General features: G+C 67.9%; 199 protein-coding genes and 1 pseudogene (2 of these 200 only partly in view). 115 read left to right on the top strand and 85 right to left on the bottom strand.

All coding sequences use genetic code 11. From position 1 onward, the window contains the following. The 6 genes from ACWPKK_RS20185 to ACWPKK_RS20160 form a co-directional block, all read right to left on the bottom strand. Positions 1–821, bottom strand: the 5' portion of a protein-coding gene (locus ACWPKK_RS20185; protein ID WP_452007621.1) for a chemotaxis protein CheB. Its footprint begins 271 nt before the window's first position; only the first 821 of its 1,092 coding nucleotides appear in the window; it begins with the start codon at positions 819–821; its stop codon lies off the left edge, out of view. Between the two features lie 35 nt (positions 822–856). Next, complete coding sequence (locus ACWPKK_RS20180) at positions 857–3,100, bottom strand: hybrid sensor histidine kinase/response regulator (protein ID WP_452007619.1); 2,244 nt, start codon at positions 3,098–3,100, stop codon at positions 857–859. A 268-nt stretch (positions 3,101–3,368) separates the two neighbouring features. Further along, positions 3,369–5,057 (bottom strand): methyl-accepting chemotaxis protein, encoded by a 1,689-nt coding sequence (locus ACWPKK_RS20175; RefSeq protein ID WP_452007617.1) that lies wholly within the window; start codon positions 5,055–5,057, stop codon positions 3,369–3,371. Between the two features lie 59 nt (positions 5,058–5,116). Further along, positions 5,117–5,737: a chemotaxis protein CheW gene (locus tag ACWPKK_RS20170; protein WP_452007615.1), complete on the bottom strand. Its 621-nt coding sequence runs from the start codon at positions 5,735–5,737 to the stop codon at positions 5,117–5,119. Further along, positions 5,737–7,158, bottom strand: a complete 1,422-nt coding sequence (locus ACWPKK_RS20165; RefSeq protein ID WP_452007613.1) for a CheR family methyltransferase — start codon at positions 7,156–7,158, stop codon at positions 5,737–5,739. The genes ACWPKK_RS20170 and ACWPKK_RS20165 overlap by 1 nt, the downstream gene beginning before the upstream one ends. Beyond that, positions 7,155–7,730, bottom strand: coding sequence for a chemotaxis protein CheW (locus ACWPKK_RS20160; protein WP_452008244.1), 576 nt, complete (start codon positions 7,728–7,730; stop codon positions 7,155–7,157). The genes ACWPKK_RS20165 and ACWPKK_RS20160 overlap by 4 nt, the downstream gene beginning before the upstream one ends. A 208-nt stretch (positions 7,731–7,938) precedes the next feature. Here ACWPKK_RS20160 and ACWPKK_RS20155 point away from each other — a divergent pair, with 208 nt between their 5' ends. The 5 genes from ACWPKK_RS20155 to ACWPKK_RS20135 all read left to right on the top strand — a co-directional run bounded on the left by ACWPKK_RS20155 (position 7,939) and on the right by ACWPKK_RS20135 (position 13,038). Continuing rightward, a complete protein-coding gene (locus tag ACWPKK_RS20155; RefSeq protein ID WP_452007611.1) occupies positions 7,939–8,391 on the top strand; it encodes a MaoC family dehydratase in 453 nt (150 codons plus the stop codon). Between the two features lie 332 nt (positions 8,392–8,723). After that, positions 8,724–8,870 carry a hypothetical protein gene (locus ACWPKK_RS20150; RefSeq protein WP_324871877.1) on the top strand — a complete coding sequence of 49 codons (147 nt, stop codon included), beginning with the start codon at positions 8,724–8,726 and terminating at the stop codon, positions 8,868–8,870. A 406-nt stretch (positions 8,871–9,276) separates the two neighbouring features. After that, positions 9,277–10,467, top strand: a complete 1,191-nt coding sequence (locus ACWPKK_RS20145; RefSeq protein ID WP_452005818.1) for a tyrosine-type recombinase/integrase — start codon at positions 9,277–9,279, stop codon at positions 10,465–10,467. Beyond that, the gene (locus tag ACWPKK_RS20140) at positions 10,458–12,647 is read left to right on the top strand and encodes a tyrosine-type recombinase/integrase (RefSeq protein ID WP_452005820.1); all 2,190 of its coding nucleotides are present in this window, start codon (positions 10,458–10,460) and stop codon (positions 12,645–12,647) included. The genes ACWPKK_RS20145 and ACWPKK_RS20140 overlap by 10 nt, the downstream gene beginning before the upstream one ends. Further along, the gene (locus ACWPKK_RS20135) at positions 12,571–13,038 is read left to right on the top strand and encodes a DUF6262 family protein (protein ID WP_452007609.1); all 468 of its coding nucleotides are present in this window, start codon (positions 12,571–12,573) and stop codon (positions 13,036–13,038) included. The genes ACWPKK_RS20140 and ACWPKK_RS20135 overlap by 77 nt, the downstream gene beginning before the upstream one ends. A 258-nt stretch (positions 13,039–13,296) precedes the next feature. On the opposite strand, the gene ACWPKK_RS20130 is transcribed toward ACWPKK_RS20135, so the two are convergent. Then, positions 13,297–14,049 (bottom strand): SDR family NAD(P)-dependent oxidoreductase, encoded by a 753-nt coding sequence (locus ACWPKK_RS20130; RefSeq protein ID WP_452007607.1) that lies wholly within the window; start codon positions 14,047–14,049, stop codon positions 13,297–13,299. Positions 14,050–14,291: 242 nt separating this feature from the next. Between ACWPKK_RS20130 and ACWPKK_RS20125 the strand changes: the two genes are divergently transcribed. Continuing rightward, on the top strand, positions 14,292–15,218 hold the full coding sequence (locus tag ACWPKK_RS20125; protein ID WP_452007605.1) for a LysR substrate-binding domain-containing protein: 927 nt from the start codon (positions 14,292–14,294) through the stop codon (positions 15,216–15,218). 87 nt (positions 15,219–15,305) lie between these two features. Here ACWPKK_RS20125 and ACWPKK_RS20120 read toward each other — a convergent pair whose 3' ends face one another. Beyond that, a complete protein-coding gene (locus ACWPKK_RS20120) occupies positions 15,306–16,535 on the bottom strand; it encodes an MFS transporter (protein WP_452007603.1) in 1,230 nt (409 codons plus the stop codon). Positions 16,536–16,633: 98 nt separating this feature from the next. Here ACWPKK_RS20120 and ACWPKK_RS20115 point away from each other — a divergent pair, with 98 nt between their 5' ends. Further along, positions 16,634–17,572, top strand: a complete 939-nt coding sequence (locus ACWPKK_RS20115) for a LysR family transcriptional regulator (RefSeq protein ID WP_452007601.1) — start codon at positions 16,634–16,636, stop codon at positions 17,570–17,572. A 15-nt stretch (positions 17,573–17,587) separates the two neighbouring features. On the opposite strand, the gene ACWPKK_RS20110 is transcribed toward ACWPKK_RS20115, so the two are convergent. The 6 genes from ACWPKK_RS20110 to ACWPKK_RS20085 form a co-directional block, all read right to left on the bottom strand. Beyond that, the gene (locus ACWPKK_RS20110) at positions 17,588–19,270 is read right to left on the bottom strand and encodes a methyl-accepting chemotaxis protein (protein ID WP_452007599.1); all 1,683 of its coding nucleotides are present in this window, start codon (positions 19,268–19,270) and stop codon (positions 17,588–17,590) included. A gap of 176 nt (positions 19,271–19,446) precedes the next feature. Beyond that, positions 19,447–20,784: an MFS transporter gene (locus ACWPKK_RS20105; RefSeq protein ID WP_452007597.1), complete on the bottom strand. Its 1,338-nt coding sequence runs from the start codon at positions 20,782–20,784 to the stop codon at positions 19,447–19,449. A 314-nt stretch (positions 20,785–21,098) separates the two neighbouring features. Continuing rightward, entirely contained in the window at positions 21,099–21,731 is a 633-nt protein-coding gene (locus ACWPKK_RS20100; protein WP_452007595.1) for an N-carbamoylsarcosine amidohydrolase, read from the bottom strand. Positions 21,732–21,743: 12 nt separating this feature from the next. Further along, positions 21,744–22,496: a maleate cis-trans isomerase family protein gene (locus ACWPKK_RS20095; RefSeq protein ID WP_452007593.1), complete on the bottom strand. Its 753-nt coding sequence runs from the start codon at positions 22,494–22,496 to the stop codon at positions 21,744–21,746. An 18-nt stretch (positions 22,497–22,514) separates the two neighbouring features. Then, positions 22,515–23,354, bottom strand: coding sequence for an alpha/beta fold hydrolase (locus ACWPKK_RS20090; RefSeq protein ID WP_452007591.1), 840 nt, complete (start codon positions 23,352–23,354; stop codon positions 22,515–22,517). Beyond that, on the bottom strand, positions 23,351–24,499 hold the full coding sequence (locus ACWPKK_RS20085; RefSeq protein ID WP_452007589.1) for an FAD-dependent monooxygenase: 1,149 nt from the start codon (positions 24,497–24,499) through the stop codon (positions 23,351–23,353). The genes ACWPKK_RS20090 and ACWPKK_RS20085 overlap by 4 nt, the downstream gene beginning before the upstream one ends. A 468-nt stretch (positions 24,500–24,967) precedes the next feature. On the opposite strand from ACWPKK_RS20085, the gene ACWPKK_RS20080 reads away from it, so the two are divergent. The 5 genes from ACWPKK_RS20080 to ACWPKK_RS20060 all read left to right on the top strand — a co-directional run bounded on the left by ACWPKK_RS20080 (position 24,968) and on the right by ACWPKK_RS20060 (position 32,681). After that, on the top strand, positions 24,968–26,017 hold the full coding sequence (locus ACWPKK_RS20080; RefSeq protein WP_452007587.1) for a 2,5-dihydroxypyridine 5,6-dioxygenase: 1,050 nt from the start codon (positions 24,968–24,970) through the stop codon (positions 26,015–26,017). A gap of 107 nt (positions 26,018–26,124) precedes the next feature. After that, positions 26,125–26,607: a MarR family winged helix-turn-helix transcriptional regulator gene (locus ACWPKK_RS20075; protein ID WP_452007585.1), complete on the top strand. Its 483-nt coding sequence runs from the start codon at positions 26,125–26,127 to the stop codon at positions 26,605–26,607. Between the two features lie 82 nt (positions 26,608–26,689). Beyond that, positions 26,690–27,262, top strand: coding sequence for a (2Fe-2S)-binding protein (locus ACWPKK_RS20070; protein WP_452007583.1), 573 nt, complete (start codon positions 26,690–26,692; stop codon positions 27,260–27,262). Beyond that, positions 27,171–30,773, top strand: a complete 3,603-nt coding sequence (locus ACWPKK_RS20065; protein WP_452007581.1) for a molybdopterin cofactor-binding domain-containing protein — start codon at positions 27,171–27,173, stop codon at positions 30,771–30,773. Before ACWPKK_RS20070 ends, ACWPKK_RS20065 begins: the two co-directional genes overlap by 92 nt. A gap of 216 nt (positions 30,774–30,989) precedes the next feature. After that, complete coding sequence (locus ACWPKK_RS20060) at positions 30,990–32,681, top strand: FAD-dependent oxidoreductase (protein ID WP_452008241.1); 1,692 nt, start codon at positions 30,990–30,992, stop codon at positions 32,679–32,681. 13 nt (positions 32,682–32,694) lie between these two features. On the opposite strand, the gene ACWPKK_RS20055 is transcribed toward ACWPKK_RS20060, so the two are convergent. Next, positions 32,695–34,101 (bottom strand): aminotransferase-like domain-containing protein, encoded by a 1,407-nt coding sequence (locus ACWPKK_RS20055; protein WP_452007579.1) that lies wholly within the window; start codon positions 34,099–34,101, stop codon positions 32,695–32,697. Between the two features lie 145 nt (positions 34,102–34,246). Here ACWPKK_RS20055 and ACWPKK_RS20050 point away from each other — a divergent pair, with 145 nt between their 5' ends. After that, positions 34,247–35,107 carry a DMT family transporter gene (locus ACWPKK_RS20050; protein ID WP_452007577.1) on the top strand — a complete coding sequence of 287 codons (861 nt, stop codon included), beginning with the start codon at positions 34,247–34,249 and terminating at the stop codon, positions 35,105–35,107. Between the two features lie 73 nt (positions 35,108–35,180). Further along, a complete protein-coding gene (locus ACWPKK_RS20045; RefSeq protein ID WP_452007575.1) occupies positions 35,181–35,357 on the top strand; it encodes a small membrane protein YohP in 177 nt (58 codons plus the stop codon). A gap of 4 nt (positions 35,358–35,361) precedes the next feature. On the opposite strand, the gene ACWPKK_RS20040 is transcribed toward ACWPKK_RS20045, so the two are convergent. After that, positions 35,362–36,336, bottom strand: a complete 975-nt coding sequence (locus ACWPKK_RS20040; RefSeq protein ID WP_452007573.1) for an NAD(P)H-dependent flavin oxidoreductase — start codon at positions 36,334–36,336, stop codon at positions 35,362–35,364. A gap of 429 nt (positions 36,337–36,765) precedes the next feature. Here ACWPKK_RS20040 and ACWPKK_RS20035 point away from each other — a divergent pair, with 429 nt between their 5' ends. Genes ACWPKK_RS20035 through ACWPKK_RS20020 form a run of 4 tightly spaced genes read left to right on the top strand, consistent with a single transcriptional unit; the run spans position 36,766 to position 41,330 of the window. Next, positions 36,766–38,997, top strand: coding sequence for an ATP-binding protein (locus tag ACWPKK_RS20035; protein WP_452007571.1), 2,232 nt, complete (start codon positions 36,766–36,768; stop codon positions 38,995–38,997). 4 nt (positions 38,998–39,001) lie between these two features. Beyond that, entirely contained in the window at positions 39,002–39,475 is a 474-nt protein-coding gene (locus tag ACWPKK_RS20030) for a response regulator (protein WP_452007569.1), read from the top strand. Between the two features lie 47 nt (positions 39,476–39,522). Next, entirely contained in the window at positions 39,523–40,965 is a 1,443-nt protein-coding gene (locus tag ACWPKK_RS20025; RefSeq protein WP_452007567.1) for a sensor histidine kinase, read from the top strand. Continuing rightward, a complete protein-coding gene (locus ACWPKK_RS20020; RefSeq protein WP_452007565.1) occupies positions 40,962–41,330 on the top strand; it encodes a response regulator in 369 nt (122 codons plus the stop codon). Before ACWPKK_RS20025 ends, ACWPKK_RS20020 begins: the two co-directional genes overlap by 4 nt. 69 nt (positions 41,331–41,399) lie before the next feature. On the opposite strand, the gene ACWPKK_RS20015 is transcribed toward ACWPKK_RS20020, so the two are convergent. From ACWPKK_RS20015 to ACWPKK_RS19965, 11 genes are all read right to left on the bottom strand, one after another. Then, positions 41,400–41,918: a copper chaperone PCu(A)C gene (locus tag ACWPKK_RS20015; protein WP_452007563.1), complete on the bottom strand. Its 519-nt coding sequence runs from the start codon at positions 41,916–41,918 to the stop codon at positions 41,400–41,402. Positions 41,919–42,024: 106 nt separating this feature from the next. Continuing rightward, positions 42,025–42,432: a DUF2946 family protein gene (locus tag ACWPKK_RS20010; RefSeq protein WP_452008238.1), complete on the bottom strand. Its 408-nt coding sequence runs from the start codon at positions 42,430–42,432 to the stop codon at positions 42,025–42,027. Between the two features lie 163 nt (positions 42,433–42,595). Further along, a complete protein-coding gene (locus ACWPKK_RS20005; protein ID WP_452007561.1) occupies positions 42,596–43,282 on the bottom strand; it encodes an ABC transporter ATP-binding protein in 687 nt (228 codons plus the stop codon). Between the two features lie 25 nt (positions 43,283–43,307). Continuing rightward, the gene (locus ACWPKK_RS20000) at positions 43,308–44,048 is read right to left on the bottom strand and encodes an ABC transporter permease (RefSeq protein WP_452008236.1); all 741 of its coding nucleotides are present in this window, start codon (positions 44,046–44,048) and stop codon (positions 43,308–43,310) included. Positions 44,049–44,066: 18 nt separating this feature from the next. Next, complete coding sequence (locus ACWPKK_RS19995) at positions 44,067–45,062, bottom strand: ABC transporter substrate-binding protein (RefSeq protein WP_452007559.1); 996 nt, start codon at positions 45,060–45,062, stop codon at positions 44,067–44,069. 136 nt (positions 45,063–45,198) lie between these two features. Then, positions 45,199–45,678 (bottom strand): cache domain-containing protein, encoded by a 480-nt coding sequence (locus ACWPKK_RS19990; RefSeq protein ID WP_452007557.1) that lies wholly within the window; start codon positions 45,676–45,678, stop codon positions 45,199–45,201. Positions 45,679–45,745: 67 nt separating this feature from the next. Next, positions 45,746–46,174 (bottom strand): cytochrome c-550 PedF, encoded by a 429-nt coding sequence (gene pedF / locus ACWPKK_RS19985; RefSeq protein ID WP_452007555.1) that lies wholly within the window; start codon positions 46,172–46,174, stop codon positions 45,746–45,748. Between the two features lie 204 nt (positions 46,175–46,378). Further along, positions 46,379–48,133, bottom strand: a complete 1,755-nt coding sequence (locus tag ACWPKK_RS19980) for a PQQ-dependent methanol/ethanol family dehydrogenase (protein WP_452007553.1) — start codon at positions 48,131–48,133, stop codon at positions 46,379–46,381. Between the two features lie 209 nt (positions 48,134–48,342). Next, a complete protein-coding gene (locus tag ACWPKK_RS19975; RefSeq protein WP_452007551.1) occupies positions 48,343–49,293 on the bottom strand; it encodes a quinoprotein relay system zinc metallohydrolase 1 in 951 nt (316 codons plus the stop codon). After that, on the bottom strand, positions 49,290–50,144 hold the full coding sequence (locus tag ACWPKK_RS19970) for a quinoprotein dehydrogenase-associated SoxYZ-like carrier (protein WP_452007549.1): 855 nt from the start codon (positions 50,142–50,144) through the stop codon (positions 49,290–49,292). The genes ACWPKK_RS19975 and ACWPKK_RS19970 overlap by 4 nt, the downstream gene beginning before the upstream one ends. A 61-nt stretch (positions 50,145–50,205) precedes the next feature. Next, positions 50,206–51,060: a substrate-binding periplasmic protein gene (locus ACWPKK_RS19965; protein ID WP_452007547.1), complete on the bottom strand. Its 855-nt coding sequence runs from the start codon at positions 51,058–51,060 to the stop codon at positions 50,206–50,208. A gap of 220 nt (positions 51,061–51,280) precedes the next feature. On the opposite strand from ACWPKK_RS19965, the gene ACWPKK_RS19960 reads away from it, so the two are divergent. The 4 genes from ACWPKK_RS19960 to ACWPKK_RS19945 all read left to right on the top strand — a co-directional run bounded on the left by ACWPKK_RS19960 (position 51,281) and on the right by ACWPKK_RS19945 (position 55,219). Next, complete coding sequence (locus ACWPKK_RS19960; RefSeq protein ID WP_452007545.1) at positions 51,281–52,486, top strand: ABC transporter substrate-binding protein; 1,206 nt, start codon at positions 51,281–51,283, stop codon at positions 52,484–52,486. Beyond that, on the top strand, positions 52,483–53,463 hold the full coding sequence (locus ACWPKK_RS19955; protein WP_452007543.1) for a YVTN family beta-propeller repeat protein: 981 nt from the start codon (positions 52,483–52,485) through the stop codon (positions 53,461–53,463). Before ACWPKK_RS19960 ends, ACWPKK_RS19955 begins: the two co-directional genes overlap by 4 nt. Positions 53,464–53,642: 179 nt before the next feature. Next, entirely contained in the window at positions 53,643–54,419 is a 777-nt protein-coding gene (locus ACWPKK_RS19950; protein WP_452007541.1) for an ABC transporter ATP-binding protein, read from the top strand. After that, a complete protein-coding gene (locus ACWPKK_RS19945) occupies positions 54,416–55,219 on the top strand; it encodes an ABC transporter permease (RefSeq protein WP_452007539.1) in 804 nt (267 codons plus the stop codon). The genes ACWPKK_RS19950 and ACWPKK_RS19945 overlap by 4 nt, the downstream gene beginning before the upstream one ends. Before the next feature lie 4 nt (positions 55,220–55,223). On the opposite strand, the gene ACWPKK_RS19940 is transcribed toward ACWPKK_RS19945, so the two are convergent. From ACWPKK_RS19940 to ACWPKK_RS19880, 13 genes are all read right to left on the bottom strand, one after another. Beyond that, positions 55,224–55,883, bottom strand: coding sequence for a 2OG-Fe(II) oxygenase (locus ACWPKK_RS19940; RefSeq protein ID WP_452008233.1), 660 nt, complete (start codon positions 55,881–55,883; stop codon positions 55,224–55,226). A 35-nt stretch (positions 55,884–55,918) separates the two neighbouring features. After that, a complete protein-coding gene (gene ada, locus ACWPKK_RS19935) occupies positions 55,919–57,034 on the bottom strand; it encodes a bifunctional DNA-binding transcriptional regulator/O6-methylguanine-DNA methyltransferase Ada (protein ID WP_452007537.1) in 1,116 nt (371 codons plus the stop codon). A 93-nt stretch (positions 57,035–57,127) separates the two neighbouring features. Further along, complete coding sequence (locus ACWPKK_RS19930; protein WP_452007535.1) at positions 57,128–60,562, bottom strand: DEAD/DEAH box helicase; 3,435 nt, start codon at positions 60,560–60,562, stop codon at positions 57,128–57,130. A gap of 120 nt (positions 60,563–60,682) precedes the next feature. Next, positions 60,683–61,468 carry a hypothetical protein gene (locus tag ACWPKK_RS19925; protein ID WP_452007533.1) on the bottom strand — a complete coding sequence of 262 codons (786 nt, stop codon included), beginning with the start codon at positions 61,466–61,468 and terminating at the stop codon, positions 60,683–60,685. Positions 61,469–61,651: 183 nt separating this feature from the next. Beyond that, entirely contained in the window at positions 61,652–62,839 is a 1,188-nt protein-coding gene (locus ACWPKK_RS19920) for a polysaccharide pyruvyl transferase family protein (RefSeq protein WP_452007531.1), read from the bottom strand. Between the two features lie 196 nt (positions 62,840–63,035). Beyond that, positions 63,036–64,349, bottom strand: a complete 1,314-nt coding sequence (locus ACWPKK_RS19915) for a glycosyltransferase family 4 protein (protein WP_324870253.1) — start codon at positions 64,347–64,349, stop codon at positions 63,036–63,038. A gap of 153 nt (positions 64,350–64,502) precedes the next feature. After that, positions 64,503–66,689, bottom strand: a complete 2,187-nt coding sequence (locus tag ACWPKK_RS19910; protein ID WP_452007528.1) for a hypothetical protein — start codon at positions 66,687–66,689, stop codon at positions 64,503–64,505. Then, on the bottom strand, positions 66,686–68,074 hold the full coding sequence (locus ACWPKK_RS19905; protein WP_452007526.1) for a glycosyltransferase family 4 protein: 1,389 nt from the start codon (positions 68,072–68,074) through the stop codon (positions 66,686–66,688). Before ACWPKK_RS19905 ends, ACWPKK_RS19910 begins: the two co-directional genes overlap by 4 nt. After that, the gene (locus tag ACWPKK_RS19900; protein WP_452007524.1) at positions 68,071–68,898 is read right to left on the bottom strand and encodes a class I SAM-dependent methyltransferase; all 828 of its coding nucleotides are present in this window, start codon (positions 68,896–68,898) and stop codon (positions 68,071–68,073) included. The genes ACWPKK_RS19905 and ACWPKK_RS19900 overlap by 4 nt, the downstream gene beginning before the upstream one ends. Further along, the gene (locus ACWPKK_RS19895) at positions 68,895–71,186 is read right to left on the bottom strand and encodes a glycosyltransferase (protein WP_452007522.1); all 2,292 of its coding nucleotides are present in this window, start codon (positions 71,184–71,186) and stop codon (positions 68,895–68,897) included. Before ACWPKK_RS19895 ends, ACWPKK_RS19900 begins: the two co-directional genes overlap by 4 nt. A 155-nt stretch (positions 71,187–71,341) precedes the next feature. After that, a complete protein-coding gene (locus ACWPKK_RS19890) occupies positions 71,342–72,163 on the bottom strand; it encodes a calcium-binding protein (protein ID WP_452007520.1) in 822 nt (273 codons plus the stop codon). A 678-nt stretch (positions 72,164–72,841) separates the two neighbouring features. Beyond that, the gene (locus ACWPKK_RS19885) at positions 72,842–74,197 is read right to left on the bottom strand and encodes an HlyD family type I secretion periplasmic adaptor subunit (RefSeq protein WP_452007518.1); all 1,356 of its coding nucleotides are present in this window, start codon (positions 74,195–74,197) and stop codon (positions 72,842–72,844) included. Next, positions 74,194–75,918, bottom strand: a complete 1,725-nt coding sequence (locus ACWPKK_RS19880; protein WP_324870260.1) for a type I secretion system permease/ATPase — start codon at positions 75,916–75,918, stop codon at positions 74,194–74,196. The genes ACWPKK_RS19885 and ACWPKK_RS19880 overlap by 4 nt, the downstream gene beginning before the upstream one ends. Positions 75,919–76,479: 561 nt before the next feature. Here ACWPKK_RS19880 and galE point away from each other — a divergent pair. From galE to ACWPKK_RS19865, 3 genes are read left to right on the top strand one after another with little or no spacing between them, the layout of a single operon-like run. Continuing rightward, positions 76,480–77,493: a UDP-glucose 4-epimerase GalE gene (gene galE / locus ACWPKK_RS19875; protein ID WP_452007516.1), complete on the top strand. Its 1,014-nt coding sequence runs from the start codon at positions 76,480–76,482 to the stop codon at positions 77,491–77,493. A gap of 42 nt (positions 77,494–77,535) precedes the next feature. Continuing rightward, complete coding sequence (locus tag ACWPKK_RS19870) at positions 77,536–78,105, top strand: winged helix DNA-binding protein (protein WP_324870262.1); 570 nt, start codon at positions 77,536–77,538, stop codon at positions 78,103–78,105. A 35-nt stretch (positions 78,106–78,140) separates the two neighbouring features. Further along, entirely contained in the window at positions 78,141–79,358 is a 1,218-nt protein-coding gene (locus ACWPKK_RS19865) for a DUF2336 domain-containing protein (RefSeq protein ID WP_324870263.1), read from the top strand. A 13-nt stretch (positions 79,359–79,371) separates the two neighbouring features. Here ACWPKK_RS19865 and ACWPKK_RS19860 read toward each other — a convergent pair whose 3' ends face one another. After that, on the bottom strand, positions 79,372–80,700 hold the full coding sequence (locus tag ACWPKK_RS19860) for a nitrate- and nitrite sensing domain-containing protein (RefSeq protein ID WP_452007514.1): 1,329 nt from the start codon (positions 80,698–80,700) through the stop codon (positions 79,372–79,374). A gap of 350 nt (positions 80,701–81,050) precedes the next feature. Here ACWPKK_RS19860 and ACWPKK_RS19855 point away from each other — a divergent pair, with 350 nt between their 5' ends. From ACWPKK_RS19855 to ACWPKK_RS19835, 5 genes are all read left to right on the top strand, one after another. Further along, entirely contained in the window at positions 81,051–81,224 is a 174-nt protein-coding gene (locus ACWPKK_RS19855) for a hypothetical protein (protein ID WP_310115869.1), read from the top strand. 129 nt (positions 81,225–81,353) lie between these two features. Continuing rightward, a complete protein-coding gene (locus ACWPKK_RS19850; protein WP_452008230.1) occupies positions 81,354–82,553 on the top strand; it encodes an alpha-hydroxy acid oxidase in 1,200 nt (399 codons plus the stop codon). A 335-nt stretch (positions 82,554–82,888) separates the two neighbouring features. Next, positions 82,889–85,387 carry a PAS domain-containing protein gene (locus ACWPKK_RS19845; RefSeq protein ID WP_452007511.1) on the top strand — a complete coding sequence of 833 codons (2,499 nt, stop codon included), beginning with the start codon at positions 82,889–82,891 and terminating at the stop codon, positions 85,385–85,387. Positions 85,388–85,479: 92 nt separating this feature from the next. Beyond that, the gene (locus ACWPKK_RS19840) at positions 85,480–86,265 is read left to right on the top strand and encodes a hypothetical protein (RefSeq protein WP_452007509.1); all 786 of its coding nucleotides are present in this window, start codon (positions 85,480–85,482) and stop codon (positions 86,263–86,265) included. After that, positions 86,258–86,977: a metallophosphoesterase family protein gene (locus tag ACWPKK_RS19835; protein ID WP_324870268.1), complete on the top strand. Its 720-nt coding sequence runs from the start codon at positions 86,258–86,260 to the stop codon at positions 86,975–86,977. The genes ACWPKK_RS19840 and ACWPKK_RS19835 overlap by 8 nt, the downstream gene beginning before the upstream one ends. Positions 86,978–87,105: 128 nt before the next feature. Here ACWPKK_RS19835 and ACWPKK_RS19830 read toward each other — a convergent pair whose 3' ends face one another. Continuing rightward, the gene (locus ACWPKK_RS19830; protein WP_452007507.1) at positions 87,106–87,741 is read right to left on the bottom strand and encodes an SH3 domain-containing protein; all 636 of its coding nucleotides are present in this window, start codon (positions 87,739–87,741) and stop codon (positions 87,106–87,108) included. Positions 87,742–87,939: 198 nt separating this feature from the next. Here ACWPKK_RS19830 and ACWPKK_RS19825 point away from each other — a divergent pair, with 198 nt between their 5' ends. Both ACWPKK_RS19825 and ACWPKK_RS19820 read left to right on the top strand, forming a co-directional pair. Next, the gene (locus tag ACWPKK_RS19825) at positions 87,940–88,935 is read left to right on the top strand and encodes a PDR/VanB family oxidoreductase (RefSeq protein ID WP_452007505.1); all 996 of its coding nucleotides are present in this window, start codon (positions 87,940–87,942) and stop codon (positions 88,933–88,935) included. Between the two features lie 36 nt (positions 88,936–88,971). Continuing rightward, a complete protein-coding gene (locus ACWPKK_RS19820; protein WP_452007503.1) occupies positions 88,972–89,397 on the top strand; it encodes a PAS domain-containing protein in 426 nt (141 codons plus the stop codon). A 13-nt stretch (positions 89,398–89,410) separates the two neighbouring features. On the opposite strand, the gene ACWPKK_RS19815 is transcribed toward ACWPKK_RS19820, so the two are convergent. Then, positions 89,411–90,931 (bottom strand): AMP-binding protein, encoded by a 1,521-nt coding sequence (locus ACWPKK_RS19815; protein WP_452007501.1) that lies wholly within the window; start codon positions 90,929–90,931, stop codon positions 89,411–89,413. Between the two features lie 123 nt (positions 90,932–91,054). Further along, positions 91,055–91,600 (bottom strand): hypothetical protein, encoded by a 546-nt coding sequence (locus tag ACWPKK_RS19810; RefSeq protein ID WP_452007499.1) that lies wholly within the window; start codon positions 91,598–91,600, stop codon positions 91,055–91,057. 653 nt (positions 91,601–92,253) lie between these two features. On the opposite strand from ACWPKK_RS19810, the gene ACWPKK_RS19805 reads away from it, so the two are divergent. The 9 genes from ACWPKK_RS19805 (at position 92,254) to ACWPKK_RS19765 (ending at position 102,160) form a co-directional block, all read left to right on the top strand. Then, positions 92,254–94,782, top strand: a complete 2,529-nt coding sequence (locus ACWPKK_RS19805) for an ATP-binding protein (RefSeq protein WP_452008228.1) — start codon at positions 92,254–92,256, stop codon at positions 94,780–94,782. Between the two features lie 4 nt (positions 94,783–94,786). Beyond that, positions 94,787–95,191 carry a response regulator gene (locus ACWPKK_RS19800; RefSeq protein WP_452007497.1) on the top strand — a complete coding sequence of 135 codons (405 nt, stop codon included), beginning with the start codon at positions 94,787–94,789 and terminating at the stop codon, positions 95,189–95,191. Between the two features lie 48 nt (positions 95,192–95,239). Further along, entirely contained in the window at positions 95,240–96,193 is a 954-nt protein-coding gene (locus ACWPKK_RS19795; RefSeq protein WP_452007495.1) for a LysR family transcriptional regulator, read from the top strand. 159 nt (positions 96,194–96,352) lie between these two features. Beyond that, positions 96,353–97,390 (top strand): TRAP transporter substrate-binding protein DctP, encoded by a 1,038-nt coding sequence (dctP, locus tag ACWPKK_RS19790; RefSeq protein ID WP_452007493.1) that lies wholly within the window; start codon positions 96,353–96,355, stop codon positions 97,388–97,390. 14 nt (positions 97,391–97,404) lie between these two features. Next, positions 97,405–97,980, top strand: coding sequence for a TRAP transporter small permease (locus tag ACWPKK_RS19785; protein WP_452007491.1), 576 nt, complete (start codon positions 97,405–97,407; stop codon positions 97,978–97,980). Continuing rightward, the gene (locus ACWPKK_RS19780; protein ID WP_324870279.1) at positions 97,980–99,263 is read left to right on the top strand and encodes a TRAP transporter large permease; all 1,284 of its coding nucleotides are present in this window, start codon (positions 97,980–97,982) and stop codon (positions 99,261–99,263) included. Before ACWPKK_RS19785 ends, ACWPKK_RS19780 begins: the two co-directional genes overlap by 1 nt. Positions 99,264–99,370: 107 nt before the next feature. Beyond that, positions 99,371–100,318, top strand: a complete 948-nt coding sequence (locus tag ACWPKK_RS19775; protein WP_452007488.1) for a hydroxymethylglutaryl-CoA lyase — start codon at positions 99,371–99,373, stop codon at positions 100,316–100,318. After that, the gene (locus ACWPKK_RS19770; protein WP_452007486.1) at positions 100,311–101,552 is read left to right on the top strand and encodes a CaiB/BaiF CoA transferase family protein; all 1,242 of its coding nucleotides are present in this window, start codon (positions 100,311–100,313) and stop codon (positions 101,550–101,552) included. The genes ACWPKK_RS19775 and ACWPKK_RS19770 overlap by 8 nt, the downstream gene beginning before the upstream one ends. Positions 101,553–101,575: 23 nt before the next feature. Beyond that, complete coding sequence (locus tag ACWPKK_RS19765; protein ID WP_452007484.1) at positions 101,576–102,160, top strand: gamma carbonic anhydrase family protein; 585 nt, start codon at positions 101,576–101,578, stop codon at positions 102,158–102,160. Positions 102,161–102,207: 47 nt separating this feature from the next. Here the strand turns inward: ACWPKK_RS19765 and ACWPKK_RS19760 are convergent, their stop codons facing one another. The 3 genes from ACWPKK_RS19760 to ACWPKK_RS19750 all read right to left on the bottom strand — a co-directional run bounded on the left by ACWPKK_RS19760 (position 102,208) and on the right by ACWPKK_RS19750 (position 105,130). Then, a complete protein-coding gene (locus tag ACWPKK_RS19760) occupies positions 102,208–102,969 on the bottom strand; it encodes an ABC transporter permease (RefSeq protein WP_452007482.1) in 762 nt (253 codons plus the stop codon). Then, complete coding sequence (locus tag ACWPKK_RS19755; RefSeq protein WP_452007480.1) at positions 102,966–103,892, bottom strand: ABC transporter ATP-binding protein; 927 nt, start codon at positions 103,890–103,892, stop codon at positions 102,966–102,968. The genes ACWPKK_RS19760 and ACWPKK_RS19755 overlap by 4 nt, the downstream gene beginning before the upstream one ends. Before the next feature lie 161 nt (positions 103,893–104,053). After that, positions 104,054–105,130 carry a LacI family DNA-binding transcriptional regulator gene (locus tag ACWPKK_RS19750; RefSeq protein ID WP_452007478.1) on the bottom strand — a complete coding sequence of 359 codons (1,077 nt, stop codon included), beginning with the start codon at positions 105,128–105,130 and terminating at the stop codon, positions 104,054–104,056. A gap of 155 nt (positions 105,131–105,285) precedes the next feature. On the opposite strand from ACWPKK_RS19750, the gene ACWPKK_RS19745 reads away from it, so the two are divergent. The 15 genes and pseudogenes from ACWPKK_RS19745 (at position 105,286) to ACWPKK_RS19675 (ending at position 122,815) form a co-directional block, all read left to right on the top strand. After that, positions 105,286–106,326, top strand: coding sequence for a TRAP transporter substrate-binding protein (locus ACWPKK_RS19745; RefSeq protein WP_452007476.1), 1,041 nt, complete (start codon positions 105,286–105,288; stop codon positions 106,324–106,326). Positions 106,327–106,378: 52 nt separating this feature from the next. Next, positions 106,379–108,277, top strand: coding sequence for a TRAP transporter large permease (locus ACWPKK_RS19740; protein ID WP_452007474.1), 1,899 nt, complete (start codon positions 106,379–106,381; stop codon positions 108,275–108,277). Positions 108,278–108,350: 73 nt separating this feature from the next. Then, the gene (locus ACWPKK_RS19735; RefSeq protein WP_452007472.1) at positions 108,351–108,890 is read left to right on the top strand and encodes a VOC family protein; all 540 of its coding nucleotides are present in this window, start codon (positions 108,351–108,353) and stop codon (positions 108,888–108,890) included. A 176-nt stretch (positions 108,891–109,066) separates the two neighbouring features. Continuing rightward, complete coding sequence (locus tag ACWPKK_RS19730) at positions 109,067–110,485, top strand: ribulose-bisphosphate carboxylase large subunit family protein (protein ID WP_452008225.1); 1,419 nt, start codon at positions 109,067–109,069, stop codon at positions 110,483–110,485. A 5-nt stretch (positions 110,486–110,490) separates the two neighbouring features. Beyond that, positions 110,491–111,792, top strand: a complete 1,302-nt coding sequence (locus ACWPKK_RS19725) for a four-carbon acid sugar kinase family protein (protein WP_452007470.1) — start codon at positions 110,491–110,493, stop codon at positions 111,790–111,792. 203 nt (positions 111,793–111,995) lie between these two features. Further along, a pseudogene (locus ACWPKK_RS19720) lies at positions 111,996–112,163 on the top strand (hypothetical protein); the annotation flags it as partial. Positions 112,164–112,256: 93 nt separating this feature from the next. Next, positions 112,257–113,651 carry a diguanylate cyclase domain-containing protein gene (locus ACWPKK_RS19715; RefSeq protein ID WP_452008223.1) on the top strand — a complete coding sequence of 465 codons (1,395 nt, stop codon included), beginning with the start codon at positions 112,257–112,259 and terminating at the stop codon, positions 113,649–113,651. 274 nt (positions 113,652–113,925) lie between these two features. Next, on the top strand, positions 113,926–114,807 hold the full coding sequence (locus ACWPKK_RS19710; RefSeq protein WP_452007468.1) for a formate/nitrite transporter family protein: 882 nt from the start codon (positions 113,926–113,928) through the stop codon (positions 114,805–114,807). A 207-nt stretch (positions 114,808–115,014) separates the two neighbouring features. Next, on the top strand, positions 115,015–116,292 hold the full coding sequence (eno, locus tag ACWPKK_RS19705) for a phosphopyruvate hydratase (protein WP_452007466.1): 1,278 nt from the start codon (positions 115,015–115,017) through the stop codon (positions 116,290–116,292). Positions 116,293–116,711: 419 nt separating this feature from the next. Next, entirely contained in the window at positions 116,712–118,154 is a 1,443-nt protein-coding gene (locus tag ACWPKK_RS19700; protein ID WP_452007464.1) for a bifunctional enoyl-CoA hydratase/phosphate acetyltransferase, read from the top strand. A 12-nt stretch (positions 118,155–118,166) separates the two neighbouring features. Continuing rightward, on the top strand, positions 118,167–119,393 hold the full coding sequence (locus tag ACWPKK_RS19695) for an acetate/propionate family kinase (protein ID WP_452007462.1): 1,227 nt from the start codon (positions 118,167–118,169) through the stop codon (positions 119,391–119,393). Positions 119,394–119,576: 183 nt separating this feature from the next. Further along, the gene (locus ACWPKK_RS19690) at positions 119,577–120,548 is read left to right on the top strand and encodes a DMT family transporter (protein WP_452007460.1); all 972 of its coding nucleotides are present in this window, start codon (positions 119,577–119,579) and stop codon (positions 120,546–120,548) included. A 107-nt stretch (positions 120,549–120,655) separates the two neighbouring features. Beyond that, positions 120,656–121,399: a phosphoglycerate kinase gene (gene pgk, locus ACWPKK_RS19685; protein WP_452007458.1), complete on the top strand. Its 744-nt coding sequence runs from the start codon at positions 120,656–120,658 to the stop codon at positions 121,397–121,399. A 116-nt stretch (positions 121,400–121,515) separates the two neighbouring features. After that, positions 121,516–122,523 carry a type I glyceraldehyde-3-phosphate dehydrogenase gene (gene gap, locus ACWPKK_RS19680; protein ID WP_452007456.1) on the top strand — a complete coding sequence of 336 codons (1,008 nt, stop codon included), beginning with the start codon at positions 121,516–121,518 and terminating at the stop codon, positions 122,521–122,523. Positions 122,524–122,569: 46 nt separating this feature from the next. Then, entirely contained in the window at positions 122,570–122,815 is a 246-nt protein-coding gene (locus tag ACWPKK_RS19675) for a hypothetical protein (RefSeq protein ID WP_324870465.1), read from the top strand. A 94-nt stretch (positions 122,816–122,909) separates the two neighbouring features. On the opposite strand, the gene ACWPKK_RS19670 is transcribed toward ACWPKK_RS19675, so the two are convergent. The 3 genes from ACWPKK_RS19670 to ACWPKK_RS19660 form a co-directional block, all read right to left on the bottom strand. Further along, the gene (locus ACWPKK_RS19670; RefSeq protein WP_452007453.1) at positions 122,910–124,586 is read right to left on the bottom strand and encodes a caspase family protein; all 1,677 of its coding nucleotides are present in this window, start codon (positions 124,584–124,586) and stop codon (positions 122,910–122,912) included. Positions 124,587–124,680: 94 nt separating this feature from the next. After that, on the bottom strand, positions 124,681–125,184 hold the full coding sequence (locus ACWPKK_RS19665) for a hypothetical protein (RefSeq protein ID WP_452007451.1): 504 nt from the start codon (positions 125,182–125,184) through the stop codon (positions 124,681–124,683). Next, positions 125,184–125,567: a DUF6152 family protein gene (locus tag ACWPKK_RS19660; RefSeq protein ID WP_452007449.1), complete on the bottom strand. Its 384-nt coding sequence runs from the start codon at positions 125,565–125,567 to the stop codon at positions 125,184–125,186. Before ACWPKK_RS19660 ends, ACWPKK_RS19665 begins: the two co-directional genes overlap by 1 nt. A 101-nt stretch (positions 125,568–125,668) precedes the next feature. Here ACWPKK_RS19660 and ACWPKK_RS19655 point away from each other — a divergent pair, with 101 nt between their 5' ends. Then, a complete protein-coding gene (locus tag ACWPKK_RS19655) occupies positions 125,669–126,235 on the top strand; it encodes a histidine phosphatase family protein (protein WP_452007447.1) in 567 nt (188 codons plus the stop codon). A gap of 8 nt (positions 126,236–126,243) precedes the next feature. Here ACWPKK_RS19655 and ACWPKK_RS19650 read toward each other — a convergent pair whose 3' ends face one another. Next, positions 126,244–127,161, bottom strand: a complete 918-nt coding sequence (locus ACWPKK_RS19650) for an alpha/beta hydrolase (RefSeq protein WP_452007445.1) — start codon at positions 127,159–127,161, stop codon at positions 126,244–126,246. Between the two features lie 26 nt (positions 127,162–127,187). Then, positions 127,188–129,701 (bottom strand): TonB-dependent siderophore receptor, encoded by a 2,514-nt coding sequence (locus ACWPKK_RS19645; protein WP_452007443.1) that lies wholly within the window; start codon positions 129,699–129,701, stop codon positions 127,188–127,190. 216 nt (positions 129,702–129,917) lie between these two features. Between ACWPKK_RS19645 and ACWPKK_RS19640 the strand changes: the two genes are divergently transcribed. Then, complete coding sequence (locus ACWPKK_RS19640; RefSeq protein WP_452007441.1) at positions 129,918–130,172, top strand: type II toxin-antitoxin system RelE family toxin; 255 nt, start codon at positions 129,918–129,920, stop codon at positions 130,170–130,172. Next, on the top strand, positions 130,165–130,533 hold the full coding sequence (locus ACWPKK_RS19635) for a helix-turn-helix domain-containing protein (protein ID WP_452007439.1): 369 nt from the start codon (positions 130,165–130,167) through the stop codon (positions 130,531–130,533). Before ACWPKK_RS19640 ends, ACWPKK_RS19635 begins: the two co-directional genes overlap by 8 nt. Positions 130,534–130,545: 12 nt before the next feature. On the opposite strand, the gene ACWPKK_RS19630 is transcribed toward ACWPKK_RS19635, so the two are convergent. Both ACWPKK_RS19630 and ACWPKK_RS19625 read right to left on the bottom strand, forming a co-directional pair. Beyond that, positions 130,546–131,550 carry a FecR family protein gene (locus tag ACWPKK_RS19630; RefSeq protein ID WP_452007437.1) on the bottom strand — a complete coding sequence of 335 codons (1,005 nt, stop codon included), beginning with the start codon at positions 131,548–131,550 and terminating at the stop codon, positions 130,546–130,548. Positions 131,551–131,634: 84 nt separating this feature from the next. Next, positions 131,635–132,174 (bottom strand): sigma-70 family RNA polymerase sigma factor, encoded by a 540-nt coding sequence (locus ACWPKK_RS19625; protein ID WP_452007435.1) that lies wholly within the window; start codon positions 132,172–132,174, stop codon positions 131,635–131,637. Between the two features lie 382 nt (positions 132,175–132,556). Between ACWPKK_RS19625 and ACWPKK_RS19620 the strand changes: the two genes are divergently transcribed. Next, the gene (locus ACWPKK_RS19620) at positions 132,557–133,210 is read left to right on the top strand and encodes a DUF6655 family protein (RefSeq protein ID WP_452007433.1); all 654 of its coding nucleotides are present in this window, start codon (positions 132,557–132,559) and stop codon (positions 133,208–133,210) included. A gap of 1 nt (position 133,211) precedes the next feature. On the opposite strand, the gene ACWPKK_RS19615 is transcribed toward ACWPKK_RS19620, so the two are convergent. Genes ACWPKK_RS19615 through ACWPKK_RS19600 form a run of 4 tightly spaced genes read right to left on the bottom strand, consistent with a single transcriptional unit; the run spans position 133,212 to position 136,803 of the window. Beyond that, positions 133,212–133,970 (bottom strand): iron ABC transporter ATP-binding protein, encoded by a 759-nt coding sequence (locus tag ACWPKK_RS19615; protein WP_452007431.1) that lies wholly within the window; start codon positions 133,968–133,970, stop codon positions 133,212–133,214. After that, complete coding sequence (locus tag ACWPKK_RS19610) at positions 133,967–134,935, bottom strand: iron chelate uptake ABC transporter family permease subunit (RefSeq protein ID WP_452007429.1); 969 nt, start codon at positions 134,933–134,935, stop codon at positions 133,967–133,969. The genes ACWPKK_RS19615 and ACWPKK_RS19610 overlap by 4 nt, the downstream gene beginning before the upstream one ends. Next, on the bottom strand, positions 134,925–135,884 hold the full coding sequence (locus ACWPKK_RS19605) for an ABC transporter permease (protein ID WP_324870479.1): 960 nt from the start codon (positions 135,882–135,884) through the stop codon (positions 134,925–134,927). The genes ACWPKK_RS19610 and ACWPKK_RS19605 overlap by 11 nt, the downstream gene beginning before the upstream one ends. A gap of 43 nt (positions 135,885–135,927) precedes the next feature. Then, positions 135,928–136,803 carry a siderophore ABC transporter substrate-binding protein gene (locus tag ACWPKK_RS19600; RefSeq protein ID WP_452008220.1) on the bottom strand — a complete coding sequence of 292 codons (876 nt, stop codon included), beginning with the start codon at positions 136,801–136,803 and terminating at the stop codon, positions 135,928–135,930. 408 nt (positions 136,804–137,211) lie between these two features. On the opposite strand from ACWPKK_RS19600, the gene ACWPKK_RS19595 reads away from it, so the two are divergent. The 6 genes from ACWPKK_RS19595 to ACWPKK_RS19570 all read left to right on the top strand — a co-directional run bounded on the left by ACWPKK_RS19595 (position 137,212) and on the right by ACWPKK_RS19570 (position 144,455). Beyond that, a complete protein-coding gene (locus tag ACWPKK_RS19595) occupies positions 137,212–137,649 on the top strand; it encodes an EamA family transporter (RefSeq protein WP_324870481.1) in 438 nt (145 codons plus the stop codon). Between the two features lie 149 nt (positions 137,650–137,798). Further along, the gene (locus tag ACWPKK_RS19590; RefSeq protein WP_452007426.1) at positions 137,799–139,238 is read left to right on the top strand and encodes a glycosyl transferase family protein; all 1,440 of its coding nucleotides are present in this window, start codon (positions 137,799–137,801) and stop codon (positions 139,236–139,238) included. A 355-nt stretch (positions 139,239–139,593) separates the two neighbouring features. Next, positions 139,594–141,891, top strand: coding sequence for a TonB-dependent receptor (locus ACWPKK_RS19585; RefSeq protein WP_452007424.1), 2,298 nt, complete (start codon positions 139,594–139,596; stop codon positions 141,889–141,891). 112 nt (positions 141,892–142,003) lie between these two features. Next, positions 142,004–142,690 (top strand): Fe2+-dependent dioxygenase, encoded by a 687-nt coding sequence (locus ACWPKK_RS19580; protein WP_452007422.1) that lies wholly within the window; start codon positions 142,004–142,006, stop codon positions 142,688–142,690. After that, positions 142,690–143,376: a tetratricopeptide repeat protein gene (locus ACWPKK_RS19575; RefSeq protein WP_452007420.1), complete on the top strand. Its 687-nt coding sequence runs from the start codon at positions 142,690–142,692 to the stop codon at positions 143,374–143,376. The genes ACWPKK_RS19580 and ACWPKK_RS19575 overlap by 1 nt, the downstream gene beginning before the upstream one ends. Beyond that, positions 143,373–144,455, top strand: coding sequence for an alpha-hydroxy acid oxidase (locus tag ACWPKK_RS19570; protein ID WP_452007418.1), 1,083 nt, complete (start codon positions 143,373–143,375; stop codon positions 144,453–144,455). The genes ACWPKK_RS19575 and ACWPKK_RS19570 overlap by 4 nt, the downstream gene beginning before the upstream one ends. Before the next feature lie 7 nt (positions 144,456–144,462). On the opposite strand, the gene ACWPKK_RS19565 is transcribed toward ACWPKK_RS19570, so the two are convergent. Beyond that, positions 144,463–146,070, bottom strand: a complete 1,608-nt coding sequence (locus ACWPKK_RS19565; protein WP_452007416.1) for a class I adenylate-forming enzyme family protein — start codon at positions 146,068–146,070, stop codon at positions 144,463–144,465. 390 nt (positions 146,071–146,460) lie between these two features. On the opposite strand from ACWPKK_RS19565, the gene ACWPKK_RS19560 reads away from it, so the two are divergent. After that, positions 146,461–148,074, top strand: a complete 1,614-nt coding sequence (locus tag ACWPKK_RS19560; RefSeq protein WP_452007414.1) for an alpha/beta fold hydrolase — start codon at positions 146,461–146,463, stop codon at positions 148,072–148,074. Between the two features lie 37 nt (positions 148,075–148,111). Here the strand turns inward: ACWPKK_RS19560 and ACWPKK_RS19555 are convergent, their stop codons facing one another. Next, positions 148,112–148,960, bottom strand: coding sequence for an IclR family transcriptional regulator (locus tag ACWPKK_RS19555; protein WP_452007412.1), 849 nt, complete (start codon positions 148,958–148,960; stop codon positions 148,112–148,114). Positions 148,961–149,344: 384 nt separating this feature from the next. Between ACWPKK_RS19555 and ACWPKK_RS19550 the strand changes: the two genes are divergently transcribed. The 11 genes from ACWPKK_RS19550 to ACWPKK_RS19500 all read left to right on the top strand — a co-directional run bounded on the left by ACWPKK_RS19550 (position 149,345) and on the right by ACWPKK_RS19500 (position 160,836). Beyond that, entirely contained in the window at positions 149,345–150,241 is an 897-nt protein-coding gene (locus ACWPKK_RS19550) for an MBL fold metallo-hydrolase (protein WP_452007410.1), read from the top strand. Positions 150,242–150,276: 35 nt separating this feature from the next. Next, on the top strand, positions 150,277–151,866 hold the full coding sequence (locus ACWPKK_RS19545) for an FAD-binding oxidoreductase (protein WP_452007408.1): 1,590 nt from the start codon (positions 150,277–150,279) through the stop codon (positions 151,864–151,866). A 26-nt stretch (positions 151,867–151,892) separates the two neighbouring features. Then, entirely contained in the window at positions 151,893–153,149 is a 1,257-nt protein-coding gene (locus ACWPKK_RS19540) for a 3-isopropylmalate dehydratase large subunit (RefSeq protein WP_324870493.1), read from the top strand. A gap of 8 nt (positions 153,150–153,157) precedes the next feature. Beyond that, positions 153,158–153,721, top strand: a complete 564-nt coding sequence (locus ACWPKK_RS19535) for a 3-isopropylmalate dehydratase (protein ID WP_452007406.1) — start codon at positions 153,158–153,160, stop codon at positions 153,719–153,721. After that, on the top strand, positions 153,705–154,565 hold the full coding sequence (locus ACWPKK_RS19530) for an isocitrate lyase/PEP mutase family protein (RefSeq protein WP_452007404.1): 861 nt from the start codon (positions 153,705–153,707) through the stop codon (positions 154,563–154,565). Before ACWPKK_RS19535 ends, ACWPKK_RS19530 begins: the two co-directional genes overlap by 17 nt. 105 nt (positions 154,566–154,670) lie before the next feature. Continuing rightward, on the top strand, positions 154,671–155,810 hold the full coding sequence (locus ACWPKK_RS19525; RefSeq protein WP_452007402.1) for an ABC transporter substrate-binding protein: 1,140 nt from the start codon (positions 154,671–154,673) through the stop codon (positions 155,808–155,810). Between the two features lie 211 nt (positions 155,811–156,021). Next, positions 156,022–156,900: a branched-chain amino acid ABC transporter permease gene (locus tag ACWPKK_RS19520; RefSeq protein WP_324870497.1), complete on the top strand. Its 879-nt coding sequence runs from the start codon at positions 156,022–156,024 to the stop codon at positions 156,898–156,900. After that, positions 156,897–157,916, top strand: coding sequence for a branched-chain amino acid ABC transporter permease (locus tag ACWPKK_RS19515; protein WP_452007399.1), 1,020 nt, complete (start codon positions 156,897–156,899; stop codon positions 157,914–157,916). The genes ACWPKK_RS19520 and ACWPKK_RS19515 overlap by 4 nt, the downstream gene beginning before the upstream one ends. Further along, a complete protein-coding gene (locus ACWPKK_RS19510; RefSeq protein WP_452007397.1) occupies positions 157,913–158,698 on the top strand; it encodes an ABC transporter ATP-binding protein in 786 nt (261 codons plus the stop codon). Before ACWPKK_RS19515 ends, ACWPKK_RS19510 begins: the two co-directional genes overlap by 4 nt. Beyond that, on the top strand, positions 158,691–159,398 hold the full coding sequence (locus ACWPKK_RS19505; RefSeq protein WP_149224188.1) for an ABC transporter ATP-binding protein: 708 nt from the start codon (positions 158,691–158,693) through the stop codon (positions 159,396–159,398). The genes ACWPKK_RS19510 and ACWPKK_RS19505 overlap by 8 nt, the downstream gene beginning before the upstream one ends. Before the next feature lie 4 nt (positions 159,399–159,402). After that, on the top strand, positions 159,403–160,836 hold the full coding sequence (locus ACWPKK_RS19500) for an FAD-binding oxidoreductase (protein WP_452007395.1): 1,434 nt from the start codon (positions 159,403–159,405) through the stop codon (positions 160,834–160,836). 15 nt (positions 160,837–160,851) lie between these two features. On the opposite strand, the gene ACWPKK_RS19495 is transcribed toward ACWPKK_RS19500, so the two are convergent. Next, entirely contained in the window at positions 160,852–162,870 is a 2,019-nt protein-coding gene (locus tag ACWPKK_RS19495) for a BTAD domain-containing putative transcriptional regulator (protein ID WP_452007393.1), read from the bottom strand. A 228-nt stretch (positions 162,871–163,098) separates the two neighbouring features. Between ACWPKK_RS19495 and ACWPKK_RS19490 the strand changes: the two genes are divergently transcribed. After that, on the top strand, positions 163,099–163,911 hold the full coding sequence (locus ACWPKK_RS19490; protein ID WP_452007391.1) for a class I SAM-dependent methyltransferase: 813 nt from the start codon (positions 163,099–163,101) through the stop codon (positions 163,909–163,911). A 27-nt stretch (positions 163,912–163,938) separates the two neighbouring features. Here ACWPKK_RS19490 and ACWPKK_RS19485 read toward each other — a convergent pair whose 3' ends face one another. Beyond that, on the bottom strand, positions 163,939–164,676 hold the full coding sequence (locus ACWPKK_RS19485; RefSeq protein ID WP_452007389.1) for a siderophore-interacting protein: 738 nt from the start codon (positions 164,674–164,676) through the stop codon (positions 163,939–163,941). A 140-nt stretch (positions 164,677–164,816) separates the two neighbouring features. Here ACWPKK_RS19485 and ACWPKK_RS19480 point away from each other — a divergent pair, with 140 nt between their 5' ends. From ACWPKK_RS19480 to ACWPKK_RS19455, 6 genes are all read left to right on the top strand, one after another. After that, positions 164,817–165,701 carry a helix-turn-helix domain-containing protein gene (locus tag ACWPKK_RS19480; RefSeq protein ID WP_452007387.1) on the top strand — a complete coding sequence of 295 codons (885 nt, stop codon included), beginning with the start codon at positions 164,817–164,819 and terminating at the stop codon, positions 165,699–165,701. Positions 165,702–165,923: 222 nt separating this feature from the next. After that, on the top strand, positions 165,924–168,080 hold the full coding sequence (locus ACWPKK_RS19475; protein WP_452007385.1) for a TonB-dependent siderophore receptor: 2,157 nt from the start codon (positions 165,924–165,926) through the stop codon (positions 168,078–168,080). 4 nt (positions 168,081–168,084) lie between these two features. Then, on the top strand, positions 168,085–168,879 hold the full coding sequence (locus tag ACWPKK_RS19470) for an ABC transporter ATP-binding protein (protein WP_452007383.1): 795 nt from the start codon (positions 168,085–168,087) through the stop codon (positions 168,877–168,879). Continuing rightward, positions 168,879–169,772, top strand: a complete 894-nt coding sequence (locus ACWPKK_RS19465; RefSeq protein WP_452007381.1) for an iron-siderophore ABC transporter substrate-binding protein — start codon at positions 168,879–168,881, stop codon at positions 169,770–169,772. Before ACWPKK_RS19470 ends, ACWPKK_RS19465 begins: the two co-directional genes overlap by 1 nt. Then, positions 169,765–171,759 (top strand): Fe(3+)-hydroxamate ABC transporter permease FhuB, encoded by a 1,995-nt coding sequence (gene fhuB / locus ACWPKK_RS19460; protein WP_452007379.1) that lies wholly within the window; start codon positions 169,765–169,767, stop codon positions 171,757–171,759. The genes ACWPKK_RS19465 and fhuB overlap by 8 nt, the downstream gene beginning before the upstream one ends. A gap of 55 nt (positions 171,760–171,814) precedes the next feature. Next, positions 171,815–173,491, top strand: a complete 1,677-nt coding sequence (locus ACWPKK_RS19455) for an ABC transporter ATP-binding protein (RefSeq protein WP_452007377.1) — start codon at positions 171,815–171,817, stop codon at positions 173,489–173,491. A 34-nt stretch (positions 173,492–173,525) separates the two neighbouring features. On the opposite strand, the gene ACWPKK_RS19450 is transcribed toward ACWPKK_RS19455, so the two are convergent. Then, a complete protein-coding gene (locus tag ACWPKK_RS19450; RefSeq protein ID WP_452007375.1) occupies positions 173,526–174,188 on the bottom strand; it encodes a DUF6766 family protein in 663 nt (220 codons plus the stop codon). Between the two features lie 115 nt (positions 174,189–174,303). Continuing rightward, a complete protein-coding gene (locus ACWPKK_RS19445) occupies positions 174,304–175,980 on the bottom strand; it encodes a methyl-accepting chemotaxis protein (protein ID WP_452007373.1) in 1,677 nt (558 codons plus the stop codon). A 603-nt stretch (positions 175,981–176,583) separates the two neighbouring features. On the opposite strand from ACWPKK_RS19445, the gene ACWPKK_RS19440 reads away from it, so the two are divergent. The 6 genes from ACWPKK_RS19440 to ACWPKK_RS19415 all read left to right on the top strand — a co-directional run bounded on the left by ACWPKK_RS19440 (position 176,584) and on the right by ACWPKK_RS19415 (position 184,784). Further along, positions 176,584–176,673: a K(+)-transporting ATPase subunit F gene (locus ACWPKK_RS19440; protein ID WP_014189053.1), complete on the top strand. Its 90-nt coding sequence runs from the start codon at positions 176,584–176,586 to the stop codon at positions 176,671–176,673. Positions 176,674–176,686: 13 nt separating this feature from the next. Beyond that, positions 176,687–178,396, top strand: coding sequence for a potassium-transporting ATPase subunit KdpA (gene kdpA, locus ACWPKK_RS19435; RefSeq protein ID WP_452007370.1), 1,710 nt, complete (start codon positions 176,687–176,689; stop codon positions 178,394–178,396). A 14-nt stretch (positions 178,397–178,410) separates the two neighbouring features. Continuing rightward, the gene (kdpB, locus tag ACWPKK_RS19430; RefSeq protein ID WP_452007368.1) at positions 178,411–180,531 is read left to right on the top strand and encodes a potassium-transporting ATPase subunit KdpB; all 2,121 of its coding nucleotides are present in this window, start codon (positions 178,411–178,413) and stop codon (positions 180,529–180,531) included. Positions 180,532–180,544: 13 nt separating this feature from the next. Further along, positions 180,545–181,120, top strand: a complete 576-nt coding sequence (gene kdpC, locus ACWPKK_RS19425; protein WP_452007366.1) for a potassium-transporting ATPase subunit KdpC — start codon at positions 180,545–180,547, stop codon at positions 181,118–181,120. 203 nt (positions 181,121–181,323) lie between these two features. Beyond that, positions 181,324–184,074 (top strand): DUF4118 domain-containing protein, encoded by a 2,751-nt coding sequence (locus ACWPKK_RS19420; RefSeq protein ID WP_452007364.1) that lies wholly within the window; start codon positions 181,324–181,326, stop codon positions 184,072–184,074. Further along, the gene (locus tag ACWPKK_RS19415; RefSeq protein WP_452007362.1) at positions 184,071–184,784 is read left to right on the top strand and encodes a response regulator; all 714 of its coding nucleotides are present in this window, start codon (positions 184,071–184,073) and stop codon (positions 184,782–184,784) included. Before ACWPKK_RS19420 ends, ACWPKK_RS19415 begins: the two co-directional genes overlap by 4 nt. 8 nt (positions 184,785–184,792) lie before the next feature. Here the strand turns inward: ACWPKK_RS19415 and ACWPKK_RS19410 are convergent, their stop codons facing one another. Together ACWPKK_RS19410 and rocF are read right to left on the bottom strand one after the other, a co-directional pair. Beyond that, positions 184,793–185,857, bottom strand: a complete 1,065-nt coding sequence (locus ACWPKK_RS19410; RefSeq protein ID WP_452007360.1) for an ornithine cyclodeaminase — start codon at positions 185,855–185,857, stop codon at positions 184,793–184,795. 18 nt (positions 185,858–185,875) lie between these two features. Next, the gene (gene rocF, locus ACWPKK_RS19405; RefSeq protein WP_452007358.1) at positions 185,876–186,826 is read right to left on the bottom strand and encodes an arginase; all 951 of its coding nucleotides are present in this window, start codon (positions 186,824–186,826) and stop codon (positions 185,876–185,878) included. Positions 186,827–186,970: 144 nt separating this feature from the next. Between rocF and ACWPKK_RS19400 the strand changes: the two genes are divergently transcribed. The 3 genes from ACWPKK_RS19400 to ACWPKK_RS19390 all read left to right on the top strand — a co-directional run bounded on the left by ACWPKK_RS19400 (position 186,971) and on the right by ACWPKK_RS19390 (position 189,339). After that, positions 186,971–187,408, top strand: a complete 438-nt coding sequence (locus tag ACWPKK_RS19400; RefSeq protein ID WP_044552592.1) for an Lrp/AsnC family transcriptional regulator — start codon at positions 186,971–186,973, stop codon at positions 187,406–187,408. Between the two features lie 179 nt (positions 187,409–187,587). Next, positions 187,588–188,442 carry a transporter substrate-binding domain-containing protein gene (locus tag ACWPKK_RS19395; RefSeq protein ID WP_452007356.1) on the top strand — a complete coding sequence of 285 codons (855 nt, stop codon included), beginning with the start codon at positions 187,588–187,590 and terminating at the stop codon, positions 188,440–188,442. Positions 188,443–188,535: 93 nt separating this feature from the next. Continuing rightward, positions 188,536–189,339 carry an alpha/beta fold hydrolase gene (locus ACWPKK_RS19390; RefSeq protein ID WP_452008217.1) on the top strand — a complete coding sequence of 268 codons (804 nt, stop codon included), beginning with the start codon at positions 188,536–188,538 and terminating at the stop codon, positions 189,337–189,339. A 94-nt stretch (positions 189,340–189,433) separates the two neighbouring features. Here ACWPKK_RS19390 and ACWPKK_RS19385 read toward each other — a convergent pair whose 3' ends face one another. Beyond that, positions 189,434–189,772, bottom strand: coding sequence for a DUF1289 domain-containing protein (locus ACWPKK_RS19385; protein WP_452007354.1), 339 nt, complete (start codon positions 189,770–189,772; stop codon positions 189,434–189,436). Positions 189,773–190,098: 326 nt separating this feature from the next. Here ACWPKK_RS19385 and ccoG point away from each other — a divergent pair, with 326 nt between their 5' ends. From ccoG to fabG, 15 genes are all read left to right on the top strand, one after another. Beyond that, positions 190,099–191,589 carry a cytochrome c oxidase accessory protein CcoG gene (gene ccoG, locus ACWPKK_RS19380; RefSeq protein ID WP_452007352.1) on the top strand — a complete coding sequence of 497 codons (1,491 nt, stop codon included), beginning with the start codon at positions 190,099–190,101 and terminating at the stop codon, positions 191,587–191,589. A 60-nt stretch (positions 191,590–191,649) separates the two neighbouring features. Next, complete coding sequence (locus ACWPKK_RS19375) at positions 191,650–193,140, top strand: aminotransferase-like domain-containing protein (RefSeq protein WP_452007350.1); 1,491 nt, start codon at positions 191,650–191,652, stop codon at positions 193,138–193,140. Between the two features lie 448 nt (positions 193,141–193,588). After that, entirely contained in the window at positions 193,589–193,864 is a 276-nt protein-coding gene (locus ACWPKK_RS19370) for a phosphopantetheine-binding protein (protein WP_452007348.1), read from the top strand. Continuing rightward, the gene (locus ACWPKK_RS19365) at positions 193,864–194,568 is read left to right on the top strand and encodes a hypothetical protein (protein ID WP_452007346.1); all 705 of its coding nucleotides are present in this window, start codon (positions 193,864–193,866) and stop codon (positions 194,566–194,568) included. Before ACWPKK_RS19370 ends, ACWPKK_RS19365 begins: the two co-directional genes overlap by 1 nt. A 13-nt stretch (positions 194,569–194,581) precedes the next feature. After that, the gene (locus ACWPKK_RS19360) at positions 194,582–195,946 is read left to right on the top strand and encodes an AMP-binding protein (protein ID WP_452007344.1); all 1,365 of its coding nucleotides are present in this window, start codon (positions 194,582–194,584) and stop codon (positions 195,944–195,946) included. A gap of 11 nt (positions 195,947–195,957) precedes the next feature. Beyond that, a complete protein-coding gene (locus ACWPKK_RS19355; RefSeq protein WP_452007342.1) occupies positions 195,958–196,281 on the top strand; it encodes a hypothetical protein in 324 nt (107 codons plus the stop codon). Beyond that, positions 196,278–197,240, top strand: a complete 963-nt coding sequence (locus tag ACWPKK_RS19350; protein ID WP_452007340.1) for an LpxL/LpxP family acyltransferase — start codon at positions 196,278–196,280, stop codon at positions 197,238–197,240. The genes ACWPKK_RS19355 and ACWPKK_RS19350 overlap by 4 nt, the downstream gene beginning before the upstream one ends. A gap of 76 nt (positions 197,241–197,316) precedes the next feature. Then, positions 197,317–197,838 carry a LolA-related protein gene (locus tag ACWPKK_RS19345; protein WP_452007338.1) on the top strand — a complete coding sequence of 174 codons (522 nt, stop codon included), beginning with the start codon at positions 197,317–197,319 and terminating at the stop codon, positions 197,836–197,838. After that, the gene (locus tag ACWPKK_RS19340; RefSeq protein WP_452007336.1) at positions 197,835–200,210 is read left to right on the top strand and encodes an MMPL family transporter; all 2,376 of its coding nucleotides are present in this window, start codon (positions 197,835–197,837) and stop codon (positions 200,208–200,210) included. Before ACWPKK_RS19345 ends, ACWPKK_RS19340 begins: the two co-directional genes overlap by 4 nt. Then, a complete protein-coding gene (locus ACWPKK_RS19335) occupies positions 200,203–201,027 on the top strand; it encodes a polysaccharide deacetylase family protein (RefSeq protein WP_452007334.1) in 825 nt (274 codons plus the stop codon). The genes ACWPKK_RS19340 and ACWPKK_RS19335 overlap by 8 nt, the downstream gene beginning before the upstream one ends. Beyond that, positions 201,020–201,829: a class I SAM-dependent methyltransferase gene (locus tag ACWPKK_RS19330; protein ID WP_452007332.1), complete on the top strand. Its 810-nt coding sequence runs from the start codon at positions 201,020–201,022 to the stop codon at positions 201,827–201,829. Before ACWPKK_RS19335 ends, ACWPKK_RS19330 begins: the two co-directional genes overlap by 8 nt. 10 nt (positions 201,830–201,839) lie before the next feature. After that, positions 201,840–203,033, top strand: a complete 1,194-nt coding sequence (locus ACWPKK_RS19325; protein ID WP_452007330.1) for a beta-ketoacyl-[acyl-carrier-protein] synthase family protein — start codon at positions 201,840–201,842, stop codon at positions 203,031–203,033. Further along, positions 203,033–203,839 (top strand): beta-ketoacyl synthase chain length factor, encoded by an 807-nt coding sequence (locus ACWPKK_RS19320; RefSeq protein ID WP_452007328.1) that lies wholly within the window; start codon positions 203,033–203,035, stop codon positions 203,837–203,839. Before ACWPKK_RS19325 ends, ACWPKK_RS19320 begins: the two co-directional genes overlap by 1 nt. Continuing rightward, on the top strand, positions 203,836–204,285 hold the full coding sequence (locus ACWPKK_RS19315) for a hypothetical protein (protein ID WP_452007326.1): 450 nt from the start codon (positions 203,836–203,838) through the stop codon (positions 204,283–204,285). The genes ACWPKK_RS19320 and ACWPKK_RS19315 overlap by 4 nt, the downstream gene beginning before the upstream one ends. Next, positions 204,282–205,001, top strand: a complete 720-nt coding sequence (fabG, locus tag ACWPKK_RS19310; protein ID WP_452007324.1) for a 3-oxoacyl-ACP reductase FabG — start codon at positions 204,282–204,284, stop codon at positions 204,999–205,001. The genes ACWPKK_RS19315 and fabG overlap by 4 nt, the downstream gene beginning before the upstream one ends. Here fabG and ACWPKK_RS19305 read toward each other — a convergent pair. Genes ACWPKK_RS19305 through ACWPKK_RS19295 form a run of 3 tightly spaced genes read right to left on the bottom strand, consistent with a single transcriptional unit; the run spans position 204,982 to position 207,808 of the window. Continuing rightward, positions 204,982–205,770 carry a glycosyltransferase family 2 protein gene (locus ACWPKK_RS19305; protein ID WP_452008214.1) on the bottom strand — a complete coding sequence of 263 codons (789 nt, stop codon included), beginning with the start codon at positions 205,768–205,770 and terminating at the stop codon, positions 204,982–204,984. The genes fabG and ACWPKK_RS19305 overlap by 20 nt on opposite strands. Further along, positions 205,764–206,546, bottom strand: coding sequence for a lysophospholipid acyltransferase family protein (locus ACWPKK_RS19300; protein ID WP_452007322.1), 783 nt, complete (start codon positions 206,544–206,546; stop codon positions 205,764–205,766). Before ACWPKK_RS19300 ends, ACWPKK_RS19305 begins: the two co-directional genes overlap by 7 nt. Beyond that, a complete protein-coding gene (locus ACWPKK_RS19295; RefSeq protein WP_452007320.1) occupies positions 206,495–207,808 on the bottom strand; it encodes an NAD(P)/FAD-dependent oxidoreductase in 1,314 nt (437 codons plus the stop codon). The genes ACWPKK_RS19300 and ACWPKK_RS19295 overlap by 52 nt, the downstream gene beginning before the upstream one ends. A gap of 421 nt (positions 207,809–208,229) precedes the next feature. Between ACWPKK_RS19295 and ACWPKK_RS19290 the strand changes: the two genes are divergently transcribed. From ACWPKK_RS19290 to ACWPKK_RS19280, 3 genes are all read left to right on the top strand, one after another. Further along, positions 208,230–209,105: a MipA/OmpV family protein gene (locus tag ACWPKK_RS19290; RefSeq protein WP_452007318.1), complete on the top strand. Its 876-nt coding sequence runs from the start codon at positions 208,230–208,232 to the stop codon at positions 209,103–209,105. 31 nt (positions 209,106–209,136) lie between these two features. Continuing rightward, a complete protein-coding gene (locus tag ACWPKK_RS19285; RefSeq protein ID WP_452007316.1) occupies positions 209,137–209,913 on the top strand; it encodes a class I SAM-dependent methyltransferase in 777 nt (258 codons plus the stop codon). A gap of 143 nt (positions 209,914–210,056) precedes the next feature. Beyond that, positions 210,057–210,524, top strand: a complete 468-nt coding sequence (locus ACWPKK_RS19280) for a hypothetical protein (RefSeq protein WP_324870607.1) — start codon at positions 210,057–210,059, stop codon at positions 210,522–210,524. Positions 210,525–210,551: 27 nt separating this feature from the next. Here the strand turns inward: ACWPKK_RS19280 and ACWPKK_RS19275 are convergent, their stop codons facing one another. The 11 genes from ACWPKK_RS19275 to ACWPKK_RS19225 form a co-directional block, all read right to left on the bottom strand. Further along, entirely contained in the window at positions 210,552–211,343 is a 792-nt protein-coding gene (locus tag ACWPKK_RS19275; RefSeq protein WP_452007313.1) for an SDR family NAD(P)-dependent oxidoreductase, read from the bottom strand. A gap of 76 nt (positions 211,344–211,419) precedes the next feature. Continuing rightward, on the bottom strand, positions 211,420–212,499 hold the full coding sequence (locus tag ACWPKK_RS19270; RefSeq protein ID WP_452007311.1) for a hydrogenase large subunit: 1,080 nt from the start codon (positions 212,497–212,499) through the stop codon (positions 211,420–211,422). A gap of 12 nt (positions 212,500–212,511) precedes the next feature. Beyond that, the gene (locus ACWPKK_RS19265) at positions 212,512–213,009 is read right to left on the bottom strand and encodes an NADH-quinone oxidoreductase subunit C (RefSeq protein ID WP_452007309.1); all 498 of its coding nucleotides are present in this window, start codon (positions 213,007–213,009) and stop codon (positions 212,512–212,514) included. After that, on the bottom strand, positions 212,999–213,523 hold the full coding sequence (locus ACWPKK_RS19260; RefSeq protein ID WP_452007307.1) for a 4Fe-4S dicluster domain-containing protein: 525 nt from the start codon (positions 213,521–213,523) through the stop codon (positions 212,999–213,001). The genes ACWPKK_RS19265 and ACWPKK_RS19260 overlap by 11 nt, the downstream gene beginning before the upstream one ends. A gap of 13 nt (positions 213,524–213,536) precedes the next feature. Continuing rightward, positions 213,537–214,445 (bottom strand): respiratory chain complex I subunit 1 family protein, encoded by a 909-nt coding sequence (locus tag ACWPKK_RS19255; RefSeq protein WP_452007305.1) that lies wholly within the window; start codon positions 214,443–214,445, stop codon positions 213,537–213,539. Beyond that, positions 214,442–214,921 (bottom strand): NADH-quinone oxidoreductase subunit B family protein, encoded by a 480-nt coding sequence (locus ACWPKK_RS19250; RefSeq protein ID WP_452007303.1) that lies wholly within the window; start codon positions 214,919–214,921, stop codon positions 214,442–214,444. The genes ACWPKK_RS19255 and ACWPKK_RS19250 overlap by 4 nt, the downstream gene beginning before the upstream one ends. Next, positions 214,918–216,111: a proton-conducting transporter transmembrane domain-containing protein gene (locus ACWPKK_RS19245; protein ID WP_452007301.1), complete on the bottom strand. Its 1,194-nt coding sequence runs from the start codon at positions 216,109–216,111 to the stop codon at positions 214,918–214,920. Before ACWPKK_RS19245 ends, ACWPKK_RS19250 begins: the two co-directional genes overlap by 4 nt. Before the next feature lie 21 nt (positions 216,112–216,132). Next, complete coding sequence (locus tag ACWPKK_RS19240) at positions 216,133–217,983, bottom strand: NADH-quinone oxidoreductase subunit 5 family protein (protein WP_452007299.1); 1,851 nt, start codon at positions 217,981–217,983, stop codon at positions 216,133–216,135. A 14-nt stretch (positions 217,984–217,997) separates the two neighbouring features. After that, positions 217,998–218,270: a MoaD/ThiS family protein gene (locus ACWPKK_RS19235; protein WP_452007297.1), complete on the bottom strand. Its 273-nt coding sequence runs from the start codon at positions 218,268–218,270 to the stop codon at positions 217,998–218,000. Between the two features lie 83 nt (positions 218,271–218,353). Continuing rightward, positions 218,354–220,159 carry an aldehyde ferredoxin oxidoreductase family protein gene (locus ACWPKK_RS19230; protein WP_452007295.1) on the bottom strand — a complete coding sequence of 602 codons (1,806 nt, stop codon included), beginning with the start codon at positions 220,157–220,159 and terminating at the stop codon, positions 218,354–218,356. Positions 220,160–220,161: 2 nt separating this feature from the next. Then, positions 220,162–220,638, bottom strand: coding sequence for a 4Fe-4S dicluster domain-containing protein (locus ACWPKK_RS19225; RefSeq protein ID WP_310116213.1), 477 nt, complete (start codon positions 220,636–220,638; stop codon positions 220,162–220,164). A 540-nt stretch (positions 220,639–221,178) separates the two neighbouring features. Between ACWPKK_RS19225 and hypA the strand changes: the two genes are divergently transcribed. Next, a complete protein-coding gene (gene hypA / locus ACWPKK_RS19220; RefSeq protein WP_452007293.1) occupies positions 221,179–221,520 on the top strand; it encodes a hydrogenase maturation nickel metallochaperone HypA in 342 nt (113 codons plus the stop codon). Between the two features lie 87 nt (positions 221,521–221,607). On the opposite strand, the gene rpoH is transcribed toward hypA, so the two are convergent. Further along, on the bottom strand, positions 221,608–222,471 hold the full coding sequence (rpoH, locus tag ACWPKK_RS19215) for an RNA polymerase sigma factor RpoH (protein WP_452008211.1): 864 nt from the start codon (positions 222,469–222,471) through the stop codon (positions 221,608–221,610). 835 nt (positions 222,472–223,306) lie between these two features. Between rpoH and ACWPKK_RS19210 the strand changes: the two genes are divergently transcribed. Together ACWPKK_RS19210 and ACWPKK_RS19205 are read left to right on the top strand one after the other, a co-directional pair. Continuing rightward, positions 223,307–224,548: a polysaccharide pyruvyl transferase family protein gene (locus tag ACWPKK_RS19210; RefSeq protein ID WP_452007291.1), complete on the top strand. Its 1,242-nt coding sequence runs from the start codon at positions 223,307–223,309 to the stop codon at positions 224,546–224,548. 77 nt (positions 224,549–224,625) lie between these two features. Beyond that, complete coding sequence (locus ACWPKK_RS19205; RefSeq protein WP_452007289.1) at positions 224,626–225,726, top strand: hypothetical protein; 1,101 nt, start codon at positions 224,626–224,628, stop codon at positions 225,724–225,726. A gap of 93 nt (positions 225,727–225,819) precedes the next feature. Here ACWPKK_RS19205 and kduD read toward each other — a convergent pair whose 3' ends face one another. The 3 genes from kduD to kdgT form a co-directional block, all read right to left on the bottom strand. Next, positions 225,820–226,578, bottom strand: coding sequence for a 2-dehydro-3-deoxy-D-gluconate 5-dehydrogenase KduD (gene kduD / locus ACWPKK_RS19200; RefSeq protein ID WP_310116208.1), 759 nt, complete (start codon positions 226,576–226,578; stop codon positions 225,820–225,822). A gap of 14 nt (positions 226,579–226,592) precedes the next feature. After that, a complete protein-coding gene (kduI, locus tag ACWPKK_RS19195; protein ID WP_452007286.1) occupies positions 226,593–227,429 on the bottom strand; it encodes a 5-dehydro-4-deoxy-D-glucuronate isomerase in 837 nt (278 codons plus the stop codon). Between the two features lie 102 nt (positions 227,430–227,531). Further along, positions 227,532–228,461, bottom strand: partial view of a 2-keto-3-deoxygluconate transporter gene (kdgT, locus tag ACWPKK_RS19190; RefSeq protein WP_324870749.1) — the 3' portion only. The gene runs 87 nt beyond the window's last position; 930 of the gene's 1,017 nt are visible here — the last part of the coding sequence; its start codon lies beyond the right edge, outside the window; its stop codon occupies positions 227,532–227,534.

Genomic DNA, 228,461 nt, shown 5'->3' with positions numbered 1-228,461 from the left:
GACGGGCGCTGGCCGCAGACCAGCGAGTCGCCGGACAGGCGGATGGTGCCGCCTTCCACCAGCATGTGGCGGTCGCCGGGCGCCACATAGACGGTGCCGGGCCGCGGGACCAGCCCCGCTTCGCCCAGCCGCACCGGCAGGGGGGAAACGGTGCCCAGCCAGTTGGCGAAGCCGGCCATGAAGGGGGCGCCCATATGCTGGACCACGAAGACCGGCAGGGGAAAACCCGGCGGCAAATCCTTCAGGATGCGCGCCAGCGCCGCCGGGCCGCCGGTGGACGCCACCAGCCCGACGGCGCGGAAGCGCCGCAGGCGTCCGTCGGCCGTCACCGCCGCCTCGGGCAGCCGCCCATAGGCGGATGCATCGGCGGGAACGGCGTCCGGCGCCGCATTCCCGGCAGGGCGGGCGGAGCGCGCGGCGATGCGGTGGCGGATCACCTTCACCTGGCTCATGATGACCAGCTGGGTGCAGAGATGGTGCGCCACCGTCTGGTAATCGGCGCGCGCCATGCTGCCCGGCTTCTCCACCACCGCCAGCGCGCCGGCCTGCAGCGCCCGCATGGGAATGTCGAGGTCGCGCACGTCCGAGGCCACCACCACGATCGGCAGCGGGTTCTGGCGCATGATGCGGCTGGTCACCTCGAATCCGTCGATACCCGGCAGGCGGATGTCGAGCGACACCACGTCGGGCGCCGCCCGCTCGATCATGCGCAACGCCTGTTCGCCGCTGGATGCGATGCCCGCCACTTCCAGCCGCGGGTCGGCGCCGATGACGTGGCTGAGAAGCTGTTGGATGACGGGGCTGTCCTCGACCACCAGCACACGGATGCGTCGGGAACCCGCTTTCTCCGCCCCGCTCACAGCAGCCGCCGGATGCCGGCCAGAAGCTCGTTCTGGTCGAAGCGCGTCTTGACGATGTAGGCGTCGGCGCCCAGCCGCAGGCCGCGTTCGCGGTCCTCGTCGCTGGCGCGCGAGGTGACGAGGATCACCGGGATCTCCGCCAGCCGCTTGTCCGCCTTCACCGCCTGCAACAGGGCGAAACCGTCCATGCGCGGCATCTCGACGTCGCTGATGATCAGGCCAACCTCCATCCCTTCCGACAGGCGTTCCAGGGCCTCTCGCCCGTCAACGCACAGCGTCACCCGATAACCATGGGCTTCGAGGATGCTCTTTTCCAGCGTGCGGGTGGTGATGCTGTCATCGACAACCAGGATATGCGCACGGGCAGGGGTGGCCTCCTCCGCAGGGCGGGCCGGGGCGGGCAGGACGCTGCCGGGCAGCGGCATCAGGCCGGGAATGTTCAGCACCAGCGCCGGGCCGCCATCGTCCATCAGCACGGTGCCGAGATAGCGCCCGGAATCGAGACCGGTCTCTTCCGCCGCGGTCACCACCGTCTCGCGCGTGGCGACGAAGCGGTCGACCGCCAGCGCCAGCCGCCGGTCCGCCGCCCGCACGACGACCAGCGACAAGGACCGTTCGGCGCTCGGCACCACCGGCGCCTCCATGCCCAGCAGCGCCGCCAGCGAGGTGACGGGGATTTCCTCCTCGCCGATGCGGATCATCGGGGTGCCGACGCCGGAGAACAGGGATTCCGCGGTGGTGGTGCGCAGCCGGACCACGTCGGCCGACGGGATCGCCACGATCTGGTCCTGCACGGCGACGAAGACCAGCCGCTGGCTCAACAGGCTCAACGGCACTTCGATGGTGACGGCGGTGCCGCCGTCCGGCCGCTCGGCGATGGTCAGGTTGCCCTGCAGCCGCTCCACCTCCCGCCGGGCAATGGGCAGCCCCATGCCGCGCCCGGCCAATTCGGTGGTGCGGGCGGCGGTGGAGAAGCCGGGATGGAACAGGAATTCGGTCAGCCGTTCGAGCGGCATTTCCTCGCCCGACGACAGCTCGTCTGCGTCGATCAGCCCGCGCTCCGCCGCCTTGCGCAGGATCGCGCCGCGGTCCAGCCCGCGCCCGTCATCCTCGATGCGCAGGCGCAGGCGCGAGCCCTCCACCGACGCGGCGATGGTCACGCGCGCCGCCGGCCGCTTGCCCAGCGCCAGCCGTTCCGCCGGCGTCTCGATGCCGTGGCTGATGGCGTTGCGGGCGATGTGCAGGATCGGGTCCTTCAGCCGTTGCAGGACGGTGCGGTCGGCCTCCACCTCCAGACCACGGACATCGACCTCGACCTCCTTGCCCTCGGCCCGGCTGATGTCGCGCACCATGCGGCCGAGACCGCTCAACTGGTTTTCCGCCGGCAGCATGCGCAGGCGCCGCATGTCCTGCTGGAAGCCGCCGCCCCAGCGCCGCATCGACCACAGCAGCCGGTCATGGCTCCGGTGCGCCGAATCCAGCGCCCCGCCCAGCGCGCGGAAGCGCCGTTCGAACGCCATCAGCGCGGGCAGGGCGCCGCGCCCGTCCAGCCCATCGGCACCCTTGTCCATCTGGGCGCCGCGCCCGATCTGCACCCGCAGATGGCGCCATGCCCGGTCCAGCGCCCGCCATTCCTGGCGCATCGCCCGCAATTCCTCGCCGAGCCCGGCCTGCGCCTCCACCTCCGGCAGCAGGGCCGAGGCGGTTTCCGACAGCCGCTCCAGCCCTTGCGCCGCGATGCGGACCAGCGCCGCGGACTCGGCGTCGACCGCTTCCCCGCGCGGCCGCGGCGTCCGGCGCTCCGCCCGTGCCGGTGCCGCCGAAGCGGCCGTGCTTCGGGCGGGCGGCGGGGTGTCGCCGTTCCGGCCACCGGCCAGACCGTCGAGATCGGCCAGCACGCCGGCGATCTCCACCTCCTCGCCGCCCTGCAGCGACCAGGCGACCAGATCCTCGATGGCGTCGAGCGACCTGCGCACCACGGCGATGGCGGCGGCGTCCAGCGCCGCGTCGCCCTTCTGCACCGCGATGAAGGCGGCCTCCAGCCGGTGGGAGATCGCCTCCACCTCCGGCAGGTCGACGGCGCGGGCGGCGCCCTTCAGGCTGTGGGCGCGCCGGTGGATATCGACGAGGTCCGACGCCTCACCGGTCGCCTCGGCCTCGCGCAGCCCGGCGCGGATCACCGCGAGATGATCCTTGTGCTCAAGCTCGAACGCGGCGAGCAGGCGCTGGCGGATGTCCATCAGGCCGTTCTCCAACCAGGCGCCGGTCCCCTCTCCCCCCCGCTTTCGCGCAAACGAAGTTTGCGCTGTCGCGGCAGGCGGACCAAAGGTCTGCTGAGAGCGGGGAGAGGGTTAGGGTGAGGGGGGAGCGTGGCGAGGAATGGCAAGGATTGCGAGGCGCCGGCATTCCCAGAAACACCACGCAACGCATCCCCCTCACCCCGACCCTCTCCCTGGGGGGGAGAGGGAGAGTCGGGCGTGGGAGAGTGGGAAAGCCACAGCACCCGCATCACACCCGGTAGTTCCGCACCGCCTCGACCAGGCCCTGGCCGAGGTTGTTCAGGTTCCCAGCGGCGCCTTCCAGCTGGCGGGTGCCGGCGGCGGTCTGGCTGCTGGCCTCGCGGATGTTCTGCAGCGCCTGGATCACCTGTTCCAGGCCGATCTGCTGCTGGTTGGTGCCGGCGACGATCTGCTGGAAGGCCAGCACGCTCTCCTGGATGTTTTCCGCCATGGTGCGGATGGTGGACTGGGTGGCGTCGGTCTGGCGCTTGCCGGCGGCAACGCGCTTTACCGCCTCCTCCGTCAGCATGACAGAGGCGTTGATGCCGTGCTGGATTTCCGACAGGTTGGAGCGGACCTGCGCGGTCGCCTCCTTCGACTGGTCGGCCAGGCTCTTGATCTCGCCCGCCACGATGGAGAAGGTGCGGCCATGCTCGCCGGCCGCCGCCGCTTCGATGGCAGCATTCAGCGCCAGCAGGTGGCAGCGCTCGGCGATGTCGTTCACCGTCACGATGATCTCGCCGATCGCCTGGGTGCGTTCCGACAGCATGACGATGTTCTCGGCAACCGCCTCGGCCTGCTCGCGGATGGCGTCCATCGCCTGGATGGTGTCGTCGACCGCCTTCATGCCGGAATGGCTGGAGGTCGCCACCGTCTGGGCGCCGTGGGCGACGTCCTGGGCGCGGCGGTTGATCTGGGCGCCCGATTCCGTGATTTCCGACAGGGTGGCCGTCGTCTGCTCCACCGCCGCCAGCTGTTCGGCGACGCTGGCCGACTGCTGCTGGGTCGAGGCGCGGATCTGGGCGGTGGCGGCGTGGACGCTTTCGGCGGTCTCGCGGGTGGTGCGGGCCATCGACTTCAGCCGGCCGGCCATCTCGTTCAGATGCTGGCCCAGGATGGCCAGTTCGTCCTTGCCGGGGATGGTGATCTCCTGCGTCAGGTCGCCGTGGCCGATCCTGGTGACGAAATCGATGGCGCGGCCCAGCCGGCGGGTGATGGAACTTCCGATCAGATAGGCCACCCCAACCGCGATCAGAAAGACGACGACCAGGGCGATGATCGAGGACTGGATGGCCGAGTTGTAGATCGCCCGGATGTCGCCGCGGCCGGTCTCCGTCAGATGGTCGATGGCGGTCTGGGCGGCGGCGATGCGCGCCTCCATGTTCTTGCGCAACTCATCCACCCGCTGGCGGCGCTGCAGCGCCTCGGGTACCTGATTGCGCTCGAGCATGGTGTAGATGGTCCGCGCCTCCTCGCCCACTGCGGTGATGGCGCGGCTCATCTCGGTGACCGCGGTGTCCAGCTCGACCCAGCCCTTGCGGCGGTTGTCGGTCACGCTGTAGGAGGAGCGTTCCGCCACCAGCGCGCGCAGCCGGCCCAGCGTGTCGCGCAGCTTCGCTCCGACCACGTCATACTGCTGGTGCAGCGGCAGCATGATGTTCGGGATATCGCCGTTCCGACCTTCGGCGTTGGCGATGGACACCGCGTTCAGCGCCGTCTCGCGCGTGCTGCGCAGCTCCGCCTGCAGATTGCTGACGTCCGTCACCAGGCTGGCGGCCTCGGTATCGTAGCTGGACACCGCCATGATGACGGTCAGCGCGTCGGAGAAGCGCGCCATCTGGTACAGCGCCAGCAGCGCGGTCAGGACGCAGACCACGCCGAATCCCAGGACCAGCTTGTGCGCGACTTTGATGTTCATTCTCGGACTCCAGCCCCGGTCGGCTCAAAATGCAGGTGGATCGTTCTTGACGGCAGGATTCAGGTCTTCACGGCGTCGAGCAATGCCGCCATGTCGAGGATTGCCATGCGGTCCGCGGCGATCGCCCTGACCAGCGGCCCGGCCTCCGCCGGGGCAGGGGTGCGTGGCGGGACGATGTCGGCCACCCGCTCCACCTCCCTCAGCCGCAATGCCGCCGGACGGCCGCTGCCGGTGCGCAGGACCACGGCATAGCCGGGCTGTTCCGCCTCGGTCACGGCGCCCGGACCGCTCCCGCACAGCCGGTCGACGTCGAACAGCCGCATCACCCGGCCGGCGACGGCGATCACCCCCAGCACGGCGTGCGGCGCCCCTGGCACGCGGGCCAGCCGCGGCATCGGAACGATCTGGCCGAGATGGCGCAGCTCCAGCCCGTACAGCGTCTCGGCCCCGCGCGCGACCAGCATGGGGATGCCGGCGCTCTCCCGGTCGAAGGCGGGCGGCGGTTCGGCGAGTTCCTCGGCTCGGCGGTCCAGCACGGCGTCGGCCCAGGGGCCGCGGCCGGCGAAGGTCTGCGCCAGGACGGCGTTGCGGCGCGCCAACCTCTCGCGCACCTCCTGCCAGTCGATGGAACTGCCTGGGGAGGCGCCCTGATCCCGTCCTTGGGAAGGATCCCGGTCCATCAGCCCTCCTCACCGGTCAGCCAGAGGTCGAGCATCCCGCGCAGTTCCTGCACGGTCAGTCCGCCGCCCTCCGTCACCGCCACGTCGTCGGCAAGGCTCTCCAGCGCTTCGCGGGCGTTGCGGAAATGGCGCTGCGCGGGGACCAGCCGGCCGCGGCGCCAATAAGCCAGCGCCAGATGATAGTCGGCCAGCACGAAGCGCGGGTCGAGATACAGCGCCCGCTTGAAGGCCGCGACCGGATCGCCGACCCCAAGCTCCTCCTCGACCAGCCCCAGCTGGTAATGGGCCGCGGGGTCCATCCGGTTGGCCTCCACCCGCGCCAGACAGGCTTCCAGCAGGGAGGAGCGCTCGTTGGTTTCCGACTGATCCGGCGGGGTCGGTGCCGCGGGCGGGGTAGCCGCCCTGGACGGCGCCCTGGACGGCGCCTTGGACGCCGCCTTTGTCGCGGGCTTGGCCGCCGCCGCGCGCCGCGGCTTGACGGCCGGCATCGGTGCCGGTGCGACCGGGGAGGGGCCCGGCGTGGCGACGGGCGCCGGGGCGGCCCGGTCGCCCTGCTTGCGATAGAGCGTGGCGCCGGGGACCGATACCGGGATGAACAGTTCGTTCATCTGCGGTCCGGCCTCGGCATGGCCGACCACCAGCCATCCGGCGTCGGAAAGCGCGTCGTGCAGGTTCGCCAGCAGCCGGTGCCGCGTCGCCTCGTCGAAATAGATCATGACGTTGCGGCAGAGGATGATGTCGAAATGCCCGATGCCGTGGGGATAGGACGGGATCGATCCTTCCACCAGATTGAACGGCATGAAGCTGGTCCATTGCCGGTATTTCGGCTTCACCGACCACAACTTGTCCTGGCGGTCGAAGCAGGCCTCCAGCGTCTCCGGCGACAGGCCGCGGACCGCCCAGTCGCCATAGGTGCCGCGGCGGGCCTGTTCCAGGAAGGCGCCATTGATGTCGGTGCCGACGATGTGGACCTGCCAGCCTTCCAACTGTTCGGCGAAATGCTGCTTCAGCAGGATTTCCATCGTGTAGGCTTCCGGCCCGATGGAACAGCCCGCGCTCCAGATCCGCAGCAGCCGCGTCGCCTGGTTGCGGCGGATGCACTCCGGAATGGCAACGGCGCGCAAAGCGTCGAACTGCTCGATGTAGCGGAAGAAGAAGGTCTCCCCCACCGCCAGCTCGTTGATCAGACCCTGGTACTCCGGCCCGCCCGGTCCCTGCGCCTCCAGGGCCGCCAGATAGCCGGCGACGGTCGTGATCCGGCCGAAGGGCAGGCGGCGGTTGATCCGCTCGGCGAAGGCGGAATCCTTGTCGGCGTAATAGGCGAGCCCGGTGGCGTCGATCACCATCGCCTTCAGGCGCGGGAAATGGGGGTCGCGGCGGATCGCCTCGATGGCCGCGGCTGCGGTGGCGGCGGAATTCATGCCGCACCGTCCCAGCGGGCCAGCCGCCGTTCCTCCGTTGCGCGGAAGGCGTCGAGCAGCCGGCCCTCCGCCTCGCTCAGCAGCCGGTCGGGGTCGAGCAGCGTCACGGTGCCGGCACGCCCGGTCGCCCGGTCCGGGAAGGCGCCGGCCGCACAGCCGTTGAAGGACAGCGACGGGTCGGAGGCCAAGCGCTCCTCCGCCGGCAGCGCCACGTCGCCATGGACCTGATCCACCAGCAGCGCGGTCGGACGCCCCTGCCAGGTGATCAGGATCAGCGGGGCGTAAAGCCCCGTCTCCCCGCCGCCCGCCGCCCCACCCGCCGCAAGATCCAGCAGAACGCCCAGGCGCAGGACCGGCACGACCTCTCCATGATAACGGAACACCCCCTCGACCGGCTGCGGTGCGGTGGGAAGGCGGTCGAGCCGCGGCAACGGCAGAAAGCGCCGCACGGATTCCACCGGCAGCGCCAGCGCTTGACCGGCAACCGAGAACACGACGCAACGGAAGGGCGATGGCGCGGAAGGGCCGTGGGAGGTGCTTTGGGAGAGGCTGTGCGTGGGGTGCGGTGACATCCGTCCGTCGATGGTCTGGAATCCGACCGGGAACATGCCCGATCACGACTGGAATGCGAATTACGCCAAAGGTTTACGCCGGACGATCTATGCCCTGGCTGCCGGAATCGGGACCTTTGCCGGATTGCTTCGCCGGTCTACTGTCTTCCGCCATGCCGAAAATCCGGCAACGACCAGCCAAACCAACGACAAAGGGAGAGACGAGACGATGCCCGGCCGCCATTTCGAGGATTTCCGCATCGGCGACGTGATCGAATCGGAAGGGGCGACCCTCACCGACAGCCAGATCATGGATTTCGCCCTGCGCTTCGACCCGCAGCCCTTTCATATGGATGCGGTCGCTGCGGCCGACGGGCCGTTCCAGGGGCTGATCGCCAGCGGATTCCACACCCTGTCGCTGACCTTCCGCCTGATCCGCGACACCGGCATCATCACCGGCACCAGCCTGGGCGGCTCCGGCATGGACGAGTTGCGCTGGCTGCGGCCGGTGCGCCCCGGCGACACCATCCGGGTCCGGGTGGAGGTGGTGGAGACGATCCCGTCGCGCCGCGGTGACCGCGGAACCGTGCGGCTGGCCTACACCACGGTCAACCAGCGGGGGGAACCGGTGATGACCTGCATCATGAACCACATCGTCTCCGGCCGGACGGTCGCCGTCTGAACGCCTCTCCCGAACACTGCCCCGACCGGCCGAAAACCTACCTCCCCGCTCTGCCATGACAATTTTGTTAACCAGAGCTGCGCCGATTTCCGCAGCCCGTCCATTGCCAGTTCGCAGGTGCGGGATTATGTGACCGCTCCGCACAGTCCACGCTGGCAAGATGTTGGAAATAAAGGCAGTCCGCAACGCGGATGATTAAATTTCCTTCATCCCCGCAAAGCTGACGGAAGAAAAGACGGGGTTCTCGCGTCCATTGCGCAGGAGACCGCAAAATAAGGGTCTGGCCACCCCGGTCGGGTGGCCGCAAGAGGTTAGGGAAAGGGTTGGTCACCATGCTTTGCAACATCGTCACGGTCGCCTCGCTTGGCGTCCTTCTGCTGTCCGGGATCGGCTTCAGCATCACCAAGCCGCCGAAGCAGGATCGCGAACAGCGTGTGGACATGCCGCGCCGCTCGCTGGGCGAGAACATTATGGGCTGACGCCCGACCCCGCCGCCTCTGGCGAAGGGGAACGACGGGGGAGGGGGAGGCGCCGCAAACGCGAGTTCAGCAGTGCCGGCCCCCCGATCCTGGCCGCAGCTTAGCTGAGCCTATGGAGTTGCAAGGATTTTTCGTCATCCCCGCGAAGGCCGGGATCCAGAGTTTCCAGTGCATCGGCTTGCAAAGCCTGGATTCCCGCCTTCGCGGGAATGACGGTCGAAGAGGTTCTTCAACGCGTCGCGGAACCTACCCTGTCCCCTATAGAGAGACACATAAGCGGAATTATGGAAATACCTGTAGGAGGATTGCTCATGTCAGGAACGTCAGATACCTAACCACTCTGCGCGTTTGATCCCTGTTGCTGACAGGCTTACCCTGAGGCTGTCAACAACGTGTCAGGTGCGTCATGCACCTTCAGCGTATCGTGATGCCTTCGGGCTTGGTCAGTTGGACAGCTTTCGACGACCACGGTGTGGTGGTTCCGGAAATCCGCGACTTTGTGCTGTTCCTGGAGGCACGCCGCTATGCGCCCAGCACCGTCCGACACTACGCCCGTCATGTCGTGCAGTTGGGAAATCATCTCGGAGCCTTGGGTAAGAGCTTCGCGCAGTTGACGGCTCCAGAATTCGACCGTTTCCTCATGACAGCGGTTCGATATGGTAGCAGCCAGGCTTCCGCCCACGCTCGAATTGTGCCATTGCATCAGGAACGCCATGCCGGCTCCGCCAGCTTGCACAACCAAGTCTTGTTTTCCATCAAGGGCTTCTATCAGTTCCTGGACCAGCGGCAGAGTTCAGCGGTCTTCGCTGAGGCCGAACGCCACCGGGCCTACGATGCCTTGGACAGCTACCGGCCGTTCCTCCACCACATTTCCGGCCGCAAGGCGCAGCGCCGGTCGGAGCGCCGGGCCGACCGGACCGTCAAGGCTGCCGCCGCCAAACGGGCGGCCGATGCCCGGCTGCGGCCCGAACAGGTCTTGCGGATCATCGAGGCGGCCACCTTGGCCCGCGATGCCTTCTTGGTGGTTCTCCTGTACACGACCGGCATGCGGATCGGCGAGGCGCGCGGGCTCCACCACGAAGACATCCGGCTCGACGAGAACGTCATCTGGGTGACGCCACGGACCCTGGAAAACGGTGCCCGGGTCAAGAACGGCAAGCCCCGCCCCATCCCGGTTCCCGGCTTCATCCTGCGCCTGTACGAGGACTACCTGGCCAGCGACGAGTACCTGCCGGCGTTCGAGACCGGCACCGACTACGTGTTCTGCAACGTGCAGGGTGGACGGATCGGCCGCGGCCTCACGGAGGCCAACGCTTACGACATCCAGGACCGTCTGATCGGCAAGTCGGGTATCGCGTTCACTTGGCACATGTTCCGGCACTCGCACGCGAGCGAAGCCATTGCCCAGGGCTATAGCCTGCTCGACGTCGCCGATCGCCTCGGGCACGCCAGTCCGCAAACGACGAACGACATCTACAAGCACCTGTTCAACGTCGAGTATCGCAAGCTTTATCTGCGCAGCCATGAGGAGTTGGCAGACAAGCTGGATCCCCTTCGGCGCCGAGCGCTGACCGAAGGAGCAGTAAAATGGCTCTGACCGCCGTCCACGTCAATCCGCCGGCAGACGCCTACCTCGGCGGTTTGCGGGCTGTGATCGCTTCCATCTCCCCTGCTCTCCTCGACCGGGATCGCTGGGGGTTCCAGACGCTAAAAGAGGCTTATGGCATTGACGAGACATCACACCTTTATAGTAGAAGCGACTCGAGGGCAAAGGGGATTTCCATCCGGCCGAGCGCAGATCAAATCTTATCCGACGTTTTTCTGCGTGGAATTGGTTATGATTTCACCATCGTTCCTGAACCATTTCGGACTGAACTGAAGGCTTTCTTTGCTTGGCGACTAGCCCGGCCCCAGCATCGTTCCCGTGAGCCACACTGCCGTACGGTTCGGCTCATTGCCTTCTGCCATCAGCTTTCTGCCAATCCCACGGCCTTGCCCCGGCTGATTGACTACGGACATCCTATAGAGTTTGGAGCGGGAAATGGAAGCTCTCCGCTTCGGAATAGTATGGAACTTTGGTTGAACGAAGTTGGGTTGAGCACGACAATTGACACTCCGGAAATCATTACACGTGATGAAAGCGGTTCTCGCGTTATCATTCGACATAACTACCGCTGCCAAAACAGCATGCCCGCCAACGAGCTGACCTTTATCTTGGTGCTGCTGCGGGAGCGGATGAAGCTTCTGGAGCGGCGTGATCTTATTCTTATGCGGGATCTCTACCCCGAAGAGGAGATTGCCGAGGCCCCGCGAAGAGAATCCTACATTCATTTTTACGGATTCCGGTTGGATTGGCTACGCCATGCCGCTCGCCATTTCATTCTCAGCAAGATCAATCACCAGGAACTTCGCCCAACATCATTGCCGGGGTTCATTTCACGCCTTCAATTGCTTGAAACCTGCTTACGTGAAGAGCATGCCGATCCTCAAATCGAGCACGTTACCGAGTCCTTTATTAGGGAGCGCTTCCTGAATTGGGGGAATACCCGCAAGTGCGTCGGCAAGAACTGGTACGCCGACGTCTGCAATCTCGTTCGCTACGCCTCCTGTTACTTGGCCGACCGCGGTTGGCCAAACCTCATGCTGGACAAGCGCGATCTCCGCCGTGTCGAAGGCATGTGGCCTGGAGGACGTGGCTATCAGTTGAAGGTGACGGAGCGCACCATACCCGATGATATTATCGAGCAGATGTTCCAGAAGCTCGACAGTCTCGACCCTGTCCTGAAGCGCCTTCTCATTCTTGGCCGCTACACCGGCATGCGGAGTGCAGATCTTCACGCCCTCGACTTCGACTGCCTGAAGGACGATCCTGACGATCCACGCTTTATGATTCTGACGTTCTACCAATCCAAGGTGCAACGCTGGAACACCAAGCCTCTTCTGAGGGAAGACGCCGCCCACGCGCTTGTAATCATGACCATTCGCGAGCAGCAGACCGAGGTGCGCCAGCAGTGGGAGCATGAGACAAAGTATTTGTTTCCGACACGAACCGGCGACGGCGAAACGACCCTGACCGGCGACTATACACGCGATGCCATCAAGAAATGGATGCTTACGGAAGGCATCCGCACCAAGGATGGAGTTTTTTGGGAGTTCGGTTGGCATGGCTTGCGGCACTTTCATGGCACCGAACTGGCGCTGCAAGGCCATGACATTGCGCTGATCCAGATGGAACTGGGCCATGGCTCCGCCGACATGACGATGGTTTACATCAACCGCCGCCTGCACCTGAAAAAGAAGGCCTTGTTGGAGAAGGGCGGCGGCCGATTCATCGACATCAAGGGCCAAGTGGACAACAAGATGGCGGCCCTTGCCGTGCGCCGGGATGCCACGCTGGCCGTGGATGTGCCTGGCGGCCTGTGCTCCCTACCTGGCCAACTGGGCGAATGGTGCGAGCACAACCGCGCCTGCATGACTTGCATCCATTTCCGCGCAGACGTCGATCAACTGGCTTTCTTCGACCAGGAGTACGCGGCCATTACCGACACCATCGCCCGTTTGAAGCAGGAGGTTGCCAAATACCGCGAGCAGGGACGGACTCGCATGGCGGAGATTGGCGAAAAGCGGCTGGCGCACAACCAAGCTCTGTTCATAAACCTCACCACCATCATCGCGACCATCAAGGCAGAAGGCAGCTACCGTGGCGACACCCACAAATACCAGCGGCCTACGGGCAGCAACGGAGGAGAAGCGCATCCGCAAGCGCCGGGCCGTTGAGGCCGCCATCCAGGACATGCGGCACGCCGGCGAGGCGATCACCTTCAAGATCATCGCCGAGAAAGCCGGCGTCAGCCGCGAATACCTTTACCAGAACTTCAAGGCAGACATCGAGCAGCTGCGGACAGCGACGCATAGCCGGCGCATCGAGATGGAGGGCGAACCGGTGCCAATGCGCACCGCCCGCCGCTCGGCCACCATCGAGGCGGCGTTGCGCAACAAGATCACGCGCTTGGAAGAGGAGGCCACGGAACTCCGCAAGCAGAAGACTGCGCTGGAGCGCCGCTACGAAAGAGCCCTGGGCGAGGCCGAGGAATGGCGCCAACGGCATCAGCGCGCCTTGGCAGAACTGCTGGAATTGCGCGGACGGCTGATCCGGAACGACGGCTGATGAGCGCCGAGCCTGGGGCCGCCGTAGCGCACCCCAGGACAGTTTCAAGTTCGGCGGCGGCCATCGGCTCCCCAGCCTGTACCGCAATACGAGGCTAAACCAACTCCTGAAACCCGCTCAAGTACGGCGTTCAAATACCCTCTTTATTGCTAACCATCCTGCTAAGTGGACATGTCAACTGCGTGTTAGACCCTGAATTTCAGCCACATCAGTGCACTTCCTACAGGTAAATGGAAATACCTGTTCTCTGCCCCTGGCTCAGATGTTCTGGCCGCCCGAGACCTCGATGCGCTGGGCGGTGACCCAGCGGTTGTCGGGACCGAGCAGGCTCGCCACGGCCGGGCCGATATCGTCCGGCACACCGACGCGGCCAAGCGCCGTCATGGTGGCGAAGGCCTCGTTGTAGGCCGGAGTGTCGCGCACCGCGCCGCCGAGGAAGTCGGTCTCGATGGCTCCGGGCGCGATCGCATTTGCGGTGATGCCGCGGGCGCCGAGTTCCTTCGCCAGATAGTGGGTGAGGATTTCCACTGCACCCTTGGCCGCCGAATAGGCCGAGAATCCGGGAAAGGACACACGGGTCAGGCCCGAGGAGAAATTCACGATCCGGCCGCCGTCCGCCAGCAGCGGCAACAAGGCCTGGGTCAGGAAGAAGACGCCCTTCACATGGACGTTGAAGATCAGGTCGAACTGCGCTTCGGTCGTTTCGGCGAAACCGGCCATTTCCCCGTGGCCGGCGTTGTTGACCAGATGGTCGAAGCGGTCGCGGTCCCAGGTTCCAAGGGTAGAGCGGACACGCTCGACGAAGGCGGGGAAGCCGGAAATATCGGCGGTGTCGAGTTGCAGCGCGGCTGCCCGACGGCCAAGCGCCTGGATTTCGGACACGACGGCCTGTGCCTCCGCAGCCTGGCTGCGGTAGGTGAGGATCACGTCGCCGCCGCGTCGCGCGATGCTGAGGGCGGTATTGCGGCCGAGCCCGCGGCTGCCGCCGGTCACGATCGAGATGGTGGTCATTGAGTGTTTCCCGTTGCGGAGTGTGGGGCCGCCATCAGCCGGCGGAGAGACATCGTCGAAGGCTGGCGTCGAAGGCCGGTTCCGGCACCGTTTTCCGAATTCCCGGCGATGACGGCCTTCTGTTCTCCGGCGATGCCCAGGCGGCAAAGAGTTCGTGTCTGCAGCGCCTTGATAACGGCCGGCTTGCCGCGTGGGAACGACTTCGTATATGTAGCGTCCATACCTCACAGGCATGGCGTCCGATGGAACTCCGTCATCTCCGGTACTTCGTCGCCGTGGCCGAGGAGGGCAGCCTCACGGTCGCCGCCGAACGGCGCCTGCACACCGCGCAGCCGTCGCTGAGCCGCCAGTTGCGCGATCTTGAGTTGGAGGTCGGTGCACAGCTTTTCCTGCGGAGTTCCCGCGGCGTCGAACTCACGCCGGCCGGTCGTGCCTTCCTGGAGCACGCCCGGCTGTCGTTGCAGGCGGCGGCCGATGCCGTTGCCGCGGCACGGCGGGCCGTCCGGCCGCCCAAGCCCAGCTTCTCGGTCGGTTTCCTGACCGGCCAGGAGGTGGAGTGGCTGTCGCACGTCACCCAGATGCTCCGCGGCCATCTGAAGGATATCGATTTCCGGGTGTCGAGCGACTTCTCGCCCGACATCGGCGAAGCCATCCAGCGGGGGGAGATCGATCTCGGCTTCTGCCGCCTCGAACCGCAGCCGGACGTGTCCTACAAGGTCATCGCGCACGAGGCGATTGTGGTCATCCTGCCGAGGGATCATCCGCTGGCCGCCTGCTCCGCGATCGACGTGCGCGACATCGACCCGGCATCCTTCATCGGCTACACCGAAACACCGCATGTGCTGGGCGGCATCGTGGAGCGCTATCTGCGGGACCGCGGCGTCGTGGTGTCGCCGGCTCATAAGCTTGACGGCATTGCCACGGGAATCTCGCTCGTGGCATCCACCGGCGGAATCACGCTGCTGCCCGCCTATGTCGAGACCCTGCTGCCGCGCTCGCTGGTGAGCCGGCCGCTCGCGGGCAACGCGCCGGTGATCGAGATTGCCGCGGGGTATCGGGCTGACAACCCCTCCCCCATCCTGCGGATCTTCCTGGAGAACATCGACCAGCTCATCGCCATCAAGGCGACCGGCACCGATCGCCTGAGCCGGGAAGCAAGGGAGCTTTGAACAATGAAATGCCCCGGGATCATGCAACGCCGCATGATCCCGGGGAATGTGGAGAGACGAAGCTGAACCTTGGTGACGGACCCCGCCTTAACGCTCGGGCCGGGTGAAGAGCCGAAGGATCAGGGCGCCGAGGGAGGCGATGGTCGCCACCGCGATGACGCCGTTCCAGCCCCAGTTTGCCAGCGCTTGGCTGCCCAGCGTGGCGCCGGCCGCCATGCCGATGAACATGCCCACCATCAGCACCGCGTTCAGGCGGCTGCGGGCGGCCGGGTCAATGCCGTAGACGATGGTCTGATGGGCTATCAGCGACGCCTGGACGCCAAGGTCGAAGCCGACGGCGCTCGCAACCAGCAGCCACAGGCGGCCACCCTCCGGCACCAGCGGCGACAGGAACATGGCGGCAAAGGACAGCGCGGCCAGACCGGCACCCAGCCGGGTCATCAGTTCCGGCCCGCGGCTGTCGGCGATCCGACCGGCGACCGGCGCCACCAGCGCTCCCGCCGCACCGGCCAGACCGAAGGCGCCGGCCGCGGCGGCGCCCAGATGGAACGGCGCGCCATGCAGCATGACCGCCAGGGTCGACCAAAAGGCGCTGAAGCCCACCGACAGCAGAGCTTGGGCGATTGCTGCACGGCGCAACGCCCGATGACGGCCCCACAGGACGGTCAAAGATGCCAGCAGTTCCCCGTATCCAAGGCTGGTCGTCGGTGCGAAGCGCGGCAGGCCGCGCCACAGTGCCACGCCCAGCAGCGCAATGCTGCCGGCCGCCGCCACGAACACGGCGCGCCAGCCGAAATGCTCGGCGATCAGGCCGCTGACCACCCGCGACAGCAGGATGCCCAACAGAAGGCCGGTCATCACCGTGCCGACTACCCGGCCGCGATGTTCCGCCGGGGCCAGCGTCGCGGCGGCGGGCACGATGTCCTGCGCCAGCGTCGCCGACAAGCCGAGGACCAGGCTCGCCGCCAGAAGGCCGGCGATGGACGGTGCGAAGCCCGCCGCGAGCAATGCCGCGACCAGCACCGCCGCCTTGGCCAGGATGATCCGGCGCCGGTCGAAACGGTCGCCCAGCGGCGCCAGCAACAGGATGCCGGCGGCATAGCCGAGCTGGGTCAGCGTCGGCACCCAGCCGACCGACCTGCCATCGGCCTGGATGTCGGGGCCGAGGATGCCCAGCATGGGCTGGCTGTAATAGAGCGATGCCGCCGCCAGACCGGCACCGGCGGCCAGCAGGAATACCAGCGGCCGGCTCAGCCCGGCATCGGAGGACGCCGGCATCGTGGCTGCGGCGCTATGCGCGGTTTGAATGGTCGTCATCGTGAGACCCTCTCAAGAAACTGAACGAGAGGGACTATGGCCGCGGGATAACTGGGACGGTAGCCGGATCAGGTGTAGATTTGCTATACGTTGAGCGTATGAACACAGACCTTCCGTTGGCCGGCAGCGACCGCATCGCCCTGCTGGGAACCTTCGTCCGCATCGTGGAGGCGGGCAGCCTGTCGGCTGCGGCGGCACAGCTCGGCAGCACCCAGCCGACGGTCAGCCGCCGCCTGCAACAGCTAGAGCGGATGCTGGGCGTCCGGCTGCTGCAGCGCTCCACCCACCGGATGGCGCTGACCGACGACGGAGCGCGCTGTTACGAGCGGGCAAAGGACCTGCTCGCCGGCTGGCAGATGCTGGAAAGCGACGTGCGGGGGGCGGACGACCAGCCGTCCGGCCATCTGCGGGTGGTGGCGCCGCATGCGTTCGGACAGCAACAGCTGATCGGGCCGGTGGCCGACTATCTGCAACGCTACCCGCGGATGACGGTGGAATGGCTGCTGCACGACCGCATGCCGGATTTCATCGGCGAAGGCATCGACTGCGCCATCCGCGTCGGCGAGGTCGGCGATCCGTCCGTCATCGCGCTGCGGTTGGCGGAGGTGCCGCGGATCGCCGTCGCCTCCCCTGCCCTGCTCGACGGGCACCCGGTTCCGGTTCATGCGTCGGAGTTGGCGGATTTGCCCTGGCTGGCGCTGCGCACCTTCTATCGCGACGAGGTCACGCTGACTCATGCCGAAAGCGGCGAAGCGGTGACCTTCCCGATCCGCCCGCGGCTGTCCACCGACGGGTTGCAGGCGATCCGCAATGCGGCGCTTCGCGGGCTGGGAGCGGCCATTGGATCGCAATGGGCGCTGGTGGACGATCTGACGGCCGGCCGGCTGGTCCATTTGGCGCCGGACTGGCGGGCGGCGGCGCTGCCGGTGCATCTGGTCTATCCGCCGGCCCGACACCAGCCGACGCGCCTCCGGCGCTTCATCGAGGCGATGCGCGTCGCGGTGCCCATCGCCTTCCGGACGATCCAGGCACCGTGACGGCACACCCCATGCTCAAGCGGCGCGGACGGTGGAGAGGAAGTCCTCGACCTCGCTGCGCAGCTTGACGGTCTCGCGCACCAGACCGCTGGCAGCCTCCAGCACGCCGGACGCGGCGGTGCCGGTCTGCCCGACGGTCTGGGCGACGCCGGCGATGTTGCTGTTGACCTCCGCCGTGTGGCGGGCGGCCTGCTGGATGTTGGCGCCGATGTCCTTGGTGGCGGCACTCTGCTGTTCCACCGCCGAGGCGATGGCGGTTGCGATGTCGCTGACCGAGGTGATGGTGGCGCCGATGCCCTGCACCGCCGTCACCGTGCTGCCGGTGAACTGCTGGATCTCCAGCACCTTGGCCTGGATGTCGTCGGTGGCGCGGGCGGTCTGGTTGGCCAGAGCCTTCACCTCGCTTGCCACGACGGCGAAGCCCTTGCCGTGTTCGCCGGCGCGCGCCGCTTCGATGGTGGCGTTCAGCGCCAGCAGATTGGTCTGGCCGGCGATGGCGTTGATCAGTTCCACCACCTGCCCGATCTCCTGGGCGGCGGATGCAAGGCTCTGGATCATGCCGTCGATCTTCGCCGCCTCGTCCACCGCGCGGCCGGCGACGGAGGTGGACATCGTCACCTGACGGCCGATCTCGGCGATGGAGGCGAACAGCTCCTCCGTCGCGGCGGCGACGGTGTTGACGTTGCTGCTGGCCTGCTCGGACGCCTGCGACACCGCATGCGCCTGGGTGCCCGACCGGTCGGCGGCGCCGGCCATGCCGGTGGCGGTGCTTTCCATCTGATGGGACGCCGCGGCGACGGCGCCCACCACGCCCATCACACGCGCCTCGAACCGGGCGGCCATGTCGAGCAGGGAGGCGCGGCGTTCGGCCTCCATGCGCTCCTTCTGCGCCTCGGCCTCGGCTTGCAGGCGGCGCACCTCCAGGCCGTTGCGCTTGAACTCCTCCAGCGCGCGGGCGAGCGTGCCGACCTCGTCCCCACGGTCCTGGTGGCCGATGGCGACCGACAGATCGCCGGTGGAAATGCGGTTGGTGGCCTTGGTCAGCTGCAGGATGGGCGTGGTGATGCGCCGGCCGATCCAGACGGCGAGGCCGAGACTGATCGCGGCCAACGTTGCGATCACGGCGGCGATGTTCAGCATGGTCTGCAGGCGCGCAGCGGCCACGGTGTCGAGATAAACGCCGGAGCTGACGACCCAGCCCCAGCCCTTGGTCAGCTTGGAATAGGCCGACTTCTCCACCGGATCGCTCGATCCCGGCTTGGGAAAGAAGAAGGAGGAATAGCCGCCGCCGGATTCGGCCGCCGCGATCTCGTCGCGCACGAACAGCCGGCCGGTCTTGTCGGTGCTGTCCCACATGGCCCTGCCTTCGACCTGCGGGTTCAGGTGGGCCAGGATGTTGCCCTTGCGGTCGAGGATCAGCGCATATTCCGTGCCGTCGTAGCGGGCCGACCGCGCGATGTCGAGCGCCAGCTTCTGCGCGTCGGCGACCGACAGCTCGCCGGACGCGGCCCGCTGTTCGAACCGCTCGATGATGGAGGTGACCATCTCAACCGCGACGCGGGCGCGGGCTTGGCGCTCCTCCATCATCACGGTGCCGAGCGACCTTGCGGTCATGGCCCCGGCGCCGACCAGCGCCAGGACGGTGATCAGGGGCAGCAGCAGCAGGCGCCCCCGGATGCCACGCAATGCGGAAATCATGTCTCTGTTGTCCCCGGCGACTGGCTTTTTGCGGCATGCGTCTCGGCCGCGCCGTGGCCGGACCCGCCGGAACGGCCGAACCGGCGCCGCACCCGCAGGGGCAGCACCGGCCGGACCGCTTACACACTCATATCGCGTGATCTTTCACAGATGGTTTACACGCTGCACAAAACCGGTCAGCGATTCACCACCTTGGGCGGGAGGGCGTAGACCAGCAGGGCGCCGAGCAGGAGGCAGCCGGAGAAGAACCACAAGGCGGCGCTGCTGCTGCCGGTCAGGTCGATGACGATACCGATCAGAGAGTTGCTGACCAGACCGGCGATGCTGGCGAGCGAGATCGCCATGGCGAAGCCGGTGGCCGCCGCAGTGCCCTTCAGGAAGGTGGCCGGCAGGCTGAAATAGGCGGGAAGCGGCCCCAGAACGCCGACCGACGCGACGGTGAACAGCGCCACGGTGGCGACGAGGTTGTCGGCGAAGAAGGTGCTGGTCGCCATGGCGGCCGAGGCGGCCAGGAAGGGGATGATGATGTGCCAGCGGCGCTCGCGCATCCGGTCGGAACTGGCGCCGATCAGCAGGATGCCGACCACCGCGACGATGTTGGGAATCATCGTCAGCAGGCCGATGTGGAACGGATCGATCACGCCGGTCTTGCGGATGAAGGTGGGCAGCCAGAAGCCGATGGCGTAGGCGGTCAGCAGGATGGCGAAGTCGATGCCGCCCAGCATCCAGACCTTCAGGTTCAGCAGCCCTTCCTTGAAGCTGTGGCCGGCATGCTTGGCATCGGCATCGTCGCCGTGCAGGTCGGCGGCCAGCCGGGCCTTCTCATCCCCGGACAGCCACTTGGCATCCTTGTAGGAGTTGGGCAGCGCCACGAAGGTCAGGAAGCCCAGGAGCACGCTGGGCAGCGCTTCCAGCAGGAACAGCCACTGCCAGCCGCGCAAGCCCTGGACATTGTCGAAGTGGCTCATGATCCAGCCCGATAGCGGGCCGCCGATCACGCTGGACAGCGGCAGGCCGATGACGAACAGCGCCATGATGCGGCCGCGGCGGTAGGTCGGGAACCACAGCGTCAGGTAATAAAGCACGCCGGGCAGGAAGCCGGCCTCGGCGGCGCCCAGAAGGAAACGGACGATGTAGAACTGCGTCGGCGTGGTGACCAGCATGGTCGCGGCCGACAGCAGGCCCCAGGTGATCATGATGCGGGCGATCCACAGCCGAGCGCCGACCTTGGTCAGCACGAGGTTGCTCGGCACCTCGAACAGGATGTAGCCGACGAAGAACAGGCCGGCGCCCAGACCATAGGCGGCCTCGCTGAACTGCAGGTCGCCCATCATCTGCAGCTTGGCGAAGCCGATGTTGATGCGGTCGAGATAGGCCGCCAGATAGCAGAAGCAGAGGAAGGGAATGAGGCGCCAGGTGATCTTCTTGTAGAGTTGGTCCGCATCGACGGACTGCGCCGCGCCCAAAACTGCATTGGGTGCGGCATTCGCTGTTGTCGTCTGGGCATAGGACATGTCGTCTGTCTCCTTACGCTGATCGCGTTGTGAACCCGTCCTGTTTTTTCATGCCGACGCCGCCTGTCTCGGGTGCGGCGCCGGGTGTTGGCCCCAGTTTTGTTTTTATTGGTCCTGTAGTGCTCTTCCCCCTCTCCCCCCGCTCACGCGCAAACTTCGTTTGCGCTGACGCGACAGGCGGACCTTTGGTCCGCCGAAAGCGGGGAGAGGGTCGGGGTGAGGGGGATGCATGGCATGGATTTTCGGGAAGTCACGCGGTGCGACCCCCTCACCCTAACCCTCTCCCCGGGGGGGAGAGGGGGTATCCCCGCCCTTCATCGATTGAACTGTGCAAGCGCCTCCTGCTTGTTCACCACATCGCCATACTTGCTGTCGATGTCGAACAGGTTGGCCTCGTGCGGGCCGTCATGGCGGTCGCCGACGCACTCGCGCACCACGATGGTGCGGAAGCCGTGCTGGACCGCATCCACGGCGGTGGCGCGGATGCAGCCGCTGGTCGAGCAGCCGGTCAGCACCACCGTGTCCACCCCCATCGCGTGAAGCATCGGCGCGAGGCTGGTGCCGAAGAAGGAACTGGCATACTGCTTGGAGATCACCACCTCATCGGGCCTCGGCATGACCTCCGGGCAGAAGGCGGCGAGCGGGTTGCCCTCCACCATGTCCTTCATCACCGGGGCCTTGCGCACCCACATGCCGCCATCGGCGAAATGGCCGGGATGATAGCGGATGTTGGTGTGGACGACCGGAATGCCATGGCGGCGGGCGGCGTCCAGCAACTCCACCGTCTCCGCCACCGCGCTCACCACGCCGGGGGCGTAGAGCGGCGCGCCTTCGGTGGTGTAGCCCTGCATGAAGTCGATCACCAGCAGGGCCGGCCGCTCGCCGAAGCCGATCCGGTTGCCCCAGACGCCCTTGTAATTGTCGGATGCGCTCTGCCCGTCAGTCATGCGCCTCACTCCTCAGTAAGCGCCGGACAGCAGGGCGCCGGCGCCGGGCACGACCGGCTCCAGCTTCAGCGCCTTCAGCATGGCGTAGGTCGTGGCGATGGCGGCGGTCAGCACCGGCTTGCCGGTCTCCGCCTCCACCCGCGGCACCACCGGCAGCGACGGCATCTGCACGCAGGCGGACAGGACGACCACGTCCACGCCATCCAGGTTCATGCCGCGCACGATGTCCGGCAGGTTGTTGGGGTCGTGGCGGGCGACGTCGAGGTTGTCGGGGATCTCCAGCGCGCGCCAGTCCTGCACCTCGAAGCCTTCGGCGCGGATGTAATCCACCACCAGTTCGGTCAGCGGGCGCATGTAGGGGGCGACGATGGCGATGCGCTTGGCGCCCATCACCTTCAGCCCGTCGACCAGGGCGCCGGCGCTGGTGACGACCGGGGCCGGCGCGTCGTTCTCCAGCGTCTTGCGGGCAAGCCGCGCCTCGGAATCGCGGTGGTAGCCGAGACCCATCGACATGATGGCGACGAGGCAGGCATAGCCCAGCACATCGACGCGGGCGTCCGACAGCTCGACGGCGCAACGGTCGGATTCGGCGTCCATCGCCGCCAGTTCTTCCTTCCTGACCGTCTTCATCCGCATGCGGGCGGAATGGAAGGTGAAGCGTTCCGGACGGATCGCCTGACGCGCGGTCAGCATGGCCGGAATTTCCGTTTCCATGGTGACGTTGGAGCTGGGGACGATCTGGCCGATGCGGTACAGCGAAGACATGCGGGTGGTTCCTATCAATCAGGCGAGCGGGCCGGGGATTTGGGTGCCGAGGCTGTCGCCGAAGGCGGCGAAGAAGCCGTCGAGGTCATCCCAGGGGATCATGTGCCCGGCATTGGGGACGCGGGCGATGCGGATGGCGGGCTGGAGGCGGGCGATCTCCTCCTCGTCCTCCAACTGGATCACGCCGCCGCGGCCGGCGACGATCAGCAGGGCCGGGACCGGCAGCTTCGGCAGGTCCGCGTGGATATCGTCCTGGTGGAAGCCTTCATAGGTCCGGACGATGGCCGGCTCGTAGCAGGTGTGCAGCCATTCCGCGCGCAGCCGCAGTTGCTCCTCCGTCCAGGTCGGGCAGAAGGCGCGCATGGCGTCGGCATCCATGCCCTTCAAAGACTGGCGGATCGAATCGACGTACCAGGGCAGGCCGCTGGGATAGGGCCGGCGGCCGGGGCCGGACACCGGCGGATCGATCAGCACCAGTTGGCGCAGCCCCTTCGCATCGCTGCGCACCGAAGCGCGGATGGCGAAGCGGGCGCCCATCGAATGGCCGACAAGGACGTAGTCGGTCAGGCCCAGCGCAGCGACGAAGGCGTTCACGTCGTCGGCGCAGGCATCGATGCCGTAATCCAGATGCGGCCCGCTTTCCGACAGACCGCGCCCGCGCACGTCCAGCACATAGGTGTCGAACTGCTGCCCGAAGCGCTCGGCGACGAAGCCCCAGGTGACGGCCGGGCTGGTGATGCCCGGGATCAGCACGATGGCCGGGCGGCCGGCATGTCGCTCGCCGCCGTAACGCAGGTAATGCTGGCGGATGCCGTTGGCCTGGACGTTGGCGCCGTAGAGGAAGGTCGAGGCGGTCATGCCGCAATGCCTTCGCGCAGCGGCTGCTCATACACGTCGTAGCCGAAGACCCAAGCCGGATCCTCCTGCGTACGCAGGAAGGTGTTGGCGTTCGACACCGCCTGCACCCGCGTCGCGCGGTCCTTGCGGTTGGCCTCGTAGAGGGCGAAGGCGGCGCGGTAGTCGGTCAGGCCGGTCTCGCTCAAACAGCGGGTCAGCATCGCCGCGTCCTCGATCGCCATGCCGGCGCCCTGGGCCATGTGCGGCTTCATCGGGTGGCAGGCGTCGCCCAACAGGACCAGCCGGCCGCGACTCCACAGCGGCAGCGGGTTGCGGTTGCGCAGCGGCCACTTGGTGACCTCTTCCGTGCACTCGATCAGCGCCTGGACGGTCGGGTGATAGCCCTGGAAGGCCTCGAACATCTCCTCGCGGCTGCTGTCGACGAAGGCCTCCTGGAAGTCCCAGGCCGGATGCGGCACGCCGGTGACGTAGTAATATTCGTCGCGCTTCCCGGTGGTGAAATAGACCATCATGTGACGGTCCTCGGTCCACCACTTGATGCAGTCCTCGAATGTCAGGTCGTATTTGGCGAGCTGATCGCCGCGGATCAGCGCGCGGTGCGCGACCCAGCCGCTGTAGTTCGGCGCCTCGGCGCCCAGCAGGGCCTCGCGGATGCGGGAGTTGATGCCGTCGGCACCGATGACGATGTCGGCGCGCGCCTCGGTCCCGTCGGCGAAGGTCAGATGCACGTCATCGCCGCTGTCGGTAATCGTCTCCAGCCGCTTATCGAAGTGGACGGAGCCGGGGGCCAGCGTGTCCATCTGCAGCAGATGCATGTCGCCGCGGTGGACGGTGACATAGGCGGCGCCGTATTCGCGCTTGGCGAAGTCGCCCAGCGGGATGCGCGACAGGTAATCGCCGGTGAAGCCGTCGCGGCTGAACCAGAAGTCCGGCTTGGAGCCCATCGCCTCCAGCGGCTTTTCGATGCCGAGCCGGCGGAACACCTTCATCACGTTGGGACCGACATGAATCCCCGCGCCAAGCCGGGAGAATTCAGGCGCCTGTTCGTAGACATCCACCTGGAACCCGGCCCGCTGCAGAAGCCCGGCGGCGGCGGCTCCGCCCAGGCCGGCTCCGACAATGGCGATTCTCTGAGTCTTTCCCATGGGTATGGCCCTTTGCTGACGTGGGGGTGTTCGGTCGGCGCCGCCGAAGGGCTCGCGACCGGATGCAAGGGTGCGGGAGGAGTGTCCGGGGGCTTCTCGCCCCGGCTCCGGCCGTCGACCGTTGCATTGAACTCGATATGAAGTGTGTACGCTGTTTCAACTTGCCACGCAACACAATTCGTCATACAACGCTACTCAGGCTTTGCGGGGCTGGCAGGGCCGTTTGCGGCGCGGAGTGACCGCGATTTAGCCTTGCTTAGCCTCATTTTAAATCACGGTTGCCTATTTAACACTCATATCGGCACAGCAACAGCGAAGGGCTTACCCCCACACTGTTCATGGTCGAATTAAGCTTATACGCTCTATATGTCCTGGTCAGCCCGCTGCGATGACAGCGGATGTCCACCCGGAAACACGGCCCGGATCGCGTTTTCAGCGGCTGCGGCCACCAAGGTTGGGAGAGATGAGATGCCGGTGAGCGATCGCGAACTGACGCAGATGTTCGAACGGGTTCTGACCCTGTCCAAGGTGGACAAGACCCAGAGCGTCGCTGTGTTGAAAAGCGACTATTCCAACCCGCGCATCGTGCGTGCGGCGATGGACGCGGCCCAGCGCCTGGGGGCGAACGTCTACGGCGTCGAACTGCCGGCCTTCAACCACCCGCGCGCCATGGGCATGGACATGACCGCCTATTGCGGCGACACGCCCCTGACCGGCAACATCGCCGCCCAGCGCGCGCTGGAGGCGGCCGACCTGATCGTCGACACCATGATGCTTCTGCATTCGCCGGAGCAGGAGCAGATCCTGAAGACCGGCACCCGCATCCTGCTGGCGGTCGAGCCGCCGGAGGTGCTGGCCCGCATCATGCCGACGGAGGAGGACAAGATTCGCGTCAACGCCGCGGCGGAACGGCTGAAACGCGCCCGCTCCATTGCCGTGACCTCCAAGGCCGGCAGCGATTTCCGCGCGACGCTCGGCCAGTATCCGACGGTGACGGAGTACGGCTTCGCCGACGAGCCTGGCCGCTGGGATCATTGGCCGAGCGGTTTCCTGTTCTCCTGGCCGGACGAGGGCAGCGCGGAAGGCACGCTGGTGCTCGACTTCGGCGACATCCTGCTGCCCTTCAAGACCTATGTGCGGGAGAAGGTGACGCTGGAGATCGAGGAGGGCTTCATCCGCCGCATCCATGGCGGGTTCGAGGCGGAATACCTGCGCGACTACATGGCCTATTTCAAGGATCCGGAGGTCTACGGCATCTCCCACATCGGCTGGGGCCTGCAGCCGCGGGCGCAATGGACGGCGATGGGCCTGCACGACAAGAACGACGGCATGTGCATGGACGCCCGCGCCTTCTACGGCAACTTCCTGTTCTCCACCGGCCCGAACACCGAGGTCGGCGGCAGCCGCAAGACCCCCTGCCACATGGACATCCCCTTGCGCGGCTGCGACATCCTGCTGGACGGCGAACCGGTGGTGCTGGCCGGCGACGTGGTGGCGCCGGAGGCCTCCAGGGCATGATCTCCGGCTTGAAGGGTGGCAGGAGGCCGAAAGCCCACCGCCCTTCCCTGCCCCCGCCGCCGCTGCTATCGTTCGCCACACACCCGGTCCACCGCATGTTGTCCCCGATGTCCCAAGACCTGCTGCCCGAAGACGGTCACAAAGCTGGCCCCGGAGAGGCGGATTACGTCTTCTCCGACCAGATCGGCCATCTGCTGCGGCGGGCCTATCAGCGGCACCTCGCCATCTTCCAGCGCAACGCCTGCGATCCGCAGCTGACCTCGGTGCAGTTCGTCACGCTCTGCGCCATCCGCGACAATGGGCCGAGTTCGCTGATCGAGCTGGTGAAGTCCACTGCCATCGATCAGGCGACGATCCGCGGCATCGTCGACCGGCTGAAGGCGCGCGGGCTGATCCGCCAGACCTCCGATGCGCAGGACCGGCGCAAGGTCATCAACTGCCTGACAGACGAGGGGCGGCAGCTGCTGGAGGACATGGTCCCCTGCGCCAAGCGGATCAGCGAGTTGACCATGGGACAGCTGAACCCGGCGGAACGGCTAGCGGTCACCCATGTCCTGCAGAAGATGATCGCGCAGGACGGGGAGGAGTAACCCACCGCTGGATGGCCGACGCGCCATCCCGACCCGCAGATGCCGCGGGGATGCGGGACCTATCGCACCGGACGGACGCTTTATGGAAAAGACCATCGCGCTGCGGGTGAATGGCCGCGCCGTCTCGGTGACGGCGATGGCCGACACGCCGCTGCTCTACATCCTGCGCAACGATCTGGCCCTGAACGGGCCGAAATACGGCTGCGGGCTCGGCGAATGCGGGGCCTGCACCGTCATCCTCGACGGCGTCGCCGCGCGCTCCTGCGTGATCCCGCTGGCGGGAGCGGAGGGGCGCGAGGTGGTGACGCTGGAAGGGCTGGGCAGCAGCGCCGCCCCGCACCCGGTCCAGCAGGCCTTCATCGACGAGCAGGCCGCCCAGTGCGGCTATTGCATGAACGGCATGATCATGACCGCCAAGGCCCTGCTCGACCGCAACCGGAACCCGACCATGGACGAGGTGCGCCGCGCCCTGTCCGGCAACCTGTGCCGCTGCGGCACCCATGTCGAAATCCTGCGCGCCGTCATGCGGGCCGCGCGGCTTCTCTCCTCCCCCGGAGCACATCATGACGATCAACCCAACGCCCGAATTGCAGTCCCAGCCGACGCCGACGCGTGCGGAGCTGATGGCGGCGACCGGCGTCCTGCTGATCGTTGACGAGATCCAGCCACCCTCCGGCCCGGTCGCCAAGGGTGCCACCGCGACGCCGAAGCCGCCGGAAACGGCGCTGTTCCTGGCGGTGCGCGACGACGGGCAGGTCTTCGCCTTCAACGGCCATGTCGATCTCGGCACCGGCATCCAGACGGCGCTGACCCAGATCGTCGCGGAGGAGCTGGATCTGCGGATGGATCAGCTGAGCATGGTGCTGGGCGACACCGGCCGCACGCCCAACCAGGGCGCCACCATCGCCAGTGCCACCATCCAGATTTCGGCGGTCCCCTTGCGCAATGCCGCCGCGGAGGCGCGCCGCCACCTGCTGGACCGCGCCGCTGCCCTGTTTGGCGTGCCGGCGGGAGAGTTGCGCGTCGAAGAAGGCGTGGTGATCGCCCCGGAAAACGGTGGAATCGGCAACCGCCGCATCTCCTACGGCGAACTGGTTCGGGGCGAGCGGGTGGAGTTGCGCATCAGCGGCAACGCCCCGCTGAAGGCACGCGAGCAGTACAAGCTGGTCGGCAAGGGTGCGCCGCGCGTCGACATCCCGGCCAAGGCGACCGGCGAATTCTCGTACGTGCATGACCTGCGGCTGCCGGGCATGCTGCATGGCCGGGTGGTCCGACCGCCCTATGCCGGCATCGACAGCGGCGAGTTCGTCGGCAACAGCCTGGAGAGCATCGACGAATCCTCCATCGCCCACATCCCCGGCGTCATCAAGGTGGTGGTGCTGCGCGACTTCGTCGGCGTGGTGGCGGAGCGGGAGGAGCAGGCGATCAAGGCCACGCGCGAGCTGAAGATCACCTGGAGGCCCTGGACCCGCAAGCTGCCCGACCTGTCGAACCTCGCCCAGGCGCTGCGCGAGAATCCCAGCACGCCGCGCAAGGTGCTGGACAAGGGCGACGTCGATGCCGCGCTTGCCGCCGCCGACCAGCGGATGACGCGCACCTATGTCTGGCCCTATCAGATGCACGGCTCCATCGGGCCGTCCTGCGCTGTGGCCGACTGCAAGGCGGATCACGCGACGGTCTGGTCCGGCACCCAGAATCCGCATCTGCTGCGCGCCGACCTCGCCTGGCTGCTGGAATGGCCGGAGGAGCGGATCGACGTGGTGCGGATGGAGGCGGCCGGCTGCTATGGCCGCAACTGCGCCGACGACGTGGCGGCGGATGCGCTGCTGCTGTCGCAGGCGGTCGGCCGGCCGGTGCGCGTCCAGCTGACCCGCGAGCAGGAGCATCTGTGGGAGCCGAAGGGCACCGCCCAGCTGATGGAGGTCGATGGCGGCATCAGCGCCGACGGCGCCATTGTCGCCTACGACTTCGCCACCAGCTATCCGTCGAACGGCGCGCCGACTCTGGCGCTGCTGCTGACCGGGCGGGTCGATCCGGTGGCCGCCGTGTTCGAGATGGGCGACCGCACCTCCATCCCGCCCTATGATTACGAGAACATGCGGGTGGTCATCAACGACATGGCCCCCATCGTCCGCGCCTCCTGGATGCGCGGCGTATCGGCGATGCCCAACAGCTTCGCCCATGACAGCTACATCGATGAGCTGGCCTTCGCCGCCGGGGTCGATCCGGTGGAGTTCCGCCTGCGCCACCTGCGCGAGGACGAACGCGCCGCCGACCTGATCCGCGCCGTCGCCGGCCGCGCCGGCTGGCAGCCGCGCACCGCCCCGCAGCAGACACCGCCGGAAGGCGACGTGCTGCGTGGCCGCGGCTTCGCCTATGCCCGCTACATCCACAGCAAGTTCCCCGGCTTCGGCGCCGCCTGGGCGGCCTGGGTGGCGGATGTGGCGGTGGACCGCAAGACCGGCGAGATTGCGGTGACCCGCGTGGTCGTCGGTCACGACGCCGGGCAGATGATCAACCCCGACGGCGTGCGCCACCAGATCCACGGCAACGTCATCCAATCGACCAGCCGCGTGCTGAAGGAACAGGTCGAGTTCGAGGACTCGGTGGTCGCCGCCAAGGAATGGGGCGGCTACCCGATCATGACCTTCCCCGAGGTGCCGGACATCGACGTGCTGATGATGCCGCGCGAGAACGAGCCGCCGCTGGGATCGGGCGAATCCGCCTCCGTCCCCAGCGCGGCGGCCATCGCCAACGCCATCTTCGATGCCACCGGCATCCGCTTCCGCGAATTGCCGATCACGGCGGAGCGGGTGCGCGAGGCGCTGAACGGCCCGTCCGAACCGGTCCCGCCCGAAGCGGCCAAGCCGCGCAAGCGCGGCTGGAAGGCGTGGCTCGGCGCATCGCTGACCGGCTTATGCGGTGTGATAATCGGCATGGCGAGCAGCGCCCTGCCCTTCCGCGCCGAAATCGCCCCGGTGTCGCCGCCGTCGGCCGGGCTGTGGTCAAACGCTACCATCGAACGCGGGCGGCAGTTGGCGGCGCTCGGCGACTGCGCGGTCTGCCACACGGTGGAGAACGGTGCGACCAATGCCGGCGGCCGGCCGTTCGAGACGCCGTTCGGCACCGTCTACAGCACCAACATCACGCCGGATCCTGACAACGGGATCGGGCGCTGGTCCTTCGCCGCCTTCGACCGGGCGATGCGCGAGGGGATCAGCCGCGACGGCCGGCATCTCTACCCGGCCTTCCCCTACACCGCCTTCCGCAACATGACCGACGACGACATGCAGGCGCTCTACGCCTACATGATGACGCAGCAGCCGGTGCGCAGCGAAACACCCGCCAACACCATGCGCTTCCCCTTCAACCTGCGCCCGATGATGGCGGGGTGGAACACGCTGTTTCTCAACCGCGAGACCTACAAGCCGGACCCGCAGAAGACTGCTGAGTGGAACCGCGGCAACTATCTGGTCAACGGCCTCGGCCATTGCGCCGCCTGCCACAGCCCTCGCAATGCCTTGGGGGCGGAGAAGCTGGGCGCGGCCTTCCTGGCCGGCGGCACCGTCGATGGCTGGGAAGCGCCGGCCCTGACCGCGCTGTCCAAGGCGCCGAAGCCCTGGACGGAGGATGACCTGTTCACCTACCTGCGTACCGGCTTCTCCCAGCGCCACGGCGTCGCCGCCGGCCCGATGGCCGCGGTGGTGCATGAGCTGTCCACCGTCCCCGAAGCGGATGTGCGGGCGATGGCGGTCTATCTCGCCTCGCTCGGCAGCGATGTGGGCGGCGATGCCGTGGAAACGCCGGCACTCACCCCGGCCCCCGTCAACTCTGCCAATGGAGAGCGCATCTTCAACGGCGCCTGCCAAGCCTGCCACAGCGACGGCAACGGACCGACGCTGTTCGGCGTCAGCCCGTCGATGGCGGTGAACAGCAACGTCCACAGCGACAGCCCCGACAATCTCGCCCGCGTCATTCTGCACGGCATCCAGAACCCGGCGACCCGCGACCTCGGCTATATGCCGGCCTTCCGCGACAGCCTGTCCGACAAACAGGTTGCCGATCTGATGGCGTATCTGCGCGGCCGCTTCGCTCCGGACAAGCCGGCCTGGACGGACATTGCGACCGTGGTGGCGAGGGCGAGGGCCAATCCTGGAACGCACTGACGCGGGCGCATGCGATGTCGCATACCGTGATGGCGCAAAGTCCAGGCGCCCATGATCCTGCGGCATCCGCCGAGATGGCGGTTCGGCGTGCTTTACCCAAACCCCCGTATAGTGTGCGGGACGCTCGGCGCGCCATAGAGTCTGTCCATGGCCGGCTTTGTGGCGCAGTGGCGCTGTCGCGGTGCGGCCTATCTCCGGATCGGCCGCGAGGATGCCATGAGCCTGATCGATACGCGTAAACACCAGATGCTGCCGACGCTGAATGCCGGACAGCTCGAAACCGTCCGCCGGTTCGCGGGCTCCAGCCCGAGACGTTTCAGCCCCGGTGAAGCAGTGTTCAATGTCGGTGACCGCCACCCTCCGGCATGGTTCGTCCTGCGAGGCGACATCGAGGTCATGCATCGCAACGGGCTTGGGCACCAGGGCTTGATCGCGACGATTGAACCCGGCCAGTTCACCGGGGAAATCAGCCAGCTCGGCGGCCGTCCGTCGCTGGCCATGGGGACGGCCGGTCCGGACGGGTGCGAAGCCTTCCCCTGCGATGCCGCCCATCTGCGTGCGCTGCTGGTCGGATCGGCGGATATCGGCGAAATCGTTCTGCGCGCCCTGATCCTGCGGCGGGTCGGTCTGTTGGAGACGGCCGATGCCGGTTCGGTGCTGGTCGGGCGTCACAACGCCCCCGAAACGGTCGAGCTTCAGAACTTCCTGCTCCGCAACGGGCATCCCTGCTCCGTCCTCGATCCCGGGCAGGATGTCGAGGCGCGCGACCTGCTGGACCGGGCGGGAATCGCCGACGATGACATGCCGCTGATGATCTGCCCCGACGGCATGATCCTGCGCCGGCCGAGCAATGCCCAGGCCGGTGCCGCGCTGGGCCTGACGCCCGTTCTCGATCCGGAACGGGTGTATGACGTGGCTGTGGTCGGGGCCGGTCCCGCCGGGCTGGCCGGCGCGGTCTATGCCGCTTCTGAGGGCTTGTCCGTCCTGGTGCTCGACGGCCGGGCCATCGGTGGGCAGGCGGGAGCCTCCGCTCGCATCGAGAACTATTTGGGCTTTCCGACCGGCATCTCCGGCCAGGCTCTTGCCGGCAGGGCCTTCAATCAGGCGCAGAAGTTCGGCGCCGAGATCGCCATCCCGGTTCAGGTGGGCGCTATCGAGCCTGCCGAAGGCGGGCCATTCCGCATCCATGTCGGTGGCGGAACCGCCGAACAGGAGACCATCATGCAGGCTCGGACGGTGGTGATCGCCTCGGGGGCACGATACCGGCGGCCGGACATTCCGGATCTGGAGGCGTTCAAGGGCGCGGGCCTGTCCTTTTGGGCGTCCCCCATCGAAGCGAAGCTGTGCCGCGGGCAGGAAGTGGTGCTGATGGGGGGCGGAAACTCCGCCGGGCAGGCGGTGGTCTTCCTCGCGCCATTCGTCGAGACGCTCCATCTCGTCATACGGGGCGGCGGTCTTGAAGCGTCTATGTCGCGCTATCTGATCGACCGGATCATGGCCTTGCCGAATGTGGAGCTGCATACCGGCAGCGAGATCGTCAAGCTGGAGGGCGATGCCTCGGCCGGGCTCTCCGCCGTCACGCTTCGGCACCGGGCGACCGGCGTGGATCGCCAGTTGGCCGCGCGCCATCTGTTTCTGTTCATCGGAGCGGACCCGAACACAGCATGGCTGGAGGGGCGCGTCGCCCTGGATGCGAAAGGATTCGTACTGACCGGCGACGCTACGAAGCCGGATGGGGCTCGGCGCCTTCCGCTGGAGACGAGTTGCCCCGGCCTGTTCGCCATCGGCGATGTCCGGGCCGGCTCGACCAAGCGGGTGGCCGCCGCGGTGGGGGAAGGCGCCGCCGTGGTCGCGCAAATCCACGGCGTCCTGTCTCGGGTGGCGGAAGCCGAGGCGCTGAAACGATAGACAAGCCCGACGTCTACTCTCCTGCCGCCATCGCACGCGCCAGCACGTCGAACACCCGCGGATCCTCCATCTGGGCGACGTTGAAGCGCAGAAACGCCGAAGCCGACCGGGACACGCTGAACACGTCTCCGGGGGCGAGAACCACGGTCTCGCGCAAGGCCGCCCGGGCGACGTCGGCGGCGTTCCGGCCGTCGGGAAGGCTGCACCAGAGATAGAATCCGCCGCGCGGCATCAGCCATGGCCGCAGGCCGAGCGCGTCCAGTCTGGCCGCAACCTCGCGGCGGGTCCGCGACAGCCGCCGGCGAAGCGCGTCGAGATGCTTGCGATAGCTGCCGTCGCTCAAGGTTGCCAGGACGAGTTCGGCGGCAACGGGACTGGGACCGCCGAAACTCGTCGCAACCTGCAGATCGACCAGCGCCTCCACCCAATCCGGCCGGGCCGCGATGTAGCCGCAGCGGATCGAGGCGGACAGCGTCTTGGAAAAGCTGCCGATGCGGATGACCTGCGCGAACCCGTCGAGGACGGCCAGCCGCGGCGACGGCTCATGCTCGAAGCCGGCGAAGATATCGTCCTCGACGATGGTGAGATCGTGAGCGGCGGCGGCGCCGAGCAGCTTGTGTGCGGTTTGCGGCGACATCGTCGCGCCGGTCGGGTTGTGGAGCGCCGAGTTGGTGATGTAGAGCCTTGGCCGGTGCGCCGTCAGGGCTTCGGTGAACAGGGCCACATCGGGTCCATTCCTCGTATAGGGAACACCGACGATCCGGGCCTGATGGGCGCGAAGCAGCGCCTGGAAATTGAAGTAGCAGGGGTCGTCGACGAGCACCGCGTCGCCGGGGCGCAGCAGAAACCGGCAGATCAGGTCGATGGCCTGGGTTCCGGAGCCGGTCAGAAGGATTTGATCGGCGCCCGCCGATATCCCTTCGTCCGCGAACTGGCGGGCGAGCAGACGGCGCAGGGACAGCGATCCGCGCGTGCCGCTATAGTCCGCCAGCACGGCATCGTCGGCAGTCGCGAGACGGCGTATCGCCCGGCGGATCGCGGCGTTCGGCATCCAGTCGGCCGGCAGCCAGCCGCATCCCGGCTTCGGGACCCCTGCCGCCGCATCGAGCGACTGGCGCGACACCCAGAACGGGTCGATGGTCCGGTCGAGCCGGGGTTCGACCTCGGCCAGGGCGAGCGGCGGCAAGGCGCCGGACACGTAGAATCCCGAACCGGGGCGCGAGCGGATCACGCCTTCGGCGGCGAGCCGGTCGTAAGCCTCCACCACCGTCGACGGCGACACGCCCATGGTGGCGGCGAAGCCGCGGATCGAAGGCAGCTTCTCACCCGGCGACAGCGTACGGCTCGCCATCCTGCGGCGGATCGCATCCATCACCTCGCCAGTCCGAGTGCCGCTCCGCGTGCCGGTCCGGCTGTTCATCGTGCAACCACCGCCATAGGCGCCGTCCCCATGTGTATGGCTTCCGTAGCCAATACAGTTTGGTAGAATTGTATGGGACTGTCGCTGTCTTCGCCAGGGGGCATGACGCTAGCATCGCTGCGAACGGAGTGGATCGGGGGGCAGGATGCGGTGGGCTTCGGCGGGATGGGGCAGCGGGATGCTCGGCGTGGTCATCTTCAGCGGTTCGCTGCCGGCAACGCGTGTCGCGGTCGCCGGCTTCCCGCCGCTGTTCCTGACCTCGGCACGGGCGGTGATCGCCGCCTTGCTGGCAGCCGCCCTGCTGTCGATCCTGCGGCAGACGCGGCCGGCCCGCAGCGACCTGCGCCCGCTGGCCGTCGTGGCGCTCGGGGTCGTCGTCGGCTTTCCCCTGCTGACGGCGCTGGCGCTTCAACAGATCACCTCGGCGCAGTCGATCGTGTTCATCGGGCTGCTGCCGCTCGCCACCGCCTTGTTCGGCGTGCTGCGGTCGAGGGAACGGCCGAAACCCGCCTTCTGGCTGTTCTCGACCCTCGGGGGCTTCGCCGTCGCCGGTTTCGCCCTGGCCCAGGGTGGCGGCGCGTCGCTTGCGGGCGGCCTGCTGATGGTCGCGGCGATTCTGCTCTGCGGGCTCGGCTATGCCGAGGGCGCGGTCCTGTCCCGGCGGCTGGGCGGCTGGCAGGTCATTTCCTGGGCGCTCGTGCTGGCATCGCCGGCGATGGCGGTGGCCGCGGTCCTGACGATGCCGGACGACTGGGCCGGTGTCGGTGCGCCGGCCTGGATCGGGCTTGGTTACGTCTCAGTCTTCAGCATGCTGGTGGGGTTCGTCTTCTGGTATCGCGGTCTGGCGCTCGGCGGCATCGCCGGTGTGGGGCAATTGCAGTTGCTTCAGCCCCTCCTCGGTCTCGCGCTGGCGGGGCTGCTGCTGCACGAGCCGGTCGCCTGGAGCATGGTCGCGGTGACCGGACTGGTGGTGCTGTGCGTCGCGGGCGCCAGGAAATTCGCGTGAGCGACGAGGAGCCCGGCCACCTATCGCGGCGGGTCATCGACCGTAGGCACACGCCTCCCACGGGAACCGAAGCGTGGCTGGCGGGTTGATCCAAGCATGGGCGTGGCGTCACCGCAGAGCGGAGGCGCCACGCGATGAACGAAGCCATACAGGGACCGTCACCATGCTCAAGATCCTCGGCTGGGCCATCCTGATCATCTTCATCATCGGCTTGCTGGTCGTCACCGGCATCCTGAAGCTGATCTTCTGACCGCCTACTCCTCTGCCATCGCCAGCGCCCGGCGCAGGTGGGTCCGGCACTCCGCGACCATGCGGCGGATCAGTTCGTCGCAGGTCGGGATGTCATCGATCAGGCCGATGACCATGCCGGCCGACACCACCCCGGCCTGGACGTCGCCGGACTCCAAAGCCGCCCGGCCGCGCTGGCCGGCGACGAGGGGGCGGACCTCGTCAAAACCGGCGCCGCCGGGACGGCGTTCCAACGCAACCACCTCGTCCGACACGGCATTCTTGAAGACGCGCGCGGTGTTGCGCAGGCTGCGCAGGATCAGGTTGGTGTCGCGCTCGCCGGCCGCGACCAGCGCCTGCTTGACGGCGTCATGCACCGGCGCCTCCCGCGTGCAGAGGAAGCGGGTACCCATATTGACGCCCTGAGCGCCGAGCGCCAGCGCCGCCGCCATGCCGCGGCCGTCCCCGATGCCGCCGGAGGCGATGACGGGGATCTTCAGCGCCCGGACCGCCGCCGGGATCAGGACCAGGCCTGGAATGTCGTCCTCCCCTGGATGGCCGGCGCATTCGAAGCCATCGATGCTGATGACGTCCACCCCGGCCCGCTCGGCGCTCAGCGCATGGCGGACGCTGGTGCATTTGTGCAGGATGCGGATGCCGTGCGCCTTCATGCGCTCGACGAAGGCGCGCGGGCTGTTGCCGGCGGTCTCGACGATGGTGATGCCGCTGTCGATGATGACGTCCAGATAGCGCTCGTAGGGCGGCGGCGTCACCGCCGGCAGCATGGTCAGGTTGACGCCGAAGGGTCGGTCGGTCATGCCGCGGCAGCGCTGGATCTCCCGCGCCAGATCCTCCGGCGTCGGTTGGGTCAGCGCGGTCAGGATGCCGAGCCCGCCAGCGTTGGACACCGCCGATGCCAATTCCGCCAGCCCGACCCACTGCATCCCCCCCTGGACGATCGGAAAATCGATGCCCAGCAGGTGCGTCACCTCGGTCTTCATGCCGTCAATCCCTCCCCTTCACCAGCCTTGTCGTGGCCGCTTTTCCACCGCTCCCGGCTTGCCATCCGGCGCAACGGGAGTACCCGAACTTATAAGCTGATCCATAAGACGAAACGGTATATGATCTTCGATCTATGATTAAAGCGTAGAACAGACAAAATTCTGGGAACAGGTCGAAAACTTGACCTATGATAATGAAAGTATAGGGTCTGATGAATATCCTGCCGTGCCGGTCGCCGCAACGCGACGCATGCGGTCGGAGCGGGGTTTTGCATCGTGGACTGTTCAGACTGCCGTCGAAATCTCGACGGGAATCCGGCAGACTCTGGTGACGAGGGCCTGAGTCAAGCGGACCTGCCGGACTGTGACCGAGACGAGCAAAGGACGATCGTGACGCCTGCAACCGGACCGGAACCGTGGCCCCAGACCATGGCGGGCAGCTTTGACCTCGACGCCTGCGCGCGCGAACCGATTCACATTCCCGGCAGCATCCAGCCGCACGGCCATCTCCTGGCGCTGGAACCCGACGGCCTGCGCCTGGTCCGGGCAAGTGCGGAAGCCGGCGCCGTGCTCAACCGCCCCCTCGCCGAGGCCTTCGGCCAGCCTGTCGATCGGCTGATCGACGCCGACGGCATGGCGTCGCTCGTCCGCCGGCTGCGTAGCGCCCCGGCCGAACCGGTGCAGCTCGACATCCTGCACCTGCGCGGCGGAAGCGACCATCAGGCCATCGCCCACCGGTCCGGCGGGCTGGTGATCCTGGAGTTGGAGGACCTCGAAGCCACCGGCGTCGGCACGCTGGAGGCGCTCTACCCGCAGATGCGCGAAGGCATCCGGCGGATGCAGGCGTCCCATGATTTCGAGACGCTGCTGACCTGCACGGCGGAGGAGGTGCGGTCGCTGACCGGCTTCGACCGTGTCCTGATCTATCGGTTCGGCGAACAGTGGAACGGCACCGTCATCGCCGAGGACGGCAACGGCCGCCTGCCCTCCTACCGTGGCCTGCGCTTTCCCGCCTCCGACATTCCGGAGCAGGCGCGCCGCCTCTACGCGCTGAACCGCCTGCGGCTGATCGCCGATGCCCGCTATCGGCCGGTTCGCATCCTGGCGGTTGATGAGGCGGCGGAGAGGGAACCGGAGCCTCTCGACCTCAGCTTCTCCGTTCTGCGCAGCGTGTCGCCCGTGCATCTGGAATACATGCGCAACATGGGCACGCCGGCTTCGATGTCGATCTCCGTCATGGACGGGGAACGGCTGTGGGGCCTGATTTCCTGCCATCATGCCGAACCGCGGCAGGTGTCCTTCGCCATCCGCACCGCCTGCGACCTGCTGGGACAGGTGCTGTCCAGCCAGATGATCGCGCTGGAGCGGGCGGAGGATGCCGATCACCGCATCCGTTCCAAGAGCATCCAGGCCCGGCTGCTCGCCCACATGGCCGCGGCGGACCACTTCATCGACGGGCTGGCGGAGGATGGCGAGGATCTGCTGTCGCTGGTGAATGCCGACGGCGCCGCCATCCTGTTCGACGGCGATTGCCGCCTGATCGGCCACACCCCGCCGCAGGCGGTGGTGGAGGCCATCGCCGCGGAACTGGCCGGTCAGGGCATCAAGGATCTGTTCGCCAGCCACCAGCTGCCCGTGGAGATGCAGGCCGCCGCCGGGATGGACGCCAGCGCCAGCGGGCTGCTGGCGATCTCCATCTCGCAGCTGCATCCCAGCTACGTCCTGTGGTTCCGGCCGGAGATCGTGCGCTCCATCGAATGGGCCGGCGATCCCAACAAGCCCGTCGACGACAGCGGCAGGCTATCGCCGCGCAACTCCTTCGAGACCTGGAAGGAGACGGTGCGCGGCCAGTCCCTGCCTTGGAGCCATGGCGAGATCGAAGCCGCCGGAGACTTCCGCAACGCCATCGTCAGCATCGTGCTGCGCAAGGCCGAGGAAATGGCCGCGCTGAACGAGGAGCTTCGCCGAAGCAACGGCGAGCTTGCCGCCTTCTCCTACTCCGTCTCGCACGACCTGCGGGCCCCCTTCCGCCACGTCTCCAGCTATGCCGAGCTTCTGCGCTCCCGCGCCGCCGACAAGCTGAGCGATCGGGAGCGCCACTATCTGGACAGCATCATCGAGGCGGCGAGTTCGGCAGGCACGCTGGTCGACGGGCTTCTGCACTTCTCGCAGCTCGGCCGCGCCACGCTGGCGCGGGTGGAGGTCGACGTAGCCCGGCTGGTGGAGGAGGTCCGCAACCTGCTGGAGCCCGACCTGCGGGGGCGCAACGTCCATTGGACGGTGCATCCGCTGCCCAGCGTCACCGGCGATCCGACCATGCTGCGGCTGGTGGTGCAGAATTTGCTGTCCAACGCCATCAAATATTCCCGCGACCGCGCCGAACCGGAGATCGAGATCGGCTGCCGCAGCACGCCCGAGGCGCATGAGTTCTATGTGCGCGATAATGGCCGTGGATTCGATATGGCATATGCCGGTAAACTCTTCGGCGTTTTCCAGCGCCTGCACCGCGAGGAAGAGTTCGAGGGCATCGGCATCGGCCTCGCCAATGTCCGTCGCATCGTGGAACGCCACGGCGGCCGGGTGTGGGCGGAAGGCAAGCTTGACCAAGGTGCAACCTTCCATTTCTCTCTGCCGCGGTCCGCAGCCGCAGAATCGAGGTAGCCCGATGGCCACGCTGAAACCGATCCTGCTGGTCGAGGACAACCCGAAGGACCTGGAGCTGACGCTGGAGGCCTTCGAGGAGGCCCAACTCGCCAACGACATCGTCGTTGCCCGCGACGGGGCGGAAGCGCTGTCCTACCTGTTCCACGAGGATGGTCAGGCGGTGTCCAAGCCGACCGACCCGAAATATCCGGCCGTCATCATCCTCGACATCAAGCTGCCGAAGGTGGACGGGATCGAGGTGCTGCAGCGGATCAAGGCCAACGACAGCACCCGCGCCATCCCCGTGGTCATGCTGACCTCTTCCAAGGAGGAGCAGGATCTGGTCCGCAGCTACCGGCTGGGGGTGAACGCCTTCGTCGTCAAGCCGGTCGGCTTCAAGGAGTTCTTCGACGCCATCCGCGACATCGGCAGCTTCTGGGCGATCCTGAACGAGCCGCCGCCCGGCTGCCATCCCCGACGTCCGCGCGGCACCTGATGACCAGACTGCTCGACCCGCCCGCAGGGACCCTCGCATCGGACGGCATGCCCGCCGGTCGGGGACTGCTGATTCCCTGCCGCGTCCTGCTGCTGGAGGACAACGGCATGGACGCCGATCTGGTGCGCGAGCACCTGCTGATGATCGACGACCATGATTTCGACATCCAGCGCGTCGACACCCGGCAATCCTTCATCGACGCGGTCGCAAATGGCGGCCCGTACGACCTGATCCTGTCGGACTTCGACCTGCCCGACTTCGACGGCATGTCGGCGCTGGCCATCGCGCGGGAGCGGCTGCCGCGGGTGCCCTTCATCTTCGTGTCCGGCATGCTCGGCGAAGAGAACGCCATCGAGGCGCTGAAGAAGGGCGCCACCGACTATGTGGTCAAGCTGCGGATGGAGCGCCTGCAGGTGGTGGTGCGCCGCGCCCTGGTGGAGGCGCGCGACCGCAACGAACTGGCCGACAAGCGCCAAGCCTTGGCGGAGAGCGAGGCGCGGCTGCGCTTCGCGCTTGAGGCCGGGCGGCTCGGCTCGTGGGAATTGACGCTGGCGGACAACCGGCTGCGCGTGTCCTCGATCTGCGCCGCCAACCTGGGCCTGTCAGACCCGGATAAGCTCACCAGCTATGACCAGCTGCTGGCGCATGTCCATCCGGAGGACCGCGACTATCAGCAGGCGATGGTCCAGCAGGCGGTGAACAGCGGCTCCCCGCTGGACATGGAGTACCGCACCATCTGGCCCGACGGCAGCGTCCATTGGGTGCAGGTGCGCGGCCGCGCCGTTTACGACCGGGACGGCACGCCGACCGGACTGGCCGGCGTCTCGCTGAACATCACCGACCGCAAGAAGGCGGAGGAACGGCAGCTTCTCCTGCTGGAAGAGCTGAACCACCGGGTGAAGAACACGCTGGCGATGGTGCAGTCCATCGCCAAGCAGACCTTGCGCGCCGCCCCGTCGGTGGAAGCCTTCCCGGATGCCTTCCAATCCCGTCTGCGCGCGCTGGCCCAGGCGCACGACCTGTTGACCCGCCGCCAATGGCAGGGCGCCTCGCTGAGCGAGATCGCTGCGCTGACGCTGGAACCCCATGTCCATGCCGGCCGGGTCACGGTCGGCGGGCCGCCGGTCAACCTTACGACCGGGGTCGCGGTGTCCCTTCACCTCGCCTTCCACGAGCTTGCCACCAATGCCGCCAAATATGGCGCCCTGTCCGCGGAGAACGGGCGGGTGGAGCTGGATTGGGAGATCGCGAAGCCGGCCCAGCCGCCGGTGCGCGCCGGCAAGGACGGCCACGCGGGCGCGCTGGTGCTGCGCTGGCGCGAGAGCGGCGGGCCGCCGGTGGTGACGCCGACCCGCCGCGGCTTCGGATCGCGCCTGATCGAACGCGGCCTTGCGCATGAGTTGGAGGGCGATGTTGCTCTTGCTTTCGACCCCGCAGGCGTGCGATGCCGGCTGGTGATTCCCCTGTCGTCGCGAGTGAGCCCGCAGTGACCGACGCGAACATTTCCGACCTGACCGTGCTGATCGTCGAAGACGAGCCGCTGATCGCCATGAGCTTGGAGGATGCCCTGCTCGACCAGGGCGTTACCTGCCTCGGCCCGGCCGGCTCGGTGGCGGCGGCGCTGGGAATGATCGAGGCGGGCGGCTTCGACATCGCGCTGCTCGACGTGAACCTGCGCGGCGAGCGGGTGGATGCGGTGGCCGACCGATTGGCTGCGGCCGGCATCCCCTTCATCTTCACCACCGGCCATGGGGCGGAGGGGCTGCCCGACGCCCACCGTACGCGTCCGGTGATCGGCAAGCCCTTCCGCGACGTGGACATCACCGACGCGCTGGCCCGTCACCGTCCGCGCTGACCGGCCGCCACAGGGCCATTTCAAGAAGCCCGCCGACAGGGGATACCCTGCCGGCGGGCTTTTTTTGAGTCACTGCTTCTGAGGCTGGCCATGCGCGGCGCCGGCCGCGGCGCCCATGTGGTTATGGCCGTGGTCGGAACCGCTCTGGCCGGCGGCCTCGACAGCGAGTTCGACCTCGACGGTGCCGGCCTTCTCGAAACGCAGGGTCAGCGGCACGCGCTCGCCCTTCACGAGCGGCTGCTTGAGGCCGAGCAGCATGACGTGCAGCCCGCCCGGCGCCAGCTTCACCGACTCTCCCGGGGCGACGGCGATGAAGGGCACCTCGCGCATCTTCATCACCCCGTTCTCATTCAGATGGGTGTGCAGTTCCGCCTTTTCGGCGGCGGGTGTGGAGGCGGCGACCAGCCGGTCTTCCGCCGCGCCGGTGTTGGTCAGCGACAGATAGGCGCCGCCGTTGGGCGCCGACGGCGCGGTGGCGCGGGCCCAGGGATGGCCGATGTCGATCGGACCGGCCTTGTAGCTATGGGCCAGAGCGGCACCGGCGCCGAACAGAGCGAGAGCGGTGGCGATGCCGAGAATGCGCTTCATTGACTTGTGCTCCTGAACAGGATGTGGGCATGGCATGCGGCCGGCAGGATCCCTCTTCGAGATCGGGCACGCGATGCGCAGCGAATTGAATGGCTGAAGAGAAAGGTCAGGCGCGCGACGGAGGCCCGCGGGCCTGGAGCGTCGACAGGAACCAGCCCGCGGCGATGCGCTCGCCCGGCAGCAGGCGGCTGTCGCTGGCGACGGCCATGGCCGGCTGCACCGTCAACGGCGGCGGAGGCAAGGCAAGCCCGGCAATCAATGGACAAAGCGGACAATGGCCGCTGCCGAAGGGTGTCGGGTCTGAGGTGCCGCCGTGGCTTTCACCGGGGTCGTGATCCGCACCGATCAAGGCGATGCCGTAGTTCCCCGGTCCGAATTCCGCAGGATCGACGTCGATCGTCGCGAAGCCGCCGGCCGAACAGATTTGCAGGGAGGTCGTTTCTCCGGTACGGGCGACGGCGGTCGCGACGGGCATCCAGCCCCAGGCGATGACCTGAAGCAACAGCGCCGCCATCCCGGCCAACAGGCCAAGCCTCCGCACCTGTCGCACTGTCCACCGACCGAACGCCATCCGGCTCCGCCGCCCTTCGACACCGCCGGACCAAGCCGGCACGACAGCACCATAACGCAGCCGGTCCGACCGGACGAGGGGCAAATGCATCGAAAATCGGCAGCACTCACGCCAGCAGGCGGAAGGCCGGTTCCGGGCGGGACAGCAGGTCGCGGCGCAACGCTTCGATGGTGGCATCGTCGCGGGCGGCGCGGGGGATGGACACCGGCACCTCGGCCACCACCCGCCCCGGCGAGGGCGCCAGCAGCAGCAGCCGATCGGCGAGCGCCAGCGCCTCGCGCAGATTGTGTGTCACCAGCAGGACGGTGGTCGGCCGCCGGTCAAGCAATTCCGCCAGCAGCGCGCGCAGCCGGAGCGCCGTCGGCTCGTCCAGCGAAACGAAGGGCTCATCCATCAGCAGCAGGTCCGGTTCCACCACGAAGGCACGGGCCAGCGCCACCCGCCGCGCCATGCCCAGCGACAGCTGGGTTGGGAAGCGGTCGGCGAAGGGCGTCAGCTCCAGCGCGTCCAGCATGGCGCCGACCGCCGGCCCCTTGCGTTGCGCCCTGGGCAGGACCAGGGCCAGATTCTGCCGCACGCTGCGCCAGGGCAGCAGCCGCGGTTCCTGGAACACGTAACCGAGCCGCGCCGGTTCGCCGTCGGGCCGCGCGCCGATGGTGACCTCCCCTTCGAAGGCGCGGTCCAACCCGGCGACGATGCCGAGCGCCGTCGTCTTGCCGCAGCCGCTGGGGCCGACCAGGGCCACGACCTCCCCCGCCGCCGCGGACAGGCTGAGGCCGCGCACGGCCTCCACCGCGCCGAAGCGCTTGGAGCGGATTTCAAGCTTCAGCGGGCAAGCGCCGCCAGCGCTGGCAGCGCCGCTCGACCGGTTGGAGGACGCCGTATTCCAAAAGCTGGACCACGGCGACGAACGCGACGGTGTAAGCCAGGATTCCTGCGACATCGAACGTCTGGAAAAGGAGGTTGATCTGGAATCCGACACCGTCGCTGCGGCCCAGCAGTTCGACCACCAGCACGATCTTCCAGATCAGGGCCAGGCCGGACCGCGCAGCAGCGGCGATGGTGGGGGTGAGTTGCGGCAGCAGCACATGGCGCAGCCGGTCGGCAGGCGACATCCGATAAACATGGGCCATGTCGATCAGCCCCTCGTCGATGGCGCGCGCGCCGGCACGCACCAGGACGACCGTGTTGGGGATCTTGTTGACGGCCACCGCACCGATGGCCGCGGCCTCGGTCAGGCCGAACCAGACATAGGCCAACACGATCACCACCAGCGCCGGCAAATTCAGAAAGAAGACCAGCCACGGCCCGAACAGCCGGTCAATGAACAGGGAGCGGCCCATGGCAACCCCCAGCCCGGTGCCGATGGACATGGCGAGCGCGAAGGCACCCAGCACCCGCAGCAGCGTGGCGCCGAGATGGTGGAACAGCGCCCCGCTCTCCGCCTCGCGCAGCAGGGATTGGGCGACCGGCAGCGGTCCCGGCAGCAGGCGCCCGCCGACCAGCATCGCCGCAGCCTGCCAGCAAGCCAGCAGCAGCAGGATGGACAGCAGCGGCATCAGGGCGCGGCGCACCGGCTATGCCCCGCCGGTCCAGAAGGTGCCGGGCGCGATCGTCGCCGCATCGCCGACCAACTCCCGCCCGCCGAGCCGGGCCAGCAGCGCATAGAGCTGTGCGGCGCCGGCCTGTTCCTCCGCGGTCCAGCGGCGGGGGATGCCCTCGCGGTAGCGGTCGCGCAGGGTGCGGAAGGTGGCGTCGTCCTCCGCCTGCATCAGCGGGGCCAGCCGGTCCCAGGCGGCATCGGATTGCGCCAGCAGCGCCTTCGCCTTGCCGGTGGCCGCCTGGAAGCCGGCCAGCGCGGCCGGGTTGGCGCGCGCCCATTCCTCGCGGAAGACATAGCCGATGGATGGGATGTCCGCCGGCTGGCCCAATGCGGTCAGCATGTCCGACACCGTGACCAGCACCCGCATGCCCCGCGCCTCCAGCCGGGCGGCGAAAGGCCAGTAGGTCAGCACGGCATCAAGGTCGCCGTCGGCGATCTTGCTGTTCAGCAGTGGCGGCGCGCCGTAGAAGGGCTGGGCGTCGCGGTCGAGCGCAAGGCCGTGCCGGTCGCCGGCCAAAGCCTTCAGCAGAAGCCAGCTCTTGTCCAGCGGGCTGCCGGCGACGCCGACGCGTTTGCCGCGCAGGTCGGCGATTCCGGAGATTGCGGAGCCGGCCGGCACCACCAGCGCGCCGACGGCAGTCGAATAGGGGATGAAGGACACCGCCTCCCCCTTCGTGCGCATCCGCGACACCCACAGCCAGTCGGAGACGATGACCTCCACCCCGCCCGCCTGCAGCGCGACCTGCGTGGCCGGATTGCCCGCCAGTTCCACCAACCGCAGGTCGATTCCCGCCTGCTCGTCGAAGCGGTTGGCGCGGACGGTGTCGAGTTCCCAGCTGACCGTTCCGAACTTCAGTACCCCGGCGCGGACCACCGGCCGCTCGGCGGCGAAGCAGGGCCGGAGCGCCGCCGATGCGGCAAGCGCGCCGGCGGCCAGCAGCGTCGCCCGTCTCGTACAGCCTGCCGACATGGTCCGATCCCCGGCGTCTGGTTGAACCCTCAGTCTAGGGGCATTGCGGATGGTTCGTATATTCAACGATAGGAGGATGGGGCGGAGTATGCGGAGGTGCCGGTCCCCGACACCCCCCTTCCCGCTCCCCGCACCGTCACTGATCGTAGGTGCCCGCCCCGACGATGTAGTTGCCGTCGCGGGTGACGTAGGAATGCTTGTGCTCGACCTTGTTGGTCTGGCGGTTCAGCCAGACATAGTCGATGACGGCGCTCGGCTTGTCCTTGGTCTCGGTGATCATCGCCTGGACGATGGGCTTGCCTTCGGCGTCCTTCAGGTCGGCGGCCTCGGAACCGGCAAGGCGCGGGTTGGCGCCGGAGGCAATGTAACGGCCGTTGGCGTCGAAAACGAAGACATACAGCTCGCCACGGCGGAAGCTGCCCTTCGGGTCCTGGAAGGCCTTGGTGGCTTCCTCCGGCCCCTTGGCCTTCAGATAGGCGACGGCGTCGGCGACCAGCGACTTGGCCTGTTCGGGGGTGGCGCGATCGGCGGCAAACGACGTGGCGGCCGGCGCGCCCAGAAGGGCCGCGGCGACGGCGACCAGGGAAGCGGTTCTGCGAATGGTTCTGCGGATCATGGATGACCACCTTCAGGGAAGTAAAACGGGATCGGAAAGCCGGTGCTTGGTGACAGCTGGCGGGGGATCACTCCTCGTGCACGGTTTCCAGCCAGGAGCGGATCGACCAAAGCGCCTCCTGCCCCAGTGCCTCGCCGAAGGCCGGCATATAGGTGACACCGTTGCGGATGGATCCGTTGATCACACGCTCCTTGAACCACTCGTCGCCGGCATCGCCCTTTTCGAGATAGCGCAGGTCGGGTGCGATGCCGCCGGAGACCGCACCCAGCCCATGGCAGCGCGCGCAATTCTGGTTGAAGGCGGAGGAGCCGATCTCGATGGCGCGCTGGTTGCTGCGGTAGGGATTGCTGTCGCGCCACTTGTCGCCCAGCTTCTCCAGCCCGGTGGTATCGACCGCCTGCGGGACGACATCTCCATGGGCATAAACAAGGCCGGGGAGAGCCACGGCGCCGATCAGACCAACGGCGGCTACAATTCGAAGAATCCGTGCATTCATGAGTAAGACGTTCCCTCTGTTTCTCGCCGCCCTGCGGCTTCTGCTTCGCATGAGCCGACGTTATCAGCAGTGGGTCAGGCAAATAATTGGACTATGGTAGGACACAACAGAACAGAGGAACAATTAGACTGGCCGATACTGAATAACGAGCCGAGCGGGCCGGATTGCTCCGGTCCGCTCGGCTCACTGCCGGTCGTGAACCGATCAGGCCTTGGGCAGCTTGAAGACCCAGAGCGAGCCGCCCTGGTTGATGTCCTTCACCAGCTTGGCGACGTCGCCGCCCCACAGCGGCACGGCACCGCCCCAGCCGGAGACGACGGCGACATACTGCTCGCCATCCATCTTCCAGGTGACCGGGCTGCCGACCACGCCGGAGCCGGTCTGGAACTTCCAGACCTCCTTGCCCGACTTGGCGTCGAAGGCCTTCAGGAAGCCCTCCGGCGTGCCGGTGAAGACGAGGTTGCCGGCGGTGGTCAGGACGCCGCCCCACAGCGGGGCCGGGTTCTTGTATTCCCAGACGATCTTGCCGGTCTTCGGATCGACCGCGCGCAGCGCGCCGATGTAGTCGTCATACAGCGGCTTGATGGTGAAGCCGGCGCCGAGATAGGCCGCACCCTTCTTGTAGGTGATCGGCTCGTTCCAGATGTCCATGCCCCACTCGTTGGCCGGGACGTAGAACAGCTCGGTCTGCGGGTTGTAGGCCATCGGCATCCAGTTCTTGGCGCCCAGGAAGGCGGGAGCCGCGAAGACCGACTTGCCCTTGGCATCGCCGCTGCCCTCGGTCGGGGCACCCGGACGGTTTTCGTCGACATAGATCGGACGGCCGGTCTCGATGTCGATGCCCTTGGCCCAGGTGATCTTGGTGACGAAGGGCGTGGCGTTGATCAGTTTGCCGGTGTTGCGGTCGATGACGTAGAAGAAGCCGTTGCGGTCGGCCTTGCCGCCGGCCTTGATCACCTTGCCGTCCTTCTTCAGGTCGAAGGACACGAACTCGTTCACGCCGTCGAAGTCCCAGCCGTCATGCGGCGTGGTCTGGTAGTGCCACTTGATCTCGCCGTTGTCCGGATTGATGGCGAGCGTGGAGGAGGTGTAGAGGTTGTCGCCGGGGCGCAGGTGCGAATTCCACGGCGCCGGGTTGCCGGTGCCGAAGAACAGGCTCTTGGTCTCGGGATCGTAGGTGCCGCCCAGCCAGGTGGCGCCGCCGCCGGTCTTGTACATGTCGCCCGGCCAGCTGGCGTTGGTCTTGCCGGTGACGGTCGACTCCTTCCCGTTCAGCATGCCCATGTTACCTTCGATGGTCGGGCGCTGCCAGACCAGCTCGCCCGTCTCGGCATCGCGGGCCTCGACCATGCCGATGACGCCGAACTCGCCGCCGGAATTGCCGGTGATGATCTTGCCGTCGACGATCATCGGAGCGGCGGTGTTGGAATAGCCTTCCTTGTAGTCCTGCAGCTTCTTGTTCCAGACGACCTTGCCGGTCTCGCGGTTCAGCGCGACGAGGCGGGCGTCCAGCGTGGCGAAGTAGATCTTGTCCTTGTAGATCGCCGCACCGCGGTTCACCACGTCGCAGCAGGGCATGATGCCGTCGGGCAGGCGATGGTTGTATTCCCACTTCTTCTGGCCTGTGCGGGCATCGACCGCATAGAGGCGGGAGTAGGAACCGGTGACGTACATGGTGCCGTCATAGACGATGGGCTGGGCTTCCTGCCCGCGCTGCTTCTCGCCACCGAAGGAGAAGGACCAGACCGGGACCAGCTTCTTGACGGTGTCGGCGTTCAGGTCGGTCAGCGGGCTGAAGCGCTGGGCCTGCGGACCCATGCCATAGGTCAGGACCGCGTCGGTGTTGGTGGCGCTCTTCAGCAGGTCGTCATTGGACGGGCCGTCGGCGGCGAGAACGCCGGTGGCGCTGAACGCGGTCAGCGAGGCTGCCAGGGCGAGACTTGTAACCAGGCGCTTCATGTGCGGTTGCCTCCCAATACTGATGATGACGGCACCGCCCGGGCAAGGTCCGGCCGTTGCCGCAGGACGGGCGGGTCCGGCGGTGCTGGGACGGGATCGGGGCGGCTATCAGGATGTTGGCGGCCGCAAGGGCCGCGTCGCTTCACGATATCGGCAGTGTAGACGGATGATCGGTCGGGTAAATTGTCGGATAGTAGCAGGCGCAAGCGTCAATTGACTTTGGGAAGGCTCTCCTGCTCGATCTTCGGCCAGAGATGGGCGGCGGAGCGGCGATACTCTTCGCGCAGCACATCGAGCACTGCGAAGCGTTCCGGGATCGGCAGTTCCAGCGCTTCCGCCATGTCCATGCCCGACTCCATCGCGTGGCGCAGTGTACCGTCCAGCCAGGTCAGCCAGTCGCGCGTCTGGGCGACGCAGGCCTTGTCGGGACGGATATGGCCGTGGTTGGGCACCAGCAGCCGGATGTCCAGCGCATCCACCGCGTCCAACTCCTTCAGCCAGTCGGCGATTGAGGCATGGGGCGTGGTTGGGGTGCGGTTGCAGAACACGACGCCGCCGGCGAACAGCACGCCCGTCGTTTCGTCCAGGATCATCAAATCGGCGGCGGTGTGGCCGGCGAGCGGGATCAACCGCAGCCGGTGGTCGCCGAACTTGACGGTGGAGCCATAGACCGGCTCGGTCGGAACCGTCACCTCGGTCCCGCGCATCCAGTCGCCGACCAGCCGGTACATGTTGTCGGCGATGCCGCTCCCCTCCTCTTGGATGCCGGCGATGGTGCCGGGCAGCGCCGCGAGCGGCACGTCGGCGAAGGCCTGGGAGCCCAGCCAGTAATCGGGGTGCAGGTTGCTGATGAAGACCTTGCGGATCGGCTTGTCGGTGACCTTGCGGATGGCGGCGCGCATCTCCTCGCCATAGCGGCGGGACGGGCCGGTCTGGATGACGATCACCCCGTCGGCGGTGACGATGAAGCCGGAATTCAGGATGTTGCCGCCGTTGGAGCGGGTGAAATGCTTGGTCGATCCCTCGAACACATAAGTGTCGGGGGCGATGCGCGTCGGTTTCAGGTCGTAGGTGAGAGGGCCGGCGGCCTGTGCGGTGGCTGTCAGACCCATGGCAAGAGCGGCGGCCAGCGCCAGCCGGTGCAGGAGCTTCGTCGTCATTGCCCGACACTCCGCAGCGGGTCGCCCGGGCGCAGCGTCATGGCTGGGCGGGCGCCGGGCGGCGGCATCGGGATGATCGCGTCGATCTCGCCGCCCTGGTTGTCGCGGCCGCGCAGCATCAGCGCCTTGGCATCCGGCGGCGGGCGGAGATCCAGCGAATAGACCGGGTTTTCCGACACCGGCTCCAGGCTGTCGATCCGTGCCAGTTCGGACGGACCGCCGGGAGTCTGCGCCTGCACCGTCAGCGTCTCGACGAAGAAGGCGGGGATGCCGTCGACGAGGCCGGTGTCGTTGGGGTGCCGGATGCGCAGCCGAAGCCGCGCCACCCCGTCCGCATCCGCCGGCCACAGCCGGGCCTGCACCTCGCCGACATGGTCGGCCCAATCCTTCTGCGCGTAGGACACCGGCGGGGCGCTGCAGCCGCCGCCCGCCGCATCGACCAGGACGCCAGACACATGCCACACGCCATCGGCTGTCCGCGCCGCGCCGCGCACGGCGGTCGCCTGCTGGATCTTGATGCGGGTGGCGATGTAGGGCGCGGCGGTGCCGGGGTGATAGCGCAGGATCAGCGGGAAGGGGTTGAGGTCTGCGATCGCCAGCATCTCCACCACCTGCCCCAGGGCCGTGGCGTCGACGGACAACGGCACGGCGCGCGTGTCTTCTGCCGAGGCGGGTGCCGTGACCTTCACCTTGTCATCGAACACCACCGGTGCGCCGGCGAAATACTGCTCGCGCAGGGCCTCCCACATGACGGAGTTCAGCGGATCGGACGGAGAGGCCGCGGCGAATGCCGGGGTGGCTGCCGCCAGCAGCGCGGCGCTGAAGCAGATTCCGATCAAGGCGTGTCGCATGAACGTCTCCCGTACCGCGGGCTGCTCCCTCTCCCCGGGAGGAGAGGGGATCCTGAGAGCTTCACTCCACCAGCGGGGGCGGGGTGTGGGTGACGCCGTAGCTGGCGAAGATCCTCGCCATCGTCCCGTCCTCGGTCAGGGCGGCCACCGCGTCGCCGACGGCATAGACGAGATCGCGGGAGTTCTCCTTGGTCGCCATGCCGACGTTCCAGCTCGACGTCATCATCCCCGGCAGGGTCACCGTGGTGATGGGGAACTGCTCCGCCCGGGCGCCAAGCGCCGCCTGGACCTGGCTGAGCGGCGCCAGCACCGCGGCAGCCTCGCCGGCGGTCAGCTTCTCCACGGCGGCTTCGGGTGTCGGGCAATGGATGATGTGGCTGCGCAGCCGGCCGCCTTGCAGGCCCAGCAGGAAGAAATCGGGGATGCTGTCGATCTCCACCGCGATCGGCTCCTCCGGCAGGGTCGCCAGCATGGCGGAGCGCACCCGCTGCGGATTGCGGGCCAGTGCGAACACCTCGTGATGATAGGGGCCGAACAGCACCGCCTCCGGGTTCATCAGGCCGAACTGCTTGTCATAGGGGATGTGCATCATGAGGTCGGCCAGCTCGCCGCCGAACAGGCTGCCGCGCCAGACCGCGACGCGCAGGTCGTCGGACACGGTCTCCCCGGCGATCTGCTCCACGATGTCGGCCTTCACGCCCAGCTTCCCCGCAATCGCCCTGGCGAGATCCACGTCGATGCCGACCAGGGTTCCGTCCTGCTGGAAGGAGAAGGGGCGGAAATCGCGATAGACGGCGACGCGCAGCCGGCCGCGCTCCATCACCTCGTCCAGCGGACGGGCGGAGGCACCGCGCGGAAGCGCTGCCGCGGATGCGGCAAGCCCGGAGAGAAAGCAGCGGCGGGTCACGGGCGCCATCGGAGGTTCCGGCAGTGGTTTGCTGAACGGCTGGAAATCAGGATAGCGATTGGTCAGCAATGCCAATAATTGGACTTTCGTACAAGGTGTGGCGTGACCGTGACCGGTCGGCGGACGTCCCGCCCCCTCGGATCGCTGTCCATCCTCCCATAGTCGCATTCCGGAGACCGGATACGCCGGATAGGCTGCACTCCAAACTGTTTGCGTTCCGACGGATACGATGACGAAGACCCGCCTGTTCCACAGCCTGTCGCTCGCCGCATTCGGCGCCGTCTTGCTGGCCGGCACACCCGTCGCCGCACAGCAGGATGCCGGCGAGATCCGCATCGGCTTCCTGTCGCAGACGCCGGAACCGCCGCCTTCCGTCGCCAATCCGGACGAGCCGGCGGCGGACAACGGGCTGGCCGGCGCCACGCTCGCCATCGCCGACAACAACACGACCGGCAAGTTCCTCAAGCAGTCGTTCGTGCTGGACAGCGTGGAGGTCCCGCCTGACGGCGACGCGGCGGCAGCCCTGCGCGAACTGGCGGGTCGCGGCGGGCGCTTCATCGTCGTCGACGCGCCGGGTGCGACGGTGGAAGCGCTGACGAAGCTGCCGGAGGCGCGCAACCTGCTGCTTCTGAACGCCAATGCGCCCGACGATGCCCTGCGCGGCGCGGCCTGTGCGCCCAACCTGCTGCATGTGGCGCCCAGCCGGGCGATGCTGGCCGATGCGCTCGGGCAATATCTGGTGAAGAAGCGCTGGCCGCGCTGGTTCCTCGTCACCGGCCGCCGGGCGGAGGACAGGCTCTATGCCGACGCCGTCCGCCGCACCGCCAAGCGTGTCGGCGCCCAGATCGTGGCGGAAAAGGACTGGACCGCCGACAGCGACGTGAACCGCACGGCGGAGGCGGAAATCCCCGTCTTCACCCAGGCCAAGTCCTATGACGTGCTGATCGTCGCCGACGAGGTCGGGGAGTTCGGCGACTACCTGTCCTACCGCACCGCCGATCCACGCCCGGTGGCCGGCACGCAGGGACTGGTTCCCACGGTCTGGCACCGCACCCACGAGCAATGGGGGGCGGCACAGCTGCAGTCCCGCTTCAAATCGGCGGCGAAGCGCCCGATGACCGCCCGCGACCACAATGGCTGGACAGCCGTCCGCGTGGTGGGAGAAGCCGCCGCCCGTGCCCGCACCGCCGATCCGGACCGGCTGATCGCCTTCATCCAATCGCCCGACTTCACCATGTCCGCCTTCCGCGGCGCGCCGCTTACCGTCCGTCCGTGGGACGGGCAGCTGCGCCAGCCGGTGCTGCTCGCCGCCGACCGCTCGGTCGTGTCGGTGTCGCCGCAGGAGGGGTTCCTGCACCCGCGGACCGAACTGGACAGCCTGGGCTACGACCAACCTGAAACGCTCTGCAAGACGCGAGGGAAGAAGACGCCATGACATCCGCCCGCCTGCTTTGGTTGCCTTTAACGGCTTCCCTGCTGACCACCTTCCTGGCGTCCGCCGCGTCGGCCCAGACGATCTACGTGTCGAACGAGAAGGACAACAGCCTGTCGGTGATCGACGGCAAGACGCTGGCGGTCATCGACACCATCAAGGTCGGCAAGCGTCCGCGCGGCATCACCCTGTCGAAGGACGGCACCCAGCTGTTCATCTGCGCCAGCGACGACCATGCGGTGCAGGTTCTCGACCTCGCCAGCAAGAAGGTCGTGCATAACCTGCCCTCCGGCGACGATCCGGAGCAGTTCGCGCTCAGCCCCGACGGCAAGAACCTGTTCATCGCCAACGAGGACAGCAACGTCGTCACCGTGGTCGACGTGCCCGCGCGCAAGGTGGCCTTCCAGGTCGATGTCGGGGTGGAGCCGGAAGGCATGGACGTCAGCCCCGATGGCCGCTGGGCCGTCAACACGTCCGAGACCACCAGCATGGTCCACTGGATCGACGTGGAGAAGCGGCAGGTCGTCGACAACACCCTCGTCGGACCGCGCCCGCGCCATGCGGAGTTCACCAGGGATGGCGCGCAGCTGTGGGTGTCGTCGGAGATCGGCGGGACCGTCAGCGTCATCGACACCGCCACGCGCCAGGTCAAGAAGGCCATCGATTTCCACATCAAGGGCGTCGCCAAGGACCGCATCCAGCCGGTCGGCGTCAAGCTGACCGACGACGGCCGCTATGCCTTCGTGGCGCTGGGGCCGGCCAACCACGTCGCGGTGGTGGACGCGAAGACCTTCGAGGTGAAGGATTACCTGCTGGTCGGCCGCCGCGTCTGGCATCTGGCGCTGACGCCCGACCAGAAGACGCTGTACAGCACCAACGGGGTCAGCGGCGACGTGTCGGTGATCGACGTCGACAGCCTGAAGGTGACGAAGTCGATCAAGGTCGGCCGCTATCCCTGGGGCGTCGTCGTCAAGGGGTGAAGGGTGGAGGGGGCTTCGCATTTGAGGTTGAAGCCCTTCTCCCCTTGCGGGAGAAGGGTTGGGATGAGGGGTTCAGAGCCGGCCGAAGGCCGGTGGAAATCAGGCTTGCAACCCCTCACCCCAACCCCTCTCCCACAAGGGGAGAGGGGCTTCCATCCTCAGGAAACGGGAGCAGCAGGATGACGGTGCCGGCACTGGAGGTGGAGGGGCTGCGCCACAGCTATGGCGGGGAGCGCAATGCGCTGGAGGATGTCGGGTTCCGTGTGATGCCCGGCGCCTTCACCTGCCTGCTCGGCCCCAACGGGGCGGGCAAGAGCACGCTGTTCGCGCTCGCCACCGGGCTTCTGCGGCCCAATCATGGCCGTGTGCGCATCCACGGCCACGACATGGCGCAAGCGCCTGGCGAGGCGCTGGCCCGGATGGGCGTGGTGTTCCAGCAGCCTACCCTCGACCTCGACCTGACGGTGGTGCAGAACCTGCGCTATTTCGCGGCTCTGCACGGCATCGGCCGGCGCGAGGCCGACCGGCGGATCGAGACGGAGCTGACCCGCCTGTTCCTGTTCGAACGGCGGGGGGAAAAGGTTCGCGCCCTGAACGGCGGGCATCGCCGCCGGGTGGAGATCGCCCGCGCCCTGCTGCACCGCCCGTCCCTGCTGCTGCTGGACGAACCGACGGTCGGGCTGGACATCCCCGCCCGCCGCACGCTGATCCGCCATGTCCATGCTCTGTGCGAGGGAGAGGGCATCGCCGTTCTGTGGGCCACCCACCTGATCGACGAGATCGACCCGGCCACCGACCATGTCGTGGTCCTGCACCGCGGCCGGGTGCGGGCCAGCGGCCCGGTTGCCGCGGTGAATGCCGAGACCGGCTGCGCCACCGTGGCCGAGAGCTTCGACCGGCTGACCGCCGCCAGACCAGTCGCCGATATGGGCGCAAATGCGGAGGCCGCGGCATGAGCGGATGGTGGATCGCCTTCCAGGGGATCGTGGCGCGCGAGGTCCTGCGCTTCGTCCATCAGCGCGAACGCTTTCTCGGTGCGCTGGTCCGGCCGCTGGTCTGGCTGTTCGTCTTCGCGGCGGGATTCCGCGCGGCGCTCGGCATCGCCATCATCCCGCCCTACGAGACCTACATTCCCTACGAGACCTACATCGTGCCGGGGCTGATCGGCATGATCCAGCTGTTCAACGGCATGCAGGGCTCCCTGTCGATGGTCTACGACCGCGAGATGGGCAGCATGCGCATCCTGCTGACCAGCCCGCTGCCGCGCGGCTTCCTGCTGCTGGCGCGGCTGCTGGGCGGTGTGGTGGTGTCGGTGCTGCAGGTGGCGGCCTTCCTGCTGATCGTCCGGCTCTACGGCATCGACCTGCCTGCCTGGGCGCCGCTGACCGTGCTGCCGGCGCTGCTGCTGAACGGGCTGATGCTGGGCGCGCTGGGCATGGTGCTGGCCTCCACCATCCGGCAGCTGGAGAATTTCGCCGGGGTGATGAACTTCGTCGTCTTCCCCCTCTTCTTCCTGTCCTCCGCCCTCTATCCGCTCTACCGCATGGAGGAGGCCGGGCCGCTGCTGTGGTGGCTGTGCAGCCTGAACCCCTTCACCCATGGGGTGGAGCTGATCCGTTTCGCGCTCTACGGACAGGTGGATGGGCTGGCTCTGGCCGTGGTTGCCGGCGCCACCCTGCTGTTCGCGGCGCTGGCGGTGCGCGGCTACTCCCCCGCCCGCGGCATGGGATCGCGGGCGCCGTCGGCGGCGGGGTGACGCCTCACGCCGCGTCGTGGAAGATGATGCCCAGCGTGTAGCGTTCACCCGACCTGACCGGGCTGACGCCGTGGCGGTGGCGGACCCGATAGGGTCCGCGGCTGCCCTGGACCGGGCGCTGGTCCACCGCGAAGATCACCCCCTCCCCCAGCGCCAGCGGCACGACGGTGGCGCGCGACTGCATGCGCGGGCGCTGTTCGGTCAGCACGAACTCGCCGCCGGTGAAGCCGCTGCCGGGCTCCGACAGCAGGATGGCGATCTGCAGCGGGAACACCGTCTCGCCATAGAGGTCCTGATGCAGGCAGTTGTAGTCGCCGGGGCCGTATTTCAGCAGAAGCGGCGTCGGGCGCGTCTGCCCCGCGGCGTGGCAGCGCTCCAGGAATTCCGCATGCTCCGCCGGGTAGCGGGTGTCGAGCCCCATCGCCTCCGCCCAGCGGTTGGCGACCGGCGCCAGCCGGCGGTAGAGCGGCGCCCGCAGGGCGGCAATCGGATCCGGCAGCGGGTGGGTGAAGTATTTGTATTCCCCCCTGCCGAAGCCGTGCCGCTCCATCACCACCCGGCTGCGGAACGGCGCGTCCCGCGGATAGAGGCCGGCCAGCGCCGCACAGGTCCGGGCATCCAGAAGCGGTCCCGTCAGGGCATGGCCGGCGGTGTCGAGATCCATCCCGATGCGGGTCCAGTCCAGATCATCCACCGCCGTCATGGGGCCGTCTCCACGCCCTTGGACGCCCGTTCCCTGTCCAGCAGGTCGCGCTTGCGTTCCACGCCCCAGCGGTAGCCGGACAGGCCACCGTCGGACCGCACAACCCGGTGGCAGGGGATCGCGACAGCCAGCGGGTTGGCGCCGCAGGCCCGCGCCACCGCCCGCACCGCCGCCGGCTCGCCGATGGCCCTGGCGATCTCGGCATAGCTGGCGGTCCGCCCGGCGGGAATGGCGCGCAGGGCCTGCCAGACGCGTTGCTGAAAGGCGGTGCCGCCGATGTCCAGTGGCAGGGTCAGCCCGGTTCCCGGCGCCTCCACCAGCCCCACCACCTGCGCCACGGTCGCCTCGAAGCCTGCGTCGCCGCCGATCAGCTCGGCCTTGGGGAAGCGGTCCTGCAGGTCGCGCAGCAAGGCCTCCGGATCGTCGCCCAGCAGGATGGCGCAGACCCCGCGCTCCGTCGCCGCCACCAGGATGGAGCCCAGTGAGCAGGCGCCGACCGCGAAGCGGATCGCCTCCCCCACCCCGCCGCGGCGATAAGCGGTGGGCGTCATGCCCAGCCGCGCCCCCGCCGTCTCGTAGAAACGGCCCGACGAGCCGTAGCCGGCCTCATAGATCGCCTGGGTCACGCTGCCCGCCTCCTGCAGGGTGCCGGCGACGCGGGCGGCGCGGCGGGCCTCGGCATAGGCGCGCGGGGTGACGCCGGTCGCCTGCCGGAAGATGCGGTGGAAGTGGTGCGGGCTCAGTCTGGCCGCGGCGGCAAGCTCGTCCAGCGGCGGGACCTCCTCCGCCTCCTCGATCAGGCGGCAGGCGCGGGCGACGGCATCGGCCCGCCGCTCGGCCTGGCTCGGTCCATCCGGGCGGCAGCGCTTGCAGGGGCGGAAGCCTGCACGTTCGGCATCGGCGTTGGTGTCGTAGAACATGACATTCTCCGGCCGCGCCGGGCGCGCGGCACAGCTGGGACGGCAATAGACGCCGGTGCTGCGGACCGCATAGACGAACCGCCCATCGGCGGCGGAATCGCGGCGGCGCAGAGCATCCCAACGCTCGGATGCGGTGTCGGCAATATCGGGTGCGGCGTTATCGAGTGCGACTGTATCCGGTGCGACGGTCATGGCTCCCTCTCCCTTCCGCGAATCATACAGGCATCACGGCGTGTTGAGGGGGCAATGTGGGCCGGCGGACGGCGTCGCGCACTCCGCCGCTTGCTATCGAATTGCGCTTTCCTTCCTTTTCCTCTGCGCCTTGCGGACGATCGCCTCGATGCAGTCCAGCACCCGTTCGGCATTGGCGAGCCGCCCGTCGGCGTCGGGAGCCTCCAGCGCGGCGGCCAGGCGGTCGTCCTGGGCGCGCAGCAAGCCCTTGGAGCGCTTCGCCAGTGTCGCCGCCCGCGCCGCGGCGCGGTCGCCGCGCAGGGTTGCCGCGACCCCGGCCGGTCCGCAGCCGAGCGAGGCGACGCCCAGCGCCCGGCATCGGCAGCGCAGGGACGCGATGGCGAGGAGGCGCTCCACCGGGTCGGGCAGCGGGCCGAAGCGGTCCTCCATCTCCTCGCGCAGGGCGTCCAGATCGCCGGCCTCGCGGGTGCGGGCGATGCGGCGGTGCAGGCCGATGCGCAGCTCCTCCTCCGGGATGTAGGCGGCGGGGATGCAGTGCGGCACCGCGACCGTCACCTCCGGGTCCCAACGCTCGTCCGGTTGGCGGCGCAGCGACCGCAGGGCGTCGGCCAAAATGCGCTGGTACAGCTCCGTGCCTACCGCGCGCACATGGCCGGTCTGGTCCTCGCCCAGCAGGTCGCCCGCCCCGCGCTGGTCGAGGTCGAGCATGCTCAGAACGAAGCCGCCGCCCAAGCTCTCGATCACTTCCAGCGAGCCGAGCCGCCGGGCCGCCCGCTCCTCCAGCGGATGGTCGGGATCGGTCAGGAGATAGGCGTAGCCCTGGACCGCTCCGCGCCCTACCCGGCCGCGCAGCTGGTGCAGCTGGCCCAGCCCGAACAGGTCGGCGCGGAACAGCAGCAGCGTGTTGGCGCGCGGGATGTCGATGCCGGATTCGATGATCGGCGTCGACAGCAGGATGTCGCTCTCGCCGTCGACGAAGCCCATCACCGCATCGTCCAGCGCAGCCGCCCCCAGCCGGCCATGCGCGGTCGCGATGCGCGCGGCCGGCACAAGCTCCCGGATCCACGCCTCCAACTCGCCCAGGTCGGCGATGCGCGGGGTGACGCAGAAGGCCTGCCCGCCGCGGCCGAGTTCCCGCAGCAGGGCGGCGCGGGCGGTGATGGGATCGCGCGGGGTCACCGCGGTACGGACCGGACGGCGGCGGGCCGGCGGGGTGTCGATGATGCTGAGGCCGCGCAAGCCGGCCAATGCGCCCTGCAGCGTGCGCGGGATCGGGGTGGCGCTCAGCGCCAGGCTGTGCACGCCCTCGGTCCGCCGCTTCAACGCCTGCTTCTGCGCGGCGCCGAAACGCTGCTCCTCGTCCACCACCATCAGGCCCAGGCGCTGGAAGCGGACATCCTTGGACAGCAGGGCATGGGTGCCGATGACGATGTCCACCGACCCGTCGGCCAAACCGGCCCGCACCCGCTCGCTCTCCGCCTTGGTCATGGAACCGGTCAAGGGCTCCACCGTCAGGCCGAAGCCGGCGAAGCGGCGGCGGAACACGTCCAGATGCTGGCGGGCAAGGACGGAGGTCGGGGCCATCACCGCCACCTGATGGCCGGCAAAGGCGACGGCCGCCGCCGCACGCAACGCCACCTCCGTCTTGCCGTATCCGACGTCGGCGCAGACCAGATGGTCCATCGGGTGGCCCCCGCCCATGGCGTCGAGCACGGACCGGATGGCGTGAGTCTGCCCCTCCGTCAGGTCGAAGCCGAACCGGGCGCCGAAGCGGCGCATGCGGTCGGCCGACGGGTCGATGACCGGCGCCGTCTCCCGCGCGCGGCGGCGGGCTTCGCGCAGGATGCCCTTGGCGGTCTCGCCGATCTCCGCCTCCAACACCGCACGGCGCTCCAGCCAATTGGCGTTCTTCAGGCTGTCGAGCCGGGCCCCGGTGTCGGCCGAGCCGTGGCGCCACAACCGGTCGAAGTCGGCTGTCGGAACCAGCAGCCGGTCGTCATGGGCATAGTCCAGCACCAGGAAATCGGCGGTGGACTCCCCGCCGGCGCCATCGTCCGACGCTATGGCCTCAAGCCCGACCAGTTGCCCGATGCCGTAATCCAGATGGACGACGAAGTCGCCGGTCGCCAGTTCCGATGGCGCCAGCGGCGGACGGACCGGCGTTTCCCTGCCTGCGTCGCCGGCACGGCGCGGCGCCACCAGCACGGTCATGCCGTCACAGACGAAGCCACTGCCGGTCCTGAGCGCCAGCACGGCGCAGTCGCCCGGCGCGAGCGGCGGATCCGGCCAGCGGTCCAGCCGGGGCACCGGCTGCCCCAACGCCGCCTCCGTCCGCTCCGCCAACCGGTCCGGCTCGCCTGCGCCGCCACCGGGGTGGGCGGCGAGCAGCACGGCGCCGCCATCCTCGACCAGTGCCGCCGCCCGGCGCAGCAGCGTTCGCTCGGTCCGCACCGCCTCCACCGCCTGCCCGGCCGTCACCTCCACCGGCAGCGCGGTACGGGCGGCGAGCTTCTCGTCCAGGGTTTCGGCATCGATCAGGCGACGTTCCAGCACCGGAACCGGCAGGATGCAGGCGTCGTCGCGGCGGATGCGGCGGTCGGGACCGGACCCGGCCAGATCGTCGGCCCGCGCCTCGATCCGGTCGCGCGCGCCGGCATCCAGCACCACCAGCGCTTCCGGCAGCAGGTCGAGCAGCAGCGGGCAGCCGTCGAAAACGTTGGGAAGCTGAAGGTCGAAGGCATAGGGCCGCCGCCCCTCCACCAGATCCCGCCGCAGTTCCTCCGGCAACGCATAGCCCAGCTTGGAAAGGTTGGCGGTCAGCCGGTCGAGCATCTCCGGCCCGACGATCAGGTCGGTGACCGGGCCGAGCGTGACCTCGTCGATGGAGGCGATGGAACGCTGGGATACCGGATCGAACAGCCGCAATTCGCGCACCATCCCGTCGGCGATGTCGCAGCGGACCGGCCGGTCGCCGTCGCCGGGGAACACCTCCACCACCGCACCGCGGATCGCCGCCTCGCCGGGTTCGTCGACCCGTTCGTCCATCACATAGCCGGCCTTGGCGAACCAACCGCGCCATGCCGCCTCGTCAAAGGCCATACCACGGGTCACGTGGAACCGTGCGCCAGTCCAGGCTTCCGGCGGCGGCAGCCGTTGCAGGGCGAGGTCGGCCGAGGCCACCACCAGCCGGCCGACGGTTGGTGCCGCATCACCGGCAAGCCGCATCAACCCGGCGGCACGGCGACCCAATACGGCACGCGACGGCGCGGCACGGTCCCCGGCGGCCGTTTCGTCGATGGGAAGCAGAACGACGTCGAGATCGGGCGCGATGTCGCCGGCCAAGCGGGCCAGCCGGGCGGCACGCCCATCGCTGCGCGCAAGCAGCAGGACACCACCGGGACGGCGGGCGAGCGCCGCCAGCCGGACGGCCAGTTCGCCCTCGCTTTGGACGGTCAGGCTTGGCGGGGAGGAGGGCGCGGACGACGGCGCCTCGGGAGCGGGATCGGCGACGGGAACTCCGTCAAGCATGATGGGCAGACATGGTGGAGGGCTCCGGTCGGTGACACCGTGCGGCGGGAGGGCCGCAGGGTGTCAACACCGCCAAGCCCCTCCGGTTGCCTACCCTTCAGTCTAGCGGAACCTTCCCGGTCAATGCAGCGTCAACCAACCGGCCAGCACGGCAATGAAGGCGCCGGCCGTCGATCCCAGCACGGTCAGCAGCGGCGACCAGCCTGCCCCGGTGCTCTTTTCGGCTGCGCCCCCATCCAGTCCGCGCAGGGTCTGGTCCATCCGCATCAGGAACACTTCCAGCCCACCGACGCGCTCCGTCAGGTCCTGCAGGGTGGCAGCCATTGCTTCCGTCCGCTCCGCCTGCGTGGTCGCCAGGCGGGTGGCGTCGGTGCGGAGTGCCGCCACTCCTTCGCCGGCATCGCGCAGAAGTCGGCCGATGGTCTGCTGGGCGGCGGCGAGCTGGCGCTGGTCGCGGCGAAGAGCGTCGATCCGCTCGCCGATGCGCTGTAGATGCGGCCCCAGCAGACGGTCGAGCCGCTGATCCTCGGGGTTGGGCTGCGCGAAGGTCGCCGTCTCGCCGGTGGACGGCGACCGGACGACGGCCACCACCCGCGACGGATCGGCCCCGTCGGGCAGGGTCAGTTCGGCTTCGAAGGCATGCGCGCCGTCGCCGATGCCGCCGCCGGCCAGATCGGGCCGCGGCCGGTCGGCCAGCACCCGCGCCAGCGTCACCGGCGGACCGCCGTCCCGCTCCAGCCGCAGTTCCACCTCCAGCCGGTCGCCGGGATGATTGCCGTCCCAGCCCCAGCCGAAAACGCGGCCACCCTGCAAGGCATCGATATGGCCGACGATCGCAGCCCCCTGCGGCGCCTCGACCGCGGGGGCGGGGTCGTGAAGCTCGACGATCTTGGCGGTGGCGGACATCGGACCCGTTCCGGTTGGTTGGAGTGGAGATCCCCCTCTCCCCCCCCGGGGAGAGGGTCGGGGTGAGGGGGGAGCACAGGGCGGATTCTAGGGTGTAAAGGAGCTTCCCACCTGTCGAAGCCACGCGGTGCATCCCCCTCACCCTAACCCTCTCCCCGGGGGGAGAGGGGATGAACAGAGTTCTCACGCCGCCTTGCGGTCGGTCGTGCGGCGCAGGGTGTGGCTCGGCATGCGGTGGGGGACGTAGTTCTCGTCCAGGAATTCCCGCATGTCGCGATAGCGCTGGTAGTAGGTGCGGTTGAACTTCTCGAACAGGCTCTGGTCCCAATATTCCTCGAGGACGAAGGGCTTGTCCGAATAGACGTTGTAGCAGGGGATCGCGAAGGTCTCCGCGAACTCCGCCGTACGGCTGTCATAGCTGAAGTAAATCGACGGCGTGGCGTTCGACAGGGCCATCAGGTTGCCGTGCAGGCGATAGCCCAGCACGAGGTCCTTCGACCGCACCAGGTTCTCGTAGTCGGCGACGACGTCCGAGTACCACAGGCGCTCGCGGTACAGCGCATCCATCTCGTCGTCGAAATACCACTGCTTCAACCACGCGCTGTCATGCAGATGCGTCCAGGCCTCCGCCTTCTGTTCCTCGGTGCCCCACAGCAGCTTCTTCTCCTCGACCTCGCCCTGCATCATCAGGACCGTGTCGAAGCGGCGGGAGATGTCCTTCACGAAATCGCGGTGGCGCTCCAGATACTTCCGCACGTCCGGCGAATAGTGCTTGGACACCTCGCGGCGCATGGTGATGCCGACCTTGCGCACGCTGTCGAGAGCCGGCAGGTCGATGCGCAGTTCCGGATCGCGGTTGCGGAAGGCGGTCGGGCAGCCGACGATGCGGGTGTTCTTGATGCCCAGGTCCCACAGCACTTCGGCGGTATAGGTGCCGCGCACGCCCAGCGTCGTCGACTTGTCGGCGATCATCCGCCAGATGCGCTTGCTTTCCTCGCTCAGCGTCAGCTTGCCGGTGGCCGGCGCCTGGGCGCCGACGCCGAAGGCGATGACGGGGATGCGCAGTTTCGTCAGCACCTGGATGGTCGCCGCCGGCCATTCCATCGAATCGTGGATGTAGTTGCTGCCGCGCAGGAAGACGTAATCATACTCGGCGTTGATCCGGTCGACAGCCTCCTGCCGGAACTCGCGGATTTCCAGCACGTCGAGCTTGTCGTAGGTCAGCAGCTTCAACGAAGAGTCGAAAACGAACGCGTCGCCGATGTTGTGGTAATGGTCGATGCTGCGCTGAATGTCCTGGTAGCTGTACCAACGCACGCAGTCGTGATCATAGACTTCGCCCGACGGAATCATGACGAGGATGTTGGCCACGGCGGCACTCCCTGGGTTGGGCGGCAATAGGGGTGGATGGCACCCGGATCGTCGCCGGGCGAATTCGAATCGGCGCACAGGACCTGAATGGAAGGCCCCGCGGCTTTCATTCCAACCATACCAATTTATTCTGTGAAGGATGGAATGAATTATTCTGCGACTTCGAAAATATCACAGGCTATCCCATTCTTTCCTATCAGGACCGCTGCGCCACCGCCCGTTCGGGAATGGAGGGCGCCGCACCGCCGGCGGCCAGCAGCGCGTCGAACACCTCCGCATGCTGGCGCGCGCATTCGGCGCGGTCGATCGGGCGGCGGATGCGCAGGCGCAGGCGGTCCCACAGGTCGGGCGAGGTCAGCGCCTCGGTCATGCGGTCCACCAGATCCTCGACGCTGCCGTTGCGGAAATGCAGGCCATCGACGCCGTGGGTCACCTTCTCCGCCATGCCGCCGATGTTGCTGGCGATGATCGGACGGCCGTGCAGGAAGGCCTCCTGGATGACGACGGGGGAGTTCTCCCACCAGATCGACGGGATGATCATCCAGTCGACGTCCTTCATCAGGCCCGGCAGTTCGGCCGAGCGGTAGCTGCCGTAGAAGCGCACCCGGTCGCCGGCCTTCTCCACCGCGTCGTTGAAGCGCTTCTGGTAGGCTTCCGGCTGGCGTTCCAGGTTGCCGCCGAAGATCATCAGCGCGCCGTCCTCGCCCCAGGCCTTTTCTGAGATGCGGGACACCGCCTCCACCAGCAGGTGCGCGCCCTTGAATTCGGTCAGCTGGCCGAAGAAGGCGAAGCGGTTGCGCTTGCCGGCGCGGGTGACCGGGCGCGGCGGGGCGATGCCCTCGATGGTCAGGCCGTTCTCGATCATCCGGAACTTCTCGCGCGGCAGCCCCCAGTCGACATAGCGGTCGATCAGGAAGTTCGACGGGCTGACGTAGAAGTCCGCCTGCTCCAGGAAGGTCTTCAGGAACAGCTCGCGCTTGAAGAACTCCGCCTCGCCGATGTGCGGGAAGCAGCCGGCGCAGTCGGCCGGGCTGGCGCGGTAGCACAGCGTGTTGCGGCTGGTCTTCACCATCTGGCCGTGGTGATGGCAGATCGACAGGTATTCATGCAGCGTGACCACGATGGGCACGCGCGGCAGCGCCTGACGCACCGCCTGGATCGTCTCGATGCCCAGCCCCAGGAAATGGTGGAAGTTCACCACGTCCGGCTGAAGGTCGCGGACATAGCGGACGAAGTCCTTCTCCAAACCGGGCAGGTTGCGGTTGGACAGGCGGAAATGGTCGTATTCGTTGGCATAATACAGCACCTCCCGCTCCTTCTGGCGGAGCGCCATCAGGGCGGAACCGCGATGCTGGGCGATGGGCGGCGCCACGCGGGCCAGATAATGGCTTTCCCAGCCCGGCAGGTCGTGCAGGCCGTTGTGCAGGTTGTAGGAGGCGACCTCACCCCCGCCCAGCGAGAAGGAGGGGTGGCCATGGCTGATGATCAGCGCGCGCTTGGTCTTGCTCATCGGGTGACCGTTCGTTCTAAGCGGGGGTGAAGTGGTTGTGTCGCTTGCCCCCACCCCGACCCTCCCCCGCTGGGCGGGGGAGGGAGTTTAGTGCAAGGGCGGCGGAGTCCCCTCCCCTGCGAAGCGGGGGAGGGTTAGGGTGGGGGCAAAGCACTAAGCCGCAATCGACGCCTTCCAGCGCTCGGCGAAGCTCCATTCGTCGACCAGCGCGCTCATGCGTTCCAGCCGGGGGTCGCGGGTGTGGCGGGACTGTTCGTCGACCGCCACCAGCCGGACCTTCGGCAACCACAGGCAGGAGCCGCCGGCCGCCCGCACCCTCAGGCACAGGTCCAGCCCCTTCGGCTCCGGCGCCAGATAGCGGCCGCCGTCGGCCATCGCCCGCACCAGCAGCTCGCGCGGCAGCAGGGCGCAATCGGCCGACGCGGCATCCACCGCCGACGCTTCCTGCTCCTTCAGCCAGTCGCGCGGATAGCCGGCGAAGCGGCGCTCGTAGGTGACCGTGCCGCCCGGCCCTTCGACCGCGACGATGCCGGCGAAGCGGATCGAGTGGTCCTCGTACAGCAGGGTCGGGCTGGCCATCACCGGCGCGAGCGCGGCGGAGCCCACGGCATTCGGCTTGCGGATCGCCCGTTCCAGCGCCGACAGCCAGCCGCGTTCGGTCGGCAGAACCGAGGGGGACAGCAGAAGGACACGGTCGGCACGAACATGCGGCAGGGCCGCCGCCACCGCTTCGAACGGGTCGGATGCCGTGGGTGCGGCGACGAAGCCGACCGCCAGGCGGTAGAAGCCGGCGGCCTGCCGGACCATGCCGGCCAGCCGCTCATGGGTGCCGGCGCCGGCCACCACCAGGATCTCCGCCTCGGCGAAATGCGGGTCGTTCGCCATGCGGGCAAGGTTCAGGTCGACATCCTCGCGCCCGTCGCAGACCGGCAGGATCACCGACACGCGCGGGCTCTTGAGCGCGCGGCCCATCGGGTGCAGGACGGAGGACGGCGCCGCTCGGCCCGACGCCGCGCTGCGCAGCATCGGCCCCAGGTGGGTGGCGACGACGCGGTCGATGGAGGGGCTGTCCGGATTGACCGACCCCAGCATGCGGCGCAGCGCCTCGCCGGTCGGCGGCTGGCAGGGCAGCGGCAGGAAGGCGATGCCGTCGGCGAGAGCCAGTTCCAGATGGAACTCGGCGTCGACTGAGATACCGGCCGGCTCCCGGGCGAAGGCGGTGAAGCCGTGGGCGTCGTTGCCCGGAACCATGCGGCCGGCGAACAGCGGGTCATGGGCGAAGGCGTCGGAAACGTCCTTGCGGCCCAGCCGCGACCAATCCTGGTCCAGCCGCGCCGTCAGGCCGCCGCCCTTGACCGTCACCGCCCGCACCGAGCCGGTGGGGTCGAGCAGCCAGCCGCAGACGAACAGCCCGGCGCCCGGCACCCGCACCGCCATGTCCAGCCCCATGCGGACCGGCAACTGCAGTTGCGACACCGTCTCCACCCCGTTGTAGCGGGCGGCGATGGCGGCGGCGACACCGCGGCGGGCGGCATCGCCCTGCAGATGGCCCAGCATGTCGCGGGCATGGGCGGAGGCGACGCCGTCGGCCAGAAGCTGCCGATGCTGGAAGATCGCCAGATGGCGCCAGCCGTCGGCGGAACGGAAATGAATGCGGCGAATGGTGTCGGGGGATGCCACCGGCCCTTCCAGCACCGTCAGCAGGCCGGCGGCATCGTCGGGCAGGTCCGGACGATGGAAGGGGGCGGCGGCGCTGGCATGGGCGCGCAGATCGTCGGCCTCGACCAGCACATGGGCGGCGCCGGCCGGGAAGCCGTGCGACCAGCCCTGCACCATCAGCGCGCCGTCGCGGAAGCGGCCCAGCACCTCGGCGAAGCCATCGGGACGGGAGGCCTCCTGCGCCAGACCGGCCAGCAGCCGGGTGCGGCGGTCGGCTTCGCCCTCGCCCGTCTCCAACCCGGACAGCAGGGTCACGGCGACATCCAGCGCGGTGTCGAGCGACTGCGGCTGCACCTCGCGCAATGCCGCGACCAGATGGGCGGGGTTGGTGCGGACGTTGGACAGGCGCGGCAGAAGCAGGTGCTTGCCCTGCGCATCCTCGATCTCGATGCGCGACGGGCGCATGTGGGCGAGCCCGGTGACGCGGATGGCGCCCAGGAACCAGCGCTCCCCCGCTTCGTCGGTCCAGCAGCCGCCACGGAAACGCCCGTCGAGCATGCCGTCCAGCATCACCACGCTGTCGGCCGGCAGGGGCTGGTCGATGGCCCCGAACAGCATCAGCGTGTCCTCGTCCAGCAGGACGGCGGCGGTGATGTCGGCCTTGGTGCTGCGGTCCTTCATCGGGTGCGGTTCCCCTGGTTGAGAGCGGCGGGTGCCGGAGACAGAAGTTCGCCGTAGAGGGCGAGGTGGAGCGACGCGGCCTCCTCCGTCGGACGGACGGCGGGGATGTTGGCCGACAGCCGGTCCCACAGATCGGGTTCGGTCATGGCGCGGGTCATGACGCGGGCGAGGTCGGCCGGGTCGTTGGGGCGGACATGCAGGCCGTCGACACCGTCGCGCACCGCCTCCGCCATGCCGCCGATGCCGCTGACGATGACCGGGCGGCGGTGCTGGAAGGCTTCCTGGATCACCAGGGGCGCGTTCTCCCACCAGATCGACGGCATCACCACCCAGTCGGCGGCGGCCATCAGCGCCGGCATCTCCTGCGGCCGGTAGGGGCCGTGGGCGGTGGCGAGGCTGCGCGTCGCGTCGAAACCGTCTGCCACCCGCTGGCGGAACTCCGGCGCCTGATACAGGCTGCCGCCATGGACGGCAAGCGACGGGGACAGGCCCTGGCGCGCCATGCGGGCGACGGCGTCCAGCGCCACGGTGACGCCCTTGAACGGGTTCAAGTTGCCGAAATAGGCGAAGGCGTCGCGCACCGCACCGGGAGCGAGGTCGCGGGCCGGGGCAGGATCCACGGCGGGGCGGCTGTTCGCCATCACCTCGATTCGGTTGGGGTCCAGGCCCCAGGCGACATAGCGGTCGCGCAGGAAGCGGCTGGGCGCCAGGAAACGGTCGACCAGCCCGAACATCGCCTTGATGTGCTTTTCGCGCAGCAGGAACTGGTCGGCCGGCCGGTCGGGGAAGCAGCGGTGGCAGGCATCCGGCGACGCCTTGCTGCAGAGCGCGCGTGCTCCACCCTCGCCACGCGGCGGGGTAACCATCTGCCCGTCATTGGCGCAGATCGGGTAATAGTCGTGCAGCGTGTAGACGATCTTCGCAGCCGGGCAGACGCGGCGGATCAGGAACAGCATCTCCACGCCCAGCAGCAGCGTGTGATGCACGTGCACGATGTCCGGCCGGAAGGCGCGCAGCAGGTTGGACAGGTCGGGGACCAGCCCGTGCAGGTCGATCTGGCTCTGGTGGAAATGGTCGAAATGACCGGCCCACAGCAGCACCTCGTCGGCGCTGCGGCCCAGCGTCTGGAATCCGGTGCCGGGACGCGGCGCACGGTGGGTGTCGTTGGTGCAGGCCAGGAACAGGCACTCCGCCCCCGCTGCCTTCAGGCCGCCGAACAGCTCATGCGCGAAGATCTCGGTGCCGCCGGGATGCAGGCTCGGATGGTTGTGCGCAATCAGCAGCACCCGCGGCGGCCGGGAGGCCACCAGCGGGCGGGACGGCTGGCGCGGGGCTGGACGGGCGGCTTGATTGGCGGGGAGAAGAGGGAGACGGCGCCGGCTCATGGCACAGCCCCCTTCTCCAGAACCACCAGATCCTGGAAATTCTCGGCCTCTCGCTGGCCGCTCCAATGGCCGCGCATCACGGCGCGGGCGGGACGCAAGCCATGGGCGGCGAAGCGGCCGAGCAGGAACTCCTCGTCATAGGCGACGGCGGCGTTGGGATGCTCCGGATCGGCCAGCAGCTCGACTCCCGGCACGTCCCGGAATGGCGGGCGGGCGGTGCCCTTGGCGATGCCGGCGCGCGCGGTGGCGTCGGCCAGGAACAGGCTGAGGAAGCAGCGCCCGCCCGGCTTCAGCACCCGCGCGATCTCCGCCGCATAGCGCTCGGTGTCGGCCGTGCGCAGGTGGGTGATGACCGAGGTCAGGATGACGAAGTCGTAAGCCGCCGCCTTGAAGGGCAGCGTCGCCGTCTCCCCCTCGATCCGGCCGTCGGGATTGTACAGGCCATTGGCGACGTCGAGATGGTGGAAGCGGAACTCCGGATAGGCCGGCGTGATGGTCGACGCGCACCAGCGAATGCCGTCCAGCACGATGTCGATGCCGTCGTAGGACGAATCCAGATACTGGGTCAGCGGCAGCGCCATGCGGCCGACGCCGCAGCCGATCTCCAGCACCTTGTGGTCGGGACGCAGGCCGCCCAGCCGGACGAAATGGCGCAGGAACTCCGCCCCGATGGCGCGGAAATCACCATCACCGATGAAATGCAGCTCGGGCGGCGGCACCGGCAGGAAGCGGTTGCGCGCGATCTGGGCACAGAGCCATTCCAGCCGCGGATCGGTTTGGCGGCGCAGGACGGCAAGCTGCGGGGTCGGCAGAAGCGCATTCATCGGGTCACCTGTGCGGTCTTGCGGGCGCGGCCTGTCTTGGACGGCTGCGCCTCGTCGTCGGCGTACCAGTCGCGCGCCATCAGCTCGGCCATGCGGTCGGCCCAGCGGCGGCCATGGAGCCAGCGGTTGTATTCGGAGGCGACTCCCCGGGTGTAGCCCTGGTGCCGGCCGATTGAGCGGCGTTCCAGATGGTACAGCTCGACCGACGGGGCATAGCGGATGTCGAGACCCTGACCGCGGATGCGCAGGCAGAGGTCCGAATCCTCGAAGTCGCCGATGATGTAGTCTTCGCAAAAGCCGCCGGCGGCGGTGTAGGCGGCGCGCGTGGTCAGCAGGCAGGCGCCGGTGACGCCCGGAACGGAGCGCGGACGGCAGGCGGCGGCGAAGTCGCGCGGCAGGCCCTTGAAGTAATGGTGGTTGTACCAGGCGCCCTGCAGATCGCGGTCGAAATAGAGCCCGGCATGCTGAAGGCTGTCGTCGTCGAACAACAGCTTCGGGCCGACCGCGCCGATGCCCGGACGTTTCTCCAGCGCCGCGACCAGCTGCGGCAGCCAGCCGGCGCGGTCGGGCACCACGTCGGAGTTGAGCAGCAGCAGGCGGTTGGCGCGGGCCACCGCGACGCCGGCATTGTTGGCGGCGGAATAGCCGTAATTGGCGCTCTGCACCAGCAGCAGCATCGGCAGGCCGTAGAGGCCGTGGAAGCCGCGCAGCAGATGCACCACCTCGTCGCGCTGCTCCGGGCTGTCGAGCACGAAGACCAGTTCGGCATCGGCCATCGCCGGATCAGTGGCGAAGCACGCGATCTGGAAGCGCAGGAACTCCAGCGTGCGGTAGAGCGGGATGATGACCGACACCGCGGGCTTGGCCTTGCGCTCGCCATAGACGACCAGTTCCGGCTCGCCGCGGGTGGCGAGATGGGCGGCATGCAGCGGGGCGACGGCCGGACCAATGACGGTCTCCAGCAGCTCCGGCGTGGCGAAGCGGGGCGGCAGGCTGCCCAGCACGGCGGCGCGGGCGTCGGCATCGGCGCGCGGACGCGGCGGCGGGACGAGGCGCAGCGCGCCGCCCGACGCCAGCCGAAACTCCGCCGTCACCTGAAGCGCCTCCGCCGGTTCGGGATTGCCCGGCAGATGCAGGACGAAGCCACTGCGGTCGAGGCCGGTGTTGCCGTAGAGCTTGGCCACATCTTCGCGCGGGAAGCGGTTGGTGAAGCGATCCACCCGGCGTTCGCCGCCGAAGGGGGTGCGTACCACCAGCTCCGCCGCCAGACCATGCGGGTCATGCAGCCAGCCCGCCAGGAACAGCCCGCCGTCGGCCGTGGGAACCGCCAGGTCGAGCGAGGCGCCGATCGGCCGCTTGGCGTCGGCGGCCTGCCGGCGCGGCAGCGGGGCCAGCGCCTGCAACTCGCTGACCGCCGACGCGGCGGACGCATCGTTGCGGCCACGCTTGGCGAGGCAGGAGAGCAGGTAGTGACGGAGGGTTGCTGGCGTGTCAGGACGGGCGTTCAGCCGGTCGGTCAGGGTCGGCAGACCGGCGGGCTCCTCCGGGAAGCGGCGGCAGGCGACGCCGTTGGCGCCCAGCACCACCAGCAGGTTGCCCGGCGCACACAGTTCGCGATCCATCAGCAGGTCGAAGGCGATGCGCCCCCTGCCGGCCGGATCGGGGCCGATGCAGGCATCGAACGGCGCCCGTGCCACCGCTTTCGCGGACAGAACCACCAGACCGGTGATGGCGCCGAAGCGGCCAGACAGAGCACCGGCGCACAGCAGAAGGTCGCCGCCCGCCGTCGCGCGGACCGCCAGCATCGCCGGCTCCGCCGCACGGTCCAGCACCAGGCGGCGGCACAGCGAAGCGAAGGCGGCGTCGCGGCGAAGCGCCGGGGTGGAGCTGGCGAAATCGAACAGGAAACGCAGAACCCGCAAGCGGCCGGCACCATCCAGGCTGCCCAGCAGCCCGGCGGGGTCAAGGTCGGCGGCGCCGGATTCTGTGCGAAGCTCGGCGATCACGCGGTTGTTGGCGATGAAATGGATGGGCATCCGCGGGTCGCGCGGTGCCGGCAGGATCGACAGGACGCGCCGGGCGCCCCAGCCGCTGTCGATGGTCAGCGTGGTGAAGGGCGGACGCACCGGTTCGCCGTCGACGCTCGGCGTGATCGGGCCGACGACATCGGCCGCGCCATCCATCGTCCCATCCATCGTCCAGGAGACGAGGAGGAAGCGGCGGCCCAGCGCCAGACGTTGCGCGGGGGCGATCGACACCGAATTCGGCAGGACGGCGATGACGGTCATGGATTGGATTCCGGCAGCGTCGATGGTTTGAAAGTCAGGGGTTTGAACTTCGGAAGTGCTGATTTCGGGCAAAGGAGGACCGGCGGCGGCTTTGACACCACCGGTCCGTCCCTTTCATTCACTGCTCAAAGAAGCAGCGGACGATCAGTGCCCGGTTAGTGGATGACGAAGAAGTCGTTCGGGTGGTTGTGGATGTCCGCAGCGGAGACACCCTTCAGCGTGATGCTGTCGCCATGGCCGAGGTCGATCACGGCATCGCCATGCTGGTCGGTGACGCGGGCGGCCAGATCGGCGGCGTCGTTCACCTTCAAACCGTTGATGTTGCGGGAGATCTGCAGGACGTCCTCGCCGGCCTTGAAGTCCAGGACCACGTCCTGGCCGCCGCCGCCGGAGAAGATGAAGACGTCGTGGCCGGCGCCGCCGGACAGCAGATCGTCGCCCTTGCCGCCTTCCAGGCGATCGTTGCCTTCGTCGCCGAACAGCATGTCGTCGCCGTCGCCGCCGTTCAGCACGTCGTTGCCGGTGCCGCCGCGCAGGATGTCGTCGCCCTTGCCGCCGTCGAGGATGTCGTCGTGGCCGCCGCCGGTCAGGATGTCGTCACCCTTGCCGCCCGTCAGCACGTCGTTGCCGTCCCCCCCGGACAGCACGTCGTCGCCGGCGCCGCCGTCCAGCACGTCGCGACCGGCACCGCCGATCAGAACGTCGTCACCACCCCCCCCCAGGATGATGTCGTCGCCCGAACCGCCGTCGATGATATCGTTGCCATTACCCCCCAGCAGCATATCCGCCGAAGTGCCGCCATGGATCACGTCCTGCCCGTTCCCCCCGAACAGAGCATCGTGTCCAGCGCCACCGAGCAGGGTGTCCGCGCCGTTGCCCCCCAGCAACAGATCGTTACCCTGCCCGCCATCGAGAAGATCGGCGTGATTGCCGCCGACCTTCACATCGTCGTAGCTGCCCCCAGGAACCGTAGCCATCGTAGGTATCTCCTTGCGATGTGATTGGAATTTTTGGGCCGTCTTTCGGCCTCGCTCGAAAGGCTGAGCTCGCCTTTCGGTGTAACCAAATCTATCGGGGGGATAGTGTGATAAAAGATGGGCTGTGGGAAGAAAAAGTTGAGTCGGAACAGAAGAATCTCACAGAACAACGCATTGTCTATATTTTCAAAAAGAGAGTTAGTCTGAATTGCTTCGAATTTCTAAGCAGTTCCCATTTTAAAAACGTTGGTCAGACTCACTTCCAAACTCCGGATTGCCGCGAACCCTCGGGATCACCATGAAAAGTTTTCTTGGTTAAGAGATAGTTTTTAAAAATCAGTTCACCCACTTAATGCCACAGGGTCGGTGAGCCGGTGGATTCGATGGCCGGTCATCATCCCGGGCGGACGCGGGAGATGCCTTTCCCATCCGAGGATGTCCTCGGCGCAATACTCAAGTATGCAAGTAACGGTGAATTTCGGCACAGTAAAAGCGTCATGGAACTGACCCGGAAGGGCAAAAGGGCCGGCGTGGGGGGCGCCGGCCCTTTCACGGGACCGCTTGCGGGGGATGGACCCACATGCCGGCGGCCCCAGCCCGCACCGGCCCGAACGGGGGAGGGCCGGGGGGACGGGCGTGCCGTCTATTTCACTCGGGCCGTCTATTTCTCTCGGCCGTCTATTTCTCTCGGAAGGCCCGCTGCATCCCATCCGTCAGCGGTGTCATGAAATAGTCGATGGCGCGGCGGGCATGGCCATGGATCATGACTTCGGCCGGCATGCCGGGATGAAGATCGACGTCCGGCAGTGCCTTCAATTCCGCCGCATCCATGCTGATCCGGGCAGCGAAATAGAAGGCGCCGGTGCGCTCGTCCTGCAGTTGGTCGGCAGACAGGGACACCACCTGCCCTGCCACCGGCGGCACCGCACGCTGGCGATAGCCGGTCAGCTTCACCATCGCCTTGCTGCCGACCTCCACATTCTGCACGTCATGGGGGGAGACGCGGGCCTCCACGATCATGGCGTCGTCCTGCGGCACGATGTCGAGGATGCCGGCACCGGCCGGAATGACGCCGCCGGACGTGAAGAAGCGCAGGCCCGTCACGCGCCCCGCCTGCGGCGCGGTGATCGCTTGGCGCAACAGGATGTCGTCTGCACTGCGCAACCGTTCCGACAGGTCGGAAACGCTGGCCTGGGCCGTCTGCAGATCGACCGCCACCTCCGACCGGCGGGTGTTGCCGAGATTGATCATGGTCAGTTCGGCCGCCGCGATGGCTTGTTCGGCCTTGGACTTGTTCGCCATCAGCTCGCCCAGCCGCCCTTCGGAATCGGCGACGTTGCGCTGAAGCTCCAGCATGCGCGGCTTGCGCTCATACCCCTTCGCCAGCAGCCCCTGCACCACCTGCAATTCGTCCCGGGTGTAGCGCAGCCGGTCGGCGGTGGCGACGCGCTGGGATTCCAGCGCCGCGATCTCGTCCCGCAGCTGGGAGATCTGCCGGCGCTGGATGCCCAACTGCGCCTCGTGACTGTCCAGCCTGGAGCGGAACAACCTCTCCTCGACCGACATCGCCTCCGCCGCGACCGGGTTGTCGCGCGCCGCCTTCACCAGCTCCTCGCTGAACAGCGGCTTCAGACCATCGGACTGTTCGGCCCGCAGCCGGCCGAGCCGGGCCAGCGCCGTCCAGTATTGGCCTTGCAGCTGCGACACCACCGCCTGGCTCTGCGTCGAATCCATCCGCAGCAGCACCTGCCCCGCCCGCACGAGGTCGCCGTCCTTGACCAACAGGTCGCGCAGGATGCCGCCTTCCAGATGGGAGACGGTCTTGCGGTGGCTTTCCACCATAACCGTCCCGGCGGCGAGCGCCGCGCTGTCCAGGCTGGCGGTGAAGCCCCAGGTCAGGAAGCCGCCGAAGCCGACCAGCACGGCCAGCGCTCCGGCCAGCGCGGTGTTGCGCAGCGACGGTTCGGCAGGATCCACGTCGATGGTCGCCGTCCAGACCGTCGGGGTCGTCAATGCTGGCGTTTCGCTGGTCATCGTTGCTCTCCGCTGCGGACGAGGCGGGTCACGCCGGCGGGGACGCCGCCCGGCTGCACCAGTTTCAGGACATCGGCGCGGGCGCCGAAATGCTCGACGACGCCCTCCTTCATCACCACCAGCTTGTCGGCCACCGCGACGATGGAGGGGCGGTGGGCGATCATCACCACGGTGGTGCCCTCGGCCTTCACCTTGTGAACGGCGTTCAGCAGGGCCTGCTCGCCCTCATGGTCGAGGTTGGAATTGGGCTCGTCCAGCACAAGCAGCCGCGGCCGGCCGAACAAGGCGCGGGCCAGCGCGATGCGCTGCCGCTGGCCGCCGGACAGGGAAAAGGCGCTCTCACCCACCGGCGTGTCGTAGCCGAAGGGCAGGCGCCCGATCATCTCGTGCACGCCGGCCAGCCGCGCGGCGCGGACGATCTCCGCCGGATCGGCGCTGGCCATGCGGGCGATGTTCTCGCCGATGGTGCCGTCGAGCAGCGCCACCGACTGCGGGACATAGCCGACATATTTGCCGAAGCTCTCGCGCTCCCACAGATAGGTGCTGGTGCCGTCCAGATAGATGCCGCCGGCGGTCGGCTGCCAGACGCCGACGAGCAGGCGGGCCAGCGTCGATTTGCCGGCACCCGACGGGCCGATGATGCCCAGCACCTCCCCCGCCTCGGCGGAGAAGGAGACGTTGCGCAGCACAGGGCGGTTCAGGCCGGCCGGCACATGGCTGACGCGGTCGACCGCCAGCGTCCCCTGCGGCGCCGGCAGCGGCATGGTGGAGCGCGCTGAGGCTCCGTTGTTCAGCAGGTCGCGGATGCGCCGGTGCGCCTCCAGCGCCTTGACCCATTGGCGCCAGCCGTCCACCAGCTGTTCGAAGGGATGCAGCAGCCGACCGGTGATCAGGCCGGCCGCCATCATGCTGCCGGGGGTCACCAGATTGTCGATCACCAGCGTGGCGCCGGCGGCGATCACCCCGACCTGCAGCATCAGCCGCAGCGAACGGGAGGCCGCGGCCAGCCCGCGCGACATGGTGGCGCCGCGGTCGATCATGCCGGCCGATCCGCTCTGCGCCGCCTGCCAGCGCCGCGCCAGCGCCGGCAGCATGCCCATCGCCTCGATGGCTTCGGCATGGCGGACGGTGCCGGCGATGTCGGCGAAGACGCGGGCCGACGCCTCGTTCGCCTCGGCCATCGGCCGCCGGGTCAGCGCGTCGGTCAGAATGCCCATTACCAGCAGGACCAGCGCGGCGCCGATGGCGAGGAAGCCGTAGACCGGATGCAGCAGGAACAGGATCACCAGGAAGATCGGCGCCCAGATGAGCTCCAGCGGTGCGGTCACGGCGCTGCTGGTCATGAAGGCGCGCAGGTCGTTCAGGTCGCGCATGGTCTGCGCCGCATTGCGCGGCCCGCCGGACAGCGCATCGACGATGGACGCCTCCAGCGCCGGCACGTTGAAGCGGTGGGCGATGACGGCGCTCGTCACCAGGAAGGCGCGGGCGCGGATGAAGTCCAGCACGCCGTACAGCGCCAGCGCCCCCACCGCGATGATCGCCAGCATCGTCAGCGTTTCCAGGCTGCGGCTGCTCATCACCCGGTCGTAGACCTGCATGGTGAAGAGCGGAACCACCAGCATCAGGACATTGACGAACAGGCTGAGGATGCCGGCCAGCAGCAGGCCATGCCCGATCTTCCGGTAGGCTTGGGTCAGCAGGGGCCGATCCACGGAACTCATCTTCGATCCTTCCCGATGGAGGATTGGCCGATCAAGACGGCGCTGGAACTCGTGAGGGCGGAGGAAACGGAAAAAGCTGCCGGCGGCGTGACGCTGGACAGGAAGCCGGCTGGGGGGCGCCGGGTGCGGCCGGTCCAATAAAGGAACGGTCGCCTATGCGTGGCGGATCCGGACGCGGGGGGAGCATCTGCGGACTTGGCACGCTCAAGCTTTACACCGGGGACATTTTAGAGACGTGTGACAAGTTTCGGGTCCTACCCCTTTCCAGTTCCCGCAAAAGGGGTGGAAACTGGGCGGCAAATGGTTGATTTTTCTGCGAAATCCGGCGCTTCACCGAAGGTATTAGGCCGTTTTGCGTGGGGTTTCCAGCCATCTGGTCAGAGCGCTCGGTTATCGTGCATGCTGCGTCGCGATGAATTGCGCAGGGCGTCGGACCTCCCCCATCCGGCCCCTGCCCCGCCCCCTGCCCCGCCCCCCTTTCCTTCCACCATGCAGGCCGCCCGTTTCCGGTTGCGGCCCGAAATCCGGTTCCCCGGAGACCGGTTCAAGGAAACCCGATCCATGACGACCCCGAAGACCATCCTCGTCACAGGCGGCGCCGGCTATGTCGGCAGCCATTGCGTGGCGGAGCTTCTCGACCATGGCCATCGTGTCGTGGTGTTCGACAATCTGCGTCAGGGTCACATCGCGGCGGTTCCGCCCGAGGCCGCCTTCGTCCAGGCCGACCTCGCCGACGAGGCGGCGCTGGCCCGCGTCTTCGCTGAGTGGCGTTTCGACGCGGTGTTCCATTTCGCCGCCTTGTCGGTGGTCGGCGAATCGATGCGCGACCCGCACGCCTACCTGCACGGCAACACCGTCACCTCGCTGAACCTGATCCGCGCCGCGGTGAAGGCCGGGGTGATGAAGCTGGTCTTCTCCTCCACCGCCAACCTGTTCGGTTCGCCCAAGCGGATCCCCATCGACGAGGATGAGGCGATCGATCCCGGCAGCCCCTATGGCGAATCGAAGTTCATGATCGAGCGCGCCCTGCATTGGGCCGACCGCTGCCACGGGCTGCGCTCCGCCTGCCTGCGCTACTTCAACGCCGCCGGGGCGCATCCCAACGGAAAGCTGGGCGAGGATCACAGCCCGGAGACGCACCTGATCCCGCTGGTGATGGATGCCGCCACCGGCAAGCGTCCGCACATCGAGATCTTCGGCGACGATTATGACACGCGCGACGGCACCTGCATCCGCGACTATATCCATGTCTGCGATCTGGCCGACGCCCATCTGCGGGTGCTGAACGCGCTGGATGAGCGGTCGGTCCGCTACAACCTCGGCAACGGCACCGGCTACAGCGTGCGCGAAGTGATCTCGTCGGTCGAGCGCATCACCGGGCGCACGGTGCCGGTGAAGATCGGCCCGCGGCGCCCCGGCGACCTGCCGGTGCTGATCGCCTCGTCGGAGCGGATCCGCCGCGATCTAGGCTGGCAGCCACGCTTCCCGGAGCTGGACAGCATCATCGCCGGCGCCTGGGCCTGGCGCAGCGCGCACCCGCATGGTTTCCGCGGCCTCGCCGCCGCGGCGGAATAAGGCAGAAGCGAGAAGGATGGCGGCAATGGCAGAGCCGGGATCATGGACGCGATGAGCAACCTGAACTGGGACGATGACGACGCGCCCGAGCCTGGACCGGACGACAAGCCCGGCGGCGACCCCGCCCGGAAGCCCGGCGAGGACCTCGACCTCGCCGACTTCCACGGCATGGCGCGCCTGATCGAGCGGATGCACCGGCGGTATCTGGACGTCGTGCGCGTCGGCCTGTCCAAGCAGGGCATCGAGGACATCGGCCCGGTCCAGGCGCTGATGGTGATGCTGATCGGCGAGGACGAGCTGTCGGTCCGCGACCTGATGGAACGCGGCTATTACCTGGGCTCCAACGCGTCCTACAGCCTGAAGATCCTGGTCGATGCCGGCTACATCAACCGCGCCGCCAACCAGCGCGACCGCCGCACTGCGCGGCTCCAGCTGACCGACAAGGGACGGGAGCTTTGGGAAGGGCTGCGGCGGATGGAACACGCCCAGGCCGAGGCGCTGGTGCGCAACGAGACCGAGGCGCGCGACCTGAAGGCCAGCTACCGCACGCTCCGCCGGCTGGACCGGCTGTGGGGCGACATGGTCCGCTATTCCTGCCTCGATTTCGACTGATGGGTTTTCGTCCGATGCCGCAGCCGGGTGCCCCTATGCCACATGCCGTCCAACCGCAGACCTCGCAGCCAGATGCACCCAACCCGAACGCCCTGTCGTCGCGGGATGTGGAACGCCTGCTGACCTCGCCCACCGCGGAAACGCGGATCGAGACGATGAACAAGCTGTTCCATGACCTGGAAGCCGGCGCGCTCAGCCCGGCGGAACGGTCGCTGGCCATCGAGGTGGTGCATTGCTTCGCCGGGGACGCCCAGGTGGCGGTGCGCGAGGCGGTGGCCTGGCAGCTGCGCAACAGCCCGCTGCTGACCGAGGACTTGGCCGAACGGCTGGTCCGCGACGTCGGGCGGGTGGCCTTCCCGATCCTGCGCGACGCGGCGGGCCTGACCGACGACCTGCTGCTGGACGTGCTGTCCGATCCGGATTCCGGCAAGCATGTGGCGGTCGCCAGCCGGTCGAAGGTCTCGGCCCGCGTGTCGGGAGCCATCGCGGAGCGCGGCAACGTCGTCGCCGTGACCGCCTTGCTGCGCAACGACGGGGCCGAGGTGCCGGACAGCGCGATGCACCGCGCGCTCGACCGCTTCGGCCGGGTCCGCATGGTCAGCGAGGCGGCGGCGACCCGTCCCGGCCTGTCGCTGGCGATGGTGGAGCGCGTCGTCGCATTCGTGTCGGACAGCATGCGCACCACCCTGATGCAGGCGCACGGCCTGTCGCGCGAACTGGTGGAACGGCTGGTGGAGCGCGGACGGGAGGCGGCGACCATGCGGCTGCTGCGCCCGGTGCTGCGCGGCGCCGAGGACATCGATTCGGTGATCCAGTGGCTGCACGCCAACCGCCGCCTGACGCCGGTGCTGCTGTTCCGGGCGCTGTGCGCCGGCGACCTGTCGCTGTTCGTCGCCGGCATGGCGCTGCGCGCAGGCATTCCGGCGGAGAACGCCCGCCGGTTGGCCTGGGACGATGGCGAGCTGGGCATGGCGGCGCTGATGAAGAAGGCGACCGTCGCCCCCGGCCTGACCCATCCCTTCCAGGTCGCGGTCGGCGTCGCCAAGCGGATGGAGTATGAGGGCGAGGAGAACCGGCGCGAGGACTTCCAGTCGGAGGTCATCAGCGAACTGTTCACCGCCTGCACCCCCACCAACGACTGGATGGTCGACGACCTGCTTCTGCAGCTGTTCGACCAGAAGTCGGAGGAGGTGATCGACCGGGCGCTGGATCAGGCCGGCCTGCCCTTCTCGCCGGTGCGCACGATGCAGTGAGGCGGGGCAGTCGTCAGCTGGCCCCGACCCCGGCCGCCGTCACGCCGCGCAGGATGTCGGACATGCTGAGGATCGCCTCGGCGACCTCGATGATGCGCTTGTTCTGGTTCATCGCCGTCTTGCGGATCAGCTTGTAGGCCTCCTCCTCCGACAGGTTGCGGGTGGACATCAGCAGGCCCTTGGCGCGGTCGATCACCTTGCGCTCGTTCAGCGCCGCCTTGGCGCTCTCCAACTCCAGGCTGACGTCGCGCAGACGCTGCGACTGCGCTTGCACGACGTCGAGCACGGAGCGCATCAGCTTCGGCCGCAACCCGTCCGGGGCGTAGAGCCCGGTGCCGTCCTGTCCGGGCAGGGCGGGATCGGCGTCGACCAGCACCATCGCCACCGGCATCACCGCATCATGTCCGCGCAGGTCGGCCTGTTCAAGATCTGCGCGCGCCTGGGCCAGCTTCGCCTCGCACAGCAGGCGCAGATCCTCGGTCAGCCGGTCCTCCACCGTCTTCAGCAGATCCATGCGGCGGGTGGCCTGTTCGAACCAGGATTCTGGCGTGATTCCCGACAGCTCGCCATGACGGGCGCCGTCGCCGAGCGCCACCGCCCGCATCCGCTCCACTTCCGCCACCGCCGGATCGGAAAGTGCAGCGCGGAAAGCGGCGGTGTGGGCCGGGTCGGCGAATTCCGCGACGATGCGGAAGGCGCGGTTCTGCGCGTCGATCAGCCGGGCCAGCCGGCCATGCTCCGCCCCGTCGAACCGCCCGCGCGAGAAGCCGGCGCTGGCCGTCGCCCGCTCCTGCCCGGCGAATTCCTTGCCCTGCACGATGTTGAACAGCGCCACCAGCGCGCGGGAGATCGCCGGGTCGGCGGCGATATCCGCCGCCTCGAACACCACGGCCAACAGATGGCCGACGATGTCGGTGAAGGACTTCACGGCATCCTGCGGCACCAGTGCCAGCGACGCCACCTGTTCCCGCAGCGCCGGCAGCCCGTCCAGCGCATGCAGGGCGATGGCGACGCGGTTGTAGAATTGCGCGCCCGAACTGAGGCGGTCGAGCTGCCGGTCCACATGGTCGAGCCGGTCGCGCAGGACCGCTTCCAGCGCCTTGGCGTCGGCCTGCCAGCGGGCGCGATCCTCGGCGAAGCGCTTTCCGCTGGAGCCCAGATAGATGGAGGACGCGCCGCGTTCCTTCTGAAGCGCGTGGATCAGCCCGCTCATGTCGCGGACCAGGGAGCTGACGGCCAGTAGCTGTTCGACGTCGCGGATGCGGCACAGCTTGGCGGCGCGCAGGAACCTTGCGGCCGCGGTGCCCGCTCCGCTGTCCTTGGTTTCCTGCTGCGTCACCATCCGGCCCGTTCCCCCATGATCGCGCTGCCCCAGGAGCCGATAAGCAATGGATATGCCAGCGGAAACAGGCCCCTCTCCCCTTGCGGGAGAGGGGTTGGGGTGAGGGGGGGTGGAAGTCCGGGATTCCCCCGTCCTTGCGGTCCGCTGCACCCCTCATCCCAACCCTTCTCCCGCAAGGGGAGAAGGGCTTCTACGCCGCAAGCCGGCCGCTCTGCGTTCATGCGGTTGCCTAAGAATGCAGCGACTTCGCCGAAAATTTACGCACATTTCGGCCGCTTCCGGTGCGGTGCAACAAATGCCCGCTCGCCGCTGTTGAGTCGGCACCCCAACTGTTCCGGAGTCGACCCGCCATGGCCAAGAATCCTTTCATGAGCGCCTGGTTGTCCTGGGCCAACCGGGCCACCGGGATGTGGACTACCGCCGCCATGTCGGCGGCCAAGCGCAACCAGTCGGCGGCGTTGAAATCCATGATGACTCCGCCGAAACCCGCCAAGCCGAAGCGCAAGGCCAAACCGGCGCGCTGACCGGCGGGCGAACGGATTCAGCAGGGATCTGACGAGGGCGTGCTTGACGGTGCGCGGAGGGGATGGCCAAATCCTACCCCCTTCGTTTCACGCGCAACCGTTGAGACACGCCCCATGACCTCCGTTCGCATGCCCTCGTCGCGGCCTCCGTCGCGCTGGGCGAACCTGTTCACCGACCGGCCCGTCACCTGCATCGAGGATCTGCGGCAACTGGCGGAATGGCGCGTGCCGCGGATGTTCTACGATTACGCGGATTCCGGCTCCTACACGGAGTCGACCTATCGCGCCAACGAATCGGACTTCGGCCGGATCAAGCTGCGCCAGCGCGTGGCGGTGGACATGACCAACCGGACGCTGGCCAGCACCATGGTCGGCCAGCCGGTGGCGATGCCGGTGGCGCTGGCCCCGACCGGCCTGACCGGCATGCAGCATGCCGACGGCGAGATCCTGGCCGCCCGCGCCGCCGCCAAGGCCGGCGTTCCCTTCACGCTGTCGACCATGAGCATCTGCTCGATCGAGGATGTGGCGGAGAATACCGACAAGCCCTTCTGGTTCCAGCTGTACGTCATGCGCGACCGCGCCTTCATCGACAAGCTGATCGACCGCGCCAAGGCGGCCGGCTGTTCGGCGCTGGTGCTGACGCTGGACCTGCAGATCCTCGGCCAGCGCCACAAGGACATCAAGAACGGCCTGTCCACCCCGCCGAAGCTGACCGTCGGCAATATTCTGGACATGGCGACCAAGCCGCGCTGGTCCATCAACATGCTGCGCACCCACCGCCGCACCTTCCGCAACATCGTTGGCCACGCCACCGGCGTCAGCAACCTGTCGTCGCTGTCCTCCTGGACGGCGGAGCAGTTCGACCCGACGCTGAACTGGGACGACGTGCGCCGCATCCGCGACCGCTGGGGCGGCAAGCTGATCCTGAAGGGTATTCTCGACGCTGAAGACGCGGTGATGGCCGCCGACACCGGGGCCGACGCGCTCATCGTCTCCAACCATGGCGGGCGGCAGCTGGACGGCGCCATCTCGTCCATCGCGGCGCTGCCGGCCATCGTCGAGGCGGTCGGCGACCGGATCGAGGTGCTGATGGACGGCGGCATCCGCTCCGGCCAGGACGTGGTGAAGGCGCTGGCGCTGGGCGCCAAGGGCACCTTCATTGGCCGCGCCTTCCTCTACGGCCTGGGGGCCGGCGGCGAGGCCGGCGTGGCCCAGTGCCTGGAGATCATCCGCAAGGAGATGGACGTCACCATGGCGATGTGCGGCCTGCGCGACATCAAGCACGTCACCTCCAACATCCTGGCCGGGAAGCCCGATTTCGGGGTCTGACCGGTTCGCTGATGGCCAGGACGGCAGCTTTGGCGGGGTGGAACGGCGTGGAACGGGTTTCCGGCGCTGTTCCTCACCGTCTTCCCGGGCGGGTCCAGGGCTTGCCTGCATGGGTGCTGGTCGAAGAGAAGCCCCAAAATGTTACAATCCCGAAATAATAGTGACCGGTTCGTCAGTCACGCTTCAGCTCGTCAAGAACAATATTGCCATGCTCAAGGCCTGAAAGAAGCTTTGACGAGAAAGATGCACCCACATGGGATAGTGGAAAGTGCAAGCCGCTTCCTCAATCTCATGGCATAGTGATTCTCCATTGGCCCTGACCGACGAGACCGCAGTTGACATCTTCACTCGACCCTGCGGACGGCGAAAGCCAGCCCTCCGGGCATGATCGGGCCACCCTGGCTTTCCTGACCGGCGGCGGCGCCTTCGGTGAATTCATCCTGGCGCAGGACTGGGCGAACACATCCCTGGGGCCGCCGGAGCTTTGGCCACAGCCCCTCAAGACGATCATCGGCGTCATGCTCGGCTCGAACCAGCCGATGTTCGTCGTCTGGGGGGCGGAGCGCACGCTGATCTACAACGCGCCCTATGCCGAAATCCTCGCCAACAAGCATCCGCTGGCGATGGGGCAGGATTTTCTCGATGTCTGGAACGAGATACGCGGCGATCTCGAGGGCATCGTGGCCCAGGCCTATCGCGGCGAACCGGTGCAGATGGACGACATCACACTGTTCATGGAGCGGCGCGGCTACCGGGAAGAAACTCATTTCTCCTTCTTCTACTCTCCTCTCAGGATCGATGTCGGTTCGGTCGCCGGCCTGTTCTGTGCCTGTACCGAAATCACCGAACCGGTGATGGTGCAGCGCCGGCTGATGGAAAGCGAGGCCCGCGCCCGCGCCGATGCCCAGCGCGTGCAGCTTGCCCTTGATGCGGGCGCCATCATCGGCACCTGGTTCTGGCATCTGCCGACCGACCATTTCACGGCGGACGAACAGTTCGCCCGCTCGTTCGGGCTGTCTTCGGAGGTCTGCAGCACGGGCCTCGGCATCGAACAGGTCGTCGCGACGGTCCATCCGGACGACAAGCCGGGTCTGATGGCCGCAATCGCCGAGGTGATCGGGCGCGGCGGGGCCTACGCCCATCAATATCGGGTGTGCCGCCACGACGGGCGTTACCACTGGATCGAAGCGAACGGCCGGGTCGAACACGCGCCCGACGGCACGCCGCTGAACTTTCCGGGCGTCCTCATCGATGTGGAAAGCCGCAGGGCTGCGGAAACCGCGCTGCGCGACAGTGAGGAGCGCTTCCGGGCCGCCGTTCATGCCGTCAACGGCATTCTGTGGACCAACACCGCGCATGGCGAGATGCAGGGCGAGCAGCCCGGCTGGTCCGCGCTCACCGGGCAATCCTTCGACGAGTATCGCGGCTATGGCTGGGCCCGGGCCGTTCACCCCGACGACGCCCAGGCGACCGTCGACGCCTGGAAAGCCGCGGTGGCGGAAGGGCGGACCTATGTCTTCGAGCATCGGGTGCGGCGCCATGACGGCGTCTGGCGCCGTTTCAGCATCCGGGCCATCCCGTTGGTCGATGCCGGCGGGGCCATCCGCGAGTGGGTCGGCGTCCATACCGACGTGACCGAGCAGCGCGAGGCCGAGGCCGTTCTGGAACGCTCGCGCGAGGAACTGGAACGGCTGGTCCAAGAGCGGACCATCCAGCTGGTGCAGGCGCAGAAGATGGAGATCGTCGGGCAGCTCAGCGGCGGCATGGCACACGATTTCAACAACCTGCTTCAGGGAATCGGCGGTTGCCTCGCCGTGCTGGACAGGTTTGTTCCGGACGGCTCGCCGCGCCGGCTTTTCACCGCCGCGGAGGAGGCCATCACGCGCGGCGCCCAACTGACGCATTCGATGCTCGCCTTCGCCCGGCGCCAGATGTTGACGCCGAAGCCGACGCGGCTGCTTTCCCTCGTCGAGAGCATGCAGCCGTTGCTTGAACGCACGCTGGGCGGCCTGATCCACTTCGACATCGATGTGCCCGCCGACACGGCACCGGTGATGGTCGATCCGGCACAGCTGGAATCGGCGATCCTCAATCTCGCGATCAATGCAAGGGATGCGATGCCCCAGGGCGGGGTTCTGACGCTGCACACCGACAACGTCGTCATCCGGCGGCAGGGCGAAGCTGGACGCCCGGCGGAACTGGTGCCCGGCGAATATGTGGCGATCACCCTGGCCGACACCGGGACCGGCATGGACGAGCCGACGCTGGCCAGGGCCTTCGAGCCCTTCTTCACCACCAAGGAGGTCGGCAGGGGCTCGGGCCTCGGCCTGTCGATGGTCTATGGCATGGTTGCCCAGTCCGGCGGCGGGGTGACGATGGCCAGCGAGGCCGGCAAGGGCACATCCGTGACCATCTTCATTCCCCGCGCCGTGGATGTCGAGACCACGGCACCGGCGCCGACACCGGAAACGATGCCGGCAAGCCGCAAGGTCGTGCTGCTGGCCGACGACGACCATCTGGTGCGAACCGGCGCCTCGGCTGTTCTGGAGATGCTCGGCTACAACGTGCTCGCCGCCGCGAGCGGAGTGGAGGCGCTGCAGGTTCTGCAGGACGCGGAGGCGGTCGACGTCCTGATCACCGACTACGCCATGCCCGGAATGAGCGGCGTCGCCCTGATCCAGGAGACGCGGCGCCTGACGCCGGAGTTGCCGGTTCTTCTCATCACCGGATATGCCGACAAGCCGGACGGCATCGAGCACTGCGCGGTTCTGCACAAGCCGTTCAGGCCGCAGGCTCTCGCCGAGCAGCTCGCCACCCTTCTGAAAGCGGGCTGACGGGACCACCGCACTGCCCCCTGCAACGCTTGCCCCTCTGCCCTGTTGTATCGGGGCAACGTGCCATGTCGGCGCGCAATGGGGAGTGGTTCATGAGCGAACTCCGTGAGGGCAGCGCCACCGTCTCCGCGGAGGCCGAAGCCTTCTATACCGAAAGCCTGAAGCTGCTGACCCAGTCGGGAATCCCGTTCCTTTTGGGCGGGACCTATGCGGTCAGCGCCTATACCGGGATCAACCGGCCGACCAAGGACATCGACATCTTCTGCTGCGGTGGCGACTTCCCGCGCATCCTGGGTCACTTCCAGGACCATGGCTTCGGGACGGAGATCGAAGACGAACGCTGGATCGGCAAGGTCAAGCATGGCGACCTGTTCTTCGACGTCATCTTCAATTCGGCCGTCGCCATCAACCCGGTCAACGACCGCTGGTTCAAGGAAGAACATCGCGCGGTGATCTGCGGAGCCGACGTGCGGCTGGTGGCGCCGACGGAGATGATCTTCTCCAAGTCCTTCGTCCAGATGCGCCACAAATACGATGGCCCGGACGTGGCGCACCTGATCCTGAAGCAGCACGACAAGGTCGACTGGAAAAGGCTGCTCGCCCATATGGAGCAATATTGGGAGGTGCTGCTGATCCACCTCCTGAATTTCCGGTTCATCTATCCGACCGAACGCGATTGCGTGCCCGACTGGCTGGTGGCCGAACTGCTGGAACGGATGCAGGAACGCGCCAAGCTGCCGGTCGCCCAGACCCGCATCTGCCGCGGCCGGCTCTTCTCGCGCGAGGATTACCTGATCGACGTCACCCAATGGGGCTTCGCCGACGTCGTCGGGGAGGAGGGCACGAAGGAGATCCCGAGGGAGAAGAAGAATGGATGAGCGCAGGCTGACCGTCGCCGCCATCGGCGACATCCATGTCGGGGAGACCACGCAGTATCCCTATCGCGAGCTGTTCCAGGAGATCGCCGCCAAGGCCGACGTGCTGGCGCTGTGCGGCGACCTGACCAACCACGGCAAGCCGCGCGAGGCGGAAATCCTGGCCGACGCCCTGCGCGCCATCGGCATCCCGATCGTCGCCGTCTTCGGCAACCATGATTACGAATGCGGCCATTTGGAAGAGGTCCAGCACATCCTGACCCAGGCCGGCGTGCGTTTCCTGGACGGCGCCCCGCAGGAGATCGGCGGGGTGGGGTTCGCCGGGGTCAAGGGCTTCGGCGGCGGGTTCGGCAACCGGATGCTGGACAGCTTCGGCGAACCGGCGATCAAGCAATTCGTCCATGAGGCGGTGAACGAAGCGATGCGGCTGGAAAGCGCGCTGCGCCAGTTGGACACGGAGCGGGTGTTCGTGGTTCTGCATTACGCCCCCATCGCCGCGACGGTGGAGGGGGAGCCGACGGAGATCTTCCCGTTCCTGGGGTCGTCGCGGCTGGCCGAGACCATCGACCGCTTCGACAATGTCCGCGCCATCGCCCACGGCCATGCCCATCACGGGACCTATTCGGGGAAGACGCTTCGCGGCACGCCGGTCTACAACGTGGCGCAGACCATCCCGAAGGAAACCGGCCGGCCTTATGCGCTGATCGAGATTTGAACGGGCAGGTTCTATTCTGAAGTACAACTTTCTTGCAACCACAGTGGTTTACGGGTGGTCAGCGCTGATGGGTGAATATTGCTCGCAGATCGATTTTGCCGAGCCCAGCCGAGCGCTGACCTTCCTCGTCAACGGGCCGAGTTCAACATCGGGCCGGTCAGTTCGGGGCCGTTCGCGGCATCCGCGATGGTGATGGCGGTCGGGCCTTGTGAGCCCAACGTCATCGTCACCGGGCGGCCATTGTTGTAGTTCTTCCACATCTGGTACAGGGCCAGAGCCGCGAACATCTTGCCGTCGCGGCCGGTGTTGTACTGCCATTCCTGGGTCGGCACGACGCGCAGGGTGCCGTTGCCGGACTGCTCCACCTTTTCGGCGAAACGGTAGCCAAGCTTGTCGCTGATGTTTGCCACCAATCCGTCGAAGCCGGGTGAAAGCCGCCCGAAGCCGGCCTGCGCCGGAGCCGTATCACCGCCGCCCAGCGTGCTGGCAGAGTTCCGCTTGACGAGATCGGCGAACAGCCACCCCTCCTCTCCGGTGCGCAGCACCCGGACGCCCAGCCAACTGCCGTCCCGCCGCAACTCCACGACCTCGTCCCCGCGCGCGATGGTGGAGCGAACCGCCGCGTCGTCCGAGGGGCCGGCACGCAGGTTCACCTTCTCCCCCACCACCGCATGAACATCGCCCGATGCGGCCAACGCCGGAACCACCGGCGTTCCTGCCAAGCCGAGTGCCGCAACCAGGACCAACATCGCTTTCCGTGACATGACCGCTCCTCCCGCTGGGGTGCCGGTGCGCACCGTTTTTCGAACAACACTCGGCAATGGGTGGATGATCCATGAACGGTCCTCCGGTATTTCCGCTTGACCTGAAGTTAACTTGAGGTTTTAGGCTGCCTGTCTGGGATCTGGCATACCAGACAGGCAGCCGATCTTGGCCGATAAACCTCTGAGGCAGGTAAGACGATGAGCAGTGTTCAGCTGGAAACGCCGCGGCGCTCGCCCCCGACAACACGGACGCTGCGCGTGCACCGTCTGGAAAAGGTGACACCGCAGGTCCTGCTGGTCGAACTGCGCGATCCCGAAAGCGAATTGCTGCCGCCAGCGGAACCGGGTGCCCACATCGACGTCCATCTGCCGGACGGGGCGGTGCGGTCCTATTCGCTGTGCGGCGATCCGGCGGACCGGCACGCCTACAGCATCGCCGTTCTGAACGTGCAGGGCGGACGGGGATCGCGCTTCATCCATGGGGATCTGGAGCCGGGCACCGACATCACCGTCGCCCTGCCCCGCAACAGTTTCCGCTTCGACGAGGCGCCACGCTACCTGTTCATCGCCGGGGGCATCGGCATCACCCCGCTGCTGCCGATGATCCGCGAGGCGGCCCGCCGGGAGGCCGCCTGGGCTCTTCACTATTGCGTGCGCAGCGCAGCCGCGGCGCCGTTCCTCCCGGAACTCCGCGCATTGGCCGGCAGCAAGGGCGCCAACGGCCGGGTCGAGGTCCATGCTGCCGACGAAGGCAGGAAACTGACGGTGGATGCGCTGCTCGCAGAGACGCCCGACGATGTCCTGGTCTATTGCTGTGGTCCGCAGCGGCTGATGGAGCCCGTCGCCGCCGCCGCCCGGCCGACGCAGGACGTGCGCTTCGAGTGGTTCGCGCCGCGCACGGAGCCGGTGCGGGAGGATGCGTCGGACGACAGCTTCGAGGTGGTCTGCGCCCGCTCCGGCGTGACCGTCACTGTGGCGGCGGGGACCAGCATTCTGGAGGCGCTCGATGGCGCCGGTGTCGCGGTCGACTCGTCCTGCGAGCAGGGCATCTGCGGCACCTGCGAGACGGCAGTGCTGGAGGGTGAACCCGACCACCGCGACAGCGTGCTGTCCGACGCCGAACGGGCCGCCGGCAAGACGATGATGCTGTGCGTGTCGCGTGCCCGAAGCGCAAGATTGGTGTTGGATGTCTGATATTCGATGCGTCACAACAAGACATTGGGAGGAATGATGACCGAGGAAGACCTGCAGCGGCTCGGACTGGCGCTGTTGAACAGCCCGGCGGAGGCCATCGTCTATTCCGACCGGGAGGGCTTGATCCGGTTCTGGAACGCGGGGGCGGAGCGTGTGTTCGGCTTCACCGCCGAGGATGCGCTCGGCCAATCGCTGGACATCATCATTCCCGAACGCCAGCGCCAACGCCATTGGGAGGGCTATGGCGAGGTGATGCGGACGGGCGTGAGCCGCTATGGCAGCGGCGATCTGCTGTCGGTGCCGGCGCTACGCAAGGACGGCAGCCGCATTTCCGTCGAGTTCACCATCGTGCCCTTGAAGGACGCGGATGGAACGATGATGGGAATGGCATCGGTCATGCGCGACGTATCGGCACGCTTCGAAGAGTTGAAGGCCCTGCGGCGGCAGGCGGCCGGACGCTGAAAAAGACCCTGCCCTACGCCCCGCCGGTCAGGCGCGCCCGCAACTCGCGCTTGACCACCTTGCCGTAGTTGTTCTTCGGCAGTCCCTCGACGAACAGGTAGCGCTTGGGCCGCTTGAAGCGGGCGATGCTGGCGTTGCAGTGGGCGTCGAGGCTGTCGGAGGATATCTCGCGGCCGGGTTCGGCGACGATGAAGGCGACGACGATCTCGCCCCATTCCGGATCGGGCTGGCCGGTGACGCAGACCTCGGCGACGTCGGCATGGCGCAGCAGCACCTCCTCCACCTCGCGCGGATAGATGTTGGTGCCGCCGCTGATGATGACGTCCTTCGACCGGTCGCGCAGCGTCAGGTAGCCGCGCCGGTCGAAGGACCCCATATCGCCGGTGTAGAGCCAGCCGTCGCGCAGCGCCTCGGCCGTCGCCTTGGCATTGTTCCAGTATCCGGCCATCACCACGTCGCCGCGGCAGACGATCTCGCCCACCTCGCCGGGGGGAAGCGGCCGGCCTTCGGCATCCACCACCGCCACCTCGACGCCGCTGCGGGCGAAGCCGACGGATCCCAGCACTGCGTCATCGTCGGCGGCATGGTCGCGGCGTCGCAGGGACGTGATGGTCATCGGCGCCTCGCCCTGGCCGTAGATCTGGGCGAAGACAGGACCGAAGGCCGCGAGCGACCGCCGCAGTTCCTCCACATACATCGGGCCGCCGCCATAGACGATGGAGCGCAGATGAGCCGGCCGGCGTCCGCCGCGCTCCGCCTCCAGCCGCAGCCGCTGCACCATGGTCGGGGCCAGGAAGGCGCCGCAACCGGGATGACGGTCGCAGAGATCGAGGAATTCCGCCGGCTCGAAGGCCGAGGAAGCCGGAACCACCTGCCGGGCGCCGCGGGCGACATAGGCCGCCATGTAGAGGCCGGAGCCGTGCGACATCGGCGCGGCATGCAGCAGGCTGCATTCCTCGTCCACTGTTTCAACATCGGCGAGATGGGCAATGGTCATGGCCAGCAGGTTGCGGTGGGACAGCATCGCCCCCTTCGACCGCCCGGTGGTGCCGCTGGTGTAGAACAACCAGCCCAACGCCTGCGGGTCGGGGTCGATCGGTCCGGCCCATTCCTCCCCCTCCGCCAGCGCCGCATGGTCCGCCCCGCCGATGACGATGCGGCGGCAAGATGCGGCGGACGACCCGGTCAACGCCTGTTCCAACCCGCCGGCCAGCTTGGGCGAAACGAAGACGGTGGTCGCCGCGGAATCCTCCAGGATCTGCACCAGCTCGCGCGGATGCAGCTTGGCGTTCACCGGCGTCGCCGCCATGCCGGCGGCCCAGATGGCGAAGAACAGCTCGACATAGTCCGGCACATTCTCGGTGGCGATGGCGATGCGGTCGCCCGGCTGTCCGCTCGCGCGCAATCCCGCGGCGATGCGCAAAGCCCGCGAGCGAAGCGATGCGAAGCTGTGGACCTCTTCTGTGCCGCGGAACACCGCTCCCCGGTCAGGGAATCGGGCCGCCGCTTGATCGAGAAGGGAGAACAGATTCACCGGTGCCGTTCCTTCCTTTTGCGGCCAATCCGCTGGCTTTGCGGATTGTAGACCAATAGACGCAAATCGGGAGGTTCATCAACGGCGTAGGCGGAATGTTCCACCCAGACGATGGCCGCAGCGTCACAGCACCATCAGGAGGGCCGGAACGCCGGCCAGCACGGCGCCCTGGGTGCCGCCCCAGACGATGCTGTCATCGGCCGGCAAGCCGCCGCCGACCTGACGGAAATGGACGATCGCACGATAGAGGGATGGAACGAGGGCGCTCAGCGAAAGCCACAGCACCCATCCCGGGGCGTTCCCGATCACGACCGCCGGCGCCAGCATCAGCATCGTCCGGCCGATGCCGGACAGACCGTCGGCGACCACTCCGGTCCACCCGCGGCCCGGCAGGCCTGCACGGCAGGGCATCAGAAGCAGCCCGCCGATCATCGCGGCTGCGGTGGCCGCACCGATCAGCAGAGCCATCTGCATCGGCAGGAGAAGCGACCATGGTGCGGTGGTGAGCAACGTGGCCGGCAGCCCCCAGAGCGGCAAGCGCATCCACATGTTCGGCTGCCGGTAGACCGTGCCGAGAAACAGGCCTCCCAGCACGCAGCTGGCAACGGTGAGCAGACCGGCTGTGATCAGGAGATAGTCGATCAGGAACTGTTCGGTCAGCATCACCATCGAAGCACTCTCCGTCTGTGCGGACAGGTCACAGTGGTGGGCCGTTGCAAGCCGCGTCAACCGAAATGCGGCGCTTCGGCTCTGAACAGCCGGTGAAAGGCGCTTGGCCGGAACCCTCCTTCGAGACGGCGCAGGCGCCACGATTGCTGGCAGGCCGCGCATCGGCTCTATATATGATTGCAGCTTAACTGCAGATGTGGGCCGGAATGAGCGTGGGTAGCCAGAGCAAGCGGGGGGTGTTCGACCGGGCCGGTACCGTCGCGGCGCTCATGCGGGATCTCGATTGGTCGCGCACCCCCGTCGGTCCGGTAGATGGCTGGCCGCAGAGCCTCAAGGCGACCATCCGCACGCTGCTGACCTCCCGCTATCCGATGATCCTGACCTGGGGACCGGAGTTCACCCAGTTCTACAACGATGCCTACGCGCAGTTGATCGGCGACAAGCATCCGGGCGCGCTCGGCATCGACATCAGGATCACGCTCGCCGAGGCCTGGGACACGTTGGGGCCGATGATCGACGCGGTCATGCGCACCGGCGTCGCCAACTGGACTCCGGCGCTGCTGCTTCTGCTGGAAAGGGCGGGCTACCGGGAGGAGGCCTATTTCAGCGTGTCCCACGCCCCGGCGGAGGATGACGACGGCCGGATCGTCGGCATGCTGGCGGTGTGCAGCGAGGTGACGCCCCAGGTTGTCGGGGAACGGCGCATGGTGCTGCTTCGGGAGCTCGCCGCGCGGACAGCAGAGACGCGTACGGTGGAGGCGGCCTGCCGCGGAGCGGCGGTGGTCGTCGAGGAGCACCCGCAGGACGTGCCTTTCTCGCTGCTTTACCTCACCAATGCGGAGGGGACTGCGCTCACCCTCCAGGCCGCCGTCGGGCTTCCCGCCGATGCCCCGTTGATACCAGCCGCCATCCGGTTCGGTGGTGACGAGCCCGATTTTTGGGGATTGCGCCGTGCCGTGGCCGGCGAGACGGTGGTTACCGACGGTGTCGATCGTTGTCTGTCGAAAGCCGCGGGACCATGGGGGGATCCGGTGCGCACGGCGGTCAGCCAGCCCATCGGCGCCACCGGACAGGGGATGCCGATCGGCGTGCTCGTCACCGGCACGAGCCCGAACCGGGGGCTGGATGACGGCTACCGGTCCTTTCTGCACCTGTTGGCTGGACAGGTCGCGATCGGCCTGGGCAACGCCCTGGCCTATGAGGCCGAGCGCCAGCGGGCCGATGCGCTTGCCGAACTGGACCGTGCCAAAACCCTTTTCTTTTCCAACGTCAGCCACGAGTTCCGCACGCCGCTGACCCTGCTGCTCGGCCCGTTGGAGGAACTGCTGACGCGGGCCGAGACATGGGCTCCACCCGACCGCGACCTGATCCACACCGTTCATCGCAACGGGTTGCGGTTGCTCAAGCTGGTGAACTCACTGCTCGACTTCGCCCGGATCGAAGCGGGACGGGCGCAGGTCAGGATCGAGAAAACCGATCTTGCGGCCTTCACCGCCGATATCGCCGGCAGCTTCCGCTCCGCCATCGAGACCGCCGGCTTGCGCTTCACGGTGGCCTGCGATCCCCTGCCGCAGCCGGTCGGGGTCGACCGCGACATGTGGGAGAAGATCGTCCTCAATCTGCTGTCCAATGCCCTGAAATACACGATGTCGGGCTCTATAGGCCTCAGTCTGTCCTGCGGGCCGGAGGGAATCCGGCTGTCTGTGAGCGACACCGGAATCGGCATCCCCGAGGCGGAGCATGAGCGGATCTTCGACCGCTTCCACCGAATCGCCTCGGCACAGGGAAGAACGCATGAGGGGACCGGCATCGGCTTGGCCCTGGTCCGCGAACTCGCCCGGCTGCACGGCGGCGACGCGCAGGTCGCCAGCGTTCCGGGCAGGGGCTCGACCTTCACGGTCTCGCTGCCGTGGGGGTCGGGAGCGGCAATGTCCGCGGATGAGCCCGACGACGCAGATCTGGAAGGCGCTGATCTGGACGGCGCGGATCTGGAGCCCACGCCGGTCAGGGCCCATGCCTTCCTCGCCGAGGCCGGACGATGGGTCGGCCCGGGCGCAAGCGACGCCGGCCCGGCGGAGACGGCGGGTGACGGCATGCGCGGCCGGGTCCTTGTCGTGGACGACAATGCGGACATGCGCGACTACCTCGTCCGGCTTCTGGGTGCCGAATTCACGGTCGTCACCGCGGCCGATGGGGAGGAGGCGCTGAGCATCCTGCGGCAGGCCAAACCCGATCTGGTGCTCAGCGACGTGATGATGCCGCGGCTCGACGGCTTCGGGTTGCTGGCGGCCTTGCGGCGCGATCCGGTACTGCGGGACGTGCCGGTGGTGTTGCTCTCCGCCCGTGCCGGCGAGGAGGCGAGCGTCGAGGGGCTGGATGTCGGCGCCGACGACTATCTGGTGAAGCCCTTCTCGGCGCGGGAACTCGTCGCCCGCGTGAAATCCAACCTGACCATGGCACGGCTGCGGCGGGAGGTGGCGAGCGCCCACCATGATGCGGAAAGGATGCGGGCGCTGGGCCAGCTGACCTCCGGCGTCGCCCATGATTTCAACAATCTCCTGATGGTTCTGCGCGGGGCCGTTCACCTGATCGGCCGCCGCACCGACGATCCCGCCCTGCGCAGCGTCCTGGGCCATGCGACGGAGGCGATCGAGCGCGGAGCGCTGATGACCCGGCAGCTGCTGTCCTTCTCCCGGCGCCAGCGTCTGGACCCGCAGCCAGTCGACCTCAATGGATTGCTGGAAGAACTGGCGCCGGTTCTCGACCGCGCCTTCCCGGAGAATATCCGGGTCGAGCTGAAGCTGGATGACGTGCCGGCTGTCCTGCTCGACCGCTCGGAACTGGATGCGGCGCTCCTGAACCTCGCCGTGAATGCCCGCGATGCGATGCCGGACGGTGGTCTGCTGCGGTTTGAGACCAAGCTGGCCGAGGCCGGTGCAGCCCCGCATGGTGGTGGGCGGTTCGTCTGCATGCGGGTGGTGGACAGCGGCAGCGGAATGCCGCCGGACGTCGCCAAGCGGGCGTTCGAGCCATTTTTCACCACCAAGCCGGTGGGGAAAGGGACCGGACTGGGGCTCAGCCAAGTCTACGGCTTTGCCAGCCAGTCGGGGGGCCGTGTCGCCATCGACAGCAGGACCGGCGACGGAACGACGGTCACCTTGTATTTGCCAGTGGCGGATTAGGCCCATGCAGACGACAGCACATCAGCCCGGCGGATCGGCGGTCATTCTCGTCGTTGAAGACGAGGATCTCCTCCGCATCATGACCGTGAACCTCCTTGAGGACATGGGACACCATGTGATCCCGGCGGCGTCCGCGCAGGAGGCGCTGGAGGTGGTCCGGAACGACCCCGGCATCGACCTGCTGTTCACCGATATCCGCATGCCGGGCATCGACGGTTTCCAACTGGCCGAGCGTGTCTGTGCCCTTCGCCCGGCCATCAAGGTGATCTACGCCACCGGTTACACTGAGGTGGAAAGCAGGCCCTCGCCGAACGCGCCGGGGCCGCTCCTGCGCAAGCCCTATGCGCCGGAAGCGCTGGCGGGGGAGATCGGCAAGGTCCTCGCCGATCGGGATCGACATCGGATCTGATCTCTCAAACCGGCGCAATCTCGCCGGGCAACCCTGGGACAAGCCCGAATGTCGACCAAGCTGGACTTCCGCCGCCTCCGCTATTTCGTCGCCGTCTGCGAACTGGGCAGCTTTTCCAAGGCCAGCGAGTTCCTGAACGTCGCCCAATCGGCGATCAGCCAGCATGTGGCGACGCTGGAGGAGGATCTGGGCGTCCAGCTTCTGGTGCGCCAGCCGCGCGGCGTCAGCCGGACCGAGGCGGGGGAACGGCTCCATGCCCATGCCAGGGGCGTGCTGCACGCGCTGGAGCAGGCGGAACTGGACGTGCTGTCGCTGGCGCGGGCGGTGGTGGGGCCCGTGATGGTCGGCTTCAACTACACCGCGATGGAGGCCATCGGCCTGCCCTTCATCCGCCGGGTCGCCTCCACCCTGACCGAGGTGAAGCTCCGCGTCATCGAGGCGCACAGCGAAATTATGCACCAGTGGATGCTGTCCGGGCAGGCCGACCTTGCCCTGACCCTGGTGCCTCCCAACGACGACCGCCTGGAAGGCGTGCCGCTGCTGGACGAGGAACTGGTCTGCCTCGGCACCCGCGCGATGCTCGGCGACGGGGGACCCATCGATCTGGCCGACGCGCTGCGCCTGCCGCTGATCATGCCCGGCCGCACCGCCGTGCTGCAGGCGCTGGCCAGCGATGCCGAGGTGCGCAACGCCATCGCCGCGAAGGTCTATATGGAAATCGAATCGGCCATCCCGTTGAAACGGGCGGTCAGCGCCGGGCTGGGCGTGACCATCCAGTCGGCGGCGCTGGCCGGTGACGAGATCGCCCGCGGCGAACTGGTGGCGCGGCCGGTGGTGAACCCGACGATGGGACGCACCCTGTATCTGGTGTCCTCGCGCATGAAGACCGCGTCCCGTGCGGTGGTGGAGGCTCGGCGGCTGATGATCGACGTAGTGCGCGAGGCGCAGGCGAGCGGCCGCTGGCCCGGCCGGCTGCGCGACATCCATCTGGAAACCAGATAGCTCGCTTCGTTTCTTTGTATTTTACGACCCTGCTCCCCCGTGCTGTTCTGTTTTGCAAGCAAACAATCCGAAGGCCCGCAGTTGAATGGGCCCGGTTTCCGGCCCTGGCTTCTCCGCCGCCGGAACGCCGCAATGAACCATCGAAGGGAGGTGCAGGACATGACGACCACCAAGACGTCCGCCCATGGTCTTACCCGCGCGAAGCCGATGCTGGCGCTGCTCGCCGCCGCTTCGGCCACGGCGCTGATGGCGCTGCCGACGGATGCGGAGGCTGCGACGCGGATGCGTTGCAGCCATCAGCTGCCGCCGTCCCATCACATCGCGAAGGTCGTCGACCGCTGGGCCGCGGAGGTGAAGACACTGTCCGACGGCAATCTGGACGTCCAGGTGTTCGGTTCCGACAGCCTGATCAAGGCCAACGAGAACATCCTGGCCGTCGCCAAGGGCGACATCGAATGCGCCTTCTCGCTGAATTTCCAGTGGGGCAAGACCCTGCCGCTGATGAACGTCACGGTCGGCCCCTACACCATGTCCTCGATCGAGGCGTGGAAGAAATGGCCGGATTCCGAAGCCGCCGCCTTCCTTGAAGAGCGGCTGCTGAAGAAGGGCGTGAAGAACGTCGTCTGGATGTTCCAGACCAACACCAGCGTCTTCACTTCCAAAGGCAAGCCGCTGCTGAAGCCGGCCGACTTCCAGGGACAGAAGATGCGCGGCATCGGCCCCGCCTTCGACCGCGGGCTGAAGGCGATGGGTGCCACCCCGGTGGCGATTCCCGGCAGCGAGGTCTATCAGGCGCTGGCGACCGGCGTCATCGACTCCGCCATCACCGACGTCGCCGCCGCCTGGTCGCGCAAATACTACGAGGTGCAGGACCACATGACCGTGGTGCCGGCGCTGGCTGCCTATCTCCACGGCTACGTCAATCCCGGCTGGTACAACAAGCTGACCGACAAGGACAAGGCCGCCCTGAAGAAGGCCGGCGACCTTGCCTCCGGCTGGGCGATCGAAGCCTCGCAGGAGGCCGCGGCCAGCGCGCCTGCGGATTTGGCATCGAAGGGCGTCAAGGTGCACGTCGCGACGCCGGAGGAGAATGCCGCCTTCAAGGCCGCCATGGCTCCCGCCTTCGCCGAGGGCTTCGCCGACGAAACCGGCGCCGACGGCCGCAAGCTTCTGGAACTCGTCAACAAGCTCCAGTGAAGAGGGGACCGGCCATGAGCAGCATGTCCACTCCCGACACCGTTACCCCCGTCAGCGGAAAGGGAGCCTCCCATGGCGCCCTGCGCCTGCTGACCGGCACAGCGTCGGTCCTGTCGCGCATCGGCGGCGCGCTCAGCATCCTGCTGATCGTCGTCGTGCTGGCCCTGACCACCGCCGGCGTGCTCGCCCGCTATGTCGTGGGTCAGCCGCTGGAGGGCGTGGACGAGGCCTGCGGCTTCATGGTCGTCGCCATGGTGATGGCCGGCGCGGCCGAGGCGCTGCGCACCGACCACCATATCCGCATCGATCTGATCATGGGCTTCGTCGGTCCGCGCGGCCGGCGCTGGCTGGATGCCTGGTCCAATCTGGCGGTGCTGGTCTTCGCCGTGCTGCTGGCCCGCACCGGCTGGCACACCGCCATGTTCTCCTACGACTTCGACGCCTTCTCGCCGGGGCAGCTGGAGCTGCCGATGTGGATCCCGCAGGCCACGCTTCCCATCGGCGCCGCCCTGCTGGGGATCGTCGCCTTCGCCAAGCTGCTCGCCGCCCTGGCGGGAAATGAGACCGACGAGCGGACGGGAGGCCACTGATGACGTTCCTGATCCTGGGCCTGCTGCTGCTCCTGCTGTTCAGCGGCATGCCGATCTTCGCGGCTCTCTCCCTCACCTCGCTCGGCGTGCTGGTCCTGTTCGAGGGCAGCATCGACAGCATGGCCGATGCGGTGTTCTCCAGCCTGAACAACCCGCTGCTGGCCACCATCCCGATGTTCGCCCTGATGGCGCACATCATGATCAAGGCCAAGGTGGTCGACGACCTCTACGAGATGTCGAACACGCTGGTCGGGCACATCAAGGGCGGGCTCAGCTTCGCCACCATCCTGTCCTGCACCATCTTCTCGACCATCTCCGGGTCATCGGTGGCGACGGCGCTGACCATCGGCTCGATCTCCATCCCGCAGATGAAGCGCTTCGGCTACCGCCAGCGCGACACCTACGGGCTGATCGCGGCCGGCGGCACGCTGGGCATCCTGATCCCGCCGTCGGGGCCGATGATCCTCTACGCCATCGTCACCGACGCGTCCATCGGCGCCCTGTTCCTGGCCGGGATCATTCCGGGCCTGATGATGGCGGTTCTGTTCGCCGGCTACAGCTGGCTGCAGGCCAAGCGGCAGGACAGCGTGCAGTCGCAGCCCTGGCCCGGCTTTGGCGCCGTCGCCTCCGCCTTCCGCAGGTCGATCTGGGCGGTCCTGATGCCGCCGCTGATCCTGGGCGGCATCTATCTCGGCGTCTTCACGCCGGGCGAGGCCGCGGCGGTCGGTGCGGTCTATGCGCTGGCGGTGGCGCTGCTGGTCTACCGCAACGTCTCCTTCGCCGACCTGCTGGATTGCGGCGTGCAGACGATGCGGACCAGCGTGATGCTGTTCATGATCATCGCCGCCGCCGGCATGTTCGGCCATGCCATCACCATCATCCGCCTGCCGGCCCAGATCATGGAGACGGTGACGGCGCTGGGCCTGTCGCAGGGCGGCTTCATCCTGGCGGTGATGTTCGCGATCTTCATCCTGGGCATGTTCCTGGAGACCATCGCCATCATCCTGATCACCACCCCCATCATCCTGCCGGTGATGACCGCGCTGGGCATCGACCCGATCTGGTACGGCGTGATGCTGATGATCAACCTGGAACTGGCGCTGATCACCCCGCCTGTGGGCATGAACCTGTTCGTCATCAAGGGCATCACCACGTCGTCCCTTGCCGAGGTCACGCGCGGCGCCCTGCCCTATGTTCTGCTGATGATGGCGGGCCTGTTCGTGACCTGGCTGGTCCCGTCGCTGTCGCTCTGGCTGCCGCAAGCCGCGGGCTTCGGAATCTGATTGCGGGATTCGGCCTCTAACCGCCCCTTAAACCGTCCCGACCTTATCCCTTCCCGTTTCCATCGGATGCGCACCCTCCCCGCGCATCCGGACGGAGGACCCTTGCCATGACGAAAGACCCCGTGACCATCGTCGAGGTCGGCCTGCGCGACGGGCTCCAGATTCTCGACCGCGTGGTGCCCACCGCCGACAAGCTGCGCTGGCTGGAGGCAGAGCACCGCGCCGGCGTCCGCCGCTTCGAAGCCGCCTCCTTCGTTCCGCCCAGGCTGCTGCCCCAGATGGCCGACGCGGCCGAAGTGGTGGCCGGCGCCCGCAAGCTGCCCAGCGTCATCGTCCACACGCTGGCCCCCAACCTGAAGGGCGCCTTGGCGGCGCTCGCCGCCGGCTCCGACGTCATCGTCCTGCCCCTGTCGGCCAGCGAGGCGCACAGCCGCGCCAACATCCGCAAGACCCGCGAGGAGTCGGTGGAGGAGTTGGCCCGCGTCTGCCGCGCCCGCGATGAGGGTGGCTACAGGACCCGCATCGACGCCGGCATCTCCACCGCCTTCGGCTGCACCATCCAAGGCGAGGTGCCGGAGGACGAGGTGGTCCGCCTCGCCGAAGCCTGCCTGGAGGTCGGGGCCGACCGCGTGGCGCTGGCCGATACCGTTGGATACGCAAATCCGGCCCAGGTCCGCCGCCTCTACCGGCGGGTCAAGGACATCGCCGGCGACCGGCTGCAGAGCGCCCATTTCCACGACACCCGCGGGCTCGGCCTCGCCAACTGCCTTGCCGTGCTGGACATCGGCATCCGCGAGTTCGACGCCTCGCTCGGCGGGCTCGGCGGCTGCCCGCACGCCCCCGGCGCCAGCGGCAACGTCGCGACCGAGGATCTGGTCTTCATGCTGGAGTCGATGGGCTTCGACACCGGCATCGACTTGGACGCCCTGATCGAGGCGCAACGCCTGCTCGCCACCCTTCTTCCCGGCCAGACGCTGCACGGCAAGATCGCCGCCGCCGGCCTGCCCAAGCATTTCGACCAAAGCCATTATCACCGGAGCCCCGTCCATGTCTGACGCCACCCCTCCCAACCTGCCCTTGGCCGGCATCCGCGTCGTCGAATTCTCCCACATGGTGATGGGGCCGACCTGCGGCATGATCCTGGGCGATCTCGGCGCCGACGTGATCAAGGTTGAACCGGTGACCGGCGACAAGACCCGCGCCCTGCCGGGGGCCGCCGCCGGCTTCTTCCGCACCTTCAACCGCAACAAGAAGTCGCTGGCGGTCGACCTGAACAGCCCGGACGGGCTGGCCGCCGTCCACAAGCTGGTCGACACTGCCGACGTGGTGCTGGAGAATTTCCGCCCCGGCCTGATGGCGCGTTACGGCCTCGACTACGCCAGCCTCAAAGCGCGCAACCCGCGCATCATCAACCTGTCGCTGAAGGGCTTCCTGCCCGGCCCCTACGAGAAGCGCACCGCGCTGGACGAGGTGGTGCAGATGATGGCCGGGCTCGCCTACATGACCGGTCCCACCGGCCGGCCGCTGCGCGCCGGCAGCTCGGTCAACGACATCATGGGCGGCATGTTCGGGGTGATCGGCATCCTGGCGGCGCTGCGCACCCGCGACGCCACCGGCCGCGGCCAGGACATCCAGTCCGGCCTGTATGAGACCTGCGTCCTGCTGTCGGCCCAGCACATGCAGCAGTTCGCAGTGACCGGCGAAGCCCCGCCGCCCTTCCCCGAGCGCATCGCCGCCTTCAGCATCTACGACACCTTCGAAGTGAAGGACGGCGAGCAGATCTTCCTGGGGGCGGTCAGCGACGTGCAGTGGCGGACCTTCTGCACCGCCTTCGGCTTCGACGATCTGCTGGCCGACCCCAGGCTGGACGGCAACACCAAGCGCTGCCACGCCCGCGACTGGATGCTGCCGGAAATCCGCCGCCGCCTCGCCGCCTACAGCAAGGCCGAAATCTCCGAACTGTTCGAGCGCAACGGCCTGCCCTATGCCCCGATCAACCGGCCGGAGGAGCTGTTCGACGATCCCCACCTGAACCAGAGCGGGGGCCTGGCCTCCATCACCACCGAGACCGGCGGCGAGACGCGCGTGCCGCTGCTGCCGCTGACGCTGGACGGGCAGCGGCTGGGCCCACGCATGGCGCTGCCGCCGGTGGGCGCGCAGAGCGCGGCACTGCTGGCCGAACTGGGCTATACTCCGGCGGAGATCGAGCAGATGCTTGCCGCCGGGGTAGTGGCCGATCCGGCCGAAGGACCGAAGGCGCAGGCGGGGGAGGAACGGCTCGCCTCCTGACCGGTGAAAAAAGGAAAGAAGCAATGACCTCCGAGAGCGCACCCGAAACGGCTTTTGAGACCGGCGAAGCCCTGCGGGCCCGCCATCCCGGCGCCATCATCCAGCCCTTCAAGGGTGTGTGGCCGCGCATCGCCGCCGACGCCTACATCGCCCCCGGCGCGGTGGTGGTGGGCGACGTCACCATCGGTGCGGAGGCCAGCGTCTGGTACGGCTGCGTCCTGCGCGGCGACGACCACAGCATCACGGTGGGGCCGCGCACCAACATCCAGGACGGCACCATCATCCATGTCATGCTGAACGAGTATCCCACCGTCATCGGCGCCGATGTGGTGATCGGCCATGGCGTGCGGATGCATGGCTGCACGCTGGCCGACGGCTGCCTGATCGGCATCGGCTCCATCGTGCTGGACGGGGCGGTGGTGGAAAGCGGCGCCATGCTGGCCGCGGGCGCCGTCCTGACGCCGCGCAAGCGCATCCCCGCCCGCCAGCTCTGGGCCGGCAGCCCGGCCAGGTACCTGCGCGACGTCACCGACGCGGAGGTCGAGTTCATCGCCTTCGACGTCAGGCACTATGCCGCACTCGCGCGGACCGCCTTGGGTCGCGGATGAGGCGCTTGCGGCCGAAGCGGCAATCGCCTCACCCCTGAATCGAACCCTCAGTTCTTCAGCTTGTAGCCGGTGCGGAAGATCCACCAGACGACGGCGAGGCAGATCGCCATCATCAGTGCGACCATGGCAAGGCTCAGCGTGACGGGCACGTCGGCGGCGCCGTAGAAGCTCCAGCGGAAGCCGCTGACCAGATAGACGACCGGGTTGAACAGGGTGACCTTCTGCCAGAAGGGCGGCAGCATGCTGATCGAATAGAAGCTGCCGCCTAGGAAGGCCAGCGGCGTGACGATCAGCATCGGCACGATCTGCAGCTTTTCCCAACCATCGGCCCAGATGCCCAGGATGAAGCCCAGCAGGCTGAAGGTCACCGAGGTCATCACCAGGAAGGCGACCATCCAGACCGGGTGGGCGATGGAGAAATCCACGAACAGCCTTGCGGTCAGCAGGATCAGCGTGCCGAGGATGACGGACTTGGTCGCCGCCGCCCCGACATAGCCGATCACCGTCTCGAAGGCGGAAACGGGGGCCGACAGCAGTTCATAGATCGTGCCGGAATAGCGCGGCATGTAGATGCCGAAGGACGCGTTCGACACGCTTTCCGTCAGCACCGACATCATGACGAGGCCGGGGACGAGGAACGCGCCGTAGCTGACGCCCTCCACCGACGCGAATCGTCCGCCGATCGCCGCGCCGAAGACGATGAAGTACAGCGAGGTGGAGATCACCGGCCCGGCGATGCTCTGGAACAGCGTGCGCCAGGTGCGGGCCAGCTCGAAGATGTAGATGGCCTTGATCGCATGCAGGTTCATGCCCGCTCCTTCACGAGGCTGACGAAGATCTCCTCCAGGGAGCTCTCCTCGGTGCGCAGGTTCGTATAGTTGATGCCGTGGTCGCCCAGCTTGCGCAGCAGCCCGGCGATGCCGGTGCGTTCGCCCTGCGTGTCGAAGCTGTAGACCAGCTCCCGCCCATCGGCCGACAGGGTCAGCGGATAGCCGGCGAATTCGGGCGGGATGGCGTCGAGCGGCGCCAGCAGTTGCAGGGTCAGCAGACGCTTGCCCAGCTTTTCCATCAGCGCGGCCTTTTCCTCCACCAGGATGATCCGCCCGCCGGAGATCACGCCGATGCTGTCGGCCATCTCCTCGGCCTCTTCGATGTAGTGGGTGGTCAGGATGATGGTGACGCCGCTGTCGCGCAGGCGCCCGATCATCTCCCACATGCCGCGGCGCAGTTCCACATCCACGCCCGCGGTCGGTTCGTCCAGGAACAGCACGCGCGGCTCGTGCGACAGCGCCTTGGCGATCAGCACGCGCCGCTTCATGCCGCCGGACAGCGCCATGACCTTGGTGTCCTTCTTGTCCCACAGGGACAGGTCCTTCAGGATCCGCTCGATCACCGCCGGGTCGGGCGGCTTGCCGAACAGGCCGCGGCTGAAGCTGACGGTCGCCCAGACGCTTTCGAACGCTTCGGTCGTCAGTTCCTGCGGGACGAGGCCGATCAGGGACCGCGCGGCGCGCCAGTCGCGCATGATGTCGTGGCCGTCCACCGTCACGCTGCCGGCCGTCCCACGGACGATGCCGCAGACGATGCTGATCAGCGTCGTCTTGCCGGCGCCGTTCGGCCCCAGCAGCGCGAAGATCTCGCCGCGGCGAATGTCGAGATCGACGCCCTTCAGGGCCTGGAAGCCGGATGCGTAGGTCTTTTCCAACCCACGAATCTGAATGATTGGCTGCATATCTCCCCTCGGCTTGCGGGTGCGGGCACCATTAGAGCGGGCGCCAGCATAGCGTCTGACGGACCATGCCGCATCCGCGTTACCGGTAACACCCCGTATGCGATAAGGGCGCGACACGGGTCGCCAGGCAATCACTCACCCGGCAATCACTCGTCTTGACGTTACTCGTCCGGCAGCATGCCCTGCGGCAGGTTCTCGCGGAAGATCACCTCGCCGCGCGGCGTCTCCACCCCCTGCATCGGCGGGCGGCCGGCCCGCAGGTTGGTGAAGATCGCCACGCAGGCCGACAGCGTGTTGCGCGGGTCCTGGGTGATGACCGCGTCCAGCGTGCCGTCGATCAACAGGCCGCGGGTCTCGTTGGTCAGGCCGTGGCCGATGCAGACCATCTCCCGCTCCCGCCGGGTCTCCTTCAGCGCGCGGGCCACACCCTCCGCCCCGCCGCCGATGTTGTAGACCCCGGCAAGGTCGGGGTGCAGCCCCAGCAGCATGCGGGTCTGGCGGTAGCTCTTGCCCTCGTCGTCATGGCCCTCGCGCAGGCCGACCACCTCGATGTCGGGGGCGATCTCCTTCAGGACATGCAGGAACCCCATCTCGCGGTCCTCATGGGCGCGGTAGCTGAGGCTGCCGGCGATCATCGCCACCTTCGCCGGCCGCTTGCCCAGGAACCGCGCGATCAGGTAGCCGGCGGTCCGCCCCGCCGCCCGGTTGTCCAGCCCGACATAGCCGGCCCGGCGGCAGTTCAGGATGTCGGAGATCAGCGTCACCGCGGGCACGTTGCGCTCCGCCAGCGCATCCACCGCCTCGCGCACCGCCGGATGCTCTAGCGCCATGAAGGCGACGCCGTCGGCCTTGCGGCCATGCTGGAACAGGCAGCGGGCCAGCAGTTCGGGATTGAAGCTCTTGATGAACTCGACCTGCGCCTTCACCCCATGCGGGGCCAGCATGGCGTCGGCCCGGCGAATCATCTCGCCCAGTCCGGTCAGGAACCGGTTGTTGCCGGCCGGCAGCAGGAAGGACAGCCGCATCGGCTTTTGCACCGCCGCCGCATGCAGTTCGGATTCCGGCAGATAGTCCAGCTCCGCCGCGGCCTTCAGCACCCGCTGCACCGTGGCCGCACGCACGCCCGGCCGGTGGTTCAGCACGCGGTCGACCGTTGCGGTGGACACGCCCGCGGCCTGCGCGATGTCGACCACCCGCGGCAGTCCGCGCTGGAGTCCCTTGGTGTCCGCATCATCCATCGGGGAAACCATCAAAAACCATCATCATTCGCGTTTGACACTTGTCAGCCCTGGACCTACCGTCCACCCAACAATCATCAATTGACATCAGATCACATCAGAAACGCAAGGCCGGAAGCAGCAATGTCGGCCGGAACCTTATGGGAGGATCGAACATGACCAGTCTGACCCGCCGCACCATGCTGAAGGCCTTCGCCACCGCCCCCGCCGCCCTTCCCGCCATCGGGGCCGCCAGTGCCGTCATCGGCATGCCGCACATCGCACGCGCCGCGGAATTCGAGCTGAAGTACGGCAACAACCTGCCGCTGACCCATCCGCTGAACGTCCGCGCCCACGAGGCGGCGGAGCGGATCGCCAAGGAGTCGAACGGCCGGGTCGAGGTCAAGATTTTCCCAAACAACCAGCTGGGCGGCGACACCGACATGCTGTCCCAGGTGCGCAGCGGCGGCCTGACCTTCTTCACGCCGTCGGCCCTGGTCATCGCCACGCTGGTTCCGGTCGCCGCCATCAACGCGGTCGGCTTCGCCTTCTCCGACTATGACCAAGTGTGGAAGGCGATGGACGGCAAGCTGGGCGCCCATGTCCGCAACGCCATTTCCAAGGTCGGCCTCTACGCCTTCGACAAGATGTGGGACAACGGCTTCCGCCAGATGACCAGCGGCGACAAGGCCATCGGCTCGGCCGCCGACATGGGCGGCCTGAAGATCCGCGTTCCGGTCAGCCCGCTCAGCATCGCCATGTTCAAGGGGCTGGGCGCCGCTCCCACCAGCCTGCAGTTCAGCGAGGTCTATTCCTCGCTGCAGACCCGGATCGTCGACGCGCAGGAGAATCCGCTGCCGATCATCCAGGTCGCCAAGCTGTACGAAGTGCAGAAATACTGCTCCCTGTCGAACCACATCTGGGACGGCTTCTGGTTCATCGCCAACGGCCGCGCCTGGAAGGGCCTGCCGGCGGACATGCAGACCATCGTCGCCAACGCGATCAACGACGCCGGCATGGCACAGCGCGGTGACATCAAGGCGCTGAACCAGTCGGTGAAGACCGACCTGGAATCGAAGGGACTGGCCTTCAACCAGCCGTCGCCCGACAGCTTCCGCGCCAAGCTGCGCGACAGCGGCTTCTACGGCGAATGGAAGAGCCGTTTCGGGGACGAGGCCTGGGGCCTGCTGGAGGAAGCGGTCGGCAAGCTCGCCTGATCCGCCGCCCCTGCCCTACCCGGTCTTCCCACCCATGAAGGAACCCCCCGTCATGTCCCACCTGTCCGAACCGGTCCACGGCTTCGCGGAGGCACCCGGCAGCCTCGGCACCGGTGGTGCCTCTTCGCTGGTCCGCAAGATCGACCACGGCCTGTCGGTCGGGGTGGAGATGGCGGCGGGACTTCTGGTTCTAATCGAGATCATCGTCCTGCTGGCCGGCGTCGTCGCCCGCTACCTGTTCCACACCCCGCTGGTCTGGTCGGACGAACTGGCCTCGATCCTGTTCCTCTGGCTGTCGATGCTGGGGGCCGTGGTGGCGCTGCGCCGGGGCGAGCATATGCGGATGACCGGTCTAGTCAGCCGCGTCGGCCCGCAGGCGCGCAGCCTGCTGGAATGCATCGCCATCACCGCCCCCATCGCCTTCCTGGCGCTGGTGCTCTACCACGCGGTGGATTACGCGATCGAGGAGCAGTTCATCACCACCCCGGCGATGGAGGTGTCCAACGCCTGGCGCGCCTCGGCCCTGCCGGTCGGGCTGGGGCTGATGCTGGTGGCGGCGCTGTTCCGCCTGCTGCGGGTCGCCCGGCCGCTGACCGTGCTGGCGGCGGCGCTGGTGACGGGCGCCATCGTCGCCGGCTTCTGGGTCGCCGGTCCGGTGCTGAAGCCGCTGGGACAGTTGAACCTCATCATCTTCTTCGTCGGGCTGGTCGCCGCCAACGTCTTCGCCGGCGTGCCCATCGCCTTCTCCTTCGCGCTCGCCACCTTCGCCTATCTGGCGCTGACCACCTCCACGCCGCTGCTGGTGATGGTCGGCCGGCTGGACGAGGGGATGAGCCACCTGATCCTGCTGGCGGTGCCGCTGTTCGTCTTCCTCGGCCTGCTGATCGAGATGACCGGCATGGCCCGCGCCATGATCCAGTTCCTGGCCAGCCTGCTCGGCCATGTGCGCGGCGGCCTGTCCTATGTGCTGATCGGCGCGATGTATCTGGTGTCGGGCATCTCCGGCTCGAAGATCGCCGACATGGCGGCCATCGCGCCGGTCCTGTTCCCGGAAATGAAGAAGCGCGGCGCCCCTCCGGGCGATCTGGTGGCGCTGCTGTCGGCGACGGGTGCGCAGACCGAGACGATCCCGCCCAGCATCGTGCTGATCACCATCGGGTCGGTCACCGGCGTGTCGATCGCCGCCCTCTTCACCGGCGGCATGCTGCCGGGCGTGGTTCTGGGCGCCTGCCTGTGCTTCGTCGTCTGGCGGCGCTACCGCCATGAGGACCTGAACCATGTCGAGCGCACCCCCGGCCGCGAGATCGCCCGGCTCGCCATGGTGGCGCTGCCCGCCATCCTGCTGCCCTTCGTCATCCGCGCCGCGGTGGTCGAGGGCATCGCGACGGCGACCGAGGTGTCGACCATCGGCATCGCCTATTCCACCATCGTCGGGCTGCTGATCTACCGCCAGTTCGACTGGGGCCGGCTGAAGCCGATGCTGATCGAAACGGCGTCGCTGACCGGGGCCATCATCTTCATCGTCGGTTGCGCCACCTCCATGGCCTGGGGCCTGACCCAGTCCGGCTTCTCGTCCGACCTCGCCCGCTTCATGGCCGGCATCCCCGGCGGCGCCTACGGCTTCCTCGCCATCTCCATCGTCGCCTTCATCATCCTGGGCAGCGTTCTGGAGGGCATCCCCGCCATCGTCCTGTTCGGCCCGCTGCTGTTCCCCATCGCCCGCGCCGCCGGGGTGCACGAGGTGCATTACGCGATGGTCGTCATCTTCGCCATGGGCATCGGCCTGTTCGCCCCGCCCTTCGGCGTCGGCTACTACGGCGCCTGCGCCATCAGCAAGGTGAACCCCGACGAAGGCCTGAAACACATCTGGGGCTATGTCGGCGCCCTGCTGGTCGGTCTGGTGATCGTCGCCGCCATCCCCTGGATTTCGACCGGCTTCCTGGCGCGTTGAAAGCGGGCTTGGTTTCAGCGCCCGTTACGGCCGCCGGTCTTCCCCGAATCCCCTCTTATCCGGAGTGCTTTCAATGAGCCGATTCTTCGGCCAGATCCGTCAGGCTGGCTACGTCGTGCGCGACATCGAGGCCGCCATGGACTACTGGAGCCGCACGCTCGGCATCGGTCCGTGGTTCTACAACGAGCGGGTTCCGATCCGGAACTACACCTACCGCGGCGAATCCTACGAGGTTCACAATTCGGTGGCGCTGGCCAACTCCGGCCCGCTGCAGATGGAGCTGATCCAGACCCGCAACGACGCGCCGTCGATGTACCGCGACTTCCTCCAGGCCGGAAACACGGGCCTGCAGCATGTCGCCTACTGGACCGAGGATTACGACGCCGACCTGGAGCGGCTGCTCGGCCAGGGCTTCAAGCCGGTGATGAGCGGCGAGGTCGGCGAGAAGGGCCGCTTCGTCTATTTCGACACCGAATACCACCCCGGCACGGTGATCGAGCTGTCGGAGGTCGCCGGGCCGAAAGGCAAGATGTTCGACCTGATCCGCGAGGCGTCGATGGGCTGGGACGGGTCCGATCCGGTGCGGCCGTTTCCGGATTTGAGCAAGCTGTAAGGGGCGTTTCGTAGGAGCGTCTTGCCCCCTCCCTAACCCTCCCCCGCTACGCGGGAGAGGGGACTGCCGCCTTACTCCCGCAAAGCTCCTGCCCCCTCTCCCTCGAAGAGGGGGAGGGATGGGGAGGGGGCATTCGTAAGCCACCACTCCCCATGCGACCGAACAAGGCCAAGCCCATGCACGCCGACCGCATCGAAGCCACATACCTGATCGAAACTCCCCTAGCCCCGGCCAAGGTGGCGGAGGTGATGGCGGGCGAGCAGTCCTGCGGCACCTTCACCCGCGTCCATGGCGAGACCGACGACCTGCGCGCCCGCGCCCGCGCCATCGTCGAATCGGTGGAGAAGCTCGACACCGCCGACACCCCTGCCCTGCCCAACACTTGGGCAGAACGTCAGCGCACCCCCGGTCCCTGGCAGCGCGCCCGCATCACCATCTCCTTCCCCACCGCCAACATCGGCGCCAACCTGCCCACGCTGGCCGCGACGGTCGCCGGCAACCTCTACGACCTCGGCGAAGTCACCGGCCTCCGCCTGGAATCCCTTCACATTCCGCAGGCCTACCGCGCGCAGTTCGACCTGCCCCGCCACGGCGTCGCCGGCACGCGCCGCCTGACCGGGGTGGCGGACGGGCCGTTGGTCGGCTCCATCATCAAGCCGAATGTCGGGCTCTCGGCCGAGGAAACCGGCGAGCTGGTCGGCACCCTGTGCGCCGCCGGGCTGGACTTCATCAAGGACGACGAGATCTGCGCCGACCCGGCCCATGCGCCGCTGGCCCAACGCATCCCCGCGGTGATGGACCGGGTGCGCCGCCACCAGGACCGCACCGGCAAGCATGTGATGGTCGCCTTCAACATCACCGACGAGACCGACGCCATGCGCCGCCATGCCGATTTGGTGGAGCGCGAAGGCGGGTCCTGCATCATGGTCAGCCTGAACTGGTGCGGCTATTCGGCGGTCCAGACCCTGCGCCGGCACAGCGGTCTTGTGTTGCACGGCCACCGCAACGGCTTCGGCGCCTTGTCGCGCCATCCGCTGCTGGGCATCGGCTTCGACGCCTATCAGGCGCTGTGGCGGCTGGCCGGTGTGGACCACATGCATGTGCACGGGCTGAACGGCAAGTTCGCCCAGCCCGATGCCGAGGTGATCGACGGCGCACGGGCGTGCCTTGCGCCGTTGGCGTGCGATCTTCCCCCTCTCCCCCCCGGGGAGAGGGACGGGGTGAGGGGGATGCATGGCGTGGATTCGGGGGAGCCGCATACGTCCATGCCAGCCGACACCTCCACGCAACGCGCCCCCCTCACCCTAACCCTCTCCCCGGGGGGGAGAGGGGATGTGAGCGACGCCGTCATGCCCGCCTTCTCCTCCGGCCAATGGGCCGGCACGGTTCCCGTCACCTGGGAGTCGGTGGGAACGGCCGACCTGCTGTTCATGTCCGGCGGCGGCATCATGGCCCACCCCGACGGGCCGGCAGCCGGCGTGCTGAGCATTCGGCAGGCCTGGGACGCCGTCCGTGCCGGGCGCAGCCTCGACGACGCGGCGGTGGGCCTGCCGGAACTGCGCCGGTCGCTGGACTTCTTCGGAAAGAAGGGCTGACCACAATGCCGGCGATCCCGAAGCTCGGCTGGTACGGCGACGATTTCACCGGGGCGACCGACACGCTGGCCTCGCTGGCGAAGGCCGGGCGGCGAGCGCTGCTGTTCCTCGACGTGCCGGATGTCGCCCGGCTGGGAGCCGCCGGCCCGCTCGACGCAGTCGGCATCGCCGGCGCCGCGCGCAGCATGCCGCCCGACGCCATGCGGGCTGAGTTGGAGCCGGTCGGCCGCTTCTTCGCCGCGCTGGGCGTGCCGGTGATGCATTACAAATGCTGCTCCACCTTCGACAGCGCCCCCACGGTCGGCAGCATCGGGGAGGCGGTGCGCAGCCTTGCGCCCTATTTCCCCAACCCATTCCGCCCGGTGGTGGGCGGCCAGCCGAACATCGGCCGCTATTGCCTGTTCAGCACCCTGTTCGCCGCCGCCGGTACCGGCGGGACGGTCCACCGGATCGACCGGCATCCGACCATGAGCGTCCACCCCGTCACCCCGATGGCGGAGGCCGACCTGCGCAGCCACCTCGCCGCGCAGGGGCTGGACGGGATGGCGGCTCTGCACTACCCCGATTATTGCCTGGACGACGCAGCGCTCGACATCCGGCTTGAACGCCTGCTGGCGGAACAACCATCCGCCGTCCTGCTGGACGTATCGCGCAGCACGGATCTCGCCGCCGTCGGTCGGCTGATCTGGAACCATGCGCTACGCCAGCCGCTCCTGGCCGTGGGGCCGAGCAGCGTCGCCCAGGCCCTGACCGCCCATTGGGACGCCCAATCCCTGACCGCGCTCACCGAGGAGACGCCGCTCGCCGCCGCGGCAGCCCCGGTCTTCCTGATGGCCGGCAGCCTGTCGCCGGTAACCCGCCGGCAGATCGAGGCGGCACACTCCTATTGCCGCATCCAGGCCGATGCCGCCGCCCTGTGCGACGACCCTGCCTATGGCGAACGCCTGCTGGCGGAGGTTGCCGCCTCCTTGCGCGCCGGACGCCACACGCTGGTCTGGACCGCCCCGGCCGAGCCGGGGACCGCCGACACCACCCGCGCCGGTCGGGTCGCGGCGGCCACGGCGGCATTCGTCGCGGCGGTGCTGCGCGCCGTGCCCCTGCGCCGGGTCGGCATCGCCGGCGGCGACACGTCGAGTCTCGCGGTACGGGCGCTTGGCTGCTGGGGGCTGTCCTACCGCTGCACCCTGGTGCCCGGCGTCACCGTAAGCCGCACCCATGCCGACGATCCCGCGGCGGACGGGCTGGAGTTGATGCTGAAGGGCGGCCAGATGGGCGGCGACGACCTGTTCGAACGGCTGCTTGGCTGACCAGTGCCCAGTTGTATGAGCATTAAAACCGTACTCCAGGCAATCTCCCGTTTCCTGAAGCACAGCATAAAAATACTTAAGTGTCCAAATGAAGCGCCCAACCTCTCCGCGCAATTCGGAGAGTCCGCCGTGTTGCGTTCGTATGAAATTAACGTTTCTGTCTGATAAAATGCTCACAATTATCATCTTGGACGTACTCCGACATGGGCGCGGCAGCCTGCATCAACCATACGTCCGACCAACATTGGTCAACGAATGATTTTGCAGCACTTACCCTGATCGCCGACCCGATCTGGGTCGCCGATCTGCGGACGGGCCACGCCCTTTGGGCGAACCGCGCGGCTTGCGCCCTCTGGGGATTGCAGTCGCCGAATGAACTCCCCTCGGACGCCGATTGCATCCTGCCGGCATCGGTCCGGCAGCGGCTTCCCGAATACGCCCTGCTGCTTTCGGACGGCGCCAGCGTGAGCGAGCGCTGGATCGTTGCGGCTGCGTGCGGCCCGGCCTACCTGTCCTGCCACTGCTCCGGCATCCGTCTGGCGGACGGTCGGACGGCGATGCTCGTCCATGGCAGGCCGCATCCGGCCGAATCGGTGCCGTCCTCCGCGCTGCACCTGTCGCGGATGGTGGAACATCTGCCGATGGCGGCGGCCTATGTCGAGGACGAGCGGATCTTCATCAACAAGGCGGCGGAACGGCTGACCGGCTACCGGCAGGAAGACCTGCCCGGCATGGACGCATGGTTCTCCACCGCTTACCCCGGCCATGACCGCGAGATCCGCAGCCGGTACGACGCGGCACGGCTGGCTGAAGCCTCGGTCCTGACTGACCTTGAGATCACCTGCAAAAACGGCAATCGCCGCTGGATCCGCTTCTTCGCCTATCTGACCCGGGGCGGCGAGGTCTGGCTGATGGAGGATGTGACCGATCATCGCGCCACGCTGGAGGCTCTGCACCACGAGCGCGCGGTTCTGCAAAGCCTGATCGATTCGATGCCGGACATCGTCTTCTTCAAGGACCGGGACGGCGTGTACCTCAACTACAATCTTGCGGCCCTCGATTATGTCGGCTGGCGTCCGAATCCCGACGATCGCTTGCGCGATGCCGATCTGGTCGACCCCGAAACGGCGGAGCGCCGTCGGCGGGGGGACCTGCGCGCGATGGAACAGGGGATGGCGCGCAACGAGGAATGGTTCGTCTACCCCGACGGCCGGCAGCGGCTGATGGAAACCGTCAAGACCGTCTGTCGCGACCGCGAAGGGACCGTTCTTGGCGTCGTCGGCATTTCCCGCGACGTCACCGATCGGCGCGCCATGGAGGAAATGCTTCGGCGCAGCGAAGCGGAAAAGGACCATCTCGCCAACCACGATCCGCTGACCGGCCTGCCGAACCGCCGGCTGTTCTTCGCCCGCACCGACGCGGAACTCGAACGGTCGTGCCGCATCGGCCAGCCGCTGGCCTTGCTGTTCATCGATCTCGACGGCTTCAAGCCGGTGAACGACCGTCTCGGCCACGGCGCGGGCGACCAGGTGCTGCGCGTGACGGCGGAGCGGCTGTCGGGATGTCTGCGCGGCTCCGATCTCGTCGCACGCATCGGCGGCGACGAGTTCACCGTCCTGCTGGAGGGAATCGGCGCGCCTGCCGATGCGGAGCGGATCGCCGGCAAGCTGATCCGCGCCCTGTCTGCGGAGATCACGCTCGGCAGCGAGCGCGTGTCGGTCGGCGCCAGCATCGGCATCGCGCTGTACCCGCGGGATGCCGACGACACCCGGTCCCTCGTGAAGGCGGCGGACGACGCGCTCTACCGTGCCAAGCATGCCGGCCGGGGCCGCTATGCCGTCTGCGATCCGCGGCGCTGAACCGCGCGTCCTGACCGTCCTCCAGGCATGATGTAGCAACACTACAGAACCGCAACCGAAGCACGTATCGACCGTTTTTCCTGGAAAACCCTTGTTTTCCAACCTTCCGCCTGTGCGCCCCCTGCGACGGAATTACCCAGGGGGCACGCTTGCACGGGCTGCCCCGACAGGAGTATGTAGTAAAGCTACAAGGCGGGGGCGGAAACCGGCAGGGTCCGGAACTGTTTCCCACCGACGGGCCTGCACCGATGCGCGGCAGCAAGGACATCGACCGATGAACATGGACAGCAAGGACGTGGGGGGCTGGAGCCAGCCGACTCCGCAGACTCTCGACGCACTGATGCCCGACGCCATCGCTCTCGCCGCCGAGAATCTCGGCGTCAAGAAGGCACATTACGACACCCCCACCCTGTTCGCCCTGGCCGTGCTGGCCGGCGCCTTCATCGCGCTGGGCGGCCTGTTCGCCACCGTCACCATGTCGGGGGCGGAAGGCATGATGCCCTACGGCGTGACGCGGCTGCTGGGCGGGCTGGTCTTCTCCATGGGCCTGATCCTGGTGATCGTCGGCGGCGCGCAGCTGTTCACCGGCGACGCGCTGATGGTGATGGCCTGGGCCAGCGGCCGGTTGCATGCCCGCGAGATGCTGCGGGTGTGGACCACGGTGTGGATCGGCAACTTCGTCGGCGCCGCCGGCACGGCGCTGCTGGTCTTCCTGTCGGGGCAATACACCTTCGGGCACGGCGCGGTCGGCGCATCGGCGCTGTATTTCGCGGTGGCCAAAAGCTCGCTGCCGACAAGCCAGGCCTTCTTCCTCGGCATCCTCTGCAACGTGCTGGTCTGCCTCGCCGTCTGGCTGGCCTTGGGCGCGCGCAGCGTCGGCGACAAGATCCTGGCGATCACCTTCCCGGTCGCCGCCTTCGTCGCCGCCGGCTTCGAGCACTGCGTCGCCAACATGTACTTTGTCCCGCTCGGCCTGCTGATCGAATGGGGTGCGCCGGACAGCTTCTGGGCCGACCTCGGCCGCTCCGCCCCCTCCATCCCGGTCGGCCATTACCTGATCAACCTCGCCGCGGTCACCATCGGCAACTGGATCGGCGGTGCGGTCATGGTGGGTGCGGTCTACTGGTTCATCTACCGCCGCCCCAAGCTGCGCTGAGCGGCGGCGTACGTCCTCCCCCAACCCGCCCCTTTCTCCCATCCGTCATCCCCGCGAAAGCGGGGATCCAGGCCGCCTCGCCGGCTTCCCTCCGCATGCCCTGGAGTCCCGCCTTCCGCGGGAATGACGGTCCAAATCGAAGCGGCCATCCCTAAGCGGCCATCGGCCTGATCGAACAACCCTTCAAGATACGGGACATCCCTTCCCATGAGCGCCATCACCGAAATCCGCGCCCGCGAAATCCTGGACAGCCGCGGCAACCCCACCGTCGAGGTCGACGTCACCCTCGAGACCGGTGCCTTCGGCCGCGCCGCGGTGCCGTCGGGCGCCTCCACCGGCGCCCATGAAGCGGTCGAGCTGCGCGACGGCGAGAAGAACCGCTTCGGCGGCAAGGGCGTGCTGAAGGCCGTGCAGTCGGTCAACGGCGAACTCGCCAAGGCCCTGATCGGCATGGATGCCGCCGACCAGCGCGTGCTCGACATGACCATGATCGAGATCGACGGCACCGAGAACAAGGGCCGCCTGGGCGCGAACGCCATCCTGGGCGTGTCGCTGGCGGTCGCCCGCGCCGCCGCCGAGGATGCCGGCCTGCCGCTCTACCGCTATGTCGGCGGCGCCTTTGCCTCGCTGCTGCCGGTGCCGATGATGAACATCATCAACGGCGGCGCCCATGCCGACAACCCGATCGACATCCAGGAATTCATGATCATGCCGGTGGGTGCCGAAACCGGCGCCGACGCCATCCGCATGGGTTCCGAGATCTTCCAGTCGCTGAAGAAGAAGCTCAAGGACGCCGGCCACAACACCAACGTCGGCGACGAGGGCGGCTTCGCCCCCAACATCGGCTCCACGGAGGAGGCGCTCGGCTTCGTCATGAAGGCCATCGAGGCCGCCGGCTACAAGCCGGGCGACGACGTCATGCTCGCCATCGACGCCGCCTCGACCGAGTTCTTCAAGAATGGCAAGTACGAGCTGGCCGGTGAGGGCAAGTCGCTGTCGCCGGAGCAGATGGTCGCCTACTGGGCCGATCTGGCCGGCCGCTTCCCGATCATCTCGATCGAGGACGGGATGGCGGAGGACGATTGGGAAGGCTGGAAGGCGCTGACCGATGCCATCGGCAGCAAGGTGCAGTTGGTCGGCGACGACCTGTTCGTCACCAACCCGAAGCGTCTGGCCCAGGGCATCCGCCAAGGTGTCGCCAACTCCATCCTGGTGAAGGTCAACCAGATCGGCACGCTGTCGGAGACGCTGGAAGCGGTCGATATGGCGCACAAGGCCGGCTACACCGCCGTGCTGTCGCACCGTTCGGGCGAGACCGAGGACAGCACCATCGCCGATCTGGCGGTCGCCACCAACTGCGGCCAGATCAAGACCGGCTCGCTGAGCCGTTCTGACCGCCTCGCCAAGTACAACCAGCTGATCCGCATCGAGGAGCAGCTCGGTGTCGCCGCCCGCTTCGCCGGTCGCGGCATCCTGAAGGCCTGATTTCCAGGGATCCGGAGGCCCCCTGCCCCGCGACCGTCCCGCCCCGCCCTCTCCCGCCCCCGGAGAGGCGACAAGGACCGGAAGGGCCGCGCCCAAAGGGACTTCCAGGACGGGCGGCGAGCGTCGTGATCGCTGAGATTGCTCGCCCTTCTGCCCCCTTCCCCCGATCTCTCCCCGGGGGAAGGGGGGTTCCCCGCCCAGCCGCACCATAGACCTGCGGCATAGTGTCAAGGGCCGGGGGATTCCGTTGGTTCTATGTTGCAATGCACATTTAATATACTAATATATCTATGGTTCCCTCGCGGCGCAGAATGCCGGCCCAAGCCGGCAGCGGAACGTTTCCGATTTTCCAGGCGCTGCCCTGTCGGACCGCAAAAACGGGCCGCTCGATCGACCCGGTCAACCGGAGTGTTCAAAAAATGCGTGCCAGTGGTGAAGCGTTCGGCAACGGCATCGGCGCCGTGGTCGAGAATGTGACCTTCGACGAAATCCAGATCGGCCAGACGGCCAGCCTTTCCCGCCAGCTGACGCTGATGGATGTGGAGCTGTTCGCGACCGTGTCGGGCAACATCAACCCGGCCCATCTGGACCCGAAATTCGCGGCCGACAGCCGCTTCCAGAAGGTGATCGGGCCGGGCATGTGGTCGGGCTCGCTGATCTCCGGCGTGCTCGGCACCTACCTGCCCGGCGCCGGGTCGCTCTATGCCGGCCAGAGCCTGCAGTTCCGCCGCCCGGTCGGCCTCGGCGACATCGTCACCGCCACCGTCACGGTCATCGAAAAGCGCCCGGCCAAGAACATCGTCGTCTTCGACTGCGTCTGCACCAACCAGGATGGCGAAGTCGTCGTCCTCGGCACCGCGGAGGTCGTCGCCCCGACCCAGAAGGTCATCCGCCCGGCGCACGAGCTGCCGCAGATCCAGATGATCCGCCACGACAAGCATGACGCGCTGCTCGCCAAGTGCGACGAGCTGCCGCCGGTCGTCACCGCCGTGGCCTATCCCTGCGACGCCAGCTCCCTCCAGGGTGCGGTCGAGGCCGCCCAGGCCGGGCTGATCGAGCCGATCCTGGTCGGGCCGGAAGCCCTCATCCGCAAGGTCGCCACGGCAGGCGGTCTCGACATCTCCCGCTACCGCATCGTCGACGCCGCCCATAGCCGCGCCGCTGCGGCAGCCGCCGTGGCGCTGGCCCGCACCGGCGAGGCAGAAGCGGTGATGAAGGGCAGCCTGCACACCGACGAACTGATGGGCGAGGTGGTGAAGAAGGAGACCGGCCTGCGCACCGCCAGCCGGATCAGCCACGTCTTCCTGATGAATGTGCCGACCTACTCCAAGACGCTGCTGATCACCGACGCGGCGATCAACATCTACCCGACGCTGGAGGACAAGGTCCACATCGTCCAGAACGCCATCAACCTCGCCAAGGTGCTGGGCGTCGACACCCCGCGTGTCGCCATCCTGTCGGCGGTCGAGACGATCAACCCGAAGATCAACACCACGCTGGAAGCCGCCGCGCTCTGCAAGATGGCCGACCGCGGCCAGATCACCGGCGGCATCCTGGACGGCCCGCTGGCCTTCGACAACGCCATCTCCGCAGAGGCCGCCCGCACCAAGGGCATCGTCTCCCCGGTCGCCGGGCAGCCGGACATCCTGCTCGCCCCCGACCTGGAAGCCGGCAACATGCTGGTCAAGCAGCTGTCCTTCCTGGCCAACGCCGACCTCGCCGGCATCGTGCTGGGCGCCAAGGTGCCGGTCATCCTCACCAGCCGCGCCGACAACGTGCGGGCGCGTCTCGCCTCCTGCGCCGTCGCCTCGCTGGTCGCCGCCGCTCAACGCCAGCCCAAGCTCGCGCTGGCCGCCGAATAGGACGCTTTCGTCATGGCTGCACACTCCAATTCCGGCAGCGACGCCTGCCTCGTCATCAACGCCGGCTCCTCCAGCCTGAAGTTCTCCGTCTTCCAGGGCGGCAGCGCCGCGGAGCTGGAGCCGGTCGTCACCGGCCAGATCTCCGGCATCGGCACGGCTCCCCGCTTCGAGGCGAAGGACGCCGCCCGCCACAAGATCGCCGACCACAGCTGGGCCGCCGGTGAGAATCCGGGCCGTCCGGAGCTTCTGCACCATCTGCTCGACTGGATCGGCGACACGCTGAAGGGCGCGGCGCTGGTGGCCGCCGGCCATCGCGTCGTCCATGGCGGCACCCGCTTCTCCGCCCCGGTGCGCGTCACCCCGACCGTGCTCGACCAGCTGGAGGAGCTGATTCCGCTCGCTCCCCTGCACGAGCCGCACAACATCGCCGCCATGCGGGCGCTGGCGCAGGTATACCCCTCCCTGCCGCAGGTGGCCTGCTTCGACACCGCCTTCCATCAGACCCAGCCCTGGCAGTCGCAGACCTTCGCCATCCCGCGCGAACTGACGGCGGAGGGTATCCGGCGCTACGGCTTCCACGGCCTCAGCTACGAGTACATCGCGCATCGCCTGCCGCAGGTGGCGCCGGAGCTGGCCGACGCGCATGTGGTGGTCTGCCATCTCGGCAGCGGCGCCAGCCTGTGCGCCATGCGCGCCGGGCACAGCGTCGACACCACCATGGGCTTCACCGCGCTGGACGGCGTGCCGATGGGCACCCGGCCGGGCGCAATCGATCCCGGCGTGCTGATCTACCTGATGCGCGAGAAGGGCTACGGCGCCGACGAGCTGGAGAAGCTGCTCTACCACAAGTCGGGCATGCTGGGCGTGTCGGGCATCTCCAACGACATGCGCGACCTGGAGAACTCCGACCTTCCGGCGGCTGCCGAGGCGGTCGAACTGTTCTGCCACAACGTCGCCAAGCAGGTGGCGGCGCTGGCCGGCTCGATGGGCGGCCTGGACGCGGTGGTGTTCACCGCGGGCGTGGGCGAGAACTCCACGCTGGTGCGGTCGCGGGTGGCGGAGAAGCTGGGCTGGCTCGGCGTCGCCATCGATCCGGCCGCCAACCGGGCGAAGGCGACGCGCATCTCCGCCCAGGACAGCCGGGTGCCGGTGTTCATCATCCCGACCGACGAGGAACGGATGATCGCCCGCCATACGCTCGGCGTCATCGCCGCCGATGCGTTGAGCCGGGCGGCTTGAGCGAACCTGACGCCGGAATTGCGCCCTCTCCCACCGGTAGGATCCCCTCTCCCCCCCGGGGAGAGGGTTAGGGTGAGGGGGAAGTGTGGCGGGACCTTCGGGGGGATCATGCAATGCATCCCCCTCACCCCGACCCACTCCCCGGGGGGGAGAGGGGGAGTCTCCTGGGCAGGAACGGTCATCATGGAACAGATCCCCACAAGCTCCGCCGCTCCCGCCGCACGCCCGGCTGAAAATGTCCGGCTCGGCATCCTGTCGATGCTGCTGGCGATGGTCCTGATGACCATCATGAACGCCCTGGCCAAGATCCTGGCGGAAACCTACCCGCTGGGCGAGGTCACCTTCTTCCGCAACCTGTTCGCCCTTCTGCCGGCGGTCGCCATGGTGGTCGCGGCGGGCGGGCGGAGCTGCCTGCACACCACCCACTGGCAGGGGCATCTGTGGCGGGCCGTCATCGGCCTCGCGTCCATGGTCCTGCTGTTCTGGGCCTATCACCTGATGCCGCTCGCCAATGCGGTGGCGATCTCCTACTCCGCCCCGTTGTTCCTGACCGCCCTGTCGGTTCCGCTGCTGGGTGAGAAGGTCGGCGCCTTCCGCTGGGGTGCGGTGGTGGTCGGATTCGCCGGGGTGCTGATCATGGTGCAGCCCGGTCCCGACATGATCGACCGCGGCGCCATCGTCGCCCTGACCGCAGCCGTCTGCTACGCCCTGGCGATGATCGCCATGCGCCAGCTGGGACGGACGGAAAAGCCGGTGACCACGGTGTTCTACTTCACCGTCATCTCCACGGCACTGAGCGCGCTCGCCCTTCCATTCGACTGGATCACGCCGGATGCCCATGCGCTGATGCTGATGGCGGGCATGGGGATCGCTGGCGGCGGCGCCCAATATTTCAGCACGCGGGCCTATTCGCTGGCGCGCGCCGTAGTGGTCGGCCCCTTCAGCTACGCCAGCCTGATCTATGCGACGATCCTCGGCTGGTTGGTCTGGGGTGACGTGCCGGCCGCCCATGTGATGATCGGCGCCGCCATCGTCATCGCCAGCGGCCTGCTGATCCTGTACCGCGAGACCCGCCGCGCGGCGGCTCCCGCCCCGCAGGTGGATTCATGCCCGAACACGCAAGCCCAAAGCGCCGGTCCGGTCCGGACCGCGTGAGCCGAGTTATTGCGGCAAAGTGGCATGCCCCCGCCTGAGGGTGGATTGTCCTTGCGCCGGATACTAATATATTAATATACTCGAGTTCCAAGGAAAGGACAGGCATCATGGTTACGACCGATGTCCAGGACAATCCGGCTCCCCGCCTGACCGGCCGGATGCAACTGATCCAGGGTGGACGGACCGATGAGGAACCGATCACCACCCGCCCAACGCATTTTGCCACCACCGGCAGGGTCTGCGCCATCGTCGGCGGCACCGGCCTGTCCGCCAAGCTGGACCTTCTGGCCCGGCTCATGACGCGGGTCGACGTGCTGGCGCTCGGCGGCGGCATCGCCAACAGCTTCCTGGCCGCGGCCGGCACCGACATGGGTGCCTCGCTGTGCGACCACGAGCTGATCGGCGAGGCGCGCAAACTCCTGGACAAGGCGAGGGCCTGCCGGTGCGAACTGCTGCTGCCGGTGGACGTGGTGGTGGCGACCGAGGCGCGGCAGGGCGTGGAGGACCGCGTCGTCTCCTGCGCCGCCATCGGTCCGGAGGACATGGTGCTCGACATCGGTCCGGCGACGGCGGCCCGGTTGACCGGCTGCGTCGAGGCCGCCGGAACGGTCGTCTGGACCGGGCCGCTCGGCGTCTACGAGATCGCCCCCTTCGACGTCGGCACCAACGCGCTGGCCTGGTTCATCGCCCGTCGCACCCGCGACGCCGGCCTGCGCTCGGTGGCGGCCGGTGACGACACCATCGCGGCTCTGGCCGCAGCAGGGGTGGACGGCCGCTTCAGCGAGCTGACCACCCGCGATGCCCTGCCGGCCTGGCTGGACATCGCCTCTCCTCGCGCGGTCCCGGCCTGACGGCCGGCCCACGCCTTAAAATTGTACCCCCGGCGGGCCGAAACCCGCCTTTCCCGGTTAAAACGAGTCTCCGCCCCTACCGGCACGAGACCGCAACGGAACGACTGGAGCACATCATGGCTGTACGGGTAGCGATCAACGGTTTTGGCCGCATCGGCCGTCTGGTTCTGCGCGCCATCTACGAGAGCGGCCGCAAGGACGTGGAGGTCGTGGCGATCAACGACCTGGCCGATCTGAAGGCCAACGCGCACCTGCTGAAGTACGACAGCGTCCACGGCCGCTTCCCCGGCACCATCGAGACGGGTGACGGCGTCCTGATCGTCAACGGCCACTCCATCAAGGTCGTGCAGGAGCGTGACCCGGCCAAGCTGCCGTGGAAGGACCTGGGCGTCCAGATCGCCATGGAATGCTCGGGCATCTTCACCAAGCGCGCCGATGCCGCCAAGCATCTGGAAGCCGGCGCCGAGAAGGTGCTGATCTCCGCCCCGGCCACCGACGAGGACATCACCGTCGTCTACGGCGTCAACCACGACAAGCTGACGGCCGAGCACAAGATCGTTTCGAACGCCTCCTGCACCACCAACTGCCTGGCGCCGGTCGCCCATGTCCTCCACAACCTGGTGGGCATCGAGAAGGGCTTCATGACCACGATCCACTCCTACACGGGTGACCAGCGGATCGTCGACACCAACCACAAGGACCTGCACCGCGCCCGCGCGGCGGCCCTGAACATGATCCCGACCTCCACCGGTGCGGCCAAGGCCGTCGGCAAGGTGCTGCCGGAGCTGAAGGGCAAGCTGGACGGCACCGCCATGCGCGTTCCGACCCCGAACGTCTCGGTCGTCGACTTCAAGTTCACGTCCAAGCGCGCCACCTCGGTGGAGGAGATCACCAAGGCGATCAGCGATGCCGCCAACGGCCCGCTGAAGGGCGTGCTGGGCGCCTATGACGAGGAGCTGGTGTCCACCGACTTCAACCACGACCCGCACAGCTCGACCTTCGCGCTGAACGAGACCAAGGTCATCGACGGCAATTTCGTGCGCGTCATGGCGTGGTATGATAACGAATGGGGCTTCTCCAACCGCATGGCCGACACCGCCGTGGCGATGGCGAACGCCAAGTAGGCCGCGCCGAACCAAAAATGCCGACCCAGACCAAAGGAGCCGGACGATGAGCAAGACGATCATGTGGGCCGAAACCGACGCCAAGGGCTTCGAGTCCGAGTGCCTGTTCAACGAGGACAGCCGCCAGTACGAAGTGATGGTCTGCGCATCGGGTCGCCGGCTCTGCCGGTCGGAATCCTTCCCGGCGCAATCCGATCCCATGCAGGGCATGACCGACGAGGACCGCCAGCGCGCCCTGCAATGCGCGGAACGGCTGGTCACCGAGATCGAGCACGATCTGGGCGACCGCTGAGCGGTCGGCATCAGGACCATGATGCGGAACGGGCCGGTACCCTTCAGGGTGCCGGCCCGTTCCGTTTCCCGACACCGCTTACGGGGATGCCGGATCACTCCTCCTCGTCGTCGGCCGTCTCCTCCTCCGGCGGTGCGTCCAGGACGATCTCGTCATTCACGGCGTAGAGCAGGCATTCTTCCTTGCCGCCGTCCTGCTCGCACTTCTCGACCGCCGCGGTGCCGGCCTCCTCCTCGCTGTCGCGGTCCCACACCGACGCCCAGCGGCCGGTCAGCGTCAGGGCGAGAGCCTTATGCCCGGCATTGCGCTGGTAGTTGACCATGCCGACCTTGCGCGTGCGGTCGCTGACGAAGGGGACGCGCGCCGGATCGAAGGAGCCGGAGCCCAGGATTTCCATAGGCATCGGCACGAAGCGCTTGCCCTCCATCACCACGCCATCGTCGACGGCGTAGAGGGTGCAGGGCTCCTCCGCCCTATACTGGCAATATTGCAGGGCGCTGCGCCTGACGTCGTCCGCAGTCCGGCTGTTCGACTTGTTCGTGAAGTAGGCGTAGTTCCCCTTGGTCGAGATCGCCAGGGCCTTGGGCGACGGCAGGTCGGGATACACGGCCAGAGCGGCCCGCGACTTGCCGCTGAGATAGGGGATCGCCTCGACATCGACCGGCCGGGCGGCCGGCATGGGTGGAGCGGCCGGGGCGGGCGCAGGAACCGGCGGAGCGGCCAGGGCGGCGACCGACACCGGCGCCCGTTCCGCGGTGGCGGCTGCACTCGATGTCCCGCCAAGTTCGGCGACCCGCGCCTCGGCGATCGCCGTGAAGGTGCCCTGTGGAAACTGCTTCAGATAGGCTTCGAACAGCCCGCGGTTGGAACTGCCCTTGATGCTGTCCCAGAACAGCGTTTCCTTGTCGGCTCCCGCGGCGGCCCCGGCGGCGGCTCCCGCGGCAGTGGGCGCCTCGGCCGGCGGCTGGGCCACCACCGTCGTCGGCCCCAGGAAATAGAAGCGCCCTTCGATGGGGGATGCCGACACCCACGGCTGCTGGACGCCGCCGGTGTTGCGCTTGACCGTGATGCCGACATCGTTGAAGACGTCGAACACCGTTTCCCCGGGTTTCAGCAGGGCTTTCGACAAGGCTTCGGTGTAGGGGCTGTTCGACCCGGTGCCGTCGGCCGCCACCGCGCCCGGCTGCGTCGCATAGGCGATGATCGTGCCGGCCGGCGCCTGCATCTGCGCCAGCCCGGGCGACGCCGCGCGCAGTCCCCTGCCGCCGAAGGGATTGTTGCGGCAGGCGTCCAGGATGACGATGTTCATCCGGCTTTCCGCCAGCGCCATCTCGTCCAGCACCATGGCGATGTCGATCAGCTCATAGCGGACGTCCGACTCCTTCTCCAGATTGGCGGAGACCGGCAGGAGGTAATTGGTGCCGCGCGCCTGCATGCCGTGCCCGGCATAGAAGAACAGCCCGACATCCGCCCCGGCCAGCCGGGCGCCGAAGCTGCGGATCACCCGCTCGGTGCCTGTCCGGTCCAGATCGATCTGCGGCGCCCCGCCGATCAATTCGAACCCGGCCGCCCGCAGGGATTCGGCCATCGCCTTGGCATCGTTGACCGGGTTGGGCAGCCGCGGCGCATGCTGATAGGCGCTGTTGCCCAGGATCAGCGCCACCCGCCGTTCCGTTCCCGCCGCCCAGCATGGCCCGGACACCCAGACGAAGAGGGACAGGGCCAGCGACAAGGCCAGCGCGGGGGTGCGTCCCAGGGTGCTCACAGCCATTATCCTTCGGATCGGAAGCGTCGCTGCCACTCTGCCCAGGCAACGCCTGCGCTTGCAAGGCCGGCGATACTCCGAAGGTTCTATACGGCACCCCCTAGACGTAGGCGATCAGCCGCCCGGCGGCCAGAACCGCGATCCACAGCAGCAGCGAGGCCGCGCCCGCCACGCGCGCAGCCGGCGGTGGCCGCCCTCCCCCGCCCCAGTCGAGGATCCGGCGCCCGGCGCCGCGATGGAACAGCGCGATGTTGGCAAGCGCGGCGACCAGAAGCCCCATCTTGACGAGGAAGGCCGGATTGCCGGCCAACGCGGTCGCCTCGCTGATGAACAGCAGCATTCCGGTCGGCACCGCCAGGACGAAGCCGATGACTGCCACCGGCAGCAGCAGGCGGGACAGCGCCTCGGCCGGCAGGCGGGCGTGCAGGCCCATCAGCCGCAGATCGAAGGCCGCGATCCCCCCGACCAGCAGCGCCAGCCCCAGGATGTGCAGCACCTCGACCAGCGGATACACCCACAACGACTGGCGCAGCGCCTCGCCCAAGCCGGAGGTCTCCAGCGCCACCAGCCAGCCGGGTCCGGTCGGGCCCTGGCTGTGGTCCATCAGCGCAGCTCGACCGTCTGGCCGCCGGCCGTGATGCGTTCCGCCCGCAGCTCAGCCGGCTCGGACTTGTGGGCATAGCCGACCACCGTCACCGTCTGGCCGGGCTTGATCGTCCCGTCCGGCAGGCCGCGCGCGGTCATGCGGCCGGGCGGCGCCAGCACCACATGCCACAGCTTGCCGTCCGATTGCAGGTTCAGCATCGCGTGCGGGTTGCTGAAGGCGAACTGTTCGACCGTGCCGGTCAGGGTCAGCGTCTTTTCGGAATCATAGCCGCCCCAGCCATGATGGGCGAGCGCCGGCAGCGCCACCGCCGCCGTAACGGCGGCAAAGCTTGCGGCAACAAAGACACGGGATCGGGTGTTGAGCAGGCGGCTGCGGACCATGGTGACGCACTCCCTCTCATCAGGCATCCTCGCCACACATGGGGTGGACCGCCTTCCCGGCAAGTGGGGGGCGGAGAGCCGCACCGCCAACGGAGATGCCGATGCCCATCCCGCGCCGCCATACCCTGATGGTTCTTTCCGCTGCCGCGGTGCTTGCCGTCTTGGGCAGTGCGCTTCCCGCCGCAGCGGTGGAGACCGCCGGTCTCGTCGTGCTGATGCGCCATGCGGAGGCTCCGGGCACCGGCGACCCGCCCGGCTTCACGCTGGACGATTGCGCGACCCAGCGCAACCTCAGCGGCGACGGCCGCGCCCAGGCCGAGCGCATCGGCGAGCGGCTGCGGCAGCTCGGCATCGCCAAGGCCCGCGTGCTGTCCAGCCAATGGTGCCGCTGCCTGGAGACCGCGCGGCTGCTGGACCTCGGTCCGGTGAAGGAGATGTCCGCCCTCAATTCCTTCATCCGTCGGCCGGAGGAGGAAAAGGACAAGATCACCGAACTCCGCCAGTTCCTTGCCGACCTGCCGCGCGATGGCCAACCGGTCGTGCTGGTGACGCATCAGGTCACTGTCACCGCGCTGACCGGCATCTTCCCGGCATCGGGCGAGGCGGTGCTGCTGCGAGCGAACGGCACCCCCAACCCCGACCAGCTCGACCGCCTGCCGACCCGCTGAAGGCCCGGCTAACGCCGGAGCGCCACGGCCACCGCGCGGCTGACCGCCGCCGGAATGACCGAACCATGGTTCTCGCCCGCGAAGGACACGAAGCTCACCGCCGGTCCGCGCGGACCCAGCGCTGCCAGACGCTCCGCCAATTCGCGCGCGTTGTCCTCCATCCGCGCCTTGCGCCGCCGCTCCTCGCGCGCCGGGTCGGGCGGCTCGCCGGGCGGGGCCTGCAGTTCGTTCTCGCCCACCGTCACCAGCAGGCTGCGCGTGGCGGCGGCCGGCGGAAGGGCGTCGGTGAAGCGGCGTTCCTCGCCTAGGATGGCGCGGTCCTGCCACCAGATCGATGGGCTGGCGGCGACGAAGCGCTGGAACGCCTCGCAGCGCGTGAACAGCGCATGCAGGACGAACAGCCCGCCATAGGAATGGCCGAACAGGGTCTGGCGGCTGCGGTCGACCCGGAACCGCCGCTCCACCTCCGGCTTCACCTCCGCTTCGATGAAGTCCAGGAAGGCGTCGGCCCCGCCGGTGCCGGACGGCGCCCCGGCGGCCGGCGGCGTATAGTCCCGCGCCCGCCGGGGCTGGTCGAAGGCCCTGTCCGTCGGATAGCCGATGGCGATCACCAGGGCCGGCGGGATGCCCACCGCAGCGCCATGCCCGCCGACCACCCGCATCGCCTCGGTCGCCGTGCCGAAGATGCTGTTGCCGTCCAGCAGATACAGCACCGGCCAGCCTTCCGGCGGCGGAGGGGTTTCCGGCCAGGACGCGAAGATGCGATGGGACCGGGCCGGATCGCCGCCGGCCGTCATGTCCCACTGCACCGTGCGGGGCAGCGTCACCGCCACCGGCTCCCCGGCGGCGGCGGGACCGCACAGCATCAGGTCGGCAGCCGCGGCAGCCGTCGCAATCGAAGCGCCGATCATGCCGCGCCGCGTCATCGTCCTATCATTCAGCATCCGATCATTCACCATTTGTAGCGCACCCCCGCCAGCACCAGGCGCCGGTCGCCGAAGAAGCAGGCGGTGGCGCTGGAACAGCTGGAAACGAATTCCTTGTCGAACAGGTTGGTGACGTTCAGCGTCAGTTCTGCCCCCGTCAACTCCGTCTTCAGGGCGCCCAGGTCGTAGCGGATCGCGGCGTCGGCCAGCGTGTAGCCCGGCACTTCGAAGCTGTTCACGTCGTTGCCGGCGGTCGGTCCGACATAGCGGACGCCGCCTCCCAATTCCAGCCCGGTGAGCGGGCCGCTCTGGAAGCGGTAGTTGACCCAGCCGCTTGCCATGTGATGCGGCACCTGCGGCACGCGATTGCCGGCGACGCCGGCCGTGTTGGACTTGGTCACCTCGGCGTCGATGTAGCTGTAGGCGCCGATCAGGTCCAGGCTGCTGGTCAGGCTCGCCCGCCCTTCCAGTTCGATGCCGCGGGAGCGGATCTCGCCGGTCTGGACGCTGTAGAGATTGTTCAGCGGATCGACGGTCAGCACGTCGCGCTGGCGGATCGAATAGCCGGCCAGCTGGATGAAGCTGTTCATGCCCGGCGGCTGGTACTTGACGCCGGCCTCATACTGTTCGCCCTTGGTCGGGCTGAAGGCGTTGCCGCCACGTGCCGGCGAATAGCTGCCGGAGTTCGGCAGGAAGCTGGTGGAATAGTTGACGTAGGGCGTGATGCCGTTGTCGAACAGATAGAGCAGCCCTGCCCGCCAGGTGAAGGCGCTGTCCGACTGGCTGGTCCGGCTGTTGTTGGAGGTCAGCACCGTCGTCTCGCTGTCGGCGCGGTCGTAGCGCACGCCGACCGTCAGGCGCCAGTTCTCGTAGGCGACCTGATCCTGTGCGTAGAAGCCCAGCTGGGTCTGGATCTGCCGCGTGGTCTGCACGCTGCGCGCGGTGGGATAGCTGTAGCCGTAGACCGGGTTGAAGATGTCCATCGTCGGCACGGTCACGCCGGTGAACTGCCCCAGGTCGCGGCGGGCGAAGCCGCGCGACCAGTCGGTGCCGAACAGCAGCGTGTGGTCGACCGGCCCGGTCATCACCGTGGCCTGCGCCTGGTTGTCGATGGCCACCGTGTTGGCCATGTCGTTGACGTCGCTGATCGACCGGCTGGCCGTGCGCTGGTTGGCCTGCAGCGACGAGAACGAAATCGCGTTGAAGGACGAGTTGACATGGTTGTAGCGGGCGTTCTGCCGCAGGGTCCACACGTCGCTCAGCCGGTGTTCGAACTGGTAGCCGATGGAAGCCGAATTGCGCGTGTAGTTGTCGTAAGCCGGATCGCCGGCATAGAAACCGGAACCGAGCTTGCCGTTGCGGTTCGGCAGCACGGTGCCCACGGCGGGCGCGAAGTTGTAGAACCCTCCCTCCGGGTCGCGCTGATAGCTGGCGAGCACGGTCAGGCTGGTGTCGGACGTCGGCTTCCAGGTGATGGCCGGCGCGATGGCGATGCGGTCGTCGTCCACATCGTCGAATTGCGTGCCCGATTTGCGGCCGATGCCGGTCAGGCGGTACAGGAACTGCCCATCCTCCGTCAGCTTGCCACCGGTATCGAACATGGTCTGCAGCCGGTTGTTGCTGCCGGCCTCCACCCGCACCTCGTGGGTGGCGGTTTCGGTCGGGCGCCGGCTGACCAGATTGACGATGCCGCCCGAACCCGCCTGACCGTAGAGGACGGAGGCCGGACCGCGCAGGATCTCGATGCGCTCCAGCAGCCAGGGATCCACCGTCGGGATGGCGTAGGAGATGCTGCGTTGCTGCCGCAGCCCATCCAGGAAGTTGACATAGGCCGCACCGGCACCCTGCCCGCCGAACCCGCGCACGAACACGCTGTCATAGCGGGCGCTGGGCCGCACCTCCGCCAGGACGCCGGGGGTGTAGCGCAGGGTCTGCGACACCGTCTGCGATCCCTGGTCGTCCATCTGGTCGCGCGTCACCACGCTGACCGACTGCGGCGATTCGATCAGCGGCGTGTCGGTCTTGGTGCCGGTGGTGGTCACCCCAGCGACATAGCCGTCCACCGGCTGCCAGCTTCGCCAGGCGGTGGCCTGGACATTGACCTCCGGCAGCTGGATGGCACTGCCCGCATCGCCGGACACCGAAGGTGTCGGCAGCAGCGTCACCGTGCCGGCATCGGTGTAGCGCCAGGTCAGGCCGGTCCCCTGCAGCAGCTTCGGCAGCGCCTGATCCGCCGACAGCCGCCCGCTGACCCCCGGCGACCGCAGGTTCGCCGTCATGTCGGAGCTGTAGAGAAGCTGGATGCCCGCCCGGCTGGCGAAGTCGGTCAAGGCGGAGGACAGCGGCTGCGCCGGGATGTCGTATTGGCGGGCATCGCTCGCCGCGGCCGTCTGGGCCTGCGCCGCGCCGCCTTCCACCGCCACGCCGGCCATGGTCGCCAGCAGCAGGACGCGCAGGGTCTTGCCGGGGAAGTAATGCCGCAGGGAATGTCGCAGCGGAAGCAGGCCCCTGTTCCCCGCCGTCCGGATGTCGCTCGCCATTGTCGTCTCGTCGCTTCTCGATCGATCCCGCCGCCCGTTGCCAAGGCCAAGCCGGGATCCTCCTGACCGTTAAGACCGGCGGCGGCGCGAAACCCCTGATGTCCGTTTTGACGATTTTGCGAATTATTCTCAGGATGTCTGCCGAAGGGCTAATCTAAGGAACGCTCAAAATCACATTTCGCTGGGAAATGTCATTGCAAATCGCTATTTTTTGGCATGCACTCGATCCGCTACACAGCCGATGCGCTGAAGATCCTCCGTCGGATGCCGCGCAACACGGCGGGTCTGATTCGCCAAAAAATCGAAGAAGTGGCTGCCGATCCGGCAAAGGCACGCAATGTGAAGAAGTTGAAGGGCCGCGACGGCTATCGGCTCCGCGTCGGAGACTGGCGGGTGATCTATACGATAGAAGCCGGCGTTCTGGTCCTGATCGTTATCGAAATCGGCCCGAGAGGAGACATTTATGACTAACCCCGCTCAGATCATCAGGGACGACCAGGGCCGGCCCGCTTTTGCGGTGCTGCCAATCGCAGAATACGAACGGCTCCTGGAAGCTGCCGACGAAGCGATCGGCCTTCGTGCCTTCGATGCCTATCAGGCCGCAAAGCCGGAAACCTATCCTGCGGATGTGGCCGACCGCCTTATCGACGGCGAGCATCCGGTGAAGGTGTTCCGGGAATACAGGGGCTTGACGCAAACGCAGTTGGGCGACGCCGCCGGGTTGAAGCAGGCATACGTGTCCCAGATCGAAGCGGGTTCCCGGATCGGCACGGTGGACGTGTTGAAGCGGATCGCCGAAGCCCTGCAAGTCGACCTCGACGACATCACCTGATCGCGAATCCGCTCACCCCTCCCGCCCGGTCAGGACGGCGAAGTAGCCGGTGATGCGGTGGACGCGGATGGGCAGCACCTGTTCGATGGCAGACAGGGCGCGGTCGGGATCGCGGATGTCGAAGACGCCGGTGACCCGCCGCTCCCCCAGCTTGGAATCCAGCAGGACGATGGGGCCTGCCCGATAGCGGTTCAGCTCCCCCACCACCTCGCTGAGGCTGCGGTCGTCGAAGACCACGCGGCCGTCGCGCCATGCCGTGAGGCGGGCGACGTTCAGTCCAGTCTCGCGCACCGGGCAGGCGCCCTGCTCATAGCGCGCGGTCTCCCCCGCGGTCAGGCGGACGCCGTCCTCCGCCGACGCCATGCCGGCCGGGCAATGGACTTCGACAATGCCCTCGTCCACCGCCACGCGGGTGGAGCCGTCCATCCGGCGCACGGCGAAGCGCGTGCCGACAACGCGGGTGACCGCACCCATCGCCGTCACTTCGAACGGGCGGCTGCGGTCGGACGTGACCGTGAAGAACGCCTCGCCCCGACGAAGGGTCACGCGGCGGTTCGAGCCGCTGAAATCGACCGCGATGGCGCTGTCGGTGTTGAGTTGGACCTGCGATCCGTCGGCAAGCGTCACGGTCCGCCGCTCCCCCGCCGCGGTGCTGTGCTCGCTGCCCAGGCGGTCCAGGGTGGCGGGGCCGAAGACCGCAGCAGTGGCAACGCTCGCAGCCAACAAAGCCAGCGGGGCGAAACGGCGGCTGACGGAGGAATGGGCGGGGCGGTTCCGGCGCATTGGGGGAACGGGTGCCGCCGGGCGCGGGTCGGGCATCCTGTCCAGTGCGCTCCATACCGCGCGCAGGCCGTCGAAGGCGGCACGGTGCTGCGGACTGGCGGCGAGCCACGCCTCGGTATCGCGGCGTTCGGCGTCCGTCACCGCGTCGGACTGCAGGCGTACGAGACGCCGCGCCGCCTCTTCGGTGAGGGCATCCGGTGCGGTTCCCGATGCGCATTTATGATCGGAGGTCATCGCCTGTTCCTGACGCTCGCTGGACCCATACCGTATTGGACCTGGAAAGGCGCTCCTTCCCTGACGCCCAAGGACGGAGTACCCCTACGGTTGGTCGTCTGTGCCGTCGCCCAGCCTCTGCCGGCAATGCAGCAGCGCCTTGATGATGTGCTTTTCAACCATGTTGCGCGAAATTCCAAGGCGATTCGCAATCTCGCCATGGCTCAGCCCGTCGACCTTGTTGAGCAGGAACACCTCGCGGCAACGCGGCGGCAATTCGTCCACCACCGCCTGCATCAGGCGCACCCGTTGGCGGGCGGCGGCGGCATCGTCCGGCCGCGCCGTCTCGGCCGCGCCGGCCGGGTCGGGCAGGCAATCCGGCAGGTCGCCGGCCGCGCGCTGCTCCTCCGCCCGGCGGGCGCGCGCAAGGTCGGACGCGACGTTGGCGGCGGCGGCATACAGGTACGACGTCTCATGGCTGATCGGCCCCGATCCGGCAAAGCGCAGCAGGCGCAGATAGACCTCCTGCGCGGCATCGGCCGCACTCTCCCGACAGCCCAGCCGGCGGACGAGGAAGCGCAGGAGGCCCGAATTGTGCTGCCGGAAGAGGCCATCGACCAGCAGGCGGCGCATGTGGGAGGCCATATCCGCAGTCCGATCGGAAACCCGATCGGAAGCCCGATTGGAAGCCATGTCGGTCCAGAATGGGTTGGGTCCAGGGTCAGGAAGCCTGAGGGCGGGAATGAGGAAAATCCGTCTGTCGCTGATAGCAGGACTGCGAATGATTATCAATATCGCCGCTGTCGCGCCGTGACGATTTCCATAGATCTCTAACCTTCGCGTAATGTCGGATCCGTCAACTTGCTCCAAACGCATAGAGACCGACCTGAACATCTGCGCCATTGACCGGAGCGGACGCGTAGGTCTGGATAGGCCGCTTCAGGTGGCTCGTTGCTTCGCATGTGGCCACAGATGGTAGAGTTCAGGGAAAAGCACAATGTTCGGCGGACGGACCACTTCGTTTCACATGCCGGTACCGGGTAGGGACAGGGCATGGCACCGTCTATACCGGACCTCCATCCCAATACTATTCGCCACGATCTGTCTTGGTCTCGCCGGATGCTCCACCGCGCATGTCACCACGCCTGCCCGCTCCGCCACCGAACAGCTTCTGATCTCGACCGCCGCGGACCAGGCGGCGGAGCGTCTGGCCGGGCGGCTGGCGGTGAAGGGCAGCGTCTATGTCGATGCCAGCGGCGTCGAAGGCTACGACACCAAATACGCCGTCTTCGCCGTCCGCGACGCCCTGCTGCGCCATGGTGCCGCCATGGCCCAGACGCGCGACGCCGCCGCCACAGTCGTGGAACTGCGGGTCGGCGCCCTGTCGGTGGACAGCGAAAGCTCGCTTCTCGGCATTCCCAGCATCGACATCCCGATGCCGGTCAGCGGCACCTCCTCCACCCCGGAGATCTCGCTGTTCAAGAAGGAGCTGACGCAGGGCGTCGCCAAGATCGCCGCCACCGCCTATGACAAGAACACCGGTGCGCTGGTCTCCTCCAGCGGGCCGCAATACGGTTTCTCCAACCGCGCGGAGTGGGTGCTGCTGCTGATGCTGAGCTGGGACACCAACGACCTGCTGCCGCCCGACACCCGCCCCGACCCGAAGCCCTGGGACGACTGAGTCAACGGAAATACAGCGCCACCCGCTTGCCGTCGATCTCGTGGATGTCCGCATCCACACCATAGACGTCGCGGATGACGCAGGGGGTGATGATGTCCTCCGGCGGGCCCTGATGCGCGATGCGGCCGTTGCGCATCGCCACGATCCGGTCCGAATAGCAGGAGGCGAAGTTGATGTCGTGCAGCACCAGGATGATGGTCTTGCGGAACTCGTCGGCGGTGCGGCGGAACAGCTTCATCATCGCCACAGCATGCTTGACGTCCAGGTTGTTCAGCGGCTCGTCCAGCAGGACATAGTCGGTGTCCTGGCACAGCACCATGGCGATGAAGGCGCGCTGGCGCTGGCCGCCCGACAGCTCGTCGAGGAAGCGGTGGGCCACCGCCTCCAGTTCCAGATAGCGGATGACCCGCTCGATATGGCCCTGGTCCTCCACCGTCAGCCGCCCCTTGCTGTGGGGATAGCGGCCGAAGGCGATCAGGTCGCGCACGCTCAGCCGCGCGGTCATCTGGTTGTCCTGCCGCAGGATCGACAGGTGCCGCGCCAGCACGTCGCCGGGCGTCGTCGTGACGTCCATGCCCTCCACCGTCACCGTGCCGGCGGGCACCGGCAGCAGGCGGCTGATCATCGACAGCAGGGTCGATTTGCCGGCCCCGTTCGCCCCAATCAGCGAGATGACGCCGCCGGCCGGCAGCGTGATCGACACGTCGTCGACCACCAGGGTTTCGCCGTAGGACTTGCTGGCATTCCGGACCTCGATCATCGGGCCGCTCTCCGCACAAGGATGATCAGGAAGACAATTCCGCCCAGGAACTCGATGACGATGCTGAGCGCGCCGTTGAGGCCCAGCAGCCGTTCCAGCACAAGCTGGCCGCTCATCAGCACCAGGATGGCGACCAGCGCCGCCACCGGCAGGATCAGCCGGTGGCGGTGCGTATCCACCAGCAGATAAGCCAAATTGGCGACCAACAGGCCGAAGAAGGTGACCGGTCCGACCAGGGCGGTGGAGACGGCGACCAGCACCGACACCATCACCAGCACCCGCATCACCTCGCGTCGGTGATCGACGCCCAGGTTGATGGCGGCGTCCCGCCCCAGCGCCAGAACGTCCAGCACGCCGGCCTTGCGCCACACCATCACCGACACCGCCAGCACGACCAGCGCCGACACAGCCAGAAGCTGGCCGTCCACCCGGTTGAAGCTGGCGAACATGCGGTCCTGCACCACCAGGAACTCGTTGGGGTCGATCACCCGGTACAGGAAGCTGGTGAGGCTGCGGAACAGCACGCCGAATACGATGCCCACCAGCATCAGCAGGTGAAGCCCGCGCAGGCTTCCCGAAAACAGCCAGCGATAGAGCAGCCAGGAAAAGGCCACCATCGCCGCGACCTCGATCCCGAAGCGCAGGCGCGGGTCGAAGGCCGACACAGCGGCGGATCCCAACTGGAACACCAGCAACGTCTGGATCAGCCGGTAGAGGGCGTCGAACCCCATGATCGACGGGGTCAGGATCCGGTTGTTGGTGATGGTCTGGAACAGCACGGTGGACATGGCGATGGCATAGCCGACCAGCACCATCGCCGCGACCTTGGTGCCGCGGAAGGTCAGGATGAAGCTCCAGCTTCCCTTCGCGCCGACGGTCAGGAACAGGACGATGGACGCGGCCGCCAGCCCGCCCAGCCCTGCGATCAGGACGGCAGGAGGCAGCGAACGGCGATCAGGCGGCATGGCGGTTCTTCCGCAGCAGCAGATAAAGGAAGATCGCGCTGCCGACGATGCCCATGGTCGTACCAATCGGGATCTCGTAGGGGCGGATCACCAGACGGCCGGCGATGTCGCAGGCCAGCACCAGCCCGGCGCCGAACAGCGCCACCCAGGGCAGCGAGAGGCGCATGTTGTCGCCGCGCATCAGGCTGATCAGGTTGGGCACGATCAGGCCCAGGAACGGGATCATGCCGCAGGTGGCGATCACCGCCGCCGTCACCAGCGACACGATGACCAGCCCGAGCGACACCACGCGCCGGTGGTTCAGGCCCAGGTTGGTGGTGAAATCCTCCCCCAGCCCGGCGACGGTGAAGCGGTCCGCCGCGGCATAGGCGACGGCGGTCAGCACGGCGCCGATCCACAGCAGTTCGTAGCGCCCGCGCAGAACGCCGGAGAAGTCGCCGGTCTCCCATGCCCGCACCGACTGCAGCATGTCGAAGCGGTAGGCGACGAACTCCGTCGAAGCGGTGATGACCGCCCCCAGCATGATGCCGACCAGCGGCACGATCAGCGGGGAGCGCAGCGGCATCCGCCGCAGGATGCCCAGGAACAGCGCGGTTCCCGCCAGTGCGCAGACGCCCGCCACCAGCATCCGGCCCAGCATCGGGGTTTCCGGCGCCAGCAGCGTCACCATCAGCATGCCGAACACCGCCGATTCCGCGGTCCCGGCGGTGGACGGCTCGACGAACTTGTTGCGGGCAAGCATCTGCAGGATCAGGCCCGACACCGCCATGCCGGCCCCGGCCAGCACCAATGCCAGCGTGCGCGGTATGCGGCTGACCAGCAGCACCTGCGTCGCCTCGTCCGAGGCTCCGCTCAGGATCGTGCCGATCGTCACGTCGCTGACGCCGACGAACAGGCTGGCTGCCGCCAGCGCGATGACGCCGGCGGCAGCCAGAACAATCCCCCTCATGCCGGCGACCCACCGCCGGCAGCGATTGCGAAGGCGGACATCGTCACGCCTTTCTCGTCAGGGCCGCCTTGATGTCGTCGGCATCCTGCTGCATGGCGTTCAGCCCGCCGCCGATCAGGTACCAGTTCGCCGCGTTCAGATAGACCACCTGCCCCTTCTGCCATGCGGCGGTCCGGCGCACGATCTCGTTGTCCAGCAGCTGCTTGGCCGACTGGCCCTCTCGCCCGATGGCGGAATCGCGGTCGATCACGAACAGCCAGTCCGGGTTGGTCTGCAGGATGAACTCGAAGTTGATCGCCTGCCCGTGGTTGGAGGTGTCGAGCTTCTCGGCCGCAGGCACCACGCCATATTCGGTGTGGAGCACGCCAAAGCGCGATCCCGGACCATAGGCGCTGATCTTGCCGCCGGTCGTCAGGATCAGCAGGCCCTTGCCCGCCTTGCCCGCGATCGACTTCACCTCGGCGATCGTCGCGCGCAGCTTGTCGGCACGGGCCTTCACCTCGGCGCTCTTGCCGAAGATGCGGCCCAGCGTGTCGGCATTCTCCAGCGCGCTGTCGAAGAAGCGCTCGGGCTTCACCGTCAGGTCGATGGTGGGGGCGATGGCTGAAAGCTCGGCGTATTTCGGGCCAGACCGGCCGCCGACGATGATCAGGTCGGGCTGTGCGGCGTTCACCGCCTCGTAATCCGGCTCGAACAGCGTGCCGATCCTGGCATAGCCGGGGCCGTCATACTTGGCGAGGTTGCCGGGCTTCAGCCCGCTCGGCGCGCCCGCGACCGGAACGCCCAGCGCATCCAGCGTGTCGAGCGACGCCATGTCGAAGCACAGCACCTTGTTGACCGTCTTGGGCAGCTTCGTCTCGCCCTGGGAATGGCGGATGGTGCCAGGGGCGGCGGTCTGGGCGAAGGCCGCCCGCGGCATGAGGAAGGGCGCCAAGCCGGAAACCCCGATCGCCAGACCTGCCGTCAACAGGTCCCTGCGGCGCGTCACGATGGTCATCACAACTCCCAAAATTATCCAGAATGCACCGAACCTGCGGACGCCGATAGGCGCAGGACAGGTCCGGGCGGGCAGAGCGGGCCGGTGCGCCCCCCGGGACCGGTCCCCGATGGCACATGCTAACGACTCTAATTCTCACTTGCAAAAACTTCCGCGTGGGGCGATGCGACGCAGCACGGATGGCGGCCATGCCCGCGCTTGGACCCTGCCGCCCTGCCCCGCGGCAGTGAGCGGGCTTCCCGAAGCCATCGCATCCGTTGCAGGCTCCATGTCTCGGGTGCCGTCGGCGCCTTGGCGACCGCGGTGAAAACAATGAGGGAAATCAAGAGAATGACCGATGGCCTGTTTCCGTCCTGGATGCTGTGGGCCCTGTTGTCCGCCTGCTTCGCGGCGCTGACCGCCATCTTCGCCAAAGTCGGGGTGGAGGGTGTCGGCTCCGACATGGCGACACTGATCCGGACGGCCGTCATCTTCCTGCTGCTGATCGGCATCGTCGTCTCGACGGGCCAGTCGCTGTCGCCATCGGCGGTATCGGGAAAGACCTGGCTGTTCCTGGTCCTGTCGGGCCTCGCCACCGGGGCCTCCTGGCTCTGCTATTTCCGCGCGCTGAAGCTCGGTCCCGCCTCGCAGGTGGCGCCCGTCGACAAGCTCAGCGTGGTGCTGGTCGCCCTGTTCGGCGTGCTGTTCCTCGGTGAGAAGCTGTCGGCACCGAACTGGCTCGGCGTGGTCCTGATCGCCGCCGGTGTGATCCTGCTGGCCTTCAAGTAGGCCGCTTGCCCCGCAACGCGACTGCATATCATTATCGCTGGCCTTCAAGAGACCGAAGAGAGCACCATATGGGCAGCATGAGCGATCTTCCCCCCGCGCCTGCGGACCGGTTCGAATCCCGCCAGGGAGCCAGCCGAGCGAGCGACAAATTGACGCGCGGGCGCATGATCGTGGCGCTGGATGCCCTTCTGTCGAAGCGGAACGTCACGCTGGCCGCTCGGGAACTGGACATGCAGACCCCGGCGCTCAGCCGCCTGCTCGGCCAGATGCGGGAGGAGTTCGGCGATCCGCTGTTCGTCCGCTCCGGCCGCGGCCTCGTTCCCACCCCCTTCGCCGAGGCGCTGCGGCCGAAGGTGCAGGGATTGGCGGCGGCCATCGACGACCTGTTCCAGCCGACCGTCACCGCCCTGCAGTCCGAGCCCTTCGATCCGGGCTGGAACGTCCCGTCCTCCGTTCCGGTCCCGCCGCTGGCGACGCGGCCGGCCAACCTGCTGGACGGCCAACCCTCCCCGGCGGAGGTGGCCGCCAATCTGGAGCGGGTCGGCCAAAGCAACTCCCCCCATGACCGGCTGGCCCGGAACATCGGCGTCCTCGGCATCGCCGGCGGCGGCCATGGCCGCCCGCTGACCATGGAGGAAGCGGAAGAGGCGATGGGCATCATCCTGGCCGGCGAGGCGGACCCGATCCAGACCGGCGCGCTGTTCGGCATGATGCGCGTGCGCGGCGCCACCGCGCCGGAACTCGCCGGCTTCGTGCGGGCGATGCAGGGCCATGTCGCCGCCCGGTTCGAGGGGCGCTTGGGCCGGGGGCACCCGGCAGCCCCGTCCCCCATTCCCGAAGCCGACCTGGACTGGCCCTGCTTCACCTCGCCCAACTACCACAACCCGCCCTGGTTCTTTCATGCCGCGAAGCTGGTGGCGCAGGCGGGGCACCGCGTCCTTCTGCACGGCAACACCGGCAGCGGCCCCGCCGCCGGACGGTACGAGGTGGTGGCCGCCGCGCTGGGGATTCCGGTCTGCTCGACCGCGGACGACATCGGCGCCGCTCTGGCGACCCAGCGGATCGCCTATGTTCCGCTGACTGCGCTCGCCCCGCAGATCCATCGGCTGATCGGCCTGCACCGGCTGACCCAGTTCCGCAACGCAGCCCTGGAGGCGGTCCATCTGCTGAGGCCGGCCGGCGGGCGCACCAGCCTGCTGGGCGTGACCAAGCCGTCGCACCGCGAACTGCATCGCGACACCGCGCGCCTGCTGGGCTTGCCCCACATCTCCGTGCTGGGCAGCGTGCGCGACGTCGCCCAATACACGCCCTTCCGCCCGGCAACCATCCATCGCCTGATCGACGGCGAGCCGAACGACCTGGCCCTTCCCTCCCGCATGGCGGAGCCGCCGGCCACGCCCCGGCCGCGTGGCACCAGCCTGGAATACTGGCAGGGGGTGTGGACCGGTGCGATGCGCGATGCGCGGGCGGAGCGGATCATCGTCGGTACCGCGGCCTTCGCCCTGTTTTCGCTGCCCGGCGACGGCGGCGGGTTCGATGAGGCAATGGCCAAGGCGGACTATCTGTGGAAGCAACGTCAATCACGCTGAGCCGCGATGCGGATGCAAATCATTCTTATTAACGGCGTGATATTTCAGCAACAAGGCTGAATCCGGCGTCCACCGCCGTCGCTCCATGACACCGGAATCGCTGCATCAGTCACTCCTAAAGCACTGACATGAAAGGGAAACATAAATATCCCCCGGCAGCGCTCCCTCATGGGTGCCGGGTGCCTCTCCACGCCCTCGTGGCGCAGAGAATCTCATCCGCACCCGCCTTGGTAGGTTAGCGATTTTGCAATTTAGAATGATTCTGAATCTCGCCTGTTGTAGGAGGCGGCTATCCCATTGGTAGAAGGCGGTCCAGCGATCGTCCAATCACCTTGGCGCATTTCGGGAGAGCTTGATGCGACAGACCACGTCCCCCAACGGACTGAGACCCCTTCTGGCCGGTGCGGCCGCCACGGCCAGCCTGGCCATGACCTTCGCCATTCCGGCGACGGCCGATGCGCAGACGGCCGGCACGGGAACGGGCGCTCCGGGGACGGGTCCGACGCCGCAACGCTCCTCCACCGACGCCCTCCAGCTCGATTCGATCAAGGTCGATGCCGTTGCGCCGGAAACCGGCAACGTCAACGCCGCCCCCACCGGCGTGTCCCGCCTGCCGGAAACGGTCAAGGACACGCCCCGCGTCGTCAACGTCGTGCCGCAGGAGATCATCGAGCAGCAGCGCGCCACCTCGCTGGAACAGACCCTGCGCAACGTGCCGGGCATCACCATTTCGACCGGTGAAGGCAACGGCGGCCAGAACGGCGACCAGTTCCGCATCCGCGGCCTGACCGCCCGCGGCGACATCTACACCGACGGCCTGAAGGACTTCGGCGTCTACACCCACGACGTCTTCAACACCGAAACGGTGCAGGTCTTCAAGGGGCCGTCGGGCAACGGCTTCGGCGTCGGCAACTCCGGCGGCGTGATCAACCAGGGCACCAAGAAGGCGTCGCTGCAGCCGAAGGTCCAGATCGACCAGTCGGTGGGCACCGGCCCGACCTACCGCACCACGGTGGACATCAACCAGCCGCTCAGCGATACCGCGGCGCTGCGGGTGAACGGCCTCTACCACACCCAGAACGTCGCCGACCGCGACGAGGTGGAAGCCGACCGCCGCGGCATCGCCGCGGACCTGGGCCTGGGCCTGGGCACGCCGACCACCTGGCACCTGAACTACGCCTTCCTGAAGGGCGAGAAGACGCCCGACATGGGCCAGCCGATGGTGCAGGGCCGCGACGGCATCTTCCGTCCGGCGGGGGAGTTCGGCCTGGACCGCTCGACCTCCTACGTCCGCAACCTCGACCGCGACGACACCGAGAACCACATCCTCACCTCGACCTTCGCGCATGAGGTGAACAAGGCGCTGTCGGTCTACAACGACTCCCGCTTCAGCCATTACGAGCGCAACTTCGCCGCCACCAACCCGGCCGCGCTCACCGGCACCGCCGCCACCCAGTTCCTGGCCGGCCGCAACCCGGTGATCAGCTATGGTGCCGGCGGCGGCATGGCCTTCAAGCAGCAGGGCTTCGGCGTCCAGAACGTCACCGGCGCCAAGGTGAACGGCGAGCTGTTCGGCATGCGCCATTCGCTGAACGGCGGCCTCGACGTCAGCTATCAGCGCGACAAGCGCGAATCCGGCAGCTGGGTCAACCGCACCAACACCCAGACCATCCGCAACCCGTCCCACAGCTATGCCGCCAACACCGCCATCCTCTATCCGGCGGCCGGCGGACGTGAATCCAGCGTGACCAACGCCGGCCTGTTCGTCACCGACCGCGTGTGGCTGTTCGACAAGCTGTCGGTCCAGGGCGGCCTGCGCTGGGACTATTTCCGCACCAGCTTCAGCGCCGCCGATCCGGCGATTGCCGGCGGCTCGGCCTCCGAGCGCACCTGGAGCCCGTCGGTCAGCCTGATCTATGAACCGACACCGGATTCGTCGGTCTACGCCTCCTACTCGCGCTCCTACAAGCCGATCGGCACCGACATCGCCGCGGCGGTCACCAACGGCACGGCGGAGACGCCGAACGGCGCCCGCAGCTTCGATCCGGAGCAGACCGACCTGTACGAGATCGGCGGCAAGGCCGATTTCCTGAACGGCCGCCTGGGCGTCAGCGGCGCCATCTTCCAGGCCGAGAAGTCGAACACCTACTCGGTCGATCCCGCCACCGGCACCGTCACCGACGGCTTCTCCGAATCCGGTCTCGGCGTCCGCGTCCGCGGCTTCGAGGCCAGCATCAGCGGCAAGGTGACGGAGCACTGGAACATCTACACCAACTACGCCTACCTGAACGGCAAGGTGACGGAGTCCCGCACCAACCCGGCGCTGGTCGGAAAGGTGGCCCCCAACGTGCCGAAGCACAATGCCAGCCTGTGGACGACCTACGAGTTCGAGGCCGGCATTCCCGGCAAGTTCACGGTCGGCGGCGGCATGCAGGTGGCGTCGGAATACTGGTCGGACAGCGCCAACACCGCCCGCGTTCCCCACACCTTCTCGGCCGATGCGGTGGTGTCCTACGAATACCGCAACGTCTCCGTGGCCCTAAACGGCTACAACCTGACTGACCATCGCAACTACACCTCGGCCTTCAACGCCGTCCGCGCGGTCCCGGCCTCCGGCCGCACCGTCATGCTGACGACGGGGCTGACGTTCTGAAAGTTCCCTCTCCCCCCTGGGGAGAGGGTTAGGGTGAGGGGGACGCGCGGCGAGGATTCTCGGACCAACACGCGGTGCTTCCCCCTTCACCCCATCACAAGGACCTTCTCACGTGCTCCTGCAGATCCCCGAAATCCTCACCGCGGACGAGGTTGCGCAGTGCCGGTCGGTGCTGGAAACCTCGCCCTGGGTCGACGGGCGCGTCACCGCGGGCGATCAGGCCGCCGGCGCCAAGCACAACCTGCAGATCCCCGAGGAAAGCGAGACCGCGCGGGAACTCGGCGTCGTCATCCTCCGCGCGCTCGCCCGCAGCCCGGCCTTCAATTCGGCCGTCCTGCCGCTGCGGGTCCTGCCGCCGATGTTCAACCGGTATGACCGGGCGATGACCTACGGCTATCATGTCGACAACAGCATCCGCGCCATTCCCGGCACCGGCGGCATGCGCATGCGGGCCGACGTGTCGACCACCATCTTCCTCAGCGATCCCGAGGATTACGACGGCGGCGAGCTGATCGTCGAGGACACCTACGGCACCAAATCGGTCAAGCTGCCGGCCGGCCACGCCGTGGTCTACCCGTCCAGCAGCCTGCATCAAGTCAGCCCGGTGATGCGCGGGTCCCGCTGGGCCTCCTTCTTTTTCACCCAGTCGATGGTGCGCGACGACGGGCTGCGCGCCATGCTCTACGACCTCGACATGGCGATCATCGAGTTGCGGCAGGAGCTGGGCGACGGCCACCACGCCGTCCTGTCCCTGGTCAACCACTATCACAACCTGCTGCGCCGCTGGGCGGAGGTGTGATGGCGGAGCGTGCGCGGACGGCCATGCCGGGGTTGAGCGTCGCGGACACGCTGCTGGCGCTCGGCCAGTCCTGCCTCGACCGCGGCGAGGGCGAACAGGCCTATGGCTGGTTCCGCAGCGCCGCGCGCGGCGGCGACGCACGCGCCATCAACATGCTGGGCCGCTGCCTCGAACATGGCTGGGGCGTTCCCGCCGATCCGGTCCAGGCCGCCGCGCACTACCGCAAGGCTGCCGATCTCGGCGACGGCTGGGCGCTGTTCAATCTGGCGGACCTCCATTGCCGCGGCGTCGGCGTTCCCGCCGACGACGAAGCCGCCTACCGGCTCTACGCCGTTTCCGCCGCCAAGGGCATCGCCAAGGCGCTGAACATGCTGGGCCTTTTCCACGAGAGCGGACGCGCGGTGCCCGCCGACGATGCCGCGGCGCGTGCCCTGTTCAAGGCGGCGGCGGAAGGCGGCGACTGCTGGGGCCGCTTCAATTATGCCCGCATGCTTCTGCTCGACGGGCTGCGCGACGAGGCGCTGCGCTGGTTCCGCCTTGCGCTCGACAGCGGTTTCCCCGACTTCTACCGCAGCATGGCCGCCGCGTTGGCGCCGCACCCCGATCCGCGGATCCAGGCGCTGGCAGCGCAAGCCGCTGCGCTTGCCGAACCGGACTCCCCGCAGGAAGCGAAAGCCCATCGATGAGCGTTCCGCCCGATACCGTTTCGCTGTTCGACTATGAACGCCACTTCAACGATCGCGTCGATCCGGCCACCCGCGCCTATATCGGCGGCGCCGGGGCGGACGGCATCACCCAGCGCGCCAACCGCGAGGCCTTCGACCGCCTGCGCCTGATGCCGCGCGTGCTGCGCGACCTGTCCAACGCCACCGCAAGCTCAAGCCTGTTCGGCGAGACGCTCGACTACCCCATCATTCTAGCCCCGATGGCCTATCACAAGCTGGTCCATCCCGATGGCGAACTGGCGACGGTGGAGGCCGCCGGCCTGACGCGCAGCTGGATGACCGTCAGCACCCAGGCCAGCGTGCGCCTGGACGAGATCGCCCGGCGGGCTTCGGCGCCGCTGTGGTTCCAGCTCTACACCCAGCCCCGGCGGGAGGACACGCTGACGCTGGTGCGCCGGGCGGAGGATGCCGGGTGCCGGGCGCTGGTCCTGACGGTGGACGCACCGGTCAACGGCATGCGCAACATGGAACAGCGCGCCGGCTTCCGCCTGCCGCCCACCATCGCGCCGGTCAACCTCGCCGGCCTCGCCCCCGACACGTTCAGGCCGGCCCGCCCCGGCAGCCCGGTGTTCCAGGGCATGCTCCATGCCGCCCCGACCTGGGAGACGGTGGCGTGGCTGTGCGGAGAGACGCCCCTGCCCGTCCTGCTCAAGGGCATCCTCAACCCCGACGACGTGGAGCCCGCCATTGCGGCGGGGGCCGGCGGCCTCATCGTCTCCAACCATGGTGGCCGGACGCTGGACACCCTGCCCGCCACCATCGACGCGCTGCCCGCGGTCGCCGCCAAGGCCGCCCGCCGCCTGCCGGTGCTGATGGACGGCGGCATCCGCCGCGGCACCGACATCCTGAAGGCGCTGGCCCTCGGCGCCGATGCCGTGCTGGTCGGCCAGCCGGTGCTGCACGCGCTGGCGGTCGGCGGATTGGCCGGCGTCGCCCATATGCTGACGCTTCTCCAGACCGAGTTGGAGGTCGCGATGGCGCTGACCGGCCGCGCGACCCTGGCCGAGATCGATCGTTCGGTGATCCACCCGTCCGCATGAGCAGGGTCTACGTGGCAGAGACCTGATCGCGCAGCACGCGCTTCGTCACCTTGCCGTTGGCGTTGCGCGGCAGCGCATCGCCCAGCAGGGTCACATAGTCCGGCACCTTGTAGTCGGCGAGGTTGGCCCGGCAGAAGTCGCGCACGTCGTCCTCGGTCAGGCCGCCGGACTTGGAGATGACGAAGACGTGGATCTTCTCGCCCAGCACCGGATCGGGATGGGCGACCACCGCCGCCTCCACCACGTCGGCATGGCGGACCAGCAGGTTTTCGACCTCCACACTGTAGATCTTGTGGCCGCCGCGGTTGATGACGTCGTTCTTGCGGTCATAGAGCCGCAGATAGCCCTGCGCATCCACCGCCCCGATGTCACCCGACCGCCAATAGCCATCGACGAAGCTGTCGCGGGTGGCGTCCTCGCGGTTCCAATAGCCGCGAATGGTCATCGGCCCGCGGATCCAGACCTCCCCGCTCACACCCGGCGGGCATTCGCGGCCATGTTCGTCGATGATGCGCAGGTCGCCGCAGGGCACGCACATGCCGACCGAATCCAGGCAGGCGCGGGTATGGCCGATGGGGACCACGCTGATGATGGTGGCGCATTCGGTGGAACCGTAGGCGTTTAGCAGATGCAGGTCGGGCAGCCGCTCCGCCATCGCCTCCACCGTCGCTTCCGGCATCGGCGCACCGCCGAAGCCGCCGATCCGCCAGGAAGACAGGTCGTAGCGGCTGAAATCGGCGCGCAGCAGGCAGAGATTGTACATCGCCGGGACCAGCACGGTGGTGGTCATGCGCTCCCGGCTCGCCAACTCCAGGAATCCGGCGACGTCGAAGGCCGGCATCATCACCGTGCAGCCGGCGACGCGGATCATCGCCATCACCACGGCGACCAGCCCGGTGACATGCGAGGCCGGCACGGCCAGCACCGCCCGCTCCCCCTCGCGATAGTCCCAGCATTCCTCGAAATGCATGGAGGAGTGGATGATGTTCACATGGGCCAGCAGCGCGCCCTTCGGCTTCCCCGTGGTCCCGGAGGTGTAGAGGATGACGGCGGTGTCCTCCTCCCCCTGCGCCGTTGCGGGACCCGGAACAGATGCGTCGGCTTCCAGCAGATCCTCGAATGGCCGGCAGCCCTCCACTGCGCCGCCGACCGACAGCCGCAGGGCCAGTGACGGCACCTCCTCGGCAGTGGGCATGCGGTCGGCGAGGGCTGCGTCATGGACCAGGATTGAGGCGCCGCAATCGTTGAGGATTCCGGCGATGCCCGGCCGCTGTTCGCGCGCGCTGATCGGCACCGCGACGATGCCGGCACGCGCCGCCGCCAGCAGCGCGATCAGGAACTCCGCCCGGTTGCTCATCACCAGGGCCATGCGCTCGCCCGGCCGCACGCCCCGCGCCATCAGCGCAGCAGCGGCGCGCGTCACCAGCCCGTCGAGTTGGGAATAGCTGTAACGCCGCTCATTATCCACCAGCGCCTCGCCATCGGGCCGGCGGGACACGGCGTCGCGGAACATGGCGTCGATGGTCGCCGGACGCTCGCTGTAGCATGGTACGAGACGCGTGCCGAAAAGCAGCTCGCGCCGTTTGGGAACGCCCGTTCCTTCCGGCCAGGACATGCCCGTCCTCCCTGTCGATTTCGTTGAATTCCATGAAGGGGCCGGCGCCGCAGCCGCGGATCTCCGCGCATGAGCCGCAGGGTTACCGCGCCTAAGGCCGGAGTAGCCGCTTTCCATCACGGAAGCCCTTCTCCCCTTGCGGGAGAAGGGCTTAAGCAGCCGATCAGACCTACGTGCTACAACCCTGCATGAACCGGCACCGCCCTTGTCGATCTCCCAAAGACTATGTCATTCTATGAACTGAGTGTCAAACAGCGGCACAGTCCGCGCCGCCAACAAATTGCCCGCCCCCGCCCCGCAACGGACGGACCCAGGCGGCCCGCGGCACTCCCCACCCCTTTCGCATAAAGAAATGCAGGCAGTCTCCGCCTGCCGACCGGGAGGACATCCATGTCGACACCCCATTACGTGACCATCGGACAGGGCCAACTGCGTGTCTGGCGCAGCGGTTCCGGCCCCGACCTGCTGGTGCTGCCCGGCCTGATCGCCGCCGCCTCCACCCGCGCCGACCAGTTGGCTCGCGACCTGCCCGGCTGGACCGTCACCGCGGTCGATCTTCCGGGAACCGGCGGGTCCAGCGGTGTGTGGGCGGAGGATACCGCCGGTTTGGCCCGCCTCATCGCAGAGACCGCAAGCGCGCTGGGCCTTCCCCCCTGCCCGCTGCTCTCCTTCGACCTTGCGGCGCCGTTGGCCGTCGCGCTGCAGAACAGCGGATCGAGTTGGCAACCGGACACCGTCCTGCTCGCCGATGCGGCAGCGGCGGAAGGCTGGACGCAACGCCGCCTGACCCCCGCCCCGCTGGCACCGCGCGACGACGGCACCCATCTGGTTGTGCTGTGGGCGCATCTGCGCGATGCCCATGTGCTGGAGCCGCGCGACGCCCGGCATCCGGCGCCACAGGGCGCGCCCTTGCCCGACCCCGCCGCCCTCGACGCGATGCTGCGCACCGCCGCAGCGGCGCCTCACCGCTATGAAGCGCTGTGGAAACTGTGCCTCGACGCCATGCCGAGACTCACCGACCGGACCGGTCTTGTCCGTGTCGATGACCTTGACGCCGCGGCCAAAGCCTTGTCGGCTATGGCCTCATGCCGGCCCGATGCCCAACCGCTGCCGCCGACTCAGCCGGTCTCCGACCCGATGCGGGTCTGGCACGACTATGCCGACACGCCGCAGGGCCGCGTCCATCTGCGCCGGGCCGGACGCGGCCGGCCGCTGCTGGCATTGCAATCGGCCCCCGGATCCTCGAAGCCGCTGCTGCCGCTTCTGCACGGGCTGGCTCCGGGATGGGAGGTCATCGCTCCCGACTATCTCGGCAACGGCGAATCGGACAAGCCGGAGCGCACGGTCGATATCGGCATGCTGGCAGAGGATGCGCTGGCTGTCGCCGATGCGCTCGGCCTCGACCGCTTCGACCTGTGGGGAACCCACACGGGGGCGCTGGTGGCGCTGGAACTGACGGTCCGCCATCCCGACCGCGTCGACCGCGCGGTGCTAGAGGCGCCGGTGCTGATCCCGCCAGACTTCAGTGCCGACATCCTGACCAACTATTTCCCGCCGCTGGCCGCCGACCGCTGGGGACTGCATCTGCTCCAGGCCTGGAACATGCGGCGCGACATGTTCCTGTTCTGGCCGTGGTACAGGCAGGAGCGTGGAGCCGCCCGCGCCATCGGCGTTCCCGACGCGGCGGTGCTGCATGACTGGACCATGGGTCTGCTGGCGAGCGGCGCCCATTACGACCGCTCCTACCGCGCCGCCTTCCACTACGACACCCGCGCCCGTCTGCCGCGCCTGACCCGCCCGGCGCTGATCTGCGCCGGTCCTGCCGACATGCTGGTCGAAGGGCTGGCCGAGGCGAAGCAACTGGCACCGGCGGGGACGGAGGTGGCACCGACCCCGGCCACCGTCTGGTATCCCGGCCAGGAAGCCTCCGCCGTGGAGGCGACCATTGCCCGCTATGCCGCCTTCCTGCGCGGGGATGCCGCTGATTCGCACCGCGTGGCATAGAGCGACACAGCGCCCTTACCGCTGTCGGCCTTCGTCGTCACCCCCCGAGCACCGATTGGGCACGGGCCGCCCGGTGCAGCGGCAGGGCCGACAGCGAATTGAGGTTGGACGAGATCTCCCGCACCGCGCCGCGCATATCCTCCAGGAAATTGGGCTGGCCGTTGCGGACGATGTGGGGGGTCAGGCCGGTCAGGCTGACCGCCGCGATCAGCCGGCCGTCCGGGTCGAACAGCGGCATGGCGATGGCGGCCAGCCCCTCGATCACGTCGTCGACCGCCATCGACCATCCGCGCTTCCGCACCTCCTCCAGCTCCTTAGCCAATTGGCGGGGGTCGGTGGTGGTGTGGGGGGTGAGGCGGGTGGTCCCGCGCGCCAGCACGCGCTCCACCTCCGCCTCCGGCAGATAGGCCAGCAGCACGCGCGGCGCGGCGCCGCAATTCATCGGCAGCTGCCCTCCGACGATCCACCAGCGCACCTCCACCGACCGGTCGCTGTGGAACTGGTCCAGGCACACCGCCGATCCGTCATGGTAGACCGACAGGAACACGGTGCTGCCGGTGGTTTTCGCCAGCCGCGACAGGATGGTGGAAGCGATCTGGCGCAGGTCGCGGCGCTCCGGCACCGCCCCCGCCAGCTTCAGGATCTCCAGCCCCAGGCTGTATTTCTGGCTCTGCGCGTCGAAGGCGGCGAAGCCGTCCTGCACCAGCGTCAGCAGGATGCGCCGCGCCGTTCCCTTGTCGAGCTTCGCAGCGCTCGCGACCTCGGTCAGGGTCAGCGTCGGTCCTTCCTGATAGAAGCTGCGCAGCACGGCCAGAGCGCGCGACACGGCGCGAACGCTGAGGCCGTTCTTTTCCGCGCCCTGGTTGTCGTCCTGTTCGGTGTCCATACGTTCAAGCCCCTTATGGATGTCGCGTGCCCCGATGCCAGGCGGAAGCCCCGGTGTCCGGCACAGCCGGTGGATGGCGGCGCGGTCGCGCTGATCCCGTCACAGGTGCAGTGCGCCGGTAGCATTGAAGGCGCTCGCGCGGTTGCGCAACCCCTTTCCGCCATCCCTGCCGCAGTCCACCATCCGTGTCAAACAGTGACACCATTTTTGCCTGTTGACACTGTGAAGGGCAAATGGTTTCATTACCAAACAAACAGAACAAGCGCGCCGCCATCGCCCCGGCAGATGGCCGGCGCCCCATGCTCCGGCTCGCCGCAGTCTCCCGACGTCAGTCTTCCGATTTCATGAGACACGGCCGCCGGCACCCTGCACGAGGGGAGGACAATGCAAACCATCGCCCTGGGTGCGTTCACGGTCACGCGGATCGAGGAAATGCTGACGCCGGGTTTCGATCCCGGCTTCCTGTTTCCCGCCTATGACGAGGCGATCCTGACCCGGAACCCCGATCTGGCCGAACCGAACTTCCTCGACCCGGCGTCGCGGCGCCTGATGTCGAGCATGCACAGCTGGCTGATCCGCACCGACCGCCATGTGATCCTGGTCGACACCGGCTGCGGCAACCACAAGGAACGCCACACGCCAGGTTTCGAGCGCTTCCACATGCTGGACAAGCCCTATCTGCGCCACCTCGCCGAGGCCGGCGTGCGGCCGGAGGATGTGACGCTGGTCATCAACACCCATCTGCACATCGACCATGTCGGCTGGAACACGCAGCTGGTCGACGGGCGCTGGGTGCCGACCTTCCCCAATGCCCGCTACATCTACGGCGCGCAGGAATTCAAGCATTGGCGCAGCCCCGACGGCGGCCTGATTGGCATGCCCGGCAACGGCCCGGTGATGGAGGACAGCGTCATGCCGGTGTGGGAAGCCGGTCAGGTGGAGCTGATCGAGGACGGCGACCGCATCCTCGACGGGCTGTCGGTCGAACTGGCCCCCGGCCACACGGCGGGGCAGATGTTCGTCCGGCTGGAGTCCGACCGCCACGCCGCCTACTTCACCGGCGACTGCCTGCACCAGCCGATGCAGGTGTGCCGTCCGGACTGGAACAGCCGCTTCTGCGAGGACCAGGCGCAGGCGGTGGCGACCCGCCGCCGACTGCTGGACCATGCCGCCGACCGCAACGCCCTGGTGTTCCCGGCCCATTTCGGCGCTCCCCATACCGGCTATGTGCGCCGTACCGGCGAGGATTTCCGGTTCGAGCCGCTGAAAGACGCTGCCTGAAGAACGCCGCCCGACCTTACCCAGAGGGATTTTCCATGAGCATCGCCGCCCTCGAAGGCACGGCCACCCTGCTTGACACCCTGCGCGCCGCACTCGGCGCCGATGGCCTGCTGGATGACGAGAAGAGCCGCGACTTCTACGCTAACGACGTGTTCTGGCAGCCGGGCATCCCGCCGCTCGCCATCGCCCTGCCGCGCGACCGCGATCAGGTCGCCGCCACCATCCGCGCCGCGCATGACGCCGGCGTGGCGGTCGTGCCGCGCGGCGGCGGCATGTCCTACACCAAGGGCTATCTGCCGAAGCGGCCGGATTCGGTCGTCATCGACAGCCGCCGGCTGAACCGCATCATCGATCTCGACACCGACAGCCTTTATGTGACGGTGGAGACCGGCTGCACCTGGGCCGCGCTGAACGAGGCGTTGGAGGGCACCGGCCTGCGCACCGGCTATTGGGGGCCGCTGTCGGGCATCAACGCCACCATCGGCGGCGCCCTGTCGCAGAACAGCGCCTTCTTCGGCTCGGCCCTGCACGGCACCGTGGCGGAAAGCGTGCTGGGCGTCACCGTGGTGCTGGCCGACGGGCGCACCGTCACCACCGGATCGGGCGGGCGCGTCGGAACCAAGCCCTTCACCCGCTCCGGCGGTCCCGACCTGACCGGCCTGTTCCTGGGCGACAACGGCGCCATGGGCTTCAAGGTGGCGGCGACGTTGCGCCTCCACCGCCGGCCCGAACACAGCGATTTCCTGTCCTTCGGCTTCGCCACCATGCAGGCGATGGCCGCCGCACAGGTGGAGATGGCGCGGGCGCGTTGCGTGTCGGAAGGCTTCGGCATCGACCGCACGAAGGTCGAGCATTCGGCCAGCGTCAACAAGCTGTCGGACGGGCTGAAGACGTTGGGCAACGTGGCGAAGGCCGGCAAATCGCTGTTCCAGGGTGCCAAGGAGGCTCTGAGCGTCGCCACCGCCGGCACCGCCTTCCTCAAGGACCACAACTTCACCCTCCATCTGGTGGTGGAGGGCCGCAGCGAAGCCCAGCTGCGCGAGGCGATGCAGACCGTGCGCGAGATCGGCGCCCGCCACGGCAAGGAGATCGAGAACAGCGTGCCGAAGGTCATGCGCTCCAAGCCCTTCGGGCCTGTGCGCGGCATGCTGGGTCGCGAGGGCCAGCGCTGGGTGCCGATCCACGCCATCTTCCCGCTGGGCGACGCCGACAAGGTGGTCGCCGCCAACGACGCCTTCTTCGCGGAAAAGCGCGGCTTCATGGAGCAGCACGGCATCATCTATTCGGTGATGACCATGACGGTCGGCAACGACTTCTTCCTTGAGCCGGCCTTCTATTGGAATGACGAGATCACGCCGCTGCACGCCGCCAGCCTGGGCGAGGACGTGGTGAAGCCCTGGCGCGACCGCCCGGCCAACCCGGCGGCCCGCAACGCGGTGGCCGAACTGCGCCGCGCGACGCAGGAGCTGTACTGCAGCCTGGGCGGCGTCAGCTGGCAGGTCGCCCGCGACTATCCGTTCCGCGAGATCATGACCCCCGAAACCTGGTCGCTGCTGGAGGGCGTCAAGCGCGCCGTCGATCCGCAGGGGCTGATGAATCCCGGCTCCCTCGGCCTCGGCGGCTGACGGACGGGAGCGGAGAGATCCACGCCATGGGCTACACCATCACCGAGAAAATCCTGGCACGCGCGGCGGGTCTGCCTGCAGTCCGCGCCGGACAGGACATCAAGGCGAAGCCGGACTTCGTGCTGGCCTACGACTTCCCCGGCTACACCGACGTCTATTTCAAGACGATGAAGGAGGATTTCGGCATCGAGCGGGTGGCCGAGCCGGAGCGCTTCGGCATCTTCATCGACCACATGGTGCCGACCGCCACGGCGAAGGAGGAAGAGCTTCACATCAACACGCGCAACTGGTGCGCGGAGAACGATGTGCCGCTGTTCGAACGGCACGGCATCGGCCATCAGGTGGCGGCGGAGGTCGGCTATGCGACGCCGGGTGCCTTCGTCGTCCATTTCGACGGCCATGTCAGCCAGCTCGGCACCTTCGGGACGCTCGCCATCGGTCTGCGCCGCAACGTGATGGAGGCCTTCGTCAGCGACACCGTGTCGATCCGCGTGCCGGATACCGTGCGGGTGAACCTGCGCGGCAGTTTGCGGCCCGGCGTGATGGCGCGCGACGTCTTCCACCATCTGGTGCGCCGGCTGGGGCCGAGTTCCTGCCGCTTCCAGGTTTTGGAGCTGGGCGGCCCGTCGGTGGCGGCGATGTCGACGGAGGGACTGCAGACCATCACCGGTCTCGCCATGTTCACCGGCGCGCTGACCGCCATCGTCAACCCCGATCCCGTCCGGCTCGACTACGCCCTGCCCCGCGCCCGGAAGAAGCTGGAGCCGGTGTCGAGCGATCCGGACGCGCGCTATTCCGCCGTTCACGACATCGACCTGTCGGATCTGGAGCCCATCGTCGTCGTGCCCCCGACCCCGGCGGACACACGCGACCTGACCGAGTTCCTCGGGCTGGAGATCAATGCCGGCTATCTCGGCTCCTGCGCGTCGGGCCGGCTGGAGGATCTGCGGGCGGCGGCCAAGGTGCTGGAAGGACGGCGGGTCAAGACCGGCGTCTCTCTGCACATCGTGCCGACCAGCCAGGAACTGATGGCGGCGGCGGCGCGCGAGGGGCTGGTGTCCACTCTGGTGGAGGCCGGGGCCTTCGTCTCCTCGCCCAGCTGCGACTATTGCTTTGGCCGCATCGCGACGATGACGGCGGGCCAGCGCGCGGTGTCGACCGGCACGCTGAACGTCCGCGGCCGGATGGGCAGCCCGGATTCTGAGATTTACCTGTGCAACGCGGCGGTGGTCGCCGCCTCCGCCATCGAAGGCCGGATCGCCGATCCGCGCCCCTACCTGTGAGGCCGGCAATGACCGAAGCCACACTCAAGATGCCGGCGATGAAGGGCCGTGTCGCCTTCATCTTCGACGAGGTGAACTTCGACGTCGACCAGATCGTCGGCGTCAAGAACATCAAGATCACCGACGTGGCCGAACTGGCGCAGCTCGCCATGCAGAGCTACGACCCGGATTTCGCCAAGTCGGTGCGGCCGGGCGACCTGCTGGTCGGTGCGGACAATTTCGGCTACGGCCACCCGCATTACCCGCCGATGAAGGCGATGCGCCATCTCGGCATCACCGGGGTGATCGCGGTGTCCTTCTCTCCCGGCTATTGGCGCGGCGAGATCAGCATGGGCTTCCCGCAGGTCAGCTGCCCCGGGATCCTCGGTTTCGTCCGCCGCTGGGACGAGATCGAGGTGGATTGGGCGGCGGGCGTGGTCCGCAACCACACGCAAGGCACCGAAATTCCCTATGAGCCGCTGCCGCAGGCGGATGCCGAGATGATCGAGGCCGGCGGCCTCGTCCCCTTCCTGAAGCGGCAGGCGGCCCAGCAACGCGAACAAAAGGACCATGCTCATGTCTCGGGGACCTGATTTCCGCAACCGCGTGCTGGCTCAGAAGACCGTCTGGTCGGCCGGCGCCTATGACGCCTTGTCCGCCCGCTTCATCGAGGCGGCCGGCTTCGACGCGCTGATGACCTCGGGCTTCGGCGTCTCCGCCTCCTTCCTCGGCCAGCCGGATGCCGAGCTGTACACCATGTCGGAAAACCTGACGGTGGTCCGCAACGTGGTATCGGCGGTCAACGTCCCGGTCATCGCCGACATCGACACCGGATACGGCAACGCCATCAACGTGATGCGCACGATCCGCGAGTTCGAGGCGGCGGGCGTCTCCGCCGTCATCATGGAGGACCAGGTCGCGCCCAAGCGCTGCCCGATCTGCGTCGGCGGGGTCGAGGTGATCCCGATGGACGAGGGCGTCGCCAAGATCCAGGCGGCGGTGGAGGCCCGGCGCGATCCCAACATGCTGATCATCGCCCGCACCGACGTGGTCGATCCGGCCGCCGCCATGGAGCGCGGACGCGCCTATGTCGCGGCCGGCGCCGACATGATCCAGCCGATCAGCAAGTGCTTCAAGGACATCGACGGACTGCGCGCCATGCGCGAGGCGGTCGGCGTGCCGTTGTCGCTGCAGCTGCTCGGCTGGCTGGAAAAACTGTCGGCCGACGAGGTGGAGGAGGTGGCCGGCATGGCGACCTACGCGCTGGTGCCGCTGATGACCGTCGCCTCGGCGCTGAAGGAGAATCTGGCCGCGCTTGCGGAACGCCGCTCCACCAGCGGCCTGCCGCGCCCGGTCACCGACCACAACAGCTTCATCGACTTCATCGGCTTCCCGCAGATCGAGGAACTGCAGAAGCGCTACCTGAAAACCGCCTGACGATCCTTTGCCGGCGCGCACCACCCGCCGGTTCCAAGGGCCAACTAAAAGACGGCCAACTAAAAGACGGCCAATCAAAAGACGACCAATCCACGGAGGAACCCCATGTTCGGTAGGCGCACTCTCCTTGCCGCCGCGGCGGCCCTGGCCCTGACCATCCCCGTCGCCGGCACATCCGCGCAGGCACAGCAGCCCCCGGTCCGCATCGCCCTGATCGGCCCGATGAGCGGCACCGGCGCCTTCGAGGGCCAGCTCGGCCTGGAAGGCGCGCAGGCGATGGCCGCGGTCATCAACGCCAACGGCGGCGTGGCCGGCGGCCGCAAGATCGAGCTGCTGACCTACGACGACAAGGGTTCCCCCGAGGACGGCGTCAGCGCCGCCAAGCGGGCGATGGAGCAGGACAACGTCGACATGATCGTCGGCGGCTGGTTCAGCGCCGTCGCCCTGTCGATGAAGGAAGTGACGCGCGACAAGATCATCACCGTCATGACCAGCTCCCAGCACCCGAAGGTGACGGAGAAGGGGCACAAGTACCTGTTCCGCCTGAACGCCACCTCGGCCATGATGTCGGAGTTCTATTCCAAGGCGATCTGCGAGCGCATCAAGCCGAAGTCAATCGCCTTCATGAACGTCAACGACGACTGGGGCCGCCTGGAGCTGGACAACTACACCAAGCTGCTGACCGGCTGCGGCATCGAGGTGAAGGGGCACGAGTTCTACAACCGCACCGACACGGACTTCACCACCGCTCTGACCAAGCTGAAGTCGCTGAACGCCGACGCGATCTATGTCGCTGCGATCAACACCTCGCAGGGCGCCACCATCTACCGGCAGATCAAGCAGACCGGCTACCGCGGCAAGGTCATCGCGTCCGCCGGCAACATGAACCCGAAGCTGGTGGAGCTGTCCGGCAACTCGCTGGAGCAGGTCTATTCCGCCTCCCCCTTCACCGAGGACGGCGCCGCCCCGTCGCTGAAGCCGTGGCTGGAGCAATACCGCAAATCCTACAAGAACGAGCCGTCCTTCATCGCCGCCCTCGGCGCCCAGGCGGTCCAGACCCTGGCCTTCGGCGTCGATGCCGCCGGCGGCGACCCGCGCGCCTACGACAAGATCGCAGCCGCCCTGAAGTCGCAGGAAGTGCCGACGGTGATGGGCAACCTGCGCTTCTCCGACAAGGGCCAGGCGAGCCAGTCGATCCATCTGGTGCAGGTCCAGAAGAAGCAGATCGTCAGCGTCCGGGACTGAGGGGCGGATAGCGAGGGTCTCCCTCTCCCCCTTCTTCCCCCTCTCCCCCCTGGGGAGAGGGTCGGGGTGAGGGGGATGCAAGTGGTGGATTCTCGGTGACGGCTGCCACGCTCCCCCCTCACCCTAACCCTCTCCCCGGGGGGAGAGGGGATTGTTCCGGGGTCGCGAGACATGTGCATCCGACCGACAGCTCCCGACAGGAAGAATCGACATGGATTTCACCGTCTTCGCCCAGCAGATCGCGAACGGCCTGGTCAACGGGATGGCCTATGTGCTCATCGCCACAGGGCTGACGCTGGTCTTCGGGGTGCTGCGCATCGTGAACTTCGCCCATGGCGAGTTCTACATGCTCGGCGCCTACATCACCTATTTCATCGGCACCCTGCTCGGGCTCGACTACATCGCGGCTGCGGCCATCTCGGCGGTGGTGGTGGCGGGGCTTGGCATCGCCGCCAACAGGCTGATCTTCTGGCCGCTGCGCCGCGACCATGAATTCACCATCCTGCTGTCCAGCCTGGGCCTTGCCCTGCTGATCGCCAACGGCGGCGAGCTGCTGTTCGGCGCCGATCCGAAATATGTCGAGAGCCCCTTCGCCGACGAGGTTCTGGACATCGGCACGGTGACGCTGACCCAGCAGCGCGTGCTGGTCTTCGCCGCCGCGGTGGTGGCGCTGATCGCAGTCTACCTGTTCATCCGCTATTCGCGCTTCGGCAAGATGATGCGGGCGACGGCGCAGAATCCGAACGGCGCGGCGCTGACCGGCATCAACATCAAGCTGGTCCATGCCTACACCTTCGCGCTGGCCTGCGGGTTGGCGGCGCTGTCCGGCGCCCTGGTCGGCCCCACCGTGATGATCTTCCCGACCATCGGCAACTGGGCGGTGCTGAAGGGCTTCATCGTGGTCATCATGGGCGGTCTGGGCAGCGTCACCGGCGCCCTGTTCGCCGGCCTGCTGCTGGGCGTCATCGAATCGCTGGGCGGCGGCTACATCTCCCTCGGCTTCATGGAGGCGATCGGCTACGCGATGATCATCGCGGTCCTGCTGTGGCGCCCCAACGGCCTGTTCAGCACGGCAAGGGGTCTGCGATGAACACCAACTCCCACGGCCAGACCCTGGCGATTGCAGGCGGCGTGGCGGCGCTGGCCGTCCTGCCCTTCCTGTCCGGCAATGCCTATCTGGAACATCTGCTGGTGCTGTGGATGCTGTATGCGCTGCTGGCGCTCAGCCTCAACATCGTCATCGGCTATCTGGGCGAGCTCACCTTCGGCCACGCCGCCTTCGTCGGCGTCGGCGCCTACACCTCCGCCATCCTCTCCACCCAGTTCGGCCTGCCGCCGCTGCTCGGGCTGCCGCTGGCCGGTCTGGTGGCCGCGTCGTTCGGGCTGGTGATCGGCTATGCGGCCTTGCGGGTGGTCGGGCCGCAGTTCGCGATCCTGACGCTGGGTTTCGGCGCCATCCTGTTCACCATCACCAATCATTGGGTCGACCTGACGCGCGGTCCGATGGGCATCACCGACATCCCGCCGATGGCGATCGGCCCGCTCACCTTCACCGCTGCGCGCGAGACCTATTACTTGGTGCTGGCCCTGGTTCTGGCGACCGCCTACCTCTGCCATGCACTGGTGAGCAGCCGCACCGGCCGCGCCTTCCTGGCGGTGCGCGAGAATGCGCCGCTCGCCGCCTCGCTCGGCATCAACGTCTTCCACACCAAGCTGCTGGGCTTCGTCGCCGCCACCGCCATCGCCGGCATCGGCGGCGCCATCTACGCCCACTACATCCGCGTCATCACCCCCGACATCATGGGCGTCCACAATGTCGCGGCGCTGATCATCGTGGTGATCATCGGCGGGCGCGGCACCATCCTGGGGCCGATCCTGGGGGCGCTGGTCTATATCGGCCTGCTGGAGTCGCTGCGCGTCGCCGGTCCGCTGCGCATGGTCATCTTCGCGGCCCTGCTCACCGGCACCGTCGTCTTCCTGCCGGGCGGGCTGGTCAGCCTGTGGCAGCGCTGGCGCAATGCCAACAAGTCGGAGAACGCCCAGCCGGCGGCCCCCACCGGTTTGCCCCCCACCGGTTTGCCAAGCGCCGAAGGAGGTGCGAAATGAACCCTGCGGCTCAAGAGATCCTGTCGGTCAGCAACCTGACCCGCATCTTCGGCGGGCTGACCGCGGTGCGCGACGTCAGCATGACGGTGCAGGCCGGCGAGGTGGTCGGGCTGATCGGGCCGAACGGCGCCGGCAAGACGACGCTGTTCAACATGCTGGGCGGCTCGCTGCCGCCCTCGTCGGGCAGCGTCCGCTTCGACGGCACCGACTGCACCGGCGCGCCGTCGCACGTCATGGGCCAGCGCGGCGTGTCGCGCACCTTCCAGATCACCAGCCTGTTCCCAAGCCTCACCGCGCTCGACAATGTGCGCAGCGCCGCCTTCCGCACGACGCGGGCCGGCTGGGGCGCCGCCATCCTGCGCAACGCCGCCTATCGCCGGGAAGAGGCGGAGCTGCGGCGCAAGGCGATGGAGATCCTGGCCTTCTGCGACCTCGACCACCGGGCCGACACGCTGGCGGACTCCATGTCCTACGGCGAGCAGCGCCGGCTGGAGATCGCCATCGCGCTGGCCGCCGAGCCGCGCCTGCTTCTGCTGGACGAGCCCGCCGCCGGCATGAACCCGGAGGAAGGCCAGCGGCTGGTCGAGATGATCCGCCGCATCCGCGCCCGCGGCGTCACCGTGCTGCTGGTGGAGCACCACATGCGCGTGGTCGCCAGCGTCTGCGACCGGCTGGTGGTGCTGGACCATGGGGTAAAGATCGCCGAAGGGCCGCCGGCCCAGGTGCTGAACGACGCGGAAGTGATCCGCGTGTATCTGGGACGGGAGCCGGTCGATGCTTAAGGTCGAAGGTCTGAAGGTCAGCTACGGCCACCGCGAGGCGGTCCACAACGTCTCCCTGACCGTCGAGGAAGGGGAGTTGGTAACGCTGGTCGGCTCCAACGGCGCCGGCAAGACGACGACGCTGAAGGCGATCTCCGCCCTGCTGCGGCCGAGCGGCGGGACGATCACCTTCGACGGCGAGCGCATCGACCGCATGGCGCCGCATCAGGTGATCGAACGCGGGCTGGTCCATGTGCCGGAAGGCCGCCAGCTTTTCCCCGACATGACGGTGCTGGAGCATCTGGAACTCGGTGCCCTGCGCGGCCGGCCCGGCAGCATGGGCTTCGCCGAGCGGCTGCGCTGGGTCTACGAGCTGTTCCCCATCCTGGCAGAACGCCGCACCCAGCGCGCCGGCACCATGAGCGGCGGTCAGCAGCAGCTTGTCGCCTTCGGGCGCGGCCTGATGGCCAACCCGAAATGCCTGATGCTGGACGAACCGACGCTGGGTCTGGCGCCGATCATCGTCGACACGCTGGCCGACACGATCAAAAGCCTGCACAAGTCCGGCATCACCGTCCTGCTGGTCGAACAGCGGGTCGATCTGGCGCTGCGTCTGGCCGACCGCGCCTATGTGCTGGAAACCGGCCGGGTGGTGATGGAGGATGCGGCCCAAACCCTGCTGGCCGACCCGCGCATCAAGACCGCCTATCTGGGGCTGTGAGGGCATGGGGAGCAGCGATGTCCTCGACCGGGCGCGCGCCATCGTCGGACCGGCGCATGTGCTGTCGGACCCGGCGGACACCGCGCCCTTCCTGGCTGACTGGCGCGGCCGCTACCGGGGGGAGGCGCTGGGCGTCGTCCGCCCGGCCGACGCGGCGCAGGTGGCTGCCATCGTCCGGCTCTGCGCGGAGACCGGCACGCCGCTGGTTCCGCAAGGCGGCAACACCGGCGTGGTCGGCGGCGCCATTCCCGATGCCTCCGGGCGCAGCCTGGTTCTGTGCCTGTCGCGCCTGAATCGCATCCGCGAGGCCGATCCCATCGGCGACAGCCTGACGGTGGAGGCCGGCTGCACGCTGGCCGCCGTGCAGGCCGCCGCAGAACAGGCCGGCCGGCTGTTCCCGATGAGCCTGGGCAGCGAGGGCAGTTGCCAGATCGGCGGCACCATCGCCACCAATGCCGGCGGCACCGCCGTCCTGCGCTACGGCCCGATGCGCGACCTCGTGCTGGGGCTGGAGGTGGTGCTGCCCGACGGCACGCTGTGGAACGGCCTGCGCGCCCTGCGCAAGGACAACACCGGCTATGCGCTGAAGCATCTGTTCATCGGTGCGGAAGGGACATTGGGCATCGTCACCGCGGCGACGCTGAAGCTGTTTCCGCGCCCGCGCAGCACCGCCACCGCCTTTATTGCCCTGCCCTCGCTGGACGCGGCGCTGCGGGTGTTCGCCCGGTTGCGCGGAACGCTGGGCGACCGGGTGACCACCGCGGAAATCCTGTCGGAATCGCAACTCGCCGCCGTGCTCGCCCATGTTCCGGGCACCGTCCGACCGCTCGCCACCGCCATGCCCTGGTATCTGCTGGCCGAGATCACCGACCCGATGGCCGGGCTGGACCTCGCCGCCGCGCTGGAGGATCTGCTGGCCGAAGCGCTGGAGGACGGCAGCGTCGCCGACGCGACAATCGCCCGCAGCGATGCCCAGGCCGAGGCCCTGTGGAAACTGCGCCACAGCGTGTCGGAGGCCAACCGAAAGAGCGGCATCGTCATCGGCCACGATACGGCGGTGCCGGTCGCCCGCATTCCCGCCTTCGTCGCCCGCGCCACCGCCGCCGTCGAGGCTCTGCGCCCGGATGCGCGCGTGGTGGCGGTCGGCCATATCGGCGACGGCAACATCCATCTGGTCGTCATCCTGCCGGACAGCGCGAGGACGGAAAGCCAACCGCTGGAGGCCACCGCCCATGCCGTCAGCGCCGCCGTCCACCGCGTGACGATCGAACTGGACGGCACCATCAGCGCCGAGCATGGCATCGGCCAGAGCGTGCGCGACGCGCTCGCCGCCTTCAAGGGACCGGCGGAGATGGCGTTGATGCGCGGCATCAAGCGGCTGTTCGACCCGCAGGGCATCATGAATCCGGGCAAGGTCGTCGCCACCGACGAGCCCTGATCGGGACAGAGGCGATCAGGACGGCAGCCCGATGCTCGGCCCGACGCGCCGGATGAGGTCGACCACGGATGGCGTCAGCGTGTGGAAGGCGGCGAGGAAGTCGTCGCACCGGTAGGACGGCGCCGTCTCCTTGATACGACGGGCATATCCCCCGGCCTCCTCCCGCCGGTCCGCCAAGGCGTTGGAGAAGGCGGCGATGGCCTGGATGTGGACATGGGCGTTCGGCCGCCGCGCGGCCCGGTCGCCCCACAGCGCCGCCTGGGCATGCTCCTTCAGATTGAGGCAGGCGAGCGCCCGCGCGCCGAGCATGCCGAACAGCAGCGGGTCGAACGGGCTCAGCCGCTGCGCGACGTCGGCGGCACTCAGGGCCGCCCGCGCATCGCCACCCTGCGCCTGGACGAAGGCGAGGGAATAATGTCCAAGGGCGAAGTTGGGATTGAGGCCGACCGCAAGGCTCAGTTCCTCCACCGCATCGTCCTGTCTCCCCAGCAGCCACAGCGCACGGCCCAGGGCGAGATGGCTCGTCGGATCGCGCTCGTCCAAACTGACGCTCTGCTCGGCGAAGCGATAGGCGTGCTCCGCCTCGATGCTACGCTGTCCGGTGCGATGCAGAAAGGCGTCCTGGAAATGGGTGAAGGACAGGCCGGCATGCAGCCGGGCGCTCAGCGGGTCGGTGCGAAGCGCCTGTTGGAAAAGACCGCGCGCCGTCTCGTTGTCGTCGCGGGTGAACCGGTACATGTGCCAAAGGCCCCGATGATAGGCGCTCCAGCCATCCAGCGAGGACGGCGGAACCGTCAGGGCGCGCCGCATCTCGGCCGCCTCGATCTCGTCGTCGAGAGCGGCGGCGATGCGGGCGGCAAGCTCGTCCTGCAGGTCGAACACGGCGTCCAGGCGCCGGTCGTAGATGTCACCCCACATCACGGCGCCGCTTTCGGCCTCCACCAACTCGACGGTCAGCCGAAGCCGGTGCCCGTCCGTGCGGATCGCCCCGGTGGCAAGGTAACGCACGCCGAGCGCCCTGCCGACCGTGCAGGGGTCGATCTGGGTTCCGCGAAAGCGGAAGGAGGACCCTCGGGCAATGACGAACAGCGAACGCAGCCGCGAAAGCCGCACCAGCACGTCGGCGGCCACCCCGTCGGCGAAGCCGCCGCCTTCGGACGGTCCGCCGATCGCGCCAAAGGGGAGAACCGCCAGCGACGGCCGATCCGGCAGCACCGGCCGGCTTGACCGGGAGAGGTCCAGCAGCAGTCCGGCAGGCCGCTCGGACACGGTTGAGGCCACGGTGGCGGACACGGTCGTCGCAGGGGGGCGGTCGCGGATGCCGTGCAGCAGTTCGACCGTCTCCTCCTCCGGGTCGGCATCGAGGCAGCGGCGCACCGCCTCGGCACAGATCCGGTACTGCTGAACGGCAACCGACCGCCGGCCGTTGCGTGCATGCAGCCGCATCAGCGCGCGGTGCGCCTCCTCGCAGGCGGGATCGAGCGCCAGCCAGCGCTCCGCCGCGGACGCAACGCCGTCCCAGTCCCCCTCCGTCTCGCACGATGCCGTCAGGCGCGCGAAGATCCCGGCCGCCAAGCGGGCGAAGCGGGCACGCTCGCCGGCCAGCCAGTCGTTGACACCATCGGTGCAGGCCTCGGCCTCGGGCAGAAGCGGGCCGGCGCACAGGTCGGCTGCGGCGCGCAGGCTCTCGGCCGTACCCTCCCGCGCCAGCCGGTCGACCATCACGCCGTCGACGCATTCGGGCGGTAGGGCCAGCGACACCTCGTTCCTGTCCGTGCGGATCAAATCGAGGCCCGCCTGCCCGCCGAGGTGGCGCAGCTCCATCAGGCACTGGCGCAGGCTGTGCAGCGCCCGCCGTTCCTCGCAGTCCTCCCACAGCAGGGCGGCCAACCGCTCGCGGGAGATCGGTCGCGGTGCGGTCAGCGCGACATAGGCAAGCAGAAGCTGCGCATTCCGCCCGCGCAGAGGGAGGGCACGCCCGCCGGCATCGGCGAGCGAAAAGCCGCCCAGCAGCCTAAGCGTCGGCCCGGCCATGCCGCACCAAAACGGAAATTACCCACCGCCCCGATCATAGCAGGCGGAGCGAATCCTGTCAGACACGCGTCGGCCCAGGGGACTACCCCTGAAGGACGGGTCGGCATTTTGACGATCGATTGACGCGAGGGCTGACGATCGGCCGACGCCCGGCTGACGCGGCCCGGCCATCCTCGCGGCCGAAGCCCGCCGTCACCGGGCGCAATCGCACATTCCAAGGAGGACGATATGGACGACCTGATCGCCACCGCTCCCGCCATTCAGCCGCACAACGAGCGGGCTGCCGCCGTGTGGAGTTCGGGCGGCCGGGATTACGAAGAGATCATCCGCGGCGTCTACGACGGCATCGATGCGGCCGTCGCCGGACTCGCTCCCCAGCCAGGCGAACACATCCTCGACGTCGCGACCGGCACCGGCATCACGGCGCGTGCCTGTGCCCGGCGCGGCGCGCACGTCACCGGCATCGACATCGCCGCCGGATTGCTGGACGCCGCACGCTCTCTCTCCGATGGGCTTTCCATCGACTACCGGCTGGGCGACGCCGAGGCGCTGCCCTTCGCCGACGCCAGCTTCGACGCGGTGGTGTCGACCTTCGGCGTCATGTTCGCCGCCAAGCCGGAGGCGGCTGCGCAGGAACTCGCCCGCGTCTGCCGGCCCGGCGGCCGGCTGGCCCTGACCACCTGGACGCCGGACGGCGCCATCGCCGAGATGTTCTCGCTGATGCGCCCCTACATGGCGGCGCCCCCGGCGGTATCGCCCTTCGCGTGGGGCCGCCCCGAACGACTGGAGGAACTGCTCGGCGGCGCCTTCGACCTGACGGCCACGACCCTGACCAGCCATTATGTCGAGACCGGCGGCGAAGCGGCCTGGAGCACCTTCGTGACCGGCTACGGCCCGACGCGCACCCTGGCCGCCAGCCTCGACGAGGAGCGCCGCGCCGCTCTGAAGCGGGACTTCGTCGCCTTCCACGAGCGCTTCCGCGAAGGCGAGGGCATCCATGTGCCGCGCACCTTCGTGCTCACGCTCGGCCGGCGGCGGTAGCTCCTTCCAACTCAGGACAGGGCGGCTTCAGCCGTAATGCTCGAAGCCGCCCTGGGCGACGCTCGCCTTCCAATAGGCGACGACCGAACAGGCGTCGGCGGGAAGGCGCAGGGTCTGGCGGACATGGCCGCGGATGCGCTGGGCGGTGCCATGCTCCGTCCCGCTCCACACCGCCAGCCCCTTCGCTCCGGCCGAGGCCACCGCCATTACCGCCTCCGGCAGGGGCGACGGGGCCGGCGCCGCATGCCGATCCCGATGGAACCAGGTGATGGAGGTTGCGGCCGGCGAGGCCAGTTCCTGCTGCTCGGCCGGTCCAGGCACTTCGATGAACACCTCGGCCGAGGCATCCACCGGAAGGTTTTCCAGAAGATAGGCGATGGCGGGCAGCGCCGCATGGTCGCCGGCCACCACATAGCGGCCTGCCGGCTTCATCGCGATCCCACCCGATACCGAGATCCCCACTTTCTCCCCCGGCTTGGCGCGGGCGGCCCAGCCAGACGCCACACCGGCGCCGTGAAGCACGAAATTCACCTCCAGCGTCCCTGCGGCGGCATCGAAGCGCCGCACGGAGTAGATGCGTAGCGGAGATCCGCCGTCATTCCCCGCCGGAACCACCAGACCGATGTGCGGGGCCAGGACACCGGGCTTCAGCGTGAATCCTTCCAGCGCCGGCCCGCCAAGAACGATGCGGCGCATGCGCGGCGTCAAGGTGGAGACGGCGACCACCTCCACCCACCGAAGATCACAGGGATATTTGCTGCTCAAGACAGGCCTCTCCGCGCCGGCACCAATGGGCCGCATGCTAAATAAGAATGCGACTTGTTCGCAACTACACTTTGCCCTATAGGAGTTGATTGTCACGAAGGGTGCCGGAACCGCGCGATTTGCGGCCAGAAAGTCGATCAATGCCGTTTCATCCGAGAATGCAGAGCCATACCGAAGGGATCACCATTCTCGGCGACCTGCAGTGGCGTGCCTGGAACGGGATGATCGCCGACATCTGGACCGTGGCCTGCGACCAGAATGCGGGCGGCGAATATGTGTCGGAGGCCCCCCGCCTCGTCGTGGTGCTCGACCAGCTCGGCGAGGGCGCCCTCCATGTCATGGACACGCCCGACCGCGGCAAGTCCCACCGGCTGAGCCGGCGCCAGCCCATGAGCTTCGTTCCGGCCGGCCTCAAGGTCTGGTCCCGAACCGAGAGCATCCGCCGCCTCACCCATCTGGACCTGCATTTCGACATGTCGGTGCTGGAAGGCCGCTTCATGGAAGGGCTGGACATCCGCGAGATGGACCGGCCGCGGCTGAATTTCTCCGACGACCGGCTGTTTGCGCTCGCCCGGCTGATCGCGGCGGAATGCCGGACCTCGGGCGCCCTGCACGACCTCTACGGCGAAAGCCTGATGGCCGCCCTGTTCATCGGCCTCGTCCAGACCGAACCGGCGGCCGACCGCAAGCGCGGCCAACTACCGCCGCGCCAGTTGAGGCGCGTGATCGACTACATCGAGGAACATTGCAGCCGGCCGATCCGCCTGCAGGAACTGGCCGAACTCACCGGCCTGTCGCCCGCCCATTTCTGCTCCGCCTTCAAGGCATCGACCGGCGTGCCGCCGCACAAATGGCAGATGCGGGCGCGGGTGGAGCGCGCCAAGTCGCTGCTGACCACCTCGGACGTGACGCTGGCCGCCGCGGCGGCGATGGCCGGATTCTCCGATCAGGCGCATCTGACGCGGGTCTTCCGCCAGATCGTGGGCGCCACGCCCGCCGCCTGGCTGCGCGACCAGTCCGCGTGAGTTGATACCGATGGCGATGGCGATGGCGATGGCGATGCTGGTGCCCGACGAATGTCGAAAGATCGTCCAACCCGTCCAAAGACGGTTCAATCCGGGCCTTCATGCATATGCTAATCATTCGCAACAGCGGATCCACTTTCGGACAGGATCGTCCGGTGGCGCTTCGCGGGTGGTGCATACAGTCCGAGGCCGATTGCGATGGTTCACTTTTCGATTCTGCGAATGACCCGTTTCCTCTTGAACGGCACGGCGCTCGCCGCCTTGCTGGTGCCGGCAATTGCCCAGGCGCAAACGCAGCCCCAGGCGCAATCACAGACGGACGCGAGCACGCCCGCCATCCTCGGTCCGGTGACCGTCGAAGGCAGCAGGACCGTCGATACGGCGACCAGCCCGGTCAAGGGCTATGTGCCGGCCCGCTCGGCCACCGGTTCCAAGACCGACACGCCGCTGGAGGAAATCCCGCAGTCGGTGTCAGTGATCGGCCGCGAGGAAATGAACGACCGCGGCGTCCAGAAGGTGGACGAGGCGCTGCGCTACACCCCCGGCGTCTTCGGCCAGCCCTTCGGCGCGGACAGCGACACAAACTGGATCTTCATCCGCGGCTTCCAGGCGACGCAGTCGGGCATCTACCAGGACGGGCTGCAGCTTTACAGCTACGGCTTCGGCGGCCAGTTCGTCGACAACTACAATCTGGAGCGGATCGAGGTTCTGCGCGGCGCCTCCTCGGTGCTCTACGGCGGCAGCAATCCCGGCGGTCTGGTGAACTACGTCACCAAGCGGCCGGGCGATACGCCCGTGCGCTCGGTCGAGGTCGGCATTAACCAGCACGGCACCGCCCATCTCGGCCTGGACGTCGGCGGCGCGATCGACCCGACGCTGAGCTACCGCCTGACCGGCCGCATCGCCGGCGGCGACACCTACACCGACTTCGCGGACGGCTTCCGCGGCACCGTTTCGCCCAGCTTCAAGTGGTCGCCGAACGATGCCAACAGCCTGACGGTGCTGGCCAACTACACCGACATCGACGAGACGCACAACGGCGGCGCCTTCCTGCCCTATGTCGGCACGGTTGTGGACGCGCCCTTCGGCCGGATCGACCGCAAGGCCAACTACACCGAACCCGGCATCGACACCTACCGCCGCCGCCAGGCCTCAATCGGCTACGAGTTCGAACACCGCTTCGACAACGACCTGATCTTCCGCCAGAACGCGCGCTACAACTACAGCAAGGTCCACGAGGTCTCGGTCTACCCGTTCGGGTACAGCGGCTTCTCGGCCACGCCGACCGACCCCAACAACCTGCTGTCGCGCATCAATTTCGAGCACACGACCGAGGTCAACAGCTTCCTCCTCGACAACCAGCTGGAAGGCAAGCTGCGCACCGGCCCGGTCGAGCACACCGCGCTGGTCGGCGTCGACTACAAGTATTTCCTCATGGATCAGGTGCAGGCGTCCGGCTCCGCCACGACGATCAGCGCCACCAACCCGGTCTACGGCGCCCCCCAGGGCCAGCGCTTCGCCTACATCGACCAGGAGCTGACGATGCGTCAGCTCGGCGTCTACCTGCAGGACCAGATGCGCTTCGGCCAGGGCTTCCTGGTGACGCTGAACGGCCGCTACGACATCGCCTCGACCGACGCCGACGGCACGCCAGCCTATGACGGCAAGGCCGGCAAGTTCAGCGGCCGCGCCGGTCTGGCCTATGAGTTCGCCAACGGCCTGACCCCCTATGTCAGCGCCTCCACCTTCTTCAACCCGGTGCTGGGCTCCTCCGCCGCCGTCGGCGTCTTCAAGCCGGAAAGCGGCCGCCAGTACGAGGTCGGCGTCAAGTACCGTCCGGCCTGGATGGACGCCATCTTCACCGCGGCCCTGTTCGACCTGACCCGCACCAACGTGGTGACCGGCGCCTTCAACGCCGAGACCCAGCTGGGCGAGGTCAATTCCCGCGGCGTCGAACTGGAGGCCAAGGCCAACATCACCCCCAGCCTGAAGGCCACCGCCTCCTTCACCGCGCTCGACCTCGACATCAAGAAGGACGCCAACCCGGCCCTGATCGGCAAGACGCCCTACATCGTGCCGCAGGTCCAGGGCTCGGCCTTCCTCGACTACACCTTCCGCGAAAGCGTGCTGAACGGGGTGTCGGTCGGCGGCGGCGTGCGCTATGTCGGGTCGTCCTGGGCCGACAACGAGAACACGCTGAAGGTCCCGGCCGCGACCGTCTTCGATGCGCGGATCGGCTACAAGCGCGACAACTGGGGCGCCAACCTGTCGGTCACCAACCTGTTCGACAAGGAATATGTCGCCAGCTGCCAGACCCAATATTCCTGCGGCTATGCGGAGGGGCGGACCGCCCTGCTGACCCTCAACATGACTTGGTAACCTGATGCCCGGCCCGGACCAGACCCCTGCCCTCTACGAACTCGATGCCGTCGGATTCTCGGCCTCCGGTCGGCCGATCCTGTCGGACCTGTCGCTTCGGCTGGAGCAGGGGCGCATCTACGGGCTGGTCGGCCCCAACGGCTCCGGCAAGAGCACGCTGATCCGCATGCTCGCCCGCCAGCAGCCGCCGGGGGCCGGGCGCATTCGCTGCCTCGGCACCGAGATCGGCCGGATCGGCGAGCGCGACTTCGCGCGCACCGTCGCCTACATGCCGCAATTCACCCCGCCGGCGGAGGGCATGACGGTGCGCGAGCTGGTGGCGCTCGGCCGCTTCCCCTGGCACGGCGCGCTCGGCCGCTTCGGGGCGGAGGACGCCGCCAAGGTGGCGGAGGCGATTGCCGAAACCAACCTCGACGCCTTCGCCGACCGGCTGGTGGACAGCCTGTCCGGCGGCGAGCGGCAGCGTGTGTGGCTCGCCATGATGCTGGCGCAGGACACGCGCTGCCTGCTGCTGGACGAACCGACCTCGGCGCTCGACATCGCCAGCCAGGTCGAGATGCTGGGGCTGGTGCGCCGCCTCAGCCGCGCCCGCGGCATCGGCGCGGTCATCGTCCTGCACGACATCAACATGGCCGCCCGCGTCTGCGACGAAATCCTGGCGATGCGCGGCGGCGTGCTGATCGCGCAGGGAACGCCGGACGCCATCATGACCGGCGAGACGCTGGGCGCGATCTACCGCCTCGCCATGGGGATCGTCCCGCACCCGGTCACCGGCGACCCCATCGGCTACGTCCTGTGATGGCGGCGGCGAGGACCATACCGCGGCGCCACGCGCTGGGCTTGGCGGCAGGGCTTGCATTGGCGCCCCGCTTCGCATGGGGGGCACTGCCGCAACGGGTCGCGGTTATCGACTGGGCACTGCTGGAAACGGTGCTGGCGCTGGGCGTGGTCCCGGTCGCCGCCACCGAGCTGCTGCAGTTCCGCAAAACCGTCGTCGAACCGGCCGTTCCCGCTTCGGTCGCCGACATCGGGCTGCGCGGAACGCCGAACTACGAGGCGCTGAACCTCGCCGAACCGGACCTCATCCTCACCTCCAATTACTATGAAGGGCAGCGCACCAGCCTGGAGCGGGTGGCGGAAACCGTGTCGCTGTCGATCTACACGCCGGGCGTCCAGCCCTACGCCGCCGCCGCCGGGGCCGCCCTCACCCTCGGCCGGCTGCTCGGTCGCGAGGCACAGGCGCAGGCCGTCGTCGCCGGCACGGAGGCGGAGATCGCCCGCCTGCGCGAAACGTTGAACGGCATCGGCCGCCGGCCGGTCCTGGCGGTCAATTTCGGCGACGCCCGCCATTTCCGCGCCTTCGGCACCGACAGCATGTTCGGCGACGTGCTGCGCCGGCTGGGGGTCGAGAATGGCTGGGCAGCACAGTCCAGCTACAGCGCCACCGCGCCGGTGGGCATCGAGGCGCTGGCCCGCATGCCCGACGCCACGGTCATCGTCGTGCCGCCGGTTCCCGCCGATGCGGTGCGGACGCTGGCCGACAGCGCCCTGTGGCAGGCCCTGCCAATGGTGCGGGAGAACCGTGTGACGGTGATCGAGCCGGTCAACCATTTCGGCGGTCTGCCGGCCGCCCTGCGCTTCGCCCGCCTCGCCACCGCCACCCTCCTGCAAGGAAATGGCGGCAATGGCTGAGCGCGCACCGATGAACCGCATCCTGCTGTGGGGCGGGCTGGCCCTGATCGCCGCCTGCCTGTCGACCGTCCAGGTCGCGGGGCACCTCGCAGCTCCGGCATCGGTCGGAACGATGGCGAACGGCGCCGACTGGCTCGACGCCATCATCCTTTATCACAGCGTCCTGCCGCGCATCGCGGTCTCGCTGGTCGCCGGGGCGGCGCTGGGGCTGTCGGGGCTTCTGCTCCAGCGCGTGCTGCGCAACCCGTTGGCCGAGCCATCGACCCTCGGCGTGTCGGCCGGCGCGCAACTCGCCATGACGGTCGGGCTGGTCTACGCGCCGGCGCTGATGGAACATGCGCGCGAGGGCGTGGCGCTGGCCGGCGGGCTGACGGTGGTCGGGTTGATCCTCGCCATGACATGGCGGCGCGGGCTGGAGCCGGTCGCCGTGATCCTGGCCGGCATGATGGTCGCGCTGACCGCCACCATGGCCAGTGCCGCACTGATCCTCGCCAACGGCGACTATCTGTTTTCGATCTTCATCTGGGGCGGCGGCGCACTGGCGCAGCAGAGCTGGGGTCCCACGCTGACCATCGCGCTGCGCCTGCTGCTGGGTATCGCCGCCGCCATCCTGCTGATGCGCCCGCTGTCCATCCTCGGCCTCGACGATGCCAGCGCCCGCAGCCTGGGCGTCGCCCTCAACGCGACGCGCTTCGCCGTCATCGGCGTGGCGGTCTGGCTGGCGGCCAGCGTGACGGCGGAGGTCGGCGTGATCGGCTTCGTCGGACTTGCAGCCCCCGCCCTGGCGCATCTCAGCGGCGCGCGGACCCAGAAGCAGAAGCTGATCGCCGCACCGCTGATCGGCGCCGTCCTGCTCTGGGTCACCGACGGGCTGGTGCAGTTGCTGGCCGGCGCCAACGGCGAACGGGTGCCGACCGGCGCCGCCACCGCCCTGCTGGGCGGCCCGCTGCTGCTGTGGCTGCTGCCGCGCCTGCGCATGTTCGAATGGCCGTCGCTGAACAACCGTCCCGCTCCCTCGCGCCGCAGCCCCCGTCCCCGCCTGCTGATCGGCCTGATCGCCCTGCTGGGCCTCGTCGCCGTGGCCCTCGCGCTGACCGTCGGCTACGGCCCGGACGGCTGGTCTATCGCCACCGGCTCCCTCCTCGACCGGCTGCTGGCATGGCGCGGTCCGCGGGTGGTGGTCGCGGCGGCGGCGGGCGCCATGCTGGCGGCGGCCGGGATGCTGTTGCAGCGCATCACCGCCAACCCGTTGGCCAGCCCGGAGATCCTCGGCGTCGGCACAGGATCGGGCGTCGGGCTGACCGCCGCGCTGTTTCTGGTCGCCGCCCCCGGCATCGGCCTCCAGATCGCGGCGTCCGCGGCGGGGGCGGTGCTGGTGCTGGCCGCCATGCTGGCCCTGTCGCTGCGCGCCGGCTTCGGACCGGAACGTCTGCTGCTGGCCGGCATCGCCATGAGCGCGCTGTGCAGCGCCGTCCTGACCGCCGTCATCGCCACCGGCACGCCGCAGGCCTTCACCCTGCTGCGCTGGCTGAGCGGATCGACCAATGACGCCGGCCCGGCCGACGCCTGGTTCTGCGCGGGCGCCGCGGTCCTGCTGCTGGCCGCCCTGCCGCTGGCTTCCCGCTGGCTGGAGATCCTGCCGCTCGGCGACGTCACCGCCCGGTCGGTCGGCCTGCCGGTGCAGCGCTGCCGCATCCTTCTGGTGCTGTTCGCCGGCCTGCTCACGGCGGCGGCGGCGCTCTTCGTCGGCCCCTTGAGCTTCGTCGGGCTGATCGCCCCGCACCTCGCCCGGCTGGCCGGTCTCGGCCGCGCATTGGGGCAGGGCATCGGCGCCATCCTGATCGGCGCCGGACTGATGGTGGTGTCGGATTGGCTGGCGCGAACCGTCGCCTTCCCGTATCAACTGCCGCTGGGATTGTTCGCCGCGCTGCTCGCCGGCCCCTACCTGATCTGGTTGCTCAGCCGGGCCGGCTCGCGCGCCGGCTAGCCCGTTCCGTTCCCCCGTGCCTATTCCCATTTTCAGTTCCGGAATGAGAAGAGCCATGCTCCGCCGCTTCCTCGCCTACTACCGTCCCTACAAGGGCCTGCTGATTCTCGACATTTCCTGCGCGATCCTGTCGGGACTGCTGGAGCTGGGCTTCCCGATGGCGGTGCGCGCCTTCGTGGACCGGCTGCTGCCCACCCAGGACTGGCCGCTGATCGTCGCCGCGACGGCGCTGCTGCTGGCGGTCTACATGGCGAATGGCGGGTTGATGGCCATCGTGACCTATTGGGGCCACAAGCTGGGCGTCAACATCGAGACGGAGATGCGCCGGAAGAGCTTCGACCATCTGCAGAAGCTCTCCTTCAGCTTCTACGACAACAACAAGACCGGCCATCTCGTCGGCCGCGTCACCCGCGACCTGGACGAGATCGGCGAGGTGGCGCACCACGGCCCCGAAGACCTGCTGATCGCGGTGATGACCTTCGTCGGCGCCTTCGCCCTGATGGCGGTGGTGCATCTGCCGCTGGCGCTGATCACCGCCGCCATCGTGCCGGTCATCGCCTGGCTGACCAGCCGCTACGGCGGACGCATGACCAAGAACTGGCAGTCGCTCTATTCCCGCGTCGGCGACTTCAACGTCCGCATCGAGGAGAATGTCGGCGGCATGCGCGTCGTCCAGGCCTTCACCAACGAGGACCACGAGCGCAAGCTGTTCGCCGAGGACAACGACCGCTACCGCAAGACGAAGCTCGACGCCTACAAGATCATGGCGGCGTCGACGACGCTCAGCTACATGAGCATGCGGCTGATCCTGATCGTCGTCATGCTGACCGGCGCCCATTTTGTCCTGGTTGGGGAACTGACCCAGGGCGGATTCTTCGCCTTCCTGCTGCTGGTCAACACCTTCTTCCGCCCGATCGAGAAGATCAACGCGGTCATCGAGACCTACCCGCGCGGCATCGCCGGCTTCCGCCGCTACACCGCGCTGCTCGACACCCAGCCTGACATTGCGGATTCGCCCAACGCCGTCCCGGCGCCGCCGCTGAAGGGCGACATCCGCTTCACCGACGTGTCCTTCGGTTATGACGCCGCCCGCCCGGTCCTGAAGGGCGTCGACCTCGCCATCAAGGCGGGGTCCACCGTCGCCTTCATCGGTCCGTCGGGTGCCGGCAAGACGACGATCTGCTCGCTGCTGCCGCGCTTCTACGAGATCACCGGCGGCACCATCACCATCGACGGCCTCGACATTTGCAGCATGACGCTGGCCTCGCTGCGCCGGCAGATCGGCATCGTCCAGCAGGACGTCTTCCTGTTCGGCGGCACGATCCGCGAGAACATCGCCTATGGCCGGCTGGGCGCCTCGGACGCAGAGATCACCGAGGCGGCGCGCCGCGCCCATCTCGACGGGCTGATCGCCTCGCTGCCCGACGGGCTCGACACCATCATCGGCGAACGCGGCGTGAAGCTGTCGGGCGGCCAGAAGCAGCGCCTGACCATCGCCCGCATGTTCCTGAAGAATCCGCCGATCCTCATCCTGGACGAAGCGACCTCGGCGCTGGACACCCGGACGGAGCGGGAGATCCAAAAATCCCTGATGGAGTTGGCGGAAGGGCGGACGACCCTGATCATCGCCCACCGGCTGGCGACGATCCGCAATGCCGACGAGGTCTATGTCGTCGGTGCCGAGGGGGGCATCCAGCGCATTACCCACGAGGAGCTGGCCGCCCACGGCTGACAGGGGGAAGTGGTTGGGGAGTGATCGGGCCCGGTCAATGCCCGGTCTTGGCGTGCGGGGACGCGACCGGCTTGGATTCCGGCGATCCCCGCTCCCGCAGATAAATCCCCAGCACCACCAGCGCCCCCATGGACAGGAACTCGCTCTGCCAGTTCTGGAAGCTTTCGTACCAGAATTCCGGCTCCACCAGCGTTTCCGCCATGGTCTTGGTCGGCTGGTGATGCCGCAACGCCTCCTCGCTGGACCGGCGGGTGCTTCCCGCCACATGAAGGCAGAAGGAGACGGCGAACAGAGTCAGCAGCGCGATGCTGAGCGAGTGCGAATAGAGGCGCAGCAGCAGCCCGCCCCGGTGGACCGGCCAGGGCGCATCCCTGTCGCCCCGCTTCTTCCCGGGATCTTCGTCTTCCGGGTTGTCCTGTCCCGGCGTTTTCGATTCCGCGGATCCCTTCTGCACCAGCAGGACGGTCAGCAGCACATAGACCGACATCTGCAGGAACTCGCTCTCCCAATTCTCGAAGACCGCCGATAGGAAATGGCCGGTGGTCAGATACTCCGGCAGACCGATGGCCGGCAGCCCGTGAAAGCGGAGTTCCTCGACGAGCGCCCGCCATCCGGCGAGCGTCTGCCCAACGATCGACAGCAGGAACAGGCCGAACAAGGCAACCGACAGCCCGTTGTCACGCAGGAACCGACGCATCGGACCACTCCGCATTTCACAAAGCCCGGCCTATACAACGGCGCGGCGGCGCGGAGGTTGCGCCGCTCGTTGGCGTACCCAACAATCACCAGGCCGAGGTCCGCATGGCGACGGCTCAGGCAGCCCGCACATGGCGAAGGAACTCCTCCGCCTGATCGCGGAGCGCCATCGCCTGCCGGCCGAGATCGGCGGCGGCGGCGCGTACCTCCGACGCCATCGTCCCGGTCTCGTGCGCGGACTGGGAGACCTCGCGGATGTTATCGGTCACCTCCGCCGTACGGTCGGCGGCGCGCTGGACCGACCGGGCGATGTCGGCGGTGGTGACGCCCTGGTGATCGGCCGAGACGGCGATGCGGCCGACGAGGTCGCTGACCGACAGGACGGTGCGGCCGATCCCCTCGATGGCCTCCACCGCATGGCCGGTCACCGCTTGGATTTCCGCCACCTGCCGGGCGATGTCGTCGGTCGCGCGCGCGGTCTGGTTCGCCAGCATCTTCACCTCGCCGGCGACGACGGCGAAGCCCTTGCCGGCCTCCCCCGCGCGGGCCGCCTCGATGGTCGCGTTCAGCGCCAGCAGGTTGGTCTGGCCGGCGATATCCTGGATCAGGGTCACCACCTCGCCGATCTTGCCGGCAGCCGCCGCCAGCCCGTCCATCGTCCGGTTGGTGCGCGTCACCTCCTCCACCGCGTTGCCGACCATGCGGGCCGACTCCTCGACCTGCCGGCTGACCTCGCCGATGGAGATGCTCAATTCCTCCGAAGCACCGGCGACGGTGCGGACGTCGTCGCTCGCCTCGCCTGCGGCGGTGCTGACGGTGTCGGCGCGGACGCTGCCGGTCTCGGCGATGTCGTGCAGGCGCTGGGCATTGGCCTGCAGCTGCGTGGTGGTGGCGCTCAGCACGCCGACGACACCCAGCAGCGACCCTTCGAAGGACTGCGCCACCGCGTCCATCGCCTTGCGCCGCTCCTCGACCGAGCGGGCGCGCTCCTCCGCCTGGGCCTCGTGCAGCTTGGCGACCTTGATCGCGTTCTCCTTGAACACGGCGAGCGCCTTCGCCATGCCGCCGATCTCGTCCTTGCGGCCAAGCGCCGGGATGGCGACCGACAGGTTGCCGCGGGCCAGATCCTCCATGGCGCCGCGGATGCCCGACAGCGGCCGGAACATGCGCCGGGCCAGCAACAGGCAGCAGGCGGCGACCAGCAGGGTCACGGTCCCGCTGATGGCGGCGATCATCGTCTGGGTGTCGCGGATGGTCGCGAAGAACTCCGCCTTGGGAATGCCGACATAGAGCACGCCGACCACGCGCCCGTCCGGCGCCTTGATCGGGTCGTAGGCGGTGTAGAAAGGCGTGCCGAGGATTTCCGCCTGCCCGCGATAGGGCACGCCGCGTCCCAGCACCGCGTCATGGACCGGCCCCTTCGCCAGCGTGGTGCCGACCGCGCGGCTGCCGTCCGGCTTCAACACATTGGTGGAAACGCGCCGGTCGCCCATGAACAGGGTCGCCGTGCCGCCGACCAGCCGCTTGACCCGGTCCACCGGTTCGAGGAAGTCGTTCAGGGCGCGGTCGCCGGCATAAAGCTTGCCATCGCGCACATCGAACGCCTGCCCATACTGGTTCAGCACGTCCCAGGCCACGCGCATGTTGGTTTCCTGCCGCTCCATCGCCACCCGTTCGGCATAGCGGGTCAGCAGCAACTCGTTGACACCGAACGTGGCAAAGGCAAGCAACAGAAATCCGCCGCCGCAAAGCACCACCGTTTTGCCCGCCAGCGACAAAGCCTTCATCCTCATACCCAACCCCTGGTTTGGTCCGAATTTCCGACTGTTCGTTTTTCTTTTTCGGACGTCTGCCCTTAGGCAACCGTCATGGCAAGGGAAAAGGGGGTGAGCGGTTAAGGAAAAGTTAGAGAAATCCCCTGACTCGTCTTCCGGTATTTGCATCAGTCATACGGATTGATTGGTGCGCCATGACTGTTGCGAACGGTTCGTTCACTCACCGTCGTCGTACATCAACAACATTACAGGCAAGGGTGGACGATGTGCCCGATTTGGTCGTCCGCAGGCTTTCGCAAGGCCACAGCTCAGCATCTATACAAAAAGGCATATATCCCCAGATCCAGGTCCGCCGCCTGCTGATCCGCCCGCACATATACGCCCCATATATTTTCGGGCACCGCCGCCCCCCATCGAATCTATACGCGGCTCCGGATCATCCTTGCAGGGTCGGACCACCCGCCAGCCGGCATCACGGCGGACGGGCGGTCCGGCCCTTTTCCGTTCGACCGGAGCCTTGACCCCATGCTCGACCTTCTGTTCCTGGCGCTCACCGTCGGCTTCTTCGCCGCGGCGGTTGCCTATGTCCACGCCTGCGACCGGCTGTGAGGGGAGGCGGCGATGATCCTCGATTACGCGCTGGCCGGCCTCGTGACCGGCGGGCTGCTGGCCTATCTGGTCTATGCCCTGATCCACCCCGAACGGTTCTGAGGAGTCCCGTCCCATGACCGTCAACGGCTGGATTCAAATCCTGGTCTTCCTCGCCCTGGTCGTCGCGGTGACGCGGCCCCTGGGCGGCTTCATGACGCGCGTCTTCACCGGCGAGCGCACGCTGCTCTCCCCCATCGTCCGCCCCGTCGAGCGCGGGCTCTACCGGCTTGCCGGCATCGACGAGCGCACCGAGCAGCATTGGGTGAGCTACGCCGTGTCGATGCTGCTGTTCAGCGCCGCGGGCATGCTGCTGCTCTACGTCCTGCAACGGCTTCAGGCTGTCCTGCCGCTGAACCCGCAGGGCATGGCGGCGGTGCCGGCCGACCTCGCCTTCAACACGGCGGCCAGCTTCACCACCAACACCAACTGGCAGAATTACGGCGGCGAGACCACCATGGGCCATCTGGTCCAGATGGCCGGGCTGACTTTCCACAACTACGTCTCCGCCGCCACCGGCATCGCGCTGGCCGTGGCGCTGGTTCGCGGCTTCGCCCGCGCGTCGGCCCGCACCATCGGCAATTTCTGGGTCGACCTGACCCGCGCGACCCTCTACGTCCTGCTGCCGCTCTGCCTCGTCTACGCCGTCTTCCTGGTGTGGCAGGGCGTGCCGCAGACGCTGGCAGGCTCCGTCGACGCCACCACGCTGGAGGGGGCGAAGCAGACCATCGCGCTCGGCCCCGTCGCCTCGCAGGAGGCGATCAAGATGCTGGGCACCAATGGCGGCGGTTTCTTCAACGCCAACTCCGCCCACCCCTTCGAGAACCCCAACGCCCTGACCAACCTCGTCCAGATGCTGTCGATCTTCGCGCTGGGCGCCGGCCTGACCAACCTGTTCGGCCGCATGGTCGGCGACGAGCGCCAGGGCTGGGCGATCCTGGCCGCCATGGGCGTGCTCTTCGTCGCTGGCGTCACGATCGCCTATTGGGCGGAGGCGCAGGGCAACCCGGCCTTCGCCGCGCTCGGCATCGACACCGCCGCCGGCAACATGGAGGGGAAGGAGACCCGCTTCGGCGTCGCCGCCTCCGCCCTGTTCGCCGCCGTCACCACCGCCGCCTCCTGCGGTGCGGTGAACGCCATGCATGACAGCTTCATGCCCTTGGGCGGCATGGTGCCGATGATCAACATGATGCTGGGCGAGATCATCGTCGGCGGCGTCGGCGCCGGGCTCTACGGCATGCTGCTGTTCGCCATCGTCGCGCTGTTCGTCGCCGGGCTGATGGTCGGCCGCACGCCGGAATACCTGGGCAAGAAGCTGGAGGCGAAGGAGGTCAAGATGACCATGCTCGCCATCCTCTGCCTGCCGCTGATGATGCTGGGCTTCACCGCCGCCGCCGTGGTTCTCGACACCGGCACCGCGTCGATGGCCAATGCCGGCGCGCACGGCTTCTCGGAAGCGCTCTACGCCTATGTGTCGGGTGCCGCCAACAACGGCAGCGCCTTCGGCGGGCTCAGCGGCAACACGCCCTGGTACAACGTCACCATCGCCATCGCCATGCTGGTCGGCCGTTTCCTGGTCATCGTGCCGATGATGGCGATCGCCGGCTCGCTGGCCGCCAAGACACGGGCCACGGCATCGGCCGGCACCTTCCCCACCCATGACGGGCTGTTCGTCGGGCTGCTGGTCGGCGTCATCCTGATCGTCGGCGGCCTCACCTTCTTCCCGGCTCTCGCCCTCGGCCCGGTGGTCGAACATCTGGCGATGAGCACCGGCACCCTCTTCTGATCGGGAACGATCCCATGCACGCCAATAGCAAACGGTCCGGCCGCATACAGGCGAAAACGGCCGCAAGCACCCTGCTGGACCCCGCCATCCTGCTGCCGGCCATCGGCGGTTCCTTCGCCAAGCTCGCCCCGCGCCAGATGATCCGCAACCCGGTGATGTTCTGCGTCGAGGTGGTGGCCGCGCTGACCACCCTGCTGGTCCTGCGCGATGCGGTGACCGGTGCCGGAGTGAGCGGCTTCGCCGTCCAGATCGTCGTCTGGCTGTGGTTCACCCTGGTCTTCGCCAACTTCGCCGAAGCGGTGGCGGAGGGCCGCGGCAAGGCCCAGGCAGCCAGCCTGCGCAAGACCCGGACCGAGACCAGCGCGAAGAAGCTGGAAAACGGCACCATCCGCAGCGTCCCCGCCACCGCGCTCAAGACCGGCGACCTCGTGCTGGTCGAGGCCGGCGACATCATCCCGTCCGACGGCGAGGTGGTGGAGGGCGTCGCCTCCGTCAACGAGGCCGCCATCACCGGCGAATCCGCCCCCGTCATCCGCGAGAGCGGCGGCGACCGCTCCGCCGTCACCGGCGGCACCCAGGTGATTTCCGACCACATCAAGGTCCGGATCACCGCCGCCCCCGGCTCCACCTTTCTCGACCGCATGATCTCGCTGGTGGAAGGCGCCCAGCGCCAGAAGACCCCCAACGAGATCGCGCTGAACATCCTGCTGGCCGGGCTGACCATCGTCTTCGTCATCGCGGTGGCGACGATCCCCAGCTTCGCCGCCTATGCCGGCGGCTCGGTCGGCGTGCTGGTCCTGGTGGCGCTGTTCGTCACGCTGATCCCGACCACCATCGGCGCGCTGTTGTCGGCCATCGGCATCGCCGGCATGGACCGTCTGGTCCGCTTCAACGTGCTCGCCATGTCCGGCCGCGCGGTTGAGGCGGCGGGCGACGTCGACACTCTGCTGCTCGACAAGACCGGCACCATCACCCTTGGCAACCGCCAGGCCGCGGAGTTCCTGCCGGTCGCCGGCGTCACCCAGGACGAGTTGGCCGACGCCGCCCAGCTCGCCTCGCTGGCCGACGAGACGCCGGAAGGCCGCTCCATCGTCGTGCTCGCCAAGCAGGAGTACGGCATCCGCGCCCGCGCCATGGAGGAGATGCAGGCGACCTTCGTCCCCTTCACCGCCCAGACCCGCATCAGCGGCATCGATACCGGCGGCACGGTGATCCGCAAGGGCGCGGTCGACGCCGTGCTCGCCCATATCCGCGGATCGCAGCGCGTGGCGGTCGCCGGCGGACGGGGCGTGACGACCCTTCATCCGGGGGCCGGCGCCGCCGAGCGCGAGATCCTCGCCCTTGCCGAGCGGGTCGCCAAGTCCGGCGGCACGCCGCTGGCGGTGGCGCGCGACGGCCGGCTGCTCGGCATCATCCACCTGAAGGACATCGTCAAGGGCGGCATCCGCGAACGCTTCGCCGCGCTGCGCCAGATGGGCATCCGCACGGTGATGATCACCGGCGACAACCCGATGACCGCCGCCGCCATCGCCGCGGAGGCCGGGGTGGACGATTTCCTCGCCCAGGCCACACCCGAAGCGAAGCTGCAGCTGATCCGAGACGAGCAGGCGAAGGGCAAGCTGGTCGCCATGTGCGGCGACGGCACCAACGACGCCCCGGCGCTGGCCCAGGCCGATGTCGGCGTGGCGATGAACACCGGCACGGTTGCGGCGCGCGAGGCCGGCAACATGGTCGATCTCGACAGCGACCCGACCAAGCTGATCGAGATCGTGGAGATCGGCAAGCAGCTGCTGATGACCCGCGGTGCGCTGACCACCTTCTCCATCGCCAACGACGTGGCGAAGTATTTCGCCATCATCCCCGCCATGTTCCTCGCCTTCTACCCGCAGCTTCAGGCGTTGAACGTGATGGGGCTGCACAGCCCGGAAAGCGCCATCCTGTCGGCGATCATCTTCAACGCGCTGATCATCGTGGCGCTGATCCCGCTGGCCCTGCGCGGCGTGCGCTACCGCGCGGTGGGCGCCGCTGGGCTGCTCCGCCGCAACCTGCTGATCTACGGGCTGGGCGGGCTGGCGGTGCCCTTCGCCGGCATCAAGGCCATCGACCTGACCGTCACCGCCCTCGGGCTCGTGTGAGAGGACTTTTCCCATGTTGAAGGACCTGCGTCCCGCCCTGGTCATGACCGCCGCCCTGGCGGTCGTCACCGGCCTCGCTTACCCGCTGGCCGTCACCGGCATCGCGCAAAGCCTCTTCCCGCATCAGGCCAACGGCAGCCTGATCGAGCGGAACGGCACGGTGATCGGCTCCACCCTGATCGGCCAGGCCTTCGCCGCCGACCGCTATTTCCACCCGCGCCCGTCCGCCACCGCCGAGACGCCCTACAACGCCGCAAGCTCCGGCGGCTCCAACCTCGGCCCGACCAGCAAGGCGCTGGTCGAGCGGGTACAGGCCGACGCCGAGAGGCTGAAGGCGGAGAACCCCGACGCGCCGGTCCCGGTGGAGCTGGTGACGGCCTCCGGCAGCGGCCTCGACCCTGCCCTGTCGCCGGCCGCCGCCGACTTCCAGGTGCCGCGCGTCGCCAAGGCGCGCGGGATGTCGGAAGACGCCGTGCGCAAGCTGGTCGCCGACACCACCGCGCCGCGCCAACTGGGCATCATTGGCGAGCCGACCGTCAATGTGCTGGCGCTCAATCTAGCCTTGGACAGGGCGGCGGCGGCCCGCTAGAGATCCGGCGGAGACGATAGCATTCGGGTTTGTGCAATGACGTTGGGTCTCTGAAGCCCTTCTCCCCTTGCGGGAGAAGGGTTGGGATGAGGGGTGCTGCCGGCCGCAGGCCGCTGGAAACATCGGATATGTCACCCCTCACCCCAACCCCTCTCCCACAAGGGAAGAGGGGCTTTGTCAGCGAGCGGGGGAGACGGAACCGGATGACCGACGACCAGGGCGGGCGCGACCAGCGGCCATCGCCGGACGCGCTGCTGCGGCAGGCGGAGCGGGAAGAGCGCGGGCGGCTGAAGATCTTCCTCGGCGCCGCCCCCGGCGTGGGAAAGACCTTCGCCATGCTGCTGACCGCCCAGGCCAAGCGGCGCGACGGCGCCGACCTCGTCGTCGGCGTGGTGGAGACGCACGGCCGCGCAGAGACCGAGGGTCTGGTCGCCGGTCTGGAGGTCATCCCCCGCCGCACCGTCCGCCACAAGGGCCATGCGCTGGCCGAAATGGATCTGGACGCCATCCTCGCCCGCCGGCCGAAGATCGTGCTGGTGGACGAACTGGCCCACACCAACGCCCCCGGCAGCCGCCACGCCAAGCGGTACCTCGACGTTCAGGAGCTTCTGGACGCAGGCATCGACGTCTACAGCACGCTGAACATCCAGCATGTCGAAAGCCTGAACGACGTCGTCGCCAAGATCACGCGGGTCCGCGTGCGCGAGACGGTGCCCGATTCCGTCATCGACCGCGCCGACGACATCGAGGTCATCGACATCACGCCGGAGGACCTGATCCAGCGCCTGAAGGAGGGCAAGGTCTATGTTCCCCGCACGGCGGAACAGGCGATCCGCCATTACTTCTCCCCCGGCAACCTGACCGCGCTCCGCGAACTGGCCCTGCGCCGCACCGCCGACCGGGTGGACGACCAGCTGCTCACCCACATGCAGGCCCACGCCATCGCCGGCCCCTGGGCGGCGGGGGAGCGGCTGCTGGTCTGCATCGACCAGGACGCCGGCGGTGGCGCGCTGGTCCGCTACGCACGCCGGCAAGCGGAGCGGCTGCGCGCCCGCTGGGGCGCCATCCATGTCGAGACCAGCCGCGACCTACGCCTGAGCGAGGCGGAGCGCGACCGCATCGCCGACACCCTGCGCCTCGTCGAACGCTTGGGGGGAGAGGCGGTGACGATTCCCGGCCGCGATGTCGCCGACGCGGTGGTGGAGTATGCCCGCGCCAACAACATCACCCATCTCGTCATCGCCAAGTCCGGCCGCCCGCGCTGGTCGGAACTGCTGCACGGATCGGTGGCGCACAGCCTGATCCGCCGGGCCGGCGACATCAGCGTCCACGTCATCGCCGCCAACCCCGGCGCCAATCCCGGCGACGCGGTGCCGCCCAAGACGGTGCGGACCGCAACCGACGATCGATGGTCCTTCCAGGGTCTGCCTTATCTCGCCGCCACCGGCTATGTCGCGGCGGCGCTGGGGCTCGGCCACCTGCTGCATCTGGCGCTGGGGCTCAGCAACATCGCGCTGGTCTTCCTGACCGCCGTGCTCGCCAGCGCCGTCACCGGCGGGCTGGGTCCGTCGCTCTATGCCTGCGTCGCCAGCGTCCTGTCCTTCAACTATTTCTTCCTGCCGCCGCTCTACACCTTCACGATTTCCGATCCCGAGAACATCGTCGCCTTGCTGGTCTTCGCCGTCGTCGCGGCAATCGCCAGCAACCTGACCGCCCGCGTCCGCGCCCAGGCTCTGACCGCGCGCCAGCGTGCCAAGACCACCGAGGATCTCTACCAGTTCAGCCGCAAGCTGGCCGGCGTCGTCACCATGGACGACCTGCTGTGGGCCACCGCCTATCAGATCGCGGCGATGCTGAAGGCGCATGTCGTCCTGCTGATGCCCGACGGCGACAAACCGGGAGACCGCCTGACCGTCCGCGCCGGCTACCCGCCCGAGGATGTGCTGGAGGAGGCCGACCTCGCCGCCGCCATGTGGAGCTGGCAGAACAACAAGCCCGCCGGCCGCGGTGCCGATACGCTGCCGGGCGCCCGCTGGCTGTTCCTGCCGATGCGGACCGGCCGCGGCCCGGTGGCGCTGGTGGGGGTCGATACCGGCGGCGGCGACCGCAGCCGGAAAAGCGGTCTGCTCTCCCCCGACCAGCGGCGGCTGCTCGACGCGCTCGGCGATCAGGCGGCGCTTGCCATCGAACGGGTGATGCTGGCCGAGGATGTCGACCGCGCCAAGCTGGCGGCGGAAACCGAACGGCTGCGCTCCGCCCTGCTCACCTCGATCTCGCACGACCTGCGCACGCCGCTCGCCTCCATCCTGGGATCCGCCACCAGCCTGACCCGTTACGGCAGCACGCTGGACGAAGCCGGAAGGCTCGATCTCGCCACCAACATCCAGGAGGAGGCGGAGCGGCTGAACCGCTTCATCGCCAATCTGCTGGACATGACCCGCCTGGAATCGGGCGCCGTCCGTTCGCGCAGCGGCCCGGTCGACCTGTCGGAGATGGTCGGCAGCGCGCTGGCGCGCACCGGCCGCATCCTTGCCGGGCACAGCGTGGAGGTGGACCTCGCCCCCGACCTGCCGATGGTCGATCTCGACCCGGTTCTGTTCGAGCAGGTGCTGTTCAACCTGCTGGACAATGCCGCCAAATACGCCCCCACCGGCAGCCGGGTGACGGTGCGGGCCAGGCGGCTGGGCGATGCGGTCGAAGTCCAGTTGATGGACGAGGGCGACGGCATCCCACCCGCCGATGTGGACCGCATCTTCGACAAGTTCTACCGTGTCCACGCCCAGGACCGGCAGCGCGCCGGCACCGGGCTGGGGCTGGCGATCTGCCGCGGCTTCGTCGAGGCGATGGGGGGCGCCATCGCCGCCGGCAACCGCAGCGACCGCTCCGGCGCCGTCTTCACCCTGACCATCCCCGCCGCGGCCGACCTGCCGGCCCTGGAGGACAACAGCTTATGACCCAGCCCTCCGCCCCCCTGCGCGTCCTGGTCGTCGACGACGAGCCGCCGATCCGCCGTTTCCTGCGCACCAGCCTGTCGGCCCAGGGCTACGACATCGTGGAGGCGGAGGACGGCGACGCCGCGCTGAAGGAAATCCGCCGCCGCGCGCCGGACCTGCTGGTGCTCGACCTCGGCCTGCCGGGCATCGACGGACTGGAGGTGATCCGCCGCCTGCGCGGCACCGATCCCGCTTCGCCCGGCGCCAGCCTGCCGATCATCATACTGTCCAGCCGGGTGGACGAGGCCGGCAAGGTGGAGGCGCTCGACCTCGGCGCCGACGATTACGTCACCAAGCCCTTCGGCATGGACGAGCTGCTGGCCCGCATCCGCGCCGCCCTGCGCCACCGGCTGCAACGCCAGGGCGAACGTCCGGTCTTCCGCGGCGGCGACCTGACGGTCGATCTCGTCCGCCGCATCGTCACCGTCCGCGGCGCGGAGGTGAAGCTGTCGCCGCGCGAATACGACCTGCTGCGCCTGCTCGTCGCCCATGCCGGCAAGGTGCTGACCCACCGCATGATCCTGACCGAGGTCTGGGGCGGCGAGACCGACATCCAGTACCTGCGCATCTACATCCGCCAGCTGCGCCAGAAGATCGAGGCCGAACCCGACCGCCCGCAGCACATCCTGACCGAAACCGGCGTCGGCTACCGCCTGCGGGCGGCGGACTGAGGGAAAGGTCACGCCGCCTCCCCCACCGGGGTCGGCTTGGCGGCGCGCAGGATCATGCCGAACAGGTCGCGCGGCTCGTCCGGGTCGGCCAGCATGTCCAGGTTCTCGTACAGCCCCGTCCCCGCCACCTTGTCGCGGACATAGCGCAGGGCGGAGAAGTCCTCCGTCGCGAAGCCGACCGAATCGAACAGCGTGATCTGCCGTGCGTCGCGCCGGCCGACCGCCTGCCCGGTCATCACCGTCCACAGCTCCGTCACCGGATGGTCGGGGGCCAGCTGCTGGATCTCGCCTTCGATCCGCGTCTGCGGCGGATATTCCACGAAGATGTCCGACCGCAGCAGGATGTCGCGGTGCAGTTCCGTCTTGCCGGGGCAGTCGCCGCCGACCGCGTTGATGTGCACGCCGGCGCCGACCATGTTGTCGGTCAGGATGGTGGCATACTGCTTGTCCGCCGTGACGGTGGTGATGATCTGCGCCCCCTCCACCGCTTCCTCGGTCGATTTGCACGCCGTGATCTCGAAGCCCTGGTCGCGCAGGTTGCGCACGCATTTCTGCGTGGCGGCCGGGTCGATGTCGTAGAGCCGCAGTTTGCGAATGCCCAACAGCGCCTTGAAGGCCAGCGCCTGGAACTCCGCCTGGGCGCCATTGCCGATGATCGCCATGCAGGTCGCATCCTTCGGCGCCAGATGCTTCGCCGCAACGGCGGAGGTCGCGGCGGTGCGCAGCGCCGTCAGGATGGTCATCTCCGTCATCAGCACGGGATAGCCGTTGCCGACATCGGCCAGCACGCCGAAGGCGGTGACGGTCTGGCGCCCTTCCCGCGTGTTCTTCGGATGGCCGTTGACGTATTTGAAGCCATAGGTGCGGCCGTCGCTGGTCGGCATCAGCTCGATCACGCCCTCCGCGCTGTGGGAGGCGACCCGCGGCGTCTTGTCGAAGCTCTCCCAGCGGCGGAAATCCTCCTCCACATAGGCCGACAGCTCGGTCAGGAAGCGCTCCACGCCAATGTGCAGCACTAGCTTCATCATGTGGTCGACGCTGACGAAGGGAACGAGGTTGAGGTTCGGGATCATGTCATACGCTCCAAACGGTCAGAAGCTGCGGGTCGGGTAATCGAGAACGCGGCGCCCCATCAGGCTCGCCAGCAGTTCCACCATCAGGGTCGCGGTGCGCCCGCGCTCATCCAGGAAGGGGTTCAGTTCCACCAGATCGACACTGCTGACCATGCCGGTGTCGTGCAGCATCTCCATGATCAGATGCGCCTCGCGGAAGGTCGCGCCGCCGGGAACCGTGGTGCCGACGCCGGGGGCGATGCCGGGATCGAGGAAGTCCACATCCAGGCTGACATGCAGCAGCCCGTCCGCCTCCACCACCCGCTCCAGGAACGGACGCAGGAGGGAGACGATGCCGTGCTCGTCGATCTTGCGCATGTCGTGGACAATGATGCCCGAGGTCTCCAGCGCCCGCCGTTCGGCCGGATCGACGCTGCGGATGCCCATCATGCAGACATTGTGCGGGTCGAGCCGGGCCGGCGGCGGCGGGAAATAGCCGTCGAAGCCGGCGCGGCCGGTGGCATAGGCCATCGGCACGCCGTGCAGGTTGCCGCTCTCCGTCGTCTCCAGCGTGTGGAAATCCGGGTGCGCGTCCAGCCACAGCACGAACAGCGGACGCCGCATCTCGGCGGCACGCTGCGCCAGCCCGGTCAGCGTGCCGGCGGCAAGGCTGTGGTCGCCGCCCATGAAGATCGGCATGGCGTCCTGCCCGGCGCTCGCCTCATACGCCACCTTGGACAGCGCGGCGGTCCAGCCCGCCACCTCCGGAAGCAGCTTCAGCACCGCGTTGCCATGCGCCATCGGCCGCTGCGGCACCGGCGCCACGTTGCCGAGGTCGGTGACGCTGTGCCCCAGGTCGGACAAGGCCCGCGCGATGCCCGCCGTCCGATAGGCGCTCGGCCCCATCTCGCAGCCGAGGCGCCCCGCCCCATCCTGCACCGGCACGCCGACCAACCGGCACTGCTTCGTCTTTGTCTTCTGGTAGGACATTGTTCGGTCTCTTGCCTGTTCCTCTCACCAGCAAATCACAGGCGCATGGCGGAACGGACAGGGCAATTTGACAAAAGCGATCAACCGGCCTACCAATCTGAACAGCTAAGCTTGCCAAATTGGCGGAGACCGCCGCAAATGACCCTGGACCAGCTGGACGAGAAGTTGATCACCCTGCTGCGCCATGACGGCCGCCGCAGCATTTCCGACCTCGCCATCGAACTGGGCGTGTCGCGGGCGACGGTGCGTGGGCGGATGGAGCGGCTGGAGGCCTCCGGCATCATCATCGGCTACACCGTCATCCTGCGCGCCGACACGGTGGAGGCGCCGGTGCGCGGCATCATGCTGATCGAGGTGGAGGGGCAGGCCACCGACCGGGTGGTGCGCACGCTCAGCGGCTTCCCCGAGATCATGGAGATCCACAGCACCAACGGACGCTGGGACCTGATCGTGGAGCTTTCCGCCGCAAGCCTGCCGGAATTCGATGCGATCCTGCGCCGCATCCGCCTGATCCCCGGCATCACCACCAGCGAGACGAACCTCCTGCTGAACACCCCGCGCAGCACCCGCGCCCGCCTGTAGGCCGGTCCCGCCCACGGACAGTCGGTCATCCCAACGGGCTGCGCCATGGAAACGCAGGGGCTCCCGCCATCGCGGGGGTGACGGCCGGCGGAGGCCTGTGCCAAAGTCCGGGCGCTTCGCCGACGGCACGGGGCGGACAGCCGGTGCCGGGCAGCACAATGAATGGAAGGAACAAGCCGATGAAGAAGATCCTTATGGCGCTGGTGCTGGGTGCGCTGGCGACCGGGACCGCCGGCGTCACCATGGACCACACCGCCGCCGCCAAGGACGCGAAGAAGATCCGCATCGCGTCGGAAGGCTCCTTCGCCCCGTGGAACGGCATGGATTCGTCGGGCAAGCTGGTCGGCTTCGAAATCGACCTCGCCTGGGATCTGTGCAAGCGCATGGAAGCGGAGTGCGAGTTGATCGCCCAGGATTGGGACGGCATGATCCCGTCGCTGCAGCAGGGCAAGATCGACGCCATCATGGCCGGCATGACCATTACGGACGAGCGCAAGAAGGTCATCGCCTTCGCCGGTCCCTACGGCACCGAACAGTCCACCTTCGCCGTCCTGAAATCCTCCAAGCTGAACGGTGCCGCCTTCGGCGCCGAAAGCGTCGACCTCGCCGACGAAGCCGGCAGCAAGGCGGCGCTCGCCAAGCTGGCGGAACTGCTGAAGGGCAAGGCGGTGGGCGTTCAGACCTCCACCATCCAGGTCGATTTCCTGGAAAAGCACCTGCCGGGCGTGACGGTGCGCAGCTACGACAAGATCGACAACGCCGCCATCGACCTGTCCTCCGGCCGAGTGGACGCCATCTTCGGCGACCGCTCTCCCATCGAGGCGATCATCCGCAGCATGGGCAAGGACAGCATGACGCTGGTCGGCCCGACCATGACGCGCGGCGTCCTGGGCGAAGGCATGGGCGTGGGCCTGCGCAAGGCCGATGCCGATCTGAAGGCCCGCTTCGACAAGGCGATCGTCGAGGCCACCAAGGACGGCACCATCGCCAAGCTGAGCCAGCAGCATTTCGGCTACGACGTCTCGGTTCGCTGACGCCGAAGCCGCTCACCCGCATGTCGCTTGGCCGGGGACGGCCGCAGCCCCCGGCCGCCCGAGGACCGCCATGGACCGCAGCCGATGGATGAGATGACCACGCCGCCTTCGCAGCCCGCCGTCCATGGCGAAGACCATTTCATCCAGGTCCCGGGCGGCCGCCTGTTCGTGAAGGAATGGCGGCCGGACAGCCCGGACGGGACCGCCGTTCCCCCGATCCTGCTGTTCCACGATTCCCTCGGCTGCGTCGATCTGTGGCGCAGCTTCCCGGCCCGGCTGGCCGCGGCGACGGCAAGGCGGGTCGTCGCCTATGACCGGTTGGGATTCGGCCGCTCCGACCCGCATCCCGGACGACTATCCCTCGACTTCGTGGCGGCGGAGGCGCGGACCGTCGTGCCGATCCTGCTGGACCGGCTCGCGGTCGGGGAGTTCGTCGCCTGCGGCCACAGCGTCGGCGGCGGCATGGCGGTCGAGACCGCGGCATATTTCCAGTCGCGCTGCCGGGCGCTGGTCACCATCGCGGCCCAGGCCTTCGTCGAGGACCGGACGCTCGACGGCATCCGCCTCGCCGAACAAGGATTCCAGGACCCGGATCAACTCGCCCGGCTGGCGAAATACCAGGGAGACAAGGCCCGCTGGGCGGTCGATGCCTGGACCGGAGCGTGGCTGTCGCCCGAATTCGCCGGCTGGACGCTAGACGCCGCGCTGGCGGAGGTCCGCTGCCCGGTGCTGGCGCTGCATGGCGACCGCGACGAATATGGCTCCGCGGAGCACCCCGCCCGCATCGCCGCCGGGCGCGGAACGGTCCATATGCTTGCCGACACCGGCCATGTCCCGCACCGGGAATGCGAGAGCACGGTGGTCGAGGCGATCGGGACCTTTCTTGCACAGCACTGAGGCTCGCCGGTACTAGTGCCCCTCTCCCCTTGCGGGAGAGGGGCCGCTCGCCACCCGAGACTGCATTCAACTCGCAGGTTCTCAACGCGCAGCCTCACTCCGCCCCCGCCATGGCATCGCGCTCGGCCCGCAGGGCGGCGAGCTTCGCTTCCAGCTTGTCGATCTTCCGGTCGAGTTTCCGCAGACGCTTGCGCGGCGCCTTGCCCTCCGCCGTTGCTGCCACGGCCTGCATTCCCTGCCTGATCCGCTCGTTGATGGCCGCCTTGGCCGCGTCGCTCAGCTTTTTCCAGCCCTTCACCTCGGCCTTGGTGCGGTGGCAGCCCAGGCAGGCCCCCTGTCCGCCGAAGCGGCAGAGCCCGATGCAGGGATTCCTCGTGTCCTTGGCCGCCGCGCCGTCTTTCGATTTCCTGCCGCCCAACTTGATGATGCTCATCGCGCCTGTCGCATGATCGCTTCCCTGCGAGCACAATGTGCATCGGAATGCCTGTTCGGCAATGGCCGGGCGGGCATCCCGGCCATCCATACAATGAGGTTCTACGGCCTCACGGTATCGAATATTGTATGGATTTTTCCGGCCATAATCGCTCATAGTCGCTGCGACAAACCACCGCATACGCCCGTTCCCGGGTACAGAATTCCGGCAATCCGCTTGAAGCAATCCAGTCAATAATCCATACAAGCTGCATCGCCGAGAGGCCGCTGCTCCATACGCTTTGTTGGAATGCGGCGGCCTGACGGTTCCTTCGTGCCAGGTGCCCCATGCCCAGCGATGCGCCGATCATCACCCGCCGCCCAGGCGAATCCAAGGACCACTCTTCCGCCACGCATGAACCGCAGTCCGCCTACGCCTCCCACCGCAAGATCCATCCCAAGGCGGTGCGCGGGCGATACCGGCGGGTGAAGACCTGGCTCGGCGCGGTGCTGCTGGCGCTGTTCGCCCTGCTGCCCTTCCTGCGCTGGGACCGCGGGCCGGACTTGCCTGACCAGGCGGTGCTGTTCGATCTCGGCAGCCAGCGCTTCTACATCTTCGCGCTCCAGCTGTGGCCGCAGCATGTCTATTACATCACCGGGGTGATGATCATCGCCGCCATCGGGCTGTTCCTGGCGACGGCGCTGGGCGGCCGGGTCTGGTGCGGCTTCACCTGCCCGCAGACGGTGTGGACCGACCTGTTCGTCTGGGTGGAACGGCGGGTGGAGGGCGACCGCACCGACCGCATCCGGCTGGACAAGCAACCCTGGACCGCGCGCTGGCTGGCGAAGAAGGCGGTGAAGCATGCGGCGTGGCTGGCGATCTCCGCCGTCACCGGCTTCCTCAGCATCGCCTACCTGACGGACGCGCCGACGCTGGCGGTGGATCTGCTGCGCTTCGACGCCCCGGCGCTCGCCGCCGGCTCCGTCCTGTTCATGGCCGCCTGCACCTACCTGATGGCCGGCTTCATGCGCGAACAGATGTGCTTCTATGTCTGCCCCTGGCCGCGCATCCAGGCCGCCATGCTGGACGAGGACAGTCTGGTCGTCACCTATCAGGACTGGCGCGGCGAGGGGCGCGCGCCCCTGCGCAAGAGCGAGGGGTGGGACGCCCGCACCCACAAGGGTTTCGGCGACTGCATCGATTGCGGCCAGTGTATCCAGGTCTGTCCCACCGGCATCGACATCCGCGACGGCATCCAGATGGAGTGCATCGGCTGCGGCCTGTGCGTCGATGCCTGCAACGACGTGATGGCGCGCATCGGCCGCCCCGGCGACCTGATCCGCTTCGATACCCTCACCGCACAAGCCGCGAAGGCCACCGCCGCCCCGCCGCCGCGCTACCGCCTGCTGCGGCCGCGGACCATCGTCTATGGCCTGATGCTGGTGGTTGTCGGCGGCGCGATGGCCATTGCCCTGGCGCTGAAGCCCAGCAACGACATCGCCGTGCTGCGCGACCGGGCGCCGCTGTTCGTGGCGCTCAGCGACGGGCGCATCCAGAACGCCTACACCATCAAGATCGCCAACATGTCGCTGGAAGACCGTCACTACCGCCTCACCCTGTCCGGCCTGCCGCAGGCCAGCCTCGCCCTGTCCGGCGGGAGCGGAGAGGCCGGCGAACTGGCGCTGTCGGCCCGCGGCAACGCGGTGGAGACCTACCGCATCCAGGTCCGCGTGCCGCAATCGGTGCTGGCCGGGGCCTCCACCCCGCTCGCCTTCACGCTGACGCCCGAGCCTGCCGGCGAACCGGTCCGGCACGACAGCGTGTTCCTCGCCCCATAACCCGCATATGATGCGGACAACGCCGCAGGGTGCGGGCCAAGGAAACGGTCAGGACAGTCCATGCAATCCGATATCCCGGCCCATGCCGCCGGAGGCTCCGATCCGGCGGAGCAATCCGACTCCGGCATCTGGCAACCCGATCTGGCGAACCGCAACAGGCCGGTCTATCTCGCCATCGCCGACGCCATCGCCGACGATGTCCGCAGCGGCCGGCTGGCGGCGGGGCACCGGATGCCGCCGCAACGCACGCTCGCCGACTGGCTGGGGCTGGACCTGACCACGGTCAGCCGGGCCTATGGCGAGGCGCGGCGCCGGGGGCTTCTCGACGCCCGTGTCGGCCAGGGCACCTTCATCAGCGTGCAGACCGGCCTCGCGCCGAACCTCCAGCCGCCCACCGCCGTCCGGCGGGAGGCGGCGCCGATCATCGACATGACCATGAACCAGCCGCCCTTGCCCGACGCGCCGGAGTTGCTGGACCGCGTGCGCCAGGGTCTGGCCCAGGCCATGCTGCGGATCGACCCGCAATCGCTGCTGCGCTATCCCGACACGGCAACCGCGGCCGGCGGCCTGGAGGAGGATCGCGCGGCGGGCGCGCATTGGCTGTCCCGGCGGCTCGGCGCACCAGATGCCGGCCTGGACACCAGCCGGGTCGTCGTCTGCCCCGGCACGCAAAGCGCCCTGCTGGCCCTGCTCAGCATGCTGACGCGCCCCGGCGACACTGTCTGTACGGAGGCGCTGACCTATCCCGGTTTCAGGGCCATCGCCGGGCAACTGGGGCTGCGGGTGGTCGGCGTGGCGATGGACGGCGACGGGCTCGATCCCGACGCCCTGCGCGCCGCCGTCGAGGCCCATGCGCCGAAGGCGCTCTACTGCACCCCCACCCTGCACAACCCGACGACGGCGACCCTGCCGGCGGACCGGCGCGCCGCCATCGCCGCCATTGCCCGCGACCACGGCCTCCCGATCATCGAGGACGACATCTACGGCGTGCTGCCGCAGGATGCGCCGCCGCCGATCGCGACGCTGGCGCCGGACCTGACCTTCCATGTCACCGGTCTGGCGAAATGCGTGGCGCCGGGCCTGCGCATCACCTATGTCGCGGCACCGGATGCCCGTCAGGCGATGCGGCTGGCCGCCGCCCAGCGGGCGACCATGCTCGGCACCCCGCCGATCCCCACCGCGGTCGCCACCCGATGGATCGCCGACGGCACCGCCGACGCGCTTCTCGGCGCCATCCGGGCCGAGGCGACGGTCCGCCAGCGCATGGCGCGCGACCTGCTGCCGTCCTCCGCGATGACCGCCCATCCGGAGGGCTTCCACCTGTGGCTTCGCCTGCCGCCGGCCTGGACGCGCGGGGAGTACGCCGCCCATTTGCGCAGCCGCGGCATCGCCGCCGCCGTCAGCGACACCTTTCTCACCGCCGGCCCCGCCCCGGAGGCCCTGCGCATCTGCCTTGGCGCCCCGGTCACACGCGCTGACTGCCGCCACATGCTGGAGATCCTGGCCGACACGTTGGAGCAGAGCCCGGCCCTTGCCGGCATCGTGATCTGAAAGCCACTCTTTCCAACTTTCGATGGTCAGCGGCTTCGCCCGACCTTAGACTTTGGCGTCGTCTCCACAGCCCTGTCCGCCCCACCTCCGACCATGTCCGGCCTTCCGCCGGAAACGTCGCCATGTCTTCGCCCATGCTGCCGTGCCGCCGCATGAAACAGTGAACAGAGGCCGGAAAACCGTTCCACCGTGTTTCAAATGTTCACCCGGTCCCGCCATCGGCAACCCTACCGAGCGGCCCAGGCGACACATCGATGCAAAGAAACTCAATCTTTAACAAAACAAACTGATCACTCCGAAATAATGATGGCATCGCTTCGGGTGCGTGGCTATCGTGACTCCTGAAATTGCGAATCTTGGGACTCGAATACGGTTTTCTACACCCTCGGATTATATCGAAAGGGGTAGAATAGTTCGAGAGTCACAGGCGTTGCTTTAGCGAGGCATAATGAGTGACTTGAAGACCATGTCTCCCGCCGAACTCGATCTGGCGACCCTGATCGTGAATACCCTGACGCTGGAAACCACCCCGGAGGACATCGACCCGGACGCCGCCCTGTACGGCGAAGGGCTGGGGCTCGATTCGATCGACATCCTGGAGGTGGCCCTCGCCGTCTCCAAGACCTACGGGGTGAAGCTGCGGGCGGATGACGAGAACAACACCAGGATCTTCACCTCGCTGCGCACGCTGAACGACCACATTCAACAGCTCAAAGCCGCCTGATGCCGGACGTCGCGGCCCAGGCCCGGGGAGGCGGCAGAGGTGCCGGAAACGGTGCCAGAAGCGCGCTCGCGGTCGGCGCCGGCCTGTCGCTGTTCGCCCTCTACCCCCTGCTGGTCCATGGCGCCATCGTCGCCGACCTGGATGCCGACACCGCCATGGCCCTGGCGCTGGTCCAGGCCACCGTGACCGGCGTGGCGGTCAGCCGTGCCGCTCCCCGATACCGCTGGGTGGCGTTGGCCGCCGCCATCGCCCTGCTGGGCCTGTCCTGGCGCTCCGCCCGCGACGGGCTGCTGGCGGCCTCGGCGGTCAGCCACGCCACCATCTATGTCGGCCTGCTTGTCCTGTTCGGCCGCACCCTGCTCGCCGGGCGGGAGCCGCTGATCACCTGGATCGCGCGGCGCATCCGCGGCACCCTGACCGACGGGATGCTGGTCTACACCCGCCGCGTCACCATCGCCTGGTGCCTGTTCTTCGCCGGGCAGCTGGCGATGTCGGCCCTGCTGTTCCGCCTCGCCCCCGACACGGTCTGGTCCTTCTTCATCAACGTGCTGGACCTGCCGCTGGTGGCTGCGATGTTCCTGGCCGAATACGCCTACCGGCTGCGGAAATTCCGCAACCATTCCCACGGCTCCATCGCGGATGTCGTCCGCGTCTTTTCGGAGCGGCCAGATCCCCAAGATGCCAAATCCATGACGGCCCAATAATGACGGTCCTGCCATGACGATGCTGTCCACCACCCGCCTGCCCCTGATCCGGCACGGCAGTCCCGACGACCTGTTCGCCTGGCACGACGGCCGGCCGGTCACGGTGCGAGGCTATCTGGCCGCGGTGCGCGATCTGGCCCGGCGCCTGCCCGACGGCGGCTTCGTGCTGAACCTGTGCGGCGACCGGCTGGGCTTCGTCGTCGGGCTGGGGGCCGCGCTGCTGCGCCGTCAGGTCAGCCTGCTGCCGCCCAACGACACGCCGGCCACCCTGCGCCAGCTTGAGGAAAGCTACCCCGGCCTCGTCTGCCTGACCGATGTCGGGGCCGATTATCCCGGCATGACCTGTATCGAAGCGCTGCCGCCGGGCGGGCTCGACCGCCTGTCCGCCGCTGCATTGCCCTTCGACGACGATCTCGCCTTCCCGGCCGATCAGGTCGCGGCCATCGCCTTCACCTCCGGCTCCACCGGCCGGCCGATGCCGCAGGTCAAGAGCTGGGGAACGCTGGTGCGCAGCGTCCATGGCGCCGGAACCGCCCTCGGCATCGCCGGGCTCGGCGCCGCCGGTCTGGTCGGGACCGTGCCGCACCAGCACATGTACGGGCTGGAATCGGTGGCGCTGCTGGCCCTGCAGCATGGGCTGGTCCTCCATGCCGGCCGCCCGCTGTTCCCGGCCGACATCGCCGCCTGCCTCGGCGCCTTCCCGGGCCGCCGCATCCTGGTGACCACGCCGGTCCACCTGCAGGCCCTGCTCGCCGACGGCACCGCCCTGCCGCCGCTAGACCTGATCCTCTGCGCCACCGCCCCGCTCGCCCCGCAGCTGGCCATCGACGCTGAGGCGAAGCTTGGTGCGCCGCTGCACGAGATCTACGGCTGTTCGGAGACCGGTCAGGTCGCCGTCCGCCGCACCAGCGCCACGGCGGAGTGGCTGTGCATCGACGGCATCCGCCTGCGCCAGGACGAACAGGGCAGTTGGGCGTCGGGCGACTTCCTGGACGGCGAGACCCTGCTGGCCGACGTGATCGAGCTGAAGAGCGACACCCGCTTCATCCTGCACGGCCGCTCCGCCGATCAGGTCAACATCGCCGGCAAGCGCAGCTCTCTCGCCTTCCTCAACCACCATCTGAATTCGGTGGACGGGGTGAAGGACGGCGTCTTCTTCATGCCGAAGGAGGGGGAGAGCGGAACCACCCGCCTCGCCGCGCTGGTGGTTGCGCCGGGCCTGAACGCCGAGACGCTGCTGGCCTCCTTGCGCGAGCGGATCGACCCGATCTTCCTGCCGCGCCCGCTGCGCTTCGTCGACGCCCTGCCGCGCAACCCGACTGGCAAGCTGCCGCGGGAAGCGTTGCTGCGGATGCTCGACATCCCCCAACGCGACTAGGTGCCGCTGACGTGCCTCATCAGACCGACATCGGGTTCCCCGTCGACCATCCCACCGCCGCCGGGCATTTCCCCGGCAATCCGGTCATTCCGGGGGCCGTGCTGCTCGACACCGCCTTGTCCGCCATCGCAGCGGCGGAGGGACGCCGGCCCGGTCCCTGCCTGCTGCGCTCGGCCAAGTTCCTGCATCCGGTGCGGCCGGGCGACCGGATGCAGGTCGAATGGCAGGCTGCGGCCGCCGGCGGCATCGCCTTCACCGGCAGCGTCGCGGGCCGTCCCGTGATGACCGGCAGCGTGGCGATGAGCAGCATGATGATGGGAAGCGTGACCTCATGAAGCTTCCCCTGCGCGCGAAGCCGGCAGCGGACGCCGCGGCCTCCCCCATCGCCCCGCCGCCGCCGCGCCGCCGCCGCAAGGAGTGGATGAACCGGCCGGAGCGCAGCACGACGACGGCGATCAAGTTCATCGTCTGGGTTGCCCTGCGGCTCGGCCGGCGGGCGGCGAGGCTGCTGCTCTACCCGATTTGCCTCTATTTCGTACTGTTCTCGCGCAAGCCGCGGATCGCCTCGGCGCTGTTCCTGTCCAAGGCGCTGGGACGGGCGCCCGGCTTCGGCGACCTGTTCCGGCACTATCACGTCTTCGCCGCCTGCCTGCTCGACCGCGTCTTCTTCCTGAACGACCAGTCCGACGATTTCGATATCCGCGTCCATGGCGAGGACATCGTCATCGACCTGATGGAGCGGGGAGAGGGTTGCCTGCTGCTCGGCGCCCATATGGGCAGCTTCGAGGCGATCCGCATGCTGGGCCACCGCCAAAGGGATCTGCGCGTCAGCCTGGTGATGTACGAGGAGAACGCGCGCAAGATCAATTCGGTGCTCAACGCCATCAACCCGCTGCTGTCGATGGAGGTGATCGGGCTCGGCCGGCCGGATTCGATGCTGCGCGTGCGCGAACGGCTGGACCAGGGCCATTTCGTCGGCATGCTGGCCGACCGTACCCTCGACGGGGAGGAGGAGGTCCGCCTGCCTTTCCTGGGCCAGCCGGCCGGCTTCGCGTTGGGGCCGTTCCAGCTGGCGGCGATGCTGAAGCGCCCGGTGGTGCTGATGGTCGGGATCTACCATGGCGGTCGCCGCTACGACGTCCATTTCGAGCGGATCGCCGACTTCTCCGACGTGCCGGTGCAGGACCGTCCGGGTCTGGTGCGTTGGGCCGCCGGGCGCTTCGCCGACCGGCTGGAGCATTACGCCCGCTCCCACCCCTACAACTGGTTCAATTTCTATGATTTCTGGAAATAGATCGGGGGGGTGCCTGCCCCGGCGTCTGATTACCGCAGGGCTGGCCGTCATTCTGTCGGCTGGCGCCATGCCGGCAATGGCGGCGGAACCGTGGGGTCTGGAGGACCTGTTCGCCCGCTTCGCCGCGATCGGCAGCTCCAATGCCCGCTTCGTCGAGACGCGCGAGGTCAGCCTGCTGAACGCCCCGATGGAGAGCAGCGGAACGCTGACCTACCGGCGGCCGGATTTCCTGGAAAAGCGCACCCTGCAGCCCCAGGCGGAAAGCCTGCGGCTGGACGGCGACCGGCTGACGCTGACCCAGGCCGACGGGGCGTCGCGCACGCTGTCGGTATCCTCGGTGCCGGAAATCCAGACCTATGTGGAGAGCATCCGCGCGACCCTGCGCGGCGACGTTCCCGCCATCATGCGCTTCTACGAGGTTGCGCTGGACGGCACGGAGCAGGATTGGCGCATGCAGTTGACTCCGCGGGCTGATGAGGCGCGCGCAACCGTGCAGCGCATAGTCATCGCCGGCCGGGAGGCGGTGATCCGCCGGATCGAGATTCTCCAGGCCGACGGCGACCGCTCGATCATGACCATCCAGCCGGACCCCGCATGACCGGTGCGGTGCGACGGGGCGGATGGGGGGCCGGATGGGGCATCGCGCTGTGGCTGGCCGGGCTGATCGCCTGCGGGCTGCTGGTGGCGCGCACGCCCGTCACCGCCGACCTCTCCGCCTTCCTGCCCCGCTCGCCGTCTCCGACCCAGCAATTGCTGGTCGACCAGCTGCGCGACGGCGTCGTCTCCCGCCTGATCCTCGTTGCGGTAGAGGGCGACGCCCCGGACCGGTTGACCGGCCTCAGCCGCGACCTCGCCGCCCGGCTGCGCGGCAACCCGCTGGTCGCGGCGGTGGAGAATGGCGAGCGGACCGGGCGTGGCGCCGACGGTGCCTATCTCTGGACCAACCGCTACCTCCTCAGCCCCGCCGTCACGCCGGACCGTTTCACCGCCGACGGGCTGCGGCAGGCCTTGCAGAACGACCTGCGCCTTCTGCAATCGCCGGCGGGGATGTTCCTGAAACAGGCTTTGCCGGCCGATCCCACCGCCGAAATCCTGCGCCTGACCGACCAAATTATGGGCAGCACCAGCGGCCCGGCCAGCCGTGACGGGGTGTGGGTTTCGGCAGATGGGGCACGGGCGCTGCTGCTGGTGCAGACGACCGCCCCCGGCTTCGACCTCGACGCCCAACAGAAGACGCTGGACCTTGTCCGCGGCGCGTTCGATCAGGTTCGCGGGGCGGACGGCGCCGCGCGGCTGGTGATGACCGGGCCGGCGGTCTTCTCCGTCCAGACGCGCGACCGGATCGAGGCGAATGCGACACGCGCCTCCATCACCGCGACGCTGCTGGTGGCCGGGGTTCTGCTGCTGGTCTACCGGTCCTTGCGCGTCCTGGCACTGTCGCTGCTGCCCGCGGCGACCGGGGCGCTGGGCGGCGTGGCGGCGGTCGGGCTGGGGTTCGGCACGGTGCACGGCATCACGCTGGGCTTCGGCGTCACCCTGCTGGGCGAGAGCGTCGACTACGCCATCTATCTCTTCAGCCAGACCCAGCCGGGCAGCCCGGCGCGGCGGACCTTGCTGCGCATCTGGCCGACGCTTATGCTGGGGGTGGCGACCTCCATCGTCGGTTTCGGAGCGATGCTGGTCTCCAGCTTCAGCGGGCTGGCACAGCTCGGTCTCTTCTCCATCACCGGGCTGCTGGTGGCGTTGGCCGTCACCCGCTGGGTGCTGCCGACCCTGTTGCCGGAGGGATATTCGACGGAGCGGCCGGCACGGCTGGCACCGGTGCTGACCGCCCTGACCGGTGCGGCCCCGGCCTTGCGCCTGCCGCTCGCCGCCGCGACGCTGCTGTCGCTGGCATGGCTGGTCCACCAGGGGCCGGCCGTCTGGTCGGCGGAGCTGTCGAGCCTGAGCCCCATCGCGGAGGCGGACCAGAAGCTGGACGAGGCGCTGCGCCGCGATCTCGGCGCGCCCGACGCCGGCCACCTGCTGGTTACTGGCGCCGCCACGGCGGACGAGGCTCTGGCCGCCGCCGAACGGCTGGCCGCCCCGTTGGAGGCGCTGGTCCGCGACCGGCTGATCGCCGGCTACGACACCCCCGCCCTGACGCTGCCGAGCCAGGCGACCCAGCGCGCCCGCCAAGCCGCCCTGCCGCCGCCTGACACTCTGCGCGCGGCGCTGAACGAAGCACTGCAGGGCCTGCCCTTCCGTCCCGACGCCTTCGCCCCCTTCCTGGCCGATGCGGAGAAGGCCAGGACCATGCCGCTGCTGACCCCTGCCAGCCTGGACGGCACCAGCCTGAAGCTGAAGCTCGATTCCCTGCTGGTCCGCAATGGAGACGGCTGGACCGCCATGCTGCCTCTGCGCGGCGTCACCGACCCGCAGGCCGTTGCCGCCCGGCTGGCCGGCGAGGAGACGGCGCGCGAAGCCGTCCTGCTGAACCTGAAGGAGGAATCCGACCGCCTCTACCGCACTTATCGGCAGGAGGCGCTGACGCTGGCGGTGCTGGGTGCGGGCGCCATCACGCTGCTGCTCGCCGCGGCGCTCCGCTCCCTGCGGTCGCTGGCGGTGGCGGTGATGCCGCTGGCGGCGGCAGTGGTCGTCACCATGGCGCTGCTGACGGCACTGGGACAGGCGCTGTCGATCTTCCATCTGGTGGGGCTGCTTTTGGTGGTCGGGGTTGGGTCCAACTATTCGCTGCTGTTCGAGCGGCCGGAGCCATCCGCGGCCTTGCGCGAGCGCACGGTCGCGTCGGTCGCCATCGCCAACCTCTGCACCGTCATCGGCTTTGGAACGCTGGCCTTCTCCGGCATCCCCGTTCTGCACGGCATCGGCATGACCGTCGCCATCGGCGCTTTCCTCAGCCTCGCCTTCGCCGCGGTGCTGAGCCGGCAGGACACCGCCAAGGCACGGGAGGTTGAGGGGCATGCCTGACCCGATCCGCTGGCGCCCGGCCCCCTTGCTGCGAGCCTCCGCCCTTCTGCATGTCGCCGCCGCGGCAGGCGTCGCGGCGGCGCCGGCATCCTGGCCTTGGGCGCTGGGAGCAGTGGTGGGCAACCACGCCCTGCTTGGCGCAATCGGGCTTTGGCCGCGCAGCAGCCTGCTCGGCCCCAACCTGCGCCGCCTGCCGGAGGCCAACGCCCGGCTGAATCAGGTCGGCCTTTGCTTCGACGATGGTCCCGATCCGGAGGTGACGCCCGCCGTCCTCGACCTGCTGGACCGTGCCGGCGCCCGCGCCAGTTTCTTTTGCATCGCCGACCGCGCCGCCCGTCACCCCGCCCTGGTCGAAGCCATCGTCCGTTGCGGCCATACGGTGGAGAACCACAGCTGGCACCATTCCCACCGCTTCGCCGCCATGGGCATCCGCGCGATCCGGCGCGAGGTGGGAGCGGCGCAAACGATCCTCAACGATCTCGCCGGCCGGCCGCCGCGCTTCTTCAAGCCGCCGGCGGGATTGCGCAACCCCCTGCTCGATCCCATCCTCGCCGGATTCGGCCTGCGTCTGGCGACCTGGACCCGGCGCGGCTTTGATGCGGTGCGGCGCGATCCGGCAGCGGTGGAACGGCGCCTGCTCCGCGGGCTCGGCCCCGGCGACCTGCTGATGCTGCATGACGGCTCCGCCGCCCGCGACGGCGACGGCCGGCCGGTTGTTCTGACGGTGCTGCCCCGCCTGCTCGACAAGCTGGCCGCCCGCGGGCTGACGGCCGTATCGCTGGAGGGAGTGGCCCCCGATGGAGTGCCCGATGTCTGAGGCCGTCTTCCGGGAACTAGTGACCGCCGCCGCCCGGCCCTACCGCCCCTGCGGCCGCTATGCCTGGCATTTCGCCAAGGGCAAGCTTGCCGGCGATCCCGTCTTCCGCCACCTGCTGAGCCAGCCGCTGCTTCCCGCCCGCGGACGGCTGCTCGACCTCGGCTGCGGGCAGGGCGTGCTGACCGCGCTGCTGCGCGCGGCGGCCGAACGGCACGCCTTCGGCGACTGGCCGGCGGACTGGCCGGCCCCGCCCACCGACCTCGCCACCCGGGGGGTGGAACTGTCGCCCCGGCGGGTTCGGATCGCGCAAGCGGCGCTGGGCGCGGATGCCGTCAGCCACGGTGACATCCGCAAGGTCGACCTGCCGCCCAGCGACGCCATCGTCATCCTGGACGTCCTGCTCTATCTGAACCCGGAGGAGCAGGCGGCGGTGCTGGCGCGCTGCGCCGAGGTGCTGGCGCCGGGCGGCGTTCTGCTGCTGCGGGAGGCGGATTCCGGTGGCGGCCTGCCATTCCAGATTACCCGCTGGGCCGAGCAGGCCGCCTGCGCCGCACGCGGCCAATGGCGGCAAACCCTGACTTACCGCCCTTCGGCCGATTGGCTATCCCTGCTGAACGGGCTGGGCCTGACCGCCACCGCCCTGCCGATGAGCCAGGGCACGCCCTTCGCCAACACCTTGTTCATAGCCCGCCGAAGCAGCGATCCAGTCCATTTTTGTCCTTTCTCGCATGAAATTGCAGATGCTAGCATTCAACGTGCAATGAAAACGCAGACCGACCATAGACCTGTCCAACATTCATAAGAAATTCATCGTGCAGCCACTTGCCGTAAGCCATATGAGCATCGTCAGCAGCCTTGGCGCTGGGCAGGATGCCACCCTGGATGCTCTGCGGAATGGCCGTGGCGGCCTGAGGCCTTGCAGTTTCGAGACGGTCACGCTCGACACGCATATCGGCGAGGTGGAGGGGCTGGACGATGTCCGCCTGCCGGCCGAACTCGCCGTCTACGAGTGCCGCAACAACCGGCTGGCCGACATGGCATTGCGGCAGGACGGCTTCGCCGAAGCGGTGGCCGCGGCACGGGAACGCTATGGCGCGCACAGGATCGGCGTCTTCCTCGGCACCAGCACCTCCGGCATCCTGTCTGCGGAATTGGCCTTCCGGGCGCGCGACCCGCGGTCCGGCGCCCTGCCGGCCGAGTTCAATTTCGCGACCACCCACAGCACCGGCTCGCTCGCCGATTTCGTCCGCCGCCGCCTGGGGCTGGAGGGTCCGGCCTTCGTCGTCTCGTCGGCCTGTGCGACCACGTCGAAGGTCTTCGCCAATGCCGCCCGCATGATCGCGGCAGGCCTGTGCGACGCGGCGGTGGTCGGCGGGGCCGACAGCCTGTGCCTGACCACGCTCTATGGTTTCCACTCGCTGGAACTGGTCTCCCCCACCCCCTGCCGGCCGTTCGACGCTCAGCGCAGCGGCGTCTCGCTGGGTGAAGGCGCCGGCTTCGCCCTGCTGGAGCGCGCGACCTCCGGGCCGGCGGCGGGAAGCGTCCATCTGCTGGGGGCCGGCGAAAGCAACGACGCCCACCACATGTCCACCCCGCATCCGGAGGGGCTGGGCGCCCGGCTGGCGATGGAGCGGGCGCTGGCAGATGCCGGCCTAAAGCCTCGGGACATCGACTACGTCAACCTGCACGGCACCGCGACCACCTATGGCGACGCGGCGGAGGACCGCGCGATCACCGAGTTGCTCGGCACCCGCACCCCGGTCAGCTCGACCAAGGGCTACACCGGCCACACGCTGGGCGCCGCCGGCGTCGTCGAGGCGATCGTCAGCATACTGGCTCTGCGCACCGGGCTGATCCCCGGCAGCCCGCAGACCCGCACTCTCGATCCCGCCCTGCGCAGCCGCTACCTCCAGGCCAACGAAACCGGACGGATGGACCGCGTGATGACCAATTCCTTTGGTTTCGGCGGCAGCAACAGCAGCCTGATCTTCGGGTGGGCCGCCTGATGCGGGTCCATGTCGAAGGCATCGGCCTGCTCGGCCCCGGCTTGGCCGGCTGGGCGGCTTCGCGCGCCATCCTCACCGGCGACAGTCCCTATGTGGCGATGCCGGCCGTGCTGAGCGCCAGCCCCCTGCTGCCCCCGGCCGAGCGGCGGCGCGGCGTGCCGACCGTGAAGCTTGCCATGGCAGTGGGCGCGGAGGCGATGGAGCAGGCGGGTCGCGATCCCGCGACCGTCGCCACCGTCTTCGCCTCCTCCAGCGGTGATCCCGACACCTTGCACCAGATCCTCGAAACGCTGGCGACGGAGGAGCGCGACATCTCGCCAACGCGCTTCCACAACTCCGTCCACAATGCGCCGGCCGGCTATTGGAGCATCGCCACCCGCTCGCGCGAGCCCTCCACCAGCCTGTCGGCCCATGACGAGAGCTTCCAGGCCGGCTTGCTGGAGGCGGCGGCGGAGGTGGTGGCCGACGGCTGGACCGTCGGGCTGATCGCCTACGACCTGCCCTATCCGGAGCCGCTGAACAGGGCCCGCCCCATCGCCGGGAGCTTCGGCACCGCGCTGGTCCTGACGCATACGCCGACCGACCGCTGCCTTGCCTGCCTGGACATTGACATCGCGCGGGGGGACGAACCGGTCACCCGCATGGCCGACATCGGGCTGGAGGCGCTGCGGACCGGCAACCCGACCGCCCGCGCCCTGCCGCTGCTGCCGGCGCTTGCGCGCGTCTGTGCGGGGGGCGGCCCAGAGAGGGTGGTGCTGGACCTGCCGCCGGGCGGACGGGTGGTGATCCGGGTGGGCGCGCCATGATGATGACGCGTGATGCGTTGGCGGCCCTCATTCCCCATGCCGGCACCATGTGCCTGCTGGACGGCGTGCTGTCCTGGGATGAGACCCGCATCCGCTGCATCGCGCGCAGCCATCGCGATCCGGACAATCCGCTGCGCCATGCCGGGCGGCTCGCCGCCCTGTGCGGGGTGGAATACGCGTCGCAAGCCATGGCGGTGCATGGCGGACTGACTGGCGGCGGAACGCGCCCGGCCGCAGGATATCTTGCCAGCCTGCGCGACCTAGCCTGCCATGTCGAACGGCTGGACGATGTGGCGGACGACCTGATCATCGATGCCGAGAACCTGACCGGCGAAGGCAGCCGCGTGATCTACGCCTTCTCCATCACGGCAGGCGGCTGCGAGTTGCTGAACGGCCGGGCGGCAGTGGTGATCGACGCCGGGGTTGCGGAATTGGGGGCGGCATGAGACGCGCACTCGTCACCGGCGGCAGCGGGGCGTTGGGGGCTGCGATCTGCAGGGCGCTGGCGGCGGATGGTTGTCATGTGCTGGTTCACGCCAATGGCGCCGCCGACCGCGCCGTGGCACTGGCGGCGGAGATCGCTGCGGCAGGCGGGTCGGCGGAGCCGCTGGCATTCGACGTCACCGACGCCGATGCCGCCGCCGCCGCGCTGGAGCGCGTGCTCGAAGCCGGCCCCATCCAGATTCTGGTCAACAATGCCGGCATCCATGACGATGCGGTGATGCCGGCCATGCGGCGGGAGCAGTGGAGCCGCGTGGTGGACGTCTCGCTCAACGGCTTCTTCAACGTGACGCAACCGCTGCTGATGCCGATGATCGGCACGCGCTGGGGCCGGATCGTCACTCTGTCGTCGGTGGCAGCCATCGCCGGCAACCGCGGCCAGACCAACTATGCCGCGGCAAAGGCCGGATTGCATGGCGCGACGAAATCGCTGGCGCTGGAACTGGCACCGCGCGGCATCACCGTCAACGCGGTGGCACCGGGCATCATCGCCTCGCCCATGGCCGATGCCGCCTTCGACGCCGAAACCGTCAAGCGGATGGTGCCGATGAAGCGTGCCGGCCGGCCGGAGGAGGTGGCGGATCTCGTCGCCTTCCTGGCGTCCGACCGCGCCGCCTACATCTCCGGCCAGATCATCTCGATCAACGGGGGGATGATCTGAGCGGCCGGGAGCGGAGCCGGCGGATCGTCAGCATCGGCAGCCGGCCAATGAAGCCCAGCACGAGCCGCGTGTGCATCCAGGTCAGCAGGGCGTTGTCCCGGACATACTTGAAGTGGGATACCCCGCCCTCCTCCGGTTTGAAGTAGCGGACGGGTGCGGCCACGTTGATGGTGCGAAGGCCGAGCCAGCACAGCCGCACCGCCGCCTCCGGATCGAAGTCGAAGCGGCGCATCCAGGGATTGCGCCGCATCACCGCCCTAAGCGGCTTGATCGGATAGACGCGGAAGCCGAACAGCGAATCGCCGATCCCGCCCCACAGCGTCTCCAGATTGGCCCACCAGTTCGAAATCTTGCGCCCACCCACCCGCAGCCGCGGGGCGGCGGCATCGAACACCGGCTTGCCCAGCACCAGGGCATCGGGGTTTGCCAGCGAAACGCCTTGGAACTGTGGAATGCGGTCGGCCGGATGCTGGCCGTCGGCATCCATGGTCAGCGCATGGGTGAAGCCGCAGCGCTCCGCCTCCTCCAGCCCATGCAGCACCGCGGCGCCCTTGCCACGGTTCGCCGGCAGTTCCAGCACACGCAGATGGGGGTCGTCGGCGGCCATGGCACGCAGTTCCTCCACCGTGCCATCGGTGCTGCCGTCCACCACCACCCAGACCGGCGCCCAATGCAGGCGCGCCGCCTGCACCGTCTCGAACAGTTTCGCCCCGGTGTTGTAGCTGGGAATCAGGACGAGGTGGCTGGATGACGCGTCGGTGATCACAATTCGGACCTGTAGTGGTGTTCCAGTTCGGCGACGAGGCCGCGCACGTCCGTGACCGGATCGAACCTGCGGCCGAGACGGACGGTGTAGACCAGCGGAAACTCGGGCTTGCGGAACAGCGGCCAGCCCTTGCCGAGGAAATTGCTGTTGCTGTCGATGAAGACGGTCTGCACCGGCGCCCCCGCCGTCTTGGCGATCAGCGCGAAGCCGCCCTTCAGCGAGTTGACCGGCGCACGTTCGGTGCGGGTTCCTTCGGGGAAGATCAGCAGATGGTGGCCGGCACGGACCTGCTGCGCCGCCATCTTGACCAGGGAGTTGGGCGCGTCGTTGCGGATGTAGCCGGCCATCCGCGCCCCGCCGCCCAGGAAGAGATTGTCGTAGACCTTGGCCTTGGCGATGCAGACCACGTCCGGCAGCCGCGAGATCAGCAGCACGGCATCCAGAATCGACGGATGGTTCGGGCAGATCAGCAATCCGCTGTCGCCCTTCAGCCCGTCCAACGCCGACAGATCCGTCCTCAGCACCCCGCAGGCCCGCAACGTGCCGAGATAGAGGCGGAAGCCGGTCTTGATCGCCAGCCGGCCGAGCGGACCGGCGATGCGGCGCGGCAGCAGCGGACCGATCAGCGCCGCCGTCAGGCTCCAGGCCAGTGACATCAGCCCGAACAGGAACAGCAGGCCATAGAACAGGATATGTTCCCAGACCTGCCGGACTGTGCCGACAAAGGTCAGACGGCGTCGCCCAAGGGCGTCCGCACGTTCTGTCGCCGTTTCCGCCATGCCATGTAGTTCCTTTTCAAGTCCAGCAGGGCGTTCATGTAGTAGATCGCCTTGAATATCTTCAGCCGGGCCTTGATCGGCGACGGACGGAAGACGTCGCCGGCCAGAAGCGACAGCAGCGCCTCCTCCACCCGGAAGACGTTGCGCGGCCCCATGAACAGGTTTCGCAGGGCCGGTGTCGTCACCCGGTAGATGTACCAGGAGAAGGTGCCGATCCCCTGCCGGACGGTCTGCTCGAAATGCTTCAGCACTTGGCTCTGCCGCGCCGGTTCGCGCAGGCAGGCATCGACCGCCTCGGCCCCTTCGAAGGCACTGGTCATCGCCAGATAGACGCCGGTGGAAAAGACCGGGTCGATGAAGGCGAAGGCGTCGCCCAGCATGACGTATCCCGGCCCCGACATGCGGTCCGCCTGATAGGAGAAGTTGCCGGTCCCCGTCACCGGGCCGGTCAGCTCCGCCCCCTCCAGCCGTTCCGCCAGCGCCGGGCACAGCGCCACCGTGTCCAGGAAGAAGCGGGTCTGGTCGGTCTTGCGCGTCTTGAAGTAATAGGGCCAGCAGACCGCGCCGACGCTGGTGGTGCCGTCCGCCAGCGGGATGAACCAGAACCAGCCATGGTCGAACCAGAAGACGGTGATGTTGCCCTCGGCCTTGCCCGGCAGCCGCTTTGCGCCGGTGAAATGGCCGAACATCGCCGCACTGTTGTGCTTGACGTTGCGCCGCTTGATGCCGAAGCGCGAGGCCAGCAGCGTGTCGCGGCCCGACGCATCGACCAGGAAGCGCGTGCGCAGGCTGCGGACGGTGCCGTCATCCTGGCGGGCGGTGGCGATGGTGCCCTCCGTCCCGCGGATATCGACGTCGGTCACCTTGCAGCCTTCGATGACGGTCGCCCCCTTGGCGGCGGCGTTGCGGATCAGGATATGGTCGAATTCCGACCTGCGGACCTGAAAGGCATAGGGCTTGGTCTTGTCCCAGGCGTTGGCGAAGTCGAAGGTGACGGCTTTGCCATGGTAGGGCGACACGAACTCCGCCCCATATTTCAGCATCCCGATCCGCTCCACTTCCTCCAGCACGCCCAGCCGCTCCAGCAGGGGCAGATTGCAGGGAAGCAGCGATTCGCCGATGTGGAAGCGCGGGTGATGGTCCTTCTCCAGCAGAATCACCCGATGGCCCTTGCCGGCCAGAAGAGCCGCCGCGGTCGATCCGGCCGGACCGCCACCCACCACCAGAACGTCGCAATCATAATCGGAGCCGTTCGACATCATCGCCTTTGCGGCCTTTGCCGCTCTCCCGGTTGTTCTGCTTTGGGTTGTTCGATTCCCGATACCCGTTTCCTGCAATGCGACCAGGAGGTCATGTCCTTGTTTTTATCAGACCCCGTCACGGGCGTTCCAGGGACAAAAGCCCGACATGCCCTTTATCCGGGGCATACCCAAAATGATATATCCGCAGCTTTCCGATATCAGCATCTCCTGTTTGAAGACGCCGCGGCAGCATTATTGCGGATCGATTGCACCACCCCCACGCATTGCTCGTGGATTTCCGCCATTGCACTTGGGAAAGCGCAACTAGCTTGATTGGTTACCCATTTCGCGATTTGCAATGCTACTTGCCTGCCGTGTCCGGCGCTTACAAGATGCCGCACGGCCTGAAGGCGGCGAACTCGATCGGGGATGCATGGTGCGTGTGTTGACAACGACGCTTGCCGTTGCCGCTTGCGCCCTGCCGGCGATCCTCTGCGCATCGGGGCCAGCCCTTGCCCAGGAATCGGGGACTGAGAACGGCAAGCCGCTGCTCGAGGTCGGCATCGGCGGCGGTGTCGGATACATCCCCGACTATCCGGCGGCCGATCAGAACCACGTCCAGGCCGCCGCCCTGCCCTACGTCATTTACCGCGGCGACGTGTTCCGCGCCGACCGGAACGGCATCCAGGGCCGGCTCTACCGCTCCGACCGCGTGAACTTCGAAGTCAGCCTGGAAGGGGCGCTCGGCTCCTCCGCCGACGACAACCGTGCGCGGCAAGGCATGCCGGACATCGACCTGCTGGGGGAGGTCGGACCGGCGCTGAAGATCAACCTGCACCGCGACAGGGGCCTGCGCGAGCGGATCGACCTGACCCTGCCGGTGCGCAGCGTCTTCTCCACCGACTTCAGCCGCATCAAGTACCGCGGCCTCGTCTTCGCACCCGATATCGCCTACAGCAAGGCCGGGCTGATGTCCGGCGACGACCAGTTCCGCCTCGGCCTGGGACCGATCTTCGCATCCAGCCATCTGATGGATTATTTCTATCAGGTCGATCCGCAATATGCCCGCCCCGGACGCGACGCCTACGACGCGCGCGCCGGCTATCTGGGCCTGCGCCTGCACAGTTCCCTGGTCATGCCGGTGACCGACCGCATCTCCGCCTTCGGCGCCGTCCGGGGAGAGCTGTTCTCCGGTGCGGCCAATGACGACAGCCCGCTCTACAAGCGCACTGTGAACCTGTCGGTCGGGGCCGGCCTCACCATCTCGCTCTACCGGTCGGACAGCCGGGTCAGCGCGGTGAGCGACATCCTCGACTGACGTTTGCGCCAACCGCGAAGGAGACACCGCCGTGCCGACCGAACCCACCCCACGCGTCGGCGCCGTCGAACCACATCCGGTGCTGGACTCCTACTATCGCGACAAGACGCAGCGGCTGCGCTTCGTCCGCGGTCTGTTCAACCGGACCGCCCATCATTACGACCGCATCAACACGATCTTCGCGCTCGGCTCCGGTTCCTGGTATCGGGCGCAATGCCTGCGCCGGGCGGGGTTGCGGCCGGGGATGCGAATGCTGGACGTCGCCATCGGCACCGGACTGGTCGCGCGGGAGGCGGTGGCGATCTGCGGCGGTCCCGACGACGTCATCGGACTCGACCTCAGCGAAGCGATGCTGGCCGAGGCGCGGCGCAGCCTGCCCATACCGCTGATCCAGGGCGTGGCGGACGCGCTGCCGCTCGCCGATTCCTGCGTCGACCTCGTCACCATCGGCTACGCGCTTCGCCATGTCGGCGACCTGACCGCCACCTTCCGGGAGTTCCGCCGCGTGCTGCGGCCCGGCGGCACGGTGCTGGTGATGGAGATCGGCCGCCCCCGGCGCCCGGTCACCCGGCATCTGATGAACGCCTATCTCGGCATGGTGGTGCCGACGGTCTCGCGCCTCAGCGGCGGCGGGGAGGAGGGCCGTACGCTGATGCGCTACTACTGGGAGACCATCGACCAGTGCGTGGAACCGGAGGTCATCACCACGGCGATGGCCGCCGCCGGTCTGGCTCAGGTCCGCTGCGACACCGATTACGACCTGTTCAAGAACTACACCGGCCGGCGGCAGTCCGATCCCGCCGCCTGAAAGCAGGGACTCGGGCGGACTGCCTGTTGATATTACCCCTCTTTGGCGTTCTTCATCCGCCTTTGCCGATGCCGTCCTGCGGTTATCGGACCCATAGTCGCGGGCACAGGGAATCGACCAAAACAGAACAGGCAGGGACAGACATGGCGGGAAAAGCGACTTGGGCGGCATTGTCGGCGGTGGCGCTGCTGATCGGCTGTGCCGGCCAGCAGCAGGCGTCGACCACCACCAACGGCACCGGCAATGGCACCGCCGCGACGGCGTCGGCAGCGCCGTCGACGCCGGGCGGGCGGATGGTGAAATCGCGTGACGGCCGCTATGAGGGCGAGTTGATCGGCACCCCCGCCCCCGGCAGCCGCTTCGCCAAGCTGCAGATCGGCATGACGATGGAAGAGGTATCCACCTTGATCGGCGCGCCGGACAACATGATCCGGCACGAGACCGGCAAGCGCTGGATCCCCTTCTATTTCGGCAACGACGCCCAGCGGCTGCAGGTCATCTACCGCAACGAAGGCTGCCTGACCTACACCGGCGGCAACGTCTTCGGCGGCGGCAGTGCGGAACTGATCCGCATCACCGTCGCGCCGCGGGGCGGCTGCCTCGACACCTGATGTCGCCGGGCGGTGGGAGCCGGGGCCTCAGTGCTTGCCCGACCCCGGCTCCGCCATCTTGCGGTGCTGGCTGGCCAGCAGGCCGGACGGGGTGACGGTCGCCATCGTCGTCTGCAGCTTGTTCTTCCAGCCGGCAACCACGTCGCCCTCGCCCTTCATCATCGCATCGAAGCCGACCTTGGCGACCATCGCCGGATCGTCCTTCTTCCCCTGGCCGACCGCGGTGTCCATCATGTCGGCGCGCTCGAAGAACTCCGTGTCGGTCGGGCCGGGCATCAGGCAGGTCACGGTGATGTCGGTGTCCTTCAACTCGTCGCGCAACGCGAAGGAGAAGGAGTCGATGAAGGCCTTGGTGCCGTTGTAGACGGCTTGGAAGCTGCCGGGCATGAAACCGGCGATGGAGCCGGTGATCAGGATGCGCCCCTGGTTGCGGGCGCGCATGTCGCGGCCGATTTTCTGGATCAGATAGAGCGTGCCGGTGATGTTGGTGTCGATGACATGGCGGGCTTCGGCGAAATCCTGGTCGAGGAAGCCATGGCCCAGCCCGTGCCCGGCATTGGCGAGCAGCGCATCGACCGTCCGGCCCTTCAGCGCGGCATAGAGCCGGTCCACTCCCTCCAGGGTGGCGAGGTCGGCCTGGACCGTCTCGACCGCGGCCCCCAGCTTGCGAAGCTCGCCCGCCGCCTGTTCGATCGCGGGATCGTCGGCGGCGATCACGAGGTCGAAACCGTTGGAGGCGCACTGCTTGGCGAGTTCGAGGCCGATGCCGCTGGAGGCTCCGGTCACGACGGCGAGTTGCGTGTTGGCGGCGCGAGCCATGGGACTGCCCTTTCGAATGATGGCGTTGTCCCGTCAACCGCCGCCCGTGAAGGGTGGTTCCGACATCCCTCCCCCGCTATCTGTCGGTGCAGGAAATGCAGGGATCGACGGAGGCCTGGATGATCGACAGGTCGGCCAGCGGTTGTCCCACCACCATCGCCTCGATTGCCGGAATGTTCACGAAGGACGGCGTGCGGATCTTGACCCGCGCCGGCGTGGCCCCGCCCTCGGAGGCGACATAGTAGAAGGCCTCGCCGCGCGGCGCCTCGGTGCGGATGGTGGCCTCGCCGGCCGGAATTTCCGGCAAGCCCTGGGTCGCCCGCAAAGGTCCGGCCGGCAGGGACTGCAGCGCCTCGCGGATCAGGCGGATGCTCTCCACCATCTCCAGCGCCCGCACCACCACCCGGGCCAGCACGTCGCCCTCCGGCCGGACGACGCTTTCAAAGCCGAGATCGGCATAGGACAGGTAGGGCTGGTCCTTGCGCACGTCGATGTCGAGGCCGGAGGCGCGGGCGACCGGGCCGACCACCGCCCATTCCACCGCCTGCTCCCGCGTCAGCCGACCGATGCCGCGGGTGCGGGCGAGCGCCGTCGGATTTTCGGTGAAGGTCGGAATGACGATCTCCGCCAGTCCCTTGGACAGGGTGTCGAGCGCCGGCAGGTAGCGCTTGGGATCGGGAATGTCGCGAAGGACGCCGCCGATGCAGTTCATCCCATAATTCACCCGGTTGCCGCTGATCGCCTCCAGCGTGTCCATCACCAGTTCGCGAAGCGTGAAGACCTCCATGAACAGGGAATGGAACCCGATGTCCTCCGCCCCCACCCCGGCCCACAGCAGGTGGGAATGCAGCCGCTCCAGCTCGGCGATGATGGTGCGGATGTGGGCGGCGCGCTTAGGCACCTCGATCCCGGCGATCGTCTCCGCCGCCATGCAGAAGGTCATGGCATGGGTGTTGGAACAGATGCCGCAGACACGCTCGATAAGGGTGATGACCTCCACCCAGTTGCGCTTCTGCGCCAGCAGTTCGATCCCACGGAAGCTGAATCCGACCTCGACGGTGGCGCTGTCGATGACTTCGCCGCGGCACTGGACCTTGACCTTGAAGGGTTCCTCCAGCGCCGGGTGGTATGGGCCGAGCGGAAAGCTGTAGGGCATGGCCGGAAACTCCTAGGAACGGGCCGGTTTGGCGGCCAAAGGCGAGGCCAGCGGCGACACCGGCTTGCGTGCGACCTCCGCCGGGCGGCACATCGCCGCGCGCAGGGTGGCCGTGTCGATGCCTTCGGGCCGGATCAGCGGCACCGGGTTGGGATGGCCGGGGAACTCCACCGCGAACAGGTCGCGGATCTCCCGCTCCGCCCAGGACGCTGCGCGGACGGTCGGCGCCAGCGAGGCGAGCGCGCCGTTGCGGGTGCAGGTCTTCACGTTGATGACGCGATGCTCGTCGATGTAGTGGTAGATCACCGTCGATTCGGCGTCCTCGGCATGCGGGATGGCGGTGACGGTGCCGAGCCGGATGCCGATTTCCGCCATGGCGGCCGCCATCGCCTCCACCTCCAGCAGCGGGGCATCGACCCACAGGGCGCCGTTGCGTTCGGCAATGGTGCTGACGCCGGGGATGGCTTGCAGCGCATCGGCAAGCCGGCGGGGGTTGCGGTCAGCGGTCATGATGGGCCTCCTCCGCCGGTACGAAGGCAGCGCGCAGCTTCTCGCTCGCCGCCCGGCGCCGGCATTCCGGGCAAAGACCGCGCTCGGCCTCCTCCACGCCCCAAAGCGCCTCGATGGTCGCATCCGGCAGCGGCACATGGGCGGCACCGCAGCGGGTGCAGGGCTGCAGCCGGATGACGCTTTCCAGTCGCAGCCCATCGCCGGCCGCGCTGTTCGTCGCACCGGGCGCGTCGGCCTGCAGGCTGATGGCCTGCATCGGGCAGTTCTGCGCGCACAGCCCGCAGAAGGAGCATTGGCCGATGAAGAAATGCCAGGACACCGACACGCCGGGATCCTGGGTGAAGCTGATAGCTTTCGGTGCGCACACGAAGGCGCAGGTGCCGCAGGCCGTGCAGCGGGCGGCATCATGGGCCAGCGCGCCGCGGTAGACCGGCGGCACCTCCGGCATGTCGGCAGGCGCCCGGGTGCGCGAGGGGCGCAGCAGGTTGCCAAGGATGGTTTTCAGCATGGCCATGGCGCATCCTCCCTCAACGGACCAGCGTCGCGGCCATGGTGACGGCCGACGCCAGCCCGCCCCAGACCCAGTAGAAGCGGAAGGCCTGAGTCAGGCGCAGCCGCGCCGTTGCCGTCGCCAGCAGCGTCACCCCGCCCAACACCGCGACACCCGCCGCCAGATAGACCAGCAGGTTCACCAGAGGCCAGGGCGTGGCCGGAATGAAGACCACGGCGAACAACTCGGTCAGCAGAACCAGCTCGACGGCATGGGACAGCTTGAACAGGGCCAGCGGCGGGCCGCTGTATTCGATGTGGCTGTCGGCGACGATCTCATGCTCGGCATTGGCGATGGAGAAGGGGTTCAGCTTCATCCGCGCCGGCAGCGCCAGCAGGAAGGTCACCGCCGCCAGCAGATGGACGATGCCGTAAGGGGCGGCCTGCAGCGCGCTCATCTGGAAGCTGCCGGCCTCCTGCGCCATGGCGATGATGGCGACCAGGAAGGGAAGGTTGTAGGCCAGCGACAGCAGCGCCTCGCGCATCGCCGCGACTTGCCCGTAGATGGAGCGGCTGACATAGCCGGCCAGCACCTCGCACAGGATCGGCACCTCCATCAGGTAGAGCAGCAGCACGACGTCGCCCGGCAGCGACGGCGCCGGGTTGCCGGGCAGCGGCACGATGGCCAGCGCCGCCGTCACCGCCGCTACCGACACCACCGGCAGGGCCAGGAAGATGCCGCGGTTGACGCCGCGGGGGATCACCGTCTCCTTGCCGAGCAGCTTCATGAAATCGAAGAAGGGCTGGAAGAAGGGGGGACCCTGCCGCCCCTGCAGCCGCGCCACCAGCTTGCGCATGAACCACAGTTCCAGCCATCCCAGCGGGGCGGCGAGCAGGATGCCCGGCCAGACGGCGAAGGCGACCAGATAGGACCAGACGGCGTTCATGACAGCCTCCCCCGCCGGCTCTCCAGCTGGCTCTTGGTGGCGCCGTCCTCCAGCAGCTTGGCGGCGCGGGCGATGCCGTCCAGGATGGCCTGCGGCCGCGGCGGGCAGCCGGGCACCCAGACATCGACCGGAACGACGCTGTCGAGCGAGCAGCTCAGCACCAACGGGCTGCCGGCGAAGACGTTGCCGGATGCCGGGCAGGAGCCCAGCGCCACCACCGCCTTCGGATTGGGCACCTGCGCGTAGATGTCCAGGATGGCCTCGCGCGACCGCAGCGTCAGCGTGCCGGAGATCAGCACGATGTCCGCATGCTTGGGCGTGCCGTGCAGTTCGACCCCCAGCTGTTCGGCGTCGTAGCGCGGGCTGAGCAGGGGCGTGATCTCGATGTCGCAGCCGTTGCAGGATCCGGCGTTCAGGCGGCAGATCCAGGGAGACCGGCGGCGCGAGATCGCGATGACCCGTTCGATCAGGTTCATTTCACACCTCCCGCCGACTCCGTCGGCAGTGCGGCGACATGCGGATGCGGCTCGGAAGCCGGACGAAGCCCGTTGGGAGCCAGCCCGAACAGCACCGGGGCGATGGCGAAGGCCAGCAGCACCAGGGCGGCGGCACGCGGCAGGGATCGCCCGGCGACAGATGACTCCAGCGGCCCCAGCCACACCCGGTGGATGGCTCGGACATAGCAGAGCAGCGCCATGGCCGACGACGCATAGAGCACCGCCAGCAGCAGCGGTCCGCCCAGCTCCGCCCCCGCCAGATAGAGCCGCCAATGCCCGACGAAGCCCAGCGTCGGCGGGACGCCGATGAAGCCCAGCGCCCCCAGCATGAAGGCGGCGCTCGCCACCGGCAGCGGGGTGGACAGGCCGCGGTCGTCCAGCGTCAACGCCCGGCCGAGATGCCATTCGGCCGCGCCAACCGCGCCGAACAGCACGATCTTGCCCATCGCATGGCCCAGGATGCCAAACCACGCCCCGGCCATGCCGTCGGTCCCGCCCGCCACCAGCCCCAGCAGCAGATAGCCCATGTCGTCGATCGAGGAGAAAGCCAGCATCGGCTTCAATTCGCTTTGGGCCAGCGCCAGCAGGGCGGCGCCCAGCAGCGACAGCACCGCCAGCCCGATCCACAGCGGCGCGAAGTCGGTGAACAGCCAGGGCGCCGCGTCGCGCAGGGCCAGCAGCTCGCAGAAGGCGCCGACATCGACCACCGCAACGATCAGCGCCGTCGTCATCGCCGAGGAGGCGCGGGCCACCGCCGGTAGCCAGAAATAGACCGGCACCAGCCCAAGCTTCAGCGCGACGCTGACTAGCAGCAGCGCCACCGCCAGCTTGTCCCAGGGCGCGGACGGGCGCACGGCGCCAAGCTGAATCAGCGCCAGCGCCGTCCAGCCGCACAACGTGGCGAGAGCCACCGCGGTCAGGTATTTGCAGGCGGCGGCGCGGGCCTCAGCGGTCCCGCCGCTCCACACCATGCCCACCGCCAGGAATTCGGCGGATGAGGCCAGCAGGACGGCGGCCCAGCCATGCCCGGCCAGCCGGGCGGCGACCGCCAGGGCGACGGTGGCGGCGGCGAAGCGCCACCATCCGCCGTTTCCCTGCGGGATCACGCGGGCATAGAGGCCGACGCCGAGCGCGATCGCCAGAAAGAGGGGGATCAGCACCATGTCCATGATGGATGCCTCCGGCTGCGCTCAGACCAGCCACACGCCGGCCAGCGCCGCGACCGCGACGAGACCGATGGCCAGGAGCGGACGATCCTCGAAAACCATGCGCGCCGCGGTCTGCGCCGCCCCGGCCGCACGGGTCAGGCCGTGCCAGATCCGCAGGTAGGCGGGATCGGGATCGAGGGAATAGACGGGATGGAAGGCGTGCTCGGCCATCTCGGCGAAGTCCACCGCGCCGGGCCGGTCGCCGGCGGGCAGCGGCTCGCCACCGGAATAGACCGACACCAGTCCGGGGGCCGGCGCCTGGGCCAGCCGGTAGACCAGCAGTCCCAGCATGGCCGATGCCAGCACCACCACGCCGCCGACCGTCATCGCGATGCTGCCGCGGTCGGTCAGGATGCCGAGCCAGCTCATCTGCACCGCCCAGTCGAAGCCCAGCGAGCGCACGGCCGGCGCCACCACCGGCACCATAAGCAGCTGCGGCGCCAGCCCGAACAGCAGGCACAGCCCCGCCATGGAGCCCATGCCGGCCAGCATGCTGGGCGACGCCTCATGCACCGGCCGGCCGAGCAGCGCCTTGGACGGCACGCCGTAGAAGGCGTTGACGGTGGCCTTGAGGAAGGAGAAGGCGGTCAGGATGCTGCCGATCCAGCCGACCAGCACCACGACCAGCAGCCCCTTGTCGAGTGCTGCGCCGAACAGCAGCCATTTGGCGACGAAGCCATTGGTCAGCGGCACGCCCGCGATCGACGCGGCGGCGATGATCCACACCTTCGCCGTTCCCGGCATCGCGGTGGCGAGCCCGCCGAGATCCCGCAGGTCGCGGGTGCCGGTCGCGTGCTGGATGGCGCCGGCGCACATGAACAGCGTGCCTTTGAACAGCGCATGGCTCAGGCAATAGAACAGTCCGGCTGCCAGCCCGAGATCGGTGCCGAGCGCCAGCCCGACGACGATGTAGCCGAGCTGGCTGACGGTGTGGAAGGCCAGAAGCCGCTTCAGGTCGGTCTGCGCCATGGCGAAGATGACGCCGATCAGGATGGTGACGCAGCCGACCGCCAGCAGCGGCACTTCCAGCGCGGCCTGCCACTGCCCATCCCCGATCACATACATGCGGGCGATCAGATAGACGCCCGCCTTGACGTAGCAGGCGGAATGCAGCAGCGCCGACACCGGGGTCGGGGCGTTCATCGCCTCCGGGATCCAGGTGTGCAGCGGGAACATCACCGACTTCGCCATGGCCGCGACGATGAACAACGCCGCGACGCCGGAGGTGAAGGCCGACCCCACCGCCGGATCGGTCCAGACCAACGTCCCGGCGCGGGAATAGACCAGCACCAGCCCGATCAGGAAGCCGTAGCCCGCCAGATGGGTGATGACCAGCACCTTGCGGGCGCCGTCGGTCGCCGCCCTCTGCCTGTACCAGAAGCCGACCAGACTGTAGGAGCACAGCCCGATCACCTCCCACGCCATGTAGGCGCCCAGCATGTCGGCCGCACCCGCCAGCAGCAGCAGCCCGGCGATGAAGACCAGCATGATGGCGTAGAAGCGCGTCGTGCCCTGCTCCTCATGCTCCATGTAGCGGACGGAAAACAGCAGGATGGCGGCGCCGATGCCGGTCCCCATCAGCATGAACAGGACGCTCAGCCCGTCTATGCGCAGGCCAAGGGAGAACGGCCCGTCCCACACCGGCAGCAGCGGCGCCTCCATCGCGATGCCGGCCATGGCGACGGGCACCAGCGGCAGCGTGGCGAGGAAGGAGGCGAAGACCGCCGCGGTCGCGAGCACGCCCTTGCCGACGGGCGTCAGCAGCCGGGCGAGCAGCAGTTGCAGGACGAAGCCGCCAAGCAGAAGAAGAATGGGGAGCGTGATGGAGGTCATGGCCCGCCCCTTTCTCAGCCGCCGGCCAGCGGCGGAAAGATGAAGACGTCGGAATCCGGGGTCAGCGGCGTGTCCAGCCCTTGAAGACCGCGCACGTCCTGGCCGTTGACCAGGATGATCGCGAAGCCGGCCAGTTCACCGTCCTTGAGGATCCAGCGGGAGAAGTTCGGGCCGTATTCGGCGACCAGATCGCGCAGCAGGTCGCGGACGGTCGGTGCCGGCCGCTCCCAGATCTCACTGCGTTTTTTGGTCGCTTCGCGCAGCAGCGCGAAATAGGAGACTTTCATGGCACAGCTGCCTTCCTGCCCGGATAGAGCCACCGGATCCCACCGGACCGCCGCCGCTGGGGTGCGGCGGCGGTCCGGTGGGATCAGGCCAGCGCCAGGGCGCTCAGCTTTTCCTTGGTCGGAACGCCTTGGGCGTCCCAGCCGCGGGCACCGTAGTAGAGCGGCAACATTTCAGGCAGGCGGCTGACCGCCCCCTTCGATGGGCCGGTCACGATCGGCTCGCTCAGCAGGCGCGGCGGCAGCGTATCGTCGGCAGCCGTCAGGCCGGCCTTCAGGTTCCACAGCCGCTCCAGGTTCCAGATCCGCTCGCCCGCCTCGATGAAGCTGTCGCCGGTGTAGGAGAAGCCGGTCAGCGCGGTCATCAGCTCGGCGAATTCGGGCGCGCCGATGCCGAAGGTGGTGAACAGGCAGGAGCCGCTCGAATCCAGCGCCGCCGTCAGGTTCTGGAACAGCGCCACCAATTCGGCCTTGCCGTCGATGCTGTCCTTGTCGACCTTCACCGGCACGCCCAGCACTTCGGGGCTGATGGTATAGCCGCGGACATGGCAGCCGCCGCGGTTGTTGGTGGCATAGTTCAGGCCGATGCCCTGCACCGCGCGCGGGTCGTAGGCCGGCATTTCCTGCTTCTTGACGGTCATCGACAGTTCCGGATGGCCGTAGAGGCTCGCCAGCCGGTAGGATCCCAGCGCCAGCTTCTTGCCGAAGCCCTGGCCGAGGCCGGTCAGCCGCACCGCCTCCACCATCGCGTCGGCATTGCCGAAGTCGAGTTCCAGACCTTCGGTGTCGTCACGCGTGATGATGCCGCGGTGGAACAGCTCCATGGCGCAGGCGACCGTGCCGCCCATGGAGATGGTGTCGAGACCGAACTCGTTGCAGTAATAGTTGGCCTTGACCACCGCATCCAGGTCGTCGATCCGGCAATCCGGCCCGAAGCCCCAGGCGGTCTCGTACTCCGGCCCTTCGCCCTCGCCCTTGTATTTGGGATTGCTGACCTTGGTGGCGCGGCCGCAGGAGATGATGCAGGAGAAGCAGCCTTTCGGCCGCTGCAGCTGGTTGGCCGCCAGCGTCTCGCCGCCCACCTTGTCGGCGGTCGGGAAATGTCCGTCCTGGAAGTTGCCGGTCGGCAGTCCGCCCACCGAATTCAGGATGTTGACCAGCACGTTGGTGCCGTAGAGCCGCAGGCCGGTGCCGCCGACCGGATGCTCCTTGATCATGGTGCTGGCCTTGGCGACCGCGGCCAGGAAGGCCTCCTTGTCGGCGACGGTCACGGCGCCGGTGCCGCGCACCACCACCGCCTTCAGGTTCTTGGACCCCATCACCGCGCCGACGCCCGTGCGGCCGGCGGCGCGCTGCATGTCGTTCATGATCGAGGCGATGTAGGACAGCTTCTCGCCCGCCGGGCCGATGCAGGCGATCTTGGCGTCGGCCGCCGTCTCCTCGTTCAGCGCCTCGGTGGTTTCCGGCACGTCCTTGCCCCACAGATGGGAGGCGTCGCGGATTTCCACCTTGTCGTCCTGGATCCACAGATAGACCGGCTTGGCGGCGCGGCCTTCCAGGATCAGCATGTCGTAACCGGCGTATTTCAGCTCCGGACCCCAGGCGCCGCCGGAGTTCGACGCGGCGATGGTGCCGGTCAGCGGACCCTTGGTGACGACGTCGTAGCGCCCGGCCGACGGCGCGAAGGTGCCGGTCATCGGCCCGGAGGCGAAGATCAGCTTGTTCGCCGGCGACAGCGGATCCACCGTGGGATCGACCTCGTCATACATGTATTTGGTGCCCAGCCCGCGGGCGCCGATGTAATCGCGCGCCAAGTCGGGCTTCAGCGCTTCGGTCGTGATCTTGCCGGTGCCGAGATCGACCCGAAGGATTTTTCCAATCCAGCCATGCATGATCAGACCTCCGCGAAGGCGTTCTTGAGCTTGGCGGCGAAGGAGCGCTTGCGCGCCTGCGCCGAGACGGTGTCCTCGACCCACTCAAGCGCGTGGGTGGGGCAAATGGCCGCGCAGGACGGCGCACCGTCGCAAGTGTCGCATTTCAGAATCTGCAGGCTCTGGAAATCCCAGGACGCGCAGCCGAAGGGGCAGGCCTGCACGCACATCTTGCAGCCGATGCACTTTCCGGCATCCAGCTCAACCTGTCCGTTCGCCGGGTTGCGGTGCATGGCCTTGGGCATGCAGACGGCGACGCAGGCGGGGTCCTTGCACTGCTGGCACATCATGGGAACGGAGAAGCCTTCGCGCTCCCACGTATAGACATGGACGCGGGAGGCTTTCGGGCGAAAGCTCCCCTCATGCTCCATGGAACAGGCCAGTTCGCAGTTGCGGCATCCGGTGCATTTGTCCGGATGGATCATCAGCATCATGCTCATGGTCGATGACCTCCTCGATACCGTGACGCGGGCGCCGCTTGCGGTTGGCGGCCGTTCTTGCGCGTCCGGCTCTGGGATGACCCCGGATGGTCCCGCACCCCCGCACGCAATACGGATGGCCGCCACGATGACGGGCGGTCCTATTGCGTCGACAGGGAGGGCGCCGGCATGCGGCGCACGGGATGCGCGGGTGGTGTCCGTCGGGGACCGGTCCGGGGACGATGCCGATCCGTCAGGACGGTTCCCGGCTCAGGGTGGGTGGCAACCGGCGATGACCGCCTCCATCCCGCGGAAGGAGATGTTGGGGAAGAGTAGGCTACGCGCCGTGGTGTCGTTCATAATCTTGGCCCGCTATGATCGGAAAAACATAGGGCCCGTCTGGCGACTTGGTCTGGAAGGCGGGTCTGGCAATCTTTGGAACAGACATGCCAGCTTTATCACGACTTGGCATGCTCCGATATGATTTACATCAACGCGCGCAGAACGATTGCGGTGAAGACTTGATACAATTGGCGGCTGGTCGTTCGGCGGGTGTAATCGATGCATGAACTGTCGCTGTGCGAAAGCATCGTCGCCATGGTGGCGGAAAGCGCCCGCCATGAGGGATTGCACCGGGTCACCCGCGTGACGGTCGACATCGGCGTCGCCTCCGCCATCGATCCGGACGCCCTGCTGTTCTGCTTTCCCATCGTGACGGAGGGGACGGTCGCGGCGGGGGCGGATCTCGTCGTCAACCGCATCGCGCTGAAGGCCCGCTGCGCCGGCTGCGGAACCGACTTCTCCCCGGAAACCCTGATCTCCCCCTGCCCATCTTGCGGCGGCCACGACCGCAGCCTGTCCGCCGGGCGCGACATGCGGGTGGTGTCGTTCGAGGGGGAGTGAGGAATCCGGACAAGAAAAAGGCGCGGCCTTTCGAAAGCCGCGCCCCAGGACACTCAAATTCGAGACAACAGGTTCAAGTCCACCCGATCAGGCGCGCGACAGCAGGCGGTTCTTCTCCACTGCCGCCTGTTCCGTCCGCGCATTGGCGATCACCGCCTTCTGGAGCTTCTCGAAAGCACGCACCTCCAGCTGCCGGACGCGCTCGCGCGAGACGTGGAAGGTCTGGCTCAGCTCCTCCAGCGTCAGCGGCTCGTCACGCAGGCGGCGGGCGACCAGGATCTGGCGCTCGCGTTCGTCCAGCACGCCCAGCCCCAGCTTCAGGAACTGCTGGCGCCGGCGGCGTTCCTCGGAATCGGCAAGCGTCGTCTCCTGGTCGGGACGATCGTCGGCCAGCAGGTCCTGCCATTCGGCATCGCCGTCTTCCGACAACCCGACATTCAGCGAACGGTCGTTGCCCAAGCGGCGGTTCATCTCCACCACCTCGGCCTTCGACACGTTCAGTTCGGTGGCGATGCTCTCCACCGCGTCCGGCGACAGGTCGCCGCTCTCCAGTTCCTGCATCCGCGCCTTCAGGCGGCGCAGGCTGAAGAACAGCTTCTTCTGGCCGGCCGTGGTGCCGATCTTCACCAGCGACCAGTTGTGCAGCACATATTCCTGGATCGCCGCACGCACCCACCAGGACGCATAGGTGGCGAAGCGGAAGCCCTTCGACGGATCGAACTTCTGCGCCGCCTGCATGACGCCCACATTGCCTTCCGCCACCAGATCGGCCAGCGGCAGGCCGTAGCCGAGATAGCCGCGGGCCATCTTGACGACGAGCCGCAGATGGCTGCCGACCAGCTGGTCGAGTGCCGTCGGGTCCTGCTGGTCGTGCCAGCGGACGGTCAGCTCATGCTCCTGCTCGGGCGTCAGGTACTGGTACTTGCGGGCATCCTGCAGATAGAGCTGCATCGGTTCGGCGGAACGGGGCTCGTTGATGCGGGCCCCGGTGGAGTTGGATTGGGTGGTGCGGTTTTGAGCGGTGTGGATTTCGGCGTCTCGCTGCATGGTGTCTCTGTCTCTCCCAGCCGACGGAAACGGCGGCGCAGGGGATTGCCCCCTGCATCGTTCGGGTCGGTCCTGTTGACGTTGGGTTTGTTTGTTCATTGCGTTGCCGGCATTCGACGCTGCCGGACGGCGTGCACCGGTGGCGGTGCTGGATCGTGAAGGGTCCTCTCCAGCCCCGCGGGCAGCGCCGCGACCGGGGAAGGATCGCGGCAGCCGGCACGCCACAGAGCCGGAGAGGAGAGGCAGGGCCACGCCGTTCAGCGCAGCCGAACCGAAGGGAACGGATCGATCACAAAAGAGGAAACCATCCTGTAGGGGCCGGCGCGTTCAACGGCGCAACGGACTCTATATAGGAATTTCGGCAACGGATTAAAGGGGCGCCCAGGTGAATTTTCCTGGCACCTTAGCTTACGCTTGGTCCCGCGTCTGGATTGGCGGGAACCTCGACTGAAATAGGACGGCGCATTGCCGGTTTCAAGCTCATCGCTCTGGCGCGACGCCTCTCATGATCCCTGGAGGAACTTCGTTCGAATTTCGATACGTTTCCATGAATTATCACAGCATGTCTGGCTATATTCCGGTCATCAAACCGCCGCCAACCCAGTTTGCATAGAAATTCAAAGCATAGTCTGCGAATTTTCCCTTTGTGTTATTTTTCGGATGTCACTTGCAGTCGTACCTCTTCTGCGCATACGGTCGTTTCATTTCCAGCATCCACCGACCCGAGGCTAGAGCCGACATGCTTGAAGACATCGTCATCGATACTCCTGTCGACCGGCCGCACACTTCCGGACAAGGCTCCGGCCGTGCGTCGTCCCAGCCTCTGCGCGTCGCGGTGCTGTGGAAGACGCCAAATCTCGGCCTGTATTCGAACGCCGCATTCGACGACCTGTACAACGGCATCGGGCACAACAACGGCAACCTCGCCTTCGTGCATTCGATCTGCAGCCACATCACCAATCCGGTGAAGCATTTCAGCTGGGGCTCCTCGGCCGAGACGCTGCGGAACAATGCCGACATCATCGTCATCCCCTGCGCCAACCAACTGGGCCGCCACACCGATTACGGGCAGATGGCGGAGAATCTGGAAAAGTCGGGCCTGCCGGTCGTCGCCATCGGCCTCGGCGCCCAGGCGAACAGCTATGACCACGACATCGAACTCAGCCCCGGCACGCTGCGCTGGGCCCAGGTGATCGCGGCGTCGAACCCGTCCTCCGCGACCTCCCCCAACATCTACACCCGCGGCGCCTACACCACGGCGCAGCTGGACAAGCTCGGCATCACCGGCTCCCTGCCGGGCGGCTGCCCGTCGCATTTCCTGAACCAGGCTCCGGGCCTGGGCCGCAAGATCCACGCGAACTGGTCGGCTCTCGACCTGCCGCGCTCGATCACGGTGGCCGGCGGCCATCAGGCCTGGGTCAAGACGCGGGAGATCGAACACCAGCTGATCGCCCTGATGATGGACCCGATCGCGCCGGGCCAGTACATCGTCCAGTCGATGGGCGAGATGATCAAGGCCTCCCGCGGCCTGTTCGACGGCATCGACGCGCATGCGCTGAAGGAAATCCATCGCCACACCGTGCCGCACTACTCCTTCGAGGAGTTCAAGGCCTGGTGCCGGAACTACATGCGCTCCTACTATGACGTGCCGGCCTGGATGGATACCCTGCGCCAGCAGGACCTGACCATCGGCTGCCGCTATCACGGCGTCGCCCTGGCGATCCAGGCGGAGCGGATGGGCCTGACGGTGACCATCGACTCCCGCACGCGCGAACTGTGCGAGAACACGGGCGTTCCCTATGTCGATGCCGCCGACCTGACGGCGCCGCTGACCCGCAACCGCCTAAAGTCGCTGATCAGTTTCGATCCCGACGCCTACGACCGCCACCGTGCGGAGTCGGCCACCCGCTACCTGGACTTCCTGGTCGCCAACCGGCTGCAGCCGGCCCCCTTCCTGAAGTCCATCGCCGCCGGCAAGTGACGTCGGCAGTGGCTCCGGCCGAGCGCCGCCGGACTGCGGCGCTCGCGCTATCCCTGGGCCTTGCCTTGATGTCCGGGATGGCGGGAGCGCAGGCGCTGACGGTCAGAAAGGCCGGGGAACCGGAAACGGTCACCGCCTGGCAACGTGACGCCTGTGCGAAGAGCGACGCGCCGGACACCCCGGCGCGCGCCTTCCGCGATGCCGGCGGCACCGTGCATCTGATCGCCTCGCACTCCACCGCGCGGGCCCTCACCGGCCCGTCGCTGGATGCCGTGCGCCCCAACTGCGCCGTCATCTTCCAGGGCCATGGGCAGGACGACCCGCGCCTGCACGACGACCGCAGCTGGATTTCGTCCTTCTACACGCTGGACGGCAGCACGGTGTTCGCGCTGGTCAGCAACGAGTTCCATGCCCAGAAGCGGCGGGCGCTCTGCCCGTCCGGCGAATACATGCGCTGCTGGCGCAACAGCATCACCGCGGCGGTCTCCACCGACGGCGGGGCGAGCTTCCGGCTGAGCGCCGCGCCCCCCGACCACACCGTCGCGACGCTGCCCTATGCCTACAGCGGCGACGCCGGCAAACGCACCGGCTACTTCGCCCCCAGCAACATCGTCCGCCATGGCGACCACTGGTACGCCTTCCTATGGGCCGAACGGTTCGGCGCGCAGAAGCGCGGCGCCTGCCTGATGCGGACCGACAACCTCGCCGATCCGCAATCCTGGCGCGGCTGGGATGGGAAGTCCTTCGCGGTCCGCTTCGTCCGCGACGGACAGACCAGCGACGCGCCGGAAGCCCATCTCTGCGCCCCGGTGGCGCCCGGCACACTGCAAGGCACCGTCCGCAGCGTCGTCCGCCACCGGGCGAGCGGCCAATTCATCGCCACGCTGGCGATGACCCGTGACGGACAGACCGGCATTTGGACCACGACTTCGCCTGACCTGCTCAGCTGGTCGAAGCCGCAGCTGCTGTGGGCTGCACCGTTGCTGTTCCGCTACGGCTGCGGCGATGCCGCCGCCTTCGACTACCCCGCCCTGCTCGATCCCGGCAGCGATAGCCGCAATTTCGAGGATGTTGGCAGGACCGCCTACCTCTACATGACGCGGCTGAACCTGACCGGGTGCAGGATCACCTGGAACCGCGACCTCGTCCGCATGCCGGTCGAGGCACCCAGCCCGTAAAGGAAACGACCCCGGAAATGCAGACGGCCCGCATCCCGGGGAACCCCCGGAATGCAGGCCGTGCAGAAGGCTGGAACCGTAGTCCCCCGGCGGTCAGCGCGCCAGCCAGCCGCCGTCGACCGGCAGGATGGTGCCGTGGATGTAGTCGGCCGCGTCGGAGGCCAGGAACACCGCCGGGCCGCCGATGTCGGACGGCACGCTCCAGCGGCCGGCCGGAATGCGGCCGAGGATCTCGGCGTTCCGCTTCTCGTCGGCGCGCAGGGCGGCGGTGTTGTTGGTGGCGACGTAGCCCGGCGCGATGGCGTTCACGTTGATGCCCTTGCCCGCCCATTCGCAGGCCAGCAGCTTGGTGATGCCGGCGACGCCGCTCTTCGACGCGGTGTAGGAGGGCACGCGGATGCCGCCCTGGAAGGACAGCATGGACGCGATGTTGACGATCTTGCCCTTGCGCCCGTTGTTGATCGCATAGCGGCCGAAGGCCTGGCAGAGGAAGAACACCGTCTTGATGTTGATGTTCATCACCAGGTCCCAGTCGGCCTCGGTGAAGTCCACCGCATCGGCACGACGGATCAGGCCGGCATTGTTGACCAGGATGTCCAGTTGGCCGAGGGTGCCGACCGTCTCCTCAACCAACCCCTGGACCGGGGCGATGCTGGTCAGGTCGGCGTGGATCGCGTGGAACTTGCGGCCGGCGGCCTCGACGAGGCCCTTGGTCTCGTCCAGCGAGACGACGTCGACGGCGGCGATGTCGGCGCCGGCCTGGGCCAGGGCCAGGGCAATGCCCTGGCCGATGCCTGTGTTGGCGCCGGTAACCAGGGCCACCTTACCGGTCAGATCGAAAGGCTTGGTCATGTGTCGCGTCTCCGTTAGCGCATCGAGGCCAGGGGAACCTGGTCCATGTCGTCGAAGGTCTGGTTGTCGCCGCCCATCGCCCAGATGAACGAATAGCTGTGGGTGCCGACGCCGCAATGGATCGACCAGGAGGGCGAGATCACCGCCTGCTCGTTGGCGACCACGATGTGGCGCGTCTGGGTCGGCTCACCCATGAAGTGGAACAGCCGCGCGCTTTCCGGCAGGTCGAAGTAGAAATAGAACTCGCAGCGGCGCTCGTGGGTGTGGCACGGCATGCTATTCCACATGTTGCCGTTTTCCAGCACGGTCAGGCCCATGACCAACTGCGCGGTGCGCACCACGTCGGGGTGGATCATCTGGTAGATGACGCGCTTGTTCCCGGTGGCGGTCTCGCCCAGCGGGCGCTGCTTGGCCTGGGCGGCGGAGATCTTCATGGTCTCGAACCGGGCATGGGCCGGGGTGCTGACCAGATAGAACTTGGCCGGGTTGCTGCTGTCCAGGCTTTCGAAGCGGATGTCGACGCTGCCCATCGCGACATAGAGGGCGTCGCGGGTCTCCAGATCGTAGACGGTCCCGTCGACGGTCACGCGGCCGGCGCCGCCGACGTTGAACAGGCCGAGCTCGCGACGCTCCAGGAAGGTGTCGGACCCGATCTCCTTGGTCGCCACCAGGGCGAGCGGGGCGGAAACCGGCATGGCGCCGCCGGCGATGACGCGGTCGACGTGGCTGTAGGTCAGGACGATGTCGTCGGCCTGGAAGATCGATTCGATCAGGTAACGGTCGCGCAGGGTCTCGGTGTCGTAGGCGCGCGCGTCGGCCGGATGGGTGTCGTACCGGGTGGTGATCTTCATGATGGCGTTCCTCTGAAGGCGGGCGGCGATTGTGTCGTCGGACCCGTTTGAAGTCGGGCGGTCCCGGCGGCGGCGAACCGCTGCCGGGACTGCGTTGGTGCTTTACTCGGCGGCGGCGACCTGCGCCGTCTGGACGCCCTTGGCGGCTTCGGCGGCCTGGTAGCGGGGCGACAGCACACCGAAGCGGCGGGCCCACCAGGCGGTCAGCGGCGGCGTCAGCAGGGCGGTGACGACCACGCTGGTGGCGACCAGGGCCGTGGCGGCCGGGGCGGACGGGGCGAAGGACGGCTCGATCGAGGCGATGATCGGCGGGACGGTGACGGCCGCACCGGCGGTGGAGGCGGCACCGATGCCGGCCGTGCCGTTGCCCTTGGCCAGGAAGATGTCGGCCAGGACCAGCGTCGTGCCGGTGACGACGATCACGGCGACGCCCAGGACGATGCCCAGCAGGCCGGTGTTCAGGATCGTCGTGAAGTTCAGGTTGTTGCCCAGCGCAAAGGCGAAGAAGGGAACCATGACGCCCACGCCCTGGGTGAAGAAGGCACGCAGATCCTTGTCCAGGTTACCCAGCGCGAAGCCGATGACGAAGGGCAGCAGGGCGCCGACCATGGTCTGCCACGGGAAGACGGCCAGACCGGCGATGCCCAGCGTGACCATGGTCATGAACGGGCCCGATTCGAGGCACATCAGGCAGAAGGCGCCGGCTTCCTCCTTGGTGCCGTACTGCTGCATCAGCGCCATGTACATGCCGCCGTTGGTGTCGTTCATCGCGGCGATGATCGCCAGGACCGACAGGCCGGTCAGGAAGCCGGATGAGATGCCCTCGGTCGGGATGAACCAGGAGGCGACGACGCCGGCCAGCGCCGCGGTGATGATCTTCACCGAAACCAGGACGCCGCTCTTTCGCAGGACCAGCGGAGTGGCCTTCAGGCTGATGCTGGCGCCGATGCAGAAGAACCAGACCGACAGGATCGGCAGCGTGCCGGTGATCAGCCCGTTGGTGAAGGAGCCGAAGAACTTGCCGGTGTTCGG

Source organism: Azospirillum largimobile (assembly GCF_977007025.2).
This window is presented reverse-complemented; position numbering and strand designations above follow the sequence as displayed.

Bases quoted from the DNA above. Each gene is read 5' to 3' on its own strand.
- ACWPKK_RS19670 (WP_452007453.1), bottom strand. From the start codon at position 124,586: ATGGCTGTGAGCACCCTGGGACGCACCCCCGCGCTGGCCTTGTCGCTG.
- ACWPKK_RS19250 (WP_452007303.1), bottom strand. From the start codon at position 214,921: ATGAACCTGATCGAACGGGTCATCGCGATCTCGCGCCGCCGGTCTCCC.
- ACWPKK_RS19465 (WP_452007381.1), top strand. From the start codon at position 168,879: ATGGCGGCGGCGAGGACCATACCGCGGCGCCACGCGCTGGGCTTGGCG.
- rpoH (WP_452008211.1), bottom strand. From the start codon at position 222,471: ATGCAGCTCTATCTGCAGGATGCCCGCAAGTACCAGTACCTGACGCCC.
- ACWPKK_RS20145 (WP_452005818.1), top strand. From the start codon at position 9,277: ATGCACCTTCAGCGTATCGTGATGCCTTCGGGCTTGGTCAGTTGGACA.
- ACWPKK_RS20150 (WP_324871877.1), top strand. From the start codon at position 8,724: ATGCTTTGCAACATCGTCACGGTCGCCTCGCTTGGCGTCCTTCTGCTG.
- ACWPKK_RS20040 (WP_452007573.1), bottom strand. From the start codon at position 36,336: ATGAAGACCGAGGTGACGCACCTGCTGGGCATCGATTTTCCGATCGTC.
- ACWPKK_RS20165 (WP_452007613.1), bottom strand. From the start codon at position 7,158: ATGAATTCCGCCGCCACCGCAGCCGCGGCCATCGAGGCGATCCGCCGC.
- ACWPKK_RS19760 (WP_452007482.1), bottom strand. From the start codon at position 102,969: ATGAACCTGCATGCGATCAAGGCCATCTACATCTTCGAGCTGGCCCGC.
- ACWPKK_RS19350 (WP_452007340.1), top strand. From the start codon at position 196,278: ATGAAGCTTCCCCTGCGCGCGAAGCCGGCAGCGGACGCCGCGGCCTCC.
- ACWPKK_RS19750 (WP_452007478.1), bottom strand. From the start codon at position 105,130: ATGGATGATGCGGACACCAAGGGACTCCAGCGCGGACTGCCGCGGGTG.
- ACWPKK_RS19745 (WP_452007476.1), top strand. From the start codon at position 105,286: ATGACCAGTCTGACCCGCCGCACCATGCTGAAGGCCTTCGCCACCGCC.
- ACWPKK_RS19655 (WP_452007447.1), top strand. From the start codon at position 125,669: ATGCCCATCCCGCGCCGCCATACCCTGATGGTTCTTTCCGCTGCCGCG.
- dctP (WP_452007493.1), top strand. From the start codon at position 96,353: ATGACGACCACCAAGACGTCCGCCCATGGTCTTACCCGCGCGAAGCCG.
- ACWPKK_RS19625 (WP_452007435.1), bottom strand. From the start codon at position 132,174: ATGGCCTCCCACATGCGCCGCCTGCTGGTCGATGGCCTCTTCCGGCAG.
- ACWPKK_RS19480 (WP_452007387.1), top strand. From the start codon at position 164,817: ATGCCGTTTCATCCGAGAATGCAGAGCCATACCGAAGGGATCACCATT.
- ACWPKK_RS19315 (WP_452007326.1), top strand. From the start codon at position 203,836: ATGATGATGACGCGTGATGCGTTGGCGGCCCTCATTCCCCATGCCGGC.
- galE (WP_452007516.1), top strand. From the start codon at position 76,480: ATGACGACCCCGAAGACCATCCTCGTCACAGGCGGCGCCGGCTATGTC.
- ACWPKK_RS19525 (WP_452007402.1), top strand. From the start codon at position 154,671: ATGTTCGGTAGGCGCACTCTCCTTGCCGCCGCGGCGGCCCTGGCCCTG.
- ACWPKK_RS19225 (WP_310116213.1), bottom strand. From the start codon at position 220,638: ATGAGCATGATGCTGATGATCCATCCGGACAAATGCACCGGATGCCGC.
- ACWPKK_RS19765 (WP_452007484.1), top strand. From the start codon at position 101,576: ATGACCTCCGAGAGCGCACCCGAAACGGCTTTTGAGACCGGCGAAGCC.
- kdpC (WP_452007366.1), top strand. From the start codon at position 180,545: ATGTTGAAGGACCTGCGTCCCGCCCTGGTCATGACCGCCGCCCTGGCG.
- ACWPKK_RS19600 (WP_452008220.1), bottom strand. From the start codon at position 136,803: ATGCCGCGGGCGGCCTTCGCCCAGACCGCCGCCCCTGGCACCATCCGC.
- ACWPKK_RS20155 (WP_452007611.1), top strand. From the start codon at position 7,939: ATGCCCGGCCGCCATTTCGAGGATTTCCGCATCGGCGACGTGATCGAA.
- gap (WP_452007456.1), top strand. From the start codon at position 121,516: ATGGCTGTACGGGTAGCGATCAACGGTTTTGGCCGCATCGGCCGTCTG.
- ACWPKK_RS19860 (WP_452007514.1), bottom strand. From the start codon at position 80,700: ATGGTGACGCAGCAGGAAACCAAGGACAGCGGAGCGGGCACCGCGGCC.
- ACWPKK_RS19615 (WP_452007431.1), bottom strand. From the start codon at position 133,970: ATGATCGAGGTCCGGAATGCCAGCAAGTCCTACGGCGAAACCCTGGTG.
- ACWPKK_RS19770 (WP_452007486.1), top strand. From the start codon at position 100,311: ATGTCTGACGCCACCCCTCCCAACCTGCCCTTGGCCGGCATCCGCGTC.
- fabG (WP_452007324.1), top strand. From the start codon at position 204,282: ATGAGACGCGCACTCGTCACCGGCGGCAGCGGGGCGTTGGGGGCTGCG.
- ACWPKK_RS19960 (WP_452007545.1), top strand. From the start codon at position 51,281: ATGACGAAGACCCGCCTGTTCCACAGCCTGTCGCTCGCCGCATTCGGC.
- ACWPKK_RS19365 (WP_452007346.1), top strand. From the start codon at position 193,864: ATGCCGGACGTCGCGGCCCAGGCCCGGGGAGGCGGCAGAGGTGCCGGA.
- ACWPKK_RS19795 (WP_452007495.1), top strand. From the start codon at position 95,240: ATGTCGACCAAGCTGGACTTCCGCCGCCTCCGCTATTTCGTCGCCGTC.
- eno (WP_452007466.1), top strand. From the start codon at position 115,015: ATGAGCGCCATCACCGAAATCCGCGCCCGCGAAATCCTGGACAGCCGC.
- ACWPKK_RS19585 (WP_452007424.1), top strand. From the start codon at position 139,594: ATGCGACAGACCACGTCCCCCAACGGACTGAGACCCCTTCTGGCCGGT.
- ACWPKK_RS19695 (WP_452007462.1), top strand. From the start codon at position 118,167: ATGGCTGCACACTCCAATTCCGGCAGCGACGCCTGCCTCGTCATCAAC.
- ACWPKK_RS20060 (WP_452008241.1), top strand. From the start codon at position 30,990: ATGAGCCTGATCGATACGCGTAAACACCAGATGCTGCCGACGCTGAAT.
- ACWPKK_RS20160 (WP_452008244.1), bottom strand. From the start codon at position 7,730: ATGTCACCGCACCCCACGCACAGCCTCTCCCAAAGCACCTCCCACGGC.
- ACWPKK_RS19345 (WP_452007338.1), top strand. From the start codon at position 197,317: ATGGCGGCGGAACCGTGGGGTCTGGAGGACCTGTTCGCCCGCTTCGCC.
- ACWPKK_RS19630 (WP_452007437.1), bottom strand. From the start codon at position 131,550: ATGACCTCCGATCATAAATGCGCATCGGGAACCGCACCGGATGCCCTC.
- kdpB (WP_452007368.1), top strand. From the start codon at position 178,411: ATGCACGCCAATAGCAAACGGTCCGGCCGCATACAGGCGAAAACGGCC.
- ACWPKK_RS19230 (WP_452007295.1), bottom strand. From the start codon at position 220,159: ATGCATGGCTGGATTGGAAAAATCCTTCGGGTCGATCTCGGCACCGGC.
- ACWPKK_RS19955 (WP_452007543.1), top strand. From the start codon at position 52,483: ATGACATCCGCCCGCCTGCTTTGGTTGCCTTTAACGGCTTCCCTGCTG.
- ACWPKK_RS19205 (WP_452007289.1), top strand. From the start codon at position 224,626: ATGGCGGGAGCGCAGGCGCTGACGGTCAGAAAGGCCGGGGAACCGGAA.
- ACWPKK_RS19445 (WP_452007373.1), bottom strand. From the start codon at position 175,980: ATGAGGATGAAGGCTTTGTCGCTGGCGGGCAAAACGGTGGTGCTTTGC.
- kduI (WP_452007286.1), bottom strand. From the start codon at position 227,429: ATGAAGATCACCACCCGGTACGACACCCATCCGGCCGACGCGCGCGCC.
- ACWPKK_RS20075 (WP_452007585.1), top strand. From the start codon at position 26,125: ATGTCCCAAGACCTGCTGCCCGAAGACGGTCACAAAGCTGGCCCCGGA.
- ACWPKK_RS19505 (WP_149224188.1), top strand. From the start codon at position 158,691: ATGCTTAAGGTCGAAGGTCTGAAGGTCAGCTACGGCCACCGCGAGGCG.
- ACWPKK_RS20000 (WP_452008236.1), bottom strand. From the start codon at position 44,048: ATGCCGCTGCTGTCCATCCTGCTGCTGCTGGCTTGCTGGCAGGCTGCG.
- ACWPKK_RS20170 (WP_452007615.1), bottom strand. From the start codon at position 5,737: ATGGACCGGGATCCTTCCCAAGGACGGGATCAGGGCGCCTCCCCAGGC.
- ACWPKK_RS19335 (WP_452007334.1), top strand. From the start codon at position 200,203: ATGCCTGACCCGATCCGCTGGCGCCCGGCCCCCTTGCTGCGAGCCTCC.
- ACWPKK_RS19975 (WP_452007551.1), bottom strand. From the start codon at position 49,293: ATGACGACGAAGCTCCTGCACCGGCTGGCGCTGGCCGCCGCTCTTGCC.
- ACWPKK_RS19575 (WP_452007420.1), top strand. From the start codon at position 142,690: ATGGCGGAGCGTGCGCGGACGGCCATGCCGGGGTTGAGCGTCGCGGAC.
- ACWPKK_RS19830 (WP_452007507.1), bottom strand. From the start codon at position 87,741: ATGTCACGGAAAGCGATGTTGGTCCTGGTTGCGGCACTCGGCTTGGCA.
- ACWPKK_RS19280 (WP_324870607.1), top strand. From the start codon at position 210,057: ATGGCGGGAAAAGCGACTTGGGCGGCATTGTCGGCGGTGGCGCTGCTG.
- ACWPKK_RS19560 (WP_452007414.1), top strand. From the start codon at position 146,461: ATGTCGACACCCCATTACGTGACCATCGGACAGGGCCAACTGCGTGTC.
- ACWPKK_RS19835 (WP_324870268.1), top strand. From the start codon at position 86,258: ATGGATGAGCGCAGGCTGACCGTCGCCGCCATCGGCGACATCCATGTC.
- ACWPKK_RS20070 (WP_452007583.1), top strand. From the start codon at position 26,690: ATGGAAAAGACCATCGCGCTGCGGGTGAATGGCCGCGCCGTCTCGGTG.
- ACWPKK_RS19780 (WP_324870279.1), top strand. From the start codon at position 97,980: ATGACGTTCCTGATCCTGGGCCTGCTGCTGCTCCTGCTGTTCAGCGGC.
- ACWPKK_RS19660 (WP_452007449.1), bottom strand. From the start codon at position 125,567: ATGGTCCGCAGCCGCCTGCTCAACACCCGATCCCGTGTCTTTGTTGCC.
- ACWPKK_RS19245 (WP_452007301.1), bottom strand. From the start codon at position 216,111: ATGGACATGGTGCTGATCCCCCTCTTTCTGGCGATCGCGCTCGGCGTC.
- ACWPKK_RS19240 (WP_452007299.1), bottom strand. From the start codon at position 217,983: ATGACCTCCATCACGCTCCCCATTCTTCTTCTGCTTGGCGGCTTCGTC.
- ACWPKK_RS19945 (WP_452007539.1), top strand. From the start codon at position 54,416: ATGAGCGGATGGTGGATCGCCTTCCAGGGGATCGTGGCGCGCGAGGTC.
- fhuB (WP_452007379.1), top strand. From the start codon at position 169,765: ATGGCTGAGCGCGCACCGATGAACCGCATCCTGCTGTGGGGCGGGCTG.
- ACWPKK_RS19995 (WP_452007559.1), bottom strand. From the start codon at position 45,062: ATGTCGGCAGGCTGTACGAGACGGGCGACGCTGCTGGCCGCCGGCGCG.
- ACWPKK_RS19500 (WP_452007395.1), top strand. From the start codon at position 159,403: ATGGGGAGCAGCGATGTCCTCGACCGGGCGCGCGCCATCGTCGGACCG.
- ACWPKK_RS19915 (WP_324870253.1), bottom strand. From the start codon at position 64,349: ATGAGCAAGACCAAGCGCGCGCTGATCATCAGCCATGGCCACCCCTCC.
- pedF (WP_452007555.1), bottom strand. From the start codon at position 46,174: ATGAATGCACGGATTCTTCGAATTGTAGCCGCCGTTGGTCTGATCGGC.
- ACWPKK_RS19905 (WP_452007526.1), bottom strand. From the start codon at position 68,074: ATGAGCCGGCGCCGTCTCCCTCTTCTCCCCGCCAATCAAGCCGCCCGT.
- ACWPKK_RS20030 (WP_452007569.1), top strand. From the start codon at position 39,002: ATGGCCACGCTGAAACCGATCCTGCTGGTCGAGGACAACCCGAAGGAC.
- ACWPKK_RS19785 (WP_452007491.1), top strand. From the start codon at position 97,405: ATGAGCAGCATGTCCACTCCCGACACCGTTACCCCCGTCAGCGGAAAG.
- ACWPKK_RS19595 (WP_324870481.1), top strand. From the start codon at position 137,212: ATGACCGATGGCCTGTTTCCGTCCTGGATGCTGTGGGCCCTGTTGTCC.
- ACWPKK_RS19420 (WP_452007364.1), top strand. From the start codon at position 181,324: ATGACCGACGACCAGGGCGGGCGCGACCAGCGGCCATCGCCGGACGCG.
- ACWPKK_RS19255 (WP_452007305.1), bottom strand. From the start codon at position 214,445: ATGAACGCCGTCTGGTCCTATCTGGTCGCCTTCGCCGTCTGGCCGGGC.
- ACWPKK_RS19805 (WP_452008228.1), top strand. From the start codon at position 92,254: ATGCTGGCGGTGTGCAGCGAGGTGACGCCCCAGGTTGTCGGGGAACGG.
- ACWPKK_RS19495 (WP_452007393.1), bottom strand. From the start codon at position 162,870: ATGGCCGGGCCGACGCTTAGGCTGCTGGGCGGCTTTTCGCTCGCCGAT.
- ACWPKK_RS19865 (WP_324870263.1), top strand. From the start codon at position 78,141: ATGCCACATGCCGTCCAACCGCAGACCTCGCAGCCAGATGCACCCAAC.
- ACWPKK_RS20010 (WP_452008238.1), bottom strand. From the start codon at position 42,432: ATGGCGGCGCTGTTGCTTCAGGTCATCGCCTGGGGCTGGATGCCCGTC.
- ACWPKK_RS19210 (WP_452007291.1), top strand. From the start codon at position 223,307: ATGCTTGAAGACATCGTCATCGATACTCCTGTCGACCGGCCGCACACT.
- ACWPKK_RS20140 (WP_452005820.1), top strand. From the start codon at position 10,458: ATGGCTCTGACCGCCGTCCACGTCAATCCGCCGGCAGACGCCTACCTC.
- ACWPKK_RS19820 (WP_452007503.1), top strand. From the start codon at position 88,972: ATGACCGAGGAAGACCTGCAGCGGCTCGGACTGGCGCTGTTGAACAGC.
- rocF (WP_452007358.1), bottom strand. From the start codon at position 186,826: ATGTCCTACCAGAAGACAAAGACGAAGCAGTGCCGGTTGGTCGGCGTG.
- ACWPKK_RS19275 (WP_452007313.1), bottom strand. From the start codon at position 211,343: ATGGCTCGCGCCGCCAACACGCAACTCGCCGTCGTGACCGGAGCCTCC.
- ACWPKK_RS19510 (WP_452007397.1), top strand. From the start codon at position 157,913: ATGAACCCTGCGGCTCAAGAGATCCTGTCGGTCAGCAACCTGACCCGC.
- ACWPKK_RS19675 (WP_324870465.1), top strand. From the start codon at position 122,570: ATGAGCAAGACGATCATGTGGGCCGAAACCGACGCCAAGGGCTTCGAG.
- ACWPKK_RS20090 (WP_452007591.1), bottom strand. From the start codon at position 23,354: ATGACCGCCTCGACCTTCCTCTACGGCGCCAACGTCCAGGCCAACGGC.
- ACWPKK_RS19825 (WP_452007505.1), top strand. From the start codon at position 87,940: ATGAGCAGTGTTCAGCTGGAAACGCCGCGGCGCTCGCCCCCGACAACA.
- ACWPKK_RS19295 (WP_452007320.1), bottom strand. From the start codon at position 207,808: ATGATGTCGAACGGCTCCGATTATGATTGCGACGTTCTGGTGGTGGGT.
- ACWPKK_RS20115 (WP_452007601.1), top strand. From the start codon at position 16,634: ATGAACACAGACCTTCCGTTGGCCGGCAGCGACCGCATCGCCCTGCTG.
- ACWPKK_RS19645 (WP_452007443.1), bottom strand. From the start codon at position 129,701: ATGGCGAGCGACATCCGGACGGCGGGGAACAGGGGCCTGCTTCCGCTG.
- ACWPKK_RS19950 (WP_452007541.1), top strand. From the start codon at position 53,643: ATGACGGTGCCGGCACTGGAGGTGGAGGGGCTGCGCCACAGCTATGGC.
- ACWPKK_RS19850 (WP_452008230.1), top strand. From the start codon at position 81,354: ATGCCCTCGTCGCGGCCTCCGTCGCGCTGGGCGAACCTGTTCACCGAC.
- ACWPKK_RS19360 (WP_452007344.1), top strand. From the start codon at position 194,582: ATGACGATGCTGTCCACCACCCGCCTGCCCCTGATCCGGCACGGCAGT.
- ACWPKK_RS19320 (WP_452007328.1), top strand. From the start codon at position 203,033: ATGCGGGTCCATGTCGAAGGCATCGGCCTGCTCGGCCCCGGCTTGGCC.
- ACWPKK_RS19635 (WP_452007439.1), top strand. From the start codon at position 130,165: ATGACTAACCCCGCTCAGATCATCAGGGACGACCAGGGCCGGCCCGCT.
- ACWPKK_RS20055 (WP_452007579.1), bottom strand. From the start codon at position 34,101: ATGAACAGCCGGACCGGCACGCGGAGCGGCACTCGGACTGGCGAGGTG.
- ACWPKK_RS19545 (WP_452007408.1), top strand. From the start codon at position 150,277: ATGAGCATCGCCGCCCTCGAAGGCACGGCCACCCTGCTTGACACCCTG.
- ACWPKK_RS19710 (WP_452007468.1), top strand. From the start codon at position 113,926: ATGAACATGGACAGCAAGGACGTGGGGGGCTGGAGCCAGCCGACTCCG.
- ACWPKK_RS19610 (WP_452007429.1), bottom strand. From the start codon at position 134,935: ATGCCGCCTGATCGCCGTTCGCTGCCTCCTGCCGTCCTGATCGCAGGG.
- ACWPKK_RS19925 (WP_452007533.1), bottom strand. From the start codon at position 61,468: ATGTCCGCCACCGCCAAGATCGTCGAGCTTCACGACCCCGCCCCCGCG.
- ACWPKK_RS20025 (WP_452007567.1), top strand. From the start codon at position 39,523: ATGCCCGCCGGTCGGGGACTGCTGATTCCCTGCCGCGTCCTGCTGCTG.
- ACWPKK_RS20100 (WP_452007595.1), bottom strand. From the start codon at position 21,731: ATGACTGACGGGCAGAGCGCATCCGACAATTACAAGGGCGTCTGGGGC.
- ACWPKK_RS19775 (WP_452007488.1), top strand. From the start codon at position 99,371: ATGACGAAAGACCCCGTGACCATCGTCGAGGTCGGCCTGCGCGACGGG.
- ACWPKK_RS19570 (WP_452007418.1), top strand. From the start codon at position 143,373: ATGAGCGTTCCGCCCGATACCGTTTCGCTGTTCGACTATGAACGCCAC.
- ACWPKK_RS20015 (WP_452007563.1), bottom strand. From the start codon at position 41,918: ATGAAGCGCATTCTCGGCATCGCCACCGCTCTCGCTCTGTTCGGCGCC.
- ACWPKK_RS19730 (WP_452008225.1), top strand. From the start codon at position 109,067: ATGCACGCCGACCGCATCGAAGCCACATACCTGATCGAAACTCCCCTA.
- ACWPKK_RS20065 (WP_452007581.1), top strand. From the start codon at position 27,171: ATGACGATCAACCCAACGCCCGAATTGCAGTCCCAGCCGACGCCGACG.
- ACWPKK_RS19725 (WP_452007470.1), top strand. From the start codon at position 110,491: ATGCCGGCGATCCCGAAGCTCGGCTGGTACGGCGACGATTTCACCGGG.
- ACWPKK_RS19800 (WP_452007497.1), top strand. From the start codon at position 94,787: ATGCAGACGACAGCACATCAGCCCGGCGGATCGGCGGTCATTCTCGTC.
- ACWPKK_RS19840 (WP_452007509.1), top strand. From the start codon at position 85,480: ATGAGCGAACTCCGTGAGGGCAGCGCCACCGTCTCCGCGGAGGCCGAA.
- ACWPKK_RS20120 (WP_452007603.1), bottom strand. From the start codon at position 16,535: ATGACGACCATTCAAACCGCGCATAGCGCCGCAGCCACGATGCCGGCG.
- ACWPKK_RS19650 (WP_452007445.1), bottom strand. From the start codon at position 127,161: ATGACGCGGCGCGGCATGATCGGCGCTTCGATTGCGACGGCTGCCGCG.
- ACWPKK_RS19665 (WP_452007451.1), bottom strand. From the start codon at position 125,184: ATGGACCACAGCCAGGGCCCGACCGGACCCGGCTGGCTGGTGGCGCTG.
- ACWPKK_RS19940 (WP_452008233.1), bottom strand. From the start codon at position 55,883: ATGGATCTCGACACCGCCGGCCATGCCCTGACGGGACCGCTTCTGGAT.
- ACWPKK_RS19440 (WP_014189053.1), top strand. From the start codon at position 176,584: ATGATCCTCGATTACGCGCTGGCCGGCCTCGTGACCGGCGGGCTGCTG.
- ACWPKK_RS19965 (WP_452007547.1), bottom strand. From the start codon at position 51,060: ATGGCGCCCGTGACCCGCCGCTGCTTTCTCTCCGGGCTTGCCGCATCC.
- ACWPKK_RS19470 (WP_452007383.1), top strand. From the start codon at position 168,085: ATGCCCGGCCCGGACCAGACCCCTGCCCTCTACGAACTCGATGCCGTC.
- ACWPKK_RS19300 (WP_452007322.1), bottom strand. From the start codon at position 206,546: ATGGCGGAAACGGCGACAGAACGTGCGGACGCCCTTGGGCGACGCCGT.
- ACWPKK_RS20095 (WP_452007593.1), bottom strand. From the start codon at position 22,496: ATGTCTTCGCTGTACCGCATCGGCCAGATCGTCCCCAGCTCCAACGTC.
- ACWPKK_RS19530 (WP_452007404.1), top strand. From the start codon at position 153,705: ATGTCTCGGGGACCTGATTTCCGCAACCGCGTGCTGGCTCAGAAGACC.
- ACWPKK_RS19265 (WP_452007309.1), bottom strand. From the start codon at position 213,009: ATGACCGCTGACCGCAACCCCCGCCGGCTTGCCGATGCGCTGCAAGCC.
- ACWPKK_RS20080 (WP_452007587.1), top strand. From the start codon at position 24,968: ATGCCGGTGAGCGATCGCGAACTGACGCAGATGTTCGAACGGGTTCTG.
- ACWPKK_RS19970 (WP_452007549.1), bottom strand. From the start codon at position 50,144: ATGCGACACGCCTTGATCGGAATCTGCTTCAGCGCCGCGCTGCTGGCG.
- ACWPKK_RS20125 (WP_452007605.1), top strand. From the start codon at position 14,292: ATGGAACTCCGTCATCTCCGGTACTTCGTCGCCGTGGCCGAGGAGGGC.
- ACWPKK_RS19855 (WP_310115869.1), top strand. From the start codon at position 81,051: ATGGCCAAGAATCCTTTCATGAGCGCCTGGTTGTCCTGGGCCAACCGG.
- ACWPKK_RS19410 (WP_452007360.1), bottom strand. From the start codon at position 185,857: ATGATCCCGAACCTCAACCTCGTTCCCTTCGTCAGCGTCGACCACATG.
- ACWPKK_RS20050 (WP_452007577.1), top strand. From the start codon at position 34,247: ATGCGGTGGGCTTCGGCGGGATGGGGCAGCGGGATGCTCGGCGTGGTC.
- ACWPKK_RS19900 (WP_452007524.1), bottom strand. From the start codon at position 68,898: ATGAATGCGCTTCTGCCGACCCCGCAGCTTGCCGTCCTGCGCCGCCAA.
- ACWPKK_RS19640 (WP_452007441.1), top strand. From the start codon at position 129,918: ATGCACTCGATCCGCTACACAGCCGATGCGCTGAAGATCCTCCGTCGG.
- ACWPKK_RS20035 (WP_452007571.1), top strand. From the start codon at position 36,766: ATGGCGGGCAGCTTTGACCTCGACGCCTGCGCGCGCGAACCGATTCAC.
- ACWPKK_RS19270 (WP_452007311.1), bottom strand. From the start codon at position 212,499: ATGCCCTACAGCTTTCCGCTCGGCCCATACCACCCGGCGCTGGAGGAA.
- ACWPKK_RS20105 (WP_452007597.1), bottom strand. From the start codon at position 20,784: ATGTCCTATGCCCAGACGACAACAGCGAATGCCGCACCCAATGCAGTT.
- ACWPKK_RS19515 (WP_452007399.1), top strand. From the start codon at position 156,897: ATGAACACCAACTCCCACGGCCAGACCCTGGCGATTGCAGGCGGCGTG.
- ada (WP_452007537.1), bottom strand. From the start codon at position 57,034: ATGACCGTCGCACCGGATACAGTCGCACTCGATAACGCCGCACCCGAT.
- hypA (WP_452007293.1), top strand. From the start codon at position 221,179: ATGCATGAACTGTCGCTGTGCGAAAGCATCGTCGCCATGGTGGCGGAA.
- ACWPKK_RS20085 (WP_452007589.1), bottom strand. From the start codon at position 24,499: ATGGGAAAGACTCAGAGAATCGCCATTGTCGGAGCCGGCCTGGGCGGA.
- ACWPKK_RS19415 (WP_452007362.1), top strand. From the start codon at position 184,071: ATGACCCAGCCCTCCGCCCCCCTGCGCGTCCTGGTCGTCGACGACGAG.
- ACWPKK_RS19880 (WP_324870260.1), bottom strand. From the start codon at position 75,918: ATGAGTTCCGTGGATCGGCCCCTGCTGACCCAAGCCTACCGGAAGATC.
- ACWPKK_RS19260 (WP_452007307.1), bottom strand. From the start codon at position 213,523: ATGGCCATGCTGAAAACCATCCTTGGCAACCTGCTGCGCCCCTCGCGC.
- ACWPKK_RS19620 (WP_452007433.1), top strand. From the start codon at position 132,557: ATGCCGGTACCGGGTAGGGACAGGGCATGGCACCGTCTATACCGGACC.
- ACWPKK_RS19535 (WP_452007406.1), top strand. From the start codon at position 153,158: ATGACCGAAGCCACACTCAAGATGCCGGCGATGAAGGGCCGTGTCGCC.
- ACWPKK_RS19890 (WP_452007520.1), bottom strand. From the start codon at position 72,163: ATGGCTACGGTTCCTGGGGGCAGCTACGACGATGTGAAGGTCGGCGGC.
- kduD (WP_310116208.1), bottom strand. From the start codon at position 226,578: ATGACCAAGCCTTTCGATCTGACCGGTAAGGTGGCCCTGGTTACCGGC.
- ACWPKK_RS19370 (WP_452007348.1), top strand. From the start codon at position 193,589: ATGAGTGACTTGAAGACCATGTCTCCCGCCGAACTCGATCTGGCGACC.
- ACWPKK_RS19550 (WP_452007410.1), top strand. From the start codon at position 149,345: ATGCAAACCATCGCCCTGGGTGCGTTCACGGTCACGCGGATCGAGGAA.
- ACWPKK_RS19385 (WP_452007354.1), bottom strand. From the start codon at position 189,772: ATGAGCATCATCAAGTTGGGCGGCAGGAAATCGAAAGACGGCGCGGCG.
- ACWPKK_RS19740 (WP_452007474.1), top strand. From the start codon at position 106,379: ATGTCCCACCTGTCCGAACCGGTCCACGGCTTCGCGGAGGCACCCGGC.
- ACWPKK_RS19395 (WP_452007356.1), top strand. From the start codon at position 187,588: ATGAAGAAGATCCTTATGGCGCTGGTGCTGGGTGCGCTGGCGACCGGG.
- ACWPKK_RS19885 (WP_452007518.1), bottom strand. From the start codon at position 74,197: ATGACCAGCGAAACGCCAGCATTGACGACCCCGACGGTCTGGACGGCG.
- ACWPKK_RS19910 (WP_452007528.1), bottom strand. From the start codon at position 66,689: ATGAAGGACCGCAGCACCAAGGCCGACATCACCGCCGCCGTCCTGCTG.
- ACWPKK_RS19235 (WP_452007297.1), bottom strand. From the start codon at position 218,270: ATGAAAGTCTCCTATTTCGCGCTGCTGCGCGAAGCGACCAAAAAACGC.
- ACWPKK_RS19450 (WP_452007375.1), bottom strand. From the start codon at position 174,188: ATGCGTCGGTTCCTGCGTGACAACGGGCTGTCGGTTGCCTTGTTCGGC.
- pgk (WP_452007458.1), top strand. From the start codon at position 120,656: ATGGTTACGACCGATGTCCAGGACAATCCGGCTCCCCGCCTGACCGGC.
- ACWPKK_RS19930 (WP_452007535.1), bottom strand. From the start codon at position 60,562: ATGCTTGACGGAGTTCCCGTCGCCGATCCCGCTCCCGAGGCGCCGTCG.
- ACWPKK_RS19330 (WP_452007332.1), top strand. From the start codon at position 201,020: ATGTCTGAGGCCGTCTTCCGGGAACTAGTGACCGCCGCCGCCCGGCCC.
- ACWPKK_RS19540 (WP_324870493.1), top strand. From the start codon at position 151,893: ATGGGCTACACCATCACCGAGAAAATCCTGGCACGCGCGGCGGGTCTG.
- ACWPKK_RS19870 (WP_324870262.1), top strand. From the start codon at position 77,536: ATGGACGCGATGAGCAACCTGAACTGGGACGATGACGACGCGCCCGAG.
- ACWPKK_RS19475 (WP_452007385.1), top strand. From the start codon at position 165,924: ATGACCCGTTTCCTCTTGAACGGCACGGCGCTCGCCGCCTTGCTGGTG.
- kdpA (WP_452007370.1), top strand. From the start codon at position 176,687: ATGACCGTCAACGGCTGGATTCAAATCCTGGTCTTCCTCGCCCTGGTC.
- ccoG (WP_452007352.1), top strand. From the start codon at position 190,099: ATGCCCAGCGATGCGCCGATCATCACCCGCCGCCCAGGCGAATCCAAG.
- ACWPKK_RS19455 (WP_452007377.1), top strand. From the start codon at position 171,815: ATGCTCCGCCGCTTCCTCGCCTACTACCGTCCCTACAAGGGCCTGCTG.
- ACWPKK_RS19810 (WP_452007499.1), bottom strand. From the start codon at position 91,600: ATGGTGATGCTGACCGAACAGTTCCTGATCGACTATCTCCTGATCACA.
- ACWPKK_RS19565 (WP_452007416.1), bottom strand. From the start codon at position 146,070: ATGTCCTGGCCGGAAGGAACGGGCGTTCCCAAACGGCGCGAGCTGCTT.
- ACWPKK_RS20180 (WP_452007619.1), bottom strand. From the start codon at position 3,100: ATGGACATCCGCCAGCGCCTGCTCGCCGCGTTCGAGCTTGAGCACAAG.
- ACWPKK_RS19375 (WP_452007350.1), top strand. From the start codon at position 191,650: ATGCAATCCGATATCCCGGCCCATGCCGCCGGAGGCTCCGATCCGGCG.
- ACWPKK_RS19895 (WP_452007522.1), bottom strand. From the start codon at position 71,186: ATGACCGTCATCGCCGTCCTGCCGAATTCGGTGTCGATCGCCCCCGCG.
- ACWPKK_RS19390 (WP_452008217.1), top strand. From the start codon at position 188,536: ATGACCACGCCGCCTTCGCAGCCCGCCGTCCATGGCGAAGACCATTTC.
- ACWPKK_RS19755 (WP_452007480.1), bottom strand. From the start codon at position 103,892: ATGCAGCCAATCATTCAGATTCGTGGGTTGGAAAAGACCTACGCATCC.
- ACWPKK_RS19735 (WP_452007472.1), top strand. From the start codon at position 108,351: ATGAGCCGATTCTTCGGCCAGATCCGTCAGGCTGGCTACGTCGTGCGC.
- ACWPKK_RS20110 (WP_452007599.1), bottom strand. From the start codon at position 19,270: ATGATTTCCGCATTGCGTGGCATCCGGGGGCGCCTGCTGCTGCTGCCC.
- ACWPKK_RS19605 (WP_324870479.1), bottom strand. From the start codon at position 135,884: ATGAGGGGGATTGTTCTGGCTGCCGCCGGCGTCATCGCGCTGGCGGCA.
- ACWPKK_RS19340 (WP_452007336.1), top strand. From the start codon at position 197,835: ATGACCGGTGCGGTGCGACGGGGCGGATGGGGGGCCGGATGGGGCATC.
- ACWPKK_RS19990 (WP_452007557.1), bottom strand. From the start codon at position 45,678: ATGATCCGCAGAACCATTCGCAGAACCGCTTCCCTGGTCGCCGTCGCC.
- ACWPKK_RS19700 (WP_452007464.1), top strand. From the start codon at position 116,712: ATGCGTGCCAGTGGTGAAGCGTTCGGCAACGGCATCGGCGCCGTGGTC.
- ACWPKK_RS19490 (WP_452007391.1), top strand. From the start codon at position 163,099: ATGGACGACCTGATCGCCACCGCTCCCGCCATTCAGCCGCACAACGAG.
- ACWPKK_RS19980 (WP_452007553.1), bottom strand. From the start codon at position 48,133: ATGAAGCGCCTGGTTACAAGTCTCGCCCTGGCAGCCTCGCTGACCGCG.
- ACWPKK_RS20175 (WP_452007617.1), bottom strand. From the start codon at position 5,057: ATGAACATCAAAGTCGCGCACAAGCTGGTCCTGGGATTCGGCGTGGTC.
- ACWPKK_RS19690 (WP_452007460.1), top strand. From the start codon at position 119,577: ATGGAACAGATCCCCACAAGCTCCGCCGCTCCCGCCGCACGCCCGGCT.
- ACWPKK_RS19520 (WP_324870497.1), top strand. From the start codon at position 156,022: ATGGATTTCACCGTCTTCGCCCAGCAGATCGCGAACGGCCTGGTCAAC.
- ACWPKK_RS19555 (WP_452007412.1), bottom strand. From the start codon at position 148,960: ATGGACACCGAACAGGACGACAACCAGGGCGCGGAAAAGAACGGCCTC.
- ACWPKK_RS20130 (WP_452007607.1), bottom strand. From the start codon at position 14,049: ATGACCACCATCTCGATCGTGACCGGCGGCAGCCGCGGGCTCGGCCGC.